This is a genomic window from Synechococcales cyanobacterium CNB, assembly GCA_030263455.1.
In the GTDB taxonomy this organism is placed as follows: Bacteria; Planctomycetota; Phycisphaerae; order Phycisphaerales; family UBA1924; genus CAADGN01.
Map to the genome: position 1 here is coordinate 1 of SZOZ01000011.1, position 190,346 is coordinate 190,346.

Sequence of the window (190,346 nt, forward strand, 5' to 3'; positions counted from 1 at the left end):
GGCGGATCGGCCGCCCATCGCAACCATCACTCGGAGGACCAACGACCATGCAGCCGCTCACCATCGCCGGACGCCCAGCCGCGCTCGCCGCCCTCGCCCTCGTCGCCGGGGCCGCGCACGGGCAGGCCACGCTGACCTACGCCGAGCACCGCGCCCAGGTGGTCATGGAGGTGAACTCGACGAACAACAACGGGCTACAGACGGACTTCTCCGGCAACGACGTGCTGCTCTACGAGGATCGATGGCTCTTTCACAACGGGTTCGAGGGGAACGCGTGGGCGAAGGACGGCGCGGCTTACGGCCCATCCAGCCCGGGCATCTTCGGCACGTTCAATCAGGTCGATCTCACGGCCTGCACGTCGGCCGCCGTGTACGCCTCGAACATCGGCCCCAACACGTGGGAGAACGCGGATGCGCTCGCGCGTTCGACCATCCACTTCACGGTCTCGACGCCGATGATCTGGGAGTGGGACCTGGGCTGGGGCGGGGTGTCGGACGCCAACGGGTCGTTCAGCCAGGTCTGGGCGGAGCAGTCGCTGTTCGACGTGTCGGGCGGAACGTACCTTGTCAACGAGTTCCGGCACTCGATCATGGGCGTGGGAAACTGGAGCGAGACGATCCCGTTCAGCGGGATCCTCAACCCGGGGTCGTACATCCTGCACTGGGAGTCGTTCTCGGAGCAGGCGGGAGGGAACACGACGTTCGGCCACTTCCCGTGGTCGCACGGCACCGGCAATGCCTGCATCGAGAGCCAGTTCCGGGTTCGACCGATCCCCGCGCCGGGTGTCATCGCGCCGTTCGCGTGGGTTGCCCTCATCGCGTCACGTCGCCGCCGGGCTTAGATGCCGCGACCGCGGGCGGCCTGGGCCAGGCGCAGTTTGAGACGGGCACGGGCCTTGTCGGCGCGGAGGCGCTGCAACTGGGCCTCGCGGTCGGGGGCGTCGGCGGGGACGGTCCGCGCTTCGGCCTCGGCGAGTTCGGCCTGGGCCTCGGCCTCGGTGAGCGTCTCGGTCGGGATCGCCCGGTCGGCGAGGACCGTGAGCGTGTCGCCCGCCATCTGCACGAACCCTCCGTCGACGAGGTAGGACCGGCTTCCGCCCGCGGCGGACCCGGACTGCGGGAAGGTGAGCGAGAGTTCGCCCAGGCCGAGCCGCGCCATGAGCGGGGCGCGCCGCGGCAGGACGCCGAACAGGCCGTCCCAGGCAGGGACGGAGGCGTAGGTCACGGCCTCGTCGACGAGTTTCTGCGTCGGCGTCACGAGGCGGCAGGTGAAGGTGTTGGACACGCGCATCTCCGTTCGGTCTGGGTCTCCCGGCGGGGTCTCGACGCCGGGTCGCCATGATAGACCCCGCCCGCGTCCGCCGGTCGATACCCTCCACCTGTCATGCGACCCCGACAATGGGCAACGCTCGCGGTGCTCGCGGCGCTCGCGCTCGCGGCGCTCGCTTTCCGCCTCGGCGCCGGATCGACCGGGCTGGCCTGGCCGGATTCCGAGGCCGTCTGGTCGCTGCGGCTGGACCGGGCGGCGTGCGGCGTGGTGGTGGGGGCGTCGCTCGCCGTCGCGGGCGTGCTGCTCCAGTCGCTGCTGCGCAACCCGCTCGCCTCGCCCGATCTGCTCGGGCTTGCGTCCGGGGCGGGCCTCGGCGCGATGGTCGCCGTCTACGCGGGGTTCCTCGCCGGGCACGGCGTCGCGCACCAGAGTCTGGCCCAGGCGCCGGCCGCGCTGGCGGGTGCGCTGCTCGCGCTCGCGGTGGTCTATGCGCTCGGCCAGCGGCGCGGCGTCATCCAACCGGTCTCGCTGATCCTCGTCGGCGTGATCGTCGGCGTGATGTGCGCGGGCGGCACGATGTTCGTCCAGTACCTGCTGCCGGACCGCGGCCAGGCGACGGGCCGGTGGCTCGTCGGGGCGATCAGCGACGACGTGAGCCGCGCGTCGGTGATCGCCACCGGCGCGGTCGCGCTCGCCGCGGTCGCGCTCGGCGCGTGGGGGGGGCCGGCGATGGACGCCGCGAGCGCGAGCGACGACGAGGCCCGCACGATGGGCGTGCCGCTGGGTGCGCTGCGGCTCGCGCTCTTCACCGCGTCGGGCGTGCTGGCGGCGGCGTCGGTGTACCTCGCGGGGCCGATCGGCTTTGTCGGGCTGGTCTGCCCGCACGTGGTGCGTCTTGCGGCCGGGCCGGGCCATCGAACCCTCGTCATCGGTTCCGCGCTCGCGGGGGCGGCGATGATCGTCGCGGGCGACGCCGCGATCGCGCTCATCGACCTCGGGGGCGGGCGCATGCCGCTGGGCGTGCTGACCGCCATCATCGGCGGCCCCGCGCTGATCGTGCTGCTCCGCGGGCAGCGAGGCGCGGCGTGAGCGCGCTCAGCAGCCCGCGGTCCAGTTGTTCAGGAAGAAGAGGAAGTCGAGCGTGTCCACCTTGCCGTCGAGGTTGAGGTCGGCCTCGGGGTGGCCGCCGGCGAAGAAGTTCAGGAAGACGAGGAAGTCGAGGGTGTCGTACGTGCCGTCGCCGTTCATGTCGGCGATGCCGTGCGTCTCGAACGCCGAGGGGTAGGGCGTCGAGTCTCGATCCCCGGAGCCGTTGAACGCGGTGACGCCCCAGTAGTACGTGGTGCAGGGCTGGAGCTGGCCCGGCTGCAACTGGTACGTTGTCTCGGCCAATCCGGCCGCGCTCACGATAAGGTTCGTCATGGCGGGATCGGTGGCGACCCGAACGGTGTACGTTTCAGCGTTCGACGAGGTGTTCCAGCTCAGGATCGCAAGCCGCGAGATGCCGGTCGCGCCGTTGCCTGGGAACTGGAGCAGGAACGGACCGGGCGGCGGAACCGGCTCGGTGGTGAATGAGCGTGAGAAGGGCGTCGAGCCGGTGTCGCCCGCGGAGTTGTGGGCCGTCACGCCCCAGTGGTACTGGGTCGAATGGTCGAGCACGCCCGCCGGGAGAAGATAACTCGTGCCGCCGATGCCGGACGCTGAGAAGATCACGTCGCCGAGACCGGCATCCTCCGCGATGGTGAGCGAGTAACTCGTCGCGCCGAATGAATCGGACCAGGAGAACGTCGGCCGGAGCGGCTCGTCGTTCGCGCCGTCCTCCGGCGAGAGAAGCACGAACGCGCGGGGTTCATCCTGGGCGGCGAGGGGAAGGATGAAATCGACGATGACAGGCCTGTGGTCCGAGGCCGCGCCGCTGGCGAGGACGGGGTTGGGATAGTTGAGGAGTTCGGGAGGGTGCTTGCCGCTCGGGATCGGGGACGAGTTGAAGATCACCATCCGCGCGGGCGTGGCCACGCTGTCCCACCACGCGATGTAGTCGAGTTTGCTGGTGGAGAAGGTGCTCCTGTTCCCGCTGAAGAACTCGGCCGCGTCGTCGTAGGTCGCGTCGGTGGTGTCGCGGTCGGTGCCGTCGGACCCTCCGGCGGAGCAGCCCTGCACCATGCGTGCGGCGGGGCCTCGGTACGCGCCGTTCTTAGTTTCGTCCTCGTTCCAATCGCCGCCCCAGATGACGGGAGTGTTCGAGGAAAGCACGCTGGTTGCGGGCGGGCTGTCGGAGATCTTGTTGTTCGGGTCCGGGGTGCCCGTGCCCGCGCCGGCGTACCAGTAGTAGATGTAATACGCGGCCTTGTCCGCCGCGACGGCTCGGTCCTCGACGTCGTTCTGGGTGCTGCCGGACTTGAGGTGGCTGTTGCCGATGACAAGGTCGCCCGCGTAGACGCCGTCGGGGAGGTCGATCTCGGCGTGCTGGAACCCGCGGATGCCGCCGGTGCCTGCGTTCGAGCACCCGTCCGCCTGCTTGAAGGCGATGTCGGCATAGAGGGACTTGCCGTCGCCGTTCAGGTCCGCGAAGGGGAACCGGCTGAGGATGACGTTGCGGTTGAAACCGTCGGTGATGGAGCTGACGAAGACGTGGGGCAGGTCGAAGTCCGGGGCGTACTTCTGGACGTAGGACGTGACCTGCCCGCCGACGAACGGGTCCGCGCCGCCGTACATGAACAGACCGAGGGTGGTGGTGAGCGCGGCGACGGAGTCAACGCCCGAGCCGGTGCCGTTGCCGCTGTTGTCGCCCGTTTCCTGGAGGATGAGCACGTCGGGCCGGAGCGAGGCGACGATGCACACGAGCGCGTGCCAGTTGCCGTGCTGCTCCTTCTTGCGATCGGAAGTGGAGCAGATGCCGTCGCGGACGTTCCAGGTCATCACGCGCACGTGGGTCGGGTCGGACTTACGCCACTGGCCGTTGTTCGGATCCCACTGCCCGAGGGCGCACGGAGAGAACAGGGCCAGACCCAGCACGAACGCCATCCGTCTGCGCATCACGACGCTCCGTCCCCCGCGCGAGCCTCGACACGGGCGATCATACGGTGTGTTGAGCAAAGACGAACCCCCGCCTTTCGACGGGGGCTTGCGTCGGTCGTTCGGGCCGCGCCGGATCACGGGCAGCCGGCGACGTAGGCGTTGAGGAAGGCGATGAAGTCGAGGGAGTTGACGACGGTGTCGCCGTTGAAGTCCGCCCTGGGATCCTGGACGACGTAGAGGTTGAGGAAGCAGATGAAGTCGAGGGAGTTGACGACGGTGTCGCCGTTGCAGTCCACGGGGCAGGCATCGGCGACTTCCGCGCCCGCGCCGATGAAGAAGGCGACGCGGTAGTTCTCGTCGTTGGTGTTGTCGAAGTTCCCGTCGCCGTTGCTGTCGTAGGTGACGCGGGCGTTGACGATCAGGCCGCCGAGGGCGCGCGGGTCGGTCGTGCCGTCGAGGTCGGCGGGCGAGATCGCGCCCCAGCAGTCCTCCATGACGTTGCTGGAGTAGATGGTGGAGGAATCGATGGAGTTGCTGTCGGCGATCGAAAGGAAGGTGATCATGTAGGGCGTCGCGGAGTTCGCGCCGACGAAGATGTCCCCGGTCGTCATCAGGAGTTCAAGCTCGTACTTGAAGGAGGCGGGATCGTAAACGGCCCGGACGAGACAGACATCGAAGTCGGAGCCGGACGAGCCGTAGATTTCGGCCGCGGCGATGAAGTAGATGTTGCCGGCGCAGTCGAAGGAGGGCGACGAGATCGAGGGACCGAGCGGCGAACCGCCGGTGACCTCGTACAGCCCGGCGAGGCGGCCGACAGCGTTGCCGCCCGGGCCGTCCTTGATCACCTTGCCCTTGGCCGCGATGGCGTCGAAGTACGCGGCGAGCGTCCACTGGGTCTGACCGGTCGAGGGGTTGAACCTGGCGACGATGATGGCGTTGGTCGGCGTGTCGGGCATGCCGCCGGTGACGTTGTCGTAGGCCTGCGCGGCGGCGAGCCTGTTGCCCTGGGCGTCCACGGTGAGGGCGACCTGGCCCGTGCCGCCGCGGAAGGGCACTTGGCTCTGGGTGTTGCCCCACAGCCAGTCGCCCGCCGAGGTGATGGTGAAACCGTCGTCGTTGTCGGTGACGGAAGCGCCTCCGGTGCGCGAAGCGGGGTTCAGCAGCACGACGCCCGGGAGGAGCGGGTTGCCGTTGGCATCCACGTTGTGGATGGAGAGGGACTCGGTGCGGCTGGCCGCGCTCTGCACCAGGAATCCGGCGGTTCCCGCGGACCCCGGGATATTGAACCACGAACGCGTGGAATAGCCGACCGTGCCCCGGTGGTCGGGAGCGCCCTGGAGGTGCGAGGACGTGAACGAGAGGATGCCCGCGGCGGACTCGTACACATACTGCTGGACGAAGTTGGCGCCGATGAGCAGAGGCCGACCGGCGACGCTCTGCGGGATGACGCCCGGCGTGCTGTAGGTGTCGGCGGAGTTCACGAGCAGGTGGGCGGTCGTGCCTGCGTCGGAACCGCCGTTGCTGTCGATGACGTTCAGGACGCCGCACGTGCGTGCGAGCGAGGAGACCCGGAAGAGGTTGTTGCCGGTGAGACGAGTCGCACCGGAGGTGCCGACGCCGTCGCCGCGGAAGGCGACGTTGCCGTGGGCGTCGATGGCGCCGAGGCCGAACTGCGACAGGTTCGCGCCATCGAACGTCCCGTTCGAGGCGGCGTGGACGGCCTTGACGTACAGCCGAGCCGGATCGTCGCCCTTGTAGTTCACCACGGCCGAGGAGATGCCGTTGTAGGTGCTGCCGAACTCGGCGAAGGCGGCGGCGAACTGGAAGCTCTCGCCGGTCGGGCTGGTGCTGCCCGGTGCATCGTTGTTGACGCCGTGCACCCCCTGGCCCGGCTGCGTCCAGACCGCGTACGAACCGGCGGGGAAGCCGGTCACCGTGCGCAGGTCGCGGCTGATCGCCTGCGAACTGAGCAGGTTGTTGAAGAAGTTGGCCTGGGCCTTGTGCGACTTGAGGAGCGGGCCTGCCTTGAACTTCGTGCCCCACGAGCCGCTGAGGTCCACGAGATCGACGACGAAGTTGTTGCAGGTTTCGGCGGTTTCCCATGCGCCCGGCGCGTCGCCGGGAAGAGCCTTGTGCTTGGAGATGCTGTCCTGAGCGCACGCCGCGCCCGCGATCCCGCAGGCCGCAACGACGGTGGCGATCCGTTTCGCCGTGGTCATGACTTCTGGCTCCTTCGTTCGTGTGTGCCGTTCTGGTCCGTCCGCGTGCGCCGACGCTCGGCGCGGCAGCGGGCATTTGTGCGAGCGGGGTCGGCGGGTCTCTCGATCTCCCCCAACGACCCGGTACGAAGACTGCATCAGGCCGATCGGGAGAGGCAGCGTGCCCCCGCCCGAGGCCAGGCGGTCAAGTGCCGCGCATGGTAGCGAACGCACCAAAACGGACAAATTTTGCGCGGCCGGAATCCCGCCAAGATTCGGTCAAACCTGGCTTGCCCAAGTTCCCAAGGCTTTGCTCGGCAAGCCGATGCGCGAGGCCAAGGCACCGGCGAGACGGGCATTCGACTCGACCAGCCCAAGGTTTGCCCGGAGTGTTGCTCCGTCGGAGACCACGTGGAGTGCTTCGAGCATGAGAGGCGTCAGGGAGCGGCCGCCCGCGCCAGCCGCCCGTTTCTGCGCCGCGGCCATCCAGCGTGTCCAGTCGGACCGGGCGATCTCCAGTTCGGTCGGCACGGGGTTGCAGACGAGCACGGCGCACGCGCGTCGGGGCAACTCCGCGACCAGGAACGCGGCGAGATCGTCCTCCGAGTCGAATCGCCCGTCCACGCTCGTGCCGCCGTCGCGCATGTAGAACGCGGGGAAGCGGTCCGTTCCGTACCCGACGACGGGCACGCCGAGCGTTTCGAGCACTTCGCGCGTGGCGGGCACGTCGAGGATGGACTTGACACCGCTCGCCACGACGGCGACAGGATGGCGTGCGAGCGCGTGCAGGTCAGACGATACGTCGGGCAGCATGTGGTACCCGTGGTGCACACCGCCGATGCCGCCGGTGGCGAAGACTCGCACACCCGCGGCCGCCGCCAGTTCGAGCGTCGTGCTCACGGTGGTTGCGCCGTGCGTTCCGCGGTGCAGGGCGAGGCCGAGGTTGCCCGTGTTCAGTTTCGGCACGTCGTCGGCGGCGAGGAGTTCGGACAACTCGGCATCGGTGAGGCCGACAGTCGGCACGCCCGCATAGACACCGACGAACGCCGGCTCCGCACCCTGCTCGCGGACGATCTCGGCGAGCCGTTCGGCGAGGTCCAGCCCCTCGCCGCGCGGCACCCCGTGCGCCAGCAGCGTGGTTTCGAGTGCCACGCTCCTCGGCCCCGCACGATTCAACAGGTGTGGCGGCATGTGTGAGTGGGGATGCGCGTCGGGGTGAGTGGGGGGTGAGTGAGTACCGGGCGGAATCCCTTGAGTCTAACCGCTCCGGACTGCCGCGCAAAGCCCCTTCCCGCCAGTATCATGGCGACCGGGCGGCTGCGTCAGGGGAGACCCGGCGGCCGACCCCGGAGTTCCCGATGGCCACCGTCATCATCGCGGCCGGGGCGTTTGTTCTCTATCTCGTGGCGTACCACACCTACGGCCGCTACCTCGCCCGACGCATCTTCCGGGTCGAGCCGGAGCGGACCGCCCCTTCGGTCGAGCTCAACGACGGCATCGACTATGTTCCCAGCCACCGCGACATCGTTTTCGGCCACCACTTCACCAGCATCGCCGGCACCGGCCCGATCGTCGGCCCGGCGATCGCAGTGGTCTGGGGGTGGGTGCCCGCGCTGGTCTGGGTGCTCGTGGGGTCGATCGTCATGGGAGCCGTCCACGACTTCGGCTCGCTGATCGTCTCCATGCGCAACCGCGGGCGAACGATCGCGGACCTCGCGGGCACGGTCGTGAACGCCCGCGTGCGGCTGCTCTTCCTTCTGGTTGTGGTGGTCGGGCTGTGGATCGTGCTGGCGGTCTTCGGCCTGGTCATCGCGACGGTCTTCAAGTTATATCCATCGAGCGTCATCCCGGTCTGGACGCAGATCCCCATCGCCGTCGGTCTGGGGCTGTGGGTGCGTCGCGGCGGCAACCTCATCCTCGGCACGCTCATCGCCGTCGGACTCATGTACGGCACGATCGCGTGGTCGGCCTCCATCCCGTGGGCGACGCCGGACAACGCCGAGGGCGTCGCGATGCTCCCGGCCGCGCTTACGGCCGTCATCTCGCCGGTCGCGTTCTGGACGCTCCTGCTTCTTGTTTATATCTTCGTCGCCAGCGTGCTGCCCGTGCAGACGCTCCTCCAGCCGCGCGACTTCATCAACGCCTGGCAACTCCTGATCGCGATGGGGCTGCTCGGCGTCGGCCTCGCGGCGTCGCGCCCCGAGATCGTCGCGGACGCGGTGAACTTCACGCCCGCCCCGGCCGCCGAGGGCGCGAAGGTGCCGGGCTTCCTGCCGTTCCTGTTCGTAACGATCGCGTGCGGGGCGATCAGCGGCTTCCACTGCCTCGTGGCATCCGGGTGCGCGAGTCGGCAGCTGCGCAGCGAGGCCGACGCCCAGTACGTCGGCTACGGCGCGATGCTGACCGAGGGGTTCCTGGCCGTGCTGGTGATCCTCGCGTGCGTGGCGGGGATCGGGCTGGGGACGGCGGGCGGGCTGACGGGGCGCGAGGCGTGGCTGCACCACTACGCCGTCTGGGGGGGGGACAAGGGGCTGGGGGCGAACCTCGCCCCCTTCGTCGTCGGCTCGGCGAACATGATCGAGACGATCGGCGTCAGCCACGCCCTGGCGGTGGCGATCATGGGCGTCTTTGTCGCCTCCTTCGCCGCCACGACGCTCGACTCGGCGTGCAGGCTCCAGCGGTACGTGCTCATGGAGCTCTTCGGGGGGGGGAAGGAAACCGGCGCGGCCTCGGTGCGCGTGCCCCTGCTCGCCAACCGCTGGGGGGCGACGACGCTGGCCGTCGTCTCGGCGGGCGTGCTCGCCCTGAGCGATGTGCCCGCGCGCGGCTGGGAGGGAGCGGGCATGGGGGGCCTCGTCCTCTGGCCCGTCTTCGGGGCGACGAACCAGTTGCTCGGCGGACTGGCGCTGCTGGTGGTAACAGTCTGGCTGGTGGGCCGGCGGCGGCCGGCGTGGGTGACGGCCGTGCCGATGGTCTTCATGCTGGCCATGACGGGCTGGGCGATCGCGGAACTGATCGTCGGCTTCTACGCCGCGGGCACCGCCAAGGCGCACCTGCTCGTGGTCAGCGTGCTGATGCTGGGGCTGGAGGTATGGATCGTGGCGGAGGCGGTGGGGGTGGTGGGGAGGGGGAGGGCGAGAGCGATGGTGGGAGAGAGAATGTAGTGCAGTTCAACCGGCCGTGCTGGCTAGGTCGAAGCCACGAAGTCTGGCATCCAGCATGGAACGGAGATGAAGTCAAGTCCAGGTTAGCAGGACTTCCCCGAGCCTGTGCAGCCGCTAGTTGATCGACGTACACTCGAAACGATGCCGACTGCGCCACCGCTGAGTTCCGAAGTCCGAGCGCTCGCGGCGAGCATGGAAGCCTTCGAGGCCTCCGAGAGCATCGCCAACACAGGCACGGGGGCGCGACGGGAAGGCGAGGATTTCGAGCGACTCATCGCCCGGCTGTGGCTCTCGATCCGAGGTCTTGCGGAGGCCGGCGGGGCCACGGTTTCGGTCGTCGCGGGGGCCCGCTCGCGCCGGTACGCCAAGTTGACCGTCGGCACAAGGTCCGTGTTCGTTCCCACCTCGGCGTCGGACGGCGTGACGAATCCGAATGCCGAGCAATCGCGATGGCTTGAGGTGGTCTTTGGCGTCACTGACCTGATCGCAGCATTTCCGACCGAGGTCGAAGCTGTGCGCAAGTACGCGCCGGAAGCCGGTCCCTACGCAGGTCCGCGGTATCCGACCATCTATAACGGGCTGACCACGAAGTTTGATGACACGGTCGTCCTTGTGGACGGTGGCGTACTGCGCGAGAAGATCCTGCTGGAGTACAAGACGGCCAAGTCAAGCGCCGGGAGGCAGATCGACGGGAACGCACACGAGCGGCTCTCCTTCCAGATCATGCAGTACCTGGAGGTCGCGACCCATTACACCAAGTGCAGCCTCATGGTCATGGCGAATGGTGCGTTCATCCGCTACCGGAACAAGTACCACGTCAACTTTCACGTCCAGGCGGATCGTCTGAAGAACTTCGCGTGGTTCTCGATGGAGCACGCCTGCACGACGACGGAGTACACCAGGTTCCTCACGGGCCTTCTGTCGTGGCTGTTTGAAGGCACGCCGCGCGAGCAAGGGAGCGTTCGTTGATCAAGTACATCGGTTCCAAGCGCACATTGATCCCGGTGATTATCGAGGCCGTCCGCCGAGCGGCGAACGCTCATTCGGTCATTGACCTGTTCTCGGGGACGTCCCGGGTCGGGCACGCGCTCAAGGCCGCCGGCTACCGGGTTCTGTCGAACGACCACAACTCCTACGCCGCCGCGCTCGCCCGCTGTTATGTGCAGGCCGATGCGGAAGACGTTCTCGATGACGCCAAGAAGCTCGTCCGCGAGTTCAACGCAATGAAGGGCGAACCGGGCTACTTCACCGAGACATTCTGCGTGAAGTCGCGTTTCTTCCAGCCCAAGAACGGAGAACGCATCGATGCCATCCGCGAGGCCATCGCGGCGAAGGGGCTAGAACCGGAGCTCGAAGCGGTGCTGCTCGTGTCGCTCATGGAGGCTGCGGATCGGGTGGACTCTACGACGGGCCTTCAGATGGCGTACCTGAAGGACTGGGCGCCACGTGCCTACAACGATCTGGTGTTGCGTGTCCCCGAGGTGTTGCCCCGCGCCAGGCACGGCAAGGGGCAGGCCACGTGCCTCGACGCGATCGAAGCGGCGAAACTCCTCGAAGCCGACGTGGCCTACATCGACCCGCCGTACAACCAGCACTCGTACCTGGGCAACTACCACGTCTGGGAGTCGTTGGTCCGCTGGGACAAGCCCGAGGTGTACGGCGTCGCGTGCAAGCGTGTGGACGTTCGGGGGCGTCAGAGTGTCTTCAACTCACGACCGCAGTTTGCGGGCGTGATGCGGCGGCTTCTCGCCGCCGTGCGAGCCCCGGTGCTGGTTGTCTCGTTCAACAACGAAGGGTACCTGTCCCGCGAGGCGATGGAATCCATGCTCGCGGCGATGTGGAACGGCGAGGGCAAGGTCACGACCATCGAGAACGATTTCAAGCGTTACGTTGGCGCACAGATCGGCATCTACAACCCGCAGGGGGAGAAGGTCGGCAAGATCAGTCACCTGAAGAACAAGGAGTACGTGTACGTGGTCTCGCGCGAATGCTTGGCCGACCGCCTGGCGCCAATGCAGGCCGCACCGGCTGAGCAGATGGGGTTGTTCGCCTGAGTCGCTGCTTACTGACGGCACGCCACCCTGTCGCCTCGGCGATCAGTTTGCGGGTGCAGTCATCCATGACCACAGATGGCGCGGTGTGTTTCTCGACCCTGCCCCCGAGGGGCAGGGGAATATCCCGCGATCGCGTGGTGTTCCCGGGCTGCAGACGGTTCCCTGCTCCGCCGCTCCTTCGGGGCGGGGAGAAGATGAGGGGAACCCGGTCCCACGGGTTGCGCGTCGGCGGGCTGCGCCGCGCCGCCGCTCCACCCGTGGCTACAGCCCGCCGCCCCTTCGGGGCGGGGGGAGATAGTGGGCAGTGGACAATGGACAGTGGACATCAGAGGGGGAACCCGCTCCCTCACGGTCGCGGCTCGTTGAGGCACCGTCGAGGCTCGTTGGGGCGTTGTTCAGGTCGTCGGGCGTCGGGGCCGGGGGTGTGCCGGTCATGGCGGAATGGGTGGGAGTCCGGGATTTTTCTTGGGCGGGTCGGGACGGGGGTGGTAGCATGGCGGGCGACTGAGTCGGTCCTGTAGGGGTCGGCCGGAGAGAGAAGTTCCTCACACTTCGAAGGAGAGACACGCATGAGAGGGTTTATCGCGTTGGGCGCGGCGGCATCGGTCTGCATGGCCGCTTCCGCGCAGGTGGCGTACGTGAGCGGGACCGGCGGCGAGCCGTGGGGCATGCCCGGGAACGTGAACGCGTTGAACGACGTGTTCGGCGGCGGCGGGTGGACGCGGCTGGACTTCCCGACCGCGGTCGGGAACGGCATCTTCACGAACTACGACTGCATCATCATGGACGGCGGCAACGGCGCGGACGCTGAGTTCAACGCCTTCGTCAACGCCAACCGCGCGGCGATGGAGGCCTTCGTCGCGGGCGGGGGCAAGATGCTCATCAACGCGGCCCGCTGGGGATCGGCCCCGATGGTGCTCGACGTCGGCTTCGGCGTGTTCCTTGACAACAACTTCCCGCACGACTTCGGCAACGCCGTGGACACGAGCCACCCGATCTACCAGGGTCCGTTCGGCGTGACGGGCGGGTTCTTCGACGGCGACTACTTGGCGCACGACATCGTGTACGGGAGCGGGCTGACGGACCTGATGTTCGGCTCGAGCGGGCCGGACGTGATCCTGGCCGAGAAGTCGTACGGCGCCGGCCACGTCGTGTTCGGCGGGCTGACGCTGCCGTTCTTCGGCGAGCACCCCCTGTGGACCGACAACACGGACGAGTTCCACCGCAACCTGTACTACTACGTGTGTAACGTTCCTTCGCCGAGCGGCCTGGCCGTCCTCGCGCTGGGCCTTCCCATGCTGCGTCGGCGTCGCTGAGCGGCGGCGGGTGTGACCCGCGTGACACGCATCACGGCGGCGGTTCGCGTTCTGCGGGCCGCCGCTTTTCTTTCCGGATCGGGCGGGGCGCGCAGGGGGGGCCGATCCCCCGCGCGGGCGCGGCCCGACGAACGCCCGGTGCGGCTCGCAGGGCGAGGGGCGCGGGGGTAATGTGCTGCCGGGGGGTGGGATGGGAGGCACGCGATGCGGGTGATGAGCGTGATCGCGGCGGCGGCGCTTTGCGGATCGCTCGGAGGCGCGGCCGCGCGACAGGATCGGGCCGCCTTTGCGCCGGTGGACGAGCTGCCGTGGTGGCCCGCTGCCAAACGCGATGGGTTCGCGGCGTACGAGGCCCGGCTCAACGCGATCCCGGATGCGGAGCGGCTGTGGGCGTGGCACGACCTGCTCGCGTCGCGGCCGCACGTCGCGGGCATGGAGGGGGACCGGGAGACGATCGACACGCTCGCCGCGGCGTTCGCCGACATGGGCCTCGAGGTCGAGGTCCACCGCTTCTGGGCCTACCTCTCGCGGCCGATCGCGGCAGAGGTCGAGGTCATCGGGGGGGGGCTGCTCCCGCTCGGCGAGACGCCCCTGCCCGAAGACCCCGACACCGCCGCCGACCCCGTCGGCTTCGGGTGGAACGCCTACTCGGGCAGCGGCGAGGCGACCGGCGGGGTCGTCTACGCGAACTACGGACGCAGGGAGGACTTCGAGCGTCTGGCCGCGCTCGGCGTGGACTGCGCCGGCAAGGTCGTCATCGCGCGCTACGGCGGGAACTACCGGGGCTTCAAGGCCAAGTTCGCGGAGGAAGCGGGCGCGGCCGCGCTGCTCATCTACAGCGACCCCGCCGACGACGGGTACGTCAAGGGCCTCATGTACCCCGAGGGCGGGTACCTCAACGACTCGTGCATCCAGCGCGGCTCGATCGTGACGCTCGCCTCGCCCGGCGACCCGCTCACGCCGGGCGTCGAGGCGACGCGAGACGCCCCGCGCCTGGACCCGGACGCGGTCGCGCTGCCGCGCATCCCGGTGCAGCCGATCGGCTGGGGCGCGGCCCACACGATCATGCGGCGCATGCGCGGCGATGTCGTGCCGCAGGGATGGCAGGGAGGGCTGCCGCTGCCGTACCGCGTCACCGGCGGCGACGGGCTGCGCGTGCGCGTGAAGGTCGAGCAGGAGCGGCGGATCGTCGAATCAGCGAACGTGCTGGCGACGCTGCGCGGACGCGAAGAGCCTGAGCGCTTCGTCGTCATCGGGTGCCACCACGACGCGTGGGGCCACGGCGCGGCCGACGCGATGTGCGGGATGATCTCGCTCATGGAGGCGGCAAGAGCGTTCAGCGAGCGCGCCGCGGCGGGCGAGCGGCCGCGGCGGAGCATCGTCTTCGCGGCGTGGGGCGCGGAAGAGCACGGGCTGATCGGCTCGACGGAGTGGGTGGAGGGGAACCGCGATCGGCTGGAGGGCGTGAGCGGGGGTGGGGCCGTCGCGTACATCAACCTGGACATGGCGTCGATGGGGCCGAACTTCGGGGCCGCGGCGACGCCGAGCCTGCGGCGCGTGATCGCGAGCGCGGCCAAGGCCGTGCCGCAGGCGCGCGACCCCGAACGATCCGTGTTTGAAGCGTGGGGCGCGGGGGGTGAGCCGGGCATGGGCGAACTCGGCGGCGGGAGCGACCATCTGCCGTTCGTGGCGCACGCGGGCGTTGCGGGCGCGGGTTTCTCGGGCGGGGGCAGCCCCGGGGTGAACTACCACACGGCGTACGACACGCTGCGGTGGTACCGCCACGTCGTAGGCGAGGATTACGAGCCTGCGCTGATGATCGCGCGGATGACCGTGGCGACGACGGCCAGGCTCGCGGACGCGCCCCTGCTGCCGCTGGACCCCGCGGCGGGCGTGTCGAGCCTGCGCCGGCACCTGCGGGAGATCACGAAGCGCGGCGTGGAGACGGGCGTGTTCGCGGGGCCGGCGGCCGAGAGTGGGAGGGCGGAAGGGGGGGGAGCGGTGGCTGCGGAGCTGGCCGCGCTGGACGCCGCGGCGGCAGAGTGCGAGGGCGCGCTGGTGCGGGCGCTGGATGCGATGGAGGCCGCGATGGCGGAAGGGAGGCTGACCGGCGACGACCTCGCGCGCGCGAACGCGGCGTTGTTCGCGGCGCAGCGTGCATGGTCGGACGGGGCGGGCCTGGCCGACCGGCCCTGGTACAAGAGCCTGTACATCGCGACGGACCCGGACAGCGGGTACGGCTCCTGGCCGCTGCCCGGCCTGCGGCGCGCGGTGGAGGACGGGGATGCCGAGGCGGTGCGGCGGGAGGTGGCGAGGTTGAAGGCTGTGGTCAAAATGCTCAGGGCCGTTCCGGCTTCGCTGCATTCAGGCGAATGAAGCGTGCGACGCCATGCAGGCTGCTCGCGCCGGCTTCTGTCAGGGACGACCGGAGCAGGCGGGTGCCGTTGATTCGTCGGTCGGCGACGACAGCGAAGGAGCGGTGGCGGATGCACGCCGCGCTGCAGCGTTCGCCGAGGGCGCGGCGATCAGCGGTGATCGTTCTCGTGCTTGCCTTGCCGGCCGTCTTCCTGCCGGCATTGATCGTGCCGTTGGTGACGGGCACGATTCTCGGTTCCCCCCCAGGTCTGACTCCGTCCAGAATCACGCTCGCAATGCTGAGCGGCGCAGCCGTGGGCTTGCCCGGCCCGTTGGCAATGGCCTTCCTGGCACGGCGGTTCTTCGCGTCGGAGATCGCGCGCTTCATTGTCGGCGCTGGCGCGTGCGCTTCGTGCGACTACCCGCTGGCGGGAGTGCCGGAAGACGACGACGGCTGCACCGTCTGCCCCGAGTGCAGGGCCGCGTGGCGGAGGGAAACGAGAGCGACAGGCCGCAGGTCGGCAGGGCGGTAGTGGATCGGAAATGAGACAACACGTGCACCGGGCCGGGGCAGCTCATCTGCGGCGGCGGGGTGCGCATTGCATCACGGTGAGGTGCGCGATACTCTGCGAGCAGCAAACACTGAGGCGAGCGAGGAGGAGCGTGCGATGAACGGAGCACAAGGGCTGATGCCGGCGATCTGGGTTGCGATCTCCGTGCACGCGGCGGCGGCCCAGACGGTGTCGCTGTCGTTCGTTGATCGCTCGACCGGGCTTCACCTCCCCGGCATGGAGGGCGGCCGGACGGAGTTCGAGTTCGCCGACCTGAACGGCGACGGGCACCTCGACCTGGTGTCCATCGGTGATCACGGCAGCCCATTCGTCAACAGCAACCAGTCCGGCATCATGGTCTGGTTCGGCAACGGGCTTGGCGTCTGGTCGCACTACCAGACCGGATACTTCGGCTACGGAGGCATATCGATCGCCGACGTGAACAACGACGGACTGCTGGACGCCGCGTACGGCATGCATCACGACTGGTCCTCGAACGACTTCGGCAACCAGGTGCTCGAGGTTGCGCTCGGCGACGGCACGGGGCGGAACTGGACGCCGTGGGACGACGGGCTTGGCCAGCACGGCCAATCGTGGGGCATGTTCTCGACCGATCTCGCCGACATCGACAACGACGGTTTGCTCGACGTCGGATCGGTCGCATTCGGCTGCTGCGACGGCGTCCACGTGCACCGAAACAACGGCGACGGGACGTGGCCGCGCACGTTCGGGTTTCTCGGCGGCAACTCGTCGATGGAGTTCCATTTCGGCGACTTCAACGCCGACGGTAACGCCGACTTCGCGGCCTCGCACGGAGCGGGGACCGTGTATCTCGGCGACGGGACCGGGGCGTTCGTGCTCGCGGACGGGAATCTCGGCGGCGGACCGTGGCGTTCCGGACTGTCGATCGGCGACGTCGACGGGGACGAGCGCGAGGAGATCGCGTGGACTTCGTCAGGCGCGCTGCACGTCTGGAAGATGATCGCGCCCGGGCAGTGGCAGAATCTGTCAGGCAACCTCTCCTCCATCGGCGTGTCGTACCACCGCACCCAGATCGCGGACATGGACTTGGACGGCTCGGGCGAGGTCATCGCCTATCGGCCGGGGCAGGTGGACATCTACGGACGGGACGGGAGCGGCGGGTGGTCGCTCTTCGCGCAGATCGTGACGCCGGAAGGATGCGGGAACGCGGCCGCGCTGCGGACCGGCGCGGATGCCGACCATAACGGCTACCCGGACATCGTGACGGTGGCGGAGGAGAACTGCCACTGGTGGACCGGAGGCACGAACCGCCCGCGGTTCTATGCGAACGCCTCGGCGCCGGAGCAGGCGTGGGTGCATCCGGTCTATCCGCGCGGCGGGCAAACGTTCATCGCGGGTCAGACTCGGTTTGTGCGCTGGCACGCGGCCATTCCGGAGGGCGACCGTGTCGGCGGGATGCCGACCATGACGATCGAGCTCTCGACCGCCGGCCCGAACGGTCCCTGGAGCGAAGTCGCGGCGGGCGTGCCGAGCAACGGACGGTTCCAGTGGCTGCTGCCCGCGTCGCTCCCCTCGACGACGAACGCACACCTGCGGTTCACGCTGGCGACGAACCCTCCCGCTTCTGCGGTGACGCCCGGCCCGTTCACGATCCTCGGCGTCGATTGTCCGTCGCCCGACTGCCCCGCGGACTGGAACTGCGATGGAGACGTGAACACGCTGGACGTGCTGGCTTTCCTCAACGCATGGGTGAACGGGGACGAGCGGGCGGACCTGAACATGGACGGAGAAGTGAACACGCTGGACGTGCTCGCGTTCCTGAACTCGTGGACGGCTGGCTGCGGCGGATGAGCCTCAGGCGACCCAGCGCCCGCCGTCGACACGGACGATCTCGCCCGTGACATAGTGCGCGTCGAGGGCGAGCCAGCGCACCGCCTCGGCTGCGTCCTGCGGCGTGCCGGCGCGAGCGAGCGGGACACGCTTGAGGTAGGCCTTCTGTGCCTCCGGGTCGGCCTCGGCGCCTGACTCGGGCCACGCGACGACGCCGGGCGCGACCCCGTTGACCCGAACGCGCGGGGCGAGTTCGCGGGCGAGGCTCTGGACCATCTCGGCGAGGGCGGCCTTGGACATGGAGTACGCCGAGTACCCGCGTCGTGGGCGGCCCAGCGAGTGGATGTCCAGCATGGCGACGATCGAGCCGCCGCCGGGTCGCGGTGACTCGGCGAGGCGGCCCGCCAGACGCGAAGAGAGCAAGAGCGGCGAGAGCGCATTCACGCGGAAGTGGCGCGAGATCGCCTCGGAGGTGATGCGGGCAAGCGGCGTGGGGCCGTACACCGAGGCGTTGTGGACGATCACGTCCAGGCGCTTGAGTTCGACGGCGAGCATCTCGCCGAGCGCGGCAACCGAGGCGAGGTCTTCAAGATCGAGGCGTTCGAGACGGACGCTGGCGCCTGCCTTGTGCAGAAGCGCGGCGGCCTTGCGCGCGGCGTCCGCGTCGCTGCGCCAGGTGACGATCAGGTCGCAGCCGGCATCGGCGAGGGCGTGCGCAACCGCAAGCCCGACCCGCCGCACGCCGCCTGTCACGAGTGCAACGGGGCGATCCGCGAGCGAACTGGTCGGATCGCCGGCGGTATCGGAATCGGAGCGTGGCATCTTCGGTCCTCGGGTGCGCGTCAGTCGGAGCCGGGTTCGGTTGCGGGGCCTTCTTCGAGCGGAACCCTCCGGCCCGCCTCTGCCCAGGCGTCGATCGGCGGCTCGTCGGGGGAGGAAGGGACCTGCGCGCGCGCGAGGCGGCGACGGCGAGAAACGATCAACGCGAACGCGCCCAGCGCGATGACGACCAGCAACGAGGCAACGAGCACGACCGCGAGCGCGATGAAGGCCACCGCTTCGCTCTGCGCCGGGGCGGGCGTCTGGGTCGAGACGCCGATGGCGATGGTTCCCGGCATGTACGGCACGGGGGACGATAGCCGGGGGTGGGTCAGCCGGTCGGCGCGGCGGGGAGCGCGCCCGGATCGCCGCCCGGCAGGGGCGGGGGCAATGCCGCGGAGCGCACGATCGGGGCGATGGTGACGCGATCGGGTGTGCGGATCACGCCCGCCGGCAGACCAGCCTGCGCGAGGGCATCCGCGAGGGCACGGTCGTCAAGAGTCTTGGTGCGCGAAGGCGCGACGACAATCGCGGTGCGCTGGAGGATGCTGGGGTCGGAGCGAACGATCTCAACACGGGAACCCGGGGAGACAGGGGGCAGGAGCGGTTCGGACGCTCCCTCCGAGTCTCGATGAGCGATCGGCAGTGGCGCTGGCTTCGGCTGCTGCCGCGTGAGCACGGCTCCTGTCGCGATGGCTACCGCCAGTGGCAGCGCGGCGAGTGCGGCCCGGACTGTGATGCGACGGCGCACGCGAGCGCGCAGGGCACCCTGCGCTAGCGAGAGAATCCGGTCGCGACGTGCGAGGCCAGCGGGACTGAGCGCTGTGTTGTCGGTCGGGCCGGCGGTCATGGGTGTTTCTCCGATGCGGTGTCGCGTAAACGGTTGAGGATGCGCCGCAAGCGGCCGTGGGCGGCATCACCGGTCAGGCCCGCCTGATCGCCGGACTCGCGCAGCGTGCGCGACCGGCCGAAGCGAGCGTCGATGAGCGAGCGATCTTCGGCGGGAAGTCCGGCGAGGACAGCGCGAAGTCGGTCGATCCGTTCGAGCACCTCGCAGAGTTCGTCGGGACGAGCGGGCGCTGGTGCAGGCGAGCGTGAGCGTTCACGGAGGATGCGGCGCTTCTCGCGGCGCAGCCGGTCGAGCGCGGCCGATCGCACAACTCGAACGAACCAGCGTTCGAGTGACTGTTCGTCAGGCAGCGTCGGGATGCGGCGTGCGACTCGGATCATCGCGTCCTGGACCACGTCGAGGCAGAACGACTCGTCACGGCCGGTCAGGGATCGGGCGGCGTCAAAGGCGCGATCGAACCAGGCTTCGTAGAAGCAGGCGAGGGCGGAACCGTCGCCCCTGGAAATGGCGGCTGTCAGATCGCGTGTGGCGTCGCCGCGCTCGGATGGGGCGAGCGCGGCGGGCGCTGGACGCGGCATGGACGGCGTGGGTTCCACGCGGGCGGGCCGGGCTGCGGCGATGGCGAGCGATGCGGTCAGCGTCCCCCTCCGGCCCGGCCTCGGAGCCGGGCGATCTCCTCGCGCATGGCCTTGAGTTCGGCTTCGAGCGCGGCAACACGCTCTCGCAGCGACAGGTTCTCGGCGGCGAGCCGCGCGGCCGGATCGGTTCCCGCACCCTGCGACGGCGCCCGCGCGGTCTCGAGCATCGACTGCATCGCCGTCATGCGATGGGCGGCACGCTCGCGCTCGACCTCTGCCGCACGCATCATCGTGACCGCTTCCGCGAGCCGTTCCTCGCTCTCCCGAAGGTCCGAGGGAGGAATCGCCGACTGCTCGGCCAGTTTCCTGCGTTCGTTGAGTTCCTGCTCGGCAACGGCGACACGCTGCTTTGCACGCTCGATCCCGATCGATTGCAGCTCGAAGTTCGCCCGCGCATCGGTGAGTTCCATCTCGAGTCTGGCAGCGTCTGCCATCGAGCGGGACAACTGCGACTTGACGATCTCGCGCCGGCGGGCAAGGTCCGCGCTGATGGCGTTGATCGCGCTCTGTGCCGCCCCGAGCGCGACCGGCGGCGCGTTCATGATGACAAGACCCGTATCCTCGTGGAAGCGGACGGCTGGATCGGCGTCGGGGGTGGCCGTGGTGAGCGCGGTCTCGATCGCGGTGAGCACGGCCTCGCGCGGCAGGGGCGAATCCGCAGGTTCGCCCGGCAGTGGCGTGATCAGGTCGCGGATCGAGACCACGAGGGTCTCCGCTGGCATGAGACGGCCGGTCTGGAGCGTCCGTCGGCCGGTCTCCCGTCGGACTTCGATGAGGTAGATCGGTTCTCCCGGTCCCGTGAAGGCGTTGGGGAACGCACCGGGAATCGACAGGTCCACTCGAACAGGCAGATCGTTGATGGTGTAGGAGCCGGTCACGAGTTCGAGGGCGGACCTCGCGGAGACACGTTCGAGGAACACCTGCGGGATGCGAACGTCATCGGCCTCTCCGCGGATGACGACGTTGACCGGGCTGCCTTCGGACGCCAACTTCACGGCCTGGGCATACTCGGGCAGCGAGCCGCCGGGGAACCGGAGCGTGAGAAGGGGAGAGGTGTCCTGGGTGCGTGACGCGGCCGCCTGCGTGAGGTTCTGTCTCGCTTGCACGGAGCCAGGCTCCGGCTGGGTACTCGGGACGGACTGGGCGGTCAGGAGGGGCGTGGCGCAAGTCAGAGCGACGGTCGCAAGGGCGAACGGGCGCATCCGGGCATGGTTCGTCGGCATGGCGGTCTCCTTGTCGAGCGGCCGTGGCCGTTCGTGGAGCATGAACGCCGCCGGGGTGGGAGTTCGGCGCGGTCTGACAAGAATATCGGCCCGGTCGTGCGGGGTTGCCGGATCGGGCGAAGCAGGCCGGCGGTCGGCCTAGAGTCCCGTCCGAGCAGGAGCCGCCATGCACTTCGACGCCCACCAGCCCGTGATCGACGACCTTGAGGCGCGGATCGTAACCATCCGCGACTCTCTTTAACTACGAGTCCAAACGCCGCAGGCTGGCGGAACTTGAGACGAAGATGGGCGAGCCGGGTTTCTGGGACGCCCCGGAGGCCGCGAAGGCCACGGTGGCGGAACTGAAACTGCTCAAGGCCCAGACGGACCCGCTCAAGTCGATCGTTGAGGACTTCGAGAACGCGAGACTCGCGTACGAGATGGCGAAGGAGTCGGGCGACAAGGACCTGCTCGCCGAGGCCGACGAGTCGTTGCACGGCCTGGTCGGGCGAATGGAGCAGGTCGAGCTGCAGTCGCTGCTCTCGGGCAAGCACGACCATCGGAACTGCTACCTGACCATCTCGGCCGGCGACGGCGGCACCGAGGCCAACGACTGGGCCGAGATGCTGCTGCGGATGTACATCTACTACTGCGAACGGATGGGATGGAAACTCGAAGAGATTTCCAAGACGTTCGGCACGGAGGTTGGGATCGACCACGTGACGCTGCACGTGAAAGGGCCGTACGCGTTCGGATACCTGAGTTGCGAGCGGGGGACGCACCGGCTGGCGCGGGTGTCGCCGTTCAACTCGCAGGGCAAGCGGCAGACGAGTTTCGCGAGCGTGGACGTGACGCCCGAGTTCGAGGATGTTGCGCTGGAAATCCCGGACAAGGACCTCGATATCACGTACTTCGCGCGATCCAGCGGCCCGGGCGGGCAGAACGTCAACAAGGTGGCGTCGGCGTGCCGCATCGTGCACAAGCCGACGGGGATCATGGTGGTGGCAAGCACCTACCGTGACCAGCCGCAGAACAAGCATCAGGCCATGACGCTGCTGACGGCGAAACTGGAGCAACTCGAGGAAGAGAAGCGCGAGCGTGAGCTGGCTGAGGCCAAGGGCGCGGAGATGGGCCGCGGCTGGGGGACGCAGATCCGCAGCTACGTGTTCTACGACAACCGTGTGAAGGACCACCGGACCGGCTACGAGGAGAGCAACTACGAGAAGGTGCTGCAGGGGTATCTGGAGCCGTTCGTGGATGCGGAACTGAAGCGGCGGCGGGCTGAGAAGGAGAGGGCGGGGGTGGGGGCGTAGAAGCAGGAGTCGGCATGACGCGCGAAGAAATGCTGATCGCGTTTCTTGCGGATCGCGACGTGCCCTGCCCGCGGTGCAGGTACTCGCTTCGCGGCATTGCGGCTCCGAAGTGCCCCGAGTGCGGCGTCGTGCTGCGGCTCAGCCTGCGTGTCGATGCCGTGCCGTCCGCCGACCCGGACGCCGAGCGCCGTTGGCTCGTGGAGTATCTTGCGAAGCACGGCGCGGAGTGCCCAGAGTGCCGTCTACGATTGCACGGCGAAGCCGGCTCGGCGTGTCCGGCGTGCGGGGCTTTGCTGACGCTGAGTTCGATCCGGCAGGCGGCGGTCGGGCGGTCCCTCGCGGTCGAAGCGCGGACAGCGGGGCTGTGGCTGGTCGCGCTGCTGCTGATGGCGATCGCGTTCGCCGCGGTGCTCGTGTTCGTGACGGCGCGGCCGTAGGGCTATCGCAGGCTGCGCGGCGGGCGAGGGCCTGGGCAGCACCCGATGGGGCGGCCGTCGTCGTCAGGCTTTCGTTGCGGCGGGGGGAAGTGGCCCTCGGCCTTTGCGGTGAGCAGTGAACCGAGCACGATCGCGGCGAAAGCGGCGAGCGGCACGATCGGCGGCAGGTGGACGCCGAAGCCCGGCAGCACAACGAAGCAGACGAAGCCGAGCAGGATCACGAGGCCGAACGCGACGATGAGCCGGAGCAGCAGGCGCCGGCCCTCGCGGCGATTGTGCTCCTCGTCGGCGGCAAAGGAGAACGCGGCTGGGTCGGCGCGGCACGGCTCATCGGGGAGGCGTTCGGAGTCGATGCCGGGGCCGATGATGATGACGCTGTCGGACTCGCTCGGATCGCGGGCCATGCGTTGAGATGATAGGAGCGAGGCCGCAACGCGACGCGCACGGCAGGGGAAGCCACGACAAAGAGCGACGCGCTGTCTACGCCAGCATCCGGCGCAGGTACTGGCCCGTGTAGCTCCGCTGGACGCGGGCGACCTGTTCGGGCGCGCCCTCGGCGACGATGTTGCCGCCAGCGTCGCCGCCCTCGGGGCCGAGGTCGATGATCCAGTCGGCGCACTTGACGACGTCGAGGTTGTGCTCGATGACGACGAGGGTGTTGCCGGCGTCGGCGAGGCGGTTCATCACCGCGACGAGTTTGCGCACGTCCTCGAAGTGCAGGCCCGTGGTCGGCTCGTCGAGGACGTAGAGGGTGCGTTCGCCCGTGCCCGTGCCGTCGGGACGGATGCCCTTGCCGAGTTCGGCCGCGAGCTTGATGCGCTGGGCCTCACCGCCGGAGAGAGTCGTCGAAGGTTGCCCGAGCGTCAGGTAGTCCAGCCCCACGTCGTGCAGCGAGCAGACGAAGCGGTGAATCTTCGGGTGGTTCTCGAAGAACGTGCGGGCCTCCTCAACGGTCATGTCCAGCACGTCTGCGATGCTCTTGCCGCGGTAGGCGACTTCGAGGGTTTCGCGGTTGTAGCGCCGGCCGCGGCAGACCTCGCACTCGACATAAACATCCGGCAGGAAGTGCATCTCAATCTTCTTGAGGCCCTGTCCCTGGCAGGCTTCGCACCGCCCGCCTCCGTTCTGGGCTGAGACGTTGAAGCTGAACCGCCCGGGCTTGTAGCCACGGATGCGTGCCTCCTTCGTCTGTGCAAAGATGCGTCGCACGTCGTCGAAGAATCCGGTGTAGGTGGCGGGGTTCGAGCGCGGGGTGCGGCCGATCGGCGACTGGTCCACCTCGATGACTCGGTCGATGCGGCCGAGTCCGGTGAAGCGCGCGTGCTCGCCGGGCGTCTCCCGCGCGCCGAGCAGGTGCTTTCGGGCGGCCTTGAGCAGCACGTCGTTCACGAGCGTGCTCTTGCCGGAGCCTGAGACGCCGGTGACGCAGACGATGCCGCCCAGTGGGAACACGGCGTCGATGTCCTTCAGATTGTTCTGCTTCGCGCCCCTGACGGCGATGGCGTTGCGGGTCGGGTCGAGAGGACGGCGGCTCAGTGGGGTCTCGATCGAGCGTCGCCCTGCGAGATAGTCGCCCGTGATCGAACCTGGCGTGTCGCAGACCTGCCGCACGGTTCCCTGCGCAACGACGGTCCCGCCGTGGACGCCCGGGCCGGGGCCGACGTCGATGAGGTGGTCAGCGGCGCGGATCATCTCCTCGTCATGCTCGACGACGATGACGGTGTTGCCGATGTCGGCAAGATGACGGAGTGTGCGCACGAGCCGGCCGTTGTCACGCTGGTGCAGACCGATGGTCGGCTCGTCGAGGACATAGCACGCGCCGACCAGCCCCGACCCGACCTGCGTGGCGAGGCGGATACGCTGGGCCTCCCCTCCCGAGAGCGTGCTGGTACGGCGGTCGAGGCTGAGGTATTCGAGGCCGACGCTGGTCAGGAAGCGAAGACGGCTGCCGACCTCTTTCAGGATCGGTTCCGCGATCGTGCGCTGCTCGTTGGTGAGTCGGAGTCCCTCGACGAACGCGATCGCGTCGTTGATGGTGAGGCGCGAGAGCTCGGCGATGTTGAGCATCGTACCGTCGTTCGCGGGTCGGCCGATGACGGAGCCAGACGCGGCGCGGGCGGCGTCGGCGCGGTGCTCGCTCGTCAGCATCACGTGCAGCGCTTCGATGCGCAGGCGGTCGCCGCGGCACTCGGGGCAAGGGCGCTGAGAGAAGAACCCGCTGAGCCACTCCTTCACGCCGGGGTTCTCGGTGGATTCCCACCATGCGGCGACGTTCGGGATGACCCCCTCGAACTGGCGTGTTCGGGGGGCCTCCTTGCCCGTGCCGTGCAGCAGCGCGCGGCGTGTATCGGCGGAAAACTCGCGGACCGGCTGATGGAAGGATACGCCGAAGGTCTTGCAGAAACGGCGGAGTTTGCGGTTGTACCAGGCGCGGACCGGGCCGTTCTTGTTCCACGCCGCGACCGCGCCTTCGGCCAGGCTCTTGGCGTCGTCGGGCAGCACGAGATTCTCGTCGAACTCGGCGAGGTTGCCCAGGCCGTGGCAGCGAGGGCACGCGCCGTAGGGGGAGTTGAAACTGAACAGGCGCGGGCTGATCTCTTCGAGGGCGTACTCTGGGCGTTCGGGGTCGGCAAAACGCGTTGAAAAGGCGTGGTCGGTTCCGGAGTCCCGAGTCCCGGGTGTTGAATCCTGAGGCGATGCAGCGGGCTCGACAGCAAGGATAACGGAGCCTTCAGACAATCGGAGCGCGGCCTCGACAGATTCGGCGAGTCGCTGGCGCGAGTCGGCGTCAAGGGTGAGCCGATCGACGACGGCCTCGATGGTGTGTTTCTCGTAGCGCCCGAGGCCGAGCGGGTTCTCGCCGCCGCGGGCGAGGGCATCGCGCAGGTCAACGACCGTGCCATCGACGCGCGCCCGCGACCAGCCCTGCCGATGCAGCCGCTCTGCCGTGTCCTTGTGGAACCCTTTCAGACCGCGCACAACGGGGGCAAGGACCATGAGTCGGCTCGCGGATGCGGGTCGGCCCATGATCGTGTCCACGATCTGCGTCGCGCTCGTCGCCGAGATCGGCACGCCCGCCCGCTCGACGATCGTGCCGTCCTTGCGGGTCTTCGTGGGCGCCCATGAGTACGGCGTGCCGCACCGGGCGTAGAGTAGGCGCAGGTAGTCGTAGATTTCGGTCGTTGTAGCGACGGTCGAGCGGGGATTGCCCGAGGCGGACCGCTGCTCAATGGCGATGGTCGGCGGGATGCCCTCGATCTCCTCAACATCGGGCTTCTTCAGTTGTTCAAGGAACTGACGGGCGTACGCGGAGAGCGACTCCATGTATTTGCGTTGCCCCTCGGCGAAGATCGTGTCGAACGCCAGCGAAGACTTGCCCGAGCCGGACAGACCCGTGATGACCACGAGCCGGTCGCGCGGGATGTCCACGTCAAGGTTCTTGAGATTGTGCTCGCGTGCCCCGCGCACGCGGATGAACCGGTCCGGAGGCGGCTGGCGGCGAGGTTCCGGCGCGTCGGCGGGCAGGGGCTGGGGCGAGGCCTTCGGCGCTGGTTTCGGGCGGCTCTTCCTTGGCTCTGTCGCGGCGCGGGGCATCCATCTCCCTCCGTGGGAGCGATCGTAGGTCGTCGGTGTTACTCGCCGGTCTCGGCCGGAGCGGACGGCTGGGGCTGTGGGGCGGTCGCGGCGTGCTTCGCCCGCTGGACCAGCCCGAGCATGATGAGACCGATCGCCACGCCCAGCAGGTACAGCCCGAGGCGGCGAGGGAACTCGCCTTTGCGGCGATGTGGGGGCGTTCTCGTTGCTGCTGGTTCCACGGACCATGCTAGGGGCGAGTCAGTGGGGCTTGCGGCGGGTGCGGCGCTCCTTCGCCCTCGGATGCACCCCGGCCATCCCGGGCTTGCGCCGGCGCTGGCCGCCCTTTGATCGCAGGGCTTCCTCGACCTCCGCGCGTCGGAGCAGGAGCGGTTCGTGAGGCTCGCCATGGGTGGGCAGCCCGGGGGCGTGGCCGCCGTGCTCTTCGATCAGCCTTCGGATCGTCGCGGCCTGGTCTCGCAGTTCGGCTGCACGCTCGAAGTTCAGCGATTCGGCCGCTTCGCGCATCTCGCCCTCGATCTCGGCGAGCAGCGTCGCCGCATCGAGCGGGCGTTCGCTGGTGAGCGAGGCCTCGCGGGCCGTGCGGCGGGCTTTGAGTTCACTCTCCAGCCCCCGCCTGATCGCCTTGCGGATAGTGGTGGGCGTCACGTCGTACTCACGGTTGTAGGCGACCTGCTTGGCACGACGACGCTCGGTTTCGTCGATCGCGGCCTGCATGGCGGGGGTAACCGAGTCGGCGTACATGACGACCTTGGCGTTCTCGTTGCGTGCCGCGCGGCCCATCTGCTGGATGAGACTCGTAGCGGAGCGCAGGAAACCCTCCTTGTCCGCGTCGAGGATGCACACGAGCGAAACTTCGGGCAGGTCAAGCCCTTCGCGGAGGAGGTTGACGCCCACGAGCACGTCGAACTCGCCCAGGCGCAGGTCGGTGAGGATGCCGACGCGCTCGAGCGTGTCGATCTCGCTGTGCAGATAGCGTACTCGCAGGCCCTGCTGGTCGAGGTAGCCGGTCAGGTCTTCGCAGAGCCGCTTGGTCAGGGCGGTGATGAGCACACGCTCGCCCGCGGCGGCACGCTCGCGGCAGCGCACCAGCAAGTCCTGCACCTGGTTCGACGCCGGACGCACCTCGATCTCGGGGTCGAGCAGTCCGGTCGGGCGGATGACCTGCTCGTGGACCGCACCGCTCGTCATGCCGAGTTCGTACGGTCCCGGTGTCGCGCTGACGAACACGACCTGCGGCACCATCGACTCGAACTCCTCGAACCGCAGCGGTCGGTTGTCGAGCGCGGCAGGAAGGCGGAACCCGTGCTCGACAAGCACCTCCTTGCGAGCACGATCACCGTTGAACATCGCGCGCACCTGCGGGATTGTGACGTGGGACTCGTCAACGATGAGGAGCCAGTCGCTCACGGAGGAAGTGGGGGAGTAACGAAGTGACGGAGTGACGGGGTGTGCGGCTTCTTCGCCTCCAGGCTCGTCACTCTGCCGCTTTGCCACGTCGCCGCGTTGCGACTGCTCATCCCGCGTCGGAGCGCGCTCGAAGTAGTCGAGCAGAGTGAACGGACGCTCGCCGGGGGCGCGACCGTCAAAGTAGCGCGAGTAGTTCTCGATGCCGGAGCAGTACCCGACCTCCTCGATCATTTCGAGGTCGTACTTCGTGCGCGCGAGCAGGCGCTGGGCTTCGAGGAGTTTCCCCTGCGAGCGGAGTTCCAACACGCGGTCGTCGAGGTCGGTGCGGATCGAGTCGAGGATCGGCTGAATCTCCTCCTCCGGCATGACGTAGTGGACCGCCGGGTACAGGAAGAACTGCCGCTCTTCGGCGAGCAGGTCGCCGCCGGTGGGGTCGATCAGGTCCACACGGTCGATCTCATCGCCGAAGAGCTCGACACGGACGGCGAAACGTTCGTAGGCGGGCCACACCTCGACGGCGTCTCCGCGGACGCGGTACGAGCCGCGTTTGAACTCGACGTCCACTCGCTGGTATTGCATGGCGTTGAGGGCGAGGAAGAAGTTGCGCCGGTTGATGCGGCTGCCGCGGGTGATGCTGAGCACTCGCTGGGCGTATGCCTCCGGCGAGCCGAGGCCGAAGATGCAGGAGACGGAGGCGACGACGATGGTGTCGCGGCGGCTGAGGATGCTGCTCGTTGCGGCGAGCCGGAGCATGTCGAGATCGTCGTTGCGACTTGCGTCCTTCTCGATGTAGATGTCGCGGGCTGGGATGTACGCTTCGGGCTGGTAGAAGTCGTAGTAGGAGACGAAGTAGTTGACGCTGTTGTGCGGGAAGAACTGGCGGAGTTCCTCGTACAACTGGGCCGCGAGGGTCTTGTTGTGGCTGATGATGAGCGTGGGTCGCTGGAGTGTGGCGATGACGTTCGCCATCGTGAAGGTCTTGCCCGTGCCCGTTGCGCCGAGCAGGCAGACGTGCCGCGAGCCGGCGCGCAGGTCGCGGCATACGCCCTCGATGGCGTGTGGCTGGTCGCCCGTGGGCACAAAGTCACTGACGAGTTCGAAGCCACGCGGCGGGGGCATGCGCGATTCTACGCGGCGGGGTGGCTGCGCTGTTCCGGCGCTGGTGACGCCTGCCATGTCGCGCCGCAGGCGATGCAGACGCGGCAGCCGTCGGGGTCGGGTGGGCGGAGTTCGCCGAGGCAGGCGGCGCAGAGGCCGCGTTCGGTGGTCGCGGACGCGAACCGGCGCGGCGTGATTCCGAGTTCGCCGGTCAGGACGCTGAACGCGCCGAGACCGAGCGCGAGCGACAGCGCGGCGATGCCGGCAGCGGCGACGGTCCATTCGGAATCTTCGAGGTTCCCGATCCGGGTGAACAGGCTCAACACCCAGAACGTCGCCACGCCGAGTAGCATGGCAAGCGACCAACGGATCCAACGCCCTTCGCTCCGCACAGCGTGCCGGAGCGACCGAACCTGCTCTGTTCCGATCGTTTGTCGCCGCGACTTGCCGATGCCGATCAGCCAGGAGTCGGTCCGCCGAACGAGGACGCCGCGGGCGTCGTTGACGATCGGCGGATTGAGCAGCAACATCCTGAGAACAACCGGGGGCTTCGTCGTCAGCGGTGGTTGAGGGCCGTCCCAGTGGGGACGGGTCACGCGGGAGGCCGCCCAAGCCGCGCCGCACTCGGGGCAGATGACCGCGCCGTCGGCCTGCCGTTCAAGCCCCCTGAGTGAGTAGCCGCACTGCGCGCAGAATCCGTGCGCCGTGAGTGTCGCGCCGATACCCCGCCGGATTCTGAGCGTGGCGAGCGCTCGATCGACGTGCTGCATCACGGCGAACGTGATCAGGACGGCGAGCAGACCGCCGATCGAGCCGACGCGGCCGCCGAACAGCCAGAGCAGTGTCGGGAAGACGACCACCAGAACGACAAGCGTCGCTGGCATCGCGAGCAGAATCCGTTGCATCGACCATCGGCGCGATACCTCGTCGCGTACTCGCTTCAGATTCCGTTGCAGCCTGCGAGCCGCATCGCGTTCTGCCTGCGAGTCGGCGCGGAGGGCCAGTTCCGCCAGGGCGACCGGCTGGTACGGCGCGCCGCGATCGTCAATCGGTGAACGTGGCATCATCGAGCAGCATACACGCCGCCGGTGGCTGCATCAGCCGCGCACGGCGGCAAGGAGTTCGCACGGCCTCCGGCGGTTCAGTCGCGCGATCGATGGCGCGGCCGCGCTCAGGCACATCAGCAGCACGAAGCCCCATCCGGCCGCGATCGGCAGCAGCGGCGGGCGTGGGGTGAGCGACAGGCCCAGCAGCAGGGCGTTGAGCCGCGTGCCGCCCCATGCGCCCTGCGTGCCCATGAGCGTCCCGAGCAGGCACGCTGCGGACGCGATTAGCAGGGCCTCGCCCGCGATCAGGCGGAGCAGGAGGCCACGTTGAGCGCCGAGGGCACGCAGCACGCCGAACTCGAACTGGCGTGCCTCGACCCCGGCAACGATGACGTTGGCCACACCGAAGCAGGCGATGAACATGCTCAGCACGGCAAGAGCGCTGACAGCGAGCAGCGTGCCGCGGATGAACTCCTCGATCTCACGCCGGATCATCCGTCCGCTGCCGGCGTCGAGGATGCCCGCTGCAAAGAGTTCGCGCCGGATGGTGCGAATCGCGTCGGCATCGTCGGCGTCGTCGGCCAGATCGATCTGGATCATGTTGATGGCGTCGGAGCCGAAACGCTCGCGCAGGTCGCGCCGGCTCCCGAACACGGCATGGACGGCCTGCTGGAGGTACTCGTCGCCGACGTTGAAAAACTTGCTGACGACGTCGAGGCCCGGGCTGGTGACGACGCCCACGATCTCGAACTCGTGCAGCACGCCGTTATCCTCGCAGCGGAAGACGTCGCCGACACCCATCCCCTGGGCGACCTTGAACTCGCGGGCAACGATGACCGCGCCGCCTGCTTCGAGTCGGCGTTGCGCTGTGGCGGGGTCACCCTCCACCCAGGTGAGATTGGACATGCGAAAGAACGGCTCAGGCTCGAAGGCGATGAAGGTGGTGCGGTAGCGTTGCAGGGCGCGCACCCCGAAGGCGTCGGTCTCCACCGGGTGCAGCGTGATGGCGCAGGTGTTGGTGACGAAGGGGAGGGCGTCGAGGGCACGCACGCTTTCATCCGTGAGCGCGAGGCCGGTGACGAACGCGTCGGGAAACTTCAGTTTGCCGAACCAGTCGCGGAGAACCGCGCCGCCCTGGGTCCAGAGCGCGACCATCAGGGCAAGGCCGGCCATCATCGCGCCAGCGGTGAAGCCGTATCGGAACGGCGTCGCCCGGATCGTTCGCCCGAGCAGCCTGCGAGGCAATCCGAGCACGGCGGAGACCACGGGCCCGAAGGCAGCCGATGCGAGGAGCATCGCGGGAAGGCCGAGCAGGAAGTAGCCGGTGAGCATGGCGGGCAGGCCGAGGGTAACGTAGAGCCAGAAGGCAGTCTGGCCGTCGTTGGGCGTGCCGATCACGATCGCGTGTGTCGCAGCTCCGGCGAGTCCCGCAATGGTGACGGCGACGACGGCTCTGCGTGTCGGCCTGCGTGCGCGAGCGGCGAGCGCTCGCAGCGGGCTGGTGCGAGAAGCCCGCCATGCCGGTGCGAGCGCGCCGGCAACACCGCTCGCCAGCGCGCCGGTGAACGCAAGGCAAATACCGAGCGGCAGCACGCGAGGGCCGGCGGGCACCTGCTCCGGAAACGCGGCAATGAGCGACCCCGCGACCAGCAGGCCGAGCGGGACGCCGATCGACCCTCCGAGACCGCCGACGACGGCGCCGACCAGCAGTTGCGCGCCGCCGAGCTGGCCGCGCGAGGCGCCGATGCACCGCAGCACGGCGAGTTCTCGCTCGCGCTCAACCGCATCGGTCATCATGCCCGTGAACGTGATGAAGGTGGCGGTGAGGAAGGCGAGGAAGGTCGCCAGCGCGAGGCCGAGTTGCGTCGAGGCAATGCTGCGTTCGACGCCGGAGGTCACGCGAGCGCTGGTCTGGAGCACGACGCCGGGCGGCATCTCGGAACGGCGTGTCACGACGATCTCCTCGGCGCGGTCCGGCTCTCGCAGCACGGCGTCGATCTCGCTGAGCCTGCCCGCGCGCCCGGTGATCGAGCCGAGGCCGTCGAGCGTCATGTACGCCTGCGGTCGGCCTCCGAGCGGCGGCTGGGCCGCGATGCCGACGACGGTGAGCCGCACGGGCCGACGGAGAAGCCGGACAATCTCGACCTCGTCGCCGACGCGCACGCCGACGCGGCGGTTGATCTCCTCGGCCTTTCGTGCGTCATCCAGGCGATCGGGAACCTCGGGCGCGGAGGTTTCCCAGACTCCAGGCCCTGCCACGAGCGTGAAACCGCCAAGCGAGGCCTCGGCGTCCCGTGCGGCGAGCCAGGTCAGCCGCTCCGCGAGCGCGGCGTCGATGACGATCTCGCCGGCTTCGCGTGCCTCGCGTCCGGCGAGGATCGTGATCGGCCGGACCAGCGAATCATCTTCGAAGGAGACGCCGAGCGCGAGAGCGGACGCTCTCAGCGTGAGTTTCGCCGCCTCGCTCCGGCCGTCCATCTCGGCCAGGAACGCCGTCGTGAAGACGATCGATACGGTGTCCTGCAACCGTCCCGCGGCGGCTTTCGTCTCCGGCCACGAGCGGACCGTGCCGAGGAGCGAGGCGTCGAAGGTCTGTCCCGTTCCGGTCGGGCGAACCTGCAGGTCGGCGCGGCCGACCGCGGCATCGAGCCGCATGCGCACGGACTCGTTGATCGAAGCCATCGCGCAGGAGACGGCGGCGATGAGTGCGGCCGAGAGGGCGACCGCCGCGACGAGCAGCGCAGTGCGCCTACGCCGCCCGGACAAACTGCTGGTAGCGAGCCGCCACGCCGGACGCATCGAGTCCCTCCGTGTCGATCTTTCCCTCGACGCGCCCGTCGCGGAGCACGTACACACACCGGCAGTGCGTCGCGGCGGCCGGTTCGTGCGTGACCATCACGACTGTCATCGCCCGTTCCGCTGCGAGCGAGGCGAGCAGGCACCAGAGACGGTCGGCGTTCGCCGAGTCGAGCGCACCCGTCGGCTCATCGGCGAGCAGCACGGGTGGCGAGAAGAGCAGCGCCCGTGCGATCGCCACCCGTTGCTGCTCGCCGCCTGAGATGGCATCGGGGCGGCGATCGGCAAGGTGTCCTACGCCCAGTTCGTCCAGCAGTTCGCGGCTTCGCTGCGCAAGCGTGTGCGTCGGCTCGCCGGCCAGCACTCCCGGCAGTTCGACGTTTTCGCGGGCCGTCAGAGTCGGGATGAGGTTGAACTGCTGGAAGACGATGCCGACGCCGCGACGCCGGAACTCAGTCGCCGCCCGTTCGTTGAGCGTGTGCAGGGGCCGCTCGCCGTGCCAGACTTCGCCGGCGTCGGGGCGGTCGAGCGCGCCGAGCAGGTGAAGGAGCGTGCTCTTGCCGCTCCCGGACTGCCCCATGATGGCGTAGAAGCCCGGCTCGGGGACGTGCAGGTCCACGCCGCGCAACGCCTCGACGCGCTGCGACCCTGTCTGGTACGCCTTGCTGACGCCGACGCACCGGATCATGCGGCCACCGCCCCTCGCCCGTGCCGTTCGATGCTGGAACGTCGCCGTCTCACGCGCCGTACTTGGCGTCGTAGGCGGCCGCTTCCATCAGGCCGCCAAGCCCTGCCGCGTCCTTGATCCTGATCTTCACGAGCCAGCCGGCACCGTACGGGTCGCTGTTGAGCAGACTCGGATCTTCGGCGACGGCCGGGTTCGTCTCGACGACTTCACCGGCGCACGCGCAATAGACGTCGCTGGTGGTCTTGACGCTCTCGACTTCGCCGACCGAGTCGCCGGCACGGAATGCGAAGCCTGGCTTCTTCATCTCGACGTAGGTGACGTCGGTGAGTTGATCCACGGCGAACCGCGTCAGACCGAGCGTGAGCGCGTCGCCGTCAACCTTGTGCCATTCGTGCGAGTCGGAGTAGCGACGGTCGGACGGGCTTGCCATGAGCGTTCCTTCGGAAGTGGGTGGTGTCAGGTTCGGCTCGGTCGCTTCGGGTCGGGGTGAGCCTGCCCGAACGGGCCGAATGGTATGGGTGACGACCACAAGTGGAAACCCCAAGTCTTTTCTCTACTTGCGGGTCTGCTTGACACGAGTTGAACGATTCCGCTATCGTGGCTGCTTCACGCAGTCTCTCCCCTCCGGACGGTCGGTGCCTCACGGCCCGACCGTCTTTCTTTGTCTTGCCCACCCTTCCTGGCTTGTCGTGGCGGTTCAGGGGTTGCTCGGGTAGAGTGTGTCGGCTGGAGGGGTATCCACGGACATGCTGCTGACGCTGACAGTAACCGACGCGCGACCTTTTCTGGCCACGCGCCGCCCGTCTGGAAAGCCGGACCTTCATGCCCTTCCGACCGTCGTGGCCGACGATCTGGGGCTTCACGGCCTGAACCTTTCGACCGCCTTGCTTGCCGGTGCGGAGGCACGCGACCTGGAGCGGCTTAGGGAGAGCGCGGACAAGGCTCGTTGCTCGTGCCTCGTGCTGATCGAACCCGGCCCGCTCGGCTTCGCCAGCCCGGACGAGGACGAGGGCGAGAAGGTCGTTGAGAGGGCAAAGAGGGTGTTGCAAGCGGGGGCATTCCTCGGCTGCAACGCGGTCTCTGTCCGCATCGAAGCGGACGTCTCGGAAGAGAGCGGGGAGATCGTTGCCGAGCGGCTTCGGCCTGTCGTTGAGCGGGCGGAGAAGCTGGAAATCAACTTGGCCATCAGCCCCGCACCCGGCCTGACAGCCGAACCGAACCGGCTCACTGACCTCATCAAGTCGGTGGGAGGATTCCGGATCAACACCATGCCCGACTTCCAGGCCGCGGCGGCGTCCGCCGAGCCGGTGCAATACCTGCGCAGGCTGACTCCCTACGCAGCGGCGGTCTCTGCCTCCACTGTCGCGTTTGCCGTGCCCGCTGGGTCCAGACCGCGCAAGAAGGCGGCGCCGGAGGCGGAAGCATCGGAAGGATTGGTGCCGCCTGAGCACACGGCCTACCCCCTCGACCCGATGGTTCGGGCGGTCGTGTCCGTGGGGTTCGAGGGCAATCTTGCCGTGGAGTACCGGGGCGAAGGAGACGCTACACTGGGCGTAAAGATGAGCCGCGCGGCCTTGGAGGATGCGATCCGCCGGGCCGTTCAGGCATAGTGCCTTTGCCGACGGGGGTTGGGCCGAGCGATGGATTCACGCGGCGCAACGATCCCGACCCGCCCCCGACCACGGATCGCCGTGCCTGCCGACCTGCCCATCATCATCACGATCGACGGCCCCGCGGGAACGGGCAAGTCGTCCGTCGCCCGTGCCCTCGCGTCGCGGCTTGGGCTGGATTTTCTCGACACCGGGGCGATGTACCGGGCCGCGGCGGCCATCGTGATCGACCACGGCATCCCGCACGATGACTACGGCGCCATCGTCGAGAAAGTGCGGAGCGCGGACCTGCACTTCGACTGGTCCCGGGATCCGCCAGCCATGCTGGCGTGGGACAGACCCATCAACGGTCGCATCCGCGAGCCGGACGTGACCGCGATCGTCTCCCCGATCTCTGCGATCCCGGAACTGCGAGCGCACATGGTGCAGAAACAGCGGATCATCTGGCACCAGCACCCTCGGCTGGTCTCAGAAGGGAGGGACCAGGGGTCGGTGGTCTTCCCGGATGCAGCGGTGAAGTTCTACCTGGACGCTGACCCGGCAGAGCGTGCCCGTCGCCGCGCCGACCAACTTCGTACGGCAGGCCTGCCCGCTGACGAGGCCGACTTGCTTCGGGACATTGTCGAACGGGACCGGTCTGATTCCACCCGGCCGGTCGGGCCGCTTATCTGCCCGCAGGACGCTGTCCGGGTGGACACGACGCGGCTCTCCTTTGACGAGGTCGTGGACCGGCTCGAAGACGAAGTCCGAGCGCGGATCGCCGCCCTGCTCTGACGGCTGGCATGGCGCGTGGGAAACGCCGGACCGGTACCCTCCGCTCATGTTCACAAGGCTGCGGGCCAGGCGCCCGGGAACCACACTGGGCAACCTGTTCGTCTACGAGACGATGCGGCGGCTGCTGTCGCTGATCCTCCGCGTGCTGTACCGCCCTGTTGTGCAGGAAGTTACGCGTGTACCGCCGACGGGGCCGGTCCTGCTTGCCGCCAATCACCAGTCGTTTCTCGACCCTCCCGTGATCGGATTCGCGGTTCGGAACCGGCATCTGGATTACGTCGCCCGAGCGGGACTTTTCGCCTCACCCGCGTTCGGTCGGCTGATTCGTGCTCTGAACGCGATCCCGATCAGCGAGGAGGGCGCGGACGCGGTCGCCATCCGCGAGATTCTCAGGCGGCTGGAAGCGGGGCGGGCGGTGCTCATCTTCCCGGAAGGCTCGCGCACGCCGGACGGGGCGATGCACGAGTTCAAGCGGGGGGTCGCCGTTCTTGTCCGCCGGTCATCGTGCCCCGTCATGCCCGTGGCGATCGAGGGTGTCTACGACATCTGGCCTCGTTCGTCGAAATGGCCGCGCCTTTTCGGGTGTCGTGTCGCCGTCCGCTACGGCAATCCGATTCCCCACGACGAACTGCTTCGCCACGGCCCGGACGCAGTGCTGGACCGACTACGACGGGAGATCGACGCGATGCGGCTCGAACTACGCGCGGAACTGCATCGTCGCTCAGGGGGGAGGTTCCCCCCGTCAGGGGCGGGAGATCAGGGTGTTGAGGCTGCCTGATGGGCACTCACTTGGCCGTTGAGCGTCCGACGACGCCGCAGAGCCGGTAGAGGATTCTGGCACCGACGTTGGCGTCCCACTCGTCGCCGTCCGGGCCGGGCGCAACCTCGACGAGGTCGAACCCGACGACCCGTCTCCCGGATGCCGCGAGCGTCGCCAGGAGGAGCGAGACTTCGCGCCACGACAGGCCACCGGGCACGGGGGTCCCGGTGTGGGGGCAGAGGGCGGGGTCGAGGCCGTCGATGTCGAAGGTGACGTACACGCGCTCGGGCAGGGCCTCGACGATCCGTCGGCAGCGCTTGGCGAATGAGCGGGCGTCGGCCAGACGGTCGAAGAGGTCGTCGTCGTAGTGGACGATGACACGGCGCTCGTCGCTGCTACGCAGGTCGGCGTAGGCCTCCTCTCGCTCGCCGAAATCGCGGATGCCGACCTGCACGACGCGCTTCACGCGAGGCTCGTCCTCGAGCACGTTGAACATGACGGAGGCGTGCGACCACCGGAAGCCCTCGAAGCGGTCACGCAGGTCCATGTGGGCGTCGATCTGCAGTACGCCGATGTCGCCCCAGCGTTCGGCGCACGCGCGGATCGCCCCATAGGAGACGCTGTGCTCGCCGCCGATGACGCCGGGCACTCGGCCCTCTTCCAGCGCAGCGAACACGCGTTCGGCGACGAGGGCGTTCATCTGCGAGCCGACCATGTCCACCCTGCCGACGGCTTCCTCATCGCCCGGCCCCGCGCCGCCGTGCTGGATGATGCGACGCGCGTGCTCGCGGGCCTCGTTTCCCCAGAGGCGGAAGCGGGCGTCCTCCTCCTCCATGAAGATGCCGTGGTGCCAGACGGGTCCGAATCGTCGATCGTGCAGGTCAACCTGTGCCGACGCGGCGCGGATCGCGTCCGGGCCGTGCTCGGTGCCCCCGCCGTAGGAGGTCGTGGCTTCGAAGGGCACGGGGATGAGGACAATGCCGGCGTCGTCGCGTGCCGTCGGCAGGCCGAACACGCCCGCGCCCGGCGCGACCGCCGCGTCTGGGTCGAAGGTCATCTCGTCGCTCCTCTTGCGCGGGCGTCCGCCCGACGGGGCACGATAGCCGAACGGCTATCCTCCGGTATCCCAACAACCAATCGGGAGCCGACATGAGCGACGCCACCGAGTCCGGCAAGTCCAGGCCCGAGGAATCCGGCCCGATCCCGCTCGGTCCCGAGCCGGAGCCGACCAGGCCCGCGCCATTCAAGGAAGGCTTGCTCGACGACTTTGACGAGGATGCGGACCTGCTGAGCGATCCCGAGGTCGAAGCAGCGATCAAGGGCAAGCCGAAGACCGACAGGGCGAAGCCAGACGACGAGAAGCCGAAGGAGCGGCTCGATTTCGTCCTGCCGATGCCCGGCGGCTGGAGATTGCCGGCGATCCTGGGAACGGTCGCGCTCGTCGCCGCGCTGGTCTTCAACGGCCTGAACACGCCGCTCCGCCCCGTCGCGCTCGCGGTCGTGAAGACGCTCTACGAGACGCTGATGCACACGGGCACGGGCGTCGCGGCCGTCATGGTCGCGTCGCTGCTGACCGAGCGACGCTTCTCCCGCTTCGAGCAGGCCGCGGGGCGGATGTTCCTGGCGGTATCGGCGTTCGCACTGGTCGTGAACCTGAAGGTGCCGATTCCCGGGCACATCGACGAGTTCGTGCTCGCCGCGGTGGCGTACGCGGGCGTGGTGTGGTCGTTCTTCCGCCTGCCGCCGCGGGAGACGCTCATCCTGATGGCGTGCCACTTCGGGATGTGGCTGGCGGTCGCGGCCGGTGGGCTGCTGGGGGGCGCGCTCAAGCCGGTGGCGGCGTAAGGGCGCTTCAGCGGGCGTCCGGCGCTTCCGCTTCAGCCATGGGCGCGGCATCCTCGGGCGGGAGGCCCTGGATGAACGTCTTGCCCCGGTAGAAGAACTTCGCAAAGACGACGTACGCGACGGACGTCGCCGCCATCAGCCCCGCGAAGAACCAGTAGTAGTCCACGGGGCCGAGCCTGGAACCCGCGGCGGTGATCACTTCGTTCGTCGCCGAGTCGCGCACCTCGGGAATCTCGATGACCTTGTTGACCGCCGCCGTCACGAGATTGCCGAGCGACACGCCGAGGAAGTAGACGCCCATGATGAACGATTTCATGCGGGCGGGCGCCTGGGTGTAGGCGAACTCGAGGCAGACGATCGACACCATGACCTCGGCGGACGTCAGGACGACATAGGCGAGGAACTGCCAGCCGATGTTCGGCATCTCGCCCATGTACTGCTGCACGCGGGTGTCGTGCCAGCCCGCCTCGGCCGCGGCGCGGAGCGCGGCGTTCAGGTCTCCGGCTCCCGCGATGCCGGCCTCGTTCAGCGCGGCCCAGAGCGCGGCGGCGGCCTCGGGCGCCAGCTCCTGGATGCCCATCTCGATCCAGGCCGAAATCACGAACGAGAAAGCCGTGAGGGCAAGCCCTAGACCGATCTTGCGGAGCGGTGTCGGCTCGAAGAACCTGCCCATCAGCGGGTACACGCCGTAGGTGAACGTCGGGATGAGGATGAGGATGAGGATCGGATTGACGGCCTGCACCTGGGATTCGAGCCAGGTCACACCGAGGAACTCGAGGTCCATCGCTCGCGCCTGGAGCACCCACGCCGAGCCGGTCTGGTCGAAGATGCACCAGAACATCGGCACGAAGACGAGGAAGAGCGGAGCGAGGCCCGCGATCGCCCGCAGCCCGTCGGGGCTGAATGTCTCCTCACGGAACCGTGCCCACCCCGCGGGCGCGATGTGAACGAACCGCTTGCGCCCGAGCCAGAAGACGAAGGTGGCGACGCCCATGAGCACGCCGGGGACGCCGAATGCGAGCCACGGTCCGCCGAACGTGCGCAGCACCTCGCCGGTCGCGGGGTCCTTCTCCAGCGGGATGCCCGCGAGAAAGACGGGGGTCAGGAGCGAGCTTGCGGTCGCGCCGAGGTTGATCGAGAAGTAGAACCAGTTGTAGACCTGGGTGAGCAGCCGCTTGTTGCCCTTGCCGAACTGGTCACCGACGTGGGCCGAGACACATGGCTTGATGCCGCCCGCGCCGATGGCGATGAGGATGAGGCCGGCAAAGAGCAGCGGCTTCATGTCCCACGCGCCGGTGATCGGGCCGAGGTCCATGAGCGCGAGGCAGCCGTGACCGACGCAGTACATGAGCGAGATGAGCAGGATGGTGCGGTACTTGCCCCAGAGGATGTCCGACACCAGTGCGCCGAGGATCGGGAAGAAGTACGCGGCCGCGCTGAAGAGGTGGTACCACTGCTTGGCCTGCTCGTCGGACATGAACGCGGGCTGCCCCGCCGAGTCGAGCAGGTGCTTGGTCATGAAGACGGTCAGGATCGTCTTCATGCCGTAGAACGAGAACCGCTCGGCCAGCTCGTTCCCGATGATGTACGGGACGCCCGGCGGCATCGTCGTGCGGGTCTGGTCGGGCGACGAGCGGTACTTCGAGGATGCCATCGGCGTCCCTTCCTGCTTCGGGTGGGGCGGCGGGGAGGATAGCGGATCGTCCTTGCGGATGCGGCGCTTGTGGCCGGACGCGGGAGGCCGTACCTTGACCGCCCGACCCGCGACGCAGGAGAAACCCCGATGTCCGACGCCGCCCCCGCCCGCCGCAAGGGCCTGCTCGACATGATCGAGTGGGTGGGCAACAAGCTGCCCGATCCTGCCTTCATCTTCGTCTTCGGGGCCGTGCTGGTGATGGCCCTCTCGGCGATCGGGCACTCCGCCGGTTGGGCGGTGCAGCCGAAGATGCTGCGGCCGGTGGTCGAGACCGTGCTGGACAATGAGGGCAGGCCGGTGCTCGACGCGGAGACCGGACGGCCCGTCACGCGCCCCGTCCTGGACGAGCAGAGCAGGCCGGTTCTGCAGCTCGTCGATGACCTGAGCCGCAACGACGGCCGGCCGTTCCGCACGCGGAACCTGCTCTCGGCGGACGGGCTGTACTACGCGATCTCGAGCATGGTGGACAACTTCGTCAACTTCCCCCCGCTGGGCGTCGTGCTCGTCGGGATGCTGGGCATCGGACTGGCGGAACGGTCAGGGTTCATCGGGGCCGCGCTCAAGGCGATGATGGTCGTCGTGCCGAAGCAGCTGCTGACGCCCACGATGATCTTCCTCGGCATCATGTCGTCGCTGGGGACGGACGCGGGCTACGTGGTGCTCCCTCCCGTCGCCGCGGCGTTGTACAAGTCGGTCGGCCGCTCGCCGCTGGCGGGGATCGCGGCGGTCTTCGCCGGCGTGTCGGCGGGCTTCAACGCGAACCTGCTGGTGACGAGCCTCGACCCGCTGCTCGCGGGCTTCAGCACCGCCGGGGCGCAGGTCGTCGACCCGGGCTACGCCGTCGCCCCGACCTGCAACTGGTGGTTCATGATCGCGTCCACCATCGTCATCACGGGGGTGGGCTGGGTCACGAGCGACTTCCTCGTCGAGCCTCGCTATGCGCGCAAGGCGGCCGCGGAGGGCGGGCCTTCGCCGGTGACGGCCGAGGACGCCGCGGCGCAGCGGCTGCGCCCGGAGGAGATTCGCGGGCTGTTCTGGGCGTTCGGCGTGCTCGCCGCGGCCACGCTGCTCTTCGTCTGCTTCAAGCTCATCCCGGGCTGGCCGTTCGACGACGCACGGGGGCGCATGGGCGCGATCCCCGGTCTCAGCCGCGCGGGCGACCACTTCGACCGATGGGTCGAGGCCATCGTGCCCCTGCTCTTCATCCTGTTCCTGCTCCCCGGCGTCGTGTACGGGGTCGTGGTCGGGACCGTCCGCAACAGCGGCGACGCGGCGCGGCTCATGGTCGAGTCCATGGCGGGCATGGCGCCGATCATCGTGCTCGCGTTCTTCGCGGCCCAGTTCATCGAGTACTTCAAGTACTCGAACCTCGACAAGATGCTCGCCTACACCGGCGGCGAGTTCCTCGCGGGGGCGAACCTCAGCCCCGCGGTGCTCATGGTCGCCTTCGTGCTGCTGACGGCCGTCTTCAACCTGTTCGTCGGCTCGATGAGCGCGAAGTACGCCATGTTCGCCCCGATCTTCGTGCCGATGTTCATGATCATCGGCGTCAGCCCGGAGCTGACGCAGGCCGCCTACCGCATCGGCGACTCGACGACGAACATCATCACGCCGCTGAACGCGTACCTCGTCATCATCCTCGTCGTGATGCAGAAGTACGCGCCGAAGGCGGGGATGGGGTCGCTGATCTCGATGATGCTGCCGTACACGGTCACGTTCACGATCGTCTGGCTCGTGCTGCTGCTGCTCTGGATGAACGCGGGCTTCAGCCTCGGGCCGGGCGGGCCGCTCGTCTACGAAGTGCCGCACTGATCGCTCAGACGCGCGCGGGGACGGGCCTCCCCGCCGCGAGCGTCGCGGTGATCCACCGGTCGTCCCAGGCGTAGAGCAGCCGCGCCAGCGGGTCCGGGGCGTCGCGCCACGGCACGTCGGGCGTGACGACGACGAGATCGGCCCACGCCGTCGGCGCGATGCGGCCCGAGTCCTTCCATCCGAGGGCATCCGCGTTGCCCGCCGTGATCTGCCGCCAGCAGTCCGCGGCGGTGGGGGGGGTGTCGCCGCGCGCCTTCGCGGTTTCGAGCATCGCCCGGGCGACGCGGACCATCGAGCGGTCAGGCCCGCCGGCGATGTCGCTGCCGAGCGCGAGGCGGACCCCGTCGCGCAGCAGCCCGGCGCGGTCCATGCTCCCGGATCGCAGGAAGGTGTTGGCGGTGGGGCAGTGGGCGACGACGCTCCGCGTGCGCGCCAGGGCGGCGCGCTCGCGGCCGTCCAGCCGGATGCCGTGGCCGAGGATCGTCCGATCGCCGAGCAGCCCGGCGCGGGCGTAGACCTCGGTGTACGGCGTGCCCGCGAAGAGTTCCGCGACCCTCCGGCACTCGGCCTCGGTCTCGGCCAGGTGCGTCTGCACCGGCGCGCGGGTCCGCTGTGCCAGCGCGCCAGCGCCGGCCAGCAGCTCCGGCGTGCACGAGACCGCGAATCGGGGCGTCACCGCGCCCTCGACGCGGGCCGTGCCGCGGAGCGCGTCGAGAAACGCCCCGGTCTCGGCGAGCAGTTGCAGCGCGGGCCGGACCAGCTCGGCGGGCGCCCCGCGGTCCATGAGCGTCTGCCCGAGGATGGCCCGCACGCCGAGATCGTTGACGGCGCGCGCGGCCGCGAGCGAGCCTTCGTAGTGCACCGTCAGGTACGCCGCGATCCCGGTGGTGCCGAAGGAGGCCAGCTGCCGGCAGGCCCGCAGGGCCATCGCACCGGCGACGTCCGGGTCGGCCCATCGGGCCTCGGCCGGGTAGATCACGCGGTCGAGCCATGTCAGCAGCTCCATGCCGTCCGCGCCGATGGAATCGAACTGCGGCAGGTGGACGTGGGCGTCGATGAAGCCGGGCAGGATGAGGGCGTCGTCGCCGCCGAGGTCCGGCCTGTCGGCGCGGTCGCCCTCGCGCACCGCCACGATGCGGCCGTCTCGAACGACGATGCTGCCGTCGGCGAGGCGCAGGCCGTGCCCGCCCTCGCGCGGGTCGGGCAGGAGCATCGTGCCGGTGATGAGCATGGGCCGATCTCGCGTCCGCCGCGCTCGCGGGGTACAGTGCGGCGGCCCAACGGTAGCCCTTGCGCCGCCCGTGGCCCGTTCGTGTATGACGACTCACCCCGACAGCACGCTGCCGCCCCAGGCCCGCGCCGCGATCGCCCGCTTCAACGATCGGTCGGCCACGGTCGCCGTCGTCGGGCTTGGCTACGTCGGTCTGCCGCTCGTGCGGGCGGTGCACGACGCGGGCTTCCGCGTGGTCGGGTTCGACGTTGACGCCGCCAAGATCGCCATGCTGCGGCGCGGCGAGGCGTACCTGAAGCACCTCGGCGAGGGTTTCGTGCGCGGCCTGGCCGCGTCGGACCGCTTCGAGGCGACGGACGACCCCGCCGGCCTCGCCCGCGCGGACGCGATCGTGCTCTGCGTGCCGACGCCGCTCTCGCCGGAGCGCGAACCGGACCTGTCCTTCGTGGAGCGTTCGACCGCGCTGGCGGCGGCTGGCGTGCGCGCCGGGACGCTGGTCAGCCTCGAATCGACGAGCTACCCGGGCACGACGCGCGAGGTCTGCCTGCCCATCGTCGAGCGGGCGGCGCGGGCGCGCGGCCTGGAATGCGGGCGCGACTGGTTCCTCGTCTTCAGCCCCGAGCGCGAAGACCCCGGCAGCGCGACGCACTCGACGCGCACCATCCCCCGGCTCGTCGGCGGCGTCGACCCGGCCTCGACGGCCGTGGGCGTCGCGCTCTACGCGGCCGCGCTGGAGCGGGTCATTGCCGTCGAGTCGGCGGAGGTCGCCGAGGCGGCCAAGCTGCTGGAGAACGTCTACCGCGCCGTCAACATCGCCCTCGTGAACGAGCTCAAGCCGGTGCTGGCCGCGATGGGCATCGACGTCTGGCAGGTCGTGCGCGCCGCGGCCACCAAGCCCTTCGGCTTCCAGCCCTTCTACCCCGGGCCGGGGCTGGGCGGGCACTGCATCCCGATCGACCCGTTCTACCTCGCGTGGAAGGCCCGGCAGGTCGGCGAGCGGACTCGCTTCATCGAGCTGGCGGGCGAGATCAACAGCCGGATGCCCGAGCGCGTGGTCGATCGCGTGGAGGCCGTGCTGCGCGACGAGGGCCGCGCTCTGCGCGGGGCGGACGTGCTCGTGCTCGGCCTGGCGTACAAGCCGAACGTGGACGACGTGCGCGAGACGCCCGCCGCCGAGATCATCCGGCTGCTCTCGGAGCGCGGCGCACGCGTCGCGTACCACGACCCGCACGTCCCCGCGTTCCCGCGGATGCGGCGCTACCGCTTCGAGCTGGCGTCGGAGCCGCTCACGCCCGGGCGCCTCGCCCGGGCCGACTGCGTGCTCGTGGTCACGCACCACGACGCGATCGACTGGCAGCTCGTGGCGGACCACGCCCGGCTGGTCGTGGACACCCGCGACGCGATGGCGCGGGCGCGCCCGTCGCGGGCGCGGATCGTCAAGGCGTAGGTCGCGCGGATCGGGTGAAGCCCCGCCCTCCGGGGCGGCCCGACGCGACGCGGCGGCGCCGTGCATCCCGTGCGCTTGCCCCCGGCGCCGGGTTCCTGCCGCCCGGACGCGGCCGATCGCGCGGCCTTTGCGCCTCTGGACGCCCCGGAAGCCCCCGCAGGCCGTGCCCGCGCGCCTCGGGCACGGGTCCGAACGGCTGCGGCACGTGCCCGCGCGCCTCGGGCACGCGTCCGAACGGCTGCGGCACGTGCCCGCGCGGCCCGGGCACGGGTCCGCGAGCCCGGGACACGCGCCCCGACGACGGCGGCGGCGGCCGTCCGGGCGCGGGCGGCATGGAACGCCTCCGGCGCGGGGCTACGGCCGCGCTTCGGCGTGCGGGTCGTCGGCATCGGTCGGCCCCGAGGACGCGGCGGCGGTCTCGGAACGCCCCGGCCACGGCTGCCCGAGCCACGACTCGTACACCGCGACCTGCGGGTCCGTCGGCTCCTTGACGCGCGTGAGCGTGTACCCGCCCGGCCTCGGCTCGGCGGCCTTGAAGCGCGTCTCGCGCAGCTCGTCGCGGCGGATGAACGCGATGAGCACGTCCTGCCCCGGCTCGATGCGCCGCAGCCGCCGGTCGAGGTCCGCGGCCCGCAGGCGCATCCCGTCCAGCGCGACGATCTGGTCGCCCGCGATCAGGCCCGCGGCGTAGCCCGGGCCGTCCGCGCGGGCCGCGGCGACGACGGCGAAGTCCCCCTCCTGGCGCAGGTCCAGGCCGAGGTACGACTTCGGGTCGTCGTCGCGGGGCTTGCGCGGTTCGAGCGTCAGGCCGGCGACGGCGCAGGCGGCTTCGAGGTCCAGCGGCTCGACGCCGGTGACGTACCGCTCGAAGAACTCGTCGAAACTCGTGCCCGTGTGCCGCTCGAGCGCGGCGAGCAGGTCCGCGGTCGTGAAGCCGCCGGACTCGACCGTGTGGCGGCGGTACAGGTCAGCCATCACGACGTCGAGCGAGGCGGCGTTGTCCGTCAGCCGCCGGACCTCCATGTCCAGCATCAGGCTCACGAGCGCACCCTTCGAGTAGAACGAGACCGTCGCGTTCACGGAGTCCGGCGTCGAGCGGTTGAACTTGATCCAGGCGTCGAACGAGGACTCCGCGAGGCTCTGCACGCCGATCCCGGGGCGGGCGCGCTCGCTCGCCACGCGGCCGGCCGTGTCGCGCAGGTAGTCGTCCGGCCTGACCAGCCCGGCGCGCACGAGCGTGACGTCGGTGTAATACGTCGTTGTGCCCTCGGCGACCCAGAGCAGGTCGGTGTAGTTCTCGCGCAGGTAGTCGTAGGGCACCAGCCCCGCGGGCCGCAGCCGCTTCACGTTCCAGGTGTGGAAGAACTCGTGCGAGGCCAGGCCGAGCAGGCGGCGGTAGGCGTCCCCCCCCTCGACCGCGGCAGGCGTCGTCTGCATGATGGTCGAGTTGAGGTGCTCGGTGCCGCCGCTGCCGCCGGGGTAGGCGTGGATCAGGAAGACGTAGCGGCCGTAGGGCAGATCGCCGAAGATGTCGCGCTGCGCGGCGACGATCTTCGCGAAGTCCTCGCGGAGCCTGTCCGCCGCCGGCTCGCACCGGCCCCAGATGACGATCTCGTGCGGCACGCCGTCCACCTCGAACTCGACCAGGTGGTGCAGGCCGACCTCGACGGGCGAGTCCACGAGCACGTCGTAGTCGCGCGCGATCCACGAGCGGTCGAGGCGCGGGTCGGGGTCGAGGCCGGTGGCGACGCGCCAGCCGTCCGGCGCGTCGATCGTGACGCGGACCGGCTCGGCGCGGCGCTCTTCGGCGTACATGAAGACCGAGGAGCCGCTCAGGAAGGCGTGCGTGTCGTCGGCGTGGCGGGTCCGGTCGGCGAGCGAGTTGGCGTACAGGTCGTAGTGGACACGGACGGTCTTCGCTCCCGCGGTTCTCACCCGCCAGGACGACTTCGCGGTCTTCTCGATCGCCAGAGCGCGTCGGTCGCCGTCCTCGGCACGCACGCGGCGCACCGTCCCCGCGTGGTCGTTGATGGCGTACCGCCCCGGACGCCAGACGGGCAGGTGCAGGTCGATCGTCTCCGCGTCGACGGCGTCGAGGATGAGCGTGACCTCGACCGTCTGCGCGTGGGCCCGGGCGAGCGAGACGACGTACTCCGTGCGCACGCGATCGGCCCACGCCCGCGCATCGTCGCCCGCGACCGGTTGGGCCGTCGCGCACCCGGCAATCCACACGGCCGTGTGCAGCAGCGCGGCCACCATCAACGCAGGCCCATGTCGCATCGCGTTCCTCCGGGTTCAGGCGGGCGAGGCGGAGAACTCCGGCACGCGCGTCCGGATCGCCTCGACGCAGGTCTGAAAGTGGGCGGACTCGTCGAAGCCTTCCGGCAGGAGCGGCAGGAGTTCCTCGAAGCCGATGCGGACGTCGTCGCGGTTGACCGCCGCGGCGAAGGCCTTGTCCTTGAGTTTCTTGCGCACGCTCTTCGGTTCGAGCCCCGCGAAGCCGTCGGGCCGCACCCTGGCGCAGGCCACGAGGAACCCCGCCAGTTCGTCCACGGCGAAGAGGGCGCGGGCCATCGGTGAACGCCTGGGGACGCCCGAGTACTCCGCGTGGCCGAGGATGGCCTCGCGGATGTCCGCGTCCACGCCCAGCGATTCGAGATGCCGCACGCCGACGAATGGATGCTCCTCCTTCGTCGGGTGGCGCTCGTAGTCGAAGTCGTGCAGCAGTCCGGCGACGATCCAGCGGTCCTCATCGCTCGCGTCGAGGAGGCGCGCGTAGGCCCCCATGCACGCCGCGACGCACTCCATGTGCGTTCGGAGCGAGGGGGACTGCGTCCACTCGTGCATCAGGGCGCGGGCCTCGGCGGGCATCATGGCGGGAGTGTAACATCCCGAGGGCGCGGTGACGCGCCGTCCGCCCGTGGCGCCGGGCAAGGGGGAGGAACCGAGAATGGCGAACGGTTGGTGGCCGCTGCGGCCGAAGGCGCTCGTCGGGATGGTGCACGCCGGGGCATTGCCCGGCGCACCGTTCAATGAAACGACGGTGGAGATGCTGGCCGTGCAGGCGGCGGGGGAAGCCCGCCTGCTCGCCGAGACCGGCTTCGACGCGATCATCGTCGAGAACATGCACGACCGGCCGTACCTGCACGGTCGGCACGGGCCGGAGGTCGCGGCCGCGATGACCCGGATCGCGCTCGAGGTCGCGGACGCGACCGACCTGCCGCTCGGCGTGCAGGTGCTCTCGGGCGGCGAGCGCGAGGCGCTGGCGGTCGCGCTCGCCGCGGGGGCGAGGTTCATCCGCTGCGAGAACTTCGTCTACGCGCACGTGGCGGACGAGGGCCTGCTGCCGGACGCCGCGGCCGGGCCGTTGCTCCGCTACCGGCGTTCGATCGGCGCGGAGGCGATCGCCATCATGTGCGACGTGAAGAAGAAGCACGCGTCCCACGCCATCACGGCGGACGTGTCGCTGGCGGAAGCGTGCCACGCCGCGGAGTTCTTCGGGGCGGACGGGCTGGTGGTCACCGGCCGGTTCACGGGCGAGGCCGTCGCGCCGGACGATCTCGCCGAGGCACGGGGCGCGACCCGGCTTCCGGTTTGGGTCGGCTCCGGAGCGACGCCCGAGTCGCTCGCCGCGCTCTATCAGCACGCGGACGCGGTCATCGTCGGCTCGTGGATCAAGCAGGCAGGCGTCTGGTCGAATCCGCCTGATGCCGACCGTTGCCGGGCGATGGTCGAGGCTGCGCGGCGTGCCCGCGCGGAGTAGGACGCCAGCCCGGACGCTACAGTTCGCCCCATGCCCGCCGACTCGCTCGAGTTGCTCCGTCGCTGGTCCGTTCGTCACGATCCGAACGACGCCGGGCTGTGCGAGCGATGGTGGGAACACCCGCCGCGGGACGGATGGGTCTCCACCCGCACGGACGAGCCCTGGCAGATCGGCCTCGGCGAAGCGACGACCGGGATCGCCTGGTACAGGCGGCGTGCGAGGCTGCCGGCGCGATGGCTCGCGCCCGGCCGGCGCGCGTGGCTCCGTTTCGAGGCGGTCGCCACCGACTGCACGGCCTGGGTCAACGGCGTCGAGGTCGGCTCGCACTCGGGCGACTATCTGCCGTTCCAGTTCGACGTCACGGAGGCCATCGCGGGGAGCGAGCGGGTCGAGATCGTCTGTCGCGTCGACCAGGTGGTCGGCCGTCGCCCCGAGAAAGTCGGCGAGGAGCCGTGGATCGGCCACGTCACCAAGGGCTTCCACGACGTCATCAGCCTCCAGCACGCGGGCATCTGGGGCGGCGTATCTGTCCGACAGACCGGGTCGCCCGCGATCAGGCCCGACGGTTTGGCGGTGTTTGCCGACCCGTCGTCCGGCACCGTTCGGCTGCGAGTCGAACTCGAGCCCGGGCACGAGGGCGGGCGCGCGGTCTTCCGCGCTCGTGCGCCAGGCACGGGCGAGGCCGTTGAAACAGAAGCACGCTTCGAGCCGGGCGCGACGACGATCGATGCGAACATGCGGGTGGCGAGCGTGGCCAGGTGGTCGCCGACCGATCCGCACCTCGGCGAGGCCGTCGTGATCGTCCGGGGCAGGGCGCCGGGGCCGCCGGACATCGACCGCGTGCGGTTCGCGTTCCGCACGATCGAGACGGGCGGCCCGGGGAACACGCGCGTTCTGCTCAACGGTCGCCCGCTGCTTGTTCGCGGCGTGCTCGACTGGGGGCACGAGCCGACGCACATCGCCCCCGCGCCGCGCCCGGACGAGGTTCGCGAGCGCTTCGCCCGCCTGCGAGAGATGGGCTTCAATGCCGTGTGCATGTGCATGTGGTATGCGCCGCGGTGGTTCTACGACATCGCCGACGAGACGGGGATGCTGCTCTGGCAGATTCACCCGGTCTGGAAGTCCGACATGGACGGGCGGCTGCTGCCGGAGTACCGCCGGCTGCTCGCGGCGTTCATGCGGCGCGACCGCCGGCATCCGTCGGTCGTGATCGTGAGCGCGACCTGCGAGCACGAACGGTTCCACCCGGACCTTGCCGCGTGGTGGTGGGAGACGGCACGCGCCGAGCTGCCCGGCCGACTGCTCCAGGTGCAGACCGGGTTCCTCAACTGGAGCGACGGTGCGCGGACCGACCTGCACGACGAGCACACCTACGACAACCCCGGCCGCTGGCCCGCGTACTTCGACGACCTGGGTGCCGCGCTCGGCGCGATGAAGCCGAGGCCGTTCGTGATGGGAGAGACCATCATCGGCACCTCGTGGCCGGACACCGCGGGGCTGCTGGCGGCGGTGGGGGGGGCACGCCCCTGGTGGCTGCCGAAGCAACTCGACCGCTTCGTCGAGTTCGAGCGACGCGCGAGCGAGCGGTTCGGCATCGACGCGGCGGCCGTGCTGCGTCGGCGGGGCGATCGATTCAATCTCCTGTTGCGGAAGTGGCAGTCGGAGGTGTTCCGCGAGGATCCCTCGCACGCGGGCTGGGTGATGAACCACCTGCGCGACGTGCCGGTCTGCCAGTGCGGCTTCGAGGACGACCTCGGGCGGTGGCGGTTCGCGCCGGAGCGGACGCGGCCGTGGCTCGCGGACGCCGCGCTGCTGCTGCGCACGCCGGACCGGATGACGGGCGTGCTCGCGCGCCGCTCGCTCAGGCTCGAAGCGGGCATCAGCAACTCCTCGGATCGGGCGGTGAACGCGAGCGTGCGGATCGTCTCGGAGGTCGAGCACGATGCGCCGCGTGCGGGCGAAACCGGGTTCCTGCGAGTCGGAGAGGGCGAGGTCGGGTTCGCGTCGGTCAACCTGCCGGTGCCGAGCGTTGACACGCCGACGCGGCTCACGATCCGCGCCGAGGCCGAGGGAGTCGAGTCGAACGGGTGGGATCTGTGGGTGATGCCCGATCGCTTGCGACTGCCGACGGGCGTTGCGTGCATGGACGGACTGCCTTTCACTGATGCCGAGCGCGAGCCCGCATTCGAGGAACGGGCGTACAGCAGCGGGTGGGCGCTGCCGTGCCGATCGTGGCGGCCCGCGCTGCCGGACACCGCGGCCCTCCTGCCCGACGCAGAGCCCGTCGCACCGGCGCGGGTTGGCGCGGGCAGGTGGCGCGTGCTTGCCGCGCACAGGCTGACGCCCGAAGTGGTTCGGGCGGTCGAGTCGGGTCGCCGTGTGCTGCTTCTCGCGTCGAAGGCCGCGGGTTCACCGCCGAACGAGCCGGTCAATCTCTACGGCCAGGTTCCGCTCGTCCTGGACAGCCGCCCGGGCGGGCCGCTCGCGCCGGGTGAGGGTGATTGGATGGCGGATTGCCTGCTCCACGACCTGAACCGCCGCGTCTGCCGCGCCGTGCCGACCGCTCGCCTTGGCCTCGACGATCGTGTCGAGCCGATCGTCCGCCTCGTGTTCACGCACGATCGCGGCGGGCCCGAGCCGTTCGATCAGCTCTTCGCTGCACGGGTCGGCGCCGGCGTGCTGGCGGTCTCCACGCTCGACCACGCCAGCCCCGCGGGCCTGTACCTGCTTCATCGCATGATCGCGTGGCTCGCGTCGGACGATGCGCCGGCATGGGTGCGCGGTTCCATCGAGACCGGCACCGTCTCGACATGGGCAACCACGCCGAATGAGCCGCGACCGTGAAGGGAGCGGTTTCGGACGTCCTTCGCGCGAGATCGCTCAATCCGGCTTCCTTCCGCGCTCGACCTTCGGCAGCCCCTTGGCGGCCCTGTCGCGGTCGATCACGTCATGCACCGCCCTGGCGGCACGGGCCAGCGCGTCCTCCGCCGTGGGGTTGGTCGGGTGGCGGAGGACGTCGTGCAGGAGCGCGGATATCTCGTTCTCGAGCGCGCGCTGGTAGAGCGATACCGGGACGAAGGCCGGCGCTTCGCCGGAATCCCCTCGCGGCGTCATGCCGTAGCGCAGCCACTCTGCGTAGCGAGCGAACTCGTCCTCCCGCATCGGCGGCACGAGGTACCGCCCCGGCTCGCGCTCGGACTCGATGCCCGACGTTCGCGTGAACGCCTCGGAGTTGACCACGGCGAGGTTGGCCGGCGGCGCGACGCGGAGCGTGTCCCAATACCGGAGCGCCTGCGGCTCGTCCACGAGCCACCGGATCATCCGCCATGCGTCCCGCTTGTGCTTCGCGTGGACGGAGATGCCCCACAGGCACGCGCCGGCGCAGACCGCCTCGACGCGGCCGCGCGGCACGGGCGCGACCGCGAAATCGAGCGAAGGGTTGCGCAGCTGAAAACTCGGCGCCATCCACGAGCCGTCCAGGAACATCGCCGTTCGCCCTTCCGCGAACCGCGAGTGCGGACCGGTCGCCTGCTGCTCGCCGAACGCGGGGACGAACGAGCCGTCCTCGAAGACCATGCTCCTGACCAGCGCGATCGCCTCGACGCCGGCCGGCGAGTCGATCAGCGTTGACAGCCCGTCCTCGCTCCAGAGGGCGCCGCCCGCCTGCGCGAAGAAGTTCATGAAGGGCCACTGCCAGATGAACATGTCGAAGCCGTAGACCTCGACGCGACCGCCTTCACGCCGGGTGAGTTTTCGGGCCGTTTCACGCAGGTCGTCCCACGTCCATCCCTCGCGTGGATACTCCACCGGGTCGTTGGGATGTGCCGCGTTCCAGGCGTCGAAGATGGCGCGGTTGTAGTACAGGCCGATCTGCGCCATGTCCTGGGGCAGTGCGTACAACCTGCCGTCAACCCGGAGCGCGTCGAGCATCTCTGGTGGGATCGCCGCCAGAGCCGCCTCGTTCATGCCGTCCACGGGATCGTCGATGTACGCATCCAGCGGCTCCAGCATCCCGCGATCGACCATCTGGTGATAGTCGGTTACCTGAATCCGCATGACCTCCGCGCCGATGCCGCGGGCGTGCCAGGCGGTGTACTTCGCGGTCACGTCCGGGAAGCGGCGGTACTCGACGCGCAGACCCGGCTCATCGGCCTCGAAGCCGCGGGCGTAGCCGTCCTCGAACAGGCGGTCCTCAAACGGCATTCCCCAGACGGTGAACAGGATCTCGCGCGACCTGGTGTCGGCGCGGTCAGGGGCGAGGATCGCCGTCGGCGCGAGAACCGCTGCTGTGCCCGCCGCGATGCCGAAGAGGACAACAGCCGATGACCGCACGCCTGCCTCCGTCTGGACTATTCCTTGAGTCCGGTGAGGGCCACGCCCTGGACGAAGGCCCGCTGCAGAACAAGGTAGACGACCACCATGGGAAAGACCATGATCGTCGCGGCGGCCATCTGCACGGGCCACGAATCCACGTACAGCCCAGCCGAGAGGTCCGCGAGCGCGAGCGGAAGTGTTTTCGACCGCTCGGAGTCGACGACGATCAGCGGCCAGAAGAAGTTGTTCCAACTGAAGACGAACGTGAAGATGCCCAGCTCGCTCATGGCGGGCCAGACCGTCGGGCGTACGACGTGCCAGAACAGGTCGAACTCGGACATGCCGTCGAGCCGACCTGCTTCGAGCAGCGAATCCGGTACGGTGAGCGTCGCCTGGCGCATATAAAAGATCCCGAACCCCGACGCGAGAAACGGCACGACCAGCGCCTGCACGCTGTCCACGTACCCCAGCCAGGTGCAGAGCAGGTACGCGAAGATGAAGTAGACCTGCACGGGCACCATCATGGTCGCCATCGCGACGCCGAGCAGCGCGCGACGGCCACGGAATCGGAGTTTCGCGAAGGCGTAGCCTGCAAGGGCGTTGTGCGCGACTCCCAGCACGGTCGTCAGCACGGCGGCAAGCGTCGAGTTCAGGTAGTACCGCTCGAGGCGGGCCGACTCGAACGCCCTCGCGTAGTTCGCCCACTGCGGCGCATCGGGTAGCAGGGTGGCGAACGTCGGCGACGCCCCGGCCTCGGCCTCGGTCTTGAGCGACGTGACGACCATCCAGAGCAGCGGCAGAGCCATCGTGGCCACCCCCGCGTAAACGAGCGTGTGCACGAGCAGCACGATCGGCATCGGCGGGCGGTGGTGGCGCGCGGCCCGGCGCACGCTACACCCCCCTCCCGCGCACGCCGTACCACGCCAGTTGCGCCAGTGTCGCCAGGATGGTGATCGTAAAGATGACGACGCCGACAGCGGATGCGTAGCCGAGCTGACCGTAGCTGAACTGGCGGTAGACGTACAGGTTCAGCACGTTGGTGCGGTCGCTCTCGACCTGGCCGGTCATCACGAAGACAATGTCAAAGACCTGCAGCGCGCCGATGACGCCCGTGATGAGGAGAAAAGCCGTCGTCGGCGCGACCTGCGGCCAGGTCACGTGCCGCACGACGGACCACCCGCTTGCGCCGTCCACTTCCGCGGCCTCGTACAACGAGCGGCTGATCGACCCGAGCGAGGCGAGGTACAGCACCATGCAGAAGCCCACGCCGCGCCAGACCGAGACCAGCACGATCGACGCCATCGGCCACCATCCGTCGTTGAGCCAGTCCGGCGGGCGCTCCACGCCGAAGCCCCGCAGCGTCCAGTTCACCAGTCCCGCCTCGGGGTCGAGCAGCCAGCGCCAGATGAAGCCGATGGCGACGATCGAGAGAATCGTGGGCAGGAAGTATGCCGTGCGCGCCGCCGTCCTGCCGACGAACCAGCGTGCGTGCACGGCGACGGCGAGCAGGAACCCGATGACGACCGTCGGCGGCACGCTGAGGGCGACGAACAGCAGCGTGTTCCGCAACGCGGGCCGGAACTTCGCGTCCGTCCACAGGTCCGCGAAGTTGTGCAGACCGACGAACCGCGGCGTGCCCCCGCCGTCCCAAGCGAACAGGCTCAGCCCCAGCCCGGCGACGGTCGGCGCAAGCGTGAACAGGAACAGCGCAGCGAGAGGGAAGGCGATGAAGCCGTAGGCCGCGCTGGAGGAGCGGTGGCGCATTCTCCTTTCCACCATATACCACCTCGACATGGGGCTCTCAGCGCGGCAGCCGCTCGTTCAGCCCCGCCAGCGACGGCACGCTCGCCGCCGGGGACTGGTACCAGAACGCGGTCGAGGCGATGTCGTCGGTCAACGGCTGGTACCGACCGCTGGGCCACCACCCGAGGGCCTGCACCGTCACACGCAGGTCGCGATCAAACCGCACCGGGTCAGGGACGTGCCAGCGGTACAGCCCGTGCGAGGGTGGGCGCGGCCCAACACGAGGCGTCGCCTCATAGACCGCCTGCGGGTACCCGAGGAACGCCGTGGAGTAGGTCGTCGGCCGCAGGTCCGCAGCGTGGTCCATGACAAACCCCCATGCGCCACCGAAGTAGTCCTCGGTGCCCGTGCCGCAGATGGTCGGGCCCTCGGGTGCGTCGCCGTCAATGAAGAACTTGACCTCGCCCTCACCCCACCAGCCGGTGGAGAGCTGATTCCAGACGAGGTAGGTGCCGACGTAGTGTCCCCGTCCGCGCACTCCGTCGAGAATCACGTGCTCCGGCCGCTCGCGGGTGGTCAGCGCACGCCGCCAGCAGGCGTGCAGGTATGCCGCGTCGTCCGGAACAGGCTCCAGGGTGTAGTCGATCTGGTAGAAGAACTCGCTGATGCGTTCGCGGCCGTCGTTCGTCACCTCGACGCGCACGCCCTTGCGGAAGGGCATCGGCCAGTAGGAGTTCATCCCCCCCTTGGGGTTCACCGCCACAGGGAGCGAGTTCACGAGCGCGGCCCCGTCCAGCCCGTTGGCGAAGAAGTCGCCGAGAGGCACGTCGATCGAGGGCAGCTCGCTGTCGTCGTAATAAACGCGCAGCCGCACCCAGCGGTGCACGGCGTGCAGCACCGTGCACCAGACGTGGCGGATCACGCCCGGTCCCTCTATCTCAGCGAGCGTCAGCGTCTGCCCCGGCTCGAAGTTCCGCAGGCAGGGCCGGATCTTCCAGCCTCGGCCAAGGTCGCGCCCCGCCTCCGAGCAGTGGGGGTCATCGCCTGGAGCGACGTGTGCGCCCGCACCCTTTCCGCCTGTCGGATTCTCCGCCGAGATCGACCTGCTCCTCGCCGACGAGAGCATGGCCAGGGCCAGCCCGCCGAACCACGATCCGTTCATCCGTTCGCCTCCGGTCGCGGTCGCTGCCGCGGGCGGATTCTGACGCGGGGAAGCTGCTTCCGCAACCGCTCACCGGAACCAGAGGAGCCGGAGGGAGTTGACGACGACGAGGATGGTGCCGCCTTCGTGGGCGAGGACGCCGACCGACAGCGGCACCTGAAGCCCGGTTCGTGAACCGATCAGCGTGACCAGCCCCATGACCACGATGACGGAGAGGGCGAAGGCGATGTTCGTCTTCACCGTCGTTCGCGTGCGGCGAGCCAGGCGGATCGCCCACGGCACCCGTTCGAGGTCTTCGCCCAGCAGCACGATGTCCGCCGACTCCATCGCTGCGTCCGAGCCGATGGAGCCGATGGCGATCGAGACGTCGGCCGCGGCGAGGGCTGGGGCGTCGTTCACGCCGTCACCGATGACAGCGACGGCGAGTTCGCGTCCCTGATCGCGTGCTTCGAGCTTCGTCGTCTCCACCGCTGCTACCTTGTCCTCCGGAAGCAGCGAGGCGTCCCACCGATCGATGCCGAGCTCGTTGGCTACGCGCTCGGCCACGATCCGGTCGTCGCCGGTGAGCATTCGTACGGGGCGGATGTTCAGGGTGTGCAGGCGATCGACAAGGCCTTTCGCCCCTGGTCGAACTTCGTCGCGCAACAGGATGACGCCGGCGCGTCCCCCAACAGCCACGACCACGCCGAGCATCCCCGCCGTGCGGGCGTTGTCGAGGATCGACCGGATCTTCGCAGCATCGTTCTCCGACAGCAGCCCCTCCATGTGGGCGAGGCTACCAACGCGGGCTTCGTGCCCGTTGATTCTCCCGGTCATGCCGCGTCCAATGACCGCCCGAGGCTCGTCCGCTCGCGGGAGCGTGATACCTTCGGTCTGGGCGGCGGAAACGATCGCCGAGGCCGTCGGATGAGTTGAGTCGGCTTCGAGCGCCGCTGCCGTGCCGAGCGCGCTCTCCCGGTCCAGCCCGTCGAGCGTCACAACGTCCGTTACGGTCGGGCGTCCGCGTGTGAGCGTGCCGGTCTTGTCGAAGCAGACCGCGCCGGTGCGGCTGAGGCGATCGATCGATTCGCCGCCCTTGAACAGGACGCCCGCTCTCGCCCCGCGCGCGATCGCCGCGAGTGTCGCCGTGGGCGTCGAGATCACGAGGGCGCACGGCGACGCCACGATAAGCAACGTGACGGCGACATACGCGGCGCGGGCAGGCGCGTCGCCGAAGCCGAGCCACCATACGACGAATACGCAGAGGCTCGTCGTGATGACGCCGAGCGTGTAGGGCTGCCCGATGCGGTCGATCACACGCTGCAGCGGCTCACGCTGCTCGCGGGCAACGGTGACCAGTTCCAGCACTCGCCGCAGGCTGGACTCTGCGACGGGCCTCTCGACTTCGGCGACCAGCACGCCCTCGCCGTTGATCGTGCCGGTGAACACCTCGTCGCCCACGCCGACGGAGCGAGGCACGCTCTCGCCGGTGAGCAGGGACTCGTCGACGGCGGACGATCCCTCGACAATGCGGGCGTCGGCCGGCACGCGGTCGCCCGGTCGGATGCGGACGCGATCGCCGGGGTGCAGCGACTCCGGCTCGCACGCCTGCCAGGCGCCGTCGCGCCACACGAGGGCTTCGGTCGGCATGAGCGCGTGCAGCGCCTCGATCTCGCGCCGGGTCCGCTGCATGGCCAGTTTCTCCAGCGCGCCGGCGAGCACGAACAGGAAGAGCAGCAACGCCCCCTCTTCCGGGTGCCCTATCCCGGCCGCAAGCCCCGCGCCGAGGACCATGAGCACGTCGATATCCACTCGCTGGTCCGACAGCGCGACGATCGCTGCTCGCACGCCGTAGACCATGCCGATGGCGAGGCTCGTCCACGCAAGCACGACGGCATCCGCGTAGCCACCGAGGTGTTCGCCCGCCACGGCCCCGCCGAGCAGCGTCCCGGCGACAATCGATGCCCACAGTTCCACACGCGGTTGCCAAAGCCACGCGGCCGCCGAGGTCCGCGTACTCGGAGCAACCCGGGTGGCCCGCTCGATCGCGGTCGCGTCGGTCTGCATGGCGGACACGATACCGCTCCGTCCATAAAAGTCGATTGATACCAAATCTCAGTTGCGGCCTAGGATTCAGCTGATCGCAGGATCGCCTGTATCGTGGCGGTTCGTCCCGTGTGAAGGAGGCTGACCGTGCGGCATCGATCGCTTCCCGTGGCTGCCCTCGCGGCCGTTCTTCTTGTTCCCGTCGGCACAGCGAGTGCGCAGACGCGCGGCTCTCAGCGTCAGCAACCCGCGCAGCAGGTGAATGCTTCCGATCCCGGACCGGCGGCGTGGCGTGATCGCGGCGATCCTCCCTCGCGCCGTCACTGGGACACACTCGAAGGCAAGCCCGCTTCGTCCCTCGACGGCCTGACCACGTGGATCAACACCGACGCTCGCTCGTGGGCCGACCTGCGCGGCAAGGTCGTGCTCCTCGACTACTGGGCGACCTGGTGCGGCCCATGCCGCGCTGCGCTGCCGAAACTGCGCGAGCTGCACGCGAAGTACGAGGACCGCGGCCTGGTCATCCTCGGCGTACACTCCGCCCGCGGTTGGGAGCAGATGGACCCCTTCGTCCAGAAGGAGCAACTCCCGTGGGCGTTCGCCGCGGACCCTCAGCGGAAACTCTCCTCCCAACTCGACGTCAAGTTCATTCCCAGTTACTTTGTGATCGACCGCAACGGCGTCATGCGCGTCGCCGGTGCGGACCGGAACAAGCTGGAGGAGATCGTCAATGCTCTCCTCTCCGAGCCGTACGACGCACCGGGGGCGCGGACGATCGAAGGCGGTTGGCCCGCCCCGGCCGAGAAGAAGTTGTACGGTCAGGACTTCCGCGGCAAGCCCGCGCCGGACTTCGTGGTCGAGGAGTGGTTGACGAACCAGCCCGACACGAAGGAGAAGGTCGTCATCATCGACTTCTGGGCGACGTGGTGCGGCCCGTGCCGGAAGGCCATCCCTGAACTCAACGAGATCCAGGCGAAGTTCCGCCACGACGTGGTCGTGATCGGCGTAAGCGACGAGACAGCCGAGAAAGTCCGCGAGTTCATGGCATCGAACGACATGTACTACCCGCAGGCGATCGACACGCAGAAGCGCATGTCCAACGCCGTCGGCGTCGAGGGCATCCCGCACGTGCTGGTCATCAGCAGCGACGGTGTTGTGCGTTGGCAGGGCTATCCGCTCGATACGAGCGACCCGCTGACGCATGAGATCGTGGAACAGATCGTCACTGCTGACCCGGGCGTGCAGGCGCGGCGGGCACGCAGGTCGGGCGGGGGCTGATCAGCATGGGAATGCCGGCCGCCCGCGGGGGGAGCGAGCGACCGGCCGAGAGTGACTTCAATCGCCCCGGCCGGCCTTTCGACCTGCCGGGGGTGGGTGCGCCCGGCATGCGATCACGCGCAGCCGGCGTTGTAGAGGTTCAGGAAGGCGATCGCGTCGAGCGAGTTGATGACTGTGTCGCCGTTGACGTCGGCGGACGGATCACCGCTCGTGTAGGCGTTCAGGAAGGCGAGCACGTCCAGCGAGTTGACCACCGTGTCGCCGTTGAAGTCCGCGGGGCAGGGCGGAGCGGCCGCGTTCAACAGGACAGTGACGGAGTTGCTGTCACGGTTGCTGACGGCGATATCCGGCGTGCCGTTGCCGGTGAGATCGTGCATGGCGAGGTGCTGCGGCGTCGCACCGACGGCGAGTTGCATCGACGCTCCGAACGCGCCCGTGCCGTTGTTCGCGAGCAGCGAAACATTGGCGGAGTCCTGGTTCACGGTTGCCAGGTCAGCGTCGCCGTCGCTGTCGAGGTCGCCCACGGCGATGGAAACGGGGTTCGCCCCGCCGATGGCGTAGTTGGCGGGGCCTGTCAGGCCGCCTGCGGTGTTGACGAACACGCTCGCGAAGTTCAGGCCGTTGCCCGAGGTAGCGGCGGCGAGGTCGGTGTGGCCATCGCCTGTGAGGTCGCTCGCGACGAGGCCGTCAGGGCGGAGCTGCGCCCCGACGGAGAGGGTGGCGGCGAGCGTCAGCCCGCCCGTGCCGTTGTTGGCGAAGATACCGATCGTGCGGTCGTCATGGTTGGCGACGGCGGCGTCCGAGTCCCCGTCGCGGTCGAAGTCGCCGAGGGCGACGGATCGCGGGTCCGCGCCGACCGCCACGGTGGACGTCGTGAAGGAACCCGTCCCGTCGTTGAGCAGCACGGTCATCGAGTCGTCGCCCCGGTTGATGACGGCCATGTCGAGGTCGCCGTCGCCGTCAAGGTCGCCCGTGGCGATCCATCGAGGCTCGTCGCCGACGGTCGTGTTGCTTCCTGCCGAGAACGTCCCGCCGGTGTTGACGAGCACGCGCACGACGCCGATGTTCTTGAGCGCGACAGCCACGTCGAAGTCGCCGTCCCCGTCGAAGTCGCCGACGGCGACGAAGCCGGGTCCGGTGCCGCCCCCGGTGAGGACGTTCACCGGTGCAGCGAAGGTGCCGTCGCCGTTGTTGAAGAGGAACGACACCTTGTTCGGGGTCTCGGTGGCGACGGCGAGGTCGGCGAAGCCGTCGCCGTTGAAGTCGGCCGCGGCCACACCGTCGGGGCGCTCGGGGGCTGGGTAGCCGATGCCTGCATTGAAACTGAACTGGGCGATCGCGCCCTGCACGAGCGCGCCGACGATCGCCGCGCCGAGCGCGGTCCTCTGAGCGTTCATCTGGAACCTCCTGCCAATCGGTGGATGAGTCGCGGCCACGATGCCGCCGCAGCCTTGCTATGCAGCGCGTGTGCCAGCGGTACAACGCCGCTTCCGATGAATGCGGGATGGTTTTCGTTGACGGGTTGATGCGGGTTGGCCAGGTCTGGCGGCCGTCGCGGCCAGTGCGGTACGTTCGGTCAACCCTGGACCCACTCGTTCAGGAACGCGATGAAGTCGAGTGTGTTCACGACCTGGTTCAGGTCGAAGTCGGCGGCCGGATCGCCCGCCACCCAGGCGTTCAGGAACGCGATGAAGTCCAGCGTGTTGACGACGCCGTTGCCGTCGAAGTCCGCCGGCTTGCCGTACACGCGGAAGTCGTCAAGATTGACGACCGTGTCCCCGTTGAGGTCGTAGAGGCTGAAGTTCGGGCCTGGGTCCACGATGACCACCCGGCCGTTGACCATACCGTCGGCGTCCTGCGCTCCGCCGTCCAGGTCGTAGACGGCTTCGCGGAGCAGCGTCTTGTCCGCGGCCGTGGCGTAGCCGTTAGCGTTCAAATCGCCGAGGCACTCTCCCATCCCCGAATCAGTCCAGACGAAGGTTGCGCCCGCCTGCTGCTCCGCGTACGGCATCCCGAAGAGCGCGCTCACGGCCCATTCCGTCGGGTCGAGATAATCGAACGGGTCACGCCCCTTCCAGCCCTTGATGAGTTCCCAGACAGGCTCGCTCAGCCCGCCGGCGTCCGCGCCGTCGATAACGTCCGAGAGCGCCTCGACGATGCTCACGTGATCACCGACGTTGTAGTTGATCGGCTGCTCCGGCTGACCTGTCAGCATGGCCGCGCCGGTCATGTCGAGCGCGAAGACCAGCGTGATGGTTGTTTCATCGGCGTGTGTGTCGTGTGAAAACCGCACGTTGACGTAAGGGTCATAGGTGCCGAACCCGCTCCCGCCCCACGCGGAACTCGCTTCCTGATACCCGTTCGTGCGCTGGAACAGCCGGCCGCGCACGATCCATGACTCGCCCTCATCAAAGACACCGTTGCCGTTACCCCCTTCGCTGACGACGGTCAGTCCCCAGCACCCGCAGAAGACCAGCGCGAAGTCCGCGCCGGTCCGCTCGTATTGCGGCGGCGTGCCGAAGTTCCAGTCGTAGTCGAACGCGGATGTCGCGACTCTTTCGGAGATCGAGCCGTAGGGCAGCCGCCCGAATCGGGCCACGTTCGCGAGGTACCGCGATCTCGCCGCGGAGCCGAGTTCACCGCCCGTGTTCTTCGAGTCCACGTCGATGTCGAGGTAGCCGATGACGGGGCTTGGGCCGTGCCGGAAGGGGTCGTAGGGTTGCCCGTAGAACCCCAGCGGCCCGGGCGGGTTGACAACTCCGGCGAAGACCAGGTCCAGTTTGAACAGGTGCGCGTCGTCCGGATCGACCGTGTTCCCCGTGTACGGATCGGCCACGGGGTCCGTAGGCTGCCAGGCGCACAGGCTCACCCGCACCACGTCGGGCAACGTCGCGCCGGGCATGATCGGGCCGTCGTTACCCGGATCGGTGCGGCGGATCACGGCGTCGCCGCGCGGATCGACCCACGTGGCGCAGTCTCTGCTGAGCGTGAGGGCATCGGCGGAGAGGCCGCACGCGACAGCCAGCACGCCCGCGCTCCAGGCACTTCGCCTCATCGCGTCAACTCCTGCACGAGCTCGTGGAGGTTGTAGCGTTCGATCCGGTAGCGCAGGCTGCTCCGCTGCATGGAGATAAGCCTTGCGGCACGCGACACGTTGCCCCGCGTGCGAGCCAGAGCCTGAATGATGAGCTGCTTCTCAACTTCTTCGGCGGTGTGAACGCCGTTGTCGAAGTCGAACACGAGACCACCCTGCTTCGGTGCGGCAGGCTGAGTCGGGATCGGCCTTGCCTTGAGCGGCCCGACACGCACGCCGGCCAGTCCCAGCGTGGCGGGTCCGATCTCGTCGCCTTCGCACAGCAGCACGGCCCGCTGCACGGAGTTGATCAGTTCGCGCACGTTGCCCGGCCAGCCGTGCCCGCGCACCGCGGTCTCGGCCTCCGAGGAAAGCCGTGTTCCAGCGCGACCGAACTGCCTCCCGAACCGCGCCGCCATCTCGCGAGCGATCAGCACCGCGTCCTCGCCTCGCTCGCGCAGCGTGGGGATGGTCACGGTGAAGGCGTTGAGCCGATAGAAGAGGTCGCGTCTGAACTCGCCGCGCTCGACGCGATCGGCGAGGTTGAGATTGGTCGCGGCGATCACGCGCGCCCTGACCCTGCGCGGCTTGGAGCCGCCGACGCGCCGGAACGCCCCTTCTTCGAGCACCGTCAACAGCTTCGCCTGCAGGTCCGCGGGCATGTCGCCGATCTCGTCGAGGAAGATCGTGCCGCCGTCCGCCATCTCGAAGAGCCCCTCGCGTGCCGTCTTCGCATCGGTGAAGGCCCCACGTTCGTGTCCGAACAACTCCGACTCGACGAGATTCGCCGGCAGCGCGGTGCAGTTGACGTGCACGAATGGAGCGTCCGGCGACTCGGACGAGCGATGCACGTGCCGCGCGAGCAGTCCCTTCCCCGTCCCCGTTTCGCCGAGCAGGAGCACCGTCGGCAGCGAGACGCCCTCGGCTTTCGGGAGCGGCAGCTTTGCCAGCCGTTCTGCCAGCCGTACCGTCTCGCGCCACGCAGGGCTTTCGCCGAGCAGTTCTCGCTGGGCCTCGCGGGTGGATTCGAGCCGCTGGTACAGCCTCAGTCTCGTCTGGACCCGCCTCCCCTCGAGCAGGCGTTCCAGCAGCAGGCCGAGTTCTTCGAGGCTCACGGGCTTGAGAAGGTAGTCATCCGCCCCCTGCTTCATGGCCGTGACCGCGCCCTCGACGCTGCCGTACCCCGTGACGACGACGATCGCGCCTTCGAATCCTCGCTCACGCACCTGTTTGACGACGGAAAGCCCGTCCGCGCCCGTACCGAGGTTCACGTCCGAGATGAGAGCATCGAACACGCCTTCCTCGACAGCCGCCAGCCCTCCCGCGGCCGTCGCCGATTCGTCGACCTGGTGACCCGCTCTTTCGAGCGCCCGGCGCATGGAGAATCTCAGGTTTTCCTCGTCCTCAATGATCAGCACCCTCGCCATGGTCTGGTCCTGTCTGGCCACCACTGGCCGTACCTGCCGCCACTCCGAGCGGCAACCTGAGCGTGAACACGGCCCCCGGTCCGTTCCAGCCCGCCGCTCCCGACCCATCGGGGCGGTTCTCGACCCAGACACGCCCGCCGTGCTGTCCAACGACACGCCTGACACTGGCAAGACCGATGCCAGACCCTCCCGGCTTTGTTGTGAAGTATGGATCGAATATGCGCTCCCGCAACTGATCCGGCACTCCCCCTCCCTCATCCTCGACGATGACACCCCACCACGACCCGTCCGAGAATGCCCGAGCCTGAACGCGACCCCCCGTCGGGGTCGCCTCCAGCGCGTTCGTCAGCACCGCGACGACGGCCTGCTCCAAATGCTCTCGATCGAACACCGCGCTGCCTGGGGCTGCGCTCACGTCGAGTTCGAGCCGAACACCGCGCCCCTGGGCCATCGCGCGGTGCGTCTCGACGACGCTCTCCAGCCAACCCGTGACCTCCCCTTCGACGGGGTGCAGTTCGAGGGGTGTCGTTGCGCTCAGCAGCCCGTTGAGCCACGCCGAGAATCGGTCCACGGTCCGCACGATACGAGCCTGGTGGTCACGCACGGGCGAGTCCGAAGGCAGCTCGTCCGCCGAGAGTTCGGCCAGCGATCGGATGCCGCCGAGCGGGTTCCGGATGTTGTGGGCGACACTCCGCGCCATCTCGCCCACCGCGGCCAGCCGCTCACGCTCGATCCGCTCGGCCTGCATGTTGGCGATCGTCTGTGCCATGTCGTTCACTTCGCGGCTCAGCAGGCCGAGTTCGTCGCGAGCAAGCTCGGGCACACGGTGCTCGAAGTTCCCGCGGGCGATTTCGTCGGCCGCGACCCGCAGCAGCCCGACCGGCTTGAGAACCCAGCGCCGAAAGAGCACGACCGCGAGCCACGCGGAAAGAACAACGACGACCAGCGAAGCTCCGAGCACGAACGACAACCTTCGCCGCAGGTCGGCGCCGTACTCCGCGGCCATCCGCGCGTCCGTGAGCAGCCTGCCCTCGATGCGCTCGATCAACTCGTGCAACTCGTACAGGTTCGTTCTGGCTCGCTCTCTCGCGGCCTCATCGCGGTGATCGAGCCACCTCGCAACCTCGTCGGCGGTCAGTTCGATCCTCGCTCGCAGATTCCTCGTGGTGCTGATGCCGGAGCGCACGACGTACGAACCCCCGGATTCGAGGTGGCCGATCTCGCGCTGCACGCGGTCAAGGAACGCCGCGAAGCGCTTCTGTACCTCGTTCGGGTCGGGGGGAGCGAACTCCTCCTCAGACTCACTCCCTTCCAGGACAGGGAGGTCGAGCATCTCGGCCAGATCCCAGAGCGAACGCTTGACGCGGCTCATCCCGGTCAGTACGCGCGTCAAGCCCTCGATCGGCTCGCGCTGCTCGCGGTCGAGCATGTTCACGACCCACACGGCAGCGCCCAGATTCGCGGCCACGGTCAGCCCCAGCAGGACCAGCAGCACCGCGAACTTTCGTTGCAGCGTCATGGCGGAGTGCGGCTAGCGGATGGGCTGGTAGCCCCAGCGCCAGCCGTCCTCGTCCAACGGTCGGCGCGACGACTCCACCCGTCCGTCCATGAACGCGAAGTTCGCCGATCCGTTGTGCCGTAGCCCGGGGAACCAGTACGCGTCGCCGGCGTACGGGCCTTGGCTGTCCAGCGAGGGCGCGGAGAACACCGGCTCGACCCCCTTCTGTGCCGCGAGCGCGCCGTCCACGTCCCACGCCAGCGGGACGTCCGTCTGCGACAGGATGTCCTGCGTCAGCATCACGTACACCGCTTTCACCTTGCCATCCCCGCTCACGACCTCTGCCCGGTGCAGCCGTGAGTTGAAGCCGAACGAGACGTGCTCGGAAGGCGAGATCGCGCCGGGCTTTCCGCACGGCAGATCCCGGCGCAGCGTCAGAGGCCCCTTGACCTCAGAACACCGCATCGGGTCGTAGCGTGACTCGTCAGGCACGGTGTGCGTCTCTTCACCTTCCCAGCGCCAGAACTCGTCGATGCCGTACTGGCTCTCCTGGAACGTGCTCAGCCGGAATCGGTTGCCCAAGGCCGCGTCGTCGCCCCGGTCGCCGTGCAGCGTGTCATCGGCGAAGACTGTGAAATCGAAGGCGACACTGCGCAGCGACATCTGGCATCGGAATCCGCGCGCCGACTTCATCGACATTGCCAGCCCGGGCACGACCAGCCCGAGCAGCACCGCCACGATTGCGACGCTGACCAGGAGCTCAAGCAGCGTGAAGGCCCGCGGCGTGCGCACGACAACGGCCGCGCCGACGCGACGCCCGCCCACGCGATGGCCTCTTCGATGCATCACGAACGCCCAGCCCGATCGGGCCACTCCTCGCCCGGCCCCGAAATCCGGACCCCACCAGTGTAGCAATCGTCCCCTCCCGCACAAGCCCCTTCCAACAGCCACATGGCCCCGCCCGGATTCGAACCGGGGACCGAGCGATTATGAGTCGCCTGCTCTAACCGCTGAGCTACAGGGCCTTTGGGGCATCATACCGAGCCGGGGGCGCGGTTCGCGAAAGCGGCGGCAGGGTGGGGAGATCGAGGATGCCCGCTGACCGAGTGAGTTACCGGATCGCCAGCATCTCGCGGTACTTGGGGAGCGTCCAGAGGTCGTCCGCGATGTGCATCTCGAGTTCGTCGCCCAGTTCACGCAGGTCCGTCATGGCCGGACGGACCGCATGCTTGATGTGCTCGGCGTGCTTGTCCGGGTTGGACGATTCATGCCGGAGCGCCGCCTCGACACGGCCGATCGCCGCCCTGAACCGCGTCACGAGGTCCGCGAAGTCCTCCAGGGCCGCCCGAGCGTCGCCGGCGTCCACGTCCGCGGCCTCGGTTGCGGCGACCGTCTCCGCGATCTCCGCCTGCTGGCGGAGAGCCGCCGGCAGGATCATCGTCCGAGCCATGGACACCATCGTCTCGGCCTCGATGGTGACCTGCTTGACGTACTTCTCGACGAAGATGTGCGCGCGGCTCTCCAGTTCGGCCTTGCTCAGCACCTTGTGCCGCTTGAAGAGGTCGGCCGCCTTCTTCGACTTCAGCACGGGCAGCGCATCCACGGTGTCGCGCAGGTTTGGCAACCCTCGCTTCTCCGCCTCGGCGTGCCATGCGGTGTCGTACCCGTCGCCATTGAAGATCACGCGGCGGTGCTCCTTGACCACGCCCTGGAGCACCTTCCACACCGAGGTTTCCAGCTTCTGCGGGGTCGGGTTCGCGCCCGCTGCCTTCTCGAGTTCGTCCGCGATGTCGTGGAGCGAATCCGTGACGATCGCGTTCAACACCGTCGTCGGCCATGCGACGCTCGCCGACGAGCCCACGGCACGGAACTCGAACTTGTTCCCCGTGAACGCGAACGGCGAGGTCCGGTTGCGGTCGCCGGTGTGCCGGGGAATCTGCGGCAGCGTAGCGGCGCCGAGGTCGAGTTTCCCGCCGCGCATGGTCTTCTTCGGCGCGCCCGCGGCCAGCTGCTCGATGATGTCCGTGAGCATGTCGCCCAGGAAGATCGAGATGATCGCCGGGGGCGCTTCGTTCGCCCCCAGGCGGTGATCGTTGCCCGCGCTCGCGACCGAGGCCCGCAGCAGGTCCGCGTGGAGGTCTACGGCGCGGATCACCGCGCACAGGAACGTCAGAAACTCCATGTTCGAGTGCGTGTCGTCCTGCGGGTCGAGGAGGTTCTCGCCCGTGTCGGTCGCCATCGACCAGTTCAGGTGCTTGCCCGAGCCGTTGATGCCCGCGAACGGCTTTTCGGCGAGCACGCACCGCAGTCCGTAGCGCGGCGCGACTCGCTTGAGCGTTTCCATGACGATCATCTGGTGATCGCAGGCCACGTTCGCCGTCTCGTAGTGCGCCGCCAGTTCAAACTGCCCCGGCGCGACCTCGTTGTGCCGCGTCTTCACCGGCACGCCCAGCCGATACAACTCACGCTCGCACTCGGCCATGAACGCGAGCACGCGGGGCGGGATCGATCCGAAGTAATGGTCCTCCAGCTGCTGCCCCTTGGGGGGCCTCGCGCCGAAGAGCGTCCTGTCGCAGGTCGAGAGGTCCGGGCGCGAGTAGAAGAGCGACTGATCGACCAGGAAGTACTCCTGCTCCGCGCCGACCGTCGCGTACACGCGGCGCACGCCGGTGTCGCTGCCGAAGATGCGCAGCACGCGCAAGGCGGCGGCGGAGAGCGCGTCCATCGAGCGAAGCAGGGGCGTCTTCTTGTCGAGCGCTTCGCCGTTCCACGACACGAACGCCGTGGGGATGCACAGTGTCGCGTAGTTCGGGCCGCGCATCAGGAAGACAGGGCTGGTCGCGTCCCATGCGGTGTAGCCGCGGGCCTCGAACGTCGCCCGCAGGCCGCCCGACGGAAAACTCGACGCGTCCGGCTCGCCCTGCACGAGCATCGTGCCGGTGAACTCGCTGATCGCGCCGCCGTGACCGTCCGGCGTGAGGAACGTGTCGTGCTTCTCCGCCGTCAGCCCGGTGAGCGGCTGGAACCAGTGCGTGTAGTGCGTTGCGCCGTTCTCGACGGCCCAGTCCTTCATGGCCGCGGCGATGACGTCCGCGACCTCGATCTCGAGCGGATCGCCGTGGTGGATCGTGCGGAGCAGGCGACGGAACACGTCCTTCGGCAGGCGCTGCTGCATGACGCGCTCGGTGAACACGTCGCAGGAGAAGGTCGCTTCCACGTCCTCCCATCGCGTCATGACAGTGCCCTCCGTGCCGTTGCGCGCCATCGTGCCGACGTATGCCGTGCGCGCACCGTTGCCGTTCAGCTCTCGCCGCGTCATGCTCGCCGCTCCTCGCAACCCTTTGGATGCGCGTCTCCGACGCGCATCCGTGCGAAGTCGGGCCCCCGTCGGACCCGACGCGGGGATTGTTGCATCCCCGGCGGACTTCGCAAGCCCGGCGGCCATTCCTCCACAAGATTTCGTGTCTCGGTCAGCCGGCCCCATCAACCCCGCGTGTCGTGCAGGCCCGAGGCCAGTTCGCGGGTGAACGCGCCGGCGGCTTCCACGGCATCCTGCCCGGACTCAACGGCCTGCTCGATGCGGCGGACCAATGCGCTCCCGACGATGGCGGCATCCGCGTGGGTCACGACCGCCCGAACATGGGCCGTCTTGGAAATGCCGAACCCGCAGGCGATGGGCAGATCGGTCGAACGCCGCAGGCTGGCGACGCGCTCCGCCACGTCCGGGGCGTCGTCGCGCTCTCCGGTAATCCCCGTCCTGGCAAGCAGGTAGACGAAGCCGGTCGAACTCCTCGCGAGCGCGGAGGCTCGGTCTCGAGGCGTCGTCGGCGCGACCAGGTACGAGAACGTCAATCCAAGCTCCCCGCAGCGGTCCCGAAAGGCTCCGCCCTCTTCCAGCGGCAGATCTGGCACGATCATCCCGTCGAACCCGGCTTCCTTGGCTCGATCGAGAAACCCGTCGTGCCCTCCGAGGCGTTGCACGATCGAAACACTGACCATCGCGACAAGACCCATTCCGATCGAATCCCGAACGGAACGGACTTCAGCGAAGATGCTGGCCGGGGTGGCTCCCGCCTGGATCGCGTCGTGCATGGCACCCGCAATGACGGGTCCGTCGGCAATCGGATCGGAGAACGGGATGCCGATCTCGACAATCGAGGCCCCATTCGTCTCGAGCGCGGCGAGCAGCGGTCCCGTCATGCCCGGCCGGGGAAATCCCCCGCACAGAAAGGGCATCAGCAAGCGCGTGTTCTTGGCGTGCGCGTCGCTGAATGCCGTCTCGATTCGGTTCATGGTCGATCAGCGTAGTGACCTCTCAGGGCATGGGTCGAGCGTGGAAAGAAGCCCTTGCATCTTGACGGGGGGTGTCCTCCAAAGTACTTTCAGGAATTGTGGCCCTGGAAGGGGGGCCTTTGCGGATACTCATGGGGGATTCGGTGTCCGTGCCGCCATGCATGGTCGAGATGCGCGGTCGCGCGTTGGCGTTGCCGGACGGACGGATCGGAGAAAGAGCCGGGCCGAGCGCCAGGCCGATGAGTCTCATGCGAAGAAAGGAACGAGGTATGAAGTGGGCACGCGATCGGATCGCACTCTGTCTTGGCGCGCTCATGGCGTTCGCCGGCGCGTCGTCGGCGTCGGATGATGCGCTCTCGCTGCACATGGCCGGGATCGCACCGGAGAATCCCCGAGCCGCGCTGCACTCGCTGCTCGAGGATCCGACGGTTCATCTCGAGTACGACCCGTTCACGATCCTCGTGCAGCTGACGCCGGGGACCGCGGCGGAGCCGGTCGCCGGGCTTATCGGGGGGCGCGTGCTCGACCGGTTCACGCTCGTTCCCGGCCTCGTGCATCTCAGCCTCGGCGGCGGAGTGAGCGTGAACGAGGCGATCGCGCTGCTCAGCGCGCCGGCGCTCTCGGGGTCGGTCGTCTATGCGGAACCGGACTACATCGTTCGCACCTGCGTCATCCCGAACGACACGCACTTCTCACGCCTCTGGGGCATGCACAACACAGGCCAGAACGTCAACGGAGTCAACGGCAAGGTCGATGCCGACATCGACGGACCCGAGGCTTGGGACGTCTACAAGGGCAACCCGAACTTCGTGGTGGCGATCATCGACACCGGCATGAACTACAACCACCCGGACCTCGCCGCCAACCGCTGGGAGAACCCGGGCGAGATTCCAGGCAACGGCATCGACGACGACGGCAACGGGTACATCGATGACATCTACGGGTACGACTTCTACAGCAACGACAACAACCCGTACGACACCGGCCACGGCACTCACGTCGCCGGCACCGTCGGCGCGGTCGGCAACAACGGCACCGGCGTCGTCGGCGTCAACTGGCAGTGCAAGCTCATGGCCCTCCGATTCCTCGGCTCAGGCGGCGGCACCATCTCAGGCGCCATCAACAGCCTCCAGTACGCCGTCAACAAGCAGGTCAAGGTCTCCAACAACTCCTGGGGGGGCGGCAGCTACTCCTCGTCGCTCTACAACGCCATCGAGAACTCGAAGTCCGTCGGCCACATCTACGTCTGCGCCGCGGGCAACAACGGCACGAACAACGATACCAGCCCCTTCTACCCCGCCTCCTACACCAACACCAACCTCCTCGCCATCGCTGCAACGACCAGCACGGACACCAAGCCCAGCTGGTCGAACTACGGCAAGAACTCCGTCGACATGGGCGCGCCCGGCGCGAACGTCTACAGCACCTACGGCACCAACGGGTACGCGTTCATGGACGGCACGTCGATGGCGTCCCCGCACGCCGCGGGCGTCGTCGCGCTCGTCTACGGCAAGAACCCCAACGCACCCTGGTCATCGATCTACCAGCAGGTGATGAGCACGACGCGCCCCATCACCGCCCTCCAGAACAACACCGTGACCGGTGGCGTGGTCAACGCGGCCGCCGCGATCGGCTACACCCCCAACCAGCCCCCCGTCCTGACCGTCCTTTCTCCCTCGAACGGCTCGCAGTTCCTGCAAGGCTCGCCCGTCACCTTCTCGGGCACGGCGATCGACCCCGAGGACGGCGACATCTCCAGCCAGATCGTCTGGGTGTCGCACGTGGACGGCGTCATCGGTGTCGGCGCCAACGTGACGACCTCGTCCCTCTCCCTCGGCGTCCACTACATCATGCCCTCCGTCACGGACTCCGGGGGGCTGACCGACGATGACTTCTTCGCCATCTCCATCGTGCAAGGGAGCATCCCGGTCGCGCCCACCATCGTCTCGGGCGAGGAAGGCGGGCCGGGACAGGCCGTCGTCGTCTGGGCCGACAACTCGAACAACGAGACCGGCTTCCAGGTCCAACGGCAGGAGAAGGTGTCCGGCCAGTGGAAGAACGGCACGATCGTCGGCTCGGTCGGCGCGAACGTGACCACGTTCAGCGACAACGTCGGTCAGGGCGGATGGCGCTACAGAGTGCGCGCGAACGGGAGCGGCGGCGACTCGTCCTGGTCGGCATGGATCGTCCTCAGGGCCGCGACGCCAGCCAAGCCGACCGGCTCCGCCTCGGGCGGCACGATCTCGATCGCCTGGAACGACCCGTCCGGTATCGAGTCCGGCTTCGAGATCCAGCGCCAGCAGCGGGTCGGCAACTCCTGGACCAACACCACCTCCATCGGCACGGTCGGCGCCAACGTCACGGGCACGACCGACAGCCCGCCGTCGGGCCGCTGGCGCTACCGCGTGCGCACCCTCTGCGACGGGCGCAACAGCACGTGGTCGCCGTGGTCCGCTGCTATCGACAACTGACGTACCGATCGCATCGCACGATCGCGCGGGCCGGTCCGGAAGGGCCGGCCCTTTTTCCGCGCTTCAGCCCACTTCGTCGGGGAGAGACTCGAGTCCTTCGGTCAGCACGCGCGGGCCGGCTTCCGTGATCAAGACGTCGTGTTCATAGTGCACGCTCATCGAACCGTCCGCCGTGAAGATGGGCCATTCATGCCTCGCCTGCCTGGTGCGGCCCGTCCCGGCCGCGATCATCGGCTCGACCGCGACGAGCGTGCCTGGCCGGCACGGCTCCCCGCCGTCCGGCCACTCGAAGGGCGAGCCGGGCACGACGTTGGACACGAACGGCGGCTCGTGCAACCTCCGCCCGTACCCGTGCCCACCCAGCCCGCGGACAAGATGGAAGCCGCACTCGCCTTCGACGTGGCTCTGCACCGCGCGCGCCCAAGCCATGTAGGTGTTGCCCGGCCGGAGTTCCGCGATGCCCCGCCGGATCGCCTCTTTGCCGCACGCCATGAGCCGCCGGACTACGTCGGATGGGCGGCCGAATGAATAGGTCCACGCGGCGTCGCCGATCCATCCGCGATGGACGACGCCGACGTCGACCTTGAGCACGTCCCCCTCGGCGAGCGGCCGCGTGAGGTACCCTGCCGTGCCGTGGACGATACAGTCGTTGACGCTCAGACAGGCATGCGATGGGAAGGGGGGCGTCTTGGGCACCTTGTAGTGAAGGAAGCACGACCGGCAACGCAGATCCTCGAGCGTGCGAGCCACGAAACGGTCGATGTCCGCGAGGGACTGGCCGACGCGCAGAAACGAAGCGAGACGGTAGTGAGTCTCGACGACACACTGTGCCGCTGCAAGGGCGAGTTCGGTGTCGGTCTCGGTGACGATGGTCGGCCGCGGCATGGCGGCAATGGTAGCGGCCCGTGGCGTCCGCTACGCTCTCACGCGCGTGAGAGTTGCGGTCCTCGTCAATGAGCGGTCTGGCAGAGGGCGAGCGAGGCTGCTCGGCGCATCTGCCGCCGCCGCCCTGAGCCGTGCCGGGCACCATCCGCTTGTCGTGCCCGTGGGGCCGGGGAGCGACGGCCAGGCTGCCGCCGGGGCGCTCGGCGACTGCTCGCTCGCCGTGATTGTCGGCGGCGACGGGACCGTCAACCACCTCCTCCAGACCTTGACGACACTCGGCGTCCCGCTCTATCACCTGCCGACCGGCAACGAGAACCTGCTCGCGTGTGAGTTCAACATGAGCGTGAGCGTGCCGCGACTGCTCGCCGCCGTCGAGCGCGGTCGTGTCGTCCGCATGGACCTTGCCCGGTGCAACGGACGCGCCTTCGTGCTGATGGCCTCGATCGGCCCAGATGCCGGCGTCATCCACCGCCTCGACGCTTCGCGGTCGAGGGCGATCGGGCACGCGGCCTATGTCTGCCCCGTGCTCTCCGAAGTGGTTCGGCCCCATCTGCCTCGAATGACGATGATTGTCGATGGCGAGCAGGTCGTCGAAGGGAAGCGAGGGTTCGCCGTCATCGCCAACAGCCGTCATTACGGCCTGCGGATCGACCCCTGCCCCGCGGCCGACGTCTCCGACGGTCTGCTCGACTCCGTGTTCTTCCCCGCTTCCTCGTCCCTGGCCGTGATCGCGTGGATGGCGGTCGCACGCTTCGGCCGGCAGTTCACGCGCCCCTCGTGCGTGCGTGCGCGTGGACGCGTGGTCGAGGTTCGCAGCGACGAGGTTGACGCTCCCTGCCAGATCGACGGCGAGGTCGGCCCTGCGGGCGTTCCTGTCGGCGATCAGAATCAGGCAACGTGGCGATGCGCGGTGGAGCCGCGGGCCATCTCGGTCCTCGTTCCTGGATGACCGCAACGCCGACGGCGTCAAGACTCCAGCACCAGTCCCCCGCAAACCACGAGGTCCGCAGCCTCCATGCCGAACTCCCACGCGAGCGTGCGTTCGTCCGTGTGCCTGAGCAAGACCAGGTCGGCCCGCATCCCGGGGGAGACGATGCCGCGGTCGCGCAGTCCGAGCACGCACGCCGCGTTCACGGTTGCGGCGCAGACGGCCTCGCCGACGGTGAGGCCGCACATCCGCACACCGAGCGCGACGGCCATCGGCATGGAGCCGCACGGAGCGCTCCCGGGATTCCAGTTCGTCGCCAGGGCAACGACCCCACCAGCGTCAATCACGGCGCGACCGTCGGCGTAGCGACCGTCGAGGTGGAAGCCAGAGCATGGCAGCAGGACGGCAGCCGTGACCGAGGCGGCGAGCGCTTGGGCGTCTTCGCTCACGCTCGCCTCGAGGTGGTCAACGCTCGCGAAGCGGCGTCGCACGGCTTCGGAAGTCATGCCGAGCCGTGTGAACTGGTCCGCGTGGACTCGGCAGGGATGCCCGCGTGCCATAGCCGCGTCGAAAACGCGAAGACACTCCTCGACCGTCCACGCGCCGCTCTCGCAATAGGCATCGATGGCGATGCCGGGGAACTCGTCCGAGATCGCGGGCAGAGTCTCCTTGATCGTTCGACGCACGAAGGATTCGCGTGGCACGTCCGGATCGATGGCGTGTCCGATGCAGGCCGTGGGGACGACCGTGCCCTTCCACGCCTCGCCCGCGAGCCGGATCGCCCGGAGCATCTTCATCTCGTCCGCCGTGGTCAGGCCGTAGCCGCTCTTGACCTCGATCGTGGTCGTGCCGGAGCGCAGCACGCGGTCGAGACGTTCGACGAGTCCATCGGCAAGTTCGCGCTCGCTCGCCGATCGCACGGCCCGCACCGTCGTCATGATGCCGCTGCCGCGCCGTAGCGTGTCGAGGTACGTTTCCCCGCGGAGTCGTGCTTCCCACTCGTCAAGCCTGCTGCCCGCCCAGCAGGCGTGCGTGTGGCAGTCGACGAAGCCGGGCAGGAGAACGCGCCCACGGGCGTCGATCATCTGTGCGCCGGCGGGCGGCCGAATCCCGCCTCCCTGAGAAACCGCTTCGATCGTGCTCCCTCGCACCAGCACGTCCGCCCGGTCGATCACGCCGATCGCGTGCATGTCTTCGCCGCGGCGCGGCACAGGCGAACCCGCCATGGTTACCAGCCGTGCATTGCGGATCAGCAGGCTCACGGCTCGCGCTCCGCCAGGCCGCGCAGGAACTCGAGGGCCAGCCACGCAGCAAGGCGGGCCGTGCGCCCGCCCTCATCGGCCGAGGGGTTCAGTTCCATGATGTCGAAACAGACGACCCGCGGGCATCGGCCGACCTCGCGCACGGCCTCGGCGGCCTCGGCCGCCGACCAGCCGGCCGGGTTCATGGCGCTGACGCCCGGCGCGTGGGTCATGTCGATCACGTCCAGATCGAACGTCACGAAGAGCGGGGTGTCGCCGTCAGCCAACACGGATCGCAACTCGCTCCGCGCTCGAACGCGTCCGCCGTGCTCGACAAACCACCGCGTGTGCTCTGCGCTGTTGACCAGAGGCGAGTAGCCGAACAGGTCCAGGCGTCGGACGCCGCACCGCTCGATCAACGCCCTCATGGGCATCCCGCTGCCCGGTTGTTCACGCACGTCGAGGTGGGGATCGAATGAAATCCCCGCCAGCCCTGGCCGTCGTTCAGCCACCGCGCTCACGAGCGCGAAGGTCAGATCGTGGCCCCCCCCGACGCCGAGAGGGAGCAACCCGGCGTCGATCAAGGCTCGGGCCGCTTCCGTGACGCGTCGATGTGACTCGTCCAGATTGTCGCGGACGATCAGCACGTCCCCTGCATCGACGACGGCCGGCCACTCGAATCCATCCGGCCGAGCCGCGCCCAAACGGGCGAGTGCGTCTCGAAAGGCTCCCGGCCCGCCGGCCGCCCCGGATCGGCCGCCGTTCAGCCGCACGCCGGTGTCGTCCGGCATTCCCAGCAGCGCAACACGGCACCCGTCCGCCCGATCGGTGCGCACGAGCGACGCGAACCTTCCCGCGGCCCGATTCGGCCAGTCAGCGGCCTGAACGTGTGGCACATTCACGATGGGAGCATAGTGCGAGCCGAGCGATGCCGGGTTCGGTCGTGGGGGATTCACTCCCACTCGATGGTGGCGGGCGGCTTGCTGGAGATGTCGTAGACGACGCGGTTTACCCCGCGCACCTCATTGATGATCCGGCCCGAGATCGTCGCCAGCACGCTGAACGGGATGCGCGCCCAGTCCGCGGTCATGAAGTCCTGCGTTTCGACGGCGCGGATAGCGACCACGGACTCGTAGGTGCGGCCGTCGCCCATTACGCCCACCGATTGCACCGGCAGGAGCACGGCGAAGACCTGGCTGGTCTTGCGATAGAGGTCGGCGGCCACGATCTCTTCCAGCAGGATCTCGTCGCATTCGCGGAGCAGGTCGAGTTTCTCGCGTGTGACTTCGCCAAGGATGCGCACCGCCAGCCCCGGGCCGGGGAACGGGTGCCGCCAGATGATCTGGTCGGGCAGGCCCAGCACTTCGCCGAGCTTGCGGACTTCGTCCTTGAAGAGGTCGCGGAGCGGTTCGACAAGCTCGAAGGCGAGGTCCGAAGGCAGCCCGCCGACGTTATGGTGGAGCTTGATGCCCGCCGACTTGCCCCCCACGGAGTGGCCCGACTCGATCACGTCCGGGTAGAGCGTGCCCTGCGCGAGAAAGCGGGCGTGCCTGCCCTGGGACGCGATGCGGGCCGCCTCGGCGTTGAAGACCTCGATGAACCTGTGGCCGATCCGGCGACGCTTCTCCTGCGGCTCCGTCACACCCGCGAGATCGGCGAGAAAGGCGCCCGCAGCGTCAATGACGCGAAGGTCGATGTGGAAATGGTCGCGGAAGGTGGTTTCAACCAGGTGACGCTCGTTCTTGCGCAGCAGTCCGGTGTCCACGAAAACGCAGGTGAGGTGGTCGCCAATAGCGTGGTGCAGCAGGGCGGCCGTGACGGACGAGTCGACGCCACCCGAGAGGCCGCAGATGACGTGCCCGTCGCCGACCTGCGCCCGGATGCGCTCCGAGGCGGTCTGGGCGTAGTCGGCCATCCGCCATGCGCCCCGGCAACGGCAGATTTCGTAGAGGAAGTTGCGGATGACGTCGATGCCGTGAGGGGTGTGGGTCACCTCCGGGTGGAACTGCACGCCGAAGAACCGGCGGGCAGGATCGGCGGACCGGACGGCAGCGTGCGGACAGGTCGGCGTCGACGCGATCGTCTCCAAGCACGCGACGGTGAGGTTCTCGACCTGATCGCCGTGCGACATCCAGACAGTCGTGCGGTTCGGGACCGCTGCGAAGAGATCGCCCGAATCCGAGATGTCGAGGTGGGCACGGCCGAACTCGCGCCGGTGGGCACGGGCGATCCGTGCGCCGAGCATCTGGCAGGCCAGTTGCATGCCGTAGCAGATGCCGAGGACGGGGACGCCCAGGTCGAGGATGGCAGGATCACACGTAGGCGCGCCTGACTCGTAGACGCTGGCCGGTCCACCGGACAGGATGATGCCCTTGGGGTTGAGGGCCTTGATCTCGCTCACGGGCGTGTCCGGCGCGAGGAGCAGCGAGAACGCCCCTGCCTCGCGGACGCGGCGCGCGATCAGTTGGGCAGTCTGCGACCCGAAGTCGAGAATGGGGATGACTTCATCATGCGGGAGAGGGGGCATGAGCGGCGTCCGATTGGGGGGGCTGTCCGGGGGTTGGGGAAAGGGTTAGCATACGCTCCGTGGCGAGCAGTCGGCCGATCATCACGGCATTGATGGGAAGTGTGTGCCTCAGCGTCTCTGCCGGGTGTGTGGACATCCCGCGCGGCTTCGACTCGCCCGAGCCTGCGGCCCGCATCGACGCGGCGGCAAAGGCGGCACGCGAAGGCGACCTCGGGTCGCTGGCAGAGTTGATCCGGCTGCTGGAGAGCAGCGACCCCGCCGCGCGGCTGGCGGCTATCCGGGCGTTGGAGCGGCTCACGGGGCAGACAATGGGCTATGAACACGCTGGCGCGGTGCCCGAACGGGCCGCAGCTGTCGAGCGGTGGTGGGTGTGGTACGGTGAGGCGGGGTCGAGATCGGTGGCGGAGGCGCCATGACGGACGGTCGGCCGCACATCACGGTCGAAATGCTGAGCAACCCCGTCTACCTGAGCGGGGCGAGGCAGCTGGTGTCGAGCGTCGCGCAGCGGCTGGGCTTTGACGAGTTGGCGTGCTCACAGATCGCGCTCGCGGTGGACGAGGCGCTCTGCAACGTGATCCGGCACGGGTACGACCGGGCTGCCGACCGGCCGATCTGGCTGAGCCTCTGGCCGGTGGAAGAGGGCAAGGGCGGGCTTCGGATCGTGATCGAGGACGAGGCGAAGCAGGTGGACGTGGACGCGATCAAGGGCCGGAAACTGGAGGACGTGCGACCCGGGGGCCTGGGGGTCCACATCATCCGTGAGGTCATGGACGAGGTGAAGTACGAGCGACGCGAGGGCGTGGGGATGAGGCTGACGCTCGTGAAGCGTGTGCCGATGTCGGCGGGACCGAAAGTGACTCCGAAGTGCGAGCGAGGGTGCGATGGCTGAGAGGACCGGGCTGGCGATCGGGCGGGAGGAGCGCGTGCGCGACGCGATCCGCCGCGCCCAGGACGCGCGGCCAAAGCGGCTCGTCATCGACCTGTCGGCCGTCGAGTACATGGACAGTTCCGGGCTTGCAACGCTGGTTGAGGCGATGAAGGTGGCTCGCGGGCAGAAGGCCGCGTTGGTGCTGTGCAACATGAGCGCGAAGGTCCGGGCGATCTTCGAGATCGCGCGGCTGCATCACTACTTCACCATCACCGGAACGGTCGAGGACGCGATGATCGGCTGAGCGCGAGGAGTGGATCGCATGGCGGACGGGGCGGGGGCAGGTCGCGGCGGGGACGGACGCGCCGCAATGGGCGCGCCGCTCAGGGCGGTTGCGGCGGTGGGGGGGCGCACGCTCGGGCTGATCGACCACGTCGGCGGGGCAGTGAACCTCTTCCTCGACGCGCTCCGGTGGGTCTGGCGAGGGCTGACCGAGAAGCGGGTGCGGCTCGGCGTGCCGGCGATGGCCGCGCAGATCATCCGCGTCGGCGTGCGCTCCATCTTCATCGTCTCGCTGGTTTCAGGCTGCGTCGGACTGATCCTCGCCCTGCAGCTCGCCCCGCCGCTGGACGAACTCGGGCAGCGCGACAAGGTGGCGAACATCGTGGGCGTGGCCGTGCTGCGCGAACTCGGCCCGCTCATCGGGGCCATCGTGCTCACCGGGTTCGCTGGTGCGTCCATCGCGGCGGAGATCGGCACAATGGTCGTCAGCGAGGAGATCGAGGCCCTGGAGGCGCACGCGCTCAACCCGGTGCGGTTCCTCGTCGTGCCGCGGGTCACGGCAACGATCCTGAGCATGACTGTGCTGGGCGTGCTGTCGGACGTAGTCTCGATCGTGGCCGCGATCGGCGTGTCGATCTCGCTCCTCGACATCCCCTATTCGCTCTTCATGACCAACATGCTCATGCAGGTCGAACTGGTCGACTTTCTCACGGGCGTCGGCAAGGCCACCATCTTCGGGATGCTCATCGGCGTCATCGCCTGCACCAACGGCCTGAAGGTCACTGGCGGGGCGGCCGGTGTCGGCAACGCCACCACGCAGACCGTCGTTCAGTGCGTGGTCGCGATCGTGATCGCAGACCTCGTCTTCACCGCGATCTTTTACGCCCTCAAACTGTTTTGACGATTCCCCGTCGGGGCATGACCGTGCGGCTTAGACAGCCTGGCGTCTCGCGCCCGCCCCCATGAGCCACCGCGTCACGTCGCCGTCGGCCGCGACGCGCCGCCATTCCTCGTCGTCGCGCTCGTAGCGGCGGCGGATGGCGGCCGCCACCAGCCCCATGAAGAGCGGCTGCGGGCGAAGCGGCCGGCTCGTCAACTCGGGATGGAACTGCGCCCCCACGAAGAACGGGTGCACGGCCCGCGCCCGCGGCTCGTCGTCCACGACGCCCTCGGGCCGGACGGTCGGCAGTTCGAGCACCTGCATGATCGGTTGCGACGGGTGTCGGCCGGAGAAGACCAGGCCGCCGGCCTCCAGCCGCTCGATGTAGGTGGGATCGACCTCGTAGCGGTGGCGGAACCGCTCGCGGACCGTGCCACCGCTCATCCGCTCGCGGAACAGGAACGCGGCCAGCGTGTCCGGGGCGATCAGCACGTCCTGCGCCCCAAGGCGCATCGTGCCCCCGAGACCCTCGATCCTCTTCTGCTCGGGCAGTTCGCTGATGACGGGCGTGGGGCACTCCGGGTCGAACTCCGCACTCGAAGCATCCGCCCAGCGCAGCACGTTCCGCGCGAACTCGATGACGGCGACTTGGAAGCCAAGGCAGATGCCGAGGTAGGGCACGCCGCCCTCGCGGCAGTGGCGGACGCAGGCGATCTTGCCCTCCACCCCGCGGCTGCCGAACCCACCGGGGACGATCACGGCGTCAACGCCCGAAAGCCGGTCGGCGACGTTCTGATCCGTGACCTCGGTCGTCTCAATCCACCGCTGCTCGACCGCGCATCGCAGGTGCGCGGAACAGTGCTCCAGCGCCTTCTCGATCGATGCGTAGGCGTCACGCAACTGGGCGTACTTGCCCGTCACGCCGATCGTCACCTTGCGCGTGTGCGACGTGGTCAGCCGCGTGATGAAGCGTGACCATCGCTCCCTGGCGCGGTCCTCCTTGACGGCGTCCACCCGCTCGTGCAGGCCCAACAGCGTCAGCACCTCCCGGTCCAAGCCCTCGGCCCGCAGCTCGTCCGGGATCGTGTAGATGCTCGGCCGGTCGTGCATCGAGAAGACACGCCGCAGCGGCACGTTGGAGAACATGGCGATCTTTTCCAGCACCGTTGGCTGCACCGGGTTCGTCGCCCGGCACGCGATCATGTGCGGCTGGATGCCGGCTTCGAGCAGCCGCTTGATGCCGAGTTGGGCGGCCTTGGACTTCTGCTCGCCCAGCGCCTTCGGCTCGATCACGTAGGTCAGCGCGACGAAGCAGACCGAACCCGGCCCCTCCTCGAAGGCCAGTTCACGCAGGGCCTCGATGTAGAACCCGTTCTCGTAGTCACCCACCGTGCCGCCGACCTCGACGAAGACGACGTCCGCCGGTTTCTGCCCGTCGCCCCGGATGGCGAGTTCGCGCAGTTTCCGCTTCACCTCGCCGGTGACGTGCGGGATCATCTGCACGTCGCGCCCGAGGTACATGCCGTGCCGTTCGCGGTCGAGGATCTCCGCGAAGATCCGGCCGGAGGTCGTGAAGTTCCACGTGCTCAGGTCCTGGTCGAGCATGCGCTCGTAGGTGCCCAGGTCCATGTCGCACTCGGTGCCGTCGTCGAGGACGAAGACCTCGCCGTGGCGGTACGGGTTCAGCGTGCCGGAGTCGATGTTGAGGTAGCCCTCCATCTTGATGGGGGCGACGACGAGGCCCTTGTCCTTGAGCATCTTGGCGACGCTGGACGAGAAGATGCCCTTGCCCAGCCCGCTCATCACCGTACCGACGACGGCGACGTACTTGTGCCAGCCCTTGCGGTAGCCGTCGGGAACCGGCGAGTAGAACTCGGTGTAGGTGGAAGTATCGGCGACGGATGCGAGCAGTTCGGTGGCGTCGATCGGCTCACGGCGGCCCGTGCCGACGCCGCCACGCCTGCTCGCGCCGGCGCCCGGCTTGGGGTCTGGTGATGGGGGCATGACACATCGTACCATGCCCGGCCGCCGCAACAAGCCCTGCCCGCCTGTACCCTTTCGAACCGCCCTTCTGGAGCCGTGCATGATCCGCCGACCCTGCCTAGCCGCGTGTGCGATCGCTCTGCTGCTCACCCTTGTCGTGCCGTGCACATTCGCCCAGGAGGCGCCGGGCAGTGTCTACGACCCGGCAACGGGGCGTGACCTCTCCGCCTGGCCGCCGGATCGCCACTTCGACCACCTCCACATGCTCCTCGAACTCGACCTGCCCGATGTTGTGAACCAGCCGACAGCGATGGGGCGGGTGACGCTGACCGTCACGCCCCTCGGCCGTGAGCGGGGTAGCCTCGTGCTCAACGCCGAGGGGATGCGGATCGACAGTGTCGCCGTCGCGCGCGGCACGGCGACCCGGCCGGCGGCGTTCACCCACGCTGACGACCTGCTGACGATCAAGATCAGCCCTCCCGCCGGGCCTGGCGAGACCTTCAAGATCGTCATTGATTACGCCATCGAGCAGTTGCGCTTCGATGGCACCGGCCTGACCTGGTCGCCGCCGACACGCCGGCCTTCCAACGCCTCGGAGGAAGTGCCGATGCTGCACACCCAGGGGCAGCCCGAGTACGCCCGTCGATGGTTCCCCTGCCATGACTTTCCGAACGAACGGCTAGCGACTGAGCTGGTGGTGACCGTGGACAGCGACTTCCAGACCATCTCCAACGGTCGGCTTATCGACCGGCGGATGATGGCAGACGGTCGAACGCGATGGCATTGGAAGCAGGATCTGCCGCACGCCAACTACCTCGTTTCACTCGTCGTGGGCAAGTTCGACGTGGTCGAGGTCGGCGGGCAGCAGTCCGCACGCCCGGGCCTCGACATGCCCGTCTACACACCGGTCGGTACCGCTGCGAACGCGGCCCGGGCCTTCGGCCGCACGCCCGAGATGATCGCCTTCTTTGAGCGCTACTTCGACGAGCCGTACCCGTGGGACAAGTACGCCCAGACGATCGTCCGCGGTTTCCAGGCCGGCGCGATGGAGAACACCTCGGCTTCGACGTTCAACGCCTTCGCCGCAGCGGCGGGACGCGATGCCCTCGAAGACATCATCGCCCACGAACTCGTCCACCAGTGGACGGGCAACCTGCTGACCTGCAAATCGTGGGAGCACCTCTGGCTCAACGAAGGCTGGGCTTCCATGGGCGAGGCGCTGTGGGCTGAGGAGGCCGCGCGGCTCGAAGCAGTGGCGCGCGGCGCCAGCGCGGAGGAGGCAGACGCGGCCATGCGGCGAGCCTACCACCGTGCCATCCACGGCTCGTTCGTCGGGCAGCGCGGCGGCAACCGCGCGACAGCGCCGGACATGCCCGCGCTCGCCAGCAACCGCTACGTCGACCCCGAGACGAACTTCATGAAACTTGACAACCCGTACGGCAAGGGGGCCTGCGTTCTTCACATGCTCCGCGCGCGGCTGGGCGACTCGATTTTCCTTGAAGGCGTCCGTCTCTACATCAAGCGCCACCGCTTCGGCGAGGTTGAGACCGACGATTTGCGCAAGGCCCTCGAAGACGTGTCCGGCCAGTCGCTCGAACGCTTCTTTGAGCAGTGGGTCTACCGCCCCGGCATCGCTCGCTTCAACGTCGATCTGGCATGGACCGGGCCGGACGAAGGCCCGGGCACGCTCACCGTGCGGGCCGAACAGGTTCAGCCCATCGACGCGGACAACCCGGCCTACGCCGTCACGCTGCCGATCTACATCTCGTTCCCCGACGGATCGGGCGACTACTACTATCTCGTCACCGACGAGCGCGTTGCGGAGTCCGCGTTCGAACTGCACGCGCGCCCTTCGGACGCCGTTATCGATCCCGGGCTGCACGTTCTGGCGGACTACGCGGTCAAGAAACCCTTCGCGTGGTGGCTGCGACAACTGGAATCCGGCCCGACCTTCGCCGCCCAGGTACACGCCGCCGAACACCTCTCCGCCCTGGACGATCCGCGTGCCCTCGCCGCGCTCGCGGCAGCCGATCCCGAAGTCCTTGCTGTCGCCGAACTCGCCCGCCCGCAACCAGCGGCCGCCCGCTAACGGAAACCGGAGCCTCCATGCGTACCCTCCACCATTCGACTCGACTGGCGCTCGGCATGTTCGTGCTGTTCTCGCCAGCGACCTTCGGGGACGATCTCGACTGCCTGCACTGCCGCCTCGAATCGTGGGCGTGGCGGCAACCCGTGCGCGATCGTTCGGGCCACTTCGACGAAGCGACCGGGAGGGACCTGCGGAACTACCCGCCGCACCGCTGGGCGGACCACGGCCGGATGACGCTCGAACTCTTCATTCAGGACATGGACACGCCCGTCGCGGAGGCCAAGCAGACGTTAACGATCACGCCGATCGCCGAGCCGCTCGACGAACTCCGCCTCGACGCGAGGTTGCTCGACATCCGCTCCGTGTCAGTCAACGGTTTGCCGTCCCGGTTCACGAACGACGGCCGCCACCTGCGGATCGCGCTCTCGCCGCCGCTGCCGCCGGACGTTCCGGCGACGATCGTGACGACCTACGTCATCAACGACCCGCCGGACGGGTTGTTCTGGACACCGTCGTCGTCCGCGTGGCCCGGTCGCCCGCCGCAGATCCACTCGCAGGGCCAGCCCGAGACGAACAGCTACTGGTTTCCGTGCCACGATTTCCCGAACGAGCGGCTGGAGACCGAAATCATAGCGACGGTGCCTGCCGGCTACCTTGTCAGTTCCAACGGCCGGCTCGTCTCGCAGCGGCGCTCCGTGCGTCGCGTGACCGACGCGGCGGGTGCGTCGGTGCTGCGAGGGTACGACACCTTCCATTGGCTTCAGGACAAGCCGCACGTCAACTACCTCGTCTCGCTGGTTGTGGGCAAGTTTGACGTGGTTGACGTGGGGCGCCCGGGCCTGTCGATGCCGGTCTACGTCCCACCGGGCCGCGGCCCGGACGTGCGCGGCACCTACGGGCGCACGGCCGAGATGACCGCCCTCTTCGAGCGGCTCTTCGACGAGCCGTACCCCTGGGACCGCTACGCGCAACTCGTGGTCTGGAACTTCGGCGCGGGCGGCATGGAGAACACCTCCGCCACCACGATGTTCGATACGGCCATCATCTCGCCGGACGGACTCATCGACCACGATCTCGAAGGGCTGATCTCGCACGAACTCGCCCACCAGTGGTTCGGCGACCTCATCACCTGCAACTCGTGGGACCACATCTGGCTCAACGAGGGCTTCGCGACGTACCTCACCGCCCTCTGGTTCGAGCGATCGCGCGGTCGCGATGCCTACGACTCCTCCGTTCTCGGAAGTTTCGACGCTGTGATCGCGCGAGACGAGGCGATCGCACCGTTCCAACCCGCGATGGTCAGCCGCGAGTACGCCGAGCCGTGGGACGTCTTCCGCCGCGCCGCGAACCCGTACCCGAAGGGCGCAAGCGTGCTGCACATGCTCCGCCGACGGCTCGGCGACGAGGCGTTCTTCCGCGCCGTGGGCGTGTACGTCGATCGCTTCAAGGGCCGCACTGCCGAGACGGACGACTTCCGCAAGGTTCTGGAGGAAGTTTCCGGCGAGTCTCTCGAGCGCTTCTTCCGCCAGTGGTGCTACAGGCCGGGCGTACCGCGGCTCCACATTCACGCCGCGTGGGACTCCGCCGCGGGCGAACTCCGTCTCGACGTCCGGCAGACGCAGAACATCGACGAACGAAACCCGGCGTTCGTCTTCGATCTTCCCGTGCTGATCCGGGTCCGTAACGAGGGCGAGTGGCGCCGCCTGCGTGTTGACACGCGCGACACGACGCTCTCGATTCCCCTTGCTGCGGAGCCGGACATGGTCGCAATCGACCCGAACCTCGAAGTGTTGGCGGCGATCGACGTGGATGCGCCCTCGGGCTGGCTGGCGGAACAGGCTCTGCGCGGGCCGACGCACGCCTCGCGCGTGCGGGCCGTGCGCGCCCTCGGCACGCTGGATACCGACGCGCCCGGCACGACTGCGCTGGAGGCGATCGCGTCCGATCGCGCCCGACACCGCGACCTGCGTTCTGAGGCCGTGCGAGCGCTCGCGGCCCGTCGTGCCCCGGACGCCGCTCGGCTCGTCGCGTCGCTCGACCCCGATGACCCGTTCGTCCGCGAGACCGTTCTGGCGGCCCTGGCCGATCTTGCCTCGGGCGATGCGCCCCCGCTCGGACGTGACGCCGTCGCCGACCGCCTCTCCCGCGCCGCGATCAACGACACAAGTTCCCGCGTTCGAGCTGCGGCCGTCCGAGGGCTGGCTCGCATGAACGCGGTCGATCGCCTGCCCGTGATCCTGGCCGCGCTGGAGCAGGAGTCGCAGCACGACACGGTGCGCCAGGCCGTGCTCGGCTCGCTGGCGGACCTTGACCAGCCGGGGACGCTGGTGCACGCGATTCGCTTCACGCGAGCGGGAACGCTCAGCCGGACTCGTGCGGTCGCGGCGGGTATCGTCGGCAGACTGGGCAAGCACGACCCTGACTCCGCGCTGGCCGCGCTGTTGCCGCTGCTCGACGACCGCGAGATGCGGACGCGCAACGCCGCGGGCGATGCGATTGTCGTGCTGGGCGACGCGAGGGCGATCGAGCGGCTCGAATCGCTCGCCGCGACGGCACGCGATCCCGCCTGGGCGAATCGGCTTCGCCAGTGGGCTGATCGGCTCAGGGAGAAACCCGCTGCGGACTGACAGGCACGGCGAGTCTGCCGGAGGACGGCTCCGGTTTCATTCGGCGAAGAGCGCCTCGACGAACGCCCGCGGATCGAACGGCTCCACGTCTTCGGGCGTCTCGCCGACGCCGACGAACTTGACGGGCACGTCCGTTGTTTCGCGGATGGCGACAACCACGCCGCCCTTGGCCGTGCCGTCGAGCTTGGCGAGGAAGATGCCTGTCACGCCGACCGCCCGCGTGAACTCCTCGGCCTGTCGCAGGGCGTTCTGCCCGCTGGTGGCGTCGAGAACCAGCAGCGTCTCGTGCGGCCCGCCCGGAATCTGCTTCTCTACGACCTTGCGAATCTTCTCCAGTTGCCGCATGAGCGGGTCTTGCGTGTGCAGGCGTCCGGCCGTGTCGAGAATGAGCACATCCACGCCGCGTGCCTTGGCTGCGGCGCAGGCGTCGAACGCGACGGCCGCGGGGTCGCCGCCCTGCTGGCCCTTCACGACCTCGACGCCGAGCCGCTCAGCCCAGATTTCGAGTTGTCGTGTCGCTCCGGCACGGAAGGTGTCGCACGCGCCGAGCAGCACGCGCTTGCCGTCCGCTCGGAGCAGGGCGCAGAGTTTGGCGATGCTGGTGGTCTTGCCCACGCCGTTGACGCCGGTCACGAGCACGACGGTCGGGCCTTGTCCCGCCGGGGCGAAACGAAGCCGCCGGTCCTCCTCGGTCCACATCGCGGCGATCTCACGCTTGAGGTAGTCGAGGGCATCCTCGCCGCGCGACATCTTCCCCGCCCGGAAGTCGGCGCGAATGCCGTCGATAAGCCGCCGGGTCGTCCGTACGCCGACGTCACCGCGGATCAGCCGGGCCTCGATCTCGCGGATCAGGCCCTCATCCAGCCTCCGGCCCAGCAGCACGGATCGCAGACCGGAGACGAACGACTCTCGCGTCCGCTCCAGCCCCTTACGAAACTTCGAGATGGCGCTCTTCAGAAGCCGCATGCCGCTCCCGCCTTTTCGACCTACACCGTCTCGTCGGCGCCCGATGCCTGGTGCCCAATGCCGCCTTCGCCCTTCTCTCTCTCCCCATCCCTCCTCTTCAACAACTTGTCCAGCACGCCGTTGATAAACGCCGGTGAACGATCGGTACTGAATGCCTTGGCCAGTTCGACGGCCTCATTCACCGCGACCTTCGGCGGCACGCCGACTTCCATCTCGTGGTAGGCAAGCCGCAGGATCGCTCGGTCGATCGCGGGTTGGCGGTGTGTCGGCCAGTCCGGGGCGAGTTCGGCGACCGCATCGTCCGCTTGCTTGCGACGCTCGTAGGCCGCGCACGCCGAGGCGAACGCCGTGTCCAGTTCCGTCTGGCTGAAGTCCGTGCGTGCATCGACGAAAACCGGGCCTTCCTCGGCGAGCGTGCCGCAGTCGTCGAGCGACTGGCGGACCTGTTCGCGGTCGCCGCCGCCCCGTGCGTCGATCTGGTAGAGCGCGAGCAGGGTGAGTCGGCGTAGGTCGCGTGCGGACGCCATCACACGCCCCCGACCTTGTCACCGGGCACGCGCCCTGCGCCGATGCGAGCGCCGCCCGTGCCTGCCCTGAGGCGCTGCATGACGTCGAGCACGTCGAGCAGAGCATCCATCGCGTCCGCCCCCTTGTTCCCCTTCCGCCCTCCGGCCCGCTCCATCGCCTGTTCGACCGTTTCGACCGTCAGCACGCCGAACGTGACGGGGACACCCGTTTCGATGGAGACCGAGGCGAGTCCGTTCGCCACTGCCGACGCGATGTGTCGGTCGTGCTCGGTCTCGCCGCGGATGACGCACCCAAGGGCAACCACGCCGCAGAAGTCCCCAGCAAGACGCCGCGCGAGAACGACCATTTCGAATGCCCCCGGCGCCTCGACGACCACGGGCGGCGGAACGTCCCCCGGGAATCGGCGGCCGAACGCCGCCAGCGCTCCGTCCAGCAGCCGCTCCGTGATCGTCGCGTTGTAGCGGCTGACGACCACGGCGACCCGCGGTCCAAGGTTCTTCCTCGCTGCGTCCATCGGCGGCCGATCGTATGCCACTGCCCCCCGCCGACCCGCCGTACCATCCCGCACGATGGAGTCGCTCCTCCGCCGCGTCAGCCCGATCCTCCGCCTGACGCGTGTCACGACCGCTTTCGCGGCCGTGGGGAACGTCTGGTTCGTGATTCTCTGGACGCGGGCGAACCCCGAGGAGCAGGCCTCGGGTCCGATCGTCGAGCGCCCGGCGTGGCTGCTGCTCGTGGCCGGTGCGCTCTCGGCCGTTGCGCTGTACGCGTTCGGCGCGTGCCTCAACGACGTTCTCGACGCGCGCCGCGACCGCGCCCTGCGCCCCGACCGTCCGATCGCCGCCGGGCAGGTCTCCCTCGACGCCGCCGCTGTTACCATCGCCTGCACGCTCATCTTTGCCGTGCTCGGATCGACCGTCTTCGGCCCGTCGGCCGTGCTGATGACCCTGCTCGTAGCCGGGGCGATCCTCTTCTTCAACGTCGCCGCAAAGTTCATCCCGGCGATCGGGCTCGTTGTCCTCGGTCTCATCTACGGCGGGCACATGCTCGTCCCGAACGTCGGACTGCACTTCCTCTGGCCAGTCTGGCTCGTCATGACCCACGCCTTGATCGTCGGCGGCATCGCGCACTCTCTGGCGCGAAAGGTACCGCCCATCTCCGGGCGGGCGGTCGCTGTCGCTGTCGCGGGATGGGTCTTCTGGTCCGGCGTGCTGCTGGTGGTGGGGTGGGGCAGGGCGGCGAGCATCGGGGGGCTTGGCCCGGTTCGACGCGAGGATCTCGCAGGCGGCCCGTGGCCGGACTGGCTCGACCTCACGATCGCGCTCCCACCGGCGATCCTCGCGTTCCTGTTCGCGCTGTTCGCATGGCGGAAACTTCGGATCGCCGGCGCGGGGCCGCGCGCTGCGGAGAAAATCCAGCGCTATGGCTCCCTCTGGCTCACGCTCTACGCCACCACGTGGATGCTCGCCGCGGGCCACGTCGGTGAGGCGGCCATCCTCGGCGCGCTCGCTTTCGCCGGCTTCCTCGGCATGACCATCCTCCGCGAGTTGTACGGCCTGGCCGAGCAGCCGCTCGGGTATCGAAGGTAGGCTGCGTGCTCAGGCGGCCCGCCGCGCGAGCCACTCCGCGGCGTCGAGAAGGATCACCGCTGAGAGGCGGTCCGGCCTGCCCAGCGCGACGATCGAGTTGTGCACGAGCGTGCCCGCGTGCGAGTGGGCGGCCGGGTCGCCGGTGCGATGCGCGAGATCCGCAAAGACATGGACGGCCCAGGGACGGTTCGTGGCGTTGTCCGGCTGAAGCTCGTCGAGATGCCATCGGGCCGCAGACTCAACGCGAGCGGCGAGGCGCGACGTCTCAGGACGGATCGCGTGCCACGAGAGGGCATGGAGTGCGGCCAGCTCGCCCTCCGACCAGACCTCCACGCCCAGTCGGCGCAGCGAAGGAACAAGCGGGCCTTCACAGACCTCGATCAGCGAGGACGGGTCGAACGAGCCGTCGTGCAGCGCCCACCAGAGCGCGGCGTCGGGGTGGAGGCTGATTGGCGGCTCGCCCGGCTCGACACCGAGCAACCGAGCGAGAAGAGGCGCGTCCGTGGCTCGCCTGTGTCCGAGCTCGTCCCGAAAGTTCGCAACGGCCCGAACCCGGTCGGAATAGGGAGCGGCAGGATCGAGGGCGGGTACGACAGGGGCAGCGAGTCGGCGCAGGTCCGCGGCAAGCGCAGCGAGGGGAGGCACCGGTGCCGTTCGGTCGTCGTTCACCGCGAGATGCTACCGGGCAGCGTGCCGTCTGAGACAAGGGTCTGGAATCGGGGGATTGGCTTGCGGTAGACTGCAGCCGATGGCCCTGCTGCGTACCGAGCGCGTGCGTTGGACGCTGGTGCGACGGTGTCGCCGATGCGGGCACGACGGTCAGGACGTGCAGGGTGATCGGGGCGGCATCGTGTACGAATGCCCGGTGTGCGGCGAAGACCTGTACGCCCGACCCGCGATGAGTTACGCGGAAATGGAAGGGTTTGTCGCCGCAACCGCGCCCGCTGAGCGTGGTCGCGTTTCGGTCGGGCGGCGTGCGCTTCGGCGTGTGGCCGCGCTGATCCGCCGAATGCTCACCCGGGGATGACCTCGATGCAAGGCTCCGGCTGCGGGGCGGGGGTTGACCACCCGACCTCGGCCCGGATCGGTCGCGGTGTGGTGAAGCGAGCGTGACCGGGGTTGTCTTGTGGACGTAGCGCGGCGCGCGACGGATGCCACAGGTGAAACGCAATGATCTCTGCGACCGCGATGGCGACGCGCGGCGGGGGACTGAGCGCATGAAGCCGCCGACCCAGGTCGTCGTCCTCGTAGCCGTAGGCGGTGAACTGCTCGTCAAAGGCGTTCACTCGCCGCAGCGCCGCAACCGCGACGGCCGCGTGACATGAGATGAGCTTGGGCTTGTGAGGCTTCACCGGGCAGAGCGGTCCCGGCAGCAGTCGGCGCAAACGCAGTTGCCTCTCATACTTGCGATGACGGGCGTGCAACGACTCCAGCTCGGTCGGCGTCAGGAGCGAGGCCGTGCGGAAGGTGGGTGAGAGGATCGCTTCAGGCTTGATGCCGGCGGTTGTTGCTTCATCGAGGTTCGCGCGAAAGCCGATGACAAGCCCGTAGCCAGCGGTCGCGAGAGCGTGGTGTCGTGCGCACGCGGTCTCGCTCAGCAACATGTCGCCGTCGATGAAGAGGGCCTGACCACGATCGCGCAGCTCTCCCGCGGCGTCGAGCACGCGGAGCGCGTTGTTGCGGACCTGGGCAGGCCTCGCCTCCCCCTGGTGCGGCCGCTGAACGACGCGCAACGGCGGCACGGGTTGCGCCCGGGCACCCAGGCACGCGGCAACCCGAGGCCAGGTTTCCCGGATCGTGCCCAGGATGGCCGAATCGTCGGTGTCGCACGAGACAGTGACGGTGTCAGGGGGCCGCGTCTGGTTCGCCAGTGACGCGAGGCACGGCGCGAGATGGCGCGCCGTGTGCGTGGCGATCACAAGATGAAGGCGGAGCGGGTTTGCCGACGGAGTTTGCATGTTGGAGTCTACTTGAGGTGTGGCCGGAGGCGGATGGCGGCAGGAGAGGTCGGTCGATGCCGCTAGTGTGTGGGCATGGACGTGCGAGTGGTTCGGACGGCGGAGGAACTCCGCCGGGAGGTCGGGGGCGGGTCCGTGTTTGTGCCCACGATGGGCGCGCTGCACGAGGGGCATGCCTCGCTCATGCGCATCGCCCGGCTGGAGTCCCTGCGCCGGGGCGGGACGATGTGCGTCGTCAGCGTCTTCGTGAATCCCACGCAGTTCACCGAGAGCGAGGACTTCGCCGCGTATCCGAAGACGCTCAACGCGGATCTGGCCGTGTGCGAACGCGAAGGAATGGACGCCGTATTCGTGCCGGGCGTCGAGGAGGTGTATCCGCGCGGCGTGGAGGTTCGTGTCCCCTCGCTTCCGGCGGTGGCGACCGAGCCGGGCCTCGAGGACCGCTGTCGGCCGGGTCACTTCGCCGGCGTGTGCCAGGTCGTGCTTCGGCTCTTTGAGATGGTACGTCCCGCAGCAGCCGTCTTCGGTGAAAAGGACTGGCAGCAGTTGCAGATGGTTCGCGCGATGGTGAGGCAGGAAGGGATGGGCATCGAGATCGTGCCGGGACCGACGGTGCGCGATGTTGACGGCCTGGCGCTGAGCAGCCGAAACGTTCGGCTCGGCTCGGACGAGCGTCGCATCGCGATCGCGTTCTATCGGGCCTTGCAGCTGGCCGCCCAGGCGCCGGACCCGGCCGGCGCGGAACGCTCGATGCAGGACGAACTGAACTCCTCCACTGTTGAGGTCGATTACGCGGTTGTTCGGGATGCGGAGACGCTGGGACCGCCGCAAGGCTCTCGGACCTGCCGGGCGTTGGTTGCCGGGAGAGTGGGGAAGGTGCGCCTGATCGACAACGCAGGCTGGCCGATGGAAGCAACGGGATGAACGAACCCGGGTCAAGGGGGACCGATCGGGTGTCGATCGGTCTTGATGCCGGGGGGGCACTCACCACATGAGCACGAACGACCGAAGCGTCGCGCGGAAGTATCTGGTCGCGGAGAGCGTCAAGGAGCGACGCTCGGACTCACAAGCCGATACGTCCGAAGGATCGGACGCCTCGGGGCAGGGTACGTCGGGGGCGGGGAGCGAAGAGTCGATGAGATGCAGGCGAACGCACGATCGGCAAGGCGTCGAGTTGCCCGTGGTCTTGGCGGAACTGAGCCGCAACGGGGAACCGAGCGAGCCTTGGGAGGCCGTCTCGCTCGACCTGAGCAGGTCGGGGGTAGGGTTGCGTTCGAGGCGGATGGTTCACAAGGGCCGGCTGGTATTGCTCGCGGTGCCGCCGAAGGGGAATCGCCCGGGGCGACTCTACTGCGGCAAGGTGATGCAGTCGCGTTACGCGGAGGGGATCGGGTACATCGTCGGGCTTCGGTTCGAGGAGTGCCCCGAGGGCATCCACATCGACCGGTGGTGGAACAAGCACATGAAGGGTAAGCGGGCGGCGTAGCCGCGCGTGGACCGATCGGATAGTCTCGGTTGCCGCCCGGCGTGCGCGGGAGCGTTCGCTGGGGCACGCGGAGGCTGTCCTGTGCATCGATCCCCGCTCCATGCATTCCACGTCGAGCACGGCGCCCGCCTGGTGGATTTCGCCGGGTGGGAGATGCCGATGGTGTATTCGAGCATCCACGAGGAGCACCGGCAGGTCCGCGAGTCGGGAGGCGTCTTCGATGTCTCGCACATGGGACGGGTCAAGATCGTCGGTCGGCACGCGCGCCGGCTGCTGGAACGTGTCTGCACTCGCCGCATCGGCGACATGGAACCTGGCCAGTGCCGCTACAGCCTCGCCTGCAACGAGCGCGGCGGTGTCCGCGACGACGTGATCGTCTACCGCGTGGACGACGACGACTTTCTCGTCGTGGTCAACGGCGCGAACCGCGAGAAGATGCTTGCGCACTTCGAACGGGTCCGGTCGGCGGCTGACCTCGCTGCGAAGATCGACGACACGACCACCAAGACGGCCATGGTCGCCCTGCAAGGCCCGAAGGTCATGGACCTGATCGGCCGGTTCAGCAAGGAGATCCCGACGCTCAAACGGTACCGCTTCACCGTGAAGAACCTGCTCGTCCTCAAGCTCATCGTCTCACGGACGGGGTACACAGGCGAGGACGGCGTTGAAGTGATCCTGCCCTCGAACGCGATCGAGATGGCGATGAAACTGCTGCTCAGGGACGTGGACCTGCGTGCGCAGACCGCTTTGCTCAAGCCCGCGGGGCTGGGCGCCCGCGACACGCTCCGCCTCGAGGCGGGCATGCCGCTCTACGGGCACGAACTGGGCGAGGAGATCAACGCGCTCTCATGCGGCGTGGACTTCGCCATCAGCCTCGACAAACACGCGACTGGGGGCGGTGAGCGGTTCATCGGGCAGGATGCGCTCGAACGCACGAAGGCAGAGGGCGGGCCTGCGCGGCTCCTGGTGGGCATCGAGTTCGAGGGCAAACGCACGCCGCGCCAGGGGATGAAGGTCCACTCCGGCGGGTGTGAGGTCGGCGAGGTCACGAGCGGGTGTCTCAGCCCGACGCTGGGCGTGCCGATCGCGATGGCGTTCGTCGACCGTGGCACGTCCGCGGTGGGTACAGCCGTCGAGGTCGATACAGGCAAGGGGATGCTGGGGGGCAGGGTCCGCCCGCTGCCGTTCTACAAGCGACCGAAGGCGTGAATCAGCGCGCGTAGGATCGCGCGAGATGCCCCAGCCGATCTACCTCGACAACGCCGCGACGAGTTTCCCGAAGCCCGCATGCGTTCACGAGGCGGTGCTGGACTACATGCGCCGTGTCGGAGCGTCGCCGGGGCGGGGCGCCTACTCGACAGCGCGGGAGGGGGCGGCCATCGTCTCCCGCTGCCGGACGCGGCTCAGCGAACTCATCGGCGGCGAGCGCGGTGGGCAGGTCGTCTTCACGCTCAATGCGACCGACGCTCTCAACCTGGGCATGAAGGGTGTCGTGCGGGCCTGGAATCGCCGGAATCCTGGCCGCACTGCGCACGTCGTCACCACGGCGATGGACCACAACTCCGTGCTGCGTCCCCTCAACGCCATGGCCGAGAGCGGCGAGGCGTCGTGGACGTGCGTGGACGCCGACCCCGAGAGTGGGCTGGTCGAAGCAGCAGACGTAGAAGCGGCGATCGTCCCCTGGACGGCACTCGTCATCGTCGTTCACGCCAGCAACGTGACGGGCACGATCCAGCCGGTCGAGGGCATCGGTTCCGCGTGCAAAAGGCTCGGCGTGCCTTTGCTGGTCGATGCGTCGCAGTCGCTCGGCCACCTGCCGATGAACGTGACGTCGATGGGGATCGACCTGCTTGCCTTCCCGGGACACAAGGGGCTGCTCGGTCCGCTCGGCACGGGTGGTTTGTACCTCCGGCCCGGCATGGAGACTCTGCTCGAACCGCTGCGGGAAGGCGGGACCGGCAGCGCGAGCGAATCAGACGTGCAACCGGTCGCGCTCCCGGATCGCTTCGAGCCGGGTTCGCACAACACGCCCGGCATCGCGGGGCTGTCCGCTGCGGCCGACTGGCTGCTCGACCGCGGCGTGGATCGTTTGCGGACGCACGAGGCTCGACTGATCGAAGCAGTGCTCGACGCGATGCCCGGCGCCAGAGACGGGTTTCGCCTGCTCGGGCCAGACTGTGTTGAGGGCCGTGTCGGCGTATTCTCATTCACACACGAGGCGGTTGGACCCGCGGTCCTTGCGTCGGGCCTCGAGGAGCGAGGATTTCTGACGCGGGCGGGGCTGCATTGTGCCCCGCGAGCGCACGCCGCGCTCGGCACGCTTGAGAGCGGCGGGGCTGTTCGCCTGAGCATCGGGCCGTTTGTCGACGAGCAAGCCGTCCGTGGCGCGATGCGAGCGATGGTCGCGGCCGCGTCGGAAGCGAGGAGCGAGCGATCGGTCGGCTTCGGCAGGGCGCGGTAGTCGATGCGATGCCGTCAGTTGCGGGCGATGTCGGGCAGATCGACCCAGCCGGCATCGGTGTGACGGACGATCGCGCCAGAGGCGAGATAGATGACCTGTTCCGCGATGTTCGTCGCGTGGTCGGCGATTCGCTCGCACTGGTTCGCCAGTTCGTGCAGCACGAAGGCGAGATCGACGGGCATGGTCCCCGCGGCGACTCGTTCCTCGGCCTCGCGGAGCAGGCCGCTCTTGAACGCCTCGACCGTGTCCTCGCTCTGAAGAACGAGCCGCGCGAGGGCGGCATCGTTCCGCTCGAAAGCCCGGTTCACGTCGCGGAGGATGCCGACGACGCTGTTCGTGAGCACGCGAAAGGTTCCCGGGATCGATTCCCGGAACGGGCGGATGGCGGGCACGCACTCGGCGATGACGACTGCGGCGTCCGCGGCACGCTCGAGTTCGTTGTTGACCTTCACCACGGTCAAGACAGCGCGGAGTTGGGCGGCGTCGAGGGCTGCGCCGTCGTTGGTGGCGTCCGTGAGGAGTTTCACCGATGCCTTCTCGATGGCGACGTCCACGCGGTCGATCTCGTCATCGCGCTCGACGACCGAGGAGGCCGCGCCCTCGTCCCCCGCGAAGACCGCCTCGCAGGCGTCCTCGAACATCGCCTGCACGCGGCCGCCCTGGGCCGCCAGATCGGCCTTCAGCCGGAGCAGTCGCTGCGAGAAGCCTTCGTGGGTCGTGGGCATGGGCACCTTCTCGGGAAGTGTAGAAACATACCACCCCCGAGGGAGCGGGCAAGGCGGCGGAACAGATTGACCGGCGGCTATGCTGCGGTCCACGCTGACGCAATGTCGCACGGCGTGCGGACAGGGGCCACGGCATGGACTTCGACATCGAGATCGTTCACGCTCGTCAGGTGCTGGACTCTCGGGGCAACCCGACGCTGGAGGCGGAAGTTGTCCTCGCTGGCGGTGCCAGCGGCAGGGCTGCCGTCCCCAGCGGGGCGTCCACCGGCGAGCACGAAGCGATCGAACTCCGCGACGGCGAGCCGGGTGTGTACCTCGGCAAAAGCGTCATGCGGGCAGTGGAGAACGTGATCGAGCGGATCGCGCCCGCGGTCGAGGGGCTGGACGCACGAGAGCAGGAGGTCGTGGATTCGGTCATGCGCGAACTCGACGGCACGCCCAACAAGGCCGAGTTGGGCGCGAACGCGATCCTCGGCGTCTCGATGGCGACGGCCAAGGCCGCGGCGCAGGGGTGCGGCCTGCCGTTGTACCGCTACCTCGGGGGGAGCGCGGCGAAGGTATTGCCCGTCCCGATGTTCAACATCATCAACGGCGGCAAGCACGCCGACAATACCGTGGACTTCCAGGAGTTCATGGTCCAGCCGTGGGGCTTCGACGACTTTGGCGAGGCGCTTCGGGCAGGCGTCGAGATCTACCACGCACTCAAAGGCGTGCTGAAGAAGCATCGGCTCTCGACGGCGGTGGGGGACGAGGGCGGCTTCGCGCCGGACCTCAAGGGCAACGAGGATGCCCTGAAGATCATCGAGGAAGCCGTCGCCAGGGCCGGTTACAAGTGGGGCGAGCAGGTCTTCGTCGCCCTCGACCCCGCGATGAGCGAACTCTGGAACGAGGCCGCCGCAGAGGGGAAGACAGGCTACAAGCTCTTCAAGTCCAGCGGCGAGGTGCTCTCGTCGGACGACCTGATCGGGCTGCTCGCCTCCTGGTGCGAGAAGTACCCGATCCGGTCGATCGAGGACGGTCTGGCAGAGAACGACTGGAGCGGATGGAAGCGGCTGACCGCCCGGCTCGGAGAGAAGGTGCAACTGGTCGGCGATGACCTCTTCGTCACGAACCCGGCCATGCTGCGCCGCGGGCTTGACGAGGGGTGCGCGAACGCAATCCTCGTCAAGGTGAACCAGATCGGCACGCTCAGCGAAACCTTCGAGGCCGTGAACCTGGCGATGCGCAACGGGTACGCCGCCGTGATGAGCCACCGCTCGGGCGAGACCGAGGACGCGACGATCGCCGACCTGGCCGTGGCGGTGAACTGCGGCCAGATCAAGACCGGAGCACCCTGCCGAAGCGATCGAAACGCGAAGTACAACCAGTTGCTTCGGATCGCGGAAGACCTGGGTGAAGCGGCGGTGTACGGATCGGTCACGTGGGGGCGGTGACGAACGTGCAACCGCGTTCGCATCGGTTGGTTTGATGTTCAAGGCGGCCAGCAGGTGAACGGTCGATGATGCGCGGCGCGGACAGGCACGGGTCGGTCGAGCCTCCTTCGTGGGACAGCCGCGGAGGAGGGTGGTTTCGGCACACCCTGCGTCGTGTCTTTGGCGACGGCGAGAACCCGTTGACCTGGGCCGTGCCGCTCTACTCGGCGTGGGGCATCCGCGTGCGATTGCACGTGGTCTTCATCCTGATGGTCGTCGGGCAGATCGTGCATTCGCTGTGGCTGGACATCGGCCCGCTCTACACCGCGACGGGGCTGGGCTGTCTCTTTCTGCTCGTACTCCTGCACGAGTACGGGCACTGCTTCACGGCCAGACGCATCGGCGGCGACGCGGACGAAATTGTCATGTGGCCCCTCGGCGGGCTGGCGATGTGCCAGGTGCCCGACGACTGGCGGGCGCACCTCTGGACAGCCCTCGGCGGACCGCTCGTGAACGTCGTCCTGCTTCCCGTGCTGGCAACCGCGGTTTATCTCGCCACGGGAGAGTGGTCCGCGGTCTTTTTCAACCCCTTCAGACCCGAACTCGCGCTCGGCGGCTTTTCGGCATCCAACAGTCTCGTGCTCTGGCTCGTGGTGGCAGCCTGGTGGCTCCACTACATGAACGTCGTGCTCCTCGCTTTCAACCTCCTCGTGCCGATGTTCCCCATGGATGGCGGGCGAATCCTTCAGGCCTCGCTCTGGGCGAGGTCGGGGTACGCGGCATCCATGCGGACGGCCTGCGTCGTTGGGCTGGTCGCCGCCGTCGCTCTCTTCGTCGTCGCGGCGATCGGGCGCGAAACGGTGCTCATGGCGATCGCCCTGTTCGGCGGGCTGGTCTGCTGGTTCGAGCGTCGCCGGCTGGCGCTGGTCGCGGGCGAAGAGAGCGAGTTCGCCTCGTCCCTCCGGGACGAGCCGCCCGAAGAGCCGAGCAGGGCCGACGAACGACGCCGCCAGCGCGAGGCGGAGGAACAGGCCGAGGTTGACCGCATCCTCGCCAAGATCAGCGAGCAGGGAATGGACAGCCTGACGCGGGCCGAGCGCAAGGCTCTCCAGCGGGCGACGGAGCGCAAGCGCACGGGCGGCTAGGATGGGCGACTCGGCGGCCGGGGCAGGGCCGGCGCATCCACGGAACGGAGCGGCGCGGCGCGATGGGCATCTACGACCGTGAATACGCACGACGCGATGGCGGCGGGGGCGGCGTGCCCGGACGGCGTGTCGCTCGCGTCAGCGCGCTCTCCATCAACACCTGGCTCATCATCGTCAACGTCGCAATCCACGTGCTGGCGAACACGGTGCTGTTCCCCTGGCTCTACGAGGTCGGCCACTTCTCCACGAAGAAGGGGTTCCAGGAACTCGAAGTGTGGCGACTGGTCACGTTCCAGTTCCTCCACAGCCCGAGCACGATCTGGCACCTCTTCTTCAACATGTTCGGCCTGTTCGTCTTCGGCGGTCTCGTCGAGCAATACCTCGGTCGAAAAAAATACCTCGCCTTCTACCTCGTCTGTGGCATCTTCGGCGGCCTCGCCTACCTCCTGCTGAATCTGCTCGGGCAGATCCCGGGACTCGCGCTGCCGGGCGTGCTCTTCCACGACGCGGCCACCCCGCTCGTCGGCGCCTCAGCGGGCGTCTTCGGCGTCATCATGGCCTGCGCCTACATCGCCCCGAACACGATCGTTCAACTCATCTTCCCGCCCATCCCGCTCCGGATGAAGTGGTTTGCCTACGGCTACGTCGCGCTGGCCGCGGTCAACCTGCTCGCTGGAGGGGCGAATGCCGGCGGCGATGCGGCTCACCTCGGTGGCGCGGCCGCGGGGTTCTTCTTCATCCGCAACTCGCACCTTCTGCGAGACTTCTTCGACGTGCTGAAGGATTCGCGGCGCGAGGGCGGCTCGCAGCGCGCCGAACGCCGCTCGACCAACGAGGATGAGGTCGGCAGAGTGCTGGAGAAGGTCCGACAAGAGGGCCTTGGAAGCCTGACCGAACGCGAGAAGCGCATCCTTCAGCGCGAAACCGAATCCAAACGCGGCACCAGGTAGGCCGGGTCGGAGTGGCGAATGGGTGGTGCCTTGCGGTTCGAAATCCATGCCCGATCGCGCCGATCCGGTGCACGCGTGGGACGGATCACGACGCCCCACGGATCGTTCGAGACGCCTGCGTTCATGGCCGTCGGCACCAAGGGTACGGTCAAGGGTATCGTGCCGCCGCTGCTGGCCGCGACGGGAACCGAGGTGATGCTCTGCAACACCTTTCACCTGCTGCTCCGCCCGGGCGAGCAGGTCATCCGCTCACTCGGCGGGCTGCATCGCTTCACGGGCTGGGCCGGGCCGATTCTCACCGACTCCGGCGGCTACCAGGCCTACTCGATGGCCGACCGCAATGCCATCGACGACGACGGCGTCACGTTCCGCTCGATCGTGGACGGCGGCAGTGTGCGACTCACGCCCGAGCGGTCGATCGAGGTCCAGAACGCCCTTGGCGCGGACATCATCATGGCCTTCGACGACTGCCCACCCTCGATCGATCCGACGGCCGGCGCGGCCAACCAGACACGCCTCCGACTCGCGGCGGCCCGCGATTCGGCCGGGCAGGGTGAATACGACCACGCCGCTCGTTTGCGCGCAGCGAACGAACGCACGATCCGGTGGCTCGAACGGTGCAGGCAGGCCCACGCCCGCCCGAACGATCAAGCGCTCTTCGGCATCGTGCAGGGCGGCACGGACCTCGACGCGCGGGCGTGGTGTGTCGAGCGTGTCTGCGGCGTGGACCTGCCGGGCTACGCCATCGGCGGGGTCGCAGTCGGTGAAGACCACGCCCGAATTGCCGAGGTCACGGCGTTCACCGCGCCGAGACTGCCGACGGACAAGCCTCGCTATCTGATGGGTGTCGGCTACGAGCGAGACCTCGTAGCGGCGGTGCTCGCCGGCGTGGACATGTTCGACTGCGTCCTGCCGACCCGAAACGGCCGCAACGGTCAGGCCTTCACGCGAACCGGCATCCTCCGTCTTCGCAACGCGGAGCACACGACCGACCCCCAGCCGATCGAGCCGGGATGCGACTGCCCGGCCTGCGACCCGGCCCACCACGGGTGGGGGGCGCCGAAGGGGGACTGTTTCTCTCGGGGCTACATCCGGCATCTGTTCATGGCCGAGGAGATGCTCGGGCCGATCCTGGTCAGCTTGCACAACCTCCGGCTCTTCCAGAGGGTGATGTTTGATATCCGGCGGGCGGTGGTAGAAGATGACTGGCTCTCGCTTGCCCGGGCGTGGCCCCGGGCGGCGGAGGGACTGCCGGCGTCCCTGCGGTCGTAGGGCGAGGCCTTGGTGGTGGGCGTCGAAGGTGACGCTTGGCAGGTGGGTAGCCCCGGTCGGGCCGGATCGATGGCCTTCCGGGGGATGGGAGCCGCAACGGATGGTCGAGAATGCGAGCATCATCGTCCCATGGACCCTGGCCCAGGATGCGGGGGAGGGATACGTGCCCGGTCTCCAGGGAAACGGTTCAGCGGGTCTGCCGCCGGCGGGGCCGCAGGGAGCGCCGCCTTCGATGTTCGGCGGATCGTTCATCTTCATCCTGCTGGGCCTGATGGTGTTCATGCTGGTGATGACTGCGATGCAGGGCCGCAAGGAGAAGCGGCGCGTGGCCGAGATGCTCGCCGCTCTCAAGAAGGGCGACCGCGTGCAGATGATCGGCGGGATGCAGGGCGTCATTCACGAGCTGAGGGACGACACGGTGCTGCTCCGCGTGGACGAGCACAACAACACGCGGATCCGGTTCGCGCGGAGCGCGGTCCAGACGGTGCTGCGGGAGAGCCGGGACCGTTCGTCGAACGGGGCCGAGGACAAATCGGAAGAAGAAGCGGAAACGGCCTCGGTGTGACGGCCAGCGCGACGCCGGCACGCACTGGCCGGCACCCCTGAACAAAGACGGACGGCCATGCGGAACCTCGGTCTGAGAGCGGCGTTGGTGATCGTGGCGCTCCTGTTCTTCGGGCTGGCCATCGTGCCGCCGGAGAAGAAACTGCGCCTTGGCAAGGACCTGAGCGGTGGTGTCAGCCTGATCTACTCGGTGGCGATCGGCCCCGAGGAGAACGCCTCCGAAACCATGTCTCGCGTCATCGAGGTGCTCAAACGCCGCGTCGACCCGAACGGGCTGTACCAGATCACGATGGTCTCGCAGGGGCGCGACCGGATCGAGATCACGATGCCCCTGCCCGGTCCGCGTGTGAAGGAGAAGCGGGCCGAGTACGAGGCGATGCTGGACTCGGTCGGCGAGATGGCGATCCCTCGTCAGCGGCTCGAACGAGTGATCGCCATGCCTCCCGAGAGACGTGAGGCCGAACTTGCCCGCCTCGCTGGCGGAAACGAGGCCCGCGCCGCACGCCTGCGCGAACTGGCGGCGGTCTACGACACCGCCCGGATGGCCCGCGCCGCGTACGACGCCGCGGCCGGCGCGGAGCAGCCGGATACCGACGAGCTTCTCCGTCTCGCCCGCGCTGCCGCCGAGGCCGAACTCGCCTACGACACGGCCCGCGACGACCTGTTGCGAGCGTCGCTCACACCCGCGGAACTTCGCCGCGCCGTCGAGCAGTCCAGCCGCCGGCGTACGCTTCGCGACTCGCAGACGAACACCTACGTCGAACTGCCCAGCCCCCGCGACCGGGCGCTCTCAAGGCTGAAGGAACGCTACCCCACCTACGCCGATTCGATCGACCGCGTGAGGGCGAGTTACGAGGCGTACGAGGCGGTCCGGACGACGCTGGACGATCCGTCGGACCTGGTGAGGTTGCTGCGTGCGTCGGGCGTGCTCGCGTTCCGGATCACGGTCGATCCGGGCGACGATCCGGCCGAGGAGGCGCGCCTTCGGGCTGAGTTGCTCGAGAGCGGACCGCGCAGCGCGAGATCGCGCGATAAGGCGTGGTACAAGATCAACCGGGTCGAGAACTGGTACAACGACGTGCAGGAACTCCGTGCCCTGGAGGCGAACCCTGCGGAGTACTTCCGCGCCCGGGGCTACGTTGTCGACGAGTACGACGGCGAGTACTACATGCTCTGCTGGGACCGGGCCGGCTACAGGCTCGCGCCGGACCCGGATCGTCCATGGCAGGTTGCCCGCGCTCGCCAGGGAGCGGACGAGGTCGGCAAGCCCGCGATCGCCTTCGAGATGGACACGGTGGGCGCCTCGTTGCTCGGCGCGCTCACCGAAAAGCACGTCGGGAAGAAGATGGCGATCGTGCTCGACGACGAGGTCTACACCGCACCCACGCTGCGCAGCCGCATCTCGAGGTCGGGCCTGATCTCCGGCGACTTCTCGAACGAGGAGCTGCGCTACATCATCCAGGTGCTGGCCGCCGGCGCGCTGCAGAACAAGCTCTCCCCCGAGCCGATCAGCCGCAACACCGTCGGCCCGGACTTCGGCGCGGACAAGCTGCGGGAGGGCCTGCGCGCGGGCATCATCGCGTTCGTCGCCGTCGCGGGGTTCATGGTCGTGTACTACTTCCGATGCGGCGCGCTGGCCGTCGTCGGGCTGTGCTGCAACGCCATGCTGCTCCTCGGCGCGATGGCGCTGAACTCGGCCGCGTTCACGCTGCCCGGCATCGCCGGGATCATCCTGACCTTCGGCATGGCGGTGGACGCAAACGTCCTGATCTACGAGCGCATCCGCGAGGAGTTGCGGGCCGGGCTGGACATCCGCCCTGCCGTGCGCCTCGGCTTCTCGAAGGCGATGTCCAGCATCGTGGACGGCAACGTCACGAACCTCATCGTCTGCGTGGTCCTGGCATACCTCGGGACGCAGGAGATCCGCGGATTCGCCATCACCCTCGGCATCGGCGTCGTGACGACCATGTTCTCCGCCCTCGTTATCACGCGGCTGATGTTCGATGCTCTCCTCGAGTTCGGCATGTGGCGCCGCATCCGGATGCTGCCCACCGTCCTGCCCGCGATCGACCGGGCCCTCGAACCGAAGATCAACTGGCTGCGGATGCGCTACGGCTTCATTGTCATTTCCTCCATCTACGTCGGCATCGGGCTGTGGATGGTCTACTTTCAGCGCGGCGAGATGTTCGACACCGAGTTCCGCGGCGGCACGAAGGTCACGCTCCAGTTCAGCATCGACGAGGAAACGGGACGCCGCGTGACGCTGACACGCCCCGAGGTCGAGAGCCGCGTCCGCGCTCTGGGCGAGGGTACGGGGCAGGAGGCACGCCTCGCCGAGCTGCGCCGGGCACAGATCGTCACCATCGATCCCGCAACCGACGGCATCACCTCCGATCGCTTCGAGATCAAGAGCCTCGTGACCGACGAAACGACCGTCGTCAACGCCCTGGCAACCGCCTTCGCCGACGTGCTCGATTCACGCCCCCCGCTTGTCTTCCGCGGGGCCGGCCTCGACCTCGCCGCCGCCCCTGTCTACCCGCTGCTCAACGTCCGCGGCATCCTCGGCGAGGACATCAACCGCCCCCAGTACCGCGACGTAGTGCGTGAATACACCGGCGGCGTCGCGATCGTCATCGAAGACCTCGACCCGAGACCGACCCTCGAGGGCCTGCGAACCCGGATCGAGCAGATGCGTCAGCAGCAGGATTTCAGCGACACCCTCGGCAGGACGTGGGAGGTCCGGGCGCTCGAGGAGGACGCGAGCGGCGTGCGCACCGCCGTGCTGCTCGCGGCCGAGGAGGGCGTGAACTACCTCGAGAACGAGGATCGGTGGCGTGCCGAACTGGCGATGCGCGAATGGCAACTCGTCAACGAGGCCCTCGGACGCACGACCACGCTCGCCAGCGTGCAGAGCTTCAGCCCCGCGATCGCCGAGACCTTCCGCGCCCAGGCGATTGTCGCGGTCTTCCTCTCGCTCCTGCTCATCATGATCTACATCTGGGTCCGATTCGGGTCGGCACGCTACTCGCTCGCGGCCATCATCTGCCTCGTCCACGACTGCCTCACCTGCATCGGACTGATCGCGCTGGCTGAGATCGTCTACGACTGGGGGCCAACGCAGGGGGTTGCGCAGGCTCTCGGCATCCTCCCCTTCAAGATCGACCTCACGCTCGTAGCCGCGCTGCTCACCATCATCGGATACTCGCTCAACGATACCATCATCGTCATGGACCGCGTCCGCGAGAACCGCGGCAAGCTGCCTTACGCGAGCGCGGAGGTCATCAACCTCTCGATTAACCAGACCATCAGCCGAACGGTCATCACGTCCGGCACGACACTCCTGGCGATTTTGATCATGTACGTCTACGGCGGCGACGGCGTGCGTGGATTCGCCTACGCCATGCTCATAGGGATCGGCATCGGCACCTACTCGTCGATCGCCGTGGCCGCGCCGCTCGTGTGGTCGCACAGGGCGGATCGCTCCACTGCACCGCCGCCCGAAGAGCCGGCGTGATGGGGCAGGAGGTCGAGATGCGCGGCGGAGCGTACCGGCTTCTGGGTGGGTTCGCGGCGTTGGCGCTGGTGTGGGTCGCCGTCTACTGGGCGGTCGAGCCGCCAGCGCCGCCGATCTCCTTCGGCGGTGTGGCCGACGCAGCGGACGCGATCGCGGACGGCGACGATGCACCGATCGAAACCGGCACGGCAGCGGCGCCGCCCGATCGCCGAGGCCCCGCGGTTGAGCCTCCGGAGTTCGAGGAATACGTCGTCAAGGGGAGGGACACGTTCCAGTCGATCGCCCGCGCCCGCTACGGCAGCGCTCGCTACGCCGAGGCTGTAGCGCGAGCGAACCCGTTCGTCAGCCCGGATCGGTTGCGGGCGGGGCAGACCCTTCGCCTTCCTGTTGATCCGACGAACGTGCAGGGGAGGCCGATCGCGGGAGAAGCGCCCACCGAGCCGCTGATGCCTGTGGAGTACGTGGTGAAGCAGGGCGACACGCTGACGGGCATCGCCAGAACCTTCTACGGCACCACACGCGAGGCCGACCGCATCTTCGAGGCGAACCGGGACCGCCTGCGTTCGCGCGACAGCCTGCGCGTCGGACAGGTGATCCTGCTCCCACCGCGCGGCGGGCCGCCGGGGAGCGGGTGAGCCTGATGGCGGCGAGCGCGAGGATTGACGTAGCGATCGTGGGTGGGGGCGTGACCGGGCTGTGGACGCTCGCGCTGGCCGTTCGGCGCGGGCTGGCCGCGGTTCTCTTCGAGCGAACCGCGCTCGGCGACGGCCAGACCATCGCCTCGCAGGGGATCCTCCACGCGGGCGTGAAGTACGCTCTCCCCGGCGAGGCCGCACGCGAGGCTCGCGCCTTGGGCGAGGCGGCACGAGTGTGGGATGCGTGCCTCAGTGGACACGGAGAGATCGACCTGCAAACCGTGCGCATCCTCTCGACACGCACGCACCTGTGGACCGCGCCGGAGGCAGGCGCGAGGCTGGCGGCACGAGGCGCCGCCGCGGTGTTTCGATCGAGCGTGCGCAGGCTGCGGGGCACGGAGGTGCCGAGCGCGTTCGCGAGCGCGCCGCGCGGGGTGGAGGTGTACGAGGCCGACGAGCGCGTGATCGAGCCGGCAGACCTGGTGCGCGCTCTCGCGGCGGCCGGTGAAGAACGAGTGTGCCAGGTCGATGAGGCGCGACTGGAACCGGCGGCTTCGGACTCGTGGGCGTGCGTCGTGCGGTTCGGTGATGAGATGGTCAGCGTGCAGGCCGCGTCGGTCGTGCTCGCCGCAGGTGACAGAAATGCCGCCCTCCTCGCCGGCATCACGGCCGCCGATTCCACCATGCAGCGTCGGCCGCTGCATCAGGTGATGATCGACCGTGCGCCCGTGCGAGTGTTCGGCCACTGCGTCGGCCTGTCCGGCGTGCCGAGACTGACCGTGACGAGCGCGTCGTGGCAGGACCGGACCGTCTGGTACCTCGGCGGCGGCATCGCGGAGTCAGGCGTTGATCTGTCCGCGAGCGAGCAGGTCGATCGAGCAAAGTCGGAGCTCGCCGCGTGCCTGCCTTGGCTCGACCTGCGCGAGGCCCGATGGGCAACGCTTCGGATCGACCGCGCCGAGGGTCGGATGGCGGGCAGAAAGCGGCCGGAGTCGTTCATCGTGCGGCGGTTCGGGAACGTGTCCGCGGTGTGGCCGACGAAACTTGCCCTCGCACCGCTCGCCGCGGCCGAAGTCGCGGCATCATGGCACGACGCGGGAACGAACGCTGACGTTCGCGCGTTGCAGGGTCGCGACGTGCCTCCCGTAGCGCGGCCGCCGTGGGAGCGGCCGGACGTCGAGTGGCGGTAGCCGCCGGCGGCGTATTGTCCTCGTTCGCAGATTCGGAGCGTTCGATGCCGCAGCGTGCGCTGGGAAGAACCGGGATCGTGGTCAGCCCGCTCGGGCTGGGCACGGTTGCGCTCGGACGGGCGGAAGGGCTGAAGTATCCGCGACCGGTTCGCATTCCTACCGACGAAGATGCGCTCGAACTGCTGTCGCGCGCCCGCGCAGTCGGCGTCAACCTGATTGACACCGCGCCCGCGTACGGACTGGCGGAAGAGCGGCTCGGCTCGCTCCTGCCGGGCCGGCGCGAGGATTGGGTCATCGCGACGAAAGCGGGCGAGGAGTACTACCAGCGGTACGACTTCTCTCCCGGATCGCTCTTGCGCAGCGTCGAGCGCAGCCTGACTCGTCTACGCACGGACTACCTCGACGTGGTGCTGCTGCACTCGGACGGCGTCGTCGAGGCCGGCGCGGCCGCGGACGACGCATACGATGTCCTCGCTCGCCTGCGTGAACGAGGGCTGACGCGGGCGATCGGGGCTTCGACGAAGACCGAAGCGGGGGCGGATCGTGCGATCGGACGATGCGATGTGGTCATGCTGACGTACAACGAGCAGGATGCAGGAATGGCGGGCGCGATCGCACGGGCGCACGCCCGCGGCCTCGGCGTGCTCGTGAAAAAGCCGCTCGCCGGCGGGCACGCCGGGGATGCGGACCGCGCGCTCCGCTTCGTCTTCGACTGCCCCGGAGTCACCGCGGCTATCGTGGGAACGACAAACCCGGATCATCTCGTGTACAACGTGCGCGCGGCCGAGCGCGCGATCGGCGGAGTGAAATCGTGAGCATCAAGCGTGTGCTGGTGACGGGCGGCGCGGGGTTTCTCGGATCGCACCTGTGCGACCGGCTGGTGCAGGCCGGTCACGACGTGGTCTGCGTGGACAACTTCTTCACGAGTCAGAAGCAGAACGTCGCGCACCTGCTCGCTCGGCCGAACTTCGAACTGATCCGCCATGACGTGACACACCCCCTCTTCCTGGAAGTGGACGAGATCTACAACCTGGCCTGCCCCGCCGCGCCGGGGCACTACCAGTACAACCCGATCAAGACGATGAAGACGTCGGTGCTCGGTGCGATCCACGCGCTGGGCATGGCGCGCCGATGCCGCGCGAAGGTGCTGCAGGCCTCGACGAGCGAGGTGTACGGCGACCCCGACGTGCACCCGCAGCCCGAAAGCTACCGCGGCAGCGTGAACCCGATCGGGCCGCGGGCCTGCTACGACGAGGGCAAGCGGGCGGCCGAGACGCTCTTCTTCGACTACCACCGCATGAACCGGATCAACATCCGCGTGGTGAGAATCTTCAACACCTACGGCCCTCGGATGCACCCGTTCGACGGTCGCGTGGTCTCTAACTTCATCCGCCAGGCGCTTAACGGCGAGGACGTCACCCTCTTCGGCGACGGCAGCCAGACCCGCTCGTTCTGTTACGTGGACGACCTCGTGGACGGGATGCTGCGGATGATGGCCGCGCCGGACACGCTCGTCGGTCCGGTCAATCTCGGCAATCCCATCGAAGTGACGATGCGGGAACTGGCGGAACGCATCGTCGAACTGACGGGCAGCCGGTCAAGGCTCGTCTATCGTCCGATCCCGCAGGACGACCCGCGTCGCCGCTGCCCGGACATCTCGCTCGCGAAGCGGGAACTGGGCTGGGAGCCGCGCACGCCGCTAGCCGAGGGTCTGGCCAAGACGATCGAGTACTTCCGGACGATCCGTTTCGATGATTTCCGCGCGCCGACGCCGAACTACTAGTCCGGATGAGAGCGGGGAGGGTGACGGGCATGGAAGTCGTCGTAGCGCCGATCCGTCGCGAGCAGGCCGAGGCGTGGGTGCGCATGCGCGGACGGCTCGGCCCCGAGTGGTTCGTGAGCAGACTCGACAAGTTCGTGTGTGAGTACTTTGATGCTGGCCGCATCGACGGTCTGCGGCACGTTGTCCTCCTGGCAACGCGCCCAGACGGCGCTCCGATCGGATTCGCGGAGGTTTCGTTGCGGGATTTCGCGGAGGGCTGCGGCGTCGGACCCGTCGGCTATCTCGAAGGGTGGTTCGTCGAGGAGGAAGCACGTGGTGCGGGAGTCGGACGAACGCTTGTCGCCGCGGCCGAACGCTGGGCTGCAGAGCAGGGCTGCACGGAGTTCGCCTCGGACGCTGAACTGAGCAACCCCGCCGGGCTTCGGGCGCACCTGGCCCTCGGATTCGAGCCGGTGTGCGACATCCGCTGCTTCCGCAAGCCGATCCGGCCCTGAGACGTCCGCTATCGTGCCCGCATGAGAGTTGCCGTTACCGGGGTTTCAGGGTTCATCGGCTCCGCGATCGCCTGTCAGCTCGCAAGTGCGGGTCATCGCGTCACCGGCCTCGTACGACCGACCAGCCGTCGCGACCACGTCGAAGCGTTCGTGGATCGTTTCGTCATCGGCTCGCACGATGACGATTCGTGTTGGCCTGCCCTGCTCGAGGGCGCCGAGTGCATCATTCACAACAGCATCGACTGGACGCCGTTGCGTGCCAGGCCGGTGGACCTCGCATGGCATCTGCGAACAAACCTGGACGCGTCCATTCGACTGCTGCACGCATCTGCGCCGCGCCAGTTCGTCTTCATCAGCACGATCGCGGTACACCACGACATGCTGCCCCGCCCGAAGGACGGCTCGGGCCGATGCGTCATCACCGAGGACCATCCCCTGAGGCCGAACTCCGTGTACGGTGCGCACAAGGCCGCCATCGAGGCATTCCTCTGGGCGGAGCGCGCCGGATCGGGGCGGAACACGTGCGCGCTGCGGCCGTGCGGCGTGTACGGCATCGAGCCGGACCCTGCCGACTCGCACGGCGCGGACATCGTCGCTGAACTTCGAAGAACCGGCCGTTACTCCAAGCCCGGGGGAGGGAAGTGGGTCCACGTCGCGGACGTCGCGGCGGCTGCGGTCGCGGCGGTCGGCAACGACCGCGTCGCCGGACAACCCTTCAACCTCGTCGATTGCTACGCGCGCCACGCCGATTGGGCACGGCTGGCCGCGGAGGAACTCGGCGTGCGGGCCGACATCGACACGAGCAGCCCGGAACAGCCGAACAACACGTTCGACGTCTCGGCAGCCCGTGACCTGCTCGGTGTCTCGCTCGACCGAGGCCACGGGGGCATCCGTCGTCATCTGCGTGAACTCATCGGGACCATCGGATCGTGAGCGGCAACGAAGCGAGAGCGAGACTGTTCGTCGCCGTCTATCCGCCTGATGAGACCGTCCGCGTGCTTCGTTGTGCCGTGAGCCGGCTGGCGCTCGGTGCCGGGCGCGACACGCACGCCGAGCAGGTCCACCTCACGCTGCTTTTCATCGGCGATCGTGCTCCCTGTGAACTCGCGGCGGTCGCGGAGTCGGTCGAGCGGTCGTGCGCCGGCTTCGGGGCGTTCTGGCTCACGCCGCGCCGGCTCATCACCCTCCCAGAACGTGGGCGGCCTCGCCTCGTCGCCGCCGAAACCGACGCGCCAGCGCCGCTTCTGGAGATTCGGCGTCGCCTCGCCAGGCGGCTCGCCCGAAACTCGCGAGAGGCAGAACGATTCCGACCGCACCTCACCCTCCTCCGGTTTCAACCGGGCGACCGGCCGGATCGCCTTGACGAGCCTGTCGAGTGCGAGCCGTTCGTCGTCGATCGGGTCACGCTGATGCGCAGCGTGCTCAAGCCCATCGGGGCGGAGCACCGCGAGGTTGCCTGTGTCGCGCTCGACCGCGGCGATTGAACGCCCGCTCACCCGAGGCAGACGCGTGCGCACAACTGGGGAAGCAACTCGCCCGATGGCGCGGCGAACCGCCACGTCGCCAGGTGCGAGAGCGGCGTCGGGTGGGGATTGATCTCGATGATCCTCGCGCCGACACTCGCAGCCGTCTCGACGAACCCCGCGGCGGGATAGACGACGCTGCTCGTGCCGATCGTGAGGAACAGGTCGCAGGATGCCGCGGCGAGCGACGCGCGCCGAACCGCTTCAGCCGGCAGGGCCTCGCCGAACCACACGACCCCAGGCCGGTACAGCCCACCGGCTTCGCTCGGCATCGGATAGCAGGGAAGCGGCATGGGCAAGTCGTCGCGCTCCTTGCCCGTCGCCGTGCAGCGCCACGCAAACAGCGAGCCGTGCAGCTCAACGATCCGCTCGCTCCCCGCCCGTCGATGCAGCCGATCGACGTTCTGTGTGAGGAGCGTGAACGATCTCCCTCGAGCCGTGATCGCCCGCTCGATGCTCGAAAGTGCCGAGTGTCCCGCGTTCGGCACGCACCCAGCGCACCTCATGCGGCGTTCGTCGTACCAGCGCGAAACCAGCGCGGGATCGCGTTCGAAGGCCTCGCGCGTGGCGAGCCGCTGGGCGTCGAACCTCGCCCACAAGCCTGTCATCGCGTCGCGAAACGTAGGGACGCCGCTCTCTGCGCTGACGCCCGCGCCGGTCAGGGCGACGACCGACCGTGCGCCCGCGAGGGCTTCGGCGGCTTCCCGCGAGGCGGCTTCATCAATCCGGGGAGTCATGTATGCTCATCACGATACAGAACCCTGATCGGGAGTGCATCATGGCGCGAGTGAGACGATCGGCCGGGATGTTCGCGGCGGCGGCCCTCTGCTGGGGGGCGGCGTGCGTGCTCGGGCAAGGAAACTCCGACGACAAGCCCAAGGCCGATACGCCCGTGCAGTCCGAATCGGTTTCGGTCACGAAACACGCCGTGACGATCGATGGCCGCGAAATCGAGTACTCCGCTGCGGCGGGCTACTTGCAACTGCCAGACTACGAGGGCAAGCCCCGAGCAAACGTCTTTTACGTCGCCTACACGATTGAAGGCGTGGATCCTGCCGAACGTCCGGTGACGTTCACCTTCAACGGCGGGCCTGGCTCGTCGAGCGTCTGGCTGCACATGGGCGCGCTCGGACCGCGTCGAGTGGACATGGGAGTCGAAGGGTTCGACCAGTCTCCACCGTTCCGCGTCGTGCCCAACGAGCACTCATGGCTGGACCTGACGGACCTCGTCTTCATCGATCCGGTCAGCACGGGCTACAGCCGACCGGTCGAGGGGCAGGACGCGAAGCAGTTTCACGGACTGGAAGAGGACTTGTCGTCCGTCGGCGACTTCATCCGCCTCTGGACGACACGCCACGAACGGTGGCTCTCCCCGAAGTTCTTGGCTGGCGAGAGCTACGGCACGACACGGGCCGCGGGGCTGTCGGCCTACCTCCAGGACACACACGGGATGTACCTCAACGGCCTGCTGCTCATCTCCTCCGTGTTGAACTTCCAGACAATCCGCTTCGGAGAGGGAAACGACGACCCGTACTGGCTCTTCCTGCCGACTTACACCGCGACGGCGTGGTACCACGGCAAACTCGCACCCGACTTGCAGCGCGACCTGCGGACCACGCTGACGGAGGTTGAGGGGTGGGCGTCCACCGGCTACCTGCTCGCGCTGGCGAAGGGGGATTCGCTGACACCGGAGGAGCGGCGCGAGGTTGTCCATCGTCTGGCGCGGTACACGGGCCTGTCCGAGCGGTTTGTCGAGTTGAGCGGGCTGCGGATCGATATCTTCCGGTTCACGAAGGAGTTGCTGCGCAACGAGGGCCGCACGGTCGGTCGCCTCGACAGCCGGTTCAAGGGGATGGACCGCGACGGCACGAGCGCGGGGTTCGACTATGACCCGAGCATGACCGCGATCACAGGCCCCTTCACCGCGGGCCTGAACGACTACGTCCGCCGAGAACTCGGATACCGCAACGATCTGCCCTACGAGATCCTGACCGGGCGTGTTCACCCGTGGAGTTACCGCACCTCGGAGAACCGGTACGTCAACGTTGCGACGAGGCTCCGCGATGCGATGCACAAGAATCCGGCCTTGATGGTCTTCGTCGCGAGCGGGTACTACGACCTGGCCACGCCCTACTTCGCCACGGACAACACGCTGGCACGCCTCGGCGTGGACGCGTCGCTGCGAGGCAACGTGCATGTGTCGTACTACGAGTCAGGGCACATGATGTACATCCGCGAATCGGACTTGGCGAAGCTCAAGCGGGACGTCGTGCCGTTCTACCGCGACGCCGCGAGGGTGGGGGGGAAGTGACGCGGCGCGCAATCAGGCGGCCTGGGCGCGTCGGCGCCGAGAATCGACGCCGACACGCTCCAGGCCCGGGTGGTGGGGCGGGATCAGTGGCCCTCCATCGCAAGTCGTTGATCGGCATCGACTTAGGCAAGGCGGCCTCCCGAAAGGTACACCGAACTCTCCGACGTGCAACCTTTCTGTTCACCTCGTTTCAGCGTGCGAGAAGCCGGGCAGTTCGGGTAGGATGCGCGTATGGTCGGCCGGAGTGTGGTTCTCTCGGACGGCGGATTGGCGTCGTTGGTTGCAGCGGCAGCCGAGGTTGAAGGTACGCTCGCCACAGGGGATCCTTCCGCGCCGCTGCCTCTTCTCATCGAATGGCCCGGCTTGGACCGGGCAGGCTCGGCTGCCGTCCGGCGACAGGCCGAGGCCCTCGGTCTGATGGCCCGAGAGTTGCCCGAGTCATCGACCATCGAATCCGCCGGAGGGCGTGAAGCAGCGGCTCTCCTCCAAGCAGCGTATCTGGCAATGGCTTCCGGGTGCGGACGCGTCGTCTGGCCCGTGCAGTTCACGACAGCCGCGCCGGACGGAGAGTGCGACCTCGAACGCGAGGCGATCGCCGTCGATCGGGCTTTGCTCGTTTCTCGCCTGGCGACGCTCGACGCGGGTTCCTTCGGTTTGCCTGAACTGCGCGTCGAGACACCGCTGGTCGGCATGACGGACCACCAGGTCGCGGAACTCGCCTTGGACCTCGGCGTGTCGGTCGAGTGCTGCGAGTGGTGGGATGCAGGACGCCGTGCGGAGCGAGAACGGTGGATGTCGGCTCTGGATGCGGCAGGCTGGATTCCGCCGGAACCAATCCCCAGGGCGGTTACGCGCGCCGGCGACGGGTGAGCGTGCAGCCGGCCGCGGTCAGCAGCAGCACGAGCGTGCCGGGCGTCGGGATCACAGGCTCGGTGGGCACGTCCGGCGGCGGCATGTCCGGCGGGGGCGGCGCTTCGGGCGGCTCAGGTGGAATGAACGGTGTGCGACCGCCCGACCCCGGTGTCCGCGATCCGCGACCCCCGCCAAGGCCGGGCGTCTTCCGGAACGATCCGAAGGCCTGCAGATCCTCGGTCTCCTGATGGCCCTCCATCACGATGCTGACGTCGTCCATCAGGTCCACGACGATCGGCTCCTCACCCGAAGCGCCTAAGTCGTCCACCCTCGCGGTGATGATGATGGAGTCACCCTGGTTGACGATCACGTTGCGGAGTTCAATCGGTACCACCAGCCCGCGATTCGCCGTCTCACCGACCTCTTCAGGGGTCAGCGACTGCGTGTACAGCGGCCGGACGTTGCCCCAGCGATCGGTGACGGCGACCACCAGTTCCAGGCCCGCCTCCGCTGAGTCCGAATCCACCTGGAATCGAACACGACCCGTGATGCTGATGGGTGACCCGTCGCCCGCTGGGTTGGACCATCGCGCGACAGGAGAGACGGCCTCGTCGCCACCGATGACTCGGGCACGGTCGCGTTGGAAGATCGCATCGCCGTCTGGGCCGGCAACCCACTTTCCCTGACCGGCTGCTTCCGGGTCGGGCTGCCAGCGTGCAGGCTCGGTCGGTTGGGCGAACCACGGTGTGTCGGCTGACAGGCGAGTCAGGCTGATGGTCTCGTACCGCCAGACTGCACGGCTTGGATTCGCCGGCACGGTCGCGGGGTCGGACCAGTCGATGAAGCGGTTCCAGAGACCGCCGTTGACGAACTGGGCGGATGCCGCCGATCCGGTCGCGGAAAGGAGCGTGAACGCGGCCAGCGAAACGATGCAGTTCTTCGTTTTCATCGGGTTCTTCCTAAACCCCACGTGGGCAACGACTTGCGGCCGTCCGGGCCTCCTTTCCCAATATGCCCCCGATTCGGTGACCTGCCACCGTTTCAGGTGCTTTCCAGTGGGACTGTGCGGCTCTGGTGAGCCTGGCAGCACCGTTCGAACATGCGGGGATTGACGGCTGTGGGGGCTACGATCCGGCCCTATGAGTCAGAAATCGCACCCGGCGGGTACGGTCCAGCGGTGGACACGAACCCTGATCCCCACCCTTCGAGACGCTCCCGCCGAGGCCACCACGCCGAGCCACGCCCTCCTGCTTCGGGCCGGCTTCATGCGGCAGGTGGCAGCCGGGGTCTACGACTACCTCCCCCTGGCCTGGCGCGTCCTCACGAAGGTCACTCGGATCGTCCGCGAAGAAATGGACGCGACCGGCGCGAGCGAGATGCTCATGCCCGCCCTCCAGCCGATGGAGCTCTTCGAGCAGACAGGCCGGGCGGAGGACTACGGCGACAATCTCTTTTGCCTGCGCGACCGGCACGGACGCGAGACCGCTCTCGGACCCACGCACGAGGAGGTCATCACGGACCTGCTGCGCACGGCGATCACCAGTTACCGGCAACTGCCGCTGATTCTGTACCAGGTGCAGACGAAGTTCCGCGACGAGCCGCGCCCGAGGGGGGGTCTGCTGCGCGGGCGCGAGTTCATCATGAAGGACGCGTACTCGTTCCACCTGGCCGTCGAAGGGGCGGGGGGGCTGAACGAGGCGTACGACGCCATGTACCGGGCGTACTCGAACATCTTCCGCCGGTGCGGTCTGGACTTCACGGTCGTCGAGGCCGAGAGCGGGCCGATCGGCGGCTCGGCGAGCCACGAGTTCATGGTCAACTGCGAGACGGGCGAGGACACGATCCTGCGGTGCCCTGAGAGCGGCTATGCCGCCAACGTCGAGAAGTGCGAGATCGGCGAGCGGAAGTGGGGTTTCGACCGTGGGGCCGGCACTCCTTCCGCCTTACTCGAAAGAGTCCACACCCCCGACATGCCCGGGATCGAGGGCGTCGCCCAGTTCCTCGGCGTCACGCCCGATCGGATGCTCAAGACCATCGTGTTCGAGGCGGCGGATGCCGTGACAAGCGGTGGGGTGAAGTGGGTGCTTGCCGTTGTGCGCGGTGATCACGAGGTGAACGAGGGCAAGGTCAAGGCCGCGATCGGGTTCAGGGCCAAACTCGCCGACGAAGCGAGGGCGAAGCAGGCCGGATTCGCCATCGGCTACGTCAGCCCTGCAGTCGTGCAACGAACCGGTCTGCGCCCGGAGGACGGCGTGCGAGTCATCATCGACCCGGACGCCGCACAGGGGAACATCGCGTGGGCAACGGGAGCGGACGAGCGCGACCACCACGTCCGCGGCTTCGACTGGCGGCGCGAGATGGGAGCGATACTCGACGACCAGCGTTATGTAAAGGTGGCCGACATCCGCAACGCTCGGGCAGGCGATCCCTCGCCCCGAGCCCCCGGATCGAAACTCGTCGAACAGCGGGGAATCGAGGTCGGGCACATCTTCAAACTCGGCACCAAGTACTCCGATGCGATGGGTCTGGCCGTCCTCGACGAAGGGCAGCAGAGGCGATCCGTCATCATGGGGTGCTACGGCATCGGCGTCAGCAGGACCATGGCCGCCTGCGTCGAGATGAGCCACGACGCTGAGGGCATCATCTGGCCGGCTGCTATCGCCCCGTACCACATCCTGCTGACGGTGATGAAGCCCGACGATGCCGCGCAGATACAGGCGGCGCAACGGCTTGCCTCCGATCTGGGCGAGGCGGGCTTGGACGTTCTCATCGACGACCGGGACGAGCGACCCGGTGTCAAGTTCAAGGACGGCGACCTGATCGGTCTCCCCGTCCGCCTCACCGTGGGCGACAAAGCCCTTGCAGCAGGGGGGGTGGAGTTCAAGCACAGGTCGGAGGCCGGCAAGGGGGAGGTCGTCCCGCTGGGCGATGCGGTGGCGCGGTGCGTGACGGCCGTGCGGGCATGACAATGGACGAAAAACCGGTGGCGGTTGACAGGCCTGCGCGGTATATAGTCATTCCCATGGACGGAGCCTGCCGCGGCCTTCGCCGAGCGTGAGGCGCGGCGGCGTGTGGGTTCCGGCTCCCGTGCCGAGCGAGCGGCGCGGGTCACACGGAGGTAGGCATTCCCGCCACCCCATGGACAGTGACGAGGGGCTTGATGCAAGCCTCGCGCCGGTACGGCTGAGCGACCGGCCGATCTTCGACGAAGCGTTCTCACAACTCCGCGAGCCGATCTCCGACAGCTGCTACGCCAGCACGTATGTGTGGGTGGGCGCGCTGCGGATCTTCTGGGCCAGCATCGACCGACACTTGTGCGTGTTCGCGAACACCACGGGCGACCTGACGATGCTGCTGCCGCCCTTGCCGCAGCCCGGCGCGGAGGACCGCTCGCTGCCAAGCGTCGTCGGCGCATGCTTCGAGATCATGGACGCCTACAACGCACGGCACGCGACGGTTGAGCGGTCGCGCATCGAGTACGTCTCCGACGAGATGCTCGAGCGATTCAGCGCGTCGAGCGCGACGCTCAGCGCGACACCGATGTGGGGCGACTACGTCTACGAGACCGCCAGAATGATCGACCTCGCGGGCGGACCCCTCAAATCGAAGCGTCACGCGCGATCGAGGTTCGTACGCGAACACCCCGACCATCGCGTGGAGGAGATGAGCGACGAGCACGTGCCCGCGTGCCTGGAACTGCTCGATACCTGGGCGCAGCACGGCGATGAAATGCACGAGGGCGAGGTGAGCGACGTGCACGTCGGCACCGATGTGCTGCGCGAGCGGGACCGGCTCTCGACCCGGCGCGCTCTCGAACATCGCCGCGAGATCGGCCTGACCGGCATGACCCTGCTCGTGGAGGGCCGGGTTGCGGGCTTCACCCTCGGGCAGCCCCTCACGCCGACCCAGGCGATGGTGCTCGTCGAGAAGGCCGACCCGGCGTTCCCGGGCGCGGCCCAGTTCATCTTTTCCGAGTTCTGCCGGTTGCACTGGGCGTCCTACCCGGAGGTGAACGCGGGCGACGACTGGGGTATCCCGAGCCTTCGGTTCACGAAGCAGAGTTACCGGCCGCGCCGACTGCTGAGCAAGTACGTCCTCACACGACAGCCGGTGCCCGTGCTGTCAACGTCCATCCCGATGGACCTGCCCGTGCGAAACCCCCGTCACACCGTCGGCACCGAGGCGGTGGCAGGCGAGACGACTTCCGCCGATTCGCAGGTGCGTGTGACGCTTCGCCGTGGCGCCGCGTCAGATGCCGATCCGATCATCGAGATCGAGTTGTCGTGCTTCGATGCCCCCGATGAACTGTTCACACGCAGGCAAGTTCGGCGACTGATCGACAACCCCCGTGCGACCGTCACCGTGGCGGAACTCGACGGCCGCGTCGTCGGCTGGGCGGTGGGGCTGGTTCGCCAGCACCGCCGCACCAGGTCGGGACGGCTCTACGCGGTCGCGGTGCATCCGTCCGCCCGAGGGCGGCATGCCGGAAGGCTGCTCGTCGAGGCCACCATTGCCGCCCTCAAGGCCAAAGGTGTCGAGCGTGTTTACCTCGAAGTCCGCCGCGACAATGAGACCGCCATCGCGCTCTACGAGAAACTCGGCTTCGTGCCGACCCAGAGCCTTCCGGGCTACTACGGCGTGGATCGCGACGGCCTGCGTATGCGGCTCGGCGATGGGCCGGGCGGTAGACTCGCCCCGCGTCGGCATGGGCACGACGCTTTGGGCGAAGGATCGCTCTTCACACAGCTGCCGTAGCAGCAGGGGCAGGTACGATGGGATTGCCGCAAGGGCTCCGCGAGGTGCGGATCGGAATCGTGTTCGCCCTGGCGACCATGCTTCTCGGGTTCGGGCTAGGAGGCGTGTTCGGGCTGGCGGAGGAGTCGCTCAAGGGTGACCTGGACCGGCGCGGCAAGGCCGTGTTGGAGAGCGTCTACGCGGGCAACGACGCCAAACGGATCGAGACCAGGGACAAGGCATGGACGTACTACAAGCGAGCCCACCTGCACGCAGGAGCCATGGGAACCTCCGCCTTGGCGATGTCGATGCTACTGGCCAAGCTGCCAGGCGCGACGCGGCTGCGGTCGAGTATTGCGATCGCCCTGGGAATCGGCGGGCTTGGCTACGGCCTGTTCTGGCTGCTGGCGGGAATGCGTGCGCCCGGACTGGGGAGCACGGGATTGGCGAAGGAGTCGCTGAAGTTGCTCTCGATGCCTTCTGCCGGCCTGTTTCTCCTGGGAACATTGCTGGTCATGGCACTGTTCGCCAAGGAGTCATGGGCAGGCAGCAAATCCTGAGGGCGACCCGGTCGCGGCGGGTACGGTCGATTCGCAGGCCTTGTTTAACATAACCGCTATTCTCGGACGAATGGCGCGCCGTATCCTCATCGGTGGTGCATGTATCCGCCGATTTTGAAGCGCCTCGCATTTGGCGCGCTGGCGCGCCACTAATGGCGCGCTGGCGCGCCACGATCCGAAAAACTCGCGGAATCACTGCATCATTTTCGATGCGCAGCCAGCCCGCCTTCTGGAGGCTCGCGGTGTGGCGCGGGATCGTGTTGCGGTCGTCCATCCCAGTCAACTCGGCCAGCATCTTGTTCGTTGCCCGGATCAGCCCATCGGAATCGGCCAGAGTATCGAGGGCTACCAGCACCTTCAACTCAGGCCCGGAAAGGTCGCTCAGCAGGCGATTGGTGTCAAGCTCGGGGTGGACTATCTGCTGCGCCATGGAGGGGGGCTGCTCCACGACCCGTGGTAGGTCGCCGGGCATGGTATACTGCCCATCGACGGACTTGGCAAGCGGGGCTGCTGCCAGCCGTCAAGCCCCCCGCCTGCCCGATGTTGCCGGGGGGCAACTCGCGGTCGTCGGCCGACTCGGCCGGCGGTCGCTTTCATCGGCCTGGCCGAGGCCAGACTTCCACTTTTTGACACACACGCGAGGCGCTTCGGTGGCCCGGCCTCCCAATCCCCCGGGAGGCCGGGCCTGGCGGAAGGCGACTCAGGCGCGGACGCTGAACGAGTTGAACGCCCGGCCGCTGAGGGCGAAGGTGCCCAGGCCGGCGAACCCCGGGCCGGCATGGGTCGCGTCGATCAGACTGATGACGCCGGCCCCGTTCTTCTCGACCTCCAGGGTGGTTCCCGTCGCGCGGATGCGCATCTCATCGCCGATGGCGTAGCCGGTCGGGATGGTCGTGAGCGCCGTAGCGACGTTGGCCGTGACGACGTAGAGCACGGTGCTCAGGGTCGTAGCGCGCGCAAAGTAGCCGCTCAGCGTGCCCCCCCCCGAGTCGGTTACGCGCAGGCCGACCAGGTGCTCGCCTGCGGCGCTGCCGATGACGATGGCGGCCTCACCATCCGCGAACTCGAGCGCGTTGTAGAGCAGGCACGAACGCGGGTTGCCCGCGGCCTCGACCGCAGTCGCCGAGCACTGCCCCCCCCCTTCGGTGAAGGCTCCGCGTGCCTGCGTCCACCACGGGTTGAGGCTGCCCACCTCGAACGCATCATCGAAGTTGCTGTTGCGCCAGACGACGACGTTCTGTACGCCGCCGGTGGATTCGAGCGATCCGCCGTGGGATCCGCCGTTGGAGCCTCCGCCGCTCCCTCCGCTCCCTCCGAGTCCGCCGCCGCCGTCGTCTCCCCCCGCGAGGATGGCGGCCGCGACGTGGCCCGCGTAGGCGACGTCGCGCGGATAGCGCCGGCGCCGGGGCATCCGTCCGAGCTGTCGGCCTCCGCCGGCCGCGACCGGGCGCCGCGGTGCAGACTGGTGAGGGGGGGGCACCGCCGGCGTCTTACCCGGCATGTAGCGGTCGAGAAACTCCCCCACCAGCCGGTAGTAGTCGAGCGGCGAAGCCATCAGCGCAGCACCGAGTCCGGGTACGGCGGGGCGACGGCCACCTGAACGATGACGCCACCGGTGAGCGTGCCGGTCTGTCCATTGATCTGCGAGCCGCGCACGACCAGGCACATATCGAGCGAGTCGCCGCGGCGTAGGCGCGCCGGGTGCGGGAAGTACCGCACCGGCGCGCCCTTGTTCGGCGCGGCATCGTTGTACTTCCCCGTGGGGAACGTCGTCACGAAGAGCGATTCAAGCGTCGATCGTCCGAGCAAGAGGCTCACGCCGGACGTTTCGACACCGACGACGTTGGAGGGGTAGGAGTACCACTCCTGGAACGGACCGGGCAGGTTGCGGCCGATGACGATGGCCGCGCCGTGCCCCCTCGCGTCGCCCCAGGCGATGCCTGCCGATCCGGCGTTGTCGGTCGGCAGCATTTCGACGCCGATCCAGCTCACCGCGGACGGCTGGGCCAACTCGCCGTCGATGCCGACGCGGAGGCTCTGGAACTTGAACCAGGCGGACGCGCCGATGGTCGGGTTGCTCACGGCGATCGCGGTGAAGCCGCCGACCTTGACGCTGGTGTCGGCGGCTCCCAGGAGCGCATCCGCGGCGCCGCCGGCCGCTCCCGCGCCGCCGCCGGCGCCGGCCTGGTGCGGCGGGACGACGCCCGGCGCGATCAGTCTTGGGTCGGTCCACCAGCTCATGCGCGGTAACGCCGCTTGCCCCAGAAGACCAGCTGGGCGCGCACGCTCTCCCCGGAGTCGTTGTAGAGGATGCCCCGCACCGTCACGTTCTCGGGGATGGTGTGGCGCGTCGTGAAGTACCCAGGGTCACGCCCGTCGCCAACCAGCAGGTTGAGCCGGACGGGCGCGTCGAACCACGGCTCACCCGCGGTGAACAACTCGACGCGGAACGCGGCGAGCGTCATAAATGTGTTGGAGTCGCGGGTCGCCACCGCGTCCCGAGGCGCCGGCGTGAACGCCACAGCGGACCCGCTTGCCGACGGGATGTACACAGCGGCGCGGAGACTCTCCAGAATGAACGTTCCATTCTGGCTGAACGCCTTCGACGCCTGGGCGTTCGCGCCCGCGGCGATGGTCGTGGCCCAGTCGAGCGTGTAGGCGTACACGCGCTCGGCCATCCGTGCGCCCAGGTCTCCGGCTACGTCGGCTACGTCAGTCATGGCGGTGCTCCCATTTGCGGTCAATGCCCCGGGCCGGCTTTCGCCGGCACGGGGGGGGGATCAGTACTTCTCGACGGTGCAGAGCTGGCCGAACAGGCCGACGCGCACGACCAGGTCGGCGAAGGTGTCGAGCGTCAACTCGCTCCAGTCGATCGACAGGTTGATGCGCTTGAGCGGCAGGATGATGGTCGGAGGATCGAACCAGTAGCCGTCCTGCGTCGAGTGCGCCACGCGAGTCGAGGCGAACTGCCGGTGAACGGTTGTGTTGGTGTCGTGCGTGGCGCCGTCGATGTGCGGCGTGGACGGCCAGGGGAAGTTGTGAACGCCGAAGACGTTCTCGATGGGCCGTCGATTGCCGACGCGCATGTTGACGACACCGTGCGCGTAGAGCAGACGCCTGGCCTCGGCGGCCTCGCCGGCGGAGTCTGTCGGAACGGCGGTGCCCTCCACGTACTCCTGGTGGGTGGCGATCGCGGCGCCGGCGAGCGAGCGGCCGGCCTCGATGTAGATGCCGACGCGCTGCAGCGCGAAGTAGTACTGGCTGGGAAGCTGCGAGGCCTGCGGCATGTTCGTGACGCGAGGCGCGTTGGCCGCGTTGAAGAACTCCAGGCGACCCGGCGTGCCGGTTGCTCCGCCGGTGTCGGGCAGCGCGGTGCGGAACCAGTAGCACTCCGGCCTGACGTAGTAATCGGCATCGTTGTACGGGCTGCCGTTCAGCGACGCGATCAGCGTGCGGTGAGCGGGGTGAAGACCTTTGTGAATCTGCATGGCGGACCTCCACTTGTTGCCGGGGGAACAGGTGCGAGGTCAACGGGCCGGAGGCCCACGATCAGCCGGCGTACTCCATCTCGGCCTCCTGGCCGGTGAGCGACGGGTCGTCCGGTGCGGGAAGCGCGGCGTAGCCGAGGCCGGTGAGCGTCGGATCGTTGGCGGCGGGGTACGCCGCGTAGCCGAGTCCGCTCATTGCGCGCTGGGCCTGCCAGGTGCGAACCAGGTCGATCGCGGCACCGGCCAGCGCTCCGACCATCAGCCCGGTCGCGGCCTTCGTGCCGATGAATCGACGCGCGGCGATCGAGGCCGCCAGGCCCACGCCGGCCTTGGCGATCAGGCGTCGATTGCCGACTCGCCAGTCCATCGGCGCGAACCGATCGAAGATCATGTCGGCGCCGACGACGCCGGCGGCCGTGGCCGCCACCGCGGGCAGAGTACCGGCCGGAAGGAACGCGAACCCACGCCGCCTGACCGGAGAACGTCGGCGGGTCGCACGGCGCCGAGCAGTCGAGCGGCGCTTCGCCATTGGAACACCTCCCCGGCGCTTCTTCGCCGGACGTGAGCCGGCCCGCGGACGGCGCTTACGCCGCGCCGCCGCGAGCATCCTGGCCGTGGCGCGACGCTGGGCCGCGCTTCGAGCCTTCTTCCGACGCCGGGGGGGGGGATTCGGGATGACCAACTGCACTGCTCAGCCCTCCAGGTACACGGTGCGGGATCGACGGGTCACCTTCACGGGCGATGCGACGAGCACCCCCGGAGCAGCCTGGCTGACGTAGACGCGCGGCCGTCGCTTGAACTTGTGCTCGTAGCGCTTGCCGTCGCGTTCGTAGATGACCGAGCAGAGGTTGCCCAGGTCGATCGCCTCGACGGCCGGCGACTCTTCGCGCCGGTGCCCACCGCGGCGCGGCCGGATTTCTGCGGGGAGTCGCTTGCTCACCGGCGCCCTCCCTTCCGCCTGAAGGCGATGAGCAACAGGCCCATGCCGAGCATGATCAACGGGAGGGGCGGGGATGGGGACGGATCGCCACCCCCGCCCGCGTGCCCCGGAGAGACCAGGCTGGCCGGGGGGATCGGCGCCATGAGCGACTGGATCACCGACACGGCCCCAGCCGCCGCCCCCGCGGCCGCGGAAGCGACCCGCGAGGCCGGCCCAGGAGCCGTCTGGACGGGCGGGGTGGACCCGGGAGCCAGCCCGAGCCGCGAGAGCGCAGCGGCCGTCCTGGAGGCGTACAGCGGGTGGGCCAGGGCGAGCGTCACCGCGGCCTCCAGGCTCTTCTTGTCCGGGATCGGTCCCTTGCCGGCGGCGGCCGCCTCCAGGCCAGCCACCAACTTCGCCATATGCGGCCAGGTCGCGGGCCACTGACGCGGGGCCGCGGCCGTCGCCGCGGCGATCGCCGTGCGCGCATCGGGGGCGATCTTCTGGACAAAGAGCGTTCCCGCCCAGGCCTCGCAGGCCGCGCCGCCTTCGTTCCGGCAGACAGCCTCGTACATGAGCCGCGGTGCGGGGTAGCGCGTGCGCGGGTACCGACGCGCCGTGCCGGCGTTCAGCCACAAAGCCGTGTCCATGACGGGGAGACGGCTCATGCGGGACTCCGGCGACGGGGACGAAAGTGCAGCATCGCAAGAAACGCACCGACGATCAGCACGCCACCGAATCCGATCGCTGTAGCCTGGACGAGCGGCGGCGCAGGCTGGGTCGGGCGAGAGAGAGTGGGGAGTGTACTCGGAAGCGGCTGCTGTGCTTCTAACTTCGCCTTCAGCAGCAGCTCCCACATACGCAGAGCAGTAGCATTCTGCTCCTTGTTGATCTTGACATCCGCGTTCGCATCAACGTGATTCCAGAGCACGACCGTCGCCGCGGCTACGACGGCCAGCACCAGCACTACGGCCACGATGGGGATGGCCGCGAGTCCAGATATCCTGGCTGGATGCTGGTCGGCCCGAATCAGCCCTCGGCGCACCGCCTCGTCGTACTTCGCCAGGTGTACAGATACGCGCTGCCTCAGACGTTCGCCGAACGTCTCAACCCATCTATCCATCGCCTGGAGCTGAGCGCGCCGTCCAGGGGCCAACCGTGTTCGGTCAATGCTCGGGAGCTCAGTGACGATCTTGTTGTACAGCCTGGTGACGGTAGTGAGTCCCATCATCGACCGTACCATTTGATCGCGTAGCCCCGGGAAGAGACGCCACCACAACCCAAGGTCTACAGAGCCGGTATTGTGTGTGGGGTCAACGTACATAGGGAGAACCGATGCTGCTCACATTCAACTGGTTGGAACTCAGGCCAAAGACGCGGGGGGAAGTCGTCCTGGACAAACTCGCAGACTCGGCGCCGGAACTCGTACTGGCATTCATCGGCCTCATCGCTGTACTCGCCGTCTGTGAGACGATCAACTGGGTTTGCAAACGCGCGATGCGAACCAAGGGGACTTTTACTCCTCCCACCCCAACTGACGACTCACCGACTCCAGGTCGCCATCCACGTTGATCGCGGTGCCGCCCGCCAGGTGGAGCGTGACCGTGTCGCCGCGCGTGCTCTCGATGGCGAGCACGTGGCCGACCTTCACGCGCACGGCGCCGTGTGGCCCGCTGAAGTAGGCCGAACGCTTCGACCTCTCCACGCTCTCGGCGACGCGCTCCAGGGCGTTGAAGGTCTTGGCCGCAGCCTCTTCGATCATCGAGTCTGGTGGCTGCGGAAGGGCACCGTTGAGTCCGTCCATCATGGTTCACCTCATCAACGCGAGCAGTGCGAGTGCGCCGAAGCCTACGAGCATCAGCGTGTTGTCCTGGCGAGCCGGCTGCGCCGCCGGCTGCATCGGGGGCAGCATCGTCGCCACCTGGCCCGCGGCTACGGGGAGTTGGCCGGGGAGAAGGCTCCGGATCGCGGGGCCGACGACGGGGATGGCACCGGCCGCCGCGCCCGCCGCCGCGACCGCCATCGGCCGCAGCGCGTTCTTGATGTTCTTGAAGAGGTTCGAGAACAGCCCTTCAAGCTGCTCATCGTCGCCGGCCAGGCCGTTGAGTCCGCGCATGCGCATGTAGCGGTACAGCGCCACGACGTTATCCGCGGGCATGGCCGCGAGGATGCGGCGCTGCTCGGCGTCGGGCAGGTTGACCAGGGCGGCCGGGCTGATCGGCGCAGCGCCGAGGCCGCGGACACCGCGGCCGCAGACGCGCCGAACACACTTGCAGCGCCCCAGGTCGGTCATCGCGCCCGCTCCAGCAGAGCGGCCTCCAGCGCGGCGACGCGCTGGCGGAGCTTGAGCGCCTCGCCCTTCCAGTACCCCATTGAGCGGCGCATGTGCTGGTACTTCCGCACCATCTTCGCGGCCGGTGAGCCGGGCTGGAACGTGACGCCCTGGAGGCCGTTGGATCGGCCCAGGCCGTCGAGCTCGCCGCTCTCGTCCTCGCCGAGTCCGTTCAGGATGTCCGACGCCTCATCGCGCGTGAGCATGGTCAATCCTCCAGGCCGATCTTGCGGAGAATGCGGCCCAGCGCACGCTCCATCGTCTTCAGCCGTTCGTCGTGTCTGCCGAGCTGGACGGCGTTGGCGACCGCCGCGGCGACGCCCGCCGCTATGACGATGACGTTGACGCCGATGAGCAGGTCCTGCATCACGACTTCGCCTTGGTGCTCGCCTCATCCCAGGCCGCGTCCGCGGCGCGGTGGACGCGCGCTCGGGCGGTCCACCCCCCCACTGCCAGGACGACCGCCGCCACGCCCTGGACGAGTTGCTCGACGCCGACGGAGAGTGCCGCCCCTGTCTGCGGACCACCCGCCGCGGTGCCGGCGACGGCGGCCACCACGCCCGCCGTCTTCGCCCACCGATCGACGGCATCCGCCGTGGTCCGCTGAATCTCGGCGACCTCACGGGCAGCGTCCGCGGCGGCCTGCGAAGCCTCAGCCGCCTTGGTCGCGGCGGACTCGATGCGCTGCGCGTCCTCAGGCGCGATCGCCGCCGCCGCCGCCCCGATGTTGTGGGTGGCGTCGCGGAGTGCATCCGCGGCGTCGGCGAGTCGATCGGCCCGCTCGGCGTACTTCTGGGCGGCCGTGTCGCCGCACCCCAGCATCAGGGTTGCGGCCAGAAGAGCGGCGATCACGATGACGGAGCAACGCCCGAGTCCGGTGAGCATGGCTCGACCTCCGCCGGGGGGCGTTGTTCAGGTTCAGGAAGCGTACCAGATTCGCCGGGCGTGTCAAGCCCCCCCCGCCGCGCCTCGAACCAGGCGACGAGCTCCTCCAGGTAGCCGAGCGCGTTCCGGCCGTTGCGCCGCTCACGGTCGGGGAGCGGCTCCGTCCAGAGCGTCTTCTGCGTTCGCCCGTCCAGGCGTGCCCTGTCCACCAGGGCGATGACGACGCTGAGGCCGGCGACGCGCTCGGGCGTGAGTTTGGGTCGCTTCACCTGATGCCCTCCGCCTTCAGGGCGGCGCAGATGCGCCGCCAGCCCTCCGCCTCCGCTTTGGCCTGCTGTTCAGTCTCGGCCTCGACGTAGGCGATCATGGTGACCACATCCAACGCGCGCAGCTCTCGGGCGATCGCCGCCGCCTGCCTCTCCGTCACAGGCTCCGCCTGCCGCTTGCGCAGCACGGACCAGAGCTGAAGCGCCCAGGGGCGCTCAACCACGCGCATCGACTCCGTGATGACGTTGCTGATGACCTCGGCCGGATCGTGGCTCGCATCGCGGCAGTAGACCGCGGACGTGACCAGGTCTAAGTGTTCGAAGAGCGGCTTGAGGCCGTCATTCACAGACCAGTACTTTGTGAGGCGCGGTGCCCTGAGGATGTTGTAGACTGCGACGTTGACCGATTCTGCCAGCACTGATCTGAGCGACGTGACCATCGCACCGACGCACGCCGCCCACTCGACGCTCGGGCAGCCCGTGACGTACTGCAGTGAGGTGACGGCCTCGCCGCCCTTGTCCGGCTCGTAGTTGATCTGGATGACGTGACCGGGTTGCGCCGCCTGAATCACCCCAGCGCGTGAGCGGACGAACTCCATGAGCACAGGGATGTTCGGGAACGCCGCGTCGAACTCCGGCCGGCCGCGGGACGGAATGATCAGGTGGTGCACAGGAGGGCCGATGCTGAACCCTGACGACACCAGGGGCCGTATGGCCACTCCGAACAGGCCTTCGCTGCCTGCGCGTTGCGGGAGTACGCGGAGCTTCGTCATTGCCCCCCCCCTTTCGTCGGAACGGTGAGCGCTGAAGCGGCCTGCGCGGCGGCGCCGACGGCCACAACGCGCGTCACGACTCGCTGACGCTGGCGTTCGTAGACGACGATGAGCGTCCAGGACCGTCCCTCTTCGTCGGTCCAGATGCGGCGGGTGAGCCGGCGTACCTTCGTCTTCATGCGGCAACCTCCGTGTTGCAGAAGACCGCCGCGGACAGGTTCCCGTACTGCGCGGCGTGCTCCAGGTGGGAGGGGTCGATGACTCTCTTCGCCGACGCCGCGGCCGCGAACATCGAAATCCCGCTGAGCGTCGCGCCGACGCTTCGCGCGATGCGCACCGCGTGAGGCTTGCTGCCGGCCTTGACGTAGTAGACCCCGCAGCGCTTCTTGGTGTTCCTGTCGGAGACGGTGCAGTAGTACCACTTTGCCATCGGGGGGCTTCCTCTCTGCCGCTACTGGCGGACGTGAAGGGTGTACGTGCGCTTCCGCGCCGCCGGGAGCTCCTCTCCAGGCAGCGCGGTTTCCTGCGGATCGAACGCGACGTGACGGCCCGTGTGGGTCCACGCGCCGAAGTAGATGTGCTCATAGGGGCCCTTCGGGTCGCGGCCGATCACGGTGAGCGTCGGCGTGTACCCGGCGTTGCGCACCATCGACGCGCCGAGCGCCGCCAGGTCGTCACAGTCGCCCTCTGCCGAGCCGTTGGCGATGATCGTCGCCGCGAAGGTGTCGGGCATGGTCGGGAGCTCGACGCCGACCGGGTCGCGCTTGAACCGCACGCGCCGCTTGAGGACCAGGTGCACCCCGTAAAGGGTGTGCGGGATGCCCGCCTGGTATGCGGCGCGGTGCACCGGCGCCGTCAGCCCGAGGGCCGACGCCTCCCAAAGCAGCCGCTTGACGTAGGCCATCCGATCGGAGCGCTTCACCATCGCGCGGATGGCCTGCACGGTGGCCTCGACTCGCTCGTCTGCATCGGACGGCAGGGGCACGGAGAGTGTGGCGTTGAACGGGTACGGCCGGCCGGACTCGGTGATGCGAGCGTTCAGCATTGCGCGGACTCCTGCTTGAAGCGGCGAGCCTCGCCCGGCGTCGCCAGGCGGACTACCTCGACGTGCCTGGGCAGAACGTTCGGCGAGGTTGGATGACGGGGACGACGCTTCGAGTGAGAGAGCCACCAGATGTAGGGCCGTCCTCGGTTCGAGACTGAATGCACCTGGCCGAACCACAGGGTTCCGCGCTCGACGTTGCGCAGCATGACGATGTCGCCGGTCTTCGGTGTGAGTCCGATCAATGTGCACCTCCGTTGCCGCCGATCTGGCCGTTGTGCTCGGGCTTGATGAGGACGGGGCCGCGGGGCTGGGGCTGTCCGCACAGCGCCGCGTAGACCGACTCCGGGCCGGCAGACATGACGATGCCCCCCCCTTGCCGAAGAAAGAGCAGCGTCGTACCCATGTTCGGACCCGGTCCGATGAGCGAGACTTCCGACGGGTCGATGCGGTAGAGGCCGGCCTGGGTGTGGACGGTGACGAGTCGGTCGGAGAGGGCTTCACTGGCCTTGTTCATTGGGCGTCTCCTGATCGGCGTACAGGGCGCACACGGCCTCGCACACCGACGTGAGGTACGGGGTGGGGTCTATCTCCGTCGAGCGCAGGAACGCCTCCAGGTCGCTCGCGGAGCACGGGAGTTCCGGCGCCGACTCATCGCGCTCGAGCAGGTCGGCCACGGCGGGCGCGATCGACTCCGGCGACAAGCCCTGCGAGGAGCCGAAGCCGATGGCCAGCGCGTAAGGGTTGAGCGTCAGCGCGTCGAGTGGCGTCGCCGGTGGGGGCGGCGCGGGCGGACGCTCGGGAACGGCCGCCGGCTGCGCGGTCGCGGTGGGCGCCGGCGGGATCGCGCGAGGGATCGGCGCCGGCGCGCGAGGCGGGGGGAGGGGCTGGGACGATCGCGTCGCTCTCAGCATGGCCATGAGCTCCGCGATGACGGGCGTCCACTCGCCCCCCCCACTCCCGCCCTCGGCGCCACCACCAGGCGACAGGGCTTGCAGGTCGCGCATGGCCGCGACCAGGTCCGATATCTGGCCGCGCTGGCTGGCCAGTTCGATGATGTCCCGCGTGCGCAGCCCTTCACCGCGCAGCGCCTTGATGAGCTCCGCGACCGCCGGCATCGCGCCGAGCAGCGCCGACCAGGGCGGGGCTGAGGAACGCGACTCGGTCGGCGCCCGCGAGGCGAGCGCTTCGATCATGCCTCGCAGCTCGCGGACCTCCGCGGCCAGGTCGCTTCCCGACGGTCCGGGCGACTCGGGCTTGTAGAGCTCGACCGCCGCGGGGTCGATCGAAAGCGCCGCGGTTGTCACGATCACGCCGAGCCGATCGCGCAGCTGGAGCAGGAAGCGTCCGGCTCCAGCCGCTTTGACCAGGCGAGCCTCATCGAAGAGCGCGACTGGGCCGCTCCACACGCTTGCGGGGCGAGCCTCCCCCTCCGCTTGGCGCATGACCACCAGGCGGTAACTGTCGGCCTCTCCGCCGGCGAGCTCGATGGCGCGCGCAACGCGGTCGATGCCGTCAAACTCGGCGAGCTCGGCGCGCAGGTGCTCGTATCGGCTTCGCCGCGGTGCCGCTGTGGCGGTGGTCTGGTCGGTCTCCGGTGGCATGGTCGGTCACTCCTCGGAAGGGACGTACCGCGGCAGGCCGCTCCGACGTGCGCGGAGCACTTGAACCACGGCGGGCACCCACGAACGCATGAGGCAGATTTCGCGGACGGTCTGGCCGTGCACCTCTACGAGGTCACGCACTCGCGCGTGGAGCTGATCTCTGCGCTCCTGCGTGCTCTCACGCCCGATGACCTCCTGGAGGAGCTCGTGCACCTCGGCGTCGCTCATGTTGTCGATGGCGTCGATCGTCTCTTCGCGGTCGCGGTCGTACTGCATGACCCACCTCCTGGCGTCGGTCTCGGAATCGAAGTTGTCTCGGACGGCCTTGAACAATCGCGCTCGCCGCTCCTCACCGTGCCAGTCGTGACGCAAGCATCCGAACAGGCGCTGCGCGGTGATGGCGCGACCGCTGGCGCGTTTGCGCTCGTACTGGACCGCCTCGCGGACGAATCGCGGCGAACGATGAGCGAGGATCGTGTCGGCCTGGTTCAGCGTGATGCCGTGTTCGAGGAGCAGGCTCAGTGCCTTCTCCCGCGCAGCACCGCGCTTCGCGGCGGCGGGGTCGGCGGCGGCGGCTTCGCGCGCGCCTCCGTCCCTCCCTCCGCCTCCCTCCGCCTCCCTGTCTTTCTGCCTTTGGTATTCTCGGGGGGACTGGGGGGGGACAGCAACCCCCCGATTTTGGCGAACCTCTACGCCGTTAGTGGTGTGAGGATACGCCATTTTTGACGTAACCGCTATTCTCGGACTGGGCAGGGGGGTGACGCAGTTTCGGCGTTGCCAGGCGGTAATCGACGGGCGAGACTTGGGCAACAGATGACTCGACCCCAGATCCAGGAGGTCGTGGAGGTCGCTCGCCACAATCGCCCCGTTCAGATCGGTGCCGAAGCGGTGCGCCGGCTTGCCGCGTCGCGATCTCGCGTTGAAGCGTGTCTTGGCGACGGAAAGGCTTACTATGGCATCAACACCGGCTTCGGCTCACTCGCTCAGCAACGCGTCGGAAGTGAGGATCTGGCGCAGTTGCAGGTCAACCTCGTGCGATCACATGCCGCAGGTGTTGGCGACCCCCTGCCCCGGGAGATCGTACGCGGCATGTTGCTGCTTCTCGCGGCCAGTCTGAGCCGTGGCCTGTCCGGAGTGCGGCCGGTCGTCGTTGAGACGCTTGCCGCTTTGCTGAACGCGGGCATAAGCCCGGTTGTTCCTTCCATCGGTTCGGTCGGAGCGTCTGGCGACCTTGCCCCTTTGGCGCACGCCGCGCTGGTGCTCATGGGAGAAGGTCAGGCCGAGGTTGGTTGCCGCGTGGTCAGCGGTGGCGAAGCGATGCGATCGGCGGGCATCCCCACGATCGCGCTTGAGGCGAAGGAGGGCCTCGCGCTGCTGAACGGCACGCACCTGATGGCCGCTCAGGGCGCGCTGCTTTGCGCCGACTTCGATCATCTCTTCAGCGCTGCGCTCGCTGCGTGCGCCATGTCGATCGACGGGTGCATGGCGACGGATGCCTTCCTTGACTCCCGCTTGCACGAAGCGAGGCGGCAGCCTGGGCAGAGCATCGTCGCCTCGTGGCTTCACATGATGCTGGACGAGAGCGAGATCGTGCGTTCCCACCGCGAGAATGACCCCAGGGTGCAGGACCCCTACTCGCTCCGGTGCGCTCCGGCGGTGCTTGGCGCGGCATCGGACGCGTTCGATTATGTAAAACACGCCGTCGAACGCGAACTCCACGCCGTCACCGACAACCCCCTTGTCTTCAACGACGGTTCCGTCGTCTCCGGCGGCAACTTTCACGGCATGCCGCTCGCCATCCCCCTCGACTTGCTCTCGATCGCCCTGGCACACATCGCGGGAATCGCCGAGCGCCGCGTCTTCACCATGCTCGCAGGAAGCGACCCGGCCAGCGGCCTTCGGCCGTTCCTGGCCGCCCGCCCCGGACTGCAATCGGGCCTGATGATCCTGCAATACACCGCGGCCGCATGTTGCAACGAACTGGTCGGACTTGCGACCCCCGCGAGTGTTGCAAACCTGCCGACCAGCGCGGGCATGGAGGACTACAACTCGTTCGGGCCGCGTGCGGCGGCCAAGGCACGACGCGCGCTCGAACTCGCTCGCTATGTCGTGGCCATTGAACTGCTCTGTGCCGCCGAAGCGATCGACTGCCACCGTCCGCTGCGGTCCGGTGTTGGCGTTGAGCACTCGCACGCGCTGGTGCGATCCATCGTACCGCGATTGACCGAGGATCGTGCACTGTCTGGGGACGTTCAGCGGATCGTTGCGGACATGGACAACCACGCGTGGCTGGTCATCGTGGAGCACTGATCGGTGACCGAAGCACGCTCGGGAGAGCCCGCGGGTTCTCGTCTTCCGGGCTTGGCATCGGAATTGCACGGAGTTGTGCCGCGTCGCTCGGCCTCCTAGCCTCAGGGATGCCGGGGCGATGGGAGGCGCGGCATGACGACGATGACCACATCGGCACGCAACGAACCGAAGAGCGCGCGGACAGCCGTCGCTCGCGTCGTGCGCGCGCCGCGCGGCGCGGAGCGCACCTGCCGCACGTGGCAGGCCGAGGCCGCGATGCGGATGTTGATGAACAACCTAGATCCGGAGGTTGCCGAGGCGCCGGAGCAACTCGTCGTCTACGGCGGGCGCGGGCAGGCGGCTCGCTCGTGGCCCGCGTTCGACGCGATCGTGCGATCACTGCGATCGCTTGCGCCAGACGAGACGCTGCTCGTGCAGTCCGGCAAGCCCGTCGGCGTGGTGCGCACTCACGAGAACGCCCCGCGCGTGCTGATCGCGAACAGCAACCTGGTGCCGCGCTGGGCGACCCAGGAACACTTCGACGAACTCGCGTCGAAGGGCCTGATCATGTTCGGCCAGATGACGGCTGGCTCGTGGATCTACATCGGCACGCAGGGCATCCTGCAGGGCACGTTCGAAACGTTCGCCGAGTGCTCCCGCCAGCGGTTCGACGGCACGCTCCGCGGACGGCTGTGCGTCACGGCGGGGTGCGGCGGGATGGGCGGCGCGCAGCCGCTCGCCGTCACCCTCAACGGAGGCGTCTGCCTCATCGCCGAGGTCGATCACGGACGCCTCGAACGACGGCGACGCGATCGCTACCTCGACGAAACGGTCAGCGACCTCGACGTGGCCATCGACCGCGCCCTCTCGCTCGTCGAGTCGGGCGAGGCCGTGAGCGTCGGCGTCCATTGCAACGCCGTCGAACTGCTCGAACGCCTGATCGAACGCGATATCACGCCGGACGCCCTCACCGACCAGACCAGCGCGCACGACCCCCTAAACGGTTACGTCCCCGTCGAGACCTGCGCCTGCGAGGCCGAAGTGCTGCGCCGGCTTGACCCGGAGCGGTACGTCGCGCTCAGCTTGGCGAGCATGGACCGGCACGTGCGTGCGATGGTGGAACTACATCGGCGCGGGGCGGTCACCTTCGACTACGGCAACAACATCCGCCAACGGGCCTTCGACCACGGATTCGAAGACGCGTTCGAGTTTCCGGGATTCGTGCCCGCCTTCATCCGCCCGCAGTTCTGCGAGGGTCGCGGGCCGTTCCGCTGGGTCGCGCTCTCGGGCGATCCGCGCGACATCTATCGCACCGATTACGAGTTGCTGCGGCTCTTCCCTCGCCACGAGGGTCTTCGGCGGTGGCTGCACTCCTGCCACGAGAACCCCGACGCTCTGGAGGCGGGCGACTTCGACGCATGCCGGCCGCGGTTCGGCTTTCAGGGGCTGCCCGCTCGCATCTGCTGGCTCGGCATGGGTGAACGCGACCAGGCGGGCGTGCTCTTCAATCGACTCGTCGCCGATGGTGCGGTCGGCGCGCCGATCGTCATCGGGCGAGACCATCTCGACTGCGGCTCAGTTGCAAGCCCGAACCGCGAGACCGAAGCGATGCTCGACGGCTCGGACGCCATCAGCGATTGGGCGATCCTCAACGCGATGGTCAACGTTGCAAGCGGCGCGAGCTGGGTGAGTTTCCACCACGGCGGCGGCGTCGGCATCGGGTTCAGCCAGCACGCTGGCCAGGTCGTGGTCGCGGATGGCTCGCCCGAGGCGGAAGAAAGACTGAGGCGCGTGCTGACCAACGACCCCGCGATGGGCGTGTTTCGCCATGCGGACGCCGGCTATGAGCAGGCGGATCGAACGGCGATCCGCGCCGGCCTGCACATCCCGATGACCCGTGTGTGAATCAGGACAGCGGCGGAACCGGGATGAGGTCGTCCTGCCCGATCGCCTCAGGGAGCGCGTCGAGCGGCGTGGCACGGTCGATCGTGTACTCCCCCACCGCCGTGCGCCGCAGGTCGGCGAGCATCGCGCCAGGACCGAGAGCGACGCCGATGTCGCGGGCGAGGCTGCGGATGTAGACCCCCTTGCCGCAGCGGACGTCGATGACGAGCCGCGGCCAGTCATACTCGACGACGTCGATGGAGCGGATCGTAACGGGTCGTGCCCGCAGGCCGGGGTCCTCGCCGCGCCGGGCGAAGTCGTAGGCACGCCGCCCCCCCACCATCATCGCGGAGTGCGCGGGTGGGGTCTGCATGATGCTCCCGACGAATCGGGCGCATGCAGCCTCGATCTCCTCTCGCGTCGGCGGCCGTAGTACGCTGATCTCGGTCAGTTCGCCCTCGCCGTCGTCGGTGGTCGATCGGTGCGAGAGATCGACGCGGGCGGTGTATCGCTTTTCTCCTGCCATGATCGTGTCGCAGAGCCGCGTGGCTGCCCGTCCCACCAGCACGACCAGCACGCCCGAGGCGAGCGGGTCGAGCGTGCCGCCGTGCCCGACCTTGACTGTCCGGGGCGCTCCCCCGCGACGCAGGCGAGCCTTTACCAGCCGACAAACCGAGGTCGAAGTCGGACCGCGCGGCTTGTCGATCACCAGCAGGCCGGCGGGTGAAGAATGAGGGTGTAAGGCGTTCACGGCTCACCCTCGCCGGATTCGATGCCGAGCCAGAACGGCCTCACGATGGCAAGCGCCCGCCAGCGACCCTTCGAGTAGTTGAACCCTTCGACCTCGGCGAGCACGACGTGCGACCTGAGGACGCGCTCCTTGGGAACGATGAGCAGGCCTTCGGGGTGCGTGCGCCAGTACTCGCCCTGTTGTTGCTCGTCGATCAGCAGAACCGTGGCGCGGGAGCGAAAGACGAGGCTGTCCTCGTGATAGCCGACGGCGGCGAGCGGACGGGCGCCTTCCGGGTCGATCTCGGCGAGCCGCTCCGCGAGCAGTTCGGTGAGGAACAGCCGCTTCGCGCCCGGGAGCAGGGCCTGGAACGTGAACGCCCAAAGGGCCGCAGCAGCGATTACCCCTGCAAGTTGAGTAGCGAGTACGCGATCGGGTGCGAACGCACGGCGTGCGAACACTGCAAGCGCCACGAGCGACGCAAGCCACGGAACTCCGAGTGCAAGAATCCACGGCGAGTGACGGACGCCGAGGGCGAACAAGCCGATCGGGCTCCCGACCGCGAGCAAGGCCGACAGTCCGATCCACAACGCAGTGCCCAGGCGTTGCGATCGTGGCAGCACGAGCGAACCGGATGCCGCCGCCAGCACACCGCGCCCGGTGAGGAGCGCGATCGCCGGATAGAGGGGCATGGTGTAGTGCGGGAGTTTTGTGAGACTGAGTTCGAACACGATCCACGCGGGAACGATCCACGCGATCAGAAAACACTCGGCCGGGCGAGCCGGACGAGCGTTCGTTATCGCCCGCCAGGCCCGTCGAAGCGGCGAGTGTGGCCGCGCTACGTTCGTGTCATCGACTCGCAAGCCACGTCGTAACGCGCGCCTGAAAGCGGCCGCCGTCAGCAGCGACCCGGGCCAGAAGAGGACGATGAGCAGCACGAGGTGATAGCCCGGCGGCCCCCAGTGCCCCTCCTTCGCGCTCCCTGCGCGAACGAAGACCTCGTCGTAAACCACCGACCAATAGTGTTCGAGGCCCACGTGACTCGCAACAGCGAGAAGCCACGGCACAACGACCAACCCGACGACGAGGAATCCGAGAAGCGGCCGCGTGGCGCGGAGCCAGCGCCATCGGCGCGAGACGAGCGAAAGCGCAATCGCTGCGAGGCCGACGACCAGCGGCGTGATGGGGCCTTTCGTCAGGATGCCCAGGGCAAGGGGGAGCCAGAGGAAAAGTGTTCGAATGACCGAGTGAAGGAGTGACGTCGCGCCGGGTTCCGTCGAACGCGTACTCTCACGCCAGGTTCGCCACAGTCCCCACATCGAGAGCGCGGTACAGGCGACCATGACGTGGTCCGCGCGGGCCTGGTGAGCTTCCCAGACGAAGACCGGGCAGACCGCAAGCAAGGCAGCACCCAGCCACGCGGCCCGCGGGTCGAACATCGAAACACCGAGCCGCCACGTCGCCAGCACGGTGACCATCGCGGCGATGAACGAAGGTACGCGGTACATCCAGATGGCATCGCGGCCCGGCTCCCCTCCGGTGAGCGCAGCCGCGCTCGCGGCCTGCAGCCAGTAAATCAGCGGCGGCTTATTCAGGCGATCACGCCCCTGCACACGCGGGATCGCGAGACCACCCTCGTGGAGTTCGTCTTCTCGCTCGGCCGGAGGGAGCGCCCGGCTTTCGAACATCTGGCGGCTTGCCTGGGCGAAGCGGGATTCATCCCGATCGACCGGCGGGATGCGCGTGATGCCTGGCAGATAGACTGTGAGGCAGAGCGCCACAAGCGCCAGCCCGCCGACCGAGCCACGAGCACGCCGACGCCAGATGACGCCCGAACCGATCCGCATCGCCAGCGACTATAACCGTGGACTGCCGCTCCCGGTGCGCCTTGTGCACGTGGCATTCGCGATCTTGTCGTCTCTCGTTGCGCCCGTGTTGCGCTGGGCAGACGATCACAGGAGGCGCGATTGGGCTTCGCCGCTCCTGTGGGGGACGGTTGCGGTCGCTGTCCTGCTGCCGATCGATGTCTGGATCATGTCTCGCGTGACCGCCGACGGGAGTCGCGGCTCCCTTCCGCTGGGCGGCGATCTCCGGCGCGAACTCGAAGCCCTCCAGCAGTTCGGCCAAGGGGCCTCGATCATCCTCATCGCCGCGGCGATCTGGTTGCTTGACCCGGCACGGCGCCGGCGCCTGCTCGACTGGCTCGCCGCGATCGTCGTCGCGGGCATCGCGTGCGTCGCTGCCAAAGCCCTCTTCGGTCGCACGAGGCCTTCGCTCGACGAAGCCGGCACGTTCATCGGCCCGTTCGGGGCCTACCCGTTCGCGCAAGGTGAGCCGTTCCTGCGGTCGTGGCAGGTCTGGAGGAGCGAGGCGTCGCGGCTCTGGTCCATGCCCTCCAGCCACACGACCTACGCGGTCGTCGCGTCCGTGTTTCTCTCTGCCATGTACCCGCGGCTGCGCGCGCTCGTGTGGACATTGGCGTTTGTTGTCGCCTTCGCACGAGTCGCTCTGGGCGCCCACTACCCCGCGGACGTGGCGGCCGGATGGGCTGTCGGACTCGCGGCGGCGAGACCGGCCGTCCGGCGCGGCTGGGGTGTCAGGGCGATCGACTGGGCATGGCGAAAGGCCGTCGATCCGAACGCCTCGCCCGCCTGGAAGCCCGAAGACTCCTGCACCACACGCGCCGATCGCCGATCCTGACACCCCCGCCCGGACCGGCTTACACTTCGGCCCGCAGCGGGCGACGGGTTCGTCGTCGTGCCCCTGGAGAGGTGTCCGAGTGGCTGAAGGAGCAGCACTGGAAATGCTGTATAGGGGTAACCCTATCGGGGGTTCGAATCCCCCCCTCTCCGTTCGTTGAGTTCGAGCGCGTTCGTGCGCGTTTCAGGCCGAGTCATCGCCGAACAGCATGAGTTCGCCCGGCTGCCTCGGCCTGCGGAAAGCGTCCGATGAGATAGGCATCCGACGCCTGTCGAGTCCGAGGCGCGCTTTGAAGACCTTGAACAGGCTGCCGATCTGCTCGGCACGCTCGCCCTCGCCCCTGAATCGCTTTCCGAAGCGGGAATCATTCAGCTCGCCGTCGCGCATCCTGCGTATCTCCGCTTCCACTCGGTCGGCGCGAAGCGGGTGCTCACGCCGAAGCCAGTCCAGGAACACGGCCTTGACCTGGTAGGGCAGGCGGAGCATCGTGTACGCGGCCGTGCGTGCGCCGGCGTCGCGCGCGGCTTCAAGGATCGCGGGAATCTCCGCATCATTCAGGCCTGGGATAATCGGGGCGACCATGACTCCGACCGGCACGCCGGCACGCGACAGGTCGCGAACGGCATCCAGCCTGGCACGCGGAGACGCCGCCCGAGGTTCCATCGTGCGGGCAAGGTCGTGGTCGAGCGTTGTCACGCTCACAAGCACCTGCACCGCTCCGTGCCGCGCGAGCGAAGAGAGCAGGTCCACGTCGCGCACGATCAGCGCGCCCTTGGTGACGATGGACACAGGCTGGCGGCACTCGGCAATGACTTCGAGGCACCGCCGAGTGATCAGCAGACGGCGCTCGACAGGCTGATAGACATCGGTGATGCCGGCCAGCATGATCGGCTCGCCCCGCCACGACGGTTTGCCCATTTCCCGCCGCAGGAGGTCCGGCGCGTCGAGCTTGGCGAACAGGCGCGTCTCGAAGTCCAGCCCGCAGGACAGGCCGAAGGTCTCGTGCGTCGGGCGTGCGTAGCAGTAGACGCAACCGTGCTCGCAGCCGCGGTACGGATTGACCGTCCAGTGGAACGGGAGGTCCGGGCTATCCACACGGTTGATGATCGTTCTTGCGTTGTCTCGGTACACGCGCGTGGGCGTCTGAACACCTTCTGGATGGTCGCGCAGCACCTCGTCGAGCGTCTCGCCGAGGACGTGCAGACGGACAGGCTCAAATCGCCCTCCGGGATTCACGCCCGACCCGCGCCCTCGGACTTTCCCGATCGACAACGCCCCGTCGTACTCATGCGCGTCCATGCCTGTCCCCCGGCCCACGGCTGACCCTAACAATACCCTGCCTTTGGTGCCCAGGCAACGGTCCGGGGTGGACGATCGGTCATGGTGAGCCTGAGGAGCCCGCACCCGACGATCCGGCGTAGACCACGAAATCGGCGCGTCCCAAGTCCGTATCGGCGAGCGACGGACCGGTCGAATCGATCACGCTGAGGGTGAGGATGCGAACTCCGGGCCGTGCCCGCCGGAGCAACTGGACAGTACCGCCCTCGAAGTCGGTGTGGAATCGGCCGATCACGTGCATCACGGGCCGGTTGCCCTCTGCGAGCGAGCTCGCGACGGCATCCGCCATCGTGGCGTCCCAGAGCGACTGCGACCGAAAAATGGCTTCGATCATCCCCTCGCCCGCGTGGGACGCGTCTCCCATGCCGGACATGAGTTTGAAGAACTCTTCGCGGTAGCGGCCCGATGGCATCTCGGGCGGAATGACGAACAACCTCCGTTGCTCATCGGTCAGCGTTTCCAGCCGCGAGTACCCGCTCGTGCGCGCGAGCCGCACGTAGCGCCGCGGCGCGTTCGATGCGATCACCGGGCGGCCGGCGCGCTTCGCCGCCTCGACCATCGTGCGGTGCCCGTCGGGGTAGTTGCCCTGCGAGCGGCCCGAGGCCTTGCGGAACTGCTCTTCGTCGATGAGGCCACCGAGGTAGTCGTCGAGGTGGACCTGCGAGTCCCGCTCGATGAACTCGAGGCTCAGCGCGGCGCGATCGGTGCGAGCCAGCACGTCCTCCCAGAGCGCGGCTGCGAACGCGAGGCCAAGCGGGTGGCCGTGCGTCTCGCCGATCATCACGGCGTCCGCGGCGGCAGCGGTCGAAACGAGTTCCTCCCAACCCGCGCGCTGGCCCGTGTCGCCCCGGTAGATCGATACCGCTTCACGCGGGTTGAGGGGGGCGGTCGCCTCGATCCGTCGGGGCGCGCCGGCGCACGCACCGAGCGCGAGTGAGGCCGCCAAACAGACGAACAGGAAGCAGCGGTTTCGTGATTGAGCCATGGGAAGAGCATGACGTGCGGGCCGCGCCGCGTCAAACGCCACGCCCGCCCACGCCATAGAGTCTCACCATGGCATCTGGATTGACCGTTCGCCCTGCCGAGGAACGCGACGTCGCATCCATGCTCGACATCACCTGCCGCGAGATCAGGGAGGGCGTCGCTCACTTCGGAACTCGGGCGCCGACCATCGACGAAGCCTTGGCTGAATACGGCGCGCGCGGCGTCTATCCGTGGTTCGCGGCCGACCTGGAGGGCAGCGGTGTTGTGGGGTTCGCGAAGGCGGGTCAGTGGAAGTCGCGCGAAGCGTACCACTGGACGGCAGAGATCGGCGTCTATGTCCGTCCGGAGCATCATGGGGTGGGCATCGGCCGCTCTCTGTACGCCGCGCTCTTCCCGGCGATGGTGCAGGCGGGACTTCGCACCATCATCGCCGGCATCGCGCTCCCCAACCCGGCGAGCGTGCGACTGCACGAGGCCTTCGGCATGAGGCACGCCGGCACCATTCCCCGTGCGGGATACAAGCACGGCCGCTGGCTCGACGTCGGCTACTGGGTGCGGCATCTCGGCGAAGGCGACCCGGGGTCGGTCAACCCCACCACCGTCGCGACCACAGCGCGAGATTGACGAGCGGCCAGGCAGCGTGCCAGTGACTCGATGGTTCGGCGCGGACGGCGGCGAGTGCGGCGGGATTCACGAGCGAGGCGAGGAAGCCGCTCGCTTCCAGTTCCGCCGTGAGGTCAGCGACCCACCGTTGGAATGGCAGCGGAAAACTTGCCTTGGGGCGGTCGAGCACGGGCTTCGGAAGCGTGCCGGAGAACGCACGCCGCAACGCGATCTTTGTTCGTGGATTTGGAGGGGCGATGGTTGCGTCGAAGAGTTCGCGCATCGGCACGGCCTCCGCCACTGCGGCGACGCGAACATCCGCAAAGGGCGTCCGGCTCTCGACACTTTCGAGCATGGTTGCGGAGTCGAGACGCTGGAGCAGACCAGTCAGGTTTACTCTGCGATGGAAGCGCAGGTGTGCTCGCAACGGCCCATCAGCCCGATCTGCCGCCGCTGCGTACTCGGCGCGGTAGTGCTTGACGAGCGCGGCGTCGCCCTCGACCGCCCGCCAGACCTCCGGGTTGATCAGCAATGCCTTCGCGTGCGGCGGAATCCAGGCGGCGCTAGCGAGTTGAAACATCCCCGGGTCGGCGTTCCCACGAGCGACGTGCTCAGCCGCGGCGAGCATCGGGTAGTCGTAGCCCGCCAGCAGCTCGTCAGCGCCCTCCCCGGAGAGTGTCACGGTGCAACCTCCTGCTCGGAGCGAGCGAGCAACTTCGTTGATCGCCACCTCATTCGGTGTGCTCAGAGGCATGCCGGTGCGCTGCACGAGCGATCGCCATCGTTCAGCGAAGAGCGTGCGTGTGACCTGTGCCTCGCTGTGATCGCTGCCGATCGTGGCGGCGACCTCGCACGCGAACCGGAAATCGTCCGATTGCGGCACGCCGTCGATCGGCGGTTCGTCTCTCGCTCCCGCGCACCATGTCCGCAGGCGTTTCGTTTCCCGCCGGGCGATCGACGCCACGATCGAACTGTCCAGCCCACCGCTGAGCAGGCAGCAGAGCGGCACGTCGGACCGCAGGTGCGATCGCACCGAGTCCTCGACCGCACCCCGAAGGTCATCCGCTGTCGCACGACCCGCGAACACCGGCGTTTCAACGGTTCCGACCCTCGCCCGCAGGTCGGGCGTGCGAAGATCGAACCGCACCCAGCGGCCGGGCGGCAGCACACGAACGTCCTTGAACAACGTGCGCTCGCCCAGCGTCGTGCGGATCGTCGTCAGGTAGGCGCTGACCGCGACGAGGTCCGGCTCGGGCCGAAGCCCAGGATGCTCGAACAGAGCGGGGATCTCGCTTGCAAACAGGATTTCAGGGCCGCGGGGCGTCTCGACCCGCGCCCAGTAGAGCGGCTTGATGCCCAACGGGTCACGGGCCAGCAGGAGCGTCTCTTCACGGTCGTCATGCAACACCAGTGCATACATGCCTCGCATCAACCCGAGGCCGGGTGGCCCGTTGATGGCAAGATGGTGCAGCGCCGTCTCGGTATCGCACGACGATCGATACTTAACGCCCGCGCACGCTCGTGCGGCACGAATCTCCGCGTCGTTGTAGAGCATCCCGTTGTAGACGATCGTGAACCGGCCGTCTGGAGTCGTCATCGGCTGCCGGCCGGACGGCGACGGGTCGATCACGGCAAGCCGACGGTGCCCCAGAACGACGCCGCGACCGACGAACACACCCTCCCCGTCCGGCCCGCGGTGCGCCAGGCTCGCTGTCATGCGTTCGACCACCGCGCGCGCTGCTCTCCCCCACTCGCCCTCGGGGCGATGCGCGATCGACCGTTCATGCTCCACTGTCCGGCAAATGCCGGCGACCCCGCACATGCCCGGTCTATCGGCCCGCTCAGACCCAGACCTGCACGACCAGCCCCGGCTCCTTGCCGAGTTTGCTGGTCCACTCGCCCACGGCCGTGGTGACGAACTTCACCTCGTACTGCGGGTGCGCGTCGAGCCACTCGTTGATCTGCCGGTCGAGATAGGCGATGCCGTCGTCCGAGAGTTTCGAGTGAAAGCTGCGGACGTGGATCGCGCCGGTGCCGGTGACGTTGGGCGAACGGCTCCAACAATCCTCGTGCCGCGTCCCTCCCCCGAAGGTCTTGATCTTCGGGTTCAGGCCCGCTGGGGCTGCGGGGGCGGTTCCTTCGATCGGTACGGCACGATTCTCAGGTGACGGCTCAGGGCGGTCGGGCATCGCGTGCCTCCTTGCCGTTCGGGCGAGTAGCCGCCAGCCTACCAGATCATTCGGGCGCTTGCTCGAACGCCCAGATGCCCCCATGCAATCGGCGACCTCGCAAGACTCGCCGTCGGCCCGAAAAGGCAACCTCGACCTCGATGTCAGCCGGCGACCTCCGCACAATCCGACAGGAACCAGCGGCAACCCGGACCACCGTCCCACGTTCGCCCGAGATCGCCCCCTCGTGCTGCAGGTACAACCGCCGATGGTCGGGCATCGCCTCGGCCAAGAACGAGACGATCGAAGGGGCATCGACCCTCGCTGCCAGGCGGAATGCCAGCAGCGATCGGTCTTCGTCGGTCGCATCCGGCCCCGGCTCGGCCGGTTCCATCAGCCAGTCGAAGTGGCGGCTGCCGTCGGGCAGGGTGTGTTCGAGCACGACCGTTCTTGGCACCGGGGATGGTACTGCCACGGCGAAGGCCGAGGCGGGTACCATGCCTGCCTGTCGGGCAAGGAGCGACCCATGCGGACATACGGGCCTGTCACGATCGTCGTTCTCGCACTCGCCGGCCTTTCCGGGCTGTGGGGCTGCGGCGCACGCCCGCTCAGCATGGTCCGAGCGGATGCCAACGCCCACTACTTCAATGGTCGCTACGAGCAGGCTCTGCCCTACAACCGCGAGTACGTGGACCGCAAGCCCTCGGATGCCCAGGGACAGTACGAACTCGGTCGCACCCTGCTCGCCCTGAACCGCCCGGGCGACGCGCGCCAGCACCTGACGGTCGCCTACGACCTCGACCCGCAGAACGAGACCTACGTCGAAGCCCTCGCCGAGTCGATGCTCCGATCGGGCGATTCCGAGTCCCTCTACGCCTTCCTGCGGAGGCGGGTAAGCGAACGGGGTCGTGTCGAGGATCATCTTCGACTCGGCCGATTCGCCCATCGCCTCGGCAATGCGGACGAGGCTCACCGGGCCTACCTCAACGCTGCCGAGGTCGATGGCGGCCGCACGGTCGAACCGCAGCGAACGCTCGCCGAGTTCTACCGAGCGATCGGCGACGACGACCGGGAGGTCGAGCGGCTGCGCATGGTGCTGTTCTTCGAGCCGGACAATCCCCAGGCAGGGGCAAGACTGCGGGAACTGGGCTATGTCCCCGGACCGAGTTTCGCCCTTCCGCCTCGCTGAATCGCGGCGTGCAGGTTGACGCGGGCAGCCGGTCTTCTACACTTCATCCGGATATACGGATGAAACGAACCGCCCCGGCCATCCCCGCGACCGCCATGCTGGCCGCCCTCAGCGAGCCGGTCCGGGTCCGGATCGTTCGCCTGCTCGAAGCGGAAGAGTTGTCGGTCGGCGAGGTGGCAAGCGTCGTGCAGTTGCCGCAATCGACCGTGAGCAGACACCTGAAGGTGCTTGCGGAAGCGGGGTGGCTGGCGCGGCGTGCGGCCGGGACCGCGACCTGCTACCGCGTCGTGCTGGACGATCTTCAGCCGTTCGCGCGGGCGGTGTGGGTGGCAATGCGCGACGAGACCGCCGGCACCGCCGATATCGAGGAAGACAACCGGCGCCTCGCCGCCGTGCTCGCGGAGCGCCCCACCGATAGCCAGGCGTTCTTCGGCCGGATCGCGGGAGAGTGGGACAACCTCCGCCGCGAACTCTTCGGCGATCGCTTCACGCCGCTGGCCCTGCTTTCGCTGCTGCCCCGCGAGTGGACGATCGCCGATCTCGGATGCGGCACGGCAAACGCCGCGGAGTGGCTCGCACCGCGAGTCGGGCGTGTCGTCGCCGTCGATCGATCGGAAGCGATGCTCGACGCCGCACGCAAGCGGCTCGGCAAGGCAAAGAACGTGCAGTTCAAGGCCGGCGACCTGGAACGGCTGCCGCTCGCCGCCGCCAGCGTCGATGCGTGCGTGTGCGTGCTCGTGCTGCACCACCTGCCGGAGCCTGAGACCGCCCTGCGAGAGATGGCGCGCGTGCTGCGGACGGATCGGCGCGGCGGCGCCGCGCTCATCGTGGACATGGTCGAGCACGGACGGACCGAGTACCGCCACACGATGGGCCACGCTCACCTCGGATTCTCGGCGTCGCGAGTGCGGGAGATGTACTGCGGCGCGGGCTTCGAGGACGTGCGGGTCGAGCCGTTGGCCGCCGAGTCAACCGCGAGAGGCCCCGGATTGTTCGCCGCCGTGGGATGGAAGAAGGGTCAGGAGTGAGGTCCGGGGCCTGCAATGCCGCGCGCCGAGTGTCAGAAGAGGCGCCCTCGCCGACTCTCGATCGAAGACTGAAACCTGCAAAACGGAGAAAGCGATGACCACGATGACGACGCGGAGCGCCACCACGACCACCGGCAACACCGGGCTTGAGTTCAGGGTGCGCGACCTCGCCCTGGCGGAACTGGGACGCAAGGAGATCACCCTCGCCGAGCACGAGATGCCGGGGTTGATGTCGGTGCGGCGCGAGCATGCCGCCACGAAACCCTTGAAGGGATTCCGCGTTGCGGGTTCGCTGCACATGACCGTGCAGACGGCCGTGCTGATCGAGACGCTTGTTGAACTCGGAGCGGACGTGCGATGGGCCTCATGCAACGTCTTCAGCACGCAGGATCCCGCCGCGGCAGCGGTTGTGGTCGGGCGCGACGGCACGCCGGGCGACCCGCGGGGGGTGCCCGTCTTCGCGTGGAAGGGCGAGACGCTGGAAGAGTACTGGTGGTGCACGAAGCAGGCGCTCACCTGGCCGGACGGTCGCGGCCCGACGCTGATCGTCGATGACGGTGGCGACGCCACGCTCCTCATCCACAAGGGCGTCGAGTTCGAGAAGGCCGGCCGCGTGCCTGACTACAACGAGGCCCGCGACCCCGAGGAGTGGAAGTGGGTGCTGCACACGATCCGTGAGACGATCCGCGAGACATCCGGCTGGTTCACGCGCGTCGCGGCCGAGATCAGGGGCGTGAGCGAGGAGACGACCACAGGTGTCCACCGGCTCTACGAGATGAGCAGGGCGGACACGCTCCTCTTCCCAGCCATCAACGTCAACGACAGCGTCACCAAGAGCAAGTTCGACAACATCTACGGCTGCCGCCACTCGCTGCTCGACGGCCTGAACCGCGCCACGGACGTCATGCTCAGCGGCAAGGTCGCGGTCGTGTGCGGGTACGGCGAGGTCGGCAAGGGCTGTTGCCAGGCGCTCAAGGGCCAGGGATGCCGGGTCATCGTCACCGAGATCGACCCGATCTGCGCGCTCCAGGCCGCGATGGAGGGATACGAGGTCAAGAGGATCGAGGACGTCGTCGAGTTCGCCGACGTCTTCGTCACCGCGACGGGCAACAAGGACGTCATCACCGTCGACCACATGAAGCGGATGAAGAACAAGGCCATCATCGGCAACATCGGGCACTTCGACAACGAGATCGACATGGCGGGGCTTGCCAAGGTGCCCGGCATCCGCCGCAACCCCATCAAGCCGCAATACGACGAGTGGGTCTTCCCGGACGGGCGGGGCATCCTCGTGCTCGCCGAGGGACGGCTCCTGAACCTCGGTTGCGCAACCGGCCACCCCAGTTTCGTGATGAGCGCGAGCTTCACCAACCAGGTGCTCGCGCAGATCGACCTCGCCCTGAACGCGGCTGGCAAGCCCACGCTCTCCGGCACGCAATACCAGTCAGGCAAGGTCTACGTGCTGCCCAAGCGGCTCGACGAGCAGGTCGCCCGCCTGCACCTCGATCACCTCGGCGTGCGCCTGACGGAACTGACGCCCGACCAGGCGGCGTACATCGGCGTCGGGAAGCACGGGCCGTTCAAGCCAGAACACTACCGCTATTGAACCGGACGAACACCGAGCACACGCTGTTGATGCGAAGTTGCCTGGAAGAAGCGACTCTCCCTGCCTTCGCCTCTTTCGCGTCCTTCGTGCCTTCGCGTTCCGGGCTTCAAGGCGGAGTGTTGCCCAAGGGGATCGCGGGCGCCCACTCGAGCCATTTCGAGTCCGGCTGGGGTGCGAGGTCGAAGACGTGCCCATTGGTGACTGCTGCGCCGGGCCGATCCGGCGTGGCGAAGGCGACGCCGCCTGCGATGAGCGCTTCGAGTGAATCCGTGCGCACGGAGAGGCCGCCGAAGATGCCCCAGTTCACGCCGATGCCGCTGACGTTGTAGAACCGCGTGTTGTCGCGCACGAGGGGGGCGTACCGAGGCTCCACGGCCGCGGCGAGTTCCACCGTGCGGGCATCGTCCGACAGCCGCACCGATCGCACCTCGCCGACCTGGACGTCTCGGTAATAGACAGGCGATCCGATCCCGATCGAGCCGCGCCGCGCCGCTCGCAGTAGGACGATCAACTCACCTTCGACCGGCGTCGCGGCGTCATCGGGCGGGCGGACCAGCCCGTCGAACTCGCTGGCACGCTTCGACCCGGGCACACCGGGCACGGCAGCGATCGACCTCGGGCCGAGGAGCGATTCCAGCCCGCTCACCCCTCGCAGAGAGACCTCGGGGCGCACGATCCAGAACCGTGTGCCCTCGACTGCGAGCGCCGCCGACTCGCGGGCGAGCGAGACCCCGACCACCACACCGGCCAGATCGCCCGACAGCCCGACCTCCTTCACGACCCCGACCTGCACGCCGCGGCAGGTCACGGGGTCGCCGGGTCGCACGCCCGCGCCTTCGGTGAACCGGATCGTGATCGGCACGGGCCGGTCACGGATCGCCTGAACTGCCAGAACCGCGAGCACCGCCGCGGCAGCAAGCGGGGCAAGGAGCGCCCACGTCACCCGGCGCACGCGCACGATCTCGCTCGACGGGATTCCCGCGTTCTCGCTCACCGGCAGTTATCCTCCCACACAGCGTGCGGATCGAACGAAGCGGATGCGAGCAGGCTCAGGACGACGACCGCGCCGAACGCCGCGACACCCGGCCCGGGCTGGACTGTCACCCAGTCGCCGAGTTTCACCGCTGCGACGAGCACGGCGACCAGCAGCACGTCGACCATGCCCCAGCGCCCGAGGAACTCGACGAGCACGTACACCGCGGCACGGTGCCGCCGCTGGAGCAGCACATCGCCCGCGCACAGCGCGAACGTCGCGGCCAGTTTCGCCAGCGGCGCGATGACGGAACAGAACAGCACAACCAGCCCGATCGCCGTCTGCCCCTCGGCGATCAGGCTCACGACGCCGGACCAGATCGTCGCCTCGTGGGAATGCCCGAGCCGCTGCACCTGCATCACGGGCAGGCTCATGGCGGCGGGGTACAGGAGCAGCGCGGCGAGCGCAAAGGCTGCGGCCCGGGCGTTCGAGCGGGGGTGGCGTGTGTGCCGCACCGTCGCCGAACATCGCGGGCACCTCGCCCGGAAGCCCCGCGGCACGACGCCCACCCGCTGCACGAGGCCGCAGCGGTGGCAGGCGCGGAGCGTGCCGGTTGCCGTGGTCATCGTCGAAGTCTACTTCGGAAACTCGCCGGGGTGGATTCAGTCGCGGCGAACAGGGGGGTCACGGTCGATCATCGTGCCGGAGAACATCGAGTTGTCGGCCTGCGGATCGAAGGCCTCGACAACCCCATTGCCACGGACAACATACCCCAACTCCGGGAGCGTCCAGTTCGACACGCTGCCGTCGATGAACGACACGTTCGCCTTGCCGAGGTGGCGCGGATCGGGCGCGGAGCGGTGTTCAGCGCCCGGAAACTGCGGGTCGGCATGGTCGCTGTTGGGCGTCATGCGCGGCGGATCGAGCGCGTAGCCGTGCCCGCCCATCGCAGTCTGTTGGGGGTGACGCGAGCCGTCGGGGAGGTTCGGCGTGCGATCCGCCGCGGGCTTGCCCGCCGCCGTGCCCATGCAGTCCGCCGCGAGGACGGTTCTGCCCACGTGAATGACGGATGCCCGAACGGGGAAGTTCACGAAAGCGCCGAACTCCTGATCGTTCTTGAAGCGGGTGTTGCCGAGAAAGTGGTAGTTGTAGCCGTAGGGGTGGTTGCGGGTGCTGGTCCAGGCGATCGCGTTCGGACAGAGGAAGACCTCGTTGTTCACCTGTACGTCGTGCTCGTGCTCGCGTTCCGGGCGAGGCTCGATGAGCGCATAGAACCCCGCGGCTGCGCCCATGGTGACGTACCAGCGCGGACGATACTGATAGCCGTTCCCAACGAAATAGACGTTCTTGGTCTCGTCCGAGTACCTGCCCATCTGGCCGGGGATGGAGATGTCGTCGTTGCTGTTGGCGTAGGTGGCCCAGCCGAGGGCGACCTGCCGCATGTTCGACGCGCACTTGACCATCTGGGCGGTCTTCCGCACGCCCCCGAGCGCTGGAAGCAGGATGCCAAGCAGCGCGGCGATGATGGCAATGACGACCAGCAACTCGATCAGCGTGAAACCTGGGCGCGAAGCATATTCGGCTTGTGTTTGGTCATCGACCAAGGCCATGTGCTCGATTCTTCGGGAAGCGGGCCAACCGGGATGCAGGTGACCCGCAGATCAACTCGGAACCGCTTTCATCCGTTCAGCCGGAAGAACGGATATAGTGAGCGACTGGCCGGGTGTCATTCCCGCGGAGTCAGCGTGGACCATGCGACGATCGTCGGCGTGCGAGCCGCAGCACACACGGAGCCGCGCACAGCAGAGCGCCGGACGCAGGCGCCGGCACGACGGTCCAACCGACACCCGTCGTCGTGGAGTCATAGTCCTTGCTGCGGCCGAAGGTGTCGATGTAGATCGCCGTGTAGAGATGGACGTCCTCAAACGAAACAGTGCGCTCGCTGAAGTCCGTGGTCGTCCACTCGAAAACGTAGACAGGCACGACCTCCATCGAGTCCCAGATGAAATACTGGTTGAAGAAAGGCGGCAGTTGAAAGAGTTCAACGCCCGTGATGCTGTTGTCCGGCTGAAGAATGCCGTCCTCCTCGGTGAACCGGCCGAGGTCATCCCAGCCGTCGTAGAACGTGATGGTTCCGGTCTCACCCCCACCGAGGTTGAGGATGTCGAACATGCTTCCCGCGAAGCCTACCTCGTGAGGATCCCATCGAACCCGAAGTTCGGCACGAACGGTCGGGTTCTGCGGGGTCACCAGGGGGTTGTCAACCGTCCACGACCAGGTGGCGATGCCGGCGGACGCAGTGAACGCCGGGGCGAACATGACAACGATGGCAGCCATGATTGCGGGGCGCATGCGTGGTCCTCCTTGTTGATAATCTAACGGACAACCCCTCCCCCTGCCAGCAACAACCGGGGCTGTATGCACATTCTTGACGCCTTTGAAAGCCAGCGGACGACCTTCTCGTTCGAGTTCTTCCCGCCGCGGACTGCCGAGGCGGCGGACGACCTCTTCCGCAACATCGCGGACCTGGAGGCCCTCCGACCGACGTTTGTGAGCGTGACATACGGGGCCGGAGGCGGGTCCGCCCGCGACCTGACCGAGAACCTCGTCGTCAGGCTGAAGGACGAGACCGGCCTGAACCCCATGCCGCACCTCACGTGCGTGGGTCTCGACGAGGGCCGCGTGCGGGCCATGCTGGAGAGATACGCCGCGCACGGCATTTCGAACATCCTCGCCCTGCGAGGCGACCACCCCAACGGCACGCCCGCTGGGAGCGGGGCCTTTCGCTACGCCGCCGAACTGGTCGCGTGCATCAAGCGGTTCAACGAGAGCCGTGCACACCGCGACCCGCGCGGGTTCGGGATCGCCGTCGCGGGCTTCCCGGAAGGACACCCCGAGACGCCGAACCGCCTGCTCGAGTTGGATTACCTCAAGGCGAAGGTTGACGCGGGCGCGGACTACGTCATCACGCAACTCTTCTTCGACAATCGCGACTTCTACGACTTCCGCGACCGCTGCCTGCTCGCCGGCATCCGGGTGCCGATCATCGCCGGCATCATGCCCATTACATCGGTCGGCGGCATGAAGCGGATGGCGGAACTCGCGCTGGGCTCACGGTTCCCGGCCCCGCTCATTCGCGCGATCAACCGCACCGGGGGCGATCCCGAGGCCGTGAAACGCGTCGGCGTCCACTGGGCGACCGAGCAGTGCCGCGACCTTCTGGACCACAACGTCGCGGGCATCCACTTCTACACCCTGAACAAGTCCCGCGCCACCCGCGACATCTACGCGACCCTCGGCGTCAAGGACTCGGACGCGCTGCGCCAGAACGGCGACACACCGCCGGGAACTTGAACCGACACGGGCAGGATGCGCCTACACCGGCACCGCTTCCGCTTGCGGCATGACCGCTGCGGCGGCGTGCTCGCGCAGCATCGCATCGACGTGCTCGAGGGTGACGTTCCCGGCGTCCGCAGCGGTCTTGATGCGGGCGGTGATCGATCGGGCGTCCTCATCGGTCAAGGACAGGCCGATCTGCTCCGCTCTCGCCCGCACGGCGTTCCAGCCGGTCAGGCGGTGGGCGACGTGGACGTAGCGCGACAGGCCGAAGTCCTCGGGTCGCAGCGCCTCGTACGCGCTGGGGTCGTTCAGGACGGCCTTGGCGTGGATGCCCGCCTTGTGCGTGAACGCCGAGAACCCCGTGACGCAACTGTTGAACGGCACGTCGATGCCCACCAGCCTGGCGACAGCATGATCGAGGTCGTGCAGCAGGGGCAGACGGTAGCGTGCGCGCACGCCCTCGGGGTCGTCGCAGTACATGCGGGCGATGAACCCGCTCAGCGGGGTGATCCCGTTGCGCTCGCCGATACCGAGGACGGTGGTGTCCACGTGCGTCGCCCCTGCGCGTACCGCCGTCCATGAGTTCGCGACCGCGCACCCGGTGTCGTTGTGCCCGTGGAACTCAACGCCGACGCCCGGACCGACGACGCCGCGCACGGCACGCACCACCTGTTCGACCATCAACGGCGTGGCGATCCCCACGGTGTCCGCGATGCCGACACGGTGCACGCCCAGGGCGGCAACGGCCTCGTAGACGCGCAGCAGGTCCGGCAGCTCGCTCCGGAAACTATCCTCGGTGCTGAAGCGCACCTCGACGCCCGCCTCGACAGCGATCGGGATGACATCGCTTGCGAGGGCGACGATCTCGTCGATGCTCTTGCCGTGGCCGAACCGGCGCAGGTGCGAGGAGGTGCCGATGACGACGTCCACGCCCGCCACGCCGGTCCGGATCGCCAGGCGAACGTCCTCGGGGTGGCAGCGGGTGTGCGTGAGCACCTTCGACCGAAGGCCGAGCGAGGCGATTGTCTCGCAGTCCTCGCGGCTGCGCGGCGAGGCAGCGGGGCTGGTCAACTCCAGGTAGTCCGCGCCGAAGGCGTCGAGCATCGTCGCAAGACGGATCTTCTGCCCGGTCGTGAAGAAGGCGTTGGCGAACTGTTCCCCCTCGCGCAGCGTGGATTCGATGACGTGCCAAGATCGGCAGGCGGACGGGGCGGCAGCGGGCGTGCCGTTGGAACGCGCGGTCATGCGGGAACTCCGGTGATCTCGCCCGCGAGCGCGGGGAGCGCGTGCGTCAGGACTCGGATCGAACGCACAAACGCGTTGATCTCGACGTGCTCGTCGGGTGTGTGGTCGAGACCACTGTCGCCCGGGCCGTACGCGGCAATCGGGCATCGCCAGGACGGCGCGACCACGTTCATGTCGGAAGTACCGGTCTTCAGCAACAGGCGAGGACGCGAACCGAGGGCACGAATGCCGGCGTTCAGTGCCCGGACGAGCACGGATCCACGGTCGGCAACCACCGCCCGCTCACGCCCGACGAACTCGACGGTCGCTTCGCGGGCATGTCGCGTGCAGACCTCCTCCAACCGCTCCGGCTCCAGGCCGGGCGGCAGGCGGAAGCCCGCGACGACCTCGACGCGGTCCGCAAGCCCGTCATGGTTCGTTGAGAGCGAACGAACGTTCGCCTGCAACGACTCGAAAGGGGACGACCCGCCGGGCCAGAGCCTGCGGCAGTCGTCCAGCACGCCCTGCCACCACATGATGCCCTCGTCCGCAGCACTGGGCGCAGGACCGGCGGTGTGCGCTGACGAGCGCACAAGCGAGTAACGAACGACCAGGCGACCCTTGTAGCCGATGGTCACGCCGTCCGTCCCGCTCGGCTCGCCGATGATGCAGGCAGCGGGCGAGTAGCGGTCGATCACGGCCCGAGCGCCGCGCGAGGTCGGTGTCTCCTCCTCGACCGCGCCGATGACGACGAGCCGTGCGCCCTCCGGCATCTCGACCCGTGATGCCGCTGCCACGAACGCCGCGAGCGGCCCCTTCGCATCCACCGATCCTCGCCCGTAGAGCCTGCCGCCATCCTCACGCACCGGCACATCGCCAGGCACGGTGTCCATGTGGCCGAGCAGGACGACGTCGGTCGTATCGGGCTGCGATCGGGTCGGATCGCCGGACGTTGCGCCGATGGCATTCCCGGCATGGTCGATCACCGCGTTCAATCCGGCGTGGTGCATCGCATCGACGAGTAGCGCGGCGAGGGCGGCCTCGTCGCCCGACACGCTCGGCGTGCTCACCATGCTCCGCAGCAGATCGATCGCATCGCGGTCGGTCATTGGAACACCGTTCCCGCGCCTGAGAGCGCGCGGCTGATCGGGTCGCGTGCCCGGGCGTCGCCGATCACGACCCGACCGACGCCGGCGCAGAGCGCCTCGCCCGCGCCGAGCACCTTCTTCTTCATGCGCCCCTGCGCCCACTCGACCGCGTCGTCCAGCGCGGCGCGTGACACGCGCGGGACCAGCGACGATTCGTCCGGGAAGCGGCGGAGCAGCCCGGGCACGTTCGAGAGCAGCAGCAGCTCCTCCGCGCCGAGCGCGGCTGCCGTCTGAGCAGCTGCACGATCCGCGTCCACGTTGATCGGCTCATGCTCGACGCTGATGGCAGGCGGCGAGATGACCGGCGTGCAGCCCGCATCCATCAGCGTTCGGAGCAGCCCGACGTTGATTCGCTCGACCGTGCCCGTGTAGTCGTCGCGCACGATGACGACGCGGCCGTTCTCGACCGACCGCACCGCCGCCTTGCGGGCGCCCTCCCACAGCCGGCCGTCCATGCCGGATAGCCCTACGGCGTTCACCGCCCTCGCCTGCAGCCGCTGGACGATCCGCTGATTCATCACGCCCCGGCACGCCATCTGGAAGATGCCGAGCGTTTCGCGGTCCGTGCGCCGGCTCGTGTGCCCCGAGGGAGATGTGATGAACCTCGGCGGGCATCCCAACCGCTCGGCGAGCGTGTTTGTCGCGTCCGAACCGCCATGAACGATCACGAGCCGACGACTCTCATGCACCAAGCGAGCGGCGTCGTCGCACACCGCGTCGAGGTCCACGCCCGGGCTTCCGCCGATCTTCACAACGATCATGCGTTCCTCCGTCATGCCGGGTGAAGTCCTGTGAAGGTGAGGCCCGCAGTTTCGTCGAAGCCGCACATGAGGTTCATGCATTGCACGGCGGACCCCGCAGCGCCCTTCATCAGGTTGTCGATCGCGGAGACGACGACGATGCGATCCGAGTGGGGGTCGCGCTCGAAGCCGACGTCAGCGTAGTTCGTGCCCGCGAGGATTCGAGGCTCGGGCAGGCGGTAGATGCTCGCTCGGTCCTTCACGATTCGGACGAACGGTTCACCGGCGTACCGCTCGCGGAAGAGCGACCACAGCTCGCGCTCGTCCAGCCGGCGGGTCGGGAAGACGTGGGCGGTGCAGAGCACGCCGCGCACCATCTCGACCGCGGTCATCGAGACATGGAGGTCGAAGTCGCCGAGTTCCTGCTGAACTTCGGCCGCGTGCCGGTGTCCGGTGGGTGCGTAGGAGCGAACCGCGCCCGCCCGCTCCGGGTGGTGGCTCGCCGGGGTGACGGCGTTGCCCGCCTCAGACGAGCCGACCTTCACGTCGCAGACCACCGACCGGATCAAGCCCTTCGCCGCCAGCGGAAGCAGGGCGAGGTTCATCGCCGTTGCGTTGCACCCGACGCCGCTGACCAGCCGTGCCCCGCGGATGCGATCCCGGTGCAGTTCCGGCAGGCCGTAGACGAAGCGGTCAAGCCACGCCGGTGCGTGGTGCGGCTCGCCGTACCACTGCTGGTACGCCGCTGCGTCGCGGAGCCGGAAGTCGGCCGAGAGGTCGATGATGCGCGGCGCGAGAGCGGCATAGCGGTCGATGGCAGCCGCCGCCTCGCCGTGCGGCAGACACAGGAAGAGCACGTCGCAGGCTTCGAGGGCGTCCGGCGGGACAAACTGGAGCGTCGTGCGGCCGCGGAGGTTCGGATGCACGCTGTGAACGAACACGCCGGTTTTCGTCCGCGACGTGACCTGCGCGACCTCGACGCAAGGGTGATCGAGCAGGAGGCGAAGCGCCTCGCCACCGCCGTAGCCGGACCCGCCTACGATCGACGCCCTGAGCCGCCGCCCGCTCATGCGGCCCCCTGCGCGATCGCTTCCGCGGCGTGCCTGCCGGCCACCACGTCCGTGACGAAGTCCACGATGCGGGCGGGGATGTCCACGCCGGTAGGCTCGATGCTGTTGCGGAACTCCATGGTGTGATTGACCTCGCTGACGAGCAGCCCGCGTTCGGGGCATTCGAGCAGATCGATGGCGAGCACACCGCCGCCGACCGCCCGCGCTGCCTGCACGCACACACGCTCGACCTCGGGCGTCATGTCCAGCCGCTCTGCCCGGCCGCCGCGTGCCGTGTTGGTGATCCAGTGCGCGCTGTGCCGGACGATGCCGCAGATGGCCCGGTCGCCCACGACGAACACCCGCAGGTCACGCTGCGGCTTGCGGACATACTCCTGCACGTAGAAGACCCCGTGCTGCGGTCCGCCGAGTGTGGCCTTGTGCTCGATCACCGCCTCGGCGGCGTCCCGGTCGCTCACGCGGGCCAGCAGCCGGCCCCACGACCCCACCGTGGGCTTGAGCACGACCGGGTACCCGATCGCCTCGACCGCCTGCAACGCGGATTCGGCATCCACGGCGACCCTGGTTCGCGGCGATGGCACGCCAGCACGAGCAAGCAGGAGCGTCGTCGCCAGCTTGTCGCCGCAAGCGTCGATCACGCGTGCAGGGTTCACGCAAGGCACGCCGTAGGATTCGATGATCCGCACCGCCGCCGCGGCCTGCGTCTGGCTGATGCACCGATCGACGACGGCATCGAACCGCGTCCACGACCCCGCGTCGTCGAGATCCCAGACCAGGGTGCGAACATCGAGCAGTTCCAGTTCCACGTCGCGGCGCTGCAACTCCTCGATCAGCAGCCGTTCCTCGACTCGCACTCGCGAGTACAGCAACCCGATTCGCATGGACGTTCTCCGAAGAGGCTCGTACTTGGGACCACCTGGCGTTGCCGCGAGGTCACTCGCCCCAGTCCTCCTCGACGGTCGGCGCGAGTTCCAGCTGCAGCGGACTGACGTTCGTCACTTCGAGTTCCGCCGAGCAATCGGTGCAGCGGAGCACCTCGCCTCGGAGCGGGCTGCGGGCAGGGCGGACCTCCGCGGCGCACTCGGGGCAGGCGGCGACGGTCGTGGCGGTGGCTGTGGGGGGTGTCATCTGTTGGCTCCTTTCGTTCGTGTCGGGGGGTTTCCGTGCTTGGATCAGGGTGCAAAAACACCGCAGGCCTGTCGGGTGATCCCGCCAGGCCCGTGTTCGTCCAGTTTCAGAGCGGATGCCCTGCTGAAGTCACGAGCGCGGCCGGATCACCGGCAGGCCTTTGACTTTCAGCAGTTTCGAGGCGGCAGCGCACAACGCAGGCCCGTTGGCCCCGGCGATTGTCGTGCAGATGGAGTACCGCTCGGTCATGGTGACGGCGTGAACATATCTCCCTCTCCCCGGCTGGTCAAGTCGGGGAAGTGCTTCCCGCCATCAATCGGCAGGTCTGAGGCGGACGGCTCTGAGATTCATCAGGGCAAGGCCGTCGATGCGAACCGGCCGGACGCGGACCTGGTGAACCCCGGCTTGCTCGACGCCGATCGGCCCCAGGTCGAGAATCGCAAACTTCGTCCATGACCCTGTAGGCACGATCCGTCCGTCGGCTCGGCTCTCCCCCACTTGCACGACAAACGCACCGCCAGACCCGGCATCACAGGCGAACTCGACCTCGACGGAATACCGCCCGGATGGCACTTCCGTGTCCCAGACAACCTCGTCAGCCGGATCGGTCCAGAACCCGATGTTGTCCTTGCCGTGGCCGACCTCATACTGGGCGTGGACGCCCTCGACGGTCGCATCGCGTGCGTGGAGTACAAGCACGCCGTCCGGACCAGGCCTGACCGGCGCGATCGCCACATCCGGCTCGCCCTCGATCTGAAGCACGACGACGGTCACAGGCTGGTCGGACGGCTCCATCGGGAGGTGGATGACAACCCGCTCGCCATCCCGTTCCACGGGCAAGGGACGGCGGCGAGAATCGGCGTGGAACCAAGCAGCCCCCGCCCGGTTTCGCAGTCCGTCGATCACGAGTCGTCCATCGCCGGGCCAATCGAAGACGTGCAGGTAGAGTGTTTCGCCCCGGCGTGTACAGCGTCCCCAAGGCAAACGGCGAAAGGGGCTGGCCTGCGTGCCGTAGATCGCCTCGCCGTTGCGATCGAGCCAGGCGCCCACCGCGTGAAGCCGGTCCACGCTCGGCTGCGGGATCAGTCCCTCAGCGGTCGGGCCGACGTTCAGCAGCAGGTTCCCGCCCTTGCTGGCGATATCCACGACCATGCGGAGGAGTTCCTCGGCGGACTTCCAGTTCTGGTCGCTGGTCTTGAAGCCCCATGTGTCGTTCATCGTGATGCAGGACTCCCAGTCCAGCCCCGGCAGCCCTGTCGCCGGCACGGTCTGCTCAGGGGTGGCGAAGTCGCCGACGGTACGGGTCATATCGCCCATGCCCGCGCCGCGCTTGCCGACGCGGTTGTTCACGATGACAGAGGGGCTGACGGCCCTGCAGAGGCGTTCGAGTTCGACACCGTGCTCGACGGTCCACTCGGGAATCCACTCGCCGTCGAACCACATGACGTCGATGGGTCCGTAGTTGGCGAGCAGCTCCACGACCTGCTTGCGCAGAACGTCGGCGTAGGCGGGGAATCGCTCCCCTCCCGCGTCCTGGTGGTGCCAGTCCATGATCGAGTGATACCAGCCGACGCGGATGCCCTCGGCGCGGCAGGCGTCCGCGAGTTCACGCATGATGTCCCGCTTGAACGGCGTGGCGTCGATAACGTCGTACTCGGTGTACGCCGAGTCGAAGAGACAGAAGCCGTCGTGGTGCTTGCTCGTGATGACGAGGTAGCGCATTCCGGCCTCACGCGCGAGCCGCGCCCACTCACGGGCGTCGAACTTCACGGGGTTGAACCGGGCGGCCAGCGGCTCGTAGTCCTTCGGGCTGATCTGGCCGTGGTACATGATCCACTCGCCGACACCGGGCACTTCGCGTCCGTTCCAGACGCCCGCGGGGATCGCGTATAGACCCCAGTGGATGAACATGCCGAAGCGGGCCTCCCGCCACCAGTCCATGCGGCCCGGCTCGTGAGGGGTTGTGTCCAGTTCGCGGACCCAGACGTTGCGGAACTGCAGGGGCGTGTCATGCGCCTGGAGCTCGACCGGTCCGCTCGCGGGAACTGGTTTCGTGCGGTCCCAGTAGTTTTCGAGCGTCGTGTCGTTCACGACGAGCACGCCGTTGAGGAATACCGTCACTCGATCGCCGAGGACGATGATGCGGAACTCGTTCCACTCGCCGGGCGGACGATCGGCGACCGTGATCGGCCCTGACGGCTCGCGCTGGTTGTTGTAGAGGCCACCCGAGCCGATCGGGTTGTCCCATATCTGCACCTGCGGGCATCCCCGGATGTAGATGCCGCTGTCCCCGCCGGGTTCGATGCGCCATTCCAGACGCAGTTCGAAGTCGCCGAACGACTCGACTGTCTGGAGGCTCGTCCAGCCCTTGTCGAAATGAAGGACACCGTCGCGCACGGTCCAGTGCGTCCGAGCGGCCTCGTTCGCAGCGGCCTGTGCCTCGGCATGCTTGTCATCGCTCATCGCGGCGACGGCTGGCGGATCACCCGCAAGCCCCTGCCACCCGGAAAGATCGCGACCATTGAACAACGACCGGAACCCGGGCGGCGGGCTGACCGTCGCGGATGCCACGGACGCGAGTGCGACGAGTGAGATGAGGGCGATGAGCGTGCGCATGTGCGTGGTTCCTGCGTGCGGTCAGGACGGAACGGCCTTCTGCCGCTCGGTGTCCCAGACGAAGACCTTGTTCTGCCGGTATGCCTCAACGCCCATCTTGATGGCGACCATCGTCGCGCAGCCCAGCTCGGCGTTGCAGTTGGGCTGCGCTTCACCGCGGATCGCGTCGAGGAAGTTGCCGTTGGTGTCGCGGCGCGGCTCGCGGGCGACGGTGTAGGACATCTCCCCGCTGGGTGGGTCGGGAACGAAACGCCCCCGTGCATCCTGCACCATGCCCCACTCGGGCAGGAACTCCTTGTTGGCGGCACGGAACTCGGGGAACCAGGGCCGCTGCTCGCGCACGATCAGCCCGTCGGCGAACTCCATCGACCCGTGCTGCCCGCGGATGGCGAGCGACGGCGTCTCGTCGTTGGTCATCACGCTCACGAGCACGACGGTGTGCTCGCTCGGGTAATCCACCATGACCATCGAGGTGTCTGGGATGTCGCGCTCGTCTTTCTGAATGTACAGCCCCCCCGCGGCGACGACGCGGCGCGGGTACTCGCCGTCCGGCCCCCTGATGGCGAGCAGGAGCGGCGCGAGGACGTGGTACATCAGGTCCGTCGCCACGCCGCCGTTGTAGGCAAAGTACTTGCGGAAACGGAAGAAGTGATCGGGGTTCCACGGGATCTTCTCGGCCAGCCCGTGCTCCCAGCCGAGCCAGCGGTCCCACCACACATAGCCAGCGCCGGACGCGGCAGGTCCCGCGTCTCGGTCGATCCCCCAGTTGAACTGGAAGTCGCGCGAGTTCCGGCAAACCGCACCCTGGCTCCAGACCGTCTTGCCGATGCGACCGGCGGCGATCGCGTCACGCGCCTTCCAGGTGAGGTCGTCGCTCGCACGTTGCGGGCCGACCGCGAATACCCGCCCCGTGCGCTTCACGGCGTCGCGGCACTCGATCGCCTGCTCGATTGTGTGGGAGAGCGGCTTCTCGCAGAAAACGTCCTTGCCGGCCTCCATCGCCTCGATCGCTATCTTTGTATGCCAGTGGTCTGGCGTGGCGATGACCACCGCGTCCACGTCCTTGGAATCCAGCACCTCTCGGTAATCGAGCGTGCCGCTGGATTCGGAGCCGCCGATCGTGCCGATCGCCTGGTCGAGGCGCCTGCGGTACACGTCACAGACGCGCGTCACCACGACGTTGTCGGCTTCCGCCCTCCTGCGATAGTCGCCGACGTGCCAGCGGCCCTGCCCTCCGCAGCCGATGACGCCGAGGCGGATGCGCTCGTTCGCTCCGAGCGTTCGTGCCCACGAGGCCGCGGGCATGAGCGCGGCTCCGGCCGCCAGACCCGCGGTGAATCCGATGAACTCGCGTCGATCGATGCCGCTGCCCATTCTCGGCCTCCGTTCCGCCCGCCAAGGGGTTGTCCGATGGAACAGCGTACCGTCAAGTTGCCCCCGCATCATCGGGCATGCTCGACTAGGACGCTGACTCCGGCGAATCGAACGGCTGCGGCCTTGCCCTCGATTTCGCCGAGCACGCAGACCGCCGAGGCGAGGGCATCGGCGGTCGTTGCGTCAGGGGCGATGACCGTGGCCGCGATGCAGTTGGTGAGGCCCAGGCCTGTTCGCGGGTCCACGATGTGGGAGTACCGGACGCCCTCGATCTCGACGAACTGGGCGGTATCTCCCGACGTCGCTACTCCCGCGTTGGCCACGGTGAGCGTCGTGGCATCCCCGTGACCCGTCCGGACCACGACCGTCCAACCCGCACGATCCGGCGGTGCATCTCCCGCGAGCAGGTCTCCGCCGAGGTCAACAAGAAAGCAGCAGACACCTTGGTCGCGGAGCACTTCGCCCACCCGATCCGCAATGAAGCCCTTACCGATGCCACCCAGGTCGAGCCTCATGCCGGGGCGAGCCAGCCTCACCGATCGGATATCGCGGTGCAGCTCGATCCCCTGCCATCCCACGGTTCCGAGGACGCCTTCCAAGGCCTGACGATCCGGGAGTTGACCCTCTCGGCGTGCCTGTCTCCAGAGCCGTACGACCGGACCGACGGTCGGGTCGAATGCTCCCCCTGTGGCTTCGGAAAACCGTCGCGCAAGGTCCAGAACCCGGTACAAGTCCTCGCTGACGGGCATGGCAGGTCCGCCTGCGGCGTCGCTGAGACGGTTCAACTCGCTTTCGAGCCGCCAGTCGCTGAGGCAGGCGTCGAGGTCCGCGATCCGCTGGAAGGCCAGAGCGGCGGTTTTCTCGGCCGACTCCCTTTGACCCGCGTAGAGCGTTATCCTGCACTCAACGCCCATGTGGACCTGAGCGAACTCGTATCGAGTCAGGGCGTCTTCGGATGCCGAGCGATCGGATGCAACCGTGGGCGGCCGGGCACCGCAACCCGAGAGCAACAGCGTGAGCAAGCACAAGCAGCAAAGGACCACCTGGATTCGAGAGGGCATCATGGTTCGTTTCTGGAATCGTCTGACTGCGATGCTCGTGGGCTGCATCGCGGCTTCCATAAGCGTCGCGGGGGATCCGCCGACACCCGGCAAACCCTTCAAGCAGGGTATCGAAGGCACCACGGTTTCGTTCGATCTCGTCTGGGTGCCCGGCGAGCGAGACAGCGAAGGCTTGTGGGTCAGCCGGACCGAGATGCCGTGGGACGTGTACGACGTCTTCACCTACGCCCTCGACCGCCCGAACCCGGAAGCGCCGGCGGACGGCGTGGCGCGACCCACGAAACCGTACGTCACGATGGATCGAGGTTTCGGGCACGCGGGCTTCCCGGCGATGTCGATGTCGTTCAAGAACGCGCAGGCCTTCTGCGACTGGCTGAGCGCAAAGTCCGGTCTCCACTACCGCCTGCCGACCGAGGCCGAATGGGAACGGCTCTGCTCCCAAGGTGTCCGTTCCGCACTCGAGAAGCACCCGCTCGACCATCTGGCCTGGCACGACGGAAACGCCGGGTACCAGACCCGCGCGGTCGGCACGAAGGCTCCGGACGCGCTCGGCATCCATGATCTCCTCGGTAACGTCGCCGAGTGGTGTGTGACTTCGGACGGCAAGGGAGTTGCCCGTGGCGGCTCGTACCGCGACGACGCGGAGATCGTCCGCTGCGACCGTCGCGAGGAACCAAGCCCCGCATGGAACGCCAGCGACCCGCAGATTCCCAAGAGCGTCTGGTGGCTCGCGGATTGTCCGTGGGTCGGTGTGCGCGTGATCTGTGATCCGAATCCGAAGCCAGCGCCGGCAGCCGCGCCGGCCGAGAGGAGCGAGAAGTGAAGCCGAAGAGCGCCATGCACGTGTCGCGACGAGAGTTCGTCAAGACCTCCGCCGCGGCGGTCGCCGTCGGAGCGCTCACCACGCCCATCCTCGCCCACGCGGGCGGGTCGGACCGCATCAAGATCGGGCTGATCGGTTGCGGCGGTCGGGGCACCGGCGCGGCGGTGCAGGCGCTCCGCGCCGACCCCGGCGTCGTGCTCTGGTCGATGAGCGACGTGTTCAAGGACAGGCTCGATGCCTGCCATGCCAACCTGCGTGGCGCGATGGCCGCACTCGACGAAGAGGAGAGCGAGGGAAGCACCCGGTGGCGTGACCGCATCGAAGTCTCTGAAGAGCGCCGCTTCCTCGGGTTCGACTCCTACCGGCACGTCATCGACAGCGGCGTTGACGCCGTGCTTCTCACGTCGTACCCGTGCTTCCGCGCGAGAGAGATCGCCTACGCCATCGAACGCGGCAAGCACGCCTTCGCGGAGAAACCGGTGGCGGTGGACGGGCCGGGCCTGCGTTCGGTGCTCGCCTCGGCGGAAGAAGCAAGGCGCCGCAACCTCGGCCTGCTTGTGGGCTTCTGCTGGCGGTACAACGCCGGCATGAGGGCGTGCTTGGAGCAGGTCAATGGCGGCGCGCTCGGCCGCGTCACCACTGTTCACACCACCTACCACACCGGCACGCTGCCTCGCCGTCCACGACAGGAGGGGTGGAGCGACCTCGAGTTCCAGATGCGGAACTGGTGGCACTTCACCTGGATTTCCGGCGATCACATCGTCGAGCAGGCGGTCCACTCCGTCGATCGCACTGCTTGGGCGATGGGCGACCTACCGCCGGCGCGCGTGACGTGCCTCGGCGGGCGCGCGGCGAGGTCCGGCCCTGAGCACGGCAACGTGTTCGACCACTTCGCCGCCGTCTACGAGTACGAGGACGGACGGAGGGCGTTCCACACCTGCCGTCAGATCGACCATTGCCCCGGCGACAACACCGACTATGTCTACGGCACCGAAGGGTCGGCTGTCGTGAACGGCTGGGCGCCGACCTACGTCGTCAAGGGCCTCGACGGCGCGGAGCGGTGGCGCTTCCGCGGGCCGATCAAGGACATGTACCAGGTGGAGCACGACGAGCTGTTCGCATCAATCCGCGCGGGCAAGCCGATCAACGACTGCACGCGAGGGGCGAACAGCACGCTGATGGCCATCATGGCCCGGATGGCGGCGTACACCGGGCAGACCGTGTCGTGGGAGCAGGCGTTGAACTCGCAGGAGTCGCTCATGCCGGCCGCTCTCGAATGGGGCGACCTGCCGACCCCACCTGTCGCCGTGCCAGGACAGACCAAACTCGCCTGAACGAGAGGGGCGTGCCGTGTGATCGAGTGCGATGACATATCCCGGCGTGAGTTCGTCAAGACCTCTGCGGCCGCGGCAGCGGCGTTTGCCGCCTCGCCCGCGATCGCTCGAACGCAGGTCCGACCCGAACGTGCGCGGCTTCGCAAGGCACTCAAGTACGGCATGATCGTGGAAGGGTCGAGCGTCATCGAGAAGTTCCGCATCGCCCGAGAGAGCGGCTTCGAAGGCGTGGAGATGGACTCGCCCGGAGGGCCGCCCGCCGACGAGGTTCGCCGCGCCAGCGAGGAGACGGGGTTGGAGGTGCCTGGCGTCGTCGATTCGGTGCACTGGAGGCAGACGCTCGGCGATCCGGACGCGGAAGTGCGCGCGCAGGGACGGGCCGCGCTCGAACAGGCGATCAGCGACTGCAAGGCCTACGGCGGCACGTCGGTGCTGCTGGTGCCCGCCGTCGTCAACAAGCGCATCGCCTACGCGGACGCCTATCAGCGGTCGCAGGAGGAGATCCGGCGCGTGCTGCCACTGGCGTCGGAACTCGGGATCACGGTCTCGTTCGAGAACGTCTGGAACCACTTTCTGCTCAGCCCGATCGAGGCGGCGCGGTACGTCGACGAGTTCGAGTCACCGAAGGTCGGCTGGCACTTCGATGTCGGGAACATCGTGAACTACGGCTGGCCCGAGCACTGGATCCGCACGCTCGGCAAACGCATCACTCGTCTCGACATCAAGGAGTTCAGCCGCCGCAAGCGTGACGAGGAGGGGTTGTGGAAGGGTTTCGCCGTTGAGATCGGCGAGGGGGACTGCGACTGGCCCGCCGTCATGGCGGCGCTCGGCGACATCGGCTACGAGGGCTGGGCAGCAGCAGAAGTCGGCGGAGGCGACGCGGAACGGCTTCGGGACATTGCGTCGAGAATGGATCGCGTGTTTACTGGTGGATGATGACGGGGCCTGAAAGGCCCCGCCCCACAGAGCAGGGAGCGAACCATGAGCGCGTACACGAGGCGGGAGTTCGTCAAGACGTCGGCGGCGGTGACGGCAGCGGCCGCGATGGCTCCGCTCGCGGCAGGACACGGGTTCTTCGCACGCGGGTCGGACACTATCCGCGTCGGTGTCATCGGATGCGGCGGACGTGGCACGGGCGCGGCGTTCAACGCCATCGAAGCCGCGCCGAACACCACCATCGTCGCCCTCGCCGACGTGATGCCCGACAGGGTCGAGTCATGCCGAAGCGAACTCGCGAGACTCGGCGATCGCGTGCAGGTCTCTGACGACCGCTGCTTCACGGGGTTCGACGCCTATGAGCGTCTCATCCGTGACGGTGGCGTGGATTGCGTGATCCTCGCCACGCCTCCCCACTTCCGCCCGGCGCACCTGGCCGCCGCGGTTGTCGCGGGCAAGCACGTCTTCATGGAGAAGCCGGTCGCCGTCGACCCGGCGGGCGTGCGATCGGTCCTGGCGTCCGCGATGCTCGCCGAGCGCAAAGGCCTGAGCATCGTGGCGGGCACGCAGCGTCGCCACGAGGCCTGCTACCTCCAGGCGATGGAGCGAGTCAACGCCGGAGCCCTCGGGCGAATCGTCCACGCTTCGTGCTGCTGGAACCAGGGCGGCCTGTGGGTCCACGACCGCAAGCCGGCATGGACAGACATGGAGTGGCAACTGCGCAACTGGCTTTACTTCACATGGCTCTCGGGCGACCACATCGTCGAGCAGCACGTCCACAACCTCGACGTGGTGAACTGGGCCATCGGCGAGACGCCGGCCCGCTGCACCGCGCTTGGCGGGCGCCAGGCACGCACCGACCCGAAGTTCGGCCACATCTACGACCACTTCGCGGTCGAGTACGAGTACCCCTCCGGAGCAACCGTGCTGAGCATGTGCCGCCAGATCGACGGCACGCCGCCGCGGGTCGAGGAACGCATCTTCGGCGCGGAAGGCAAGGCGGTAACACGCCCCGGCTTCGCTGTCATCGAAGGTGCGAACGCCTGGCGGTTCCGTGGCGACAACCCAAGCCCCTACGTTCAGGAACACGTCGATCTCGTCGCGTCGATCGTGAACGGGTCGGGTCGCAACGAGGCAAAGACCGTTGCCGAATCCACGCTCACGGCCATCATGGGTCGGATGGCCGCGTACACCGGGCAGGAGGTGACGTGGGAGCAGGCTCTGAACAGCAAACTGGACCTGACGCCCCCGAGTTACGAGTTCGGGCCGCTGCCCACGCCAGAGGTCGCCATTCCCGGACGCACGCCGCTCGTCTGATCGACTGTCACCAACGAACAGCGCAGGCGCCGCACCACGGAGAGAACGCATGGAACGCCGGGAGTTTCTCGCATCGACGGTCGCGGCCGGCGCGGCCATCGCGTCAGTCGCGACAGGAAGCACCATGACCACAACCAGTGCACCCGCGGGCCGGCGCGCCCCCTTCAAACTGAAGTACGCGCCGCACCAGGGCATGTTCAGGCACCATGCCCCCGATGGCATCCTCGACGAACTCCGCTTCATGGCGGACCAGGGCTTCACGGCCTTCGAGGACAACGGCATGATGGGGCGGCCCGCCGACGAGCAGGAGAAGATCGGCTCGCTGCTGCGAGAACTCGGCATGACGATGGGCGTCTTCGTCGCCAGCCCGTCAACGGCGTGGCGGCCTTCGTTCGTCCGCGCCAACAAGGACGACCGGGAGCAGTTTCTTGCCGAATGCCGCCAGGCCGTTGACGTCGCCCGGCGCTGCGGGGCGAAGTGGATGACGGTCGTGCCCGGCACGCTCGAACCACGGCTGGAGATGGGATACCAGACGGCCAACGTGATCGACCAGTTGCGCTTCGCGTGCGAGATTTTTGAGCCGCACGGGCTGGTGATGGTGCTCGAACCGCTCAACCCCTGGCGCGACCACCCCAACATGTATCTCTCGAAGATTCCGCAGGCGTTCGAGGTCTGTCGGGCCGTGAACTCGCCCGCGTGCAAGATTCTGTTCGATATCTACCACCAGCAGATCACGGAGGGGAACCTGATCCCGAACATCGATCTGGCATGGAGCGAGGTTGCGTACTTCCAGGTCGGCGACAACCCCGGCCGCGCCGAGCCGGGCACGGGCGAGATCAACTACCGCAACGTCTTCCGCCACATCCACCGCAAGGGCTTCGAGGGCGTGGTCGGCATGGAGCACGGCAACAGCCGCCCCGGCACGGAGGGGGAGCAGGCCGTCATCGATGCCTACCGGGCGGCCGACGGGTTCTGAGTGAGGCTTCGTGGTACACTCGCGGCCCGTTGTCAATCCCGCCCGCACCCGTGAGGAAGTTCTTCCATGACAGCAGCCCCATCGTCCCGTTCCGGCACGGCCGTCGCTGTGCAACTTGGCGCCATGATGTTCCTCCAGTTCTTCGTCTGGGGGGCGTGGTACGTCACGATGGGGCCGTTTATGAACGCGAGCGGAATGTCCGGCTCTCTGATCGGATGGGCGTATTCAGTCGGACCGATCGCCGCGATCGTTTCGCCGTTTTTCCTCGGCATGGTCGCCGATCGTTTCTTTCCGACGGAGCGCGTGCTCGGTACGATGCACCTGCTCGGAGGGCTGGCGCTTCTCGCGGCGCCGACGGCGGCCGGCGTCTCGCCTCAACTCTTCATCATCGCCGTGCTCGTGCACATGCTGCTCTACATGCCCACGCTCGGGCTGACGAACACGCTCGCGTTCCACAACCTGACCAACGGCGAGAAGCAGTTCCCCCTGGTGCGAGTGTTCGGCACCATCGGATGGATCGTGGCGAACTGGGTCGTTTCGTTCCTGGCACTCGACACGTCCGCCGGCATGTTCTACGTGGCCGGCGCGTCCGGGCTGATGCTCGGTGCGTACTCGTTCTTCCTCCCCCACACGCCGCCACCAGCGAAAGGCAAGGCGTTCTCCGCACGCGATGCGGTCGGAGCTGACGCGCTCGTCCTGATGAAGGACCGCTCGTTTGCCGTCTTCATCATCTGCTCATTCCTCATCTGCATCCCGCTGGCGGCCTACTACGCCTTCGCCGGCCAGTTCGCGGGTGCGGTCGGTTTCGAGCGCATCGCCTTCACCATGTCCGCAGGCCAGATCTCTGAGATATTCTTCATGCTCGTCATGCCGCTCTGCTTCGTCCGGCTCGGCGTCAAGTGGATGCTGCTCATCGGCATGGGCGCGTGGGTCGCCCGGTACGGCCTCTTCGCGGGAGCATGGGACAGCGCGACCGGCAACCACCTGATGCCCATGGTGCTCATCGGCATCATCCTCCACGGCATCTGCTACGACTTCTTCTTCGTGACCGGGTTCATCTATACCGACAAGAAAGCCCCCGTCCACGTTCGCGGGTCCGCGCAGGGCTTTCTCGTGCTTGTCACGCAGGGACTGGGCATGTTCATCGGGGCGCAGGTCGCCGGCAGGCTCGTCGATCACTACTCAACCCCGGCTGCGGACGGCACCACCGTCATCGCGTGGGACAAACTCTGGCTTGTCCCCTGCCTCTTCGCCGCGATCGTCATGGTCATTTTCTTCCTGTTCTTCAAGGATCGAGTGACGGCTACACCGGCACAGGTCGATCGCACGCCCCTCGGTCCCGACCAGTCGGAGACCGCGGTGTGACCGGGCCGCGTCTGGCCGTCTGCTCGTGGTCGCTCCTGCCGACCGGCCCTGCCGACTTGGCCGCGAAGGTGCGGGCGTGCGGGCTGGACGGGGTGCAACTCGCTCTGGACCCCATCCGGCGCGGCGAGTGGGACGAGGGCGAGACGGTACGCGTTCTGGCCGGTGAGGGCATCGCCATCGTCAGCAGCATGATGGGAATGAAGGGCGAGGACTACTCGACGCTCGACTCCATCCGGCGAACGGGCGGGGTTCGCCCCGACGAGACGTGGCACGACAATCTCGCAGCGGCAAGGGCGAACGCTGCCCCATGAACCGGCAGACCCCGAGCGGGAGCGGATGCTCGAACGCCTCCGCACCCTCGCGAGCGTCTTCGGCTCGCACGGCGTGCGCATCGCCCTCGAAACAGGACAGGAGACAGCCGACACGCTGATCTCCGTGCTGGACGATCTCAACAGCGGCCCGATCGCCCCTCCTGCGCCCGTCGGTGTGAACTTCGACCCCGCCAACATGATCCTCTACGGCATGGGCGACCCGATCACCGCCTTCACGCGGCTCTCGCACTCCGTCGCTCAGCTCCACCTCAAGGATGCCCTCCCGACGGACCAACCCGGCACGTGGGGCACGGAAACGCCACTCGGCGAGGGGGCTGTGCGCTGGCCTGATTTCTTCTATGTCTATCGAGATGCGGACCTCCGCTGCGACCTCGTGATCGAGCGTGAGTCGGGCGAGCGGCGAGTAGAAGACGTGCGGTCGGCTGCGGAGTACATACGACCGCTGCTTACCTAGGCGGAATGGTCAGGGAGCCGTCGGCGTCTGCTCTGCGCTGATCTCGCGTGCCTGAATGTCGCGCCACTCGACGACGTTGCCCGGGTGGTGGGTCTGGAGGGCGACGTGCCCCTGCGGGAACGGCTCGATCTCCGCGTCCACCATCGGCACACCGTTGATCCAGGTTTGGACGCGGCTGCCGACGACTCGCACGCGGTAGTCGAACCAGGCATTGTCGCGCGTGATCAGCGTCCTGGCGAAGCCTCGCTCAGGCCAGGCACGGCCGTAGACACATCCGGTCCAGTTGCGCGGATCGTGGTTGTCGATCTGGGCCTCGTACCCCATGGGCCACGTCTCCGGATTGTTCTGGGGCGGGGCGGCTCGCGGGTAGAAGCCGCTGTTGCCGCGAGTGTTCACCCGCACGAATGCCCTGATCTCAACGTCGGTGAAGACTCGCTCTGTGTAGAGGTGCCCGCCGCCGTCACGCCCGACGAGCGTACCGCCCTCGACGGTCCACCGGCCTGTCCCCTTGGCGAACCAGTCGTCGAGGTCGCGGCCGTTGAAGAGCGGGACGAAGTCGCCTGGATCCGGGTCCGGGGAGAGGTCCATGATCTTGATGTTGCGGAAGCAGACCGGGTTGCCGTGGTCTTGGAGCGAGATGAAGCCGGTCGTCAGGCGATCGCGGAGTGGGAGGGGCTGGTCTGGCGTGCGGAAGATGCCGCGGCCGTCGAGTTTCTGCCCGTCGTGGATGCGCTCGCCGTTGAGCCATGCGTCGAGCGTGTCGCCGACGAGGCGGATGTGGTAGGTGTTCCACTCGCCCGGGGGGCGTACGGCCTGAGTCGCCGGAGGGATGGCGTTGTAGACCGCGCCGCAGTGCGAGAGGCCCGGTTCCTGGCCGTGCGTGTCGTAGATCTGGATTTCCATGCCTGTGAAGGCCGGGTCGCCGACGCTGGACCCGCGCAGGCCGACTCCGGAGTTGCCCCCGGGCGGGATGAGGAACTCGAGTTTGAGTTCGAAGTCGCGGTACATGCGGGTGGTGCGCAGCCACCAGCCGTTGTTGCCGGCGGTATGGATCTCGCCGTCCTTGACGCCCCAGGCTTCGATGTTGCCGGCGGTCGTCCAGCCTTCGAGCGAGCGGCCGTCGAAGAGGAGCGTCCAGCCCGCCTCGCGCTCCTCGGCGGTGAGCGTGTTGTGCTGCGCTGCAACAGTCTGTACGAGCGTGAGCGTCGTGGTGATGGCAGCGCGAGTCAGGCTGTTCATTGCACCGACTCCCTTGGTGTCAGAACGCGAGCCATTTCTGCTCGGCCTTGCTGCTCTCGACGGTCCGCTCGATGAACCGGACGCCTCGGGCGCCGTCATCGACACCGGGAAAGTCGTGGCGCGCCGGGCCTTTGGCGCCAGCACCTGTGCGGACGGCCTCGCACGCGGCGCGGTAGACGTTGGCGAAGGCCTCGATGAAGGCCTCGGGGTGGCCGGAGGGCAGGCGGGTGGTACGTTTCGCGGCGTCGCCGAGGTAGTCGTTGCCGCGGCGGTAGACCTGCTCAGGCTTGCCGAGCCGCTTGACGACGAGAGCGTTCGGCTCTTCCTGATGCCATTCGACGCCGCCCTTCGTTCCCCAGACGCGCAGGCGCAGATCATTCTCGTTGCCGACGCAGACCTGCGAGGCGAAGAGGATGCCCTTCGCACCGCCGCGGAACCGGAGCAGAACATTCGCGTCGTCGTCGAGCATTCGGCCGGGGACGAACGTGGTGAGGTCGGCGCAGAGGGTCTTGAGTTCGAGGCCGGTGACGTAGAAAACGAGTTGCTCACAGTGCGAGCCGATGTCGCCTATCGCGCCGCCGAGGCCGGAGCGGGCCGGGTCGGTTCGCCAGTCGGCCTGTTTCTGTCCGGTCGCTTCGAGCCGGTTGGCGAGCCATCCCTGGTTGTATTCGACGACGACCTTGCGCACCTCGCCGATCTCACCGGAGCGGACGATCTCGCGTGCCTGCTTCACGAGCGGGTAGCCGGAGTAGTTGTACGTGACGCAGAAGACGACGTTGCGTGCCGTGACGAGCGCGGCGAGTTCCGCGGCTTGCTCGCTGGTGTGCACCATCGGCTTGTCGAGGACGACGTTGAAGCCAGCGTCGACGAAGGCCCTCGCCACCGGAAAGTGAACGTGATTCGGCGTGACGATGCTGACGAAGTCGATCCGCTCGCCCGGTGGCAGAGAGCGCTCGCGTTCGAGCATCGCTTCCCACGACTCGTAGTTTCGGCGGTCGTCGAGACCGAGGTCTCGTCCGCTCGCCCTGGCCTTCTCGGGCGATGCCGAGAGAGCGCCGGCGACGAAATCGACGCCGCCGTCGAGTCGCGCGGCCATGCGGTGCACGGCTCCGATGAAGGCTCCCTGTCCTCCGCCGACCATGCCCATCCGAAGGGGCCGGTTGTTGTTCGTGCTCGTCATAGTGTGTGTCCGATTTCATTCATCGTGGATTCACTCTTCAAAGGCAGCATCAAAGGCTCTTCCGGACGGCGTGAAGTCCAGCGACCGGACGTACTCGCACGATTCGCGTGCACCGTGCTCGCGGTCCATGCCGCTGTCCTCCCATTCCACGCTCAGCGGCCCGGAGTACCCTGCCCGGTTCAGGGCACGGACGATCTCCTCGAAGTTCACGTCGCCGCGCCCGACCGAGCGAAAGTCCCACCCGCGTCGCGCGTCGCCGAACGGCAGGTGCGACGAGAGGATGCCGCTCATGCCGTCGAGCGTCGTCGCGGCGTCCTTCATGTGGACGTGGAAGATACGGTCGGGGAAACGGTCGATGAATCGCGCGGGGTCCACGCCCTGCCAAACGAGGTGGCTCGGGTCGAAGTTGAAGCCGAAGGCGGGGTGATTCCCGACGGCCGCGAGAGCCTGCTCCGCGGTGTACAGGTCGTAGGCGATCTCGCTCGGGTGGACTTCGAGCGCGAACCGCACGCCGACCTCCTTGAAGGTGTCGAGGATCGGCCCCCACCGCCGCGCGAAATCATCGAACCCGGCATCCACGTCCTTCTGACCCGTCGGCGGGAAGAAGTAGAGTTTGTGCCAGATCGCCGAGCCGGTGAACCCATTGACAACCTTCACGCCGAGGTTCGCGGCCGCGTGTGCCGTCGCCTTCATCTCCTCCGCTGCCCGGCTCCGCACGCCCTCCGGCTCGCCGTCGCCCCAAACGTGCGGCGGGAGAATCGACTTGTGTCTCCCGTCGATCAGGTCGCAGACCGCCTGACCGACGAGGTGGTTCGAGATCGCCCAGCACTTCAGACCGTGCTTCGCGAGCAGGGCGTGCCGTCCGTCGCAATAGGCCTTGTCCCTTGCGCCGCGGACGGGGTCGAAGTGCTCGCCCCAGCAGGCAAGTTCGAGACCGTCGTACCCGAACGACGCCGCCTTGGCGGCCATTTCCTCAAGACCAAGGTCGGCCCACTGGCCGGTGAACAGCGTGACAGGTCGTGTCATCGGGGGTTCCTCTCATCTCCGGGCCGCCCGCCCGGGTCCGACAGGGTATCACACCGCCTGTTCCGCTACCCTGTCACCGAGTCGCCAACCGGAAGGATCGACCATGCGCCACCGTCTGTTCGCTCTCACGATGCTGACGCTCACTGTTCTCGCGACTGTCGGCCGCGGACAGCCCGAGGAACTGCTCACCAAGGCAGAACGCACCGGGTACACGCAGACTGCGACGCACGCAGAGGTCATGGACCTTGCGCGACGGCTGGCGGATCGGTCACCCCGCGTCCACTTGGCCGAACTGGGCCGGTCGGTCGAGGGACGCGAACTTCCTCTGCTGGTCGTCGCTGATCCACCGGTTGCGACGCCGGAGGAAGCAAAGGCCTCTGGGAAAGTCGTCGCCCTGCTCATCGGCAACATTCATGCCGGCGAGGTCTGTGGGAAGGAAGCCCTGATGATGCTCGCCCGCGAACTCGCCTTCGCCGACGAACCGGGCGTACTGAAGTCCGTCATCGTCTGCATCGCGCCGATCTACAACGCCGACGGCAATGAGCGCATGGAGCCGGGTAACCGGCCCGGACAGGTCGGCCCCGAGCGCATGGGCGTTCGCCCGAACGCCCAGGGGTTCGACCTCAACCGTGACTTCATGAAGGCAGAGGCTCCCGAGACGCAGGCCCTCATCCGCTTCCTCCGTCGCTGGGACCCGCATGTTTTCGTGGACACACACACCACGAACGGCTCCGCGCACCGCTACGTGCTCACCTACTCAGGCCCGAAGCACCCGGCCGGGGACGCCGAACTGATCCGCTGGGTGCGCGATGGGATGCTGCCTCGCGTCACCGAGACACTCCGCGAAACGAAAGGCCACGAGACGTTCTTCTACGGCAACTTCGAGGACGATCACACGAAGTGGACCTCGTTCCCCGCCGAACCTCGCTACAGCACGAACTACGTCGGCCTGCGAAACCGGATCGCCATCCTCTCGGAAGCGTACTCGTATGCGCCGTTCAAGGACCGGGTGATCGCAACGCTGGATTTCTGCCGGGCGATCGTCGAAGACGCGGCCGCCCGGAAGGACGAGATCGTCAAACTGCTGCGCGAGGTGGATCGTCGCGCATCGCGGGCCGGCGAGTCACCGCAGGATGACGACCTGGTCGCAGTGCGGACCCGGGCCGCGCCGCTCGGGGAAAAGGCGGCGGTAAAGGGGTTCGAGATGGAGCAGCGCGACGGCAGGCGCGTCGCCACGGAACAGCCGAAGGACTACGAGTGCGAACTCTGGCTCGACTACGAGTCGGAACGGGCGGTGCGCCTCCCGTGGGCATACCTGATCCCACCTCATCTGAGCGTCGTGATCGAGAGCTTGAAGCGTCACGGCATCACCGTCGAAGAACTCCGCGAGGACGCCGAACTGGACGCCGAATGCCTGCGCATCGACTCGATCGAGCGGGCAGATCGCCCGTTCCAGGGACACCGCATGACGCGCGTCACCGCGAGCGCGGAAGCGGTCGCGCCGCGCATCGAAGCCGGCACGGCGATCGTGCGAACCGCGCAGCCGCTCGGTCCGCTCGCGGTGCTGCTCCTCGAGCCGATGAGCGAGGATGGCCTGACCCTCTGGAACGCGCTCGACGACGGGCTGCGCCTGGGAGAGCCGTATCCGATCCTGCGCGTTCTCACGCCCGTTCCGCTCACACGCTCCGATCAGCCCCCGATCGACGAGGACCGCATCTTCGACAGACCGATCACCTTCGACAGCGTCTACCGCGACCGCCGCCGACCGGACCTCAACGGCTCGCCCGTCCGCGTCGGCGAGTGGCTCGACGACGAGCACTTCGCCCAGACAAAGGACGGCACGCGATATGCCGTCAACGCGCGCACCGGCCGGGCGACCGCACAGCCCCAGCCGGACACCTCCGCCTTGCGGCAGGCACTCGCCGCCCTTCCGACGATCGACGATGCCACCGCCCGACGGATCGCCGACCGCTTGGCGTTTTCGCAGACGACCGAAGACCGCGCCGCGGGGTTCTTCGAGCACGGCGACGACCTCTACTACGCACGACTCGACGGATCCGCCGCCCGGCGCCTGACCGCGACGCCCGGTCGCGAGGAACTGGCCTCGTTCAGCCCGGACGGTCGGTTCGTCGCGTTCGTCCGCGACAACGATCTGTTCGTCGTTGACGTGGACACGGCCACCGAACGCCGCCTCACCACCACCGGCTCCGAGCGCCTGCTCAATGGCAAGGCGGACTGGGTCTACTTCGAGGAGATCTTCGGCCGCTCGTGGCGCACCTACTGGTGGTCGCCCGACTCGTCGCGCATCGCGTTCTTCGAGACCGATACCTCTATGGTGGATACGTTCACGATCGTGGACGACGTGCCCGAGCCGCAACGGATCGAGACGACAACCTACCCCAAGCCCGGGAGGCCGAACCCTGAAGTTCGCGTCGGGATCGTGGCGGTCGCGGGCGGTCAGCCCCGTTTCGCCGATCTCGCCCGCTACACCGCAGGCTCGTTCATCGTCACCGGCGTCGGCTGGTGGCCGGATTCACGCACCGCGTACTTCTTCGTGCAGGACCGCGCCCAGCGATGGTTGGACTTCTGCACCGTCGATCCGAACGCGGGCTCGTTTGCCGTGCTCTTCCGAGACTCAACGCAGGCCTGGATCGAGGCCCCGTGGGCGCCCCGGTTCCTCAAGGACGGCTCATTCCTGCTCGACTCCGAACGCACCGGCTGGAAACACCTCTATCACTACGCCCGCGACGGCTCGCTCATCAGGCCCGTCACGACCGGCGACTTCGAGGTGCGCGGCGTCGAGCTCCTCGACGAGAAGAACTCCCGGCTCTTCTTCACCGCCTCCACACCCGAGGACGACCATCTCACCAACAACCTCTACCGGATCAATCTCGACGGCACCGGCCTCACACGCCTGACCACTACGCCCGGCAGCCACCGCGTCTCCGTCAACCCCTCGGGCACGCTTTTCATCGACACCTGGTCCGACGACGAAAGGCCCACGAGAGTCGCTGTCCGCGCCGACGACGACTCAATCGTCCGAATGCTCGACACCAACCCCGTGCCGGACCTTGACGAGTGGCGCCTCGGGCGATTCGAACGCGCCCGCATCCCCTCGCGCCGCGGTCCCATGCTTGATGCCACCGTGCTCTACCCGCCGGACTTCGACCCGGCCAGACCCCATCCCGTCTGGTTCACGACGTATGCCGGCCCGCACGCGCCGACCGTGCGCGGCGGGTGGTCCCTCGGCAACGCCGCCGATCACATGCTCGCCAACGTCGGCTTCGTGGTCTTCCGCGCGGATCCCTACTCCGCGAGCGGCAAGGGAGCGGTCAGCGCATGGACGGCGTACCGCCGCCTCGGCGTGCCCGAACTCGAAGACATCGTGGACGCGATCACTTGGCTCAAACAACAGCCGGGAATCGACGGCTCACGGATCGGCATGTCCGGACACTCCTACGGCGGGTTCATCACCGCCTACGCCATGACGAACTGCGACCTCTTCGCGGCGGGCATTGCCGGTGCGCCCGTGACCGACTGGCGCGACTACGACACCATCTACACCGAGCGGTTCATGGACACACCGCAGGAGAATCCCGGCGGCTACGACGCGACCTCGGCCGTCAAGGCCGCGAAGAACCTGCACGGCCGGCTGCTGATCCTGCACGGCACGATGGACGACAACGTCCACATGCAGAACACGACGCGGCTGGCCAAGGCCCTCCAAGAGGCCAACCGTCCATTCGAGATCATGCTCTACCCGCAGTTCCGCCACGGCATCTGGGGCGATCACTACCGCGATCTCATCCACGACTTCCAACTTCGCCTGCTGAATGCGCCGCCGGGCGAAGCACGTCAGGGCGGGACACCAGAGCCGGAGCCGACCGATCGGGCCGAGGGTACCGTGCGAAGGCTTGGGCCGCGGTAGGCGCTGTCCCGGTCGTGCGCACGGAGTTTGTCACTCCGGGTCGCGCCATGCGCTCTGCCGGGCATCGACCTCCCACGAGTTGCCGAAGAATCCCGCCCCGATCACCCCATGCACGCCGCGCTCGAGCATCGTCGCGTCGAGCACGATCCAGTCCGGGTACTGCACGCCGGAAACGAAGTACGGCAGGCGATCCGTAAGGCGACGTCCGGCCAGGCCCGTGCCGGACACCACCCCGACCATGGCCCGCTCGCTTCCCGGCCGCGGTCGGCAGAACAGCACGGCCAGGTCGTCCCCGCTCACGATTCGCTCATCGACGCGCACTTCGGACGATGTCACGCGAACCGGAGAATCGCCGAGAAGCGCATCCCAGCACGAGACCGTGTCGGCGTTGCCGTAGACAATGACGCTTCGATCCACCTCTGCGGCCGGATCGAAGAGGCGGTCCGGAACGATCTCGACCGTGCCATTGCCGCGGTACCACCACGTCTCCGCGTCGTAGCGGGCCTTGGCGAAGGCCCAGTTCATCTCGGCCTCGTTGCCGAGCGTGCCGACGACGAAGACGAAACGGTTGTCGAACGCGGCCTTGAACGGGCCGGACCGGTGCGGGCCTTTCGTGGACGGGTGAAGCGGCCGGGCAACCGACCAACCTCTGCCCCTGACACCCTCATCGCTTGCGCCGTTCATCAGGTGAAGCACACCTGTTTCAGGCCAGGTGGAGTCGATCTCGCGCCCGTCGATCTCAACCGCGATTCGTCCGGTTTCCTCCATGCCCCGCAGGTCAAGGGCGAGACGCGCGACGTTCTCGGTCGCGACGACGACTCGGCGGGCGGATGGGTCCATCACCGCGTCAACGCGGCTGAACTTCATGCTCTCGTGCTGCTGCTCGATCGTCACCCAATCCCGCGTCGCCGAGACCCCCGGGCCGGCCGTCACGAACGACACACGCGCGGGCATCTCGTCACGACGGCGCTCCTTGAAGAACTCGACCATCGGCTCCCAGTCCACGCACTCGTTCCCCCACCAGTGCCCCGCTCCCGGCTGCTCGTGGTACTGGAAATCCCGGTGCCACTCCCCCACTTCCTTGCGCATCGTGCGTGCCTGGTCGACCGGAACGTTGTCGTCCGCGTCGCCGTGGATGACGTACACGCCGAGGCCGTCGAGGTTGCGCCTCAGTGCCAACGTGTCGCTCGGGCTGGTCGCCCGCATCAGGATCGCCTCGACGCCGGAGGCCGAGTCGTAGCGGGCAGCGCCCGTGTACGACCAGAAACTCACCCACCCAGCGCTCGGTCCGATCGCCGCCCAGCGGTCGGGGAATGTGACCCCGAGATGCCACGTGCCGTGGCCGCCCATCGAGTGTCCGGTCACGATGGTGCGTCGCGGGTCAGTGCCGAAGCGTGCCGACGCCATCCGGAGGACCTCCATCGCGTCGAGCCGCCCCCAGTCTTCCCAGTCAAAGCCGTACGGGCGACGGTTCGTGGGGGCGACGACGTGCGCCCAGTCTTTCGGCGCATAGCACGCGGCCTGACTCCGGGCTTCAACGCTCGCGCCATGCAGCGTCAGGATCAGCCCCGGCGTGACGCCATCCGCGATCACTCCCGGTCGCACCGAGTAGTACTGCACGCTGCCGTCCATACCGCTGATGAACGTGCGGTCGTGCTGCTCGTTCGGAGAGCGCACGTCGAGGGTGATCTCGGTTGTCGCGAGCACGGCGCCGTCGGCAGTTTCCAGCGTCAGCCTGTATCGAACGCTCCGGTCGATGAGGCTCGTGCCCTGCACCGCGGGCAGGTCGATCGGAACCTTTCGGGTCGAGTGCGGCCACAGAATCCCGACATCCGAGTGCAGCTCAGCCAGGGGCGTGCCGTCCGAAGCCAACGCCTCCGCGCGCACGGTCAGCTCTCGGGCCGCCACGCGATCGGTGTTCACCACAACCGCGCCCGCGTGCAGCACTGCGCCCTCACCCTGCACCAGCGAAGGGAGTGTCAGGTCGCCGGTATCGAAGAACACTCGCGAAGGCGGTGTTATCACCCGCGCCCGCAACCGACCCCGCGCGCACGCGAAAAGCAGTTCGTTGTCGCCTGGGCGCAGTGCGATTGGCAGACGAACGTACCCCGTCTGATAGGGGTCGCCGACTCGCGGCTGGCCGTTGACGTAGACCATGCTGTGCCCGGACGCTTCGAGCACGAACAGGCCGCCGTGCATCGTTCGCACGTTGAGTCGGGCGTAGCCGTTCCGCAGCGCGGCGTGGGCGAACCAGCCTTCGTCATTCGCGGCGATGCGTTCCCAGCGCCGTTCGTCACCATTCGGGAGCGCAACCACGTCGCCTTCCGCCGGGGACTTCCACTCGCCGCGCACGATCAGCCGCCCGACGGCATCGGTGTAGACCGCGGATCGGCCGCCACGGCCCACGTCGCCGACGACGATCGCTTCGCCGATCCACTCTCCGACGGGCGTGACGCCCTGCCCGCGGCAGGTAACCGCGAAGGCACACGCGAGCAGAACGGCGAGCCATCGGGCGATCGTGCTCATGGGTCAGCCTCCGGGTCCGGTGCAGAGAGCGTAGCCGACCGCGATGTCGTTGACGTTCGTGCCGGTCGGTCCGGTTCGGATCAGACAGCCGAGGGCGTCGAGCGCGACATGGCTGTTGTGCTCGCGGAGCGCAAATGGGAGATCAAGGTTGCGCGCGCGGGCGTCCGCTGCGGTTGTCCCGGTGACAAAGCCCCCTGCGGCGTCGGTCGGGCCGTCGCGCCCGTCTGTGGCGAAGGCGAGCACGCCAAGTCCAGGCTCCCCGTCGAGTTCAATCGCGGCCGCGAGGGCCAGCTCCTGGTTCCGTCCACCGATCCCTCGCGCCTCGCCCACGGTCACGGTCGTCTCACCCCCGAGCAGGACGCATGCCGGTCGGTCGGCAGCGGGGATCGCCCGAATCCGCCTCGCGAGTTCGCGTCCGATCTCGTCCGCTTCGCCCGTAACCCCGCGCTCGACCGCAACAACGCGAAAGGCCTCAGAGGCCAACCGAGTCGCCGCAGCGCTGAGCGCGGTTTCGTTCCCGCCGATGATCGAGTTGCGGACGCGAACAAACGCGGCATCGCCGGGCTTGAGGGTTTCGGGCAGCCGCCCGGCCGCGCCACTGCGGAGGTGTTCGGTCACGGTGTGCGACGCATCGATCACTCCGCGGCGTTGCAGCACGTCCAGCGCCTCCGCGTACGTTGCCGGATCCGGTGCGGTCGGGCCTGAGCCGATGACGTCAAGTCGATCGCCCACAACATCTGAGAGGATGAGCGCCTGCACCAGCCGAGGCGAAGCAAGCCGTGCCAGGCCGCCGCCCTTGAGCCGCTCGCAGTGCTTTCGCACAGCGTTGAGTTCGTCGATCGGCGCTCCGGCGCGAAGCAACGCTCGCGTTACTGCCGCCAGGTCATCAAGCGTCAACCCCTCTGTCGGTAGCGTGAGCATCGCGGACGCTCCGCCCGAGAGCAGCAGCAGGAGCGTGCCGTCGCTCGGCATGGACTCGACGAGTGCCGCGACGCGCGCGGCCGCATGCAGGTTGCGGGCAGTCGGAACCGGGTGATCCGCCTCGAAGGCCTCGACTCCTAGGGCCGCGAGGCGATCCGTCCCGGGCACTCCCGACGGAAAGACCGCCACGCCCTCCGTCGGCGCGTCACCAAGGCATTCGTACGCGGCAGCTGCCATCGCCGGAGCGGCTTTTCCCACCGCCACCAGCACCACGGAGCCTGCAACCCTGAAATCGCCCGGCCAGCCCTCCCGAACAAGCCGGGCGGGATCGCACGATGCAACCACCGCTCGCACCAGGCACTCGGCCGAGGGGCGAAGGGTTTCGGCTTGTCGGACGAATCTCGGCATGAGGCTTGACTGCATGGAAGGCCTTGAGACGGTATTCTGGCCGGGACACGCCCCGGGCACTTGGCCCTCTGAATCCAGGAGAGCAGACCGTGACTCAGACCCCTCCTACCACACACTCGTCCGTCGTGGCCCCGCACCGCGGCGTGTTGATTCTCGTGTTCGGCATCCTGAGCATCGTCCTGTGCGCGATCCTCGGACCGTTCGCGTGGATCATGGGCAAGGGCGACCTGAAGCGGATCGACGCCGGCACCATGGACCGAGAAGGTCGCGGGCTGACACAAGCCGGCATGATCTGTGGGATCATCGGAACCGTGTTTCTCATCTTGAGCGTGTTGATGATCCTGCTCTACGTCGTGCTGATCGCGTTGGGCCTCGGCTTGGCCGCTGCAGGCGCTGCGGGCGGCGCGGGCGGCCCTTGAGGTACCCGTGAAACCCCGCCTCGTCACAGCAAGCCGACGTTTGCCGGTCCCGTGGTGGATCGTCGCGATTGTCGTACTCTGGGGCGGCAGCGTCATGGCGCTGGAACTCTGGCGCACGCACGGCGGCGATGCCCCGATCACCTGCACCTTGCGCAGGGCAACCGGCATCCCCTGCGGCACCTGCGGTTCCACGCGGGCAGTGTTCTCCCTCGCCCAAGGCGACGCCGCTTCCGCGCTGCGATACAACCCCTTCGTAACGATCGGCGGCGCAGCCCTCGCCGGCGTCGGCGTGATGCGAATCGGCTTCGGCAAGCGCCTCAATCTCGGCCTCGGAACCCACGGCCGAAGGATCGCCTGGTGCCTCGTCGGCGCCGCATTCATCGCCAACTGGGCCTACATCATCGCGTACCACCGCGGCATCGTCGCCGATCCTGCCGAGATCAGAACAGCAGCAGCCCTGCCGCCATCCACGCCCCTGCCGCAACCATGACGATGGCCGTGTAGCCAACGATGTCGCGTGCCTTCACCCCCGTGATCGCCAGGAGCGGCAAGGCCCAGAACGGCTGGAGCATGTTCGTCAGTTGGTCCCCGTAGGCGACCGCCATCACCATCTTCGCCGGATCAACGCCCGCGTCGGCGGCGGCGTGCATGGCGATCGGACCCTGCACCGCCCACTGCCCACCGCCCGACGGCACGAACAGGTTGACGATCGCCGCGCTGACGAACGTCAGGAACGGCAGCGTCGTCGGGCTGGACGTGTCCGCGATTGCCCGTGCCATCTGCACCGTCAGGCCGGAGCCTGCCATCAGCCCCATGATTCCCGCGTAGAGCGGGAACTGCAGGATGATCCCGGCGCACCCCGACGCCGCCCGCTCCACTGCACGGACGTACCTGCGCGGCGTGCCGTGCAGCAGCAGCCCAAGCATGAGCATGGTCATGTTGACCGTGTCGGGCGTCAACTGCGTGATGCCCGAAGGAGGCCGAGCGCCGGTTGTCGGGTCTGTCGGCGGCAGGTAGTACCCCCACGCCCACCACGCGATCAGGGCGACGAGCAAGAGCGTGACAACTGGCGAGTCTTCGAGCAGGCGGGGAAGGAATGGTTTGTCTTGCTCGGGAGGCAGCGCGGGATCAGGCTCGGCCGAGATGAACCGGGATGCAGGCTCGACGTCCTCGGCTCGCCGCGGCGACATCATCGCCAGCAACGCAGGCGCGAGCACCAGCAGCCCGCCCGTCACGGCCAGGTTCATCGGGCTGAGGATCGTGCCGGCCAGTGAAATCGGCCCGAATGGAGCATCCGGCCCGAAGATGTCCCGGATTTCGCTCGGCTGCGTGACTTTGAGCGGCGCGCTGCCGGAGAACCCGCCATGCCAGACCAGCAGGCCGACGTAGCCGGCTGCGGCGAGCAGAGGGTAATGGGCCGCGACCCCGCGACGCTCCATGGCCGCGCCGACCCGCCGAGCCATGAGCGCGCCGGCGATCAGCCCCAGTCCCCAGTTCAGCACGCCCAGCGAGGCCGCAACGAGGGCGACCAGCGCAACTGCCTTCGGTGCGGACCGCGGAGCAGCGGCCAATGCGTCCAGCATGCGCGAGACAGGAGGGCTGGACGCCAGCGCGTGCCCGGTCACGAGAATCAGGCACATCTGCATCGCGAACCGCAGCATCCCCGCTGACCAGACCCCCTCCGTGCCAGCCCACATCGAGACCGAGGCCGAGAAAGACGCCGGCGTTCGCGTGAGAACGAGCACGAACGTGACGAGCGTGAGCAGCACGGCCAGTACGAACGGGTCGGGCGCGGTGCGACGGAAGGCCGCACTGATGCGGAGGCCGAGTGTGGAGATCATGGAGACCAGAGTACCGCCGCTCGCGTGTCCGTGCCCCTCAGCCCAGCGCGAGCCGCAGCCTCCGCACCGCCTCCTCCAGCGTTTTCCTTCTCTTGCAGAACGCGAAGCGGACGAACGGTCGGCCGCACTCTTTGTGCTCGTAGAAGACGCTCGGCGGGATGGCTGCGACGCCGACCTCGGCCGTCAGGTTGCGGCAGAACACCACGTCGTCTGCGAGACCCAGACGACGGCTGACCGGCGTGTGATCGGCCATGATGAAGTATGTTCCGTCAGGCCTATGTACGCCGAAACCGAGCGACGCGAGGGCATCGGCGAGAAAGTCCCGGCCCGCCCGGTACTCCGCGACGAGGCCCCGAACATACGGCTCACTCGATGGGTCGCTCAGCGCGACCGCAGCACCGTGCTGCAGCGGCGTCGCGGTCGCGAACGTCAGGAACTGGTGCGCCGCCCGCACGCAGGCCGTCAGGTTCGGCGGCGCGATCGTCCAGCCGATCTTCCACCCCGTCAGGCTGAACGTCTTGCCGAGGCTTGAGCACACGATCGTCCGCTCAGTCATGCCCGGCAGCGACGCGATCGACACGTGCGGCCTGTCCGCGTCAAATGTCAATCGCTCGTAGACCTCGTCCGAGATCACCGTCACGCCGTTCCGCTCGCAGAGGGACGCGATCAGGGCCAGTTCGCCGCGCGTAAAGACCTTGCCAGTCGGGTTGTGCGGGGTGTTCAGCACCAAGGCCCGAGTGCGCGACCCGAAGGCGCTGCTCAGTTCGTCCTCGTCGAATGCAAACCGGCGATCCGCCCCGGGCCGAAGCGTGACGAACCGCGCGACGCCGCCCGCCAACGCGACGCCCGCCCGGTACGAGTCATAGAACGGCTCGAAGAGGATCACTTCGTCGCCGGGGTTGAGCAGACCGAGGAAGCACGCGGCGAGAGCCTCCGTGCAGCCGCTCGTGACAGTGACCTCGGTGGTCGGATCGACCGGCCGTCCTCCGCCGCGCCGGAACCAGTCCGCGATCGCCTCGTTGAGGGGCGGCACGCCGAGGGTGCGGGCGTACTGGTTGTGACCGGCATCCAGCGCGGCCTTGGCAGCGTCCTTGACGAACGCCGGCCCGTCGAAGTCGGGGAAACCCTGGGAGAGATTGATCGCGTTGTGGCGCAGGGCAAGCGCGGTCATCTCGGCGAAGATCGTGGTTCCGAACGGTGCGAGGCGATCGGCGACGGTCGGCGCTGCCATGGCGGAAGGATACCGGGCCGCTCGACTCAATCGCCGCTGACCAGTTCCAGCGTCGCTCGCTGGCGGATCCGCTGCGTCTGCTCGACTTTCTTTGCTGGGTCGGTCAGGTCCGGCATCGAGACCGACCAGTCCGAATCCATCGACATTTCAGACCGCGCGATGCACCCGGCGGCATGGTCGAAGAGCGTTTCCCCAGCGAGACGAGAATCGGTCAGGCGAACTCGGACCAGCCCTTCGAGCAACCGGGACAGGTCGTCGTTCTCCTGCCGCACGAGCGAGAGCGTACCGGCTGACTCGATGCGGGCGCACGATCGCGTTGCATGCCGAGCCGTCCCTCGGAGCGTGTACAGGGTCCGCGACTCGACCACGCCGACGACGGGCATCGGTTGCCGGATGGCGGTCTCCCACGACTCGCCCGTGCGAACGCCCCGCCCCGGGACCAGCCGCAGGGACTGCTCGATCTGCTGTCGCATGGACTCGTCTGTCAGCGTCGCGTTGAACGCTTCGAGTTGGGTGTCAAGGGCGCCGCCGGAAAGCGGCGACGTCACGGACTTCATCAGCTCCGACACGCCGCGAACAGCGAGCACCTGACCCTCCGCGTCAACATCGAAACTGATCGTCTTGCCGGCCAGCGCGGCGAATGGAGCGATCATGGGGTCCGACGCTGCCTCGTGCGTGCCGGGCTGATCGGAGTCGTACTCGACGCGCTTCCCATCGCGCGTGACAACCACGGCGATCGCCTCGTAGGTCCGTTCGACTGTCGCCACACCGCGTGAGTCCGCTCGTCGGACTTCCTCGCGGTAGCGGATCGTGCGGACCCACTTCAGTCCCGTGCCCTCCGCGCCCGCGATCGACTGGTCCATCTCCTCCACCACGCGATAGGTGCGGGATTGACCCTCGACCCACCGCCAGTGCAGGTCAAGGCGAACCTGACCGAACGCGACGATCGAGATCAGGGACGAGACCGCGATCGTGGCGAAGCGCAGCATGAACCGTCTCCAAGGTGATGGGCCGCTGACGATACCGGCTCCTCCCCCATGCGGCCGCACATGATCGCGATCATCCCGAAGCGAACAGCCCCGGCATCCTTCGCCGGGGCTTGCTCGCCGCGTTCGCCGCCCGCCATCCCACGATCAGGCGTGGACGGCGACCTCGCTGAGGTTCTCGGTGATCCAAGAGTCCATCCCCGGTGCCCAGTGGACACGGATCACCTCGCCGCCGGGACCGACGCCAAGAATGTTTAGCGTCCCGACCGCAGAAGCATGGGACGCGAGCCTGCCGGTCGGTCTCGTCGCCCCCTCGGGAAGCCCCTCAATGAGCGGTGAAACCACCCAGAGATCCAGCGTCGGAGTCCACCAGTAGACGGTCAGTGCTCCCTGGCCGTCGAGGCCGGCGTAGTTCAGGCCGCCCCAGGGTGTCGTGTAGCCGGTCAGTTGGCCGGGAACCAGCAGCGGACCCCCGGCGTTCTCGGTGAGGTCGTTGGTCAGCCAGTCACCGCCGAACTGCGGCACCCACCAGGTTACCATGAGGCGCCCGTCGGCGTTGAGGCCAGCGAGGTTGATGCCGTCCCAAGCCGTGAGTGTGACGGCCAGTTGCCCGCTGATGAGGGGCGCGCCCGTAATCTCGGAAAGGTTGTCCACCCGCCAGAGATCGAACACGCCGGGCATGATCCAGATGGACTGGATGTTCCCGTCGGCGTCGATGCCGGCAAGGTGCCACGCATTCCAGTTGGTGACATAAGCGATGAGGTCGTTGAGGTCGGGCGTCGCCATGCCCTGCGGGGTGAGGTGGTCGTCGGAGATGTTGACGAAGGTCCAGAGGGGATTGCCTGCGACATCCGCGGCGCCTGTCTGCTGGAAAGCGACCATGCGGCCGTCCTGCGCAACACCGACCAAGACGATGATGCCGTCCGTGGAGATAAAGTGCGTGATCGCTCGGGCGGGCGCGATCGAGCCGGCGAGTTCGGTCGTGAGGAGTCGGACTGTCCACTGCCCCTCGAAGCCGCGTCTCAGGAGAACGAGGCCCTCGTTGGTGACTGCGGCTGCGTAGACCAGGCCGTCCTTCGGGTCGGTCCATGTCGTAGAGGGACCGGTGAAGGTAGCAAGTTCGCCGGCACTCGCCCCGAGGACACGCCAGCCGGTATCCGTCGGCTCGAAAACGAAGACGCGGCCGTCCATATTGACGCCAATAATGCGGTGTGTATCACCGCTGTCACTGGCGGCGCTGACATGAGCCGCGCTGTGCAGGAATCGGGAGAGCCATGGATCGAACTCGAAGTCGGTCGGTTCGCTGGAAGCGCCGACGTTGTCAACAGCAATCAGTCTGAAGCGAGCAGGCTCACCGGTGGGAATGCGGCTCGACGCTGCGGCCGCGATGACGGCCGTGAAGCCGTTGCTGCCGTCGGAGTCGACGATGACGTCGTTGGCATCGACCACGCCGTCACCGTTGAGATCGAAGAGCGCCAAGAATCGGACCTCCACGATCGTGCCATCTTCGTCCGTCGCTGTCGCTGTCAGGGTGAAGGATGCCCCCCGCTCCACCGCACCCGATGAGACGATGAGCGATTGCACGACCGGGTGCTCATTCGACGCATCGAACGCCACGTCGGCCGCGAAGCCGTCGTTCGAGAAGCCGATCGCATTGACCGCAACGGCGATGAACGTCTCCGCGGGGCCTGCCCCGGGGAACGGCCCGACGACTGTTGTCCAGCCGTTGGAGGCGTCCGAGTCGGTCGAGAGAAGTTCGCCGTCGTCGGGGACGCCGTTGCGATTGGCGTCGTGATAGAACCGTACCTCGACGATCGGTGCGTCGCCAGGATCAGCGATGATTGCGGTAAGCGTGAAGGAGTCCGACAACCCGACAGGCGTGTTGGACGGTGTGAGCGACGCGAATACCGGAGGCCCGTTGTGCTCGAACGCGCCGATGTCCGCGGCCGCGCCGAAGACGCGGGCCTTGCCGCGGGCGTCGGTGTCAAGGTTCTGCAGGTTTGAGCCGGCGTCGATGGCGGGGCTGCCCGCGAGGAGGGCGTACGTCGGCGTCGGGCCACCATAGTCGCCGAGTGGCGCGAGCATGGGGTCGCCGCCGATCAGGTTATGGCTTTCACCGGCAGGGTCTGGCGTTGTCTGGCTTTCCTGGGCGGCGTTCGTGCGGGTGTTGTGTGCGACGATGGACGAGTACAGGTAGTTCTCGTTGTCCTGCCCGCTGTAGGTCGCGAACCAAATGCCGCCGCCTTGGAAGCCGACACCGTTCGCATCAGCGGTGTTGCCGACAATCGTGGAGTTTGCGATCGTCGTTCGTGCAGCAAACAGGCCTCCGCCGTTGGTCACCGCGCTGTTGCCGCTGATGGTGGAGTTGATGATCAGGGCGGACCCGTCGTGCGTCGGGCCCACGAACAGCCCGCCGCCCTGTCCCGATGACGTGTTCGCGCGGAAGAGAGAGCCGCGGATCGTCGTGCTCCTGCCGCCGGCGTACAGACCGCCCCCTTGAGACGCCTGGTTTCCTTCGAAGCGGGAATCGATCACTTCGAGAGAACCATCGTTGCCGAAGTGGTACAGCCCACCGCCCCACCCTGTCGTGGTGTTTCCGGTGATTGTGCTGCGTTCGATCACCGTGTGCCCCCACAGGTTCAGACCGCGGCCGGTGTTCTCGGAGATGATCGACTCTCTCACCGTGACTTGGTGAGGCTGGACGCCGTTGGTGGCGACGACGGAGATGGTGCCGTAGTCCGCGTTGTCGCTCGAGTTGCCCTTGATGGTTGTCCGTTCGATGAACAGAGTCGCTCCGCCTGCTGCCTGCGAGTTCAAGTGGACAGCGCTCGCTTTCGTGCCGGTATTGCCCGTCAGAGAGCTGTCGATGATGGCCAATGTTCCGGCAAACCCGGTACCCGCGGCGATCGTCCCGCCCGTGGTGCCCCAGGCGTGATCGGTCGTCACGTTGCCGGTGAACTCCGAGCTGATGATCGACAGGTTCCCGGCGGAGATGCTGATCGCGCCAGCGCTCGGCCCGCTGTTGCCGCTGAACTGGCAGCCGTTGACATCAGCATCCGCATATCCCAGGCTGACCGCGCCGAATCCCGCGCTCGTCGAAGTATTGTCATTGAACACCGAGTCCTTGATTCCCACGATCATGAGCACGCCCAGTGCGTCCGCGATCAAGGCCCCGTTCTCATTGCTGATGAAGGCTGATCCCTCGATCGCAATCGCCGGATTCACGCTGATACCGAGCACGGCGACCGCGCCGCCAGCAGCGCCCGTCACGTTGCCGACGAACTGGGAGCCCATGATGAGGACGCTCGCATGGTCGATCGCCAACAGGCCGCTCCCCCCCGGCGCCGAGTTTGCCGTAAAGATCGAGTCCTTGACGACAGTGGTCCCACCGTTTGTGAGAGAGACGCCGCCTCCCCCACCCAGCGACGTGTTGCCTGAGAAGATTGAATCTTCGACAGTAACCGAGCGTGCGTGAATGCCGCCTCCCGAGTCTTTCGAAATGTTGCCGGAGACAATGCTGTTTCTGACGACGACTGTCGTGTCACGGGCCTCGATCCCGCCACCTCCAGGCCAAAAGGTTGCCTCGTTGCTGCTGATGATGGCATCACGGATGTCCAGATTCTCTTTGGAATGGATCGCGCCGCCGAACTCGGCCTTTCCGCCGATGAGCATCATTCCCTCGAGCCGAACGTCCCGCACGTCCTCGGCGGTCCCGATGTTCACGGAGAAGATGCGTGAGTTCCCTCCCGCGTTGATCGTCAGCTTGCCCGAACCCGGACCGATGACGTCCAGCTCCTCGGTAATCTCCAACTGACCCAGCAAAAGGTTGATCGTCCCGCCGTGGATGCCCTGCGCAAACCGTATCTCATCGCGGGCCGGATCCGTGTTCGCGAGTTGGATCGCCTCGCGAAGGCTGAGGTTGCCCGCTGAGTAGTTACCGTCCACCACGTCGGCAAGCGTGTCCACGGTAAAGACCGCGAGCAGGGTGCGGGATTCGAGACTCTCGAAGAGCCGGTCGGCCGCCTTCTGGCTCATCGTGTACCCCTTCGCACTGGCCGCGGGACAGGCGGCTGGCGGGATGTCCCGCACCCAAAGCGACGGGCTGCTCCGAAGTACGACAAAGCACAGGGAAATCAACCGCCGAGACGTGCCCGCCACTTGGCTGCTTCGTCGGCGTGGCCAGCGCCTGGCTCGATGGCGTTGAGCATGTCGTAGGCGTCCGCAAGTGCTGCCGCGGCATCGAGAAAGGAACCTGCAGCGGACCCCAGAAGGCCTTCGAGCGCAGTCGCGGCCTCGAGGAGCACGGGAACCGCGGCAGCGGGGTCGCGTGCCGCCAAGTACGTCTTCCCGAGCATGACCATCAGCACGGGGACATAAAGGTGGTCCGGCGGCAAGTGGCGCTGGGCGAGGCCGAGCGAGGCTTCGAGATGCATCCTCGCCTCGTCATGCCGACCCATGCTGCGGAGCACGCTGCTGTACATGCCGCGAGAGATGATCGAGTCGGGGTGTTCAGGGCCAAGGACGGCGTCGCTCCCGAGCCAGACCTGTCGCAAGAGTGGCTCGGCCAGTTCGTGCTCGCGCCGAAATGCGTGGAACGTGGCGAGGTTGCTCGTCGCGAGGAGCGAGTCTTGATGCAAGGGACCATGCAGTCGGAGGTTCGCTTCCAGAGCAAGGCGGAGGAGGACGTGGCACTCGTCGGCACGATCCGGATACTCGGAAAGTAGAGTTGCGAGATTGTTGATGTTCGTGATGGTCGAGGGATGATTGTCGCCGTGCAGCCTCCTGCGGATGGCCAGGCTTTCACGGAGGATGGCCTCGCCTTCGCCGAACCGTCCGGTCACATTCAGCAGGGCGCCGAGGCTGCTCGCCGTGTCGAGCGTATCTGGGTGCTCGTCGCCGAGTGTCCGAAGCCTTCCCTCATATGCGTCTCGAAGGAGTCGCTCCGATTCCTCGATTCGTCCGATCTGTCCGAGGAAGTTTCCGAGCGAGTTCATCGCCGTGAGGGTCTCGGGCGCATCGGGTCCGAGCGCGTCGCGAAAGCCGTCCAGCGCCCGCCGGTAGCGGGCATCAGCAACGTCGAGTTGGCCCAGGTTGAACGCCGCGTCTGCCAAACCGACGAGCGGGCATAACGTGTCGGGATGGCCGTCCGGAAGGATCGCCGACCGAATGGCGAAAATCTTCAGCAGTCGCTGCTCTGCCTCGGCCGATCGCCCGAGCTGGCTCAGCATGGCCGCCTCGCTCTGCAAGGCATCGAGCGTCGGCGCGGCCGACTCGCCCAGTTCGGCGCGAAAGAGATCGATCGATCGCGATCGCGGCCGTTCTGCCGCCTGCGGAAGTCCCAACATCATGTAACTATCCGCGATCGTTCCGAGCAGGCTGGCAAGCACGAGCGGGCGATCCGCGAACTCGCTCTCCGCGGCCTGCTCCGCCGGTTCCAGGAGATGCTTGCTGAGGACGGAAAGCGCCGCGTTGGTCGGATTCGCGAGCCGAAGGTAGTCGGCAAATACCTCCGCAGATGCGTCCAGCACGGCATCTCCGATGCCGTATTCGAGCGTGCGTGCAACATCGGCCGTGAGCAAGTCAGTGAGAGTGCCTGCCATAACCGCTGGATCGAGATCGCTGAGCATCCGGCTCTGAAAGGAAGCGACTGCGGATACGTCGCGCAGGTGACTCTCAGCCTTCTTTCGTTGTCGGGTCGCCTCGACGCCGAACGCCACGGAGACACCCGTCGCGGCGAGGAGCGTGATGGCGACGACCGCGGCGGTCGCGGCGGCTGTCCTGTGGCGGCGC

169 protein-coding genes, 2 tRNA genes and 1 pseudogene are annotated in these 190,346 nt (G+C 68.0%); 71 read left to right on the top strand and 101 right to left on the bottom strand.

From position 1 onward, the window contains the following. Nucleotides 1-47: 47 nt before the first annotated feature. A complete protein-coding gene (locus FBT69_11355) occupies nt 48-842 on the top strand; it encodes a hypothetical protein (GenBank protein MDL1905388.1) in 795 nt (264 codons plus the stop codon). Here the strand turns inward: FBT69_11355 and FBT69_11360 are convergent. Beyond that, nucleotides 839-1,291 carry a F0F1 ATP synthase subunit epsilon gene (locus FBT69_11360; GenBank protein MDL1905389.1) on the bottom strand — a complete coding sequence of 151 codons (453 nt, stop codon included), beginning with the start codon at nt 1,289-1,291 and terminating at the stop codon, nt 839-841. The two genes, FBT69_11355 and FBT69_11360, sit on opposite strands and share 4 nt — an antisense overlap. Before the next feature lie 93 nt (nt 1,292-1,384). On the opposite strand from FBT69_11360, the gene FBT69_11365 reads away from it, so the two are divergent. Then, nucleotides 1,385-2,359, top strand: a complete 975-nt coding sequence (locus tag FBT69_11365) for an iron ABC transporter permease (protein ID MDL1905390.1) — start codon at nt 1,385-1,387, stop codon at nt 2,357-2,359. A 6-nt stretch (nt 2,360-2,365) separates the two neighbouring features. Here the strand turns inward: FBT69_11365 and FBT69_11370 are convergent, their stop codons facing one another. From FBT69_11370 to FBT69_11380, 3 genes are all read right to left on the bottom strand, one after another. Beyond that, entirely contained in the window at nt 2,366-4,306 is a 1,941-nt protein-coding gene (locus FBT69_11370) for a hypothetical protein (protein MDL1905391.1), read from the bottom strand. A 116-nt stretch (nt 4,307-4,422) separates the two neighbouring features. After that, nucleotides 4,423-6,507, bottom strand: a complete 2,085-nt coding sequence (locus tag FBT69_11375; GenBank protein ID MDL1905392.1) for a hypothetical protein — start codon at nt 6,505-6,507, stop codon at nt 4,423-4,425. Nucleotides 6,508-6,765: 258 nt separating this feature from the next. After that, nucleotides 6,766-7,677 (bottom strand): pseudouridine-5'-phosphate glycosidase, encoded by a 912-nt coding sequence (locus FBT69_11380; protein ID MDL1905393.1) that lies wholly within the window; start codon nt 7,675-7,677, stop codon nt 6,766-6,768. A 167-nt stretch (nt 7,678-7,844) separates the two neighbouring features. Between FBT69_11380 and FBT69_11385 the strand changes: the two genes are divergently transcribed. From FBT69_11385 to FBT69_11405, 5 genes are all read left to right on the top strand, one after another. Next, nucleotides 7,845-9,650, top strand: a complete 1,806-nt coding sequence (locus FBT69_11385) for a carbon starvation protein A (protein ID MDL1905394.1) — start codon at nt 7,845-7,847, stop codon at nt 9,648-9,650. Between the two features lie 141 nt (nt 9,651-9,791). Continuing rightward, complete coding sequence (locus FBT69_11390; GenBank protein ID MDL1905395.1) at nt 9,792-10,619, top strand: hypothetical protein; 828 nt, start codon at nt 9,792-9,794, stop codon at nt 10,617-10,619. After that, the gene (locus FBT69_11395; GenBank protein MDL1905396.1) at nt 10,616-11,704 is read left to right on the top strand and encodes a DNA methyltransferase; all 1,089 of its coding nucleotides are present in this window, start codon (nt 10,616-10,618) and stop codon (nt 11,702-11,704) included. Before FBT69_11390 ends, FBT69_11395 begins: the two co-directional genes overlap by 4 nt. A gap of 569 nt (nt 11,705-12,273) precedes the next feature. Further along, a complete protein-coding gene (locus FBT69_11400; protein MDL1905397.1) occupies nt 12,274-13,020 on the top strand; it encodes a hypothetical protein in 747 nt (248 codons plus the stop codon). A 204-nt stretch (nt 13,021-13,224) separates the two neighbouring features. Continuing rightward, nucleotides 13,225-15,396 (top strand): M20/M25/M40 family metallo-hydrolase, encoded by a 2,172-nt coding sequence (locus FBT69_11405; GenBank protein ID MDL1905398.1) that lies wholly within the window; start codon nt 13,225-13,227, stop codon nt 15,394-15,396. Here FBT69_11405 and FBT69_11410 read toward each other — a convergent pair. Further along, nucleotides 15,359-15,763, bottom strand: a complete 405-nt coding sequence (locus FBT69_11410) for a hypothetical protein (protein MDL1905399.1) — start codon at nt 15,761-15,763, stop codon at nt 15,359-15,361. The genes FBT69_11405 and FBT69_11410 overlap by 38 nt on opposite strands. A 280-nt stretch (nt 15,764-16,043) precedes the next feature. On the opposite strand from FBT69_11410, the gene FBT69_11415 reads away from it, so the two are divergent. Beyond that, a complete protein-coding gene (locus FBT69_11415; protein MDL1905400.1) occupies nt 16,044-17,759 on the top strand; it encodes a hypothetical protein in 1,716 nt (571 codons plus the stop codon). 3 nt (nt 17,760-17,762) lie between these two features. Here the strand turns inward: FBT69_11415 and FBT69_11420 are convergent, their stop codons facing one another. Genes FBT69_11420 through FBT69_11440 form a run of 5 tightly spaced genes read right to left on the bottom strand, consistent with a single transcriptional unit; the run spans nt 17,763 to nt 21,268 of the window. Then, nucleotides 17,763-18,560 carry an SDR family oxidoreductase gene (locus tag FBT69_11420; protein ID MDL1905401.1) on the bottom strand — a complete coding sequence of 266 codons (798 nt, stop codon included), beginning with the start codon at nt 18,558-18,560 and terminating at the stop codon, nt 17,763-17,765. Nucleotides 18,561-18,580: 20 nt separating this feature from the next. Further along, the gene (locus tag FBT69_11425) at nt 18,581-18,856 is read right to left on the bottom strand and encodes a hypothetical protein (protein MDL1905402.1); all 276 of its coding nucleotides are present in this window, start codon (nt 18,854-18,856) and stop codon (nt 18,581-18,583) included. A 32-nt stretch (nt 18,857-18,888) separates the two neighbouring features. Further along, nucleotides 18,889-19,407, bottom strand: a complete 519-nt coding sequence (locus FBT69_11430; protein MDL1905403.1) for a hypothetical protein — start codon at nt 19,405-19,407, stop codon at nt 18,889-18,891. Continuing rightward, nucleotides 19,404-19,985, bottom strand: coding sequence for a sigma-70 family RNA polymerase sigma factor (locus FBT69_11435; protein ID MDL1905404.1), 582 nt, complete (start codon nt 19,983-19,985; stop codon nt 19,404-19,406). Before FBT69_11435 ends, FBT69_11430 begins: the two co-directional genes overlap by 4 nt. A gap of 56 nt (nt 19,986-20,041) precedes the next feature. Further along, nucleotides 20,042-21,268: a hypothetical protein gene (locus tag FBT69_11440; protein MDL1905405.1), complete on the bottom strand. Its 1,227-nt coding sequence runs from the start codon at nt 21,266-21,268 to the stop codon at nt 20,042-20,044. Nucleotides 21,269-21,531: 263 nt separating this feature from the next. On the opposite strand from FBT69_11440, the gene FBT69_11445 reads away from it, so the two are divergent. Then, nucleotides 21,532-22,560 carry a peptide chain release factor 2 gene (locus FBT69_11445; GenBank protein ID MDL1905406.1) on the top strand — a complete coding sequence of 343 codons (1,029 nt, stop codon included), beginning with the start codon at nt 21,532-21,534 and terminating at the stop codon, nt 22,558-22,560. A 14-nt stretch (nt 22,561-22,574) separates the two neighbouring features. Next, entirely contained in the window at nt 22,575-22,997 is a 423-nt protein-coding gene (locus FBT69_11450; GenBank protein ID MDL1905407.1) for a hypothetical protein, read from the top strand. A gap of 2 nt (nt 22,998-22,999) precedes the next feature. Here FBT69_11450 and FBT69_11455 read toward each other — a convergent pair whose 3' ends face one another. The 8 genes from FBT69_11455 to gcvH all read right to left on the bottom strand — a co-directional run bounded on the left by FBT69_11455 (nt 23,000) and on the right by gcvH (nt 34,059). Continuing rightward, nucleotides 23,000-23,401 (bottom strand): hypothetical protein, encoded by a 402-nt coding sequence (locus FBT69_11455; protein MDL1905408.1) that lies wholly within the window; start codon nt 23,399-23,401, stop codon nt 23,000-23,002. Between the two features lie 76 nt (nt 23,402-23,477). Further along, a complete protein-coding gene (uvrA, locus tag FBT69_11460) occupies nt 23,478-26,591 on the bottom strand; it encodes an excinuclease ABC subunit UvrA (protein ID MDL1905409.1) in 3,114 nt (1,037 codons plus the stop codon). A 38-nt stretch (nt 26,592-26,629) separates the two neighbouring features. Continuing rightward, complete coding sequence (locus tag FBT69_11465) at nt 26,630-26,812, bottom strand: hypothetical protein (protein MDL1905410.1); 183 nt, start codon at nt 26,810-26,812, stop codon at nt 26,630-26,632. Between the two features lie 19 nt (nt 26,813-26,831). After that, the gene (locus tag FBT69_11470) at nt 26,832-29,120 is read right to left on the bottom strand and encodes an excinuclease ABC subunit UvrB (GenBank protein ID MDL1905411.1); all 2,289 of its coding nucleotides are present in this window, start codon (nt 29,118-29,120) and stop codon (nt 26,832-26,834) included. Nucleotides 29,121-29,128: 8 nt separating this feature from the next. After that, nucleotides 29,129-30,166: a zinc ribbon domain-containing protein gene (locus FBT69_11475; protein ID MDL1905412.1), complete on the bottom strand. Its 1,038-nt coding sequence runs from the start codon at nt 30,164-30,166 to the stop codon at nt 29,129-29,131. 30 nt (nt 30,167-30,196) lie between these two features. Next, nucleotides 30,197-32,944, bottom strand: a complete 2,748-nt coding sequence (locus FBT69_11480; GenBank protein ID MDL1905413.1) for an ABC transporter permease — start codon at nt 32,942-32,944, stop codon at nt 30,197-30,199. Beyond that, nucleotides 32,895-33,629 (bottom strand): ABC transporter ATP-binding protein, encoded by a 735-nt coding sequence (locus tag FBT69_11485; protein MDL1905414.1) that lies wholly within the window; start codon nt 33,627-33,629, stop codon nt 32,895-32,897. Before FBT69_11485 ends, FBT69_11480 begins: the two co-directional genes overlap by 50 nt. Before the next feature lie 49 nt (nt 33,630-33,678). Next, on the bottom strand, nt 33,679-34,059 hold the full coding sequence (gcvH, locus tag FBT69_11490; protein ID MDL1905415.1) for a glycine cleavage system protein GcvH: 381 nt from the start codon (nt 34,057-34,059) through the stop codon (nt 33,679-33,681). A 316-nt stretch (nt 34,060-34,375) separates the two neighbouring features. On the opposite strand from gcvH, the gene FBT69_11495 reads away from it, so the two are divergent. From FBT69_11495 to FBT69_11505, 3 genes are read left to right on the top strand one after another with little or no spacing between them, the layout of a single operon-like run. Then, on the top strand, nt 34,376-35,239 hold the full coding sequence (locus FBT69_11495) for a sugar phosphate isomerase/epimerase (GenBank protein ID MDL1905416.1): 864 nt from the start codon (nt 34,376-34,378) through the stop codon (nt 35,237-35,239). A 30-nt stretch (nt 35,240-35,269) separates the two neighbouring features. Beyond that, nucleotides 35,270-36,013 (top strand): (d)CMP kinase, encoded by a 744-nt coding sequence (locus tag FBT69_11500; protein MDL1905417.1) that lies wholly within the window; start codon nt 35,270-35,272, stop codon nt 36,011-36,013. A gap of 46 nt (nt 36,014-36,059) precedes the next feature. Continuing rightward, nucleotides 36,060-36,791: a 1-acyl-sn-glycerol-3-phosphate acyltransferase gene (locus FBT69_11505; protein MDL1905418.1), complete on the top strand. Its 732-nt coding sequence runs from the start codon at nt 36,060-36,062 to the stop codon at nt 36,789-36,791. Nucleotides 36,792-36,798: 7 nt separating this feature from the next. Here FBT69_11505 and FBT69_11510 read toward each other — a convergent pair whose 3' ends face one another. After that, a complete protein-coding gene (locus FBT69_11510; GenBank protein ID MDL1905419.1) occupies nt 36,799-37,830 on the bottom strand; it encodes an agmatinase family protein in 1,032 nt (343 codons plus the stop codon). 92 nt (nt 37,831-37,922) lie between these two features. On the opposite strand from FBT69_11510, the gene FBT69_11515 reads away from it, so the two are divergent. After that, the gene (locus tag FBT69_11515; GenBank protein MDL1905420.1) at nt 37,923-38,618 is read left to right on the top strand and encodes a hypothetical protein; all 696 of its coding nucleotides are present in this window, start codon (nt 37,923-37,925) and stop codon (nt 38,616-38,618) included. A 7-nt stretch (nt 38,619-38,625) separates the two neighbouring features. Here FBT69_11515 and FBT69_11520 read toward each other — a convergent pair whose 3' ends face one another. After that, nucleotides 38,626-40,272: a POT family MFS transporter gene (locus FBT69_11520; protein MDL1905421.1), complete on the bottom strand. Its 1,647-nt coding sequence runs from the start codon at nt 40,270-40,272 to the stop codon at nt 38,626-38,628. Nucleotides 40,273-40,401: 129 nt separating this feature from the next. Between FBT69_11520 and FBT69_11525 the strand changes: the two genes are divergently transcribed. After that, on the top strand, nt 40,402-42,126 hold the full coding sequence (locus FBT69_11525) for an AbgT family transporter (GenBank protein MDL1905422.1): 1,725 nt from the start codon (nt 40,402-40,404) through the stop codon (nt 42,124-42,126). Nucleotides 42,127-42,130: 4 nt separating this feature from the next. On the opposite strand, the gene FBT69_11530 is transcribed toward FBT69_11525, so the two are convergent. After that, the gene (locus FBT69_11530) at nt 42,131-43,357 is read right to left on the bottom strand and encodes a hypothetical protein (GenBank protein ID MDL1905423.1); all 1,227 of its coding nucleotides are present in this window, start codon (nt 43,355-43,357) and stop codon (nt 42,131-42,133) included. An 85-nt stretch (nt 43,358-43,442) separates the two neighbouring features. On the opposite strand from FBT69_11530, the gene FBT69_11535 reads away from it, so the two are divergent. Next, nucleotides 43,443-44,804: a nucleotide sugar dehydrogenase gene (locus FBT69_11535; GenBank protein MDL1905424.1), complete on the top strand. Its 1,362-nt coding sequence runs from the start codon at nt 43,443-43,445 to the stop codon at nt 44,802-44,804. A 354-nt stretch (nt 44,805-45,158) separates the two neighbouring features. Here FBT69_11535 and FBT69_11540 read toward each other — a convergent pair whose 3' ends face one another. Continuing rightward, nucleotides 45,159-47,084, bottom strand: coding sequence for a M61 family metallopeptidase (locus tag FBT69_11540; GenBank protein MDL1905425.1), 1,926 nt, complete (start codon nt 47,082-47,084; stop codon nt 45,159-45,161). 15 nt (nt 47,085-47,099) lie between these two features. Continuing rightward, nucleotides 47,100-47,675 (bottom strand): HDIG domain-containing protein, encoded by a 576-nt coding sequence (locus FBT69_11545; GenBank protein ID MDL1905426.1) that lies wholly within the window; start codon nt 47,673-47,675, stop codon nt 47,100-47,102. Between the two features lie 79 nt (nt 47,676-47,754). Here FBT69_11545 and FBT69_11550 point away from each other — a divergent pair, with 79 nt between their 5' ends. Next, nucleotides 47,755-48,567, top strand: a complete 813-nt coding sequence (locus tag FBT69_11550; GenBank protein MDL1905427.1) for a BtpA/SgcQ family protein — start codon at nt 47,755-47,757, stop codon at nt 48,565-48,567. 30 nt (nt 48,568-48,597) lie between these two features. After that, the gene (locus FBT69_11555) at nt 48,598-51,411 is read left to right on the top strand and encodes a hypothetical protein (protein MDL1905428.1); all 2,814 of its coding nucleotides are present in this window, start codon (nt 48,598-48,600) and stop codon (nt 51,409-51,411) included. 36 nt (nt 51,412-51,447) lie between these two features. On the opposite strand, the gene FBT69_11560 is transcribed toward FBT69_11555, so the two are convergent. From FBT69_11560 to FBT69_11580, 5 genes are all read right to left on the bottom strand, one after another. Further along, nucleotides 51,448-52,899, bottom strand: coding sequence for a sugar ABC transporter substrate-binding protein (locus tag FBT69_11560; GenBank protein ID MDL1905429.1), 1,452 nt, complete (start codon nt 52,897-52,899; stop codon nt 51,448-51,450). Between the two features lie 17 nt (nt 52,900-52,916). Then, entirely contained in the window at nt 52,917-53,771 is an 855-nt protein-coding gene (locus FBT69_11565; protein ID MDL1905430.1) for a carbohydrate ABC transporter permease, read from the bottom strand. A 1-nt stretch (nt 53,772) separates the two neighbouring features. Next, nucleotides 53,773-54,675 (bottom strand): sugar ABC transporter permease, encoded by a 903-nt coding sequence (locus FBT69_11570; protein MDL1905431.1) that lies wholly within the window; start codon nt 54,673-54,675, stop codon nt 53,773-53,775. 7 nt (nt 54,676-54,682) lie between these two features. Then, nucleotides 54,683-55,786 (bottom strand): DUF2961 domain-containing protein, encoded by a 1,104-nt coding sequence (locus FBT69_11575; protein ID MDL1905432.1) that lies wholly within the window; start codon nt 55,784-55,786, stop codon nt 54,683-54,685. 69 nt (nt 55,787-55,855) lie between these two features. Further along, nucleotides 55,856-57,832 (bottom strand): cation-translocating P-type ATPase, encoded by a 1,977-nt coding sequence (locus FBT69_11580; protein ID MDL1905433.1) that lies wholly within the window; start codon nt 57,830-57,832, stop codon nt 55,856-55,858. 126 nt (nt 57,833-57,958) lie between these two features. Here FBT69_11580 and FBT69_11585 point away from each other — a divergent pair, with 126 nt between their 5' ends. Further along, nucleotides 57,959-59,089: a TlpA family protein disulfide reductase gene (locus FBT69_11585; GenBank protein MDL1905434.1), complete on the top strand. Its 1,131-nt coding sequence runs from the start codon at nt 57,959-57,961 to the stop codon at nt 59,087-59,089. 113 nt (nt 59,090-59,202) lie between these two features. Here the strand turns inward: FBT69_11585 and FBT69_11590 are convergent, their stop codons facing one another. The 8 genes from FBT69_11590 to FBT69_11625 all read right to left on the bottom strand — a co-directional run bounded on the left by FBT69_11590 (nt 59,203) and on the right by FBT69_11625 (nt 69,380). Continuing rightward, on the bottom strand, nt 59,203-60,486 hold the full coding sequence (locus FBT69_11590; protein MDL1905435.1) for a hypothetical protein: 1,284 nt from the start codon (nt 60,484-60,486) through the stop codon (nt 59,203-59,205). A gap of 179 nt (nt 60,487-60,665) precedes the next feature. Beyond that, complete coding sequence (locus tag FBT69_11595) at nt 60,666-62,144, bottom strand: hypothetical protein (GenBank protein ID MDL1905436.1); 1,479 nt, start codon at nt 62,142-62,144, stop codon at nt 60,666-60,668. Next, entirely contained in the window at nt 62,141-63,697 is a 1,557-nt protein-coding gene (locus FBT69_11600; protein MDL1905437.1) for a sigma-54-dependent Fis family transcriptional regulator, read from the bottom strand. Before FBT69_11600 ends, FBT69_11595 begins: the two co-directional genes overlap by 4 nt. Beyond that, entirely contained in the window at nt 63,567-65,108 is a 1,542-nt protein-coding gene (locus tag FBT69_11605) for a HAMP domain-containing histidine kinase (protein ID MDL1905438.1), read from the bottom strand. Before FBT69_11605 ends, FBT69_11600 begins: the two co-directional genes overlap by 131 nt. Before the next feature lie 12 nt (nt 65,109-65,120). Continuing rightward, complete coding sequence (locus FBT69_11610; protein MDL1905439.1) at nt 65,121-65,933, bottom strand: prepilin-type N-terminal cleavage/methylation domain-containing protein; 813 nt, start codon at nt 65,931-65,933, stop codon at nt 65,121-65,123. 106 nt (nt 65,934-66,039) lie between these two features. Next, nucleotides 66,040-66,112, bottom strand: a tRNA-Met gene (locus tag FBT69_11615). Nucleotides 66,113-66,198: 86 nt separating this feature from the next. Then, entirely contained in the window at nt 66,199-68,352 is a 2,154-nt protein-coding gene (locus FBT69_11620; GenBank protein ID MDL1905440.1) for a glutamine synthetase type III, read from the bottom strand. 218 nt (nt 68,353-68,570) lie between these two features. Beyond that, the gene (locus FBT69_11625) at nt 68,571-69,380 is read right to left on the bottom strand and encodes a tryptophan synthase subunit alpha (protein MDL1905441.1); all 810 of its coding nucleotides are present in this window, start codon (nt 69,378-69,380) and stop codon (nt 68,571-68,573) included. Between the two features lie 131 nt (nt 69,381-69,511). On the opposite strand from FBT69_11625, the gene FBT69_11630 reads away from it, so the two are divergent. Beyond that, complete coding sequence (locus FBT69_11630; protein MDL1905442.1) at nt 69,512-71,851, top strand: hypothetical protein; 2,340 nt, start codon at nt 69,512-69,514, stop codon at nt 71,849-71,851. A 63-nt stretch (nt 71,852-71,914) separates the two neighbouring features. Here FBT69_11630 and map read toward each other — a convergent pair whose 3' ends face one another. Then, a complete protein-coding gene (gene map / locus FBT69_11635; protein ID MDL1905443.1) occupies nt 71,915-72,736 on the bottom strand; it encodes a type I methionyl aminopeptidase in 822 nt (273 codons plus the stop codon). Between map and FBT69_11640 the strand changes: the two genes are divergently transcribed. Then, nucleotides 72,714-73,685, top strand: a complete 972-nt coding sequence (locus FBT69_11640; protein MDL1905444.1) for a hypothetical protein — start codon at nt 72,714-72,716, stop codon at nt 73,683-73,685. The genes map and FBT69_11640 overlap by 23 nt on opposite strands. 17 nt (nt 73,686-73,702) lie before the next feature. Here the strand turns inward: FBT69_11640 and hutI are convergent, their stop codons facing one another. From hutI to guaA, 3 genes are read right to left on the bottom strand one after another with little or no spacing between them, the layout of a single operon-like run. Next, a complete protein-coding gene (gene hutI / locus FBT69_11645) occupies nt 73,703-74,926 on the bottom strand; it encodes an imidazolonepropionase (protein MDL1905445.1) in 1,224 nt (407 codons plus the stop codon). After that, complete coding sequence (locus FBT69_11650) at nt 74,923-75,807, bottom strand: hypothetical protein (protein ID MDL1905446.1); 885 nt, start codon at nt 75,805-75,807, stop codon at nt 74,923-74,925. The genes hutI and FBT69_11650 overlap by 4 nt, the downstream gene beginning before the upstream one ends. Nucleotides 75,808-75,857: 50 nt before the next feature. Continuing rightward, nucleotides 75,858-77,432 carry a glutamine-hydrolyzing GMP synthase gene (guaA, locus tag FBT69_11655; protein ID MDL1905447.1) on the bottom strand — a complete coding sequence of 525 codons (1,575 nt, stop codon included), beginning with the start codon at nt 77,430-77,432 and terminating at the stop codon, nt 75,858-75,860. Between the two features lie 59 nt (nt 77,433-77,491). Here guaA and FBT69_11660 point away from each other — a divergent pair, with 59 nt between their 5' ends. Genes FBT69_11660 through FBT69_11675 form a run of 4 tightly spaced genes read left to right on the top strand, consistent with a single transcriptional unit; the run spans nt 77,492 to nt 79,483 of the window. Continuing rightward, nucleotides 77,492-77,848, top strand: coding sequence for a hypothetical protein (locus FBT69_11660; GenBank protein ID MDL1905448.1), 357 nt, complete (start codon nt 77,492-77,494; stop codon nt 77,846-77,848). Next, entirely contained in the window at nt 77,845-78,321 is a 477-nt protein-coding gene (locus FBT69_11665; GenBank protein ID MDL1905449.1) for an ATP-binding protein, read from the top strand. The genes FBT69_11660 and FBT69_11665 overlap by 4 nt, the downstream gene beginning before the upstream one ends. After that, nucleotides 78,314-78,604, top strand: coding sequence for an STAS domain-containing protein (locus FBT69_11670; protein ID MDL1905450.1), 291 nt, complete (start codon nt 78,314-78,316; stop codon nt 78,602-78,604). Before FBT69_11665 ends, FBT69_11670 begins: the two co-directional genes overlap by 8 nt. A gap of 18 nt (nt 78,605-78,622) precedes the next feature. After that, a complete protein-coding gene (locus FBT69_11675; GenBank protein MDL1905451.1) occupies nt 78,623-79,483 on the top strand; it encodes an ABC transporter permease in 861 nt (286 codons plus the stop codon). A gap of 30 nt (nt 79,484-79,513) precedes the next feature. Here the strand turns inward: FBT69_11675 and FBT69_11680 are convergent, their stop codons facing one another. Further along, nucleotides 79,514-81,547 (bottom strand): CTP synthase, encoded by a 2,034-nt coding sequence (locus tag FBT69_11680; GenBank protein MDL1905452.1) that lies wholly within the window; start codon nt 81,545-81,547, stop codon nt 79,514-79,516. On the opposite strand from FBT69_11680, the gene FBT69_11685 reads away from it, so the two are divergent. Next, a complete protein-coding gene (locus FBT69_11685; protein MDL1905453.1) occupies nt 81,465-83,534 on the top strand; it encodes a M1 family metallopeptidase in 2,070 nt (689 codons plus the stop codon). The two genes, FBT69_11680 and FBT69_11685, sit on opposite strands and share 83 nt — an antisense overlap. After that, the gene (locus tag FBT69_11690; GenBank protein MDL1905454.1) at nt 83,102-86,161 is read left to right on the top strand and encodes a hypothetical protein; all 3,060 of its coding nucleotides are present in this window, start codon (nt 83,102-83,104) and stop codon (nt 86,159-86,161) included. The genes FBT69_11685 and FBT69_11690 overlap by 433 nt, the downstream gene beginning before the upstream one ends. A 36-nt stretch (nt 86,162-86,197) precedes the next feature. Here the strand turns inward: FBT69_11690 and ftsY are convergent, their stop codons facing one another. From ftsY to FBT69_11705, 3 genes are read right to left on the bottom strand one after another with little or no spacing between them, the layout of a single operon-like run. Then, the gene (ftsY, locus tag FBT69_11695; protein ID MDL1905455.1) at nt 86,198-87,127 is read right to left on the bottom strand and encodes a signal recognition particle-docking protein FtsY; all 930 of its coding nucleotides are present in this window, start codon (nt 87,125-87,127) and stop codon (nt 86,198-86,200) included. Nucleotides 87,128-87,147: 20 nt separating this feature from the next. Then, entirely contained in the window at nt 87,148-87,654 is a 507-nt protein-coding gene (gene nusB, locus FBT69_11700) for a transcription antitermination factor NusB (protein MDL1905456.1), read from the bottom strand. Then, nucleotides 87,654-88,169 (bottom strand): 6,7-dimethyl-8-ribityllumazine synthase, encoded by a 516-nt coding sequence (locus FBT69_11705; GenBank protein ID MDL1905457.1) that lies wholly within the window; start codon nt 88,167-88,169, stop codon nt 87,654-87,656. Before FBT69_11705 ends, nusB begins: the two co-directional genes overlap by 1 nt. A 55-nt stretch (nt 88,170-88,224) precedes the next feature. On the opposite strand from FBT69_11705, the gene FBT69_11710 reads away from it, so the two are divergent. Further along, nucleotides 88,225-89,244, top strand: a complete 1,020-nt coding sequence (locus FBT69_11710) for a hypothetical protein (GenBank protein ID MDL1905458.1) — start codon at nt 88,225-88,227, stop codon at nt 89,242-89,244. 9 nt (nt 89,245-89,253) lie between these two features. Here FBT69_11710 and FBT69_11715 read toward each other — a convergent pair whose 3' ends face one another. After that, nucleotides 89,254-89,913, bottom strand: coding sequence for a hypothetical protein (locus FBT69_11715; GenBank protein ID MDL1905459.1), 660 nt, complete (start codon nt 89,911-89,913; stop codon nt 89,254-89,256). A gap of 79 nt (nt 89,914-89,992) precedes the next feature. Here FBT69_11715 and FBT69_11720 point away from each other — a divergent pair, with 79 nt between their 5' ends. Further along, entirely contained in the window at nt 89,993-90,271 is a 279-nt protein-coding gene (locus FBT69_11720) for a hypothetical protein (GenBank protein MDL1905460.1), read from the top strand. On the opposite strand, the gene FBT69_11725 is transcribed toward FBT69_11720, so the two are convergent. Further along, nucleotides 90,258-91,202, bottom strand: a complete 945-nt coding sequence (locus FBT69_11725) for a hypothetical protein (GenBank protein MDL1905461.1) — start codon at nt 91,200-91,202, stop codon at nt 90,258-90,260. The genes FBT69_11720 and FBT69_11725 overlap by 14 nt on opposite strands. A gap of 75 nt (nt 91,203-91,277) precedes the next feature. On the opposite strand from FBT69_11725, the gene FBT69_11730 reads away from it, so the two are divergent. The 4 genes from FBT69_11730 to FBT69_11745 all read left to right on the top strand — a co-directional run bounded on the left by FBT69_11730 (nt 91,278) and on the right by FBT69_11745 (nt 95,149). After that, nucleotides 91,278-92,126, top strand: coding sequence for a pantoate--beta-alanine ligase (locus FBT69_11730; protein MDL1905462.1), 849 nt, complete (start codon nt 91,278-91,280; stop codon nt 92,124-92,126). A gap of 67 nt (nt 92,127-92,193) precedes the next feature. After that, the gene (locus tag FBT69_11735; protein MDL1905463.1) at nt 92,194-92,688 is read left to right on the top strand and encodes a PilZ domain-containing protein; all 495 of its coding nucleotides are present in this window, start codon (nt 92,194-92,196) and stop codon (nt 92,686-92,688) included. A 6-nt stretch (nt 92,689-92,694) separates the two neighbouring features. Beyond that, nucleotides 92,695-93,897 carry a glycine cleavage system aminomethyltransferase GcvT gene (gene gcvT, locus FBT69_11740; protein MDL1905464.1) on the top strand — a complete coding sequence of 401 codons (1,203 nt, stop codon included), beginning with the start codon at nt 92,695-92,697 and terminating at the stop codon, nt 93,895-93,897. 25 nt (nt 93,898-93,922) lie between these two features. Further along, complete coding sequence (locus FBT69_11745) at nt 93,923-95,149, top strand: aminotransferase class V-fold PLP-dependent enzyme (protein ID MDL1905465.1); 1,227 nt, start codon at nt 93,923-93,925, stop codon at nt 95,147-95,149. Nucleotides 95,150-95,163: 14 nt separating this feature from the next. Here the strand turns inward: FBT69_11745 and FBT69_11750 are convergent, their stop codons facing one another. Continuing rightward, nucleotides 95,164-95,874 (bottom strand): hypothetical protein, encoded by a 711-nt coding sequence (locus FBT69_11750; GenBank protein MDL1905466.1) that lies wholly within the window; start codon nt 95,872-95,874, stop codon nt 95,164-95,166. 134 nt (nt 95,875-96,008) lie between these two features. Here FBT69_11750 and FBT69_11755 point away from each other — a divergent pair, with 134 nt between their 5' ends. The 13 genes from FBT69_11755 (at nt 96,009) to thpR (ending at nt 110,317) form a co-directional block, all read left to right on the top strand. Then, nucleotides 96,009-97,307 carry a phosphopyruvate hydratase gene (locus FBT69_11755; GenBank protein ID MDL1905467.1) on the top strand — a complete coding sequence of 433 codons (1,299 nt, stop codon included), beginning with the start codon at nt 96,009-96,011 and terminating at the stop codon, nt 97,305-97,307. Between the two features lie 65 nt (nt 97,308-97,372). Beyond that, complete coding sequence (locus tag FBT69_11760) at nt 97,373-98,431, top strand: hypothetical protein (protein MDL1905468.1); 1,059 nt, start codon at nt 97,373-97,375, stop codon at nt 98,429-98,431. Between the two features lie 62 nt (nt 98,432-98,493). After that, nucleotides 98,494-99,381 (top strand): rhomboid family intramembrane serine protease, encoded by an 888-nt coding sequence (locus tag FBT69_11765; GenBank protein MDL1905469.1) that lies wholly within the window; start codon nt 98,494-98,496, stop codon nt 99,379-99,381. An 18-nt stretch (nt 99,382-99,399) separates the two neighbouring features. After that, nucleotides 99,400-100,653, top strand: coding sequence for a tRNA guanosine(34) transglycosylase Tgt (tgt, locus tag FBT69_11770; GenBank protein MDL1905470.1), 1,254 nt, complete (start codon nt 99,400-99,402; stop codon nt 100,651-100,653). A 232-nt stretch (nt 100,654-100,885) separates the two neighbouring features. After that, nucleotides 100,886-101,218 carry a preprotein translocase subunit YajC gene (yajC, locus tag FBT69_11775; protein MDL1905471.1) on the top strand — a complete coding sequence of 111 codons (333 nt, stop codon included), beginning with the start codon at nt 100,886-100,888 and terminating at the stop codon, nt 101,216-101,218. A 57-nt stretch (nt 101,219-101,275) separates the two neighbouring features. Next, a complete protein-coding gene (secD, locus tag FBT69_11780) occupies nt 101,276-104,731 on the top strand; it encodes a protein translocase subunit SecD (protein ID MDL1905472.1) in 3,456 nt (1,151 codons plus the stop codon). After that, nucleotides 104,731-105,366 (top strand): LysM peptidoglycan-binding domain-containing protein, encoded by a 636-nt coding sequence (locus tag FBT69_11785; protein ID MDL1905473.1) that lies wholly within the window; start codon nt 104,731-104,733, stop codon nt 105,364-105,366. Before secD ends, FBT69_11785 begins: the two co-directional genes overlap by 1 nt. A gap of 5 nt (nt 105,367-105,371) precedes the next feature. Beyond that, nucleotides 105,372-106,556 carry an FAD-dependent oxidoreductase gene (locus FBT69_11790; GenBank protein MDL1905474.1) on the top strand — a complete coding sequence of 395 codons (1,185 nt, stop codon included), beginning with the start codon at nt 105,372-105,374 and terminating at the stop codon, nt 106,554-106,556. A gap of 44 nt (nt 106,557-106,600) precedes the next feature. Then, nucleotides 106,601-107,371, top strand: a complete 771-nt coding sequence (locus FBT69_11795; protein ID MDL1905475.1) for an aldo/keto reductase — start codon at nt 106,601-106,603, stop codon at nt 107,369-107,371. Further along, nucleotides 107,113-108,339, top strand: coding sequence for an SDR family oxidoreductase (locus FBT69_11800; GenBank protein MDL1905476.1), 1,227 nt, complete (start codon nt 107,113-107,115; stop codon nt 108,337-108,339). Before FBT69_11795 ends, FBT69_11800 begins: the two co-directional genes overlap by 259 nt. An 83-nt stretch (nt 108,340-108,422) precedes the next feature. Then, entirely contained in the window at nt 108,423-108,833 is a 411-nt protein-coding gene (locus FBT69_11805) for a GNAT family N-acetyltransferase (GenBank protein MDL1905477.1), read from the top strand. A 21-nt stretch (nt 108,834-108,854) separates the two neighbouring features. Further along, entirely contained in the window at nt 108,855-109,766 is a 912-nt protein-coding gene (locus tag FBT69_11810; GenBank protein ID MDL1905478.1) for an NAD(P)-dependent oxidoreductase, read from the top strand. After that, nucleotides 109,760-110,317 (top strand): RNA 2',3'-cyclic phosphodiesterase, encoded by a 558-nt coding sequence (gene thpR, locus FBT69_11815; protein ID MDL1905479.1) that lies wholly within the window; start codon nt 109,760-109,762, stop codon nt 110,315-110,317. Before FBT69_11810 ends, thpR begins: the two co-directional genes overlap by 7 nt. Nucleotides 110,318-110,325: 8 nt before the next feature. Here the strand turns inward: thpR and FBT69_11820 are convergent, their stop codons facing one another. Further along, nucleotides 110,326-111,093, bottom strand: a complete 768-nt coding sequence (locus FBT69_11820) for an NAD-dependent deacylase (protein MDL1905480.1) — start codon at nt 111,091-111,093, stop codon at nt 110,326-110,328. 68 nt (nt 111,094-111,161) lie between these two features. On the opposite strand from FBT69_11820, the gene FBT69_11825 reads away from it, so the two are divergent. Together FBT69_11825 and FBT69_11830 are read left to right on the top strand one after the other, a co-directional pair. Then, the gene (locus FBT69_11825) at nt 111,162-112,667 is read left to right on the top strand and encodes a peptidase S10 (protein ID MDL1905481.1); all 1,506 of its coding nucleotides are present in this window, start codon (nt 111,162-111,164) and stop codon (nt 112,665-112,667) included. Nucleotides 112,668-112,898: 231 nt separating this feature from the next. Beyond that, the gene (locus tag FBT69_11830; protein MDL1905482.1) at nt 112,899-113,537 is read left to right on the top strand and encodes a hypothetical protein; all 639 of its coding nucleotides are present in this window, start codon (nt 112,899-112,901) and stop codon (nt 113,535-113,537) included. Here FBT69_11830 and FBT69_11835 read toward each other — a convergent pair. Beyond that, nucleotides 113,515-114,468 carry a PEP-CTERM sorting domain-containing protein gene (locus tag FBT69_11835; protein MDL1905483.1) on the bottom strand — a complete coding sequence of 318 codons (954 nt, stop codon included), beginning with the start codon at nt 114,466-114,468 and terminating at the stop codon, nt 113,515-113,517. The genes FBT69_11830 and FBT69_11835 overlap by 23 nt on opposite strands. 190 nt (nt 114,469-114,658) lie before the next feature. Between FBT69_11835 and FBT69_11840 the strand changes: the two genes are divergently transcribed. The 3 genes from FBT69_11840 to FBT69_11850 all read left to right on the top strand — a co-directional run bounded on the left by FBT69_11840 (nt 114,659) and on the right by FBT69_11850 (nt 118,813). Further along, a complete protein-coding gene (locus FBT69_11840) occupies nt 114,659-116,485 on the top strand; it encodes a proline--tRNA ligase (GenBank protein ID MDL1905484.1) in 1,827 nt (608 codons plus the stop codon). Nucleotides 116,486-116,657: 172 nt separating this feature from the next. Further along, nucleotides 116,658-118,274: a GNAT family N-acetyltransferase gene (locus FBT69_11845; protein ID MDL1905485.1), complete on the top strand. Its 1,617-nt coding sequence runs from the start codon at nt 116,658-116,660 to the stop codon at nt 118,272-118,274. 17 nt (nt 118,275-118,291) lie between these two features. After that, nucleotides 118,292-118,813, top strand: a complete 522-nt coding sequence (locus FBT69_11850) for a hypothetical protein (GenBank protein MDL1905486.1) — start codon at nt 118,292-118,294, stop codon at nt 118,811-118,813. On the opposite strand, the gene FBT69_11855 is transcribed toward FBT69_11850, so the two are convergent. From FBT69_11855 to FBT69_11960, 22 genes are all read right to left on the bottom strand, one after another. Then, on the bottom strand, nt 118,767-119,243 hold the full coding sequence (locus FBT69_11855) for a helix-turn-helix domain-containing protein (protein MDL1905487.1): 477 nt from the start codon (nt 119,241-119,243) through the stop codon (nt 118,767-118,769). The two genes, FBT69_11850 and FBT69_11855, sit on opposite strands and share 47 nt — an antisense overlap. A 270-nt stretch (nt 119,244-119,513) precedes the next feature. Next, nucleotides 119,514-120,005 carry a hypothetical protein gene (locus FBT69_11860; GenBank protein ID MDL1905488.1) on the bottom strand — a complete coding sequence of 164 codons (492 nt, stop codon included), beginning with the start codon at nt 120,003-120,005 and terminating at the stop codon, nt 119,514-119,516. A gap of 362 nt (nt 120,006-120,367) precedes the next feature. Continuing rightward, nucleotides 120,368-121,054 carry a hypothetical protein gene (locus FBT69_11865; GenBank protein MDL1905489.1) on the bottom strand — a complete coding sequence of 229 codons (687 nt, stop codon included), beginning with the start codon at nt 121,052-121,054 and terminating at the stop codon, nt 120,368-120,370. Further along, nucleotides 121,051-121,533 (bottom strand): hypothetical protein, encoded by a 483-nt coding sequence (locus FBT69_11870; protein MDL1905490.1) that lies wholly within the window; start codon nt 121,531-121,533, stop codon nt 121,051-121,053. The genes FBT69_11865 and FBT69_11870 overlap by 4 nt, the downstream gene beginning before the upstream one ends. A 60-nt stretch (nt 121,534-121,593) precedes the next feature. Beyond that, complete coding sequence (locus FBT69_11875; GenBank protein MDL1905491.1) at nt 121,594-122,301, bottom strand: hypothetical protein; 708 nt, start codon at nt 122,299-122,301, stop codon at nt 121,594-121,596. Between the two features lie 61 nt (nt 122,302-122,362). Continuing rightward, nucleotides 122,363-122,728, bottom strand: a complete 366-nt coding sequence (locus FBT69_11880) for a hypothetical protein (protein MDL1905492.1) — start codon at nt 122,726-122,728, stop codon at nt 122,363-122,365. A gap of 264 nt (nt 122,729-122,992) precedes the next feature. Then, nucleotides 122,993-123,241, bottom strand: coding sequence for a hypothetical protein (locus tag FBT69_11885; protein MDL1905493.1), 249 nt, complete (start codon nt 123,239-123,241; stop codon nt 122,993-122,995). Further along, nucleotides 123,238-123,888 (bottom strand): hypothetical protein, encoded by a 651-nt coding sequence (locus FBT69_11890; protein ID MDL1905494.1) that lies wholly within the window; start codon nt 123,886-123,888, stop codon nt 123,238-123,240. Before FBT69_11890 ends, FBT69_11885 begins: the two co-directional genes overlap by 4 nt. Next, nucleotides 123,885-124,343: a hypothetical protein gene (locus FBT69_11895; GenBank protein MDL1905495.1), complete on the bottom strand. Its 459-nt coding sequence runs from the start codon at nt 124,341-124,343 to the stop codon at nt 123,885-123,887. Before FBT69_11895 ends, FBT69_11890 begins: the two co-directional genes overlap by 4 nt. A gap of 393 nt (nt 124,344-124,736) precedes the next feature. After that, nucleotides 124,737-125,027, bottom strand: coding sequence for a hypothetical protein (locus FBT69_11900; protein ID MDL1905496.1), 291 nt, complete (start codon nt 125,025-125,027; stop codon nt 124,737-124,739). Nucleotides 125,028-125,030: 3 nt separating this feature from the next. After that, the gene (locus tag FBT69_11905) at nt 125,031-125,513 is read right to left on the bottom strand and encodes a hypothetical protein (protein MDL1905497.1); all 483 of its coding nucleotides are present in this window, start codon (nt 125,511-125,513) and stop codon (nt 125,031-125,033) included. Next, nucleotides 125,510-125,758 (bottom strand): hypothetical protein, encoded by a 249-nt coding sequence (locus FBT69_11910; protein MDL1905498.1) that lies wholly within the window; start codon nt 125,756-125,758, stop codon nt 125,510-125,512. The genes FBT69_11905 and FBT69_11910 overlap by 4 nt, the downstream gene beginning before the upstream one ends. 160 nt (nt 125,759-125,918) lie before the next feature. Beyond that, nucleotides 125,919-126,437 (bottom strand): hypothetical protein, encoded by a 519-nt coding sequence (locus tag FBT69_11915; GenBank protein ID MDL1905499.1) that lies wholly within the window; start codon nt 126,435-126,437, stop codon nt 125,919-125,921. Beyond that, complete coding sequence (locus FBT69_11920; protein MDL1905500.1) at nt 126,401-126,706, bottom strand: hypothetical protein; 306 nt, start codon at nt 126,704-126,706, stop codon at nt 126,401-126,403. The genes FBT69_11915 and FBT69_11920 overlap by 37 nt, the downstream gene beginning before the upstream one ends. Next, complete coding sequence (locus FBT69_11925) at nt 126,703-127,374, bottom strand: hypothetical protein (protein MDL1905501.1); 672 nt, start codon at nt 127,372-127,374, stop codon at nt 126,703-126,705. Before FBT69_11925 ends, FBT69_11920 begins: the two co-directional genes overlap by 4 nt. Nucleotides 127,375-127,472: 98 nt before the next feature. Beyond that, complete coding sequence (locus tag FBT69_11930) at nt 127,473-127,655, bottom strand: hypothetical protein (GenBank protein ID MDL1905502.1); 183 nt, start codon at nt 127,653-127,655, stop codon at nt 127,473-127,475. Further along, nucleotides 127,652-127,906 carry a hypothetical protein gene (locus FBT69_11935; protein MDL1905503.1) on the bottom strand — a complete coding sequence of 85 codons (255 nt, stop codon included), beginning with the start codon at nt 127,904-127,906 and terminating at the stop codon, nt 127,652-127,654. Before FBT69_11935 ends, FBT69_11930 begins: the two co-directional genes overlap by 4 nt. Before the next feature lie 21 nt (nt 127,907-127,927). Continuing rightward, on the bottom strand, nt 127,928-128,521 hold the full coding sequence (locus FBT69_11940) for a hypothetical protein (GenBank protein ID MDL1905504.1): 594 nt from the start codon (nt 128,519-128,521) through the stop codon (nt 127,928-127,930). Beyond that, a complete protein-coding gene (locus tag FBT69_11945; GenBank protein ID MDL1905505.1) occupies nt 128,515-128,763 on the bottom strand; it encodes a hypothetical protein in 249 nt (82 codons plus the stop codon). The genes FBT69_11940 and FBT69_11945 overlap by 7 nt, the downstream gene beginning before the upstream one ends. Further along, nucleotides 128,760-129,035: a hypothetical protein gene (locus FBT69_11950; GenBank protein ID MDL1905506.1), complete on the bottom strand. Its 276-nt coding sequence runs from the start codon at nt 129,033-129,035 to the stop codon at nt 128,760-128,762. Before FBT69_11950 ends, FBT69_11945 begins: the two co-directional genes overlap by 4 nt. Next, on the bottom strand, nt 129,019-130,122 hold the full coding sequence (locus tag FBT69_11955) for a hypothetical protein (GenBank protein ID MDL1905507.1): 1,104 nt from the start codon (nt 130,120-130,122) through the stop codon (nt 129,019-129,021). Before FBT69_11955 ends, FBT69_11950 begins: the two co-directional genes overlap by 17 nt. A 6-nt stretch (nt 130,123-130,128) precedes the next feature. Then, nucleotides 130,129-130,842, bottom strand: coding sequence for a hypothetical protein (locus tag FBT69_11960; protein ID MDL1905508.1), 714 nt, complete (start codon nt 130,840-130,842; stop codon nt 130,129-130,131). A gap of 93 nt (nt 130,843-130,935) precedes the next feature. Here FBT69_11960 and hutH point away from each other — a divergent pair, with 93 nt between their 5' ends. Both hutH and hutU read left to right on the top strand, forming a co-directional pair. Continuing rightward, nucleotides 130,936-132,432: a histidine ammonia-lyase gene (gene hutH / locus FBT69_11965; GenBank protein MDL1905509.1), complete on the top strand. Its 1,497-nt coding sequence runs from the start codon at nt 130,936-130,938 to the stop codon at nt 132,430-132,432. A 141-nt stretch (nt 132,433-132,573) separates the two neighbouring features. After that, a complete protein-coding gene (gene hutU / locus FBT69_11970; protein ID MDL1905510.1) occupies nt 132,574-134,316 on the top strand; it encodes a urocanate hydratase in 1,743 nt (580 codons plus the stop codon). Nucleotide 134,317: 1 nt separating this feature from the next. Here hutU and truB read toward each other — a convergent pair whose 3' ends face one another. Continuing rightward, the gene (truB, locus tag FBT69_11975) at nt 134,318-135,046 is read right to left on the bottom strand and encodes a tRNA pseudouridine(55) synthase TruB (GenBank protein MDL1905511.1); all 729 of its coding nucleotides are present in this window, start codon (nt 135,044-135,046) and stop codon (nt 134,318-134,320) included. Beyond that, nucleotides 135,043-136,872: a phospholipid carrier-dependent glycosyltransferase gene (locus FBT69_11980; GenBank protein ID MDL1905512.1), complete on the bottom strand. Its 1,830-nt coding sequence runs from the start codon at nt 136,870-136,872 to the stop codon at nt 135,043-135,045. The genes truB and FBT69_11980 overlap by 4 nt, the downstream gene beginning before the upstream one ends. On the opposite strand from FBT69_11980, the gene FBT69_11985 reads away from it, so the two are divergent. Continuing rightward, nucleotides 136,850-137,725: a phosphatase PAP2 family protein gene (locus FBT69_11985; protein ID MDL1905513.1), complete on the top strand. Its 876-nt coding sequence runs from the start codon at nt 136,850-136,852 to the stop codon at nt 137,723-137,725. The two genes, FBT69_11980 and FBT69_11985, sit on opposite strands and share 23 nt — an antisense overlap. Nucleotides 137,726-137,790: 65 nt before the next feature. Continuing rightward, nucleotides 137,791-137,877: transfer RNA gene (locus FBT69_11990), tRNA-Ser, on the top strand. 31 nt (nt 137,878-137,908) lie between these two features. Here FBT69_11990 and FBT69_11995 read toward each other — a convergent pair. After that, a complete protein-coding gene (locus FBT69_11995) occupies nt 137,909-139,024 on the bottom strand; it encodes a PA0069 family radical SAM protein (protein MDL1905514.1) in 1,116 nt (371 codons plus the stop codon). 79 nt (nt 139,025-139,103) lie between these two features. Continuing rightward, the gene (locus tag FBT69_12000; protein ID MDL1905515.1) at nt 139,104-140,105 is read right to left on the bottom strand and encodes a hypothetical protein; all 1,002 of its coding nucleotides are present in this window, start codon (nt 140,103-140,105) and stop codon (nt 139,104-139,106) included. Between the two features lie 11 nt (nt 140,106-140,116). On the opposite strand from FBT69_12000, the gene FBT69_12005 reads away from it, so the two are divergent. Then, nucleotides 140,117-140,671, top strand: coding sequence for an N-acetyltransferase family protein (locus FBT69_12005; GenBank protein ID MDL1905516.1), 555 nt, complete (start codon nt 140,117-140,119; stop codon nt 140,669-140,671). Here the strand turns inward: FBT69_12005 and asnB are convergent. Continuing rightward, the gene (gene asnB, locus FBT69_12010) at nt 140,634-142,472 is read right to left on the bottom strand and encodes an asparagine synthase (glutamine-hydrolyzing) (GenBank protein ID MDL1905517.1); all 1,839 of its coding nucleotides are present in this window, start codon (nt 142,470-142,472) and stop codon (nt 140,634-140,636) included. The two genes, FBT69_12005 and asnB, sit on opposite strands and share 38 nt — an antisense overlap. Before the next feature lie 19 nt (nt 142,473-142,491). Beyond that, the gene (locus FBT69_12015; GenBank protein ID MDL1905518.1) at nt 142,492-142,839 is read right to left on the bottom strand and encodes a hypothetical protein; all 348 of its coding nucleotides are present in this window, start codon (nt 142,837-142,839) and stop codon (nt 142,492-142,494) included. A 58-nt stretch (nt 142,840-142,897) separates the two neighbouring features. On the opposite strand from FBT69_12015, the gene FBT69_12020 reads away from it, so the two are divergent. The 3 genes from FBT69_12020 (at nt 142,898) to FBT69_12030 (ending at nt 146,641) form a co-directional block, all read left to right on the top strand. Beyond that, nucleotides 142,898-144,007 carry a tetratricopeptide repeat protein gene (locus FBT69_12020; GenBank protein ID MDL1905519.1) on the top strand — a complete coding sequence of 370 codons (1,110 nt, stop codon included), beginning with the start codon at nt 142,898-142,900 and terminating at the stop codon, nt 144,005-144,007. 59 nt (nt 144,008-144,066) lie between these two features. Further along, the gene (locus FBT69_12025; protein MDL1905520.1) at nt 144,067-145,035 is read left to right on the top strand and encodes a metalloregulator ArsR/SmtB family transcription factor; all 969 of its coding nucleotides are present in this window, start codon (nt 144,067-144,069) and stop codon (nt 145,033-145,035) included. 103 nt (nt 145,036-145,138) lie between these two features. Next, nucleotides 145,139-146,641, top strand: coding sequence for an adenosylhomocysteinase (locus FBT69_12030; GenBank protein MDL1905521.1), 1,503 nt, complete (start codon nt 145,139-145,141; stop codon nt 146,639-146,641). A gap of 106 nt (nt 146,642-146,747) precedes the next feature. Here the strand turns inward: FBT69_12030 and FBT69_12035 are convergent, their stop codons facing one another. From FBT69_12035 to FBT69_12050, 4 genes are all read right to left on the bottom strand, one after another. Further along, nucleotides 146,748-147,635 carry an MCE family protein gene (locus tag FBT69_12035; GenBank protein ID MDL1905522.1) on the bottom strand — a complete coding sequence of 296 codons (888 nt, stop codon included), beginning with the start codon at nt 147,633-147,635 and terminating at the stop codon, nt 146,748-146,750. Continuing rightward, nucleotides 147,632-148,240, bottom strand: a complete 609-nt coding sequence (locus FBT69_12040) for a paraquat-inducible protein A (protein ID MDL1905523.1) — start codon at nt 148,238-148,240, stop codon at nt 147,632-147,634. Before FBT69_12040 ends, FBT69_12035 begins: the two co-directional genes overlap by 4 nt. Before the next feature lie 36 nt (nt 148,241-148,276). Then, a complete protein-coding gene (locus FBT69_12045) occupies nt 148,277-149,224 on the bottom strand; it encodes a type II secretion system protein (GenBank protein ID MDL1905524.1) in 948 nt (315 codons plus the stop codon). A 130-nt stretch (nt 149,225-149,354) separates the two neighbouring features. After that, nucleotides 149,355-149,966 carry a hypothetical protein gene (locus FBT69_12050; protein MDL1905525.1) on the bottom strand — a complete coding sequence of 204 codons (612 nt, stop codon included), beginning with the start codon at nt 149,964-149,966 and terminating at the stop codon, nt 149,355-149,357. A gap of 66 nt (nt 149,967-150,032) precedes the next feature. Here FBT69_12050 and metF point away from each other — a divergent pair, with 66 nt between their 5' ends. Continuing rightward, nucleotides 150,033-150,968, top strand: coding sequence for a methylenetetrahydrofolate reductase [NAD(P)H] (gene metF, locus FBT69_12055; GenBank protein MDL1905526.1), 936 nt, complete (start codon nt 150,033-150,035; stop codon nt 150,966-150,968). A 21-nt stretch (nt 150,969-150,989) separates the two neighbouring features. On the opposite strand, the gene lysS is transcribed toward metF, so the two are convergent. The 9 genes from lysS to FBT69_12100 all read right to left on the bottom strand — a co-directional run bounded on the left by lysS (nt 150,990) and on the right by FBT69_12100 (nt 161,314). Then, nucleotides 150,990-152,198 (bottom strand): homocitrate synthase, encoded by a 1,209-nt coding sequence (lysS, locus tag FBT69_12060; GenBank protein ID MDL1905527.1) that lies wholly within the window; start codon nt 152,196-152,198, stop codon nt 150,990-150,992. After that, nucleotides 152,195-153,286 carry a [LysW]-lysine hydrolase gene (locus FBT69_12065; protein ID MDL1905528.1) on the bottom strand — a complete coding sequence of 364 codons (1,092 nt, stop codon included), beginning with the start codon at nt 153,284-153,286 and terminating at the stop codon, nt 152,195-152,197. Before FBT69_12065 ends, lysS begins: the two co-directional genes overlap by 4 nt. Next, nucleotides 153,283-154,086 carry a [LysW]-aminoadipate kinase gene (locus tag FBT69_12070; protein ID MDL1905529.1) on the bottom strand — a complete coding sequence of 268 codons (804 nt, stop codon included), beginning with the start codon at nt 154,084-154,086 and terminating at the stop codon, nt 153,283-153,285. Before FBT69_12070 ends, FBT69_12065 begins: the two co-directional genes overlap by 4 nt. Before the next feature lie 11 nt (nt 154,087-154,097). Next, entirely contained in the window at nt 154,098-155,135 is a 1,038-nt protein-coding gene (locus FBT69_12075; protein ID MDL1905530.1) for an N-acetyl-gamma-glutamyl-phosphate reductase, read from the bottom strand. Beyond that, nucleotides 155,132-156,016, bottom strand: a complete 885-nt coding sequence (gene lysX / locus FBT69_12080) for a lysine biosynthesis protein LysX (protein ID MDL1905531.1) — start codon at nt 156,014-156,016, stop codon at nt 155,132-155,134. The genes FBT69_12075 and lysX overlap by 4 nt, the downstream gene beginning before the upstream one ends. A 52-nt stretch (nt 156,017-156,068) precedes the next feature. Beyond that, nucleotides 156,069-156,263: a lysine biosynthesis protein LysW gene (gene lysW / locus FBT69_12085; protein MDL1905532.1), complete on the bottom strand. Its 195-nt coding sequence runs from the start codon at nt 156,261-156,263 to the stop codon at nt 156,069-156,071. Nucleotides 156,264-156,575: 312 nt separating this feature from the next. After that, nucleotides 156,576-158,879, bottom strand: coding sequence for a DUF1080 domain-containing protein (locus FBT69_12090; protein MDL1905533.1), 2,304 nt, complete (start codon nt 158,877-158,879; stop codon nt 156,576-156,578). 21 nt (nt 158,880-158,900) lie between these two features. Further along, complete coding sequence (locus FBT69_12095) at nt 158,901-160,325, bottom strand: Gfo/Idh/MocA family oxidoreductase (GenBank protein MDL1905534.1); 1,425 nt, start codon at nt 160,323-160,325, stop codon at nt 158,901-158,903. Beyond that, nucleotides 160,322-161,314 (bottom strand): FAD:protein FMN transferase, encoded by a 993-nt coding sequence (locus FBT69_12100; GenBank protein MDL1905535.1) that lies wholly within the window; start codon nt 161,312-161,314, stop codon nt 160,322-160,324. The genes FBT69_12095 and FBT69_12100 overlap by 4 nt, the downstream gene beginning before the upstream one ends. Before the next feature lies 1 nt (nt 161,315). Between FBT69_12100 and FBT69_12105 the strand changes: the two genes are divergently transcribed. The 8 genes from FBT69_12105 (at nt 161,316) to FBT69_12140 (ending at nt 168,851) form a co-directional block, all read left to right on the top strand. Then, a complete protein-coding gene (locus tag FBT69_12105) occupies nt 161,316-162,137 on the top strand; it encodes a formylglycine-generating enzyme family protein (GenBank protein MDL1905536.1) in 822 nt (273 codons plus the stop codon). Between the two features lie 14 nt (nt 162,138-162,151). Further along, complete coding sequence (locus FBT69_12110) at nt 162,152-163,471, top strand: Gfo/Idh/MocA family oxidoreductase (protein MDL1905537.1); 1,320 nt, start codon at nt 162,152-162,154, stop codon at nt 163,469-163,471. A 36-nt stretch (nt 163,472-163,507) separates the two neighbouring features. Next, nucleotides 163,508-164,407: a sugar phosphate isomerase/epimerase gene (locus tag FBT69_12115; protein ID MDL1905538.1), complete on the top strand. Its 900-nt coding sequence runs from the start codon at nt 163,508-163,510 to the stop codon at nt 164,405-164,407. A 45-nt stretch (nt 164,408-164,452) separates the two neighbouring features. Continuing rightward, nucleotides 164,453-165,724 (top strand): Gfo/Idh/MocA family oxidoreductase, encoded by a 1,272-nt coding sequence (locus FBT69_12120; GenBank protein MDL1905539.1) that lies wholly within the window; start codon nt 164,453-164,455, stop codon nt 165,722-165,724. Between the two features lie 49 nt (nt 165,725-165,773). Next, entirely contained in the window at nt 165,774-166,700 is a 927-nt protein-coding gene (locus FBT69_12125; protein ID MDL1905540.1) for a TIM barrel protein, read from the top strand. A gap of 66 nt (nt 166,701-166,766) precedes the next feature. Beyond that, entirely contained in the window at nt 166,767-168,065 is a 1,299-nt protein-coding gene (locus tag FBT69_12130) for an MFS transporter (protein MDL1905541.1), read from the top strand. Beyond that, nucleotides 168,062-168,376, top strand: a complete 315-nt coding sequence (locus FBT69_12135; GenBank protein MDL1905542.1) for a hypothetical protein — start codon at nt 168,062-168,064, stop codon at nt 168,374-168,376. Before FBT69_12130 ends, FBT69_12135 begins: the two co-directional genes overlap by 4 nt. A gap of 25 nt (nt 168,377-168,401) precedes the next feature. Further along, a complete protein-coding gene (locus tag FBT69_12140) occupies nt 168,402-168,851 on the top strand; it encodes a sugar phosphate isomerase/epimerase (protein MDL1905543.1) in 450 nt (149 codons plus the stop codon). A 9-nt stretch (nt 168,852-168,860) separates the two neighbouring features. Here the strand turns inward: FBT69_12140 and FBT69_12145 are convergent, their stop codons facing one another. From FBT69_12145 to FBT69_12155, 3 genes are read right to left on the bottom strand one after another with little or no spacing between them, the layout of a single operon-like run. Continuing rightward, complete coding sequence (locus FBT69_12145) at nt 168,861-170,189, bottom strand: DUF1080 domain-containing protein (protein MDL1905544.1); 1,329 nt, start codon at nt 170,187-170,189, stop codon at nt 168,861-168,863. Beyond that, nucleotides 170,110-171,270, bottom strand: a complete 1,161-nt coding sequence (locus FBT69_12150; GenBank protein ID MDL1905545.1) for a Gfo/Idh/MocA family oxidoreductase — start codon at nt 171,268-171,270, stop codon at nt 170,110-170,112. The genes FBT69_12145 and FBT69_12150 overlap by 80 nt, the downstream gene beginning before the upstream one ends. 30 nt (nt 171,271-171,300) lie before the next feature. Then, nucleotides 171,301-172,296 (bottom strand): sugar phosphate isomerase/epimerase, encoded by a 996-nt coding sequence (locus tag FBT69_12155; GenBank protein MDL1905546.1) that lies wholly within the window; start codon nt 172,294-172,296, stop codon nt 171,301-171,303. Between the two features lie 103 nt (nt 172,297-172,399). Here FBT69_12155 and FBT69_12160 point away from each other — a divergent pair, with 103 nt between their 5' ends. Next, nucleotides 172,400-176,224 (top strand): hypothetical protein, encoded by a 3,825-nt coding sequence (locus tag FBT69_12160; GenBank protein MDL1905547.1) that lies wholly within the window; start codon nt 172,400-172,402, stop codon nt 176,222-176,224. 30 nt (nt 176,225-176,254) lie between these two features. Here the strand turns inward: FBT69_12160 and FBT69_12165 are convergent, their stop codons facing one another. After that, nucleotides 176,255-178,750, bottom strand: coding sequence for a hypothetical protein (locus FBT69_12165; GenBank protein ID MDL1905548.1), 2,496 nt, complete (start codon nt 178,748-178,750; stop codon nt 176,255-176,257). Between the two features lie 3 nt (nt 178,751-178,753). Further along, nucleotides 178,754-180,094: a DUF4147 domain-containing protein gene (locus FBT69_12170; GenBank protein MDL1905549.1), complete on the bottom strand. Its 1,341-nt coding sequence runs from the start codon at nt 180,092-180,094 to the stop codon at nt 178,754-178,756. 110 nt (nt 180,095-180,204) lie between these two features. On the opposite strand from FBT69_12170, the pseudogene FBT69_12175 reads away from it, so the two are divergent. Next, nucleotides 180,205-180,432 (top strand): annotated as a pseudogene (locus FBT69_12175) (DUF4190 domain-containing protein). 160 nt (nt 180,433-180,592) lie between these two features. Further along, entirely contained in the window at nt 180,593-180,988 is a 396-nt protein-coding gene (locus tag FBT69_12180) for a DUF2752 domain-containing protein (GenBank protein MDL1905550.1), read from the top strand. Here the strand turns inward: FBT69_12180 and FBT69_12185 are convergent. The 6 genes from FBT69_12185 to FBT69_12210 form a co-directional block, all read right to left on the bottom strand. Then, on the bottom strand, nt 180,939-182,339 hold the full coding sequence (locus FBT69_12185; GenBank protein MDL1905551.1) for a short-chain fatty acid transporter: 1,401 nt from the start codon (nt 182,337-182,339) through the stop codon (nt 180,939-180,941). The genes FBT69_12180 and FBT69_12185 overlap by 50 nt on opposite strands. A 37-nt stretch (nt 182,340-182,376) precedes the next feature. Next, the gene (locus FBT69_12190; GenBank protein ID MDL1905552.1) at nt 182,377-183,570 is read right to left on the bottom strand and encodes an aminotransferase class I/II-fold pyridoxal phosphate-dependent enzyme; all 1,194 of its coding nucleotides are present in this window, start codon (nt 183,568-183,570) and stop codon (nt 182,377-182,379) included. 26 nt (nt 183,571-183,596) lie between these two features. Continuing rightward, nucleotides 183,597-184,433, bottom strand: coding sequence for a hypothetical protein (locus FBT69_12195; GenBank protein ID MDL1905553.1), 837 nt, complete (start codon nt 184,431-184,433; stop codon nt 183,597-183,599). Beyond that, entirely contained in the window at nt 184,394-184,492 is a 99-nt protein-coding gene (locus FBT69_12200; GenBank protein MDL1905554.1) for a hypothetical protein, read from the bottom strand. The genes FBT69_12195 and FBT69_12200 overlap by 40 nt, the downstream gene beginning before the upstream one ends. Before the next feature lie 211 nt (nt 184,493-184,703). Beyond that, the gene (locus FBT69_12205; GenBank protein ID MDL1905555.1) at nt 184,704-188,591 is read right to left on the bottom strand and encodes a hypothetical protein; all 3,888 of its coding nucleotides are present in this window, start codon (nt 188,589-188,591) and stop codon (nt 184,704-184,706) included. 98 nt (nt 188,592-188,689) lie between these two features. After that, nucleotides 188,690-190,346: tetratricopeptide repeat protein (locus FBT69_12210; protein ID MDL1905556.1), on the bottom strand; the 1,657-nt coding region annotated here is incomplete at its 5' end.

What these genes read in the sequence shown, in the direction of transcription:
- FBT69_11390 (MDL1905395.1), top strand. Translation starts at nt 9,792, where the DNA reads ATGCCGACTGCGCCACCGCTGAGTTCCGAAGTCCGAGCGCTCGCGGCG.
- FBT69_11935 (MDL1905503.1), bottom strand. Translation starts at nt 127,906, where the DNA reads ATGGCAAAGTGGTACTACTGCACCGTCTCCGACAGGAACACCAAGAAG.
- lysX (MDL1905531.1), bottom strand. Translation starts at nt 156,016, where the DNA reads ATGCGAATCGGGTTGCTGTACTCGCGAGTGCGAGTCGAGGAACGGCTG.
- FBT69_11845 (MDL1905485.1), top strand. Translation starts at nt 116,658, where the DNA reads ATGGACAGTGACGAGGGGCTTGATGCAAGCCTCGCGCCGGTACGGCTG.
- FBT69_11825 (MDL1905481.1), top strand. Translation starts at nt 111,162, where the DNA reads ATGTTCGCGGCGGCGGCCCTCTGCTGGGGGGCGGCGTGCGTGCTCGGG.
- FBT69_11760 (MDL1905468.1), top strand. Translation starts at nt 97,373, where the DNA reads ATGATGCGCGGCGCGGACAGGCACGGGTCGGTCGAGCCTCCTTCGTGG.
- FBT69_11915 (MDL1905499.1), bottom strand. Translation starts at nt 126,437, where the DNA reads ATGCTCACCGGACTCGGGCGTTGCTCCGTCATCGTGATCGCCGCTCTT.
- FBT69_12205 (MDL1905555.1), bottom strand. Translation starts at nt 188,591, where the DNA reads ATGAGCCAGAAGGCGGCCGACCGGCTCTTCGAGAGTCTCGAATCCCGC.
- lysS (MDL1905527.1), bottom strand. Translation starts at nt 152,198, where the DNA reads ATGACCGCGCGTTCCAACGGCACGCCCGCTGCCGCCCCGTCCGCCTGC.
- FBT69_11680 (MDL1905452.1), bottom strand. Translation starts at nt 81,547, where the DNA reads ATGCACGGCTCCAGAAGGGCGGTTCGAAAGGGTACAGGCGGGCAGGGC.
- FBT69_11480 (MDL1905413.1), bottom strand. Translation starts at nt 32,944, where the DNA reads ATGCGTCCGGCGTGGCGGCTCGCTACCAGCAGTTTGTCCGGGCGGCGT.
- FBT69_11890 (MDL1905494.1), bottom strand. Translation starts at nt 123,888, where the DNA reads ATGAGCCGTCTCCCCGTCATGGACACGGCTTTGTGGCTGAACGCCGGC.
- FBT69_11540 (MDL1905425.1), bottom strand. Translation starts at nt 47,084, where the DNA reads ATGCGACATGGGCCTGCGTTGATGGTGGCCGCGCTGCTGCACACGGCC.
- FBT69_12190 (MDL1905552.1), bottom strand. Translation starts at nt 183,570, where the DNA reads ATGGCAGCGCCGACCGTCGCCGATCGCCTCGCACCGTTCGGAACCACG.
- asnB (MDL1905517.1), bottom strand. Translation starts at nt 142,472, where the DNA reads ATGTGCGGGGTCGCCGGCATTTGCCGGACAGTGGAGCATGAACGGTCG.
- FBT69_11895 (MDL1905495.1), bottom strand. Translation starts at nt 124,343, where the DNA reads ATGGATAGATGGGTTGAGACGTTCGGCGAACGTCTGAGGCAGCGCGTA.
- FBT69_11595 (MDL1905436.1), bottom strand. Translation starts at nt 62,144, where the DNA reads ATGAGGCGAAGTGCCTGGAGCGCGGGCGTGCTGGCTGTCGCGTGCGGC.
- FBT69_11750 (MDL1905466.1), bottom strand. Translation starts at nt 95,874, where the DNA reads ATGCCCACGACCCACGAAGGCTTCTCGCAGCGACTGCTCCGGCTGAAG.
- FBT69_11385 (MDL1905394.1), top strand. Translation starts at nt 7,845, where the DNA reads ATGGCCACCGTCATCATCGCGGCCGGGGCGTTTGTTCTCTATCTCGTG.
- FBT69_11425 (MDL1905402.1), bottom strand. Translation starts at nt 18,856, where the DNA reads ATGCCGGGAACCATCGCCATCGGCGTCTCGACCCAGACGCCCGCCCCG.
- FBT69_11495 (MDL1905416.1), top strand. Translation starts at nt 34,376, where the DNA reads ATGCTGCTGACGCTGACAGTAACCGACGCGCGACCTTTTCTGGCCACG.
- FBT69_11710 (MDL1905458.1), top strand. Translation starts at nt 88,225, where the DNA reads ATGGAGTCGCTCCTCCGCCGCGTCAGCCCGATCCTCCGCCTGACGCGT.
- FBT69_11365 (MDL1905390.1), top strand. Translation starts at nt 1,385, where the DNA reads ATGCGACCCCGACAATGGGCAACGCTCGCGGTGCTCGCGGCGCTCGCG.
- FBT69_11980 (MDL1905512.1), bottom strand. Translation starts at nt 136,872, where the DNA reads ATGCGGATCGGTTCGGGCGTCATCTGGCGTCGGCGTGCTCGTGGCTCG.
- FBT69_11530 (MDL1905423.1), bottom strand. Translation starts at nt 43,357, where the DNA reads ATGCTCATCACCGGCACGATGCTCCTGCCCGACCCGCGCGAGGGCGGG.
- guaA (MDL1905447.1), bottom strand. Translation starts at nt 77,432, where the DNA reads ATGCCCCCTCTCCCGCATGATGAAGTCATCCCCATTCTCGACTTCGGG.
- FBT69_11870 (MDL1905490.1), bottom strand. Translation starts at nt 121,533, where the DNA reads ATGACTGACGTAGCCGACGTAGCCGGAGACCTGGGCGCACGGATGGCC.
- FBT69_11900 (MDL1905496.1), bottom strand. Translation starts at nt 125,027, where the DNA reads ATGATGGACGGACTCAACGGTGCCCTTCCGCAGCCACCAGACTCGATG.
- FBT69_11930 (MDL1905502.1), bottom strand. Translation starts at nt 127,655, where the DNA reads ATGAAGACGAAGGTACGCCGGCTCACCCGCCGCATCTGGACCGACGAA.
- FBT69_12170 (MDL1905549.1), bottom strand. Translation starts at nt 180,094, where the DNA reads ATGCAGTCAAGCCTCATGCCGAGATTCGTCCGACAAGCCGAAACCCTT.
- nusB (MDL1905456.1), bottom strand. Translation starts at nt 87,654, where the DNA reads ATGGCGTCCGCACGCGACCTACGCCGACTCACCCTGCTCGCGCTCTAC.
- FBT69_11545 (MDL1905426.1), bottom strand. Translation starts at nt 47,675, where the DNA reads ATGCCCGCCGAGGCCCGCGCCCTGATGCACGAGTGGACGCAGTCCCCC.
- FBT69_12095 (MDL1905534.1), bottom strand. Translation starts at nt 160,325, where the DNA reads ATGATGCGGGGGCAACTTGACGGTACGCTGTTCCATCGGACAACCCCT.
- FBT69_11665 (MDL1905449.1), top strand. Translation starts at nt 77,845, where the DNA reads ATGACGGACGGTCGGCCGCACATCACGGTCGAAATGCTGAGCAACCCC.
- lysW (MDL1905532.1), bottom strand. Translation starts at nt 156,263, where the DNA reads ATGACACCCCCCACAGCCACCGCCACGACCGTCGCCGCCTGCCCCGAG.
- FBT69_11690 (MDL1905454.1), top strand. Translation starts at nt 83,102, where the DNA reads ATGGACCGGGCCGGACGAAGGCCCGGGCACGCTCACCGTGCGGGCCGA.
- FBT69_11555 (MDL1905428.1), top strand. Translation starts at nt 48,598, where the DNA reads ATGCCCGCCGACTCGCTCGAGTTGCTCCGTCGCTGGTCCGTTCGTCAC.
- FBT69_12185 (MDL1905551.1), bottom strand. Translation starts at nt 182,339, where the DNA reads ATGATCTCCACACTCGGCCTCCGCATCAGTGCGGCCTTCCGTCGCACC.
- FBT69_12150 (MDL1905545.1), bottom strand. Translation starts at nt 171,270, where the DNA reads ATGACGAGCACGAACAACAACCGGCCCCTTCGGATGGGCATGGTCGGC.
- FBT69_11590 (MDL1905435.1), bottom strand. Translation starts at nt 60,486, where the DNA reads ATGAACGCTCAGAGGACCGCGCTCGGCGCGGCGATCGTCGGCGCGCTC.
- FBT69_12110 (MDL1905537.1), top strand. Translation starts at nt 162,152, where the DNA reads ATGCACGTGTCGCGACGAGAGTTCGTCAAGACCTCCGCCGCGGCGGTC.
- FBT69_11510 (MDL1905419.1), bottom strand. Translation starts at nt 37,830, where the DNA reads ATGACCTTCGACCCAGACGCGGCGGTCGCGCCGGGCGCGGGCGTGTTC.
- FBT69_12045 (MDL1905524.1), bottom strand. Translation starts at nt 149,224, where the DNA reads ATGGCCTTGGTCGATGACCAAACACAAGCCGAATATGCTTCGCGCCCA.
- yajC (MDL1905471.1), top strand. Translation starts at nt 100,886, where the DNA reads ATGTTCGGCGGATCGTTCATCTTCATCCTGCTGGGCCTGATGGTGTTC.
- FBT69_12125 (MDL1905540.1), top strand. Translation starts at nt 165,774, where the DNA reads ATGGAACGCCGGGAGTTTCTCGCATCGACGGTCGCGGCCGGCGCGGCC.
- FBT69_11370 (MDL1905391.1), bottom strand. Translation starts at nt 4,306, where the DNA reads ATGCGCAGACGGATGGCGTTCGTGCTGGGTCTGGCCCTGTTCTCTCCG.
- FBT69_11550 (MDL1905427.1), top strand. Translation starts at nt 47,755, where the DNA reads ATGGCGAACGGTTGGTGGCCGCTGCGGCCGAAGGCGCTCGTCGGGATG.
- FBT69_11995 (MDL1905514.1), bottom strand. Translation starts at nt 139,024, where the DNA reads ATGGACGCGCATGAGTACGACGGGGCGTTGTCGATCGGGAAAGTCCGA.
- uvrA (MDL1905409.1), bottom strand. Translation starts at nt 26,591, where the DNA reads ATGCCCCGCGCCGCGACAGAGCCAAGGAAGAGCCGCCCGAAACCAGCG.
- FBT69_11580 (MDL1905433.1), bottom strand. Translation starts at nt 57,832, where the DNA reads ATGCAGACCGACGCGACCGCGATCGAGCGGGCCACCCGGGTTGCTCCG.
- FBT69_12050 (MDL1905525.1), bottom strand. Translation starts at nt 149,966, where the DNA reads ATGCGCCCCGCAATCATGGCTGCCATCGTTGTCATGTTCGCCCCGGCG.
- ftsY (MDL1905455.1), bottom strand. Translation starts at nt 87,127, where the DNA reads ATGCGGCTTCTGAAGAGCGCCATCTCGAAGTTTCGTAAGGGGCTGGAG.
- FBT69_11600 (MDL1905437.1), bottom strand. Translation starts at nt 63,697, where the DNA reads ATGGGTCGGGAGCGGCGGGCTGGAACGGACCGGGGGCCGTGTTCACGC.
- FBT69_11950 (MDL1905506.1), bottom strand. Translation starts at nt 129,035, where the DNA reads ATGAACAAGGCCAGTGAAGCCCTCTCCGACCGACTCGTCACCGTCCAC.
- FBT69_11985 (MDL1905513.1), top strand. Translation starts at nt 136,850, where the DNA reads ATGACGCCCGAACCGATCCGCATCGCCAGCGACTATAACCGTGGACTG.
- FBT69_11570 (MDL1905431.1), bottom strand. Translation starts at nt 54,675, where the DNA reads ATGTCGAGGTGGTATATGGTGGAAAGGAGAATGCGCCACCGCTCCTCC.
- gcvH (MDL1905415.1), bottom strand. Translation starts at nt 34,059, where the DNA reads ATGGCAAGCCCGTCCGACCGTCGCTACTCCGACTCGCACGAATGGCAC.
- FBT69_11905 (MDL1905497.1), bottom strand. Translation starts at nt 125,513, where the DNA reads ATGACCGACCTGGGGCGCTGCAAGTGTGTTCGGCGCGTCTGCGGCCGC.
- FBT69_11405 (MDL1905398.1), top strand. Translation starts at nt 13,225, where the DNA reads ATGCGGGTGATGAGCGTGATCGCGGCGGCGGCGCTTTGCGGATCGCTC.
- FBT69_11625 (MDL1905441.1), bottom strand. Translation starts at nt 69,380, where the DNA reads ATGAACCGAATCGAGACGGCATTCAGCGACGCGCACGCCAAGAACACG.
- FBT69_11430 (MDL1905403.1), bottom strand. Translation starts at nt 19,407, where the DNA reads ATGACCGCCGGCCCGACCGACAACACAGCGCTCAGTCCCGCTGGCCTC.
- FBT69_12000 (MDL1905515.1), bottom strand. Translation starts at nt 140,105, where the DNA reads ATGGCGTGGGCGGGCGTGGCGTTTGACGCGGCGCGGCCCGCACGTCAT.
- FBT69_12090 (MDL1905533.1), bottom strand. Translation starts at nt 158,879, where the DNA reads ATGCGCACGCTCATCGCCCTCATCTCACTCGTCGCACTCGCGTCCGTG.
- FBT69_11785 (MDL1905473.1), top strand. Translation starts at nt 104,731, where the DNA reads ATGGGGCAGGAGGTCGAGATGCGCGGCGGAGCGTACCGGCTTCTGGGT.
- FBT69_11745 (MDL1905465.1), top strand. Translation starts at nt 93,923, where the DNA reads ATGCCCCAGCCGATCTACCTCGACAACGCCGCGACGAGTTTCCCGAAG.
- FBT69_11685 (MDL1905453.1), top strand. Translation starts at nt 81,465, where the DNA reads ATGACACATCGTACCATGCCCGGCCGCCGCAACAAGCCCTGCCCGCCT.
- FBT69_12155 (MDL1905546.1), bottom strand. Translation starts at nt 172,296, where the DNA reads ATGACACGACCTGTCACGCTGTTCACCGGCCAGTGGGCCGACCTTGGT.
- FBT69_12130 (MDL1905541.1), top strand. Translation starts at nt 166,767, where the DNA reads ATGACAGCAGCCCCATCGTCCCGTTCCGGCACGGCCGTCGCTGTGCAA.
- FBT69_11865 (MDL1905489.1), bottom strand. Translation starts at nt 121,054, where the DNA reads ATGAGCTGGTGGACCGACCCAAGACTGATCGCGCCGGGCGTCGTCCCG.
- FBT69_11720 (MDL1905460.1), top strand. Translation starts at nt 89,993, where the DNA reads ATGGCCCTGCTGCGTACCGAGCGCGTGCGTTGGACGCTGGTGCGACGG.
- FBT69_11435 (MDL1905404.1), bottom strand. Translation starts at nt 19,985, where the DNA reads ATGCCGCGTCCAGCGCCCGCCGCGCTCGCCCCATCCGAGCGCGGCGAC.
- FBT69_11380 (MDL1905393.1), bottom strand. Translation starts at nt 7,677, where the DNA reads ATGCCGCCACACCTGTTGAATCGTGCGGGGCCGAGGAGCGTGGCACTC.
- hutU (MDL1905510.1), top strand. Translation starts at nt 132,574, where the DNA reads ATGACCACATCGGCACGCAACGAACCGAAGAGCGCGCGGACAGCCGTC.
- FBT69_11455 (MDL1905408.1), bottom strand. Translation starts at nt 23,401, where the DNA reads ATGGCCCGCGATCCGAGCGAGTCCGACAGCGTCATCATCATCGGCCCC.
- FBT69_11610 (MDL1905439.1), bottom strand. Translation starts at nt 65,933, where the DNA reads ATGCATCGAAGAGGCCATCGCGTGGGCGGGCGTCGCGTCGGCGCGGCC.
- FBT69_11515 (MDL1905420.1), top strand. Translation starts at nt 37,923, where the DNA reads ATGAGCGACGCCACCGAGTCCGGCAAGTCCAGGCCCGAGGAATCCGGC.
- FBT69_11420 (MDL1905401.1), bottom strand. Translation starts at nt 18,560, where the DNA reads ATGCCACGCTCCGATTCCGATACCGCCGGCGATCCGACCAGTTCGCTC.
- FBT69_12015 (MDL1905518.1), bottom strand. Translation starts at nt 142,839, where the DNA reads ATGCCCGACCGCCCTGAGCCGTCACCTGAGAATCGTGCCGTACCGATC.
- FBT69_11375 (MDL1905392.1), bottom strand. Translation starts at nt 6,507, where the DNA reads ATGACCACGGCGAAACGGATCGCCACCGTCGTTGCGGCCTGCGGGATC.
- metF (MDL1905526.1), top strand. Translation starts at nt 150,033, where the DNA reads ATGCACATTCTTGACGCCTTTGAAAGCCAGCGGACGACCTTCTCGTTC.
- FBT69_11450 (MDL1905407.1), top strand. Translation starts at nt 22,575, where the DNA reads ATGACGCGCGAAGAAATGCTGATCGCGTTTCTTGCGGATCGCGACGTG.
- FBT69_11415 (MDL1905400.1), top strand. Translation starts at nt 16,044, where the DNA reads ATGAACGGAGCACAAGGGCTGATGCCGGCGATCTGGGTTGCGATCTCC.
- FBT69_12140 (MDL1905543.1), top strand. Translation starts at nt 168,402, where the DNA reads ATGCTCGAACGCCTCCGCACCCTCGCGAGCGTCTTCGGCTCGCACGGC.
- FBT69_11630 (MDL1905442.1), top strand. Translation starts at nt 69,512, where the DNA reads ATGGGGGATTCGGTGTCCGTGCCGCCATGCATGGTCGAGATGCGCGGT.
- FBT69_11525 (MDL1905422.1), top strand. Translation starts at nt 40,402, where the DNA reads ATGTCCGACGCCGCCCCCGCCCGCCGCAAGGGCCTGCTCGACATGATC.
- FBT69_11470 (MDL1905411.1), bottom strand. Translation starts at nt 29,120, where the DNA reads ATGCCCCCGCCGCGTGGCTTCGAACTCGTCAGTGACTTTGTGCCCACG.
- FBT69_11910 (MDL1905498.1), bottom strand. Translation starts at nt 125,758, where the DNA reads ATGCTCACGCGCGATGAGGCGTCGGACATCCTGAACGGACTCGGCGAG.
- FBT69_11400 (MDL1905397.1), top strand. Translation starts at nt 12,274, where the DNA reads ATGAGAGGGTTTATCGCGTTGGGCGCGGCGGCATCGGTCTGCATGGCC.
- FBT69_11410 (MDL1905399.1), bottom strand. Translation starts at nt 15,763, where the DNA reads ATGAAGCGCGCGATCTCCGACGCGAAGAACCGCCGTGCCAGGAAGGCC.
- hutH (MDL1905509.1), top strand. Translation starts at nt 130,936, where the DNA reads ATGACTCGACCCCAGATCCAGGAGGTCGTGGAGGTCGCTCGCCACAAT.
- FBT69_11705 (MDL1905457.1), bottom strand. Translation starts at nt 88,169, where the DNA reads ATGGACGCAGCGAGGAAGAACCTTGGACCGCGGGTCGCCGTGGTCGTC.
- FBT69_11755 (MDL1905467.1), top strand. Translation starts at nt 96,009, where the DNA reads ATGGACTTCGACATCGAGATCGTTCACGCTCGTCAGGTGCTGGACTCT.
- FBT69_11485 (MDL1905414.1), bottom strand. Translation starts at nt 33,629, where the DNA reads ATGATCCGGTGCGTCGGCGTCAGCAAGGCGTACCAGACAGGGTCGCAG.
- FBT69_11790 (MDL1905474.1), top strand. Translation starts at nt 105,372, where the DNA reads ATGGCGGCGAGCGCGAGGATTGACGTAGCGATCGTGGGTGGGGGCGTG.
- FBT69_12070 (MDL1905529.1), bottom strand. Translation starts at nt 154,086, where the DNA reads ATGATCGTTGTGAAGATCGGCGGAAGCCCGGGCGTGGACCTCGACGCG.
- secD (MDL1905472.1), top strand. Translation starts at nt 101,276, where the DNA reads ATGCGGAACCTCGGTCTGAGAGCGGCGTTGGTGATCGTGGCGCTCCTG.
- FBT69_11955 (MDL1905507.1), bottom strand. Translation starts at nt 130,122, where the DNA reads ATGCCACCGGAGACCGACCAGACCACCGCCACAGCGGCACCGCGGCGA.
- FBT69_11440 (MDL1905405.1), bottom strand. Translation starts at nt 21,268, where the DNA reads ATGCCGACGAACCATGCCCGGATGCGCCCGTTCGCCCTTGCGACCGTC.
- FBT69_11475 (MDL1905412.1), bottom strand. Translation starts at nt 30,166, where the DNA reads ATGATGCCACGTTCACCGATTGACGATCGCGGCGCGCCGTACCAGCCG.
- FBT69_11960 (MDL1905508.1), bottom strand. Translation starts at nt 130,842, where the DNA reads ATGGCGTATCCTCACACCACTAACGGCGTAGAGGTTCGCCAAAATCGG.
- FBT69_11520 (MDL1905421.1), bottom strand. Translation starts at nt 40,272, where the DNA reads ATGGCATCCTCGAAGTACCGCTCGTCGCCCGACCAGACCCGCACGACG.
- FBT69_11800 (MDL1905476.1), top strand. Translation starts at nt 107,113, where the DNA reads ATGCGATGTGGTCATGCTGACGTACAACGAGCAGGATGCAGGAATGGC.
- FBT69_11840 (MDL1905484.1), top strand. Translation starts at nt 114,659, where the DNA reads ATGAGTCAGAAATCGCACCCGGCGGGTACGGTCCAGCGGTGGACACGA.
- FBT69_11505 (MDL1905418.1), top strand. Translation starts at nt 36,060, where the DNA reads ATGTTCACAAGGCTGCGGGCCAGGCGCCCGGGAACCACACTGGGCAAC.
- FBT69_11735 (MDL1905463.1), top strand. Translation starts at nt 92,194, where the DNA reads ATGAGCACGAACGACCGAAGCGTCGCGCGGAAGTATCTGGTCGCGGAG.
- FBT69_12100 (MDL1905535.1), bottom strand. Translation starts at nt 161,314, where the DNA reads ATGCCCTCTCGAATCCAGGTGGTCCTTTGCTGCTTGTGCTTGCTCACG.
- map (MDL1905443.1), bottom strand. Translation starts at nt 72,736, where the DNA reads ATGCCGCGGCCGACCATCGTCACCGAGACCGACACCGAACTCGCCCTT.
- FBT69_11820 (MDL1905480.1), bottom strand. Translation starts at nt 111,093, where the DNA reads ATGACTCCCCGGATTGATGAAGCCGCCTCGCGGGAAGCCGCCGAAGCC.
- FBT69_11725 (MDL1905461.1), bottom strand. Translation starts at nt 91,202, where the DNA reads ATGCAAACTCCGTCGGCAAACCCGCTCCGCCTTCATCTTGTGATCGCC.
- FBT69_12145 (MDL1905544.1), bottom strand. Translation starts at nt 170,189, where the DNA reads ATGACGGCGCCCGAGGCGTCCGGTTCATCGAGCGGACCGTCGAGAGCA.
- FBT69_11355 (MDL1905388.1), top strand. Translation starts at nt 48, where the DNA reads ATGCAGCCGCTCACCATCGCCGGACGCCCAGCCGCGCTCGCCGCCCTC.
- FBT69_11835 (MDL1905483.1), bottom strand. Translation starts at nt 114,468, where the DNA reads ATGAAAACGAAGAACTGCATCGTTTCGCTGGCCGCGTTCACGCTCCTT.
- FBT69_12195 (MDL1905553.1), bottom strand. Translation starts at nt 184,433, where the DNA reads ATGGACCAGTCGATCGCGGGCGCGGAGGGCACGGGACTGAAGTGGGTC.
- FBT69_12005 (MDL1905516.1), top strand. Translation starts at nt 140,117, where the DNA reads ATGGCATCTGGATTGACCGTTCGCCCTGCCGAGGAACGCGACGTCGCA.
- FBT69_11795 (MDL1905475.1), top strand. Translation starts at nt 106,601, where the DNA reads ATGCCGCAGCGTGCGCTGGGAAGAACCGGGATCGTGGTCAGCCCGCTC.
- tgt (MDL1905470.1), top strand. Translation starts at nt 99,400, where the DNA reads ATGGGTGGTGCCTTGCGGTTCGAAATCCATGCCCGATCGCGCCGATCC.
- FBT69_12030 (MDL1905521.1), top strand. Translation starts at nt 145,139, where the DNA reads ATGACGACGCGGAGCGCCACCACGACCACCGGCAACACCGGGCTTGAG.
- FBT69_11675 (MDL1905451.1), top strand. Translation starts at nt 78,623, where the DNA reads ATGGCGGACGGGGCGGGGGCAGGTCGCGGCGGGGACGGACGCGCCGCA.
- FBT69_11535 (MDL1905424.1), top strand. Translation starts at nt 43,443, where the DNA reads ATGACGACTCACCCCGACAGCACGCTGCCGCCCCAGGCCCGCGCCGCG.
- FBT69_11830 (MDL1905482.1), top strand. Translation starts at nt 112,899, where the DNA reads ATGGTCGGCCGGAGTGTGGTTCTCTCGGACGGCGGATTGGCGTCGTTG.
- FBT69_12075 (MDL1905530.1), bottom strand. Translation starts at nt 155,135, where the DNA reads ATGAGCGGGCGGCGGCTCAGGGCGTCGATCGTAGGCGGGTCCGGCTAC.
- FBT69_12025 (MDL1905520.1), top strand. Translation starts at nt 144,067, where the DNA reads ATGAAACGAACCGCCCCGGCCATCCCCGCGACCGCCATGCTGGCCGCC.
- FBT69_11765 (MDL1905469.1), top strand. Translation starts at nt 98,494, where the DNA reads ATGGGCATCTACGACCGTGAATACGCACGACGCGATGGCGGCGGGGGC.
- FBT69_11940 (MDL1905504.1), bottom strand. Translation starts at nt 128,521, where the DNA reads ATGCTGAACGCTCGCATCACCGAGTCCGGCCGGCCGTACCCGTTCAAC.
- FBT69_12065 (MDL1905528.1), bottom strand. Translation starts at nt 153,286, where the DNA reads ATGACCGACCGCGATGCGATCGATCTGCTGCGGAGCATGGTGAGCACG.
- FBT69_12040 (MDL1905523.1), bottom strand. Translation starts at nt 148,240, where the DNA reads ATGACCACGGCAACCGGCACGCTCCGCGCCTGCCACCGCTGCGGCCTC.
- FBT69_12180 (MDL1905550.1), top strand. Translation starts at nt 180,593, where the DNA reads ATGGCGCTGGAACTCTGGCGCACGCACGGCGGCGATGCCCCGATCACC.
- FBT69_11500 (MDL1905417.1), top strand. Translation starts at nt 35,270, where the DNA reads ATGGATTCACGCGGCGCAACGATCCCGACCCGCCCCCGACCACGGATC.
- FBT69_11605 (MDL1905438.1), bottom strand. Translation starts at nt 65,108, where the DNA reads ATGACGCTGCAACGAAAGTTCGCGGTGCTGCTGGTCCTGCTGGGGCTG.
- FBT69_11575 (MDL1905432.1), bottom strand. Translation starts at nt 55,786, where the DNA reads ATGAACGGATCGTGGTTCGGCGGGCTGGCCCTGGCCATGCTCTCGTCG.
- FBT69_11850 (MDL1905486.1), top strand. Translation starts at nt 118,292, where the DNA reads ATGGGATTGCCGCAAGGGCTCCGCGAGGTGCGGATCGGAATCGTGTTC.
- FBT69_12105 (MDL1905536.1), top strand. Translation starts at nt 161,316, where the DNA reads ATGGTTCGTTTCTGGAATCGTCTGACTGCGATGCTCGTGGGCTGCATC.
- FBT69_11670 (MDL1905450.1), top strand. Translation starts at nt 78,314, where the DNA reads ATGGCTGAGAGGACCGGGCTGGCGATCGGGCGGGAGGAGCGCGTGCGC.
- FBT69_11855 (MDL1905487.1), bottom strand. Translation starts at nt 119,243, where the DNA reads ATGGCGCAGCAGATAGTCCACCCCGAGCTTGACACCAATCGCCTGCTG.
- FBT69_11810 (MDL1905478.1), top strand. Translation starts at nt 108,855, where the DNA reads ATGAGAGTTGCCGTTACCGGGGTTTCAGGGTTCATCGGCTCCGCGATC.
- FBT69_11620 (MDL1905440.1), bottom strand. Translation starts at nt 68,352, where the DNA reads ATGGCGCGCAACGGCACGGAGGGCACTGTCATGACGCGATGGGAGGAC.
- FBT69_11805 (MDL1905477.1), top strand. Translation starts at nt 108,423, where the DNA reads ATGCGCGGACGGCTCGGCCCCGAGTGGTTCGTGAGCAGACTCGACAAG.
- FBT69_12160 (MDL1905547.1), top strand. Translation starts at nt 172,400, where the DNA reads ATGCGCCACCGTCTGTTCGCTCTCACGATGCTGACGCTCACTGTTCTC.
- FBT69_11875 (MDL1905491.1), bottom strand. Translation starts at nt 122,301, where the DNA reads ATGCAGATTCACAAAGGTCTTCACCCCGCTCACCGCACGCTGATCGCG.
- FBT69_11730 (MDL1905462.1), top strand. Translation starts at nt 91,278, where the DNA reads ATGGACGTGCGAGTGGTTCGGACGGCGGAGGAACTCCGCCGGGAGGTC.
- FBT69_11360 (MDL1905389.1), bottom strand. Translation starts at nt 1,291, where the DNA reads ATGCGCGTGTCCAACACCTTCACCTGCCGCCTCGTGACGCCGACGCAG.
- FBT69_12120 (MDL1905539.1), top strand. Translation starts at nt 164,453, where the DNA reads ATGAGCGCGTACACGAGGCGGGAGTTCGTCAAGACGTCGGCGGCGGTG.
- FBT69_12165 (MDL1905548.1), bottom strand. Translation starts at nt 178,750, where the DNA reads ATGAGCACGATCGCCCGATGGCTCGCCGTTCTGCTCGCGTGTGCCTTC.